The organism is Aliivibrio logei (assembly GCF_001691055.1).
Classification (GTDB): Bacteria; Pseudomonadota; Gammaproteobacteria; order Enterobacterales; family Vibrionaceae; genus Aliivibrio; species Aliivibrio salmonicida.
In genome coordinates this window covers 57672-226887 of sequence record NZ_MAJU01000013.1, presented here as the reverse complement: position 1 = coordinate 226887, position 169216 = coordinate 57672, and the positions used below count along the sequence as shown (strand labels likewise).

General features: G+C 39.8%; 158 protein-coding genes, 13 tRNA genes and 1 pseudogene (1 of these 172 running past the window's edge). 72 read left to right on the top strand and 100 right to left on the bottom strand.

Annotated elements, in window-relative coordinates; all coding sequences use genetic code 11:
• Positions 1-63: 63 nt before the first annotated feature.
• From A6E04_RS14190 to A6E04_RS14165, 6 genes are all read right to left on the bottom strand, one after another.
• Positions 64-156 (bottom strand) — tRNA-Ser (locus A6E04_RS14190).
• A 219-nt stretch (positions 157-375) separates the two neighbouring features.
• Complete coding sequence (csrA, locus tag A6E04_RS14185) at positions 376-576, bottom strand: carbon storage regulator CsrA (protein ID WP_012549444.1); 201 nt, start codon at positions 574-576, stop codon at positions 376-378.
• Between the two features lie 81 nt (positions 577-657).
• Positions 658-1827 carry an aspartate kinase gene (locus tag A6E04_RS14180; protein WP_012549443.1) on the bottom strand — a complete coding sequence of 390 codons (1170 nt, stop codon included), beginning with the start codon at positions 1825-1827 and terminating at the stop codon, positions 658-660.
• 9 nt (positions 1828-1836) lie between these two features.
• The gene (gene alaS, locus A6E04_RS14175; protein WP_065611657.1) at positions 1837-4419 is read right to left on the bottom strand and encodes an alanine--tRNA ligase; all 2583 of its coding nucleotides are present in this window, start codon (positions 4417-4419) and stop codon (positions 1837-1839) included.
• Between the two features lie 242 nt (positions 4420-4661).
• Entirely contained in the window at positions 4662-5705 is a 1044-nt protein-coding gene (recA, locus tag A6E04_RS14170) for a recombinase RecA (protein ID WP_017021090.1), read from the bottom strand.
• 140 nt (positions 5706-5845) lie between these two features.
• A complete protein-coding gene (locus tag A6E04_RS14165) occupies positions 5846-6343 on the bottom strand; it encodes a CinA family protein (protein WP_065611656.1) in 498 nt (165 codons plus the stop codon).
• A 114-nt stretch (positions 6344-6457) separates the two neighbouring features.
• On the opposite strand from A6E04_RS14165, the gene mutS reads away from it, so the two are divergent.
• The 5 genes from mutS (at position 6458) to A6E04_RS14140 (ending at position 14218) form a co-directional block, all read left to right on the top strand.
• A complete protein-coding gene (mutS, locus tag A6E04_RS14160) occupies positions 6458-9019 on the top strand; it encodes a DNA mismatch repair protein MutS (RefSeq protein WP_065611661.1) in 2562 nt (853 codons plus the stop codon).
• Positions 9020-9236: 217 nt separating this feature from the next.
• Positions 9237-10913: an AMP-binding protein gene (locus A6E04_RS14155; protein WP_065611655.1), complete on the top strand. Its 1677-nt coding sequence runs from the start codon at positions 9237-9239 to the stop codon at positions 10911-10913.
• A gap of 429 nt (positions 10914-11342) precedes the next feature.
• A complete protein-coding gene (gene codB, locus A6E04_RS14150; protein ID WP_017021086.1) occupies positions 11343-12584 on the top strand; it encodes a cytosine permease in 1242 nt (413 codons plus the stop codon).
• A gap of 10 nt (positions 12585-12594) precedes the next feature.
• A complete protein-coding gene (locus A6E04_RS14145) occupies positions 12595-13872 on the top strand; it encodes a cytosine deaminase (protein WP_012549436.1) in 1278 nt (425 codons plus the stop codon).
• A 112-nt stretch (positions 13873-13984) separates the two neighbouring features.
• Entirely contained in the window at positions 13985-14218 is a 234-nt protein-coding gene (locus A6E04_RS14140; RefSeq protein ID WP_012549435.1) for a VF530 family protein, read from the top strand.
• A 110-nt stretch (positions 14219-14328) separates the two neighbouring features.
• On the opposite strand, the gene fusA is transcribed toward A6E04_RS14140, so the two are convergent.
• Both fusA and radA read right to left on the bottom strand, forming a co-directional pair.
• The gene (fusA, locus tag A6E04_RS14135; protein WP_017021085.1) at positions 14329-16413 is read right to left on the bottom strand and encodes an elongation factor G; all 2085 of its coding nucleotides are present in this window, start codon (positions 16411-16413) and stop codon (positions 14329-14331) included.
• Positions 16414-16606: 193 nt separating this feature from the next.
• On the bottom strand, positions 16607-17986 hold the full coding sequence (gene radA, locus A6E04_RS14130; protein WP_012549433.1) for a DNA repair protein RadA: 1380 nt from the start codon (positions 17984-17986) through the stop codon (positions 16607-16609).
• 117 nt (positions 17987-18103) lie between these two features.
• Between radA and A6E04_RS14125 the strand changes: the two genes are divergently transcribed.
• The 3 genes from A6E04_RS14125 (at position 18104) to A6E04_RS14115 (ending at position 22592) form a co-directional block, all read left to right on the top strand.
• Positions 18104-20449, top strand: a complete 2346-nt coding sequence (locus A6E04_RS14125; protein ID WP_017021084.1) for a PilZ domain-containing protein — start codon at positions 18104-18106, stop codon at positions 20447-20449.
• Between the two features lie 115 nt (positions 20450-20564).
• Positions 20565-21245: a response regulator gene (locus tag A6E04_RS14120; protein WP_017021083.1), complete on the top strand. Its 681-nt coding sequence runs from the start codon at positions 20565-20567 to the stop codon at positions 21243-21245.
• A 3-nt stretch (positions 21246-21248) separates the two neighbouring features.
• Positions 21249-22592, top strand: coding sequence for an ATP-binding protein (locus A6E04_RS14115; protein WP_065611654.1), 1344 nt, complete (start codon positions 21249-21251; stop codon positions 22590-22592).
• Positions 22593-22756: 164 nt separating this feature from the next.
• Here the strand turns inward: A6E04_RS14115 and A6E04_RS14110 are convergent, their stop codons facing one another.
• From A6E04_RS14110 to serB, 15 genes are all read right to left on the bottom strand, one after another.
• The gene (locus A6E04_RS14110; protein ID WP_023604124.1) at positions 22757-23416 is read right to left on the bottom strand and encodes an OmpA family protein; all 660 of its coding nucleotides are present in this window, start codon (positions 23414-23416) and stop codon (positions 22757-22759) included.
• 15 nt (positions 23417-23431) lie between these two features.
• Complete coding sequence (locus A6E04_RS14105; RefSeq protein ID WP_065611653.1) at positions 23432-24820, bottom strand: TadE/TadG family type IV pilus assembly protein; 1389 nt, start codon at positions 24818-24820, stop codon at positions 23432-23434.
• Positions 24821-24822: 2 nt separating this feature from the next.
• The gene (tadF, locus tag A6E04_RS14100; protein WP_017021079.1) at positions 24823-25371 is read right to left on the bottom strand and encodes a tight adherence pilus pseudopilin TadF; all 549 of its coding nucleotides are present in this window, start codon (positions 25369-25371) and stop codon (positions 24823-24825) included.
• Entirely contained in the window at positions 25346-25831 is a 486-nt protein-coding gene (locus tag A6E04_RS14095; RefSeq protein ID WP_065611652.1) for a TadE/TadG family type IV pilus assembly protein, read from the bottom strand. Before A6E04_RS14095 ends, tadF begins: the two co-directional genes overlap by 26 nt.
• A 9-nt stretch (positions 25832-25840) precedes the next feature.
• Positions 25841-26584: a tetratricopeptide repeat protein gene (locus A6E04_RS14090; RefSeq protein WP_065611651.1), complete on the bottom strand. Its 744-nt coding sequence runs from the start codon at positions 26582-26584 to the stop codon at positions 25841-25843.
• The gene (locus A6E04_RS14085) at positions 26577-27449 is read right to left on the bottom strand and encodes a type II secretion system F family protein (RefSeq protein ID WP_065611650.1); all 873 of its coding nucleotides are present in this window, start codon (positions 27447-27449) and stop codon (positions 26577-26579) included. Before A6E04_RS14085 ends, A6E04_RS14090 begins: the two co-directional genes overlap by 8 nt.
• On the bottom strand, positions 27449-28366 hold the full coding sequence (locus tag A6E04_RS14080; RefSeq protein WP_017021075.1) for a type II secretion system F family protein: 918 nt from the start codon (positions 28364-28366) through the stop codon (positions 27449-27451). Before A6E04_RS14080 ends, A6E04_RS14085 begins: the two co-directional genes overlap by 1 nt.
• The gene (locus A6E04_RS14075) at positions 28366-29652 is read right to left on the bottom strand and encodes a TadA family conjugal transfer-associated ATPase (protein WP_017021074.1); all 1287 of its coding nucleotides are present in this window, start codon (positions 29650-29652) and stop codon (positions 28366-28368) included. The genes A6E04_RS14080 and A6E04_RS14075 overlap by 1 nt, the downstream gene beginning before the upstream one ends.
• A gap of 3 nt (positions 29653-29655) precedes the next feature.
• On the bottom strand, positions 29656-30897 hold the full coding sequence (locus tag A6E04_RS14070) for a CpaE/TadZ family protein (RefSeq protein ID WP_065611649.1): 1242 nt from the start codon (positions 30895-30897) through the stop codon (positions 29656-29658).
• A 34-nt stretch (positions 30898-30931) separates the two neighbouring features.
• Positions 30932-31402, bottom strand: coding sequence for a hypothetical protein (locus A6E04_RS14065; protein ID WP_065611648.1), 471 nt, complete (start codon positions 31400-31402; stop codon positions 30932-30934).
• The gene (locus tag A6E04_RS14060) at positions 31399-32709 is read right to left on the bottom strand and encodes a type II and III secretion system protein family protein (protein ID WP_017021071.1); all 1311 of its coding nucleotides are present in this window, start codon (positions 32707-32709) and stop codon (positions 31399-31401) included. Before A6E04_RS14060 ends, A6E04_RS14065 begins: the two co-directional genes overlap by 4 nt.
• A gap of 4 nt (positions 32710-32713) precedes the next feature.
• The gene (gene cpaB / locus A6E04_RS14055; protein ID WP_065611647.1) at positions 32714-33526 is read right to left on the bottom strand and encodes a Flp pilus assembly protein CpaB; all 813 of its coding nucleotides are present in this window, start codon (positions 33524-33526) and stop codon (positions 32714-32716) included.
• 7 nt (positions 33527-33533) lie between these two features.
• On the bottom strand, positions 33534-33974 hold the full coding sequence (locus A6E04_RS14050) for an A24 family peptidase (protein ID WP_083199022.1): 441 nt from the start codon (positions 33972-33974) through the stop codon (positions 33534-33536).
• 11 nt (positions 33975-33985) lie between these two features.
• Complete coding sequence (locus tag A6E04_RS14045; RefSeq protein ID WP_017021068.1) at positions 33986-34207, bottom strand: Flp family type IVb pilin; 222 nt, start codon at positions 34205-34207, stop codon at positions 33986-33988.
• A 269-nt stretch (positions 34208-34476) separates the two neighbouring features.
• Entirely contained in the window at positions 34477-35445 is a 969-nt protein-coding gene (serB, locus tag A6E04_RS14040) for a phosphoserine phosphatase (RefSeq protein ID WP_017021067.1), read from the bottom strand.
• 130 nt (positions 35446-35575) lie between these two features.
• Here serB and A6E04_RS14035 point away from each other — a divergent pair, with 130 nt between their 5' ends.
• Positions 35576-36175, top strand: coding sequence for a YtjB family periplasmic protein (locus A6E04_RS14035; RefSeq protein ID WP_012549430.1), 600 nt, complete (start codon positions 35576-35578; stop codon positions 36173-36175).
• 86 nt (positions 36176-36261) lie between these two features.
• On the opposite strand, the gene deoD is transcribed toward A6E04_RS14035, so the two are convergent.
• The 11 genes from deoD to A6E04_RS13985 form a co-directional block, all read right to left on the bottom strand.
• Positions 36262-36978: a purine-nucleoside phosphorylase gene (gene deoD / locus A6E04_RS14030; RefSeq protein ID WP_017021065.1), complete on the bottom strand. Its 717-nt coding sequence runs from the start codon at positions 36976-36978 to the stop codon at positions 36262-36264.
• Between the two features lie 70 nt (positions 36979-37048).
• Positions 37049-38269, bottom strand: a complete 1221-nt coding sequence (locus tag A6E04_RS14025) for a phosphopentomutase (RefSeq protein ID WP_012549429.1) — start codon at positions 38267-38269, stop codon at positions 37049-37051.
• A gap of 10 nt (positions 38270-38279) precedes the next feature.
• Positions 38280-39611 carry a thymidine phosphorylase gene (gene deoA, locus A6E04_RS14020; protein ID WP_065611646.1) on the bottom strand — a complete coding sequence of 444 codons (1332 nt, stop codon included), beginning with the start codon at positions 39609-39611 and terminating at the stop codon, positions 38280-38282.
• Positions 39612-39726: 115 nt separating this feature from the next.
• Positions 39727-40503: a deoxyribose-phosphate aldolase gene (gene deoC / locus A6E04_RS14015; protein ID WP_017021062.1), complete on the bottom strand. Its 777-nt coding sequence runs from the start codon at positions 40501-40503 to the stop codon at positions 39727-39729.
• A 284-nt stretch (positions 40504-40787) separates the two neighbouring features.
• On the bottom strand, positions 40788-40958 hold the full coding sequence (locus tag A6E04_RS14010) for a XapX domain-containing protein (protein ID WP_023604119.1): 171 nt from the start codon (positions 40956-40958) through the stop codon (positions 40788-40790).
• A 372-nt stretch (positions 40959-41330) separates the two neighbouring features.
• On the bottom strand, positions 41331-42614 hold the full coding sequence (locus A6E04_RS14005) for a NupC/NupG family nucleoside CNT transporter (protein ID WP_012549424.1): 1284 nt from the start codon (positions 42612-42614) through the stop codon (positions 41331-41333).
• A 199-nt stretch (positions 42615-42813) separates the two neighbouring features.
• Entirely contained in the window at positions 42814-43599 is a 786-nt protein-coding gene (locus tag A6E04_RS14000) for a TatD family hydrolase (RefSeq protein WP_017021060.1), read from the bottom strand.
• Entirely contained in the window at positions 43580-43717 is a 138-nt protein-coding gene (locus tag A6E04_RS21175; RefSeq protein ID WP_175286812.1) for a hypothetical protein, read from the bottom strand. Before A6E04_RS21175 ends, A6E04_RS14000 begins: the two co-directional genes overlap by 20 nt.
• A gap of 87 nt (positions 43718-43804) precedes the next feature.
• Positions 43805-45385, bottom strand: coding sequence for a peptide chain release factor 3 (gene prfC / locus A6E04_RS13995; protein WP_017021058.1), 1581 nt, complete (start codon positions 45383-45385; stop codon positions 43805-43807).
• A 117-nt stretch (positions 45386-45502) separates the two neighbouring features.
• Complete coding sequence (gene rimI / locus A6E04_RS13990) at positions 45503-45949, bottom strand: ribosomal protein S18-alanine N-acetyltransferase (RefSeq protein ID WP_017021057.1); 447 nt, start codon at positions 45947-45949, stop codon at positions 45503-45505.
• Positions 45939-46340: a DNA polymerase III subunit psi gene (locus tag A6E04_RS13985; protein ID WP_023604117.1), complete on the bottom strand. Its 402-nt coding sequence runs from the start codon at positions 46338-46340 to the stop codon at positions 45939-45941. Before A6E04_RS13985 ends, rimI begins: the two co-directional genes overlap by 11 nt.
• 168 nt (positions 46341-46508) lie before the next feature.
• Between A6E04_RS13985 and A6E04_RS13980 the strand changes: the two genes are divergently transcribed.
• Positions 46509-46715 (top strand): hypothetical protein, encoded by a 207-nt coding sequence (locus tag A6E04_RS13980; protein ID WP_044583184.1) that lies wholly within the window; start codon positions 46509-46511, stop codon positions 46713-46715.
• Positions 46716-47036: 321 nt separating this feature from the next.
• Here A6E04_RS13980 and A6E04_RS13975 read toward each other — a convergent pair whose 3' ends face one another.
• Together A6E04_RS13975 and ubiT are read right to left on the bottom strand one after the other, a co-directional pair.
• Positions 47037-47540, bottom strand: coding sequence for a GNAT family N-acetyltransferase (locus A6E04_RS13975; protein WP_017021055.1), 504 nt, complete (start codon positions 47538-47540; stop codon positions 47037-47039).
• On the bottom strand, positions 47530-48048 hold the full coding sequence (ubiT, locus tag A6E04_RS13970; protein WP_012549415.1) for a ubiquinone anaerobic biosynthesis accessory factor UbiT: 519 nt from the start codon (positions 48046-48048) through the stop codon (positions 47530-47532). Before ubiT ends, A6E04_RS13975 begins: the two co-directional genes overlap by 11 nt.
• A gap of 214 nt (positions 48049-48262) precedes the next feature.
• Between ubiT and A6E04_RS13965 the strand changes: the two genes are divergently transcribed.
• The 3 genes from A6E04_RS13965 to A6E04_RS13955 all read left to right on the top strand — a co-directional run bounded on the left by A6E04_RS13965 (position 48263) and on the right by A6E04_RS13955 (position 52395).
• On the top strand, positions 48263-50290 hold the full coding sequence (locus tag A6E04_RS13965) for a sensor domain-containing protein (protein ID WP_017021054.1): 2028 nt from the start codon (positions 48263-48265) through the stop codon (positions 50288-50290).
• A gap of 215 nt (positions 50291-50505) precedes the next feature.
• Positions 50506-51507 (top strand): ubiquinone anaerobic biosynthesis protein UbiU, encoded by a 1002-nt coding sequence (gene ubiU, locus A6E04_RS13960; protein ID WP_017021052.1) that lies wholly within the window; start codon positions 50506-50508, stop codon positions 51505-51507.
• Between the two features lie 9 nt (positions 51508-51516).
• Positions 51517-52395: a U32 family peptidase gene (locus A6E04_RS13955; RefSeq protein ID WP_017021051.1), complete on the top strand. Its 879-nt coding sequence runs from the start codon at positions 51517-51519 to the stop codon at positions 52393-52395.
• An 82-nt stretch (positions 52396-52477) separates the two neighbouring features.
• On the opposite strand, the gene nlpI is transcribed toward A6E04_RS13955, so the two are convergent.
• The 15 genes from nlpI to rlmE form a co-directional block, all read right to left on the bottom strand.
• Positions 52478-53461 carry a lipoprotein NlpI gene (gene nlpI / locus A6E04_RS13950; protein ID WP_017021050.1) on the bottom strand — a complete coding sequence of 328 codons (984 nt, stop codon included), beginning with the start codon at positions 53459-53461 and terminating at the stop codon, positions 52478-52480.
• A gap of 111 nt (positions 53462-53572) precedes the next feature.
• Positions 53573-55702, bottom strand: a complete 2130-nt coding sequence (gene pnp / locus A6E04_RS13945; protein WP_023604114.1) for a polyribonucleotide nucleotidyltransferase — start codon at positions 55700-55702, stop codon at positions 53573-53575.
• A 329-nt stretch (positions 55703-56031) separates the two neighbouring features.
• Positions 56032-56301: a 30S ribosomal protein S15 gene (rpsO, locus tag A6E04_RS13940; protein WP_012549409.1), complete on the bottom strand. Its 270-nt coding sequence runs from the start codon at positions 56299-56301 to the stop codon at positions 56032-56034.
• A 162-nt stretch (positions 56302-56463) separates the two neighbouring features.
• Complete coding sequence (gene truB / locus A6E04_RS13935) at positions 56464-57420, bottom strand: tRNA pseudouridine(55) synthase TruB (protein WP_065611645.1); 957 nt, start codon at positions 57418-57420, stop codon at positions 56464-56466.
• Positions 57420-57827 (bottom strand): 30S ribosome-binding factor RbfA, encoded by a 408-nt coding sequence (gene rbfA, locus A6E04_RS13930; protein ID WP_012549407.1) that lies wholly within the window; start codon positions 57825-57827, stop codon positions 57420-57422. Before rbfA ends, truB begins: the two co-directional genes overlap by 1 nt.
• A gap of 113 nt (positions 57828-57940) precedes the next feature.
• Positions 57941-60616 carry a translation initiation factor IF-2 gene (gene infB, locus A6E04_RS13925; RefSeq protein WP_017021048.1) on the bottom strand — a complete coding sequence of 892 codons (2676 nt, stop codon included), beginning with the start codon at positions 60614-60616 and terminating at the stop codon, positions 57941-57943.
• 23 nt (positions 60617-60639) lie between these two features.
• The gene (nusA, locus tag A6E04_RS13920; protein WP_012549405.1) at positions 60640-62127 is read right to left on the bottom strand and encodes a transcription termination factor NusA; all 1488 of its coding nucleotides are present in this window, start codon (positions 62125-62127) and stop codon (positions 60640-60642) included.
• Between the two features lie 16 nt (positions 62128-62143).
• Positions 62144-62599, bottom strand: coding sequence for a ribosome maturation factor RimP (rimP, locus tag A6E04_RS13915; RefSeq protein ID WP_012549404.1), 456 nt, complete (start codon positions 62597-62599; stop codon positions 62144-62146).
• Between the two features lie 167 nt (positions 62600-62766).
• Positions 62767-62843: transfer RNA gene (locus A6E04_RS13910), tRNA-Met, on the bottom strand.
• 70 nt (positions 62844-62913) lie between these two features.
• Positions 62914-62998: transfer RNA gene (locus A6E04_RS13905), tRNA-Leu, on the bottom strand.
• 9 nt (positions 62999-63007) lie between these two features.
• A complete protein-coding gene (secG, locus tag A6E04_RS13900; RefSeq protein WP_012549403.1) occupies positions 63008-63340 on the bottom strand; it encodes a preprotein translocase subunit SecG in 333 nt (110 codons plus the stop codon).
• 151 nt (positions 63341-63491) lie between these two features.
• On the bottom strand, positions 63492-64829 hold the full coding sequence (glmM, locus tag A6E04_RS13895) for a phosphoglucosamine mutase (protein WP_017020441.1): 1338 nt from the start codon (positions 64827-64829) through the stop codon (positions 63492-63494).
• A 56-nt stretch (positions 64830-64885) separates the two neighbouring features.
• Positions 64886-65719: a dihydropteroate synthase gene (gene folP, locus A6E04_RS13890; protein ID WP_065611644.1), complete on the bottom strand. Its 834-nt coding sequence runs from the start codon at positions 65717-65719 to the stop codon at positions 64886-64888.
• A 63-nt stretch (positions 65720-65782) separates the two neighbouring features.
• Entirely contained in the window at positions 65783-67765 is a 1983-nt protein-coding gene (ftsH, locus tag A6E04_RS13885) for an ATP-dependent zinc metalloprotease FtsH (protein WP_017020439.1), read from the bottom strand.
• 85 nt (positions 67766-67850) lie between these two features.
• A complete protein-coding gene (gene rlmE / locus A6E04_RS13880; protein WP_017020438.1) occupies positions 67851-68480 on the bottom strand; it encodes a 23S rRNA (uridine(2552)-2'-O)-methyltransferase RlmE in 630 nt (209 codons plus the stop codon).
• Between the two features lie 118 nt (positions 68481-68598).
• Between rlmE and yhbY the strand changes: the two genes are divergently transcribed.
• Positions 68599-68895 carry a ribosome assembly RNA-binding protein YhbY gene (gene yhbY, locus A6E04_RS13875; protein ID WP_012549398.1) on the top strand — a complete coding sequence of 99 codons (297 nt, stop codon included), beginning with the start codon at positions 68599-68601 and terminating at the stop codon, positions 68893-68895.
• A 94-nt stretch (positions 68896-68989) separates the two neighbouring features.
• Here the strand turns inward: yhbY and greA are convergent, their stop codons facing one another.
• A complete protein-coding gene (gene greA, locus A6E04_RS13870) occupies positions 68990-69463 on the bottom strand; it encodes a transcription elongation factor GreA (RefSeq protein ID WP_012549397.1) in 474 nt (157 codons plus the stop codon).
• Between the two features lie 582 nt (positions 69464-70045).
• Here greA and A6E04_RS13865 point away from each other — a divergent pair.
• Positions 70046-71026: a porin gene (locus tag A6E04_RS13865; RefSeq protein WP_017020437.1), complete on the top strand. Its 981-nt coding sequence runs from the start codon at positions 70046-70048 to the stop codon at positions 71024-71026.
• 143 nt (positions 71027-71169) lie between these two features.
• Positions 71170-72582 (top strand): serine-type D-Ala-D-Ala carboxypeptidase, encoded by a 1413-nt coding sequence (gene dacB / locus A6E04_RS13860; protein ID WP_065611643.1) that lies wholly within the window; start codon positions 71170-71172, stop codon positions 72580-72582.
• Positions 72583-72705: 123 nt separating this feature from the next.
• Here the strand turns inward: dacB and carB are convergent, their stop codons facing one another.
• The 9 genes from carB to murJ form a co-directional block, all read right to left on the bottom strand.
• The gene (gene carB, locus A6E04_RS13855) at positions 72706-75936 is read right to left on the bottom strand and encodes a carbamoyl-phosphate synthase large subunit (RefSeq protein WP_065611642.1); all 3231 of its coding nucleotides are present in this window, start codon (positions 75934-75936) and stop codon (positions 72706-72708) included.
• Between the two features lie 17 nt (positions 75937-75953).
• Positions 75954-77108: a glutamine-hydrolyzing carbamoyl-phosphate synthase small subunit gene (gene carA, locus A6E04_RS13850; RefSeq protein WP_065611659.1), complete on the bottom strand. Its 1155-nt coding sequence runs from the start codon at positions 77106-77108 to the stop codon at positions 75954-75956.
• 558 nt (positions 77109-77666) lie between these two features.
• Positions 77667-78476, bottom strand: coding sequence for a 4-hydroxy-tetrahydrodipicolinate reductase (gene dapB / locus A6E04_RS13845; RefSeq protein WP_065611641.1), 810 nt, complete (start codon positions 78474-78476; stop codon positions 77667-77669).
• A 69-nt stretch (positions 78477-78545) separates the two neighbouring features.
• Complete coding sequence (ispH, locus tag A6E04_RS13840; protein ID WP_017020429.1) at positions 78546-79490, bottom strand: 4-hydroxy-3-methylbut-2-enyl diphosphate reductase; 945 nt, start codon at positions 79488-79490, stop codon at positions 78546-78548.
• Positions 79491-79514: 24 nt separating this feature from the next.
• Positions 79515-79946 carry an FKBP-type peptidyl-prolyl cis-trans isomerase gene (gene fkpB / locus A6E04_RS13835; protein WP_017020428.1) on the bottom strand — a complete coding sequence of 144 codons (432 nt, stop codon included), beginning with the start codon at positions 79944-79946 and terminating at the stop codon, positions 79515-79517.
• Positions 79947-80040: 94 nt separating this feature from the next.
• The gene (gene lspA, locus A6E04_RS13830; RefSeq protein WP_017020427.1) at positions 80041-80556 is read right to left on the bottom strand and encodes a signal peptidase II; all 516 of its coding nucleotides are present in this window, start codon (positions 80554-80556) and stop codon (positions 80041-80043) included.
• The gene (gene ileS / locus A6E04_RS13825; RefSeq protein WP_065611640.1) at positions 80556-83414 is read right to left on the bottom strand and encodes an isoleucine--tRNA ligase; all 2859 of its coding nucleotides are present in this window, start codon (positions 83412-83414) and stop codon (positions 80556-80558) included. The genes lspA and ileS overlap by 1 nt, the downstream gene beginning before the upstream one ends.
• A 36-nt stretch (positions 83415-83450) precedes the next feature.
• Positions 83451-84383: a bifunctional riboflavin kinase/FAD synthetase gene (ribF, locus tag A6E04_RS13820; protein WP_065611639.1), complete on the bottom strand. Its 933-nt coding sequence runs from the start codon at positions 84381-84383 to the stop codon at positions 83451-83453.
• A gap of 90 nt (positions 84384-84473) precedes the next feature.
• Positions 84474-86033 (bottom strand): murein biosynthesis integral membrane protein MurJ, encoded by a 1560-nt coding sequence (gene murJ, locus A6E04_RS13815; RefSeq protein ID WP_065611638.1) that lies wholly within the window; start codon positions 86031-86033, stop codon positions 84474-84476.
• Between the two features lie 221 nt (positions 86034-86254).
• On the opposite strand from murJ, the gene rpsT reads away from it, so the two are divergent.
• Positions 86255-86515, top strand: coding sequence for a 30S ribosomal protein S20 (gene rpsT / locus A6E04_RS13810; RefSeq protein WP_012549385.1), 261 nt, complete (start codon positions 86255-86257; stop codon positions 86513-86515).
• Positions 86516-86636: 121 nt separating this feature from the next.
• Here rpsT and A6E04_RS13805 read toward each other — a convergent pair whose 3' ends face one another.
• Positions 86637-86933: an ArsR/SmtB family transcription factor gene (locus tag A6E04_RS13805; RefSeq protein WP_023604104.1), complete on the bottom strand. Its 297-nt coding sequence runs from the start codon at positions 86931-86933 to the stop codon at positions 86637-86639.
• A gap of 50 nt (positions 86934-86983) precedes the next feature.
• Positions 86984-87886, bottom strand: coding sequence for a transcriptional activator NhaR (gene nhaR, locus A6E04_RS13800; RefSeq protein ID WP_023604103.1), 903 nt, complete (start codon positions 87884-87886; stop codon positions 86984-86986).
• Between the two features lie 375 nt (positions 87887-88261).
• Between nhaR and A6E04_RS13795 the strand changes: the two genes are divergently transcribed.
• The gene (locus tag A6E04_RS13795) at positions 88262-89407 is read left to right on the top strand and encodes a Na/Pi symporter (RefSeq protein WP_017020423.1); all 1146 of its coding nucleotides are present in this window, start codon (positions 88262-88264) and stop codon (positions 89405-89407) included.
• 68 nt (positions 89408-89475) lie between these two features.
• On the opposite strand, the gene A6E04_RS13790 is transcribed toward A6E04_RS13795, so the two are convergent.
• The 5 genes from A6E04_RS13790 to rppH form a co-directional block, all read right to left on the bottom strand.
• The gene (locus tag A6E04_RS13790) at positions 89476-90327 is read right to left on the bottom strand and encodes a thymidylate synthase (protein ID WP_065611658.1); all 852 of its coding nucleotides are present in this window, start codon (positions 90325-90327) and stop codon (positions 89476-89478) included.
• A gap of 84 nt (positions 90328-90411) precedes the next feature.
• Positions 90412-91263, bottom strand: a complete 852-nt coding sequence (gene lgt / locus A6E04_RS13785; protein WP_012549380.1) for a prolipoprotein diacylglyceryl transferase — start codon at positions 91261-91263, stop codon at positions 90412-90414.
• 10 nt (positions 91264-91273) lie between these two features.
• Positions 91274-92077: a sulfite exporter TauE/SafE family protein gene (locus A6E04_RS13780; RefSeq protein ID WP_017020421.1), complete on the bottom strand. Its 804-nt coding sequence runs from the start codon at positions 92075-92077 to the stop codon at positions 91274-91276.
• Positions 92078-94339: a phosphoenolpyruvate--protein phosphotransferase gene (gene ptsP / locus A6E04_RS13775; protein ID WP_012549378.1), complete on the bottom strand. Its 2262-nt coding sequence runs from the start codon at positions 94337-94339 to the stop codon at positions 92078-92080. It lies immediately after the preceding gene.
• A 36-nt stretch (positions 94340-94375) separates the two neighbouring features.
• Positions 94376-94888, bottom strand: a complete 513-nt coding sequence (rppH, locus tag A6E04_RS13770) for an RNA pyrophosphohydrolase (RefSeq protein ID WP_012549377.1) — start codon at positions 94886-94888, stop codon at positions 94376-94378.
• A 593-nt stretch (positions 94889-95481) separates the two neighbouring features.
• Here rppH and mutH point away from each other — a divergent pair.
• A complete protein-coding gene (mutH, locus tag A6E04_RS13765) occupies positions 95482-96150 on the top strand; it encodes a DNA mismatch repair endonuclease MutH (RefSeq protein WP_065611637.1) in 669 nt (222 codons plus the stop codon).
• A gap of 66 nt (positions 96151-96216) precedes the next feature.
• Here mutH and A6E04_RS13760 read toward each other — a convergent pair whose 3' ends face one another.
• From A6E04_RS13760 to xerD, 6 genes are all read right to left on the bottom strand, one after another.
• A complete protein-coding gene (locus A6E04_RS13760) occupies positions 96217-97554 on the bottom strand; it encodes a sigma-54-dependent transcriptional regulator (protein ID WP_012549375.1) in 1338 nt (445 codons plus the stop codon).
• Positions 97555-97950: 396 nt separating this feature from the next.
• Positions 97951-99456 (bottom strand): lysine--tRNA ligase, encoded by a 1506-nt coding sequence (gene lysS / locus A6E04_RS13755; protein WP_012549374.1) that lies wholly within the window; start codon positions 99454-99456, stop codon positions 97951-97953.
• 13 nt (positions 99457-99469) lie between these two features.
• A protein-coding gene (prfB, locus tag A6E04_RS13750; RefSeq protein WP_096325320.1) for a peptide chain release factor 2 occupies positions 99470-100568 on the bottom strand; the annotation gives its coding sequence in 2 pieces (ribosomal slippage) (positions 99470-100492 and positions 100494-100568; 1098 coding nt in all).
• Between the two features lie 266 nt (positions 100569-100834).
• Complete coding sequence (gene recJ / locus A6E04_RS13745; protein WP_012549373.1) at positions 100835-102574, bottom strand: single-stranded-DNA-specific exonuclease RecJ; 1740 nt, start codon at positions 102572-102574, stop codon at positions 100835-100837.
• A 79-nt stretch (positions 102575-102653) separates the two neighbouring features.
• On the bottom strand, positions 102654-103430 hold the full coding sequence (gene dsbC / locus A6E04_RS13740; protein WP_023604099.1) for a bifunctional protein-disulfide isomerase/oxidoreductase DsbC: 777 nt from the start codon (positions 103428-103430) through the stop codon (positions 102654-102656).
• A gap of 79 nt (positions 103431-103509) precedes the next feature.
• Positions 103510-104406, bottom strand: a complete 897-nt coding sequence (gene xerD / locus A6E04_RS13735) for a site-specific tyrosine recombinase XerD (protein ID WP_023604098.1) — start codon at positions 104404-104406, stop codon at positions 103510-103512.
• Between the two features lie 142 nt (positions 104407-104548).
• Here xerD and fldB point away from each other — a divergent pair, with 142 nt between their 5' ends.
• Positions 104549-105067: a flavodoxin FldB gene (gene fldB, locus A6E04_RS13730; protein ID WP_012549370.1), complete on the top strand. Its 519-nt coding sequence runs from the start codon at positions 104549-104551 to the stop codon at positions 105065-105067.
• Between the two features lie 128 nt (positions 105068-105195).
• Here the strand turns inward: fldB and brnQ are convergent, their stop codons facing one another.
• Positions 105196-106509, bottom strand: a complete 1314-nt coding sequence (brnQ, locus tag A6E04_RS13725) for a branched-chain amino acid transport system II carrier protein (RefSeq protein ID WP_017020417.1) — start codon at positions 106507-106509, stop codon at positions 105196-105198.
• A 288-nt stretch (positions 106510-106797) separates the two neighbouring features.
• On the opposite strand from brnQ, the gene A6E04_RS13720 reads away from it, so the two are divergent.
• Positions 106798-107502: a tRNA1(Val) (adenine(37)-N6)-methyltransferase gene (locus A6E04_RS13720; RefSeq protein WP_065611636.1), complete on the top strand. Its 705-nt coding sequence runs from the start codon at positions 106798-106800 to the stop codon at positions 107500-107502.
• A gap of 88 nt (positions 107503-107590) precedes the next feature.
• Positions 107591-108841, top strand: a complete 1251-nt coding sequence (gene srmB, locus A6E04_RS13715) for an ATP-dependent RNA helicase SrmB (protein ID WP_012549367.1) — start codon at positions 107591-107593, stop codon at positions 108839-108841.
• 241 nt (positions 108842-109082) lie between these two features.
• On the opposite strand, the gene fbaA is transcribed toward srmB, so the two are convergent.
• The 4 genes from fbaA to tkt all read right to left on the bottom strand — a co-directional run bounded on the left by fbaA (position 109083) and on the right by tkt (position 114797).
• The gene (gene fbaA / locus A6E04_RS13710) at positions 109083-110159 is read right to left on the bottom strand and encodes a class II fructose-bisphosphate aldolase (protein ID WP_012549366.1); all 1077 of its coding nucleotides are present in this window, start codon (positions 110157-110159) and stop codon (positions 109083-109085) included.
• 154 nt (positions 110160-110313) lie between these two features.
• The gene (locus tag A6E04_RS13705) at positions 110314-111477 is read right to left on the bottom strand and encodes a phosphoglycerate kinase (RefSeq protein WP_017020416.1); all 1164 of its coding nucleotides are present in this window, start codon (positions 111475-111477) and stop codon (positions 110314-110316) included.
• 166 nt (positions 111478-111643) lie between these two features.
• Positions 111644-112663: an erythrose-4-phosphate dehydrogenase gene (gene epd / locus A6E04_RS13700; RefSeq protein ID WP_012549364.1), complete on the bottom strand. Its 1020-nt coding sequence runs from the start codon at positions 112661-112663 to the stop codon at positions 111644-111646.
• 139 nt (positions 112664-112802) lie between these two features.
• Entirely contained in the window at positions 112803-114797 is a 1995-nt protein-coding gene (gene tkt / locus A6E04_RS13695; RefSeq protein ID WP_065611635.1) for a transketolase, read from the bottom strand.
• 386 nt (positions 114798-115183) lie between these two features.
• Here tkt and metK point away from each other — a divergent pair, with 386 nt between their 5' ends.
• From metK to ruvX, 7 genes are all read left to right on the top strand, one after another.
• Positions 115184-116338 (top strand): methionine adenosyltransferase, encoded by a 1155-nt coding sequence (metK, locus tag A6E04_RS13690; protein WP_017022762.1) that lies wholly within the window; start codon positions 115184-115186, stop codon positions 116336-116338.
• A gap of 116 nt (positions 116339-116454) precedes the next feature.
• Positions 116455-116940 (top strand): SprT family zinc-dependent metalloprotease, encoded by a 486-nt coding sequence (locus tag A6E04_RS13685; protein ID WP_023604094.1) that lies wholly within the window; start codon positions 116455-116457, stop codon positions 116938-116940.
• A 99-nt stretch (positions 116941-117039) separates the two neighbouring features.
• Positions 117040-117744, top strand: a complete 705-nt coding sequence (locus A6E04_RS13680) for an endonuclease (RefSeq protein WP_023604093.1) — start codon at positions 117040-117042, stop codon at positions 117742-117744.
• A gap of 63 nt (positions 117745-117807) precedes the next feature.
• Positions 117808-118539: a 16S rRNA (uracil(1498)-N(3))-methyltransferase gene (gene rsmE, locus A6E04_RS13675; RefSeq protein ID WP_023604092.1), complete on the top strand. Its 732-nt coding sequence runs from the start codon at positions 117808-117810 to the stop codon at positions 118537-118539.
• 13 nt (positions 118540-118552) lie between these two features.
• A complete protein-coding gene (gshB, locus tag A6E04_RS13670) occupies positions 118553-119509 on the top strand; it encodes a glutathione synthase (RefSeq protein ID WP_023604091.1) in 957 nt (318 codons plus the stop codon).
• Positions 119510-119583: 74 nt separating this feature from the next.
• A complete protein-coding gene (locus tag A6E04_RS13665) occupies positions 119584-120147 on the top strand; it encodes a YqgE/AlgH family protein (protein WP_065611634.1) in 564 nt (187 codons plus the stop codon).
• Positions 120144-120569, top strand: coding sequence for a Holliday junction resolvase RuvX (gene ruvX, locus A6E04_RS13660; protein ID WP_012549355.1), 426 nt, complete (start codon positions 120144-120146; stop codon positions 120567-120569). Before A6E04_RS13665 ends, ruvX begins: the two co-directional genes overlap by 4 nt.
• A 102-nt stretch (positions 120570-120671) precedes the next feature.
• On the opposite strand, the gene A6E04_RS13655 is transcribed toward ruvX, so the two are convergent.
• Together A6E04_RS13655 and A6E04_RS13650 are read right to left on the bottom strand one after the other, a co-directional pair.
• Entirely contained in the window at positions 120672-121778 is a 1107-nt protein-coding gene (locus tag A6E04_RS13655; protein WP_065611633.1) for a PilT/PilU family type 4a pilus ATPase, read from the bottom strand.
• Positions 121779-121780: 2 nt separating this feature from the next.
• Positions 121781-122818, bottom strand: coding sequence for a type IV pilus twitching motility protein PilT (locus tag A6E04_RS13650; protein ID WP_065611632.1), 1038 nt, complete (start codon positions 122816-122818; stop codon positions 121781-121783).
• 23 nt (positions 122819-122841) lie between these two features.
• On the opposite strand from A6E04_RS13650, the gene A6E04_RS13645 reads away from it, so the two are divergent.
• The 7 genes from A6E04_RS13645 (at position 122842) to hemW (ending at position 127596) form a co-directional block, all read left to right on the top strand.
• Complete coding sequence (locus A6E04_RS13645; protein WP_065611631.1) at positions 122842-123546, top strand: YggS family pyridoxal phosphate-dependent enzyme; 705 nt, start codon at positions 122842-122844, stop codon at positions 123544-123546.
• 49 nt (positions 123547-123595) lie between these two features.
• Complete coding sequence (gene proC, locus A6E04_RS13640) at positions 123596-124414, top strand: pyrroline-5-carboxylate reductase (protein WP_017022755.1); 819 nt, start codon at positions 123596-123598, stop codon at positions 124412-124414.
• A 74-nt stretch (positions 124415-124488) separates the two neighbouring features.
• The gene (locus A6E04_RS13635; protein WP_012549350.1) at positions 124489-125043 is read left to right on the top strand and encodes a YggT family protein; all 555 of its coding nucleotides are present in this window, start codon (positions 124489-124491) and stop codon (positions 125041-125043) included.
• A 28-nt stretch (positions 125044-125071) separates the two neighbouring features.
• A complete protein-coding gene (yggU, locus tag A6E04_RS13630) occupies positions 125072-125365 on the top strand; it encodes a DUF167 family protein YggU (protein ID WP_026025546.1) in 294 nt (97 codons plus the stop codon).
• 28 nt (positions 125366-125393) lie between these two features.
• Entirely contained in the window at positions 125394-125825 is a 432-nt protein-coding gene (locus A6E04_RS13625; RefSeq protein ID WP_017022754.1) for a DUF4426 domain-containing protein, read from the top strand.
• Between the two features lie 10 nt (positions 125826-125835).
• Positions 125836-126432 (top strand): XTP/dITP diphosphatase, encoded by a 597-nt coding sequence (locus A6E04_RS13620; protein ID WP_017022753.1) that lies wholly within the window; start codon positions 125836-125838, stop codon positions 126430-126432.
• Positions 126433-126435: 3 nt separating this feature from the next.
• Positions 126436-127596 (top strand): radical SAM family heme chaperone HemW, encoded by a 1161-nt coding sequence (hemW, locus tag A6E04_RS13615; RefSeq protein ID WP_065611630.1) that lies wholly within the window; start codon positions 126436-126438, stop codon positions 127594-127596.
• A gap of 291 nt (positions 127597-127887) precedes the next feature.
• Here the strand turns inward: hemW and glsB are convergent, their stop codons facing one another.
• A complete protein-coding gene (glsB, locus tag A6E04_RS13610) occupies positions 127888-128808 on the bottom strand; it encodes a glutaminase B (RefSeq protein ID WP_017022751.1) in 921 nt (306 codons plus the stop codon).
• A gap of 106 nt (positions 128809-128914) precedes the next feature.
• Positions 128915-129631: a tRNA (guanosine(46)-N7)-methyltransferase TrmB gene (gene trmB, locus A6E04_RS13605; RefSeq protein WP_065611629.1), complete on the bottom strand. Its 717-nt coding sequence runs from the start codon at positions 129629-129631 to the stop codon at positions 128915-128917.
• 217 nt (positions 129632-129848) lie between these two features.
• On the opposite strand from trmB, the gene mutY reads away from it, so the two are divergent.
• The 14 genes from mutY to A6E04_RS13535 all read left to right on the top strand — a co-directional run bounded on the left by mutY (position 129849) and on the right by A6E04_RS13535 (position 134349).
• Positions 129849-130901 carry an A/G-specific adenine glycosylase gene (mutY, locus tag A6E04_RS13600; RefSeq protein WP_065611628.1) on the top strand — a complete coding sequence of 351 codons (1053 nt, stop codon included), beginning with the start codon at positions 129849-129851 and terminating at the stop codon, positions 130899-130901.
• Between the two features lie 2 nt (positions 130902-130903).
• A complete protein-coding gene (locus A6E04_RS13595) occupies positions 130904-131176 on the top strand; it encodes an oxidative damage protection protein (RefSeq protein ID WP_012549342.1) in 273 nt (90 codons plus the stop codon).
• 111 nt (positions 131177-131287) lie between these two features.
• On the top strand, positions 131288-132424 hold the full coding sequence (mltC, locus tag A6E04_RS13590; protein ID WP_012549341.1) for a membrane-bound lytic murein transglycosylase MltC: 1137 nt from the start codon (positions 131288-131290) through the stop codon (positions 132422-132424).
• A gap of 109 nt (positions 132425-132533) precedes the next feature.
• A tRNA-Phe gene (locus A6E04_RS13585) sits at positions 132534-132609 on the top strand.
• A 76-nt stretch (positions 132610-132685) separates the two neighbouring features.
• Positions 132686-132761 (top strand) — tRNA-Thr (locus A6E04_RS13580).
• A gap of 7 nt (positions 132762-132768) precedes the next feature.
• A tRNA-Phe gene (locus A6E04_RS13575) sits at positions 132769-132844 on the top strand.
• Positions 132845-132850: 6 nt separating this feature from the next.
• Positions 132851-132926 (top strand) — tRNA-Asn (locus A6E04_RS13570).
• 43 nt (positions 132927-132969) lie between these two features.
• A tRNA-Thr gene (locus tag A6E04_RS13565) sits at positions 132970-133045 on the top strand.
• A 33-nt stretch (positions 133046-133078) separates the two neighbouring features.
• Positions 133079-133154, top strand: a tRNA-Asn gene (locus tag A6E04_RS13560).
• A gap of 75 nt (positions 133155-133229) precedes the next feature.
• Positions 133230-133305, top strand: a tRNA-Thr gene (locus A6E04_RS13555).
• A 7-nt stretch (positions 133306-133312) separates the two neighbouring features.
• Positions 133313-133388: transfer RNA gene (locus A6E04_RS13550), tRNA-Phe, on the top strand.
• Between the two features lie 7 nt (positions 133389-133395).
• Positions 133396-133471, top strand: a tRNA-Asn gene (locus tag A6E04_RS13545).
• Between the two features lie 151 nt (positions 133472-133622).
• Positions 133623-134009 (top strand): diacylglycerol kinase, encoded by a 387-nt coding sequence (locus A6E04_RS13540; protein WP_017022401.1) that lies wholly within the window; start codon positions 133623-133625, stop codon positions 134007-134009.
• 82 nt (positions 134010-134091) lie between these two features.
• Positions 134092-134349, top strand: a complete 258-nt coding sequence (locus tag A6E04_RS13535; RefSeq protein ID WP_023604083.1) for a DUF2999 domain-containing protein — start codon at positions 134092-134094, stop codon at positions 134347-134349.
• A gap of 148 nt (positions 134350-134497) precedes the next feature.
• Here the strand turns inward: A6E04_RS13535 and A6E04_RS13530 are convergent.
• Positions 134498-134582, bottom strand: a tRNA-Leu gene (locus A6E04_RS13530).
• Between the two features lie 179 nt (positions 134583-134761).
• Between A6E04_RS13530 and A6E04_RS13525 the strand changes: the two genes are divergently transcribed.
• Complete coding sequence (locus tag A6E04_RS13525; RefSeq protein WP_026025514.1) at positions 134762-135226, top strand: RDD family protein; 465 nt, start codon at positions 134762-134764, stop codon at positions 135224-135226.
• Positions 135227-135302: 76 nt separating this feature from the next.
• Here A6E04_RS13525 and lptG read toward each other — a convergent pair whose 3' ends face one another.
• Positions 135303-136379 (bottom strand): LPS export ABC transporter permease LptG, encoded by a 1077-nt coding sequence (gene lptG, locus A6E04_RS13520; RefSeq protein WP_017022399.1) that lies wholly within the window; start codon positions 136377-136379, stop codon positions 135303-135305.
• Complete coding sequence (gene lptF / locus A6E04_RS13515; RefSeq protein WP_012549336.1) at positions 136372-137484, bottom strand: LPS export ABC transporter permease LptF; 1113 nt, start codon at positions 137482-137484, stop codon at positions 136372-136374. The genes lptG and lptF overlap by 8 nt, the downstream gene beginning before the upstream one ends.
• A gap of 189 nt (positions 137485-137673) precedes the next feature.
• Between lptF and pepA the strand changes: the two genes are divergently transcribed.
• The 3 genes from pepA (at position 137674) to A6E04_RS13500 (ending at position 142691) form a co-directional block, all read left to right on the top strand.
• Positions 137674-139182 (top strand): leucyl aminopeptidase, encoded by a 1509-nt coding sequence (gene pepA, locus A6E04_RS13510; RefSeq protein WP_012549335.1) that lies wholly within the window; start codon positions 137674-137676, stop codon positions 139180-139182.
• A 93-nt stretch (positions 139183-139275) separates the two neighbouring features.
• On the top strand, positions 139276-139719 hold the full coding sequence (locus A6E04_RS13505) for a DNA polymerase III subunit chi (protein ID WP_023604082.1): 444 nt from the start codon (positions 139276-139278) through the stop codon (positions 139717-139719).
• 110 nt (positions 139720-139829) lie between these two features.
• On the top strand, positions 139830-142691 hold the full coding sequence (locus A6E04_RS13500; protein WP_017022398.1) for a valine--tRNA ligase: 2862 nt from the start codon (positions 139830-139832) through the stop codon (positions 142689-142691).
• A gap of 155 nt (positions 142692-142846) precedes the next feature.
• Here A6E04_RS13500 and A6E04_RS13495 read toward each other — a convergent pair whose 3' ends face one another.
• Entirely contained in the window at positions 142847-143683 is an 837-nt protein-coding gene (locus A6E04_RS13495) for a glycosyl hydrolase 2 galactose-binding domain-containing protein (protein WP_017022397.1), read from the bottom strand.
• Positions 143684-143770: 87 nt separating this feature from the next.
• Entirely contained in the window at positions 143771-144187 is a 417-nt protein-coding gene (rraB, locus tag A6E04_RS13490) for a ribonuclease E inhibitor RraB (RefSeq protein WP_012549331.1), read from the bottom strand.
• 152 nt (positions 144188-144339) lie between these two features.
• Here rraB and arcA point away from each other — a divergent pair, with 152 nt between their 5' ends.
• The 5 genes from arcA to A6E04_RS13465 all read left to right on the top strand — a co-directional run bounded on the left by arcA (position 144340) and on the right by A6E04_RS13465 (position 148873).
• Complete coding sequence (arcA, locus tag A6E04_RS13485; protein ID WP_017022396.1) at positions 144340-145560, top strand: arginine deiminase; 1221 nt, start codon at positions 144340-144342, stop codon at positions 145558-145560.
• Between the two features lie 96 nt (positions 145561-145656).
• Complete coding sequence (argF, locus tag A6E04_RS13480) at positions 145657-146661, top strand: ornithine carbamoyltransferase (protein WP_065611627.1); 1005 nt, start codon at positions 145657-145659, stop codon at positions 146659-146661.
• Positions 146662-146936: 275 nt separating this feature from the next.
• Positions 146937-147866 (top strand): aspartate carbamoyltransferase, encoded by a 930-nt coding sequence (pyrB, locus tag A6E04_RS13475; RefSeq protein ID WP_023604078.1) that lies wholly within the window; start codon positions 146937-146939, stop codon positions 147864-147866.
• Between the two features lie 13 nt (positions 147867-147879).
• On the top strand, positions 147880-148344 hold the full coding sequence (gene pyrI / locus A6E04_RS13470; RefSeq protein WP_012549327.1) for an aspartate carbamoyltransferase regulatory subunit: 465 nt from the start codon (positions 147880-147882) through the stop codon (positions 148342-148344).
• Positions 148345-148483: 139 nt separating this feature from the next.
• Positions 148484-148873 (top strand): RidA family protein, encoded by a 390-nt coding sequence (locus tag A6E04_RS13465; protein WP_012549326.1) that lies wholly within the window; start codon positions 148484-148486, stop codon positions 148871-148873.
• Positions 148874-148929: 56 nt separating this feature from the next.
• Here A6E04_RS13465 and idi read toward each other — a convergent pair whose 3' ends face one another.
• The 9 genes and pseudogenes from idi to mlaF all read right to left on the bottom strand — a co-directional run bounded on the left by idi (position 148930) and on the right by mlaF (position 154992).
• Positions 148930-149472 carry an isopentenyl-diphosphate Delta-isomerase gene (gene idi, locus A6E04_RS13460; RefSeq protein ID WP_083199020.1) on the bottom strand — a complete coding sequence of 181 codons (543 nt, stop codon included), beginning with the start codon at positions 149470-149472 and terminating at the stop codon, positions 148930-148932.
• Positions 149473-149542: 70 nt separating this feature from the next.
• Positions 149543-150268, bottom strand: coding sequence for a 1-acylglycerol-3-phosphate O-acyltransferase (locus A6E04_RS13455; protein ID WP_017022392.1), 726 nt, complete (start codon positions 150266-150268; stop codon positions 149543-149545).
• Between the two features lie 134 nt (positions 150269-150402).
• The gene (murA, locus tag A6E04_RS13450) at positions 150403-151671 is read right to left on the bottom strand and encodes a UDP-N-acetylglucosamine 1-carboxyvinyltransferase (RefSeq protein WP_012549323.1); all 1269 of its coding nucleotides are present in this window, start codon (positions 151669-151671) and stop codon (positions 150403-150405) included.
• 12 nt (positions 151672-151683) lie between these two features.
• Positions 151684-151941 (bottom strand): BolA family iron metabolism protein IbaG, encoded by a 258-nt coding sequence (gene ibaG / locus A6E04_RS13445; protein ID WP_012549322.1) that lies wholly within the window; start codon positions 151939-151941, stop codon positions 151684-151686.
• Entirely contained in the window at positions 151941-152261 is a 321-nt protein-coding gene (locus tag A6E04_RS13440; protein ID WP_017022391.1) for an STAS domain-containing protein, read from the bottom strand. Before A6E04_RS13440 ends, ibaG begins: the two co-directional genes overlap by 1 nt.
• Positions 152261-152902, bottom strand: a pseudogene (gene mlaC, locus A6E04_RS13435) (phospholipid-binding protein MlaC). Before mlaC ends, A6E04_RS13440 begins: the two are co-directional and overlap by 1 nt.
• The gene (gene mlaD / locus A6E04_RS13430; RefSeq protein WP_012549319.1) at positions 152902-153396 is read right to left on the bottom strand and encodes an outer membrane lipid asymmetry maintenance protein MlaD; all 495 of its coding nucleotides are present in this window, start codon (positions 153394-153396) and stop codon (positions 152902-152904) included. Before mlaD ends, mlaC begins: the two are co-directional and overlap by 1 nt.
• Before the next feature lie 2 nt (positions 153397-153398).
• Positions 153399-154175, bottom strand: coding sequence for a lipid asymmetry maintenance ABC transporter permease subunit MlaE (gene mlaE, locus A6E04_RS13425; RefSeq protein ID WP_158007230.1), 777 nt, complete (start codon positions 154173-154175; stop codon positions 153399-153401).
• A gap of 10 nt (positions 154176-154185) precedes the next feature.
• Positions 154186-154992 (bottom strand): phospholipid ABC transporter ATP-binding protein MlaF, encoded by an 807-nt coding sequence (gene mlaF, locus A6E04_RS13420; RefSeq protein WP_017022389.1) that lies wholly within the window; start codon positions 154990-154992, stop codon positions 154186-154188.
• Positions 154993-155190: 198 nt separating this feature from the next.
• Between mlaF and A6E04_RS13415 the strand changes: the two genes are divergently transcribed.
• The 12 genes from A6E04_RS13415 to mgtE all read left to right on the top strand — a co-directional run bounded on the left by A6E04_RS13415 (position 155191) and on the right by mgtE (position 164740).
• Entirely contained in the window at positions 155191-156159 is a 969-nt protein-coding gene (locus A6E04_RS13415; RefSeq protein WP_012549316.1) for a calcium/sodium antiporter, read from the top strand.
• Between the two features lie 203 nt (positions 156160-156362).
• The gene (locus A6E04_RS13410) at positions 156363-157337 is read left to right on the top strand and encodes a KpsF/GutQ family sugar-phosphate isomerase (RefSeq protein ID WP_023604073.1); all 975 of its coding nucleotides are present in this window, start codon (positions 156363-156365) and stop codon (positions 157335-157337) included.
• Positions 157337-157894 (top strand): 3-deoxy-manno-octulosonate-8-phosphatase KdsC, encoded by a 558-nt coding sequence (gene kdsC / locus A6E04_RS13405; protein ID WP_023604072.1) that lies wholly within the window; start codon positions 157337-157339, stop codon positions 157892-157894. The genes A6E04_RS13410 and kdsC overlap by 1 nt, the downstream gene beginning before the upstream one ends.
• Positions 157891-158454, top strand: a complete 564-nt coding sequence (lptC, locus tag A6E04_RS13400; protein WP_023604071.1) for an LPS export ABC transporter periplasmic protein LptC — start codon at positions 157891-157893, stop codon at positions 158452-158454. Before kdsC ends, lptC begins: the two co-directional genes overlap by 4 nt.
• Positions 158435-158935, top strand: a complete 501-nt coding sequence (gene lptA, locus A6E04_RS13395; RefSeq protein WP_017022385.1) for a lipopolysaccharide transport periplasmic protein LptA — start codon at positions 158435-158437, stop codon at positions 158933-158935. Before lptC ends, lptA begins: the two co-directional genes overlap by 20 nt.
• 2 nt (positions 158936-158937) lie before the next feature.
• Positions 158938-159663, top strand: a complete 726-nt coding sequence (gene lptB / locus A6E04_RS13390) for an LPS export ABC transporter ATP-binding protein (protein ID WP_012549311.1) — start codon at positions 158938-158940, stop codon at positions 159661-159663.
• A gap of 26 nt (positions 159664-159689) precedes the next feature.
• Positions 159690-161159: an RNA polymerase factor sigma-54 gene (locus A6E04_RS13385; RefSeq protein ID WP_017022383.1), complete on the top strand. Its 1470-nt coding sequence runs from the start codon at positions 159690-159692 to the stop codon at positions 161157-161159.
• A 19-nt stretch (positions 161160-161178) separates the two neighbouring features.
• The gene (hpf, locus tag A6E04_RS13380) at positions 161179-161466 is read left to right on the top strand and encodes a ribosome hibernation promoting factor (RefSeq protein WP_012549309.1); all 288 of its coding nucleotides are present in this window, start codon (positions 161179-161181) and stop codon (positions 161464-161466) included.
• A gap of 1 nt (position 161467) precedes the next feature.
• Complete coding sequence (gene ptsN, locus A6E04_RS13375) at positions 161468-161914, top strand: PTS IIA-like nitrogen regulatory protein PtsN (protein WP_012549308.1); 447 nt, start codon at positions 161468-161470, stop codon at positions 161912-161914.
• A gap of 23 nt (positions 161915-161937) precedes the next feature.
• Positions 161938-162792, top strand: a complete 855-nt coding sequence (gene rapZ, locus A6E04_RS13370; RefSeq protein ID WP_012549307.1) for an RNase adapter RapZ — start codon at positions 161938-161940, stop codon at positions 162790-162792.
• A gap of 2 nt (positions 162793-162794) precedes the next feature.
• Positions 162795-163073, top strand: coding sequence for an HPr family phosphocarrier protein (locus A6E04_RS13365; protein WP_012549306.1), 279 nt, complete (start codon positions 162795-162797; stop codon positions 163071-163073).
• 311 nt (positions 163074-163384) lie between these two features.
• Positions 163385-164740, top strand: a complete 1356-nt coding sequence (gene mgtE / locus A6E04_RS13360; RefSeq protein ID WP_017022382.1) for a magnesium transporter — start codon at positions 163385-163387, stop codon at positions 164738-164740.
• Positions 164741-164824: 84 nt separating this feature from the next.
• Here the strand turns inward: mgtE and pmbA are convergent, their stop codons facing one another.
• Entirely contained in the window at positions 164825-166168 is a 1344-nt protein-coding gene (gene pmbA, locus A6E04_RS13355; protein WP_012549304.1) for a metalloprotease PmbA, read from the bottom strand.
• 118 nt (positions 166169-166286) lie between these two features.
• Between pmbA and yjgA the strand changes: the two genes are divergently transcribed.
• The gene (gene yjgA / locus A6E04_RS13350) at positions 166287-166817 is read left to right on the top strand and encodes a ribosome biogenesis factor YjgA (RefSeq protein WP_023604070.1); all 531 of its coding nucleotides are present in this window, start codon (positions 166287-166289) and stop codon (positions 166815-166817) included.
• A 97-nt stretch (positions 166818-166914) separates the two neighbouring features.
• Here yjgA and tldD read toward each other — a convergent pair whose 3' ends face one another.
• Together tldD and A6E04_RS13340 are read right to left on the bottom strand one after the other, a co-directional pair.
• On the bottom strand, positions 166915-168360 hold the full coding sequence (gene tldD / locus A6E04_RS13345) for a metalloprotease TldD (RefSeq protein ID WP_017022380.1): 1446 nt from the start codon (positions 168358-168360) through the stop codon (positions 166915-166917).
• Positions 168361-168471: 111 nt separating this feature from the next.
• Positions 168472-169216 carry the 3' portion of a carbon-nitrogen hydrolase family protein gene (locus A6E04_RS13340; protein WP_023604069.1) on the bottom strand. It continues 74 nt past the right edge of the window, so only the last 745 of its 819 coding nucleotides appear in the window; the start codon falls outside the window, past its right edge; the stop codon is at positions 168472-168474.

Genomic DNA, 169216 nt, shown 5'->3' with positions numbered 1-169216 from the left:
CTACTAGCGCACAATAATTCTTTTTTATTATGCTGATTATAAATAATCAACATAAATCAATGATGGCGGTGAAGGAGGGATTCGAACCCTCGATGCGGCTATAAACCGCATACTCCCTTAGCAGGGGAGCGCCTTCAGCCTCTCGGCCACCTCACCGTCTTGAGGAGGCACATATTACTTTTTACCAAAAATATGTCAATGACTTTCTTAGTAAAAAACAAGGTAATTCGTTCAACAGTCTATGAAATAACCAAAATGGATAAAAATAAACCGAGATACGAGTTTTGTGCCTCTCATTTTCTATTTATTCCAGTCAAATTAACAGCTGACTAAAAATAAATAAGGCCAACAATGTTAGCCTATTTTCATGCGATATTAAAAGTTACCTGGTGCAGCAGCAGGAGTAGTTCCCTTTTCTGCTTGAATACGCATGTAAATCTCTTCACGGTGTACAGATACTTCTTTAGGCGCGTTAACACCGATACGTACTTGGTTGCCTTTAACGCCAAGTACAGTAACTGTTACTTCGTCACCAATCATTAGCGTTTCACCTACACGGCGAGTCAAAATTAGCATTCGAATGCTCCTTGAGTTATCTCAGTATTATAATAAATGTATGTATTGTCCGTTATCGCTTATGTTCACAAACGTCTCTGCTCAAGAAACAGCGATCAGAACGTTATTATCTTGTGATTGCTCTGTAATAACAAACGTTTTATGTAAAATTTCGGCCGCTTGTTGTAAATCAGCTTGAATAACGATAACCGACACACTTTTTGGTTCTGTATAACATTGATAGATATCAACACTATTAACCATTAGTTGATTGCAAGCAGAGTCTGCCATCCCTTCAACATTATCTCCGACTAACGTCAGAATTGATAAGCTACTAATATTGCGTATTTTTGTATTAAATACCAGTTTCAATTGTAAAAAAGTTGCTTTTGGCACAACAATTTGAAAACAATCGTCAGTATTAGTTAACACTCGATACTCTTTAGCAAGAAGAATTCTATCCTCTTCATTTATGTCAGTGCATTCGGCAAGGTATAAGTCTTGCTTTAGTGCTAACCCAGTAACTGGAAAATAGTCATTAGGCTTCTCACAAATAAGCGTTCCTTCACCATTATCAAAAGAAGAAAGAACTCTTAATGATACTGAAGATCTCCATGCATGAGATACTGAATGTTCCTGTAATACTTTCGCACCAGACTTTGCTAATGCGTGCATATCACTAAAAGAAACTTCTTTTAATTTACGAGTATTCGATACATAACGGGGATCTGAAGAATACACACCGTCTACATCAGTAAAGATCTGACATTCATCCGCTTTCAATGCGGCAGCTAAAGCAACAGCCGTTGTATCAGATCCACCTCTTCCGAGTGTTGTAATATTTCCGACACTATCTCTACCTTGAAAGCCAGCAACAATGACAACATAACCCTTATCAAGCCATTCGGTCAGTTTACTGGTTTCAATATGTTCGATAGTTGCATCGTTAAATACATCATTGGTTTTAATTCCTGCTTGATCTGCAGTCAGAGAAATCGCTTTGATGCCTTTTTGATTCAAAGATATAGCTAAAAGAGCAATAGAAACTTGTTCACCTGCAGAAAGTAACATATCTAATTCACGAGGTTCTGGAACCTCATTGATTTGATGCGCTAAATTTAGCAAACGATTCGTTTCTCCTGCCATAGCAGAAACAGCAACAACCACTTGGTGTCCTTGCTGTTTCGTTAAAATTATACGGTCAGAAACAAGTTGGATCCGTTCAACGGACCCAACTGATGTTCCACCATACTTTTGTACGATTAATGCCACTGATACGCCCTATGAAAGACGCTCAGTTAACCAAGCTTCAACCGTCGCTAACGCTGCAGGTAATGCTTTTGCATCGGTACCGCCCGCTTGAGCCATATCAGGACGGCCGCCGCCTTTACCACCCACTTGCTGTGCAACCATATTCACTAACTCGCCCGCTTTAACTTGGCCAATAAGGTCTTTAGTCACACCCGCAATTAAACCCACTTTATCGTCACTGACATTACCAATCATGATAACACCACTGCCAATTTGGTTTTTAAGTTCATCAACCATACCACGAAGGGCTTTATTATCAGCACCATCCAATTGAGTGATCAACACTTTAACGCCTGATATGTCTTGTACTTGACTGATTAAGTCTGAACTTGCTTGAGAAGCCAATTTATCTTTCAGTTGTTGGATTTCTTTTTCAAGTAACTTCGTTTTTGAACTCGCATCATGAAGCTTTTTATCCGCTAGTTTCTGCTGAGATTCAATTGCATCTAATGCTGCTTCACCAGTTACTGCTTCAATACGACGAATACCTGCGGCGATGCCACCTTCAGACGTGATTTTAAACAGACCTATATCACCCGTACTTGATGCGTGAATACCACCACATAGCTCAGTTGAAAACTCACCCATTGACAGTACACGAACTTCATCATCATACTTCTCACCAAACAGAGCCATTGCGCCTTTTTCTTTCGCCGCATCAACGTCCATAAGGTCAGTTTCAATTGCATGATTTAAACGTACTTGTTGGTTAACAATACGCTCAACAAGTCGAAGTTCTTCCGGTTTAACCCCTTCAAGGTTAGAGAAGTCAAAACGTAAACTTTCGGCTTTAACTAATGACCCTTTTTGCGTTACATGCTCACCCAGTACTTGACGAAGTGCTGCATGTAATAAATGGGTTGCCGAGTGGTTTAAAGTAATCGCAGTACGACGCTCTTCATCCACTTGAGCCATTGCGCTATCAGCCGTAGATAATACACCTTCCACTAGTTTACCGTGGTGACCAATCGCATTACCTACTTTTTGAGTATCAGTAACAACAAATTTACCCGCTTCTACGGTAATAATACCCGCATCACCAGATTGACCACCGGATTCAGCATAGAACGGTGTTACATCTAAGATTAGAATCGCATCATCGCCAGCAGAAAGCATTTCAACCGCTTCGCCTTCACGGAAAATTTCTAATACGGTTGCTTTAGCTTCCGTAAAATCATAACCGTGGAATACCGTTTCAGATTCAACTTTGATAACCGCATTATAATCAGTACCAAATTGACCCGCTTCACGAGCACGTTGGCGTTGTTCGTTCATCGCTTTTTCAAAACCATCTTCATCGATAGTTAATTCACGCTCACGAGCAACATCGTTCGTTAAGTCAGCAGGGAAACCGTAAGTATCATAAAGTTTAAATACGGTTTCGCCGTCAAGAACGGTGCCTTCTAGATTATCTAGCGCTTCGTTTAAAATAACCATGCCACGCTCAAGCGTACGGCCGAAGTTCTCTTCTTCAATCTTAAGTACTTTTTCTACTAGTGCTTGTTGCTTCTTAAGCTCTTCACCAGCCGTACCCATGATTTCAGCTAATGGTCCAACTAACTTATAAAAGTAAGAACCTTTAGCACCTAACTTGTTACCGTGACGTACTGCACGACGAATAATACGACGTAATACATAGCCACGACCTTCGTTTGACGGCATAACACCATCAACGATTAAATAAGAACAAGAACGGATGTGGTCTGCAACTACACGTAAAGATTGGTTTGAAAGATCATCATAACCAACAACTTTTGCCGTTTCTTTAATTAGTGTTTGGAAGATATCAATTTCATAGTTTGAATGTACACCTTGCATAATTGCAGCGATACGCTCAATACCCATCCCTGTATCTACTGATGGTTTTGGAAGTGGTTCCATTGTGCCATCAGCTAGGCGATTGAATTGCATGAAAACGTTGTTCCAGATTTCAATGAAACGGTCGCCATCTTCTTCAGGTGTACCTGGACGGCCACCCCAAATATGTTCACCGTGATCGTAAAAAATCTCAGTACAAGGACCGCAAGGACCCGTATCACCCATTTGCCAGAAGTTATCTGATGCATAAGGTGCGCCTTTGTTATCACCAATACGAACGATACGATCAGCTGGAATACCCATTTCTTTATTCCAGATCTCAAACGCTTCATCATCAGTTTCGTAGATTGTCACTAACAGACGATCCGCAGGAAGCTCTAAACGCTCAGTTAGGAATTCCCATGCATACTTAATTGCATCTTGCTTAAAGTAATCACCAAAGCTGAAGTTACCAAGCATTTCAAAGAAAGTATGGTGGCGAGCAGTAAAACCAACATTTTCTAAATCGTTATGTTTACCACCGGCACGAACACAACGCTGAGCGGTAGTTGCACGAGTATAGCTTCGCTTTTCAGAACCAAGGAAACAATCCTTAAACTGGTTCATACCGGCATTCGTAAATAAAAGAGTTGGATCATTCGCTGGAACTAGAGAAGAACTCTCAACAATTTGGTGCCCTTTGCTTTCAAAAAAAGCAAGGAATGCACGGCGGACTTCGTCAGTGCTCATATACATGTGGATATTCCTGATTGAATCGTAGTTAACTCACTCTTGTACTCATTGAAGCCAAGCAGTGTTTTTAAGACAGAATTTCGGATATTGTATACGCAAATGAAAATGAAATACAGATAACGACAGCGAACAAATAAGGAAACAGAAATAATTCTATTTTTGAGTGAAGCCGTCTCTTTTCATAGACGTAAAAAAGCCAAACACAAAGGTTTGGCTTTCTTTCATTTCAACAAGAATCAGAAAAATTAAAACTCTTCGTTTTCTTCTTCTATTTTCTCAACAACTTCTGGTTTATCTTCGGCTGGAGTTAATAGCATTTCACGTAATTTCTTATCAAGCTCTGCGCCAATTTCTGGATTTTCGCGCATAAATTTAGATGCGTTTGCTTTACCTTGACCGATCTTATCGCCATTGTAGCTATACCAAGCGCCTGCTTTATCGACTAATTTATGTTTAACACCTAAATCAATCAGTTCGCCTTCACGGTTAAACCCTTTACCGTATAGAATTTGAGTTTCAGCTTGTTTAAATGGCGCTGCAATTTTATTCTTAACAACTTTAATGCGAGTCTCATTACCAACAACTTCATCGCCATCTTTTACTGCGCCAGTACGACGAATATCAAGACGAACAGAAGCATAGAACTTCAATGCATTACCACCCGTTGTTGTTTCTGGGTTACCAAACATTACTCCAATTTTCATACGAATTTGGTTAATGAAGATACACATACAGTTCGACTGTTTTAGATTACCCGTTAACTTACGCATTGCTTGCGATAGCATACGAGCTTGAAGACCCATGTGGCTATCGCCCATTTCGCCTTCAATTTCAGCTTTAGGTGTTAGAGCTGCCACAGAATCGACAACAATCACGTCAACAGCGCCAGAACGAGCTAGTGCATCAACAATTTCTAATGCTTGCTCACCAGTATCAGGTTGAGAACATAATAATTGGTCAATATCAACGCCAAGTTTTTGTGCGTAAATAGGGTCTAGTGCGTGCTCCGCATCGATGAATGCACAGGTTTTTCCTGCTTTTTGTGCTTGAGCAATTGCTTCTAAAGTTAGTGTTGTTTTACCTGATGATTCAGGGCCGTAAATTTCTACGATACGTCCCATTGGTAAACCGCCAGCACCTAGGGCAATATCAAGAGATAAAGAACCAGTAGACACAGTTTCAACATCCATTGTGCGGTTATCGCCCAACTTCATGATTGAACCTTTACCAAATTGTTTTTCAATTTGACCTAATGCTGCGGCCAGTGCTTTTTTCTTGTTATCGTCCATTTGATTCTCCAGAATTCTAGATCACTAAATCAGTTAATGACCAGTAGTATACTGTCTATTCATACAGTGTCTATAGCTTTGATTCATTTTTTATTTAATTTTGATAACGTGGCATCTAAAATTAATCCTAACCACTTGAATTAATTCGCTTCTAATAGCCTTTTCTTTAATGTGAGAAATGCATATTCAATCGCAGATTGTCTTACTTCTGTACGATCACCAGTAAAATAGACCGTTGTTTCTACATGCCACTTAGTGGTGTCAGCAAAGCCAAAACAAACCGTACCAGTCGGTTTCCCTTCTGTCGCTCCCCCTGGACCTGCAATGCCACTGATCGACACCGATATATCTGCTTCACTGTGTGCTAGTGTGCCAAAAGCCATTTCCTTTACGACTTCTTCACTCACTGCGCCAAAACGACCAATAGTCTCTAAGTTCACCCCAAGAGAATCTTGTTTTGCTTTATTACTGTACGTCACAAAACCTCGTTCAAACCATGCTGAACTGCCTGCATTTTCAGTAGCACAAAATGCAACACCTCCGCCAGTACAAGATTCTGAACACGCCATCATTTTTCCTTGTTGCATTAATAACTCTCCCACTTTTTGTGCGAGTTGCGCATTTTTTATCATATCCATTTAAATTCTTTCCATCTTGATTCGAATTTTATCTATTCTATCTTTGATTGCTGTCTTGATTCACGTATTCTAGCAGCAAATATTTATCTTCAATTATTAGGTCTCGTTGTGGCAATAAAATCAACTGAAAAACACACACCCATGATGCAACAGTACTTACGTTTAAAGTCTGAGAATCCTGACATTCTACTGTTCTATCGCATGGGAGATTTCTACGAGCTTTTCTATGATGATGCCAAACGAGCGTCTCAATTACTTGAGATATCTTTAACTAAACGTGGGTCTTCCGCAGGTGAACCAATCCCAATGGCAGGTCTTCCTTATCACGCGGTTGAAGGATACTTAGCTAAACTGGTTCAACAAGGTGAGTCAGTTGCGATTTGTGAACAAATAGGTGACCCCGCGACAAGTAAAGGCCCAGTAGAACGAAAAGTCGTGCGTATTGTGACCCCAGGAACAGTGACCGATGAGGCACTTCTTCCTGAGCGTTTTGATAACCTAATCGCAGCGATTTATCATCATAAAGGCCAATTTGGTTACGCAACATTAGACATCACCTCGGGTCGATTTAAAGTTTCTGAACCGTCAACCGAAGAATCAATGCTCGCTGAGCTACAACGAACTTCACCGACAGAATTGCTATTTAGTGAAGACTTTGAACCTGTTCATCTGCTTGAAAAACGTAATGGTAATCGCCGTCGTCCAGTATGGGAATTTGAATTAGACACCGCAAAGCAACAACTAAACCAACAATTTGGTACTCGTGATCTTGTTGGTTTTGGTGTTGAAAATGCAGAATTTGGTTTATGTGCCGCAGGTTGTTTAATTCAATACGTTAAAGATACCCAACGCACTACCTTGCCACATATTCGCTCTATCGTAATGGATCGCCAAGACGATTCGGTGATCTTAGATGCGGCAACTCGTCGTAACTTAGAAATAACGCAAAACTTAGCGGGTGGGTTCAACCACACGTTATCAGAAGTTCTTGATCATACTTCAACCGCAATGGGTAGTCGTTTATTAAAACGCTGGTTACATCAACCGATAAGAACCCATGATGTTCTCAATCAGCGTCTTGATGCGATCGGAGAGCTAAAAAGCAATGGGTTATATGCCGAACTCTCTCCTCAATTAAAGCAAATTGGCGATGTAGAACGCATTCTAGCGCGATTAGCCTTACGTTCGGCTCGTCCAAGAGATCTTGCTCGTTTACGCAATGCATTACAGCAATTACCTGAACTAGCACAAAGTACTCAGGCATTTGAACAAACGCATTTATTAGAACTTGCGTCTCTTGCCCAACCTATCGATTCTATTTGTGAATTATTGGAACGAGCAGTTAAAGAGAATCCACCCGTTGTTATTCGTGACGGTGGTGTATTGGCTGACGGTTATAATGAAGAATTAGATCAATGGCGAGATCTTGCTAATGGCGCCGCTCTATTCTTAAGTAAATTAGAGCAAGAAGAGCGTGAACGTCACGACATTGATACGTTGAAAGTTGGTTATAATAACGTTCATGGTTTTTATATTCAGATCAGTAAAGGGCAAAGCCATAAAGCCCCTGCACATTATGTTCGCCGTCAAACATTGAAAAATGCTGAGCGCTACATCATTCCAGAGCTTAAAGCCCATGAAGATAAAGTGCTAAGCTCAAAATCTAAAGCTTTAGCGATAGAGAAAAAATTATGGGAAGAATTGTTCGATCAACTTCTGCCTCATTTAGAACAACTCCAATTAATGGCTAACGCGATTTCTGAATTAGATGTACTCAGTAATCTTGCAGAACGTGCTGATACTCTTAACTACTGTCGTCCAACCTTATCATCAGACATTGGAATGAAGATTGAAGGCGGTCGCCATCCAGTAGTAGAACAAGTAATGAGTGACCCTTTCATTGCAAACCCTATAAACCTTAATAATGATCGTAAAATGTTAATCATTACAGGACCAAATATGGGTGGTAAATCCACCTACATGCGTCAAACGGCACTCATTGCGCTAATGGCTCATGTTGGGTGTTATGTGCCTGCCGATTCTGCACATATTGGTTTATTAGATCGAATATTTACTCGTATTGGTGCTTCTGATGATTTAGCGTCTGGTCGTTCTACTTTCATGGTCGAAATGACAGAAACCGCAAACATCTTACATAACGCGACACAACACAGTTTAGTGCTTATGGATGAAATTGGCCGTGGTACAAGCACCTACGATGGTTTATCCCTTGCATGGGCAAGTGCAGAATGGTTAGCAACAAAAATTAATGCAATGACATTATTTGCGACCCATTACTTCGAGTTAACTGAACTGCCAAATTTATTTAGTGGTTTAGCAAATGTACATTTAGATGCCGTTGAGCATGGTGATGAAATTGCCTTCATGCATGCTGTACAAGAAGGCGCCGCGAACAAATCATACGGTTTAGCTGTCGCATCGCTTGCTGGTGTACCAAAAGCCGTAATAAAAAAAGCGAAGCAAAAGCTTCAACAACTTGAAAATGGTCAACCAAAAAATCAATCGCTAACCAGCACCCAAATAAAACAAGAGCATCAGCTCTCTCTAATTCCAGAGCCTAGTGAAGTAGAAGAAGCATTAGCAAAAGTAAACCCTGATGACTTATCTCCTCGTCAGGCATTAGAAGCGCTTTATCGTTTAAAAGCACTCTTATAACCCCCTAAAAAATTAAAAGGCCGTAATTATTACATTGCGGCCTTTTTTCTCTGTTTTTTTGTCTTTCGTTTTCTCTTTTCCTATCTTAATTATTAGCATATTAAAAAATCACCTCTCATTATTTCAAACCAAATTTGACTATTTACTCGAAAGATCTTTTACTTAACATTAAATTAACAATAACGATAAATAACAACTCTTAATTTAGGATGTCGCTATGAGTCAGTCAGTATTCGATCACAAACAAAATCCATCGCTTCCACATGAAGCAATACTTCAATGGGCCGAAGAAAAACCAAATTCAATTTTCTTACGACAAGTCATAAATAGAGAATTTGTAGATTACACTTTTGCAGAAGTCGTCGATAAAGCGCTTCGCTTAGTCTCTGCATTACAAGATTTAGGGCTTAACCCTAAAGATCGTGTTGCGTTGATTTCGAAAAATTGTGCGGAATGGTTTATTACTGACCTTGCGTTAATGCTCGGGGATTTTGTCAGCGTTCCTATTTTTCCGACTGCAGGATTAGAGACAATTGAACACTGCTTAACACACAGTGACAGTAAAGTATTAATCGTAGGAAAACTTGATAATAGTGATGCGACTACACAGATAATTGAAAAATTAGATTATCTTTCAACGATCGCTTTTAATTATGATTCCGCATCGAAATGCCAACTTCAATTTGAAGATATTGTTCAACAACATCAACCTTCATCGTCTAGGCCAAGTCATCATGACAATACACTCATGTCGATTGTTTATACTTCGGGCACTTCCGGCCTGCCTAAAGGTGCAATGCTGACTTATGGTGGTTTTAGTACCTCAGCAAAACATCTCATTAACCATATAGGTATGAAACCCGATGATCGTCTTTTTTCATACCTTCCTCTCGCTCATATTACTGAGCGCGTTTATATCTTAGGATCAGCATTCTTTGGCGGAATACAGACCGCTTTCCCTGAATCTTTAGATACGTTTATCGACGACGTAAAAATGCATCGACCGACATTATTTATTTCAGTACCGAGATTATGGACTGTCTTTCAACAACGAATCCAAGATAAATTACCTCAGAAAAAACTCAATATTTTACTTAAAATTCCATTCATTAATGGCATCATAAAACGTAAATTAGCCGACGGATTAGGGTTAGATAAAGCCAGAGTGCTTGGTTGTGGTTCCGCTCCCGTCTCTGCCGGATTACTTAAATGGTATGAAAGTATTGGATTGAATATTACCGAAGCGTGGGGCATGACTGAAACCTTTGCCTACAGTACTCTTAATCACCCTTATCGCTCAGATAAAGTAGGTACCGTTGGAGCTGCTGGCCCTGGCGTCGAATTAAAAATAGCCCAAGACGAAGAAATACTGGTCAGAGGGGACGGAATGTTCGCCGGTTACTACAAAAATGATGGAGCGACTGCTGAAAGTTTTAATAAAGACGGCTGGTTGCATACTGGCGATATTGGTTCAATTGATTCAGAAGGTTTTCTTACTATTCAAGGTCGTAAAAAAGACACCTTTAAAACCGCAAAAGGGAAATTCGTTGCTCCTGTACCCATTGAAAAACGTATTTTTGATTTAAGTAATCTAGAAATGATGTGCCTAATTGGATCGGGATTAACTGGCCCTATTCTCTTAGCTATTCCTCATACCTATCCTAACTTTGATCAAAAGAGATATGAACGAACAGCCCTTAAAAACTTAGAAACAATTAATAGTGGCTTAGAGTCTCATGAAAAGCTCAAAGGTATACTAATGGTTAAAGAACCATGGACGATTGAAAATGGAATATTAACCCCGACATTGAAGATAAAACGCCATATTTTAGAAAAAAAATATCACGACTTTGCATCTCAATGGCCAAAAGACAAAAAAATCATCTGGGAATAACGTTAAAAACAGACAGTTAATTGATAAAAATAGCAACCTAACATCAAATCGGGCCTAAACGCTTTATAACAGAAAGTTTTAGGCCTTTTTATTGAAAAAATAACGTGATTCAATAAAAAACCATTACATAGTCGATACATTTTCGTCTGATTAATCCTAAAACCTACTCATTTATATAAAATCCATCCATTACCCTGTTTTTTATTAACCAACTTGTCATTTATACAACAAACTGCATTACGCAACCGTTTAGCTGTTAAAATAAATAATTACAAAACAACAGAAAAGTAATTTAAAATCAAATAGATAACAACATGTACATGTATTTATAAGCATTTACCTTATTGACATTACTATTATTTTCTTTAGACTCCCGTCCGTTTATCAAAATTACGATCAAAATTAACTTAACATCGACGAGGATCTAACATGTCGCATGACAATGATTTTAGCTTAGGACCAGTACCTAAGACGGCCAGAAAAGGCATAGTATCCCTAACCCTAGTAATGCTAGGCCTTACTTTTTTCTCGGCAAGCATGTGGACAGGTGGAGCCCTTGGTACTGGACTCTCTTTTAATGATTTTTTCCTCGCCGTTCTTATTGGTAATTTAATTCTCGGTATATACACTTCTTTTCTTGGTTACATTGGGGCTTCTACTGGCCTTTCTACTCATCTCCTCGCTCGATTCTCATTTGGTTCTAAAGGTTCTTGGCTCCCTTCTTTACTCCTTGGCGGTACCCAAGTCGGTTGGTTTGGCGTTGGTGTTGCCATGTTTGCCATCCCAGTACAAAAAGCCACAGGTATTGATACAAACACCCTGATTGTAATTTCAGGTCTATTAATGACAGTGACTGTCTATTTTGGTATTTCAGCTTTGATGATTCTTTCAATGATTGCTGTTCCTGCTATTTCAATACTTGGTGGTTACTCAGTGTTAACCGCTGTCGATAGCGTCGGTGGTATTAGCGAATTACAAAAAATTCAACCAACCGAACCGATGGACTTCTCTATCGCACTCGCCATGGTCGTCGGTTCTTTTATTAGTGCAGGCACATTAACTGCTGATTTTGTTCGATTTGGAAAAAAACCAATGGGGGCCGTTGCGATTACAATGATTGCTTTCTTTATTGGTAACTCCCTTATGTTTATCTTTGGTGCCGCAGGCGCATCCGTTACTGGCCAATCAGATATATCTGAAGTCATGATCGCACAAGGACTGTTGATCCCTGCCATCATTGTTTTAGGATTAAATATCTGGACGACAAACGATAACGCCCTTTACGCATCAGGCCTTGGTTTCTCAAATATCACCGGATTACCAAGTAAATATGTCTCAATGTTGAATGGTTTAATCGGTACCATTTGTGCCTTATGGTTATATAACAACTTTGTTGGATGGTTAACTTTCTTATCATTAGCCATTCCACCAATTGGTGGGGTAATTATTGCGGATTTCTTCCGTAACCGTAAACGCTACCATGATTTTAATAATGCTAAGTTTAAAACCATTAACTGGGCAGGTATCATAGCCGTCGTTATTGGTGTTGCAGCAGGTAAATTCCTACCTGGAATAGTTCCTTTGAACGCCGTATTAGGTGGCGCATTAGGTTACTTATTGCTGAACCCAATTTTAAATAAAGAACCAGCGTCTAAAACAGAAATAGCATAGAAGAATTATCATGACTGATTTATTAATTAAAAATATCGCACTACGAGATCAAGAAGGTTTATTCCAAATCTTGATTCAAGATGGTCAATTTACAGCCATTGCTAACAACCATGAAGAACTGTCTTTTTCAGGGGATATTTTAGATGCTGAAGGTGGATTAGCGAATGCCCCTTTCTGTGAGCCCCATGTTCATTTGGATACGACTCAAACCGCAGGCGAACCAAGTTGGAATATCTCGGGTACCCTTTTTGAAGGTATAGAACGTTGGTCTGAGCGCAAGAAACTTCTCACTGTTGACGATGTTAAAAGCCGTGCGAAACAGACATTAAAATGGCAAATAGCTAACGGTATTCAACATGTTCGTACGCATGTTGATGTATCTGACCCAACACTGATTGCACTAAAAGCAATGCTTGAAGTAAAAGAAGAGATGAAAGAATGGATTGATATCCAAATCGTCGCTTTTCCTCAAGAAGGCATTCTTTCTTACCCTAATGGGAAAGCGTTATTAGAAGAAGCGGTTCAACTGGGTGCCGACGTTATTGGTGCTATCCCTCACTTTGAATTTACTCGTGAGTATGGCGTTGAATCACTTCATTATGTTTTCGAATTAGCGCAAAAATACGATCGTCTGATTGATGTGCATTGCGATGAAATTGATGATGAACAATCTCGCTTTATCGAAACCCTAGCCGCATTAGCTCATAAATTTAATATGGGCGAAAAAGTAACGGCCAGCCATACTACAGCCATGCATTCTTATAATGGGGCTTATGCTTCGCGTTTATTCCGACTATTAAAAATGTCAGGCATCAACTTTGTTGCTAACCCATTAGTAAATATTCACTTACAAGGTCGATTTGATGATTACCCTAAACGCCGTGGCATCACACGCGTTAAAGAGATGCTTGCAAGCGATATTAACGTTTGTTTTGGTCATGATGATATCTTTGACCCTTGGTATCCATTAGGCACGGCTAACATGCTTCAAGTGCTGCACATGGGACTGCATGTATGCCAGATTATGGGCTATGAGCAAATCAATCAAGGCCTTGATCTTATTAGCTACAAATCGGCAAGAACACTAAATATTCAAGAAAATTATGGTATTGATGTAGGTAAGCCAGGTAATTTAATTATTCTTCCTGCTGAAAATGGTTTTGATGCACTTCGTCGTCAAGTTCCTGTTCGTTACTCTATCCGTCAAGGTAAGATTATTTCAGAAACTCAACCAGCAACGACTACAATTACTTTAGATAAAGCAGAGATAGTTTCATTTAAACGTTAATTCAATAAATCACATAATAAAAAGACAAGTGGGAGCCTAAGTGCTCCCATTTTTTATGACTACTCTAGCCAGAATGTTATACTTACATTAACTCAAGAAAAATGGCGATATTATGACACAGCAAAATAACCCGCTTCACGGTGTAACCCTGCAAGGGATCTTAACTGAATTAGTTGAGCACTATGGGTGGGAAGAATTAAGCTACATGATAAACATCAATTGTTTTAAATCAGATCCAACAATTAAATCCAGCTTAAAGTTTTTACGTAAAACAGAATGGGCACGAGTTCGTGTTGAAAATGTGTACTTAAAACTTCAACGCCATAAAGAAAGAGCATCAAAATAAATAGACGATAGAGAGTGTCTCTGTATCTACATTATTTAATCGCTTAAAAATAAAAAGCCCCGTAAGTTTTCACTTACGGGGCTTTTTTAATTAAAGAGCGTTAGCCAGAATTACTTCTTAGCGTTAGCTTCTTTAACTGCAACGATTACTTGCTCAGCAACGTTCATTGGACAAGGTGCGTAATGTGAGAACTCCATAGAGAACTGACCACGACCAGAAGTCATTGTACGTAGAGAACCGATGTAACCAAACATTTCTGAAAGAGGAATGTCAGCTTTAACACGAACACCAGTTACGCCAGCCATTTGGTCTTTGATCATGCCACGACGACGGTTAAGGTCACCGATTACATCACCAACGTGATCATCTGGAGTGAACACATCTACAGCCATGATTGGTTCTAGAAGTTGTGCACCAGCTTTAGGCATAGATTGACGGAATGCGCCTTTCGCTGCGATTTCAAATGCTACTGCAGATGAATCGACTGCGTGGAAGCCACCGTCAAGAAGTTCGATTTCAACATCAAGAACAGGGAAACCAGCAAGAACACCAGTATCCATCATGCCTTTGAAGCCTTTCTCGATTGCAGGCCAGAATTCTTTAGGAACGTTACCGCCCACTACAGAAGACTTGAATGAGAAGCCTGAACCAACTTCGCCTGGTTTCATGATGTAGTCGATCTTACCGAACTGACCAGAACCACCAGATTGTTTCTTATGCGTGTAGCTATCTTCAACAAGTTGAGTAATAGTTTCACGGTAAGCAACTTGAGGTTGACCAACAGAAAGGTCTACACCGTATGTACGACGAAGGATATCAACTTTAATGTCTAGGTGAAGTTCACCCATACCTTTAAGGATTGTTTCGCCAGTTTCTTCGTCAGTTTCAACTTGGAAAGATGGATCTTCTGCAACCATTTTACCGATAGCAATACCCATTTTCTCAGTACTGCCTTTATCTTTAGGCGTTACTGCGATTGAGATTACTGGTACAGGGAAAACCATTGGCTCAAGTGTTACTTCGTGCTTAGGATCACAAAGAGTGTGACCAGTTTGCACGTTTTTCATACCCACGATAGCGATGATGTCACCAGCTTGTGCGTAAGTTAATTCGTTACGATCATTCGCTTGCATCTCAACCATACGGCCAACACGCTCAGTTTTACCTGTAAATGAGTTAAGAATTGTGTCGCCTTTGTTCAATTTACCAGAGTAAATACGAACGAAAGTTAGGGCACCAAAACGGTCATCCATGATTTTGAATGCTAGCGCTTTGAATGTTTCATCAACAGAAACAATAGCGTGCTCGCCATTTTCTTCGCCGTTCTCATCCATTAGAGGTTGAGGATCAACTTCTGTTGGAGAAGGTAGGTAATCAACAACAGCATCAAGGATTAGTTGCATACCTTTGTTCTTAAACGCAGAACCACAGTAAGCTGGGAAGAAATCCATTGTGCGAGTACCCTTACGGATACACATTTTTAGTTGCTCAATAGTTGGCTCTTCGCCTTCCATGTAAGCTTCCATTAGGTCGTCGTCTTGCTCTACAGCAGTTTCAACTAGCATCTCACGGTATTCTTCTACTTGATCAACCATATCCGCTGGGATATCAGTGATTTCGTAGTTTTCAGGAAGACCAGTGTCATCCCAAACGAAAGCTTTGCGAGTTAGAAGGTCAACAACACCAACGAAATCATCTTCGATACCAATAGGTAGAACCATGATTAGTGGGTTAGCACCTAGTACTGTTTCTGTTTGCTTAATAACACGGAAGAAATCAGCACCCATACGGTCTAGTTTGTTAACGAAGATAATACGTGCAACTTCTGATTCGTTCGCGTAACGCCAGTTAGTTTCTGATTGAGGTTCAACACCACCAGAACCACAGAATACACCGATACCACCGTCAAGTACTTTTAGAGAACGGTAAACTTCAACTGTGAAGTCAACGTGTCCAGGAGTATCGATAACGTTAAAACGGTGATCTTTCCAGAAACAACTTACAGCTGCTGACTGGATAGTAATTCCGCGCTCAGCTTCCTGTTCCATGAAGTCAGTCGTAGATTCGCCATCATGTACTTCACCAGTTTTGTGGATCTGACCAGTAAGTTTTAGGATACGCTCAGTTGTGGTAGTTTTGCCCGCATCAACGTGCGCGAAAATACCAATGTTTCTGTATTTAGATAAATCAGTCATTGTTTTACTCTATTAATAGGATAGAAAATGCGCGCAGAGTATAACATAAACTGTCAATTGGTATATGCTTTGTTCTATTTTTGGATAGAATTTAGCCCCAATCGACACCGATTACTTTCTGCTTTAGCAAGTTATAGACGAATTTACACAATTTCAAATGCAAAGAATAGTGCAAATTCATAATAATTATTGATTATAGTTCATCAAAAGCATCAATTGCCTCTGATAATTTTTTCACACCATGAATTTGCATGCCTTCAATCCCCCCTTTCGGCATATTAGCGGCAGGAACAATCGCGCGTTTAAATCCATGTTTATACGCTTCCATAAGACGCTCTTGACCACTAGGAACTGGACGGATTTCACCGGCAAGCCCTACCTCACCAAAAACAACGACATCTTTTGGTAATGGACGATCTTTAAAGCTAGATAATAGCGCCATTATCAATGCTAAATCGGCACTGGTTTCTGCAACTTTTACGCCACCAACCACATTGACAAAGACATCCTGATCCGCCATTTGCAGACCTCCATGTTTATGAAGTACAGCAAGTAACATCGACAAACGGTTTTGATCTAGCCCAACAGAAACTCGACGTGGATTCGATAGTTGGGAGTAATCGACTAATGCTTGAATTTCAACCAACAACGGACGTGTCCCTTCCCAAACAACCATAACAGAGCTGCCTGACGTTTCCTCTTCGCCACGGGATAGAAAAATCGCAGACGGATTATTTACTTCTTTCAATCCTTGCCCCGTCATTGCAAATACGCCCAATTCATTTACGGCACCAAAACGGTTTTTATTACAACGCAATGTTCTAAATCGACTGTCTGCGCTTCCATCAAGCAATACAGAACAATCAATAATATGCTCCAGTACTTTTGGTCCTGCAAGCGAACCATCTTTAGTTACATGCCCCACAAGAAATATAGACACATTATTTTGTTTTGCATAACGAGTAAGTGTTGTTGCTGATTCTCTAACTTGAGCAACACTGCCTGGAGACGATTGAACATCATCGACATGCATCACTTGAATCGAGTCAATAACCATTATTTTAGGTTTTTCTTTGTCTGCGATCTGACAAATTTTATCAATGCTGGTTTCAGACAACATTTTCAAATTATCTTTTGGCAGCCCAAGACGAGATGCTCGCATGGCGACTTGTTGTAATGATTCTTCCCCCGTTACATACAACGTTGGCATTTCACTGGCTAAACGACACATGGTTTGCAACAGCAGTGTGGACTTACCAGCCCCCGGATTACCACCGATTAAGATAGCCGCACCAGGAACAATCCCACCACCAAGTACCCGATCAAACTCTTTAAAGCTGCTACTAAAACGAGGGACCTCTTGAAGATCAATACTTGATAGCGTTTGAACTTTAGAATCCGTAGCAGAACCTGAGTATCCGACCAATCGTTCGTTCCTAGCCACTTGAGGAGAAGCCGCTAATCGAACCTCTGTAATCGTGTTCCACGCCCCACAAGCACTACACTGTCCTTGCCAACGAGGGAAGTCTGCCCCACAATCGTTACAAACGTAGGCACGTTTTGCTTTTGCCATATATCACCGAATCACTGTATTTGAAGGTATGGGAAATGAATATTTAACGTATGCCATTAAATATTTTATCAATTGTGCCGATAAACCCATTAGATTCTTATTACTGTACCAGAAATCATGCATCAAGAAGAATATCAAAGCTACGTAGAACAACTCATTCCTGTCTTTGACGCACCAGATTTTGACTCCGTGTGTTCACAAGTCATGTCACATGAACACCCATCAATTCATTTAATCGTCAAAATTGAATTGAAGCGTATTATGACGCCTTGTAAAAAGAGCATCGATTTACGCGGGCGAGTCAAAGGGCAATGCCACCAATACAGCTTAGATGGCTACACACATTTTCTTGATGATGTTGCAATCAATACTTATCACAAAAGTATTGAGCGATACGGCAGCTACACGGAAGGCGTATGGGAAGCACTGACAAATACTCGCAATAACTTTCGCGTGCTCCATAAAAATAAAGACAGTAACCCCTCTTCTTTACAGCAAGAAAACAAAAATATTTTTGATGCTAAATTAATTCGATTTGGTCATTACTTAACACGCAGCGAAAACCGCTTACGCATGTCGACACAAGTCACCGTATTATTACCTAATGGCAATCACATTCATGGTACTAGCAGTGACTTATCCTCTTCTGGTGCCCGAATAAAAGTACCAACGGCTTTTGAATACGGCTTAGGCCAAATCATACAAGTCAGCTTTCCTAATCTAGCTAAAGACACTGGTATAAAAGAACTAAATGGCGATTTTCCTTATCGTATTTTAGGTATTCACGACAGCGAAGAAAATGACAGCTATCGTTGGTTACGCTTAAAAATGGAATCAAACCACGATGTAATTGCTCATGCTATTGACGTCAAATTAAATAAAAACAAACGACGAAATCAGCATGATCAAAGAGATCAGATAGTACGAGTAAGGACTCAAGGTTATGAACATTGCTTTTTAAAGCACACGACAAACATCCCTCTTTTCTTTGCCAAAGAGCAATTAAAATATGCCGTGATCACCGATCATAATGAAGGTTTGTGGAAACATTGGCATGATGAAAAAAATCAGCCAGTAATAAATCATTTGTTTAAACCTGAGCGCATGGAGTTTTTAACAAAACCAGGCTTAAAGGCCAGCAATACGCATTTTTACAGCTTTAAACATGATCATGAAGAAAGAGAACTCTTCTATTCCATGATGTCTTCAGAGGGAACTCAACAAGAAAGACAACTGTTTTGGCATATTGGTGCAAAGCGTAAAAGTTGGAAAGTTATCCGCCTTTCTCTATTTGAATTAGCAAAAGGGGACAAAGAGCGTCTGCTGTCTGTTGCTCCTGAGATGGAAGCCATTTTATCAAGCTTGACCCATATGGGTATTCTTACCGAGATCAGTCTCCCTGAAACTCAAAAAGATTATCTGTTAACGGACAAACCAACTTTAGAACCAAAGACACTAAACGCTTATCGTCATCCGATAGCCCCGATATGTCAGGCTCATGCGTTGTATTATGATTCAGCGCCTCGTCGTTCAGAACCTAGATTCAACTATGAAACGTTAATTACATTATCTCATCCAACACTTGGTGAATTATCTGGAAGAACACAGGATATATCGATAAAAGGGCTGTCTATCACATTAGATAAACCGGCACAATTGACGAAAAAATCCGATGTAAAAATAACGTTTAATGATTTACAAATGATGGACAGAAACACGCCATTAAGTCGTATCACCTATCATGTGTTAAAAGTAGCGTCGAACGGACAACATATCCAATTACAAATTGAAGACAGCTTACAGACTCAAAAAAGCAAACTGTTTTTAGGTCGTTTAATTCAACACAACATTGAACGATTACCAATGGATTATGAACAACTACCATCAATGGATATGTTGAAAATAATGCATCAATTGCTGCTAACTAAATTAACTACGGCTCCATTTTTCATAGAAAAAGACAATCATAGCGTTAAGCCTCGCTGTATGGGGGTTAACTTCCCATTGAACCGAATTAATAAAATTTGGCAACAACTGGGCTCAGAGAACAGCGTAAATTTAGAACCGATTTTCAAATCGCGAGTACAACGATTATTAGCAGAACCATTAAGAACTCCTGCAAATACACGATCACACCACCACGAAATTTATATTGCCGTGGTAATACGCGAAGGGAAAATAAAATCGGTATTTACTCGATTACTTCAAGAGTTTGAATCTTATAACGATCGCTTAACCTTTATCAAAAAGGCAAAAGAACACGGTGAGTTTTTAGCGATACGAGTAACAACAACAGCGGTTAAAAACCCATTATCAAGCACATCTGAAATTGAACTCAGTCAATTAGCACAATCTGCTATCCATTACGCAAGAGCGCTTGAAGATGAATTATCAAGTATTGTCGGCTGTGGTGAAATTACCGATATTACCGATGAAGTACTTATTCGATTAGAGTTAGGGTAAATAAACATTGCATTAAATTTAATAAAACCTATCAATTTATAGGTTTTATTATTTATAAACAAAGTGATAAGTGTTATTAATTAACATCAACACTCGGATAATAAGTCGGTATATTATGCAAATTGCACTTGTCGAAGACAATGAAATCCTAAACCATCATCTATCCACTTATTTGAAGGATCTTGGACACATTGTCTATTCCGATAAAACCGCCTCCTCCTTCTTGCAAACGGTTCAAAAGAAAGAACTCATTGATGTCATGATCATTGACTTAGGGTTACCCGACTTTGATGGAATGACACTCATAAAACAAATTCGTCGTAAAAAAATCCACACCCCAGTATTAATATTAACGGCGAGAGGAAATTGGCAAGATAAGGTGGAAGGATTGGAAGCCGGAGCAGATGACTATCTTGTAAAACCATTTCAATCAGAAGAATTAATAGCAAGACTTCACGCCCTAGTTAGACGCTCAGCAGGCTTTAGCCAATCAACGATTACTGCTGATAATATTTTACTCGATACAAAAGCTAAAACGATTCTTGTTGATAATACGCCAGTAGTATTAACCTCATTCGAATATGACATAGCCGAATATTTAATTAAAAACAGCATTAAAGTTATTTCCAAACAAGAGTTTGTCGATGCTCTCTATCAAGAAGGTGATCAAGCACAATTAAATAATATCGAAGTTATTATTTCACGCTTAAGGAAAAAATTTGCTCTCGTTGGCCACAAAGATCTTATTTCTACGGTTCGAGGTCAAGGTTATCAATTTCAAATAAAAGCGAAATAAAAAATGAAGCGTTTAGTACAAAATCAATTTAGACGACGAATTTTATTTAGCTTTTTAGCGGTGGTTATTGGTTTTCTAGCGCTAAACGGTTATTTAAGATACCAAACTGCGCGTTCAAGCTTAATTACAGAATATACACTTAACATAACAAACAACTTCCCCTCTATTTTTAATGAAATGGTGTCATCAGGCTATATCACCCCCTTAGAAGAAGGGAGAAAAAATAAATATTACAACTCAGACTCCGATGATATAACCATTGTTATTTGTGATATTAACGATAACTTACTTTGGGATAGTATGAAAAAAGGTCCGCCAAGTCATGTTGAAAATATTTGTACTGATTTACCTAAAGATGAAAACAAGCCAATTCTAGTTCAGAAGCAAAGTGGCGCAGCCTTCATTTCTCACTCTCTCACTATACATAATCTTGAAGGGTTACCAATACAGCGTGTCATTTTATTAAGCCGAATGGAAGATAAAATAGACAAGCTCTCTACTCTAAAACTTCAACTTGCTATTGCTTATTCAATTTTAATCCTTATTGCTATTTTTGGGGTCCTCTGGGGTTACAAGCGTTCATTTTATCCTTTAGATAAACTGCATAATGAACTCAAGGCAATAAAAAACAATAATCAAAACCAATTGCTTTATACTTACCCCGCAGAATTAGAGCCTATAGCAAAAACGATAAACAGGTTACTAGAACAACAACAACAACAATCAGATAAATACAAAAAAGCCATGGACGATTTAGCACATAGCCTCAAAACTCGAGTGGCGACTTGTGATGCTTTGTTGTATCAACAGAAACCACCAATTCACGAGATCATGGAACAACTCCATGATATGGATAATGTTATTCAGCACCAATTAAAAAGAGCATTAATGGGGTCGAGAGGTATTAGTAAACACAACACGCTATTAGCCCCGATCGCAGCAAAACTCACTAAAATGTTCAACAAAATACATAAAGATCGTAATATCGAATTTATTCATAACTACTCAGCAGAACAAACATTACCAATTAACTACAACGATTTAATGGAAATATTGGGAAACATTCTTGAAAACAGCTACCGATTTTCAAGCAACTACATTATTTTGTCCGTGGTTGAACGAGGGGAAGGCGTTAATGTTTATATCGAAAATGATGGTGCCACACTCCCTAAAGATAAAATCGAATCCGTATTCTTGCGAGGAGTCAGAGCCGACGAACTTCATCCTGGAACAGGGATAGGTCTTGCCGTTTGTGAAGAGATAATCAATAGCTATAATGGAGACATTTGGTTTATAGAGCAAGAACTTGGTTCTCGACTGGAAATATTTTTACCTCACCAAATATAAAAATGATAACTTATGAACGGAAAACAGATTTATTTCGGCACGACGTTAAAGTAAATAAGTTAAATTCAGGTACTCAATTGGCACTTGCTCTATGCGCCGACATAGAAAAATACTCTCAAGTTTACACAAATAGTGGCGATGATAGATATCATCGCCATATATACTTACTTGTCCATTTCTTTTTTCTCTAAATCCACTCGACGATTATGATATCGCCCTTCTGCATTGCCATTATCATCAACTGCATTCTTCTCACCAAAAGAGTAAGCTTCTACCGTTTCTTGAGATACTCCTTGCTCAATTAAAAAGGCTTTTACGCTTTCAGAACGAGCTAATCCTAAATCAATGTTGTAACTCTCTTTCCCTTTATTATCAGTATGACCATTTAATAAAATGACTTCATCTTGTATTTCTAATTGCTCGGAGACTTGATTTAATATGTATTGAGAGCGTGTGGTTAATGTATATTGGTCAAAATTAAATAATACTCTCGCCAATAATTTTTGATTGAGTTTGTCTTCTTTCATTTCAGCGTAAGTCAGTAAATATTCGCGACACTGAGGGGCTACATCTGTTTTCTTTAATTCATTATTAAATGTTCGTTTTAGCACCTCTGAATTCAAACTGGCAGTAACTTGCATAAATGGGCCTTGGTGAAATAGAATTTGCTTACCTTTTCCTACCATCACTTGCTCTTGAAATTCAATTTCACCGGTACCGCAATAGTAATTTAATGCTTGGTTAAATTCTTTACTACTAATGTTATTCTCTGTTGCAAAAGTATTGACTGAAAATAAAGCCAATAGCACACATAGTTTTTTCATAATTTACTCTCGATGTTATTGAGCTAAATGCCCGACTTCTTCTGAAACCAATGACATGATCAGATTTAATATTTCATCTTTGTTTTTGGCACTAAACGCATTTTCTTCACCAACACAATTCAACAACCCCGTATTATCATGAATATCGTACCCATCACCAAAGCCGATCATCGCAATTCTCACACTAGGATCTTCACCTGTATTTGTCGGTAAACCATGACTATTGCCTGCGGAGAATTCAATTTTATCTGCACTATTGTCATCAGCAGAAACAGGTCCACCCTCGATAGCATTCGTCAAATTTGTACACATCCCTTTGTTTACCAGTTTTTGCGCCTGTCCTAAATAATGACCAAAATCTTCACCATCAGACAAAATAATAACCAGTTGTTTAGGATTAGCCTCTTCACCATCTTTGGTTAAATGATAAGACATAATCTGACTTGCTCGTAAAATCCCTTGTAACGACGCCGTCCCGCCATAAGCTTCAAATGTTTTCACTTGATTATTAAACGCAACAAAATCACTGCTGTAGTTAATGTCATTAAACTCTGCAAGCTCATCCCCATTAGGAATTCGCCCCGCTTCACCTTTGGGTTTAAATTGCTGTTTTATTGTTTTAGTAAAATCGACCACATCATCTTTATCATATTCGCCTTTTTTCTTTATTATTCTTTGGTCCCGAACGATAAACTTCCCTGAGTTCGCTTTGTTTACGGTTCTACGGTTATATCCCGTCATTGCGACACGATGCTTAGGACCTGTCGTCGTGTTGTTATACGCTTGCAATTCATCAGTGACCATTTGCACTACCTCTTTTAAATCACTCAATCGTGAGGGAGGAGAAAAACGACCCGGAATGTTTGGAGACTCTTCAGGCATATCCGATGGGGCATGTCCTTTCCAGTCATAATTCATAGAACCCGAAAAATCGAGAATAAAGGTAATATCCATTGGCTGACTGCTTTGAAATTTACGAGCTTTTGATGATCCAGTGACATCAAAATGGTCACCAAAACCAACCGTTTTATCATTACCTGGGAACCATGATTCATGTTTTGTTCTACCAGAAACTCGATATTCTACAAACGGTCTATCATTATCGTCAGCGGTACATTCAGGTATTTCTGAACACTCTACTTTCTCAACCTTAATTTCAACGAGGCTTTCCATATCTGGCATATAATGGCGAACATAATCTTTTCCCGTTTGAATTGATACAGGATCTTCTTCACCATAGGCAGAAACAGCCAGCACTGCAGCTTCGGCAGCATCTTCTAATCTCGCTTTCGATTGAAGTGCTCTTGCTCCGTCTGATGCCAGAGTAAACACTCCAAACAAAATAGGAATACACATAACAAATAATATGGCGGCGTGACCCGATTGTTGCTTTTTAAGTTTCATAATTATCGACCAATAACAATAGAGTCAGACATCACCGTGGTGTAACTCTTTTCACCCAAGCGTCCAAACCAATTATCGGTTTCATAACAAAGGGCAACTCGATACAAAGGCATTATTCTCCCTCTCACACTCAACACCGTTAATTGCTTTAAATTAGCGATAGACTCTCCAACATGACACGTCTCTGCTCCTCTTTGTTCACTAACGATAGGATTGGGCACATCTATTTCTGAAAAACTAAGCTCCTCAACTAACATCCCATATCGATTAGCCTCAAATGCACCAAAGGTTCTCGACAGTGAGTTTTTAGCAATTGTATTTAAGCTATCCACTTCTTTTTTTGTTAGTTGGTAATCCATTCCATATAATTCAGTGCGCTCTTTTAAAACATTAACTAAAGAATAAGAAAGGCGATCTAACTTTCCTTTAACTGATAATTTAATAATGACATCGCCACTAAACACCAAAAGTAGGCTAAAAAAAACACCAACAATGGCAAATTCAATACTAAAGATACCGCGCTGTTTAGACTTCAAATTTCGAACGTTCATATTCTTGTACCACTATCATTTCACGACTTAAATTGGCTGAACGACTGAAAGCATAAGAAAATATAGGATGGAAATTATAATCAATCCTATAAATAGCTAATGCGTTGTTAACCTCTTCTCCACACTCTCTTATCCGTTTACCTTCAGGGATTTGGCATCCTTTTTTGACAGCTTCAAGCGCTTCAATAGAAGGAAGATAATGAATAGATATTTTAAAATTATCGGCAGAGACGGCTATATTCCAAATACTATTTTCACGATGTAAGACATCATCGACAATATTCAAATATTGACCATTACCTTTTTTAGCACTTCTTGAAATTTCAGAGATTGCAAGGTCATTAACTGCTGATATATAAGACATATAGCTCATTTCAACCCACGCCATACACATAAACCAAAACGCCATAAACCCGATAACAAACTCAATAGACGCCGAGCCCTTTTGTTTTATTCTCATGCTATTAGCCTATACACTTGTCTTGGGTTCACGAGTTAATGCATTAAAACTCTGTAAGGATTGATAAATGCGTTCAATCTCTTTTTTTGTATGTTTATCAGATAAAACGGCTTCGATAAATTCAATATTCTGTTCTTTTGCCATGCTTAATATTAAGTTAGCCATGACCTGTTTGTTTGCTTGGCCACTTCGATAAACGGGCAACAAACGTTGTGCCGCTTGCTTATAATTCCCCTCAGCAATATCTAATACGGCTAAATTATTCGCGATAGTATTACTGTCATAGAAGTGCAATTGGGCTTTTTCAAAATATCGACGAGATTTCCCATATTGATATTCATGTCCATATAAAATACCTAATAAGTTTTCAGCCTCTGCATTGTCTGGATTATCATCCAAAGACAACAACCCCGCACTTATCGCTTGAGGGTATTTACCTAAATCTCCCAGCGCTGAAGCTTGAAGAAAATAAGTTAGGTAACAGGCCCCACTCTCTATGTTAGGCGTTAAATAAAACAGAGCACTGCTTGGATCTTCTAATTTAATTAATACAGCAGCTAACGCTTCTCGAGTCTCTTCTGAATCGTCTTTTTTTAATTCCGCTTTATATAAATCTGAGAGAGCAACGTAATTATTCGTCTGCTCATAAATATCTATCTTCGATTTTGTCAGTGAACCTTCACTGTATTGGCGGGAACTGCACGCAGACAACAATAAAATAACCGCAGTCATTAGCATTATTTTTTTAAGCATTTAGCATCAACCTCATTACACCAGGTGCAGCAATTAAAATAACAATAGGGATCATGATAAACACGATCAATGGTACTGACATTTTTGCAGCCAACTTCCCTATTCGCTCTTCCAATCCCAGCATTTGTACCTCTCTAATATCAGAAGCCAATGTGGTTAATACACTATAAATCGATGAGCCATAATGCATGCTTTGCGTTAATGTCATCACAAAGCTACGCATTTCATTGGACGGTATTTCGATGTACATTTCATCAAGCGCTTTCTCTAAACCAACCATACGAGAGCGTTCATTCATTTTGGTTAATACTTGAGTTAAATCCTTATCAAAGCCGCTCATTTCTTTTGCTAAATAGCTTAATGACGCCTCAATCGTCATCCCTGTCTGTACGCATACCGCCATTAAATCCAACAGATAAGGCATTTGGGTTGAGATTCGATGCACTCGAGCTTTAATCTTTGATTGCAAGTACATATCAGGAACAATAATGACCAACATCCCCCATACTGCCGCACCAACAATCCAAGTTGTACCTGACAATAATGAAGTGTAATAGGCGATACTTAATATCAACTCACCCGAAGCTAATACACTGTATTTAATTGGCATAATAAGATGAACATAATCGGTATTTGAAAAACCGGCTTGGCGTAATTTTCGTCTAATTTCTTCTTGGTTAGGGTTCAACTCTGACGCTTTGTTTCTAAGCCAGTAACTAAAGTCATTTTTATCCGTTTTTTCATTACGGTTAATTAAGATCTCTAGTTGCTTTGTTCGCAATATTTTTATAATTACCAAATAAAAAATAAGCATGAAACCAAATGACACTAGCGTAATGAATAAAAAACGATTCAATTCAGTCATTATTTTGTTCCTTTAAGTAAGGCCCAAATAATGAGCATGCCTATCGATTCACTAATGATCACGTAATATAGAATCGGCTTTCCTTCCGCATGAAACATGACAAACTCATAATTTTCAGGGCTTAGATACTGAAGAATAAACAAAAAGAAAAAAGGCGTAGCACATACGATCTTTGCTGAGATCCGAGCTTCAGAAGTCAGCGCGTATTTTTTTCTTTCAACTGAACGAGCATCAAACATCAACCTATTTAATCGTGAGACTACGTCTTTTAACTGCCCACCACGATTCATGTTTGCTCGTAATGTAATAACAAAAAATTGAAACGCTGGATAAGGAAAGCGAATGCAAGATTTTCGAAACACATCATCAGGTGTTTCTCCTAACTGTAAACGCTCACCCATTACTTTAAATTCATTTCCCACTTCACCTTCTAGCGTTTTTCCCACAAAAGCGATGGAGTGAGTAATACTTTCTCCCGCAGATACGGCACTTGCTAACATGTTCAATGCGTCAGGAAAGCTCTCATTAAACTGTTTTTTCTCTCGCTCTTGAAGCCAAAAATACCCCCAAATCAACCCTACTAGAATAGAAATAAAAACAACCGTAACCGCCGAGGAATGTAACATTGACCGATTAATCAGATAGCCACTTATCGCAAAAACACCAATAAAAAAACTTAACTTAAGCCGAGCGCCTTGGCCTAGTTGACGAGCGATATTACGCCATACTTGTTCTATTTTTTGTTGGGTAGTACGCTCAGTCAATGAAGCAAGGTTAATTGCTTGATCTGTGCTATTTAAATTATCAACAAATTGGGTCGTATTCAGTTTTTCTAAGTACTGGCTTTTTTTTACAGGCTTATCACTCAAAGCAAACATCAACAAAATTAAACCTATGCCAATGACTATCCAAGACATCACTCTACCTCTGAATAAGGAGTTCTAAATGCTGACTGTATTTTGTCTTCCATCCCAAAAAACCGCGCCTTTTCCATTAGCACTGAGCGTTGCATTAACCCCGAGGTAAAAAAATTACCTTTCACTTTTCCATCTTCGCTTTGTGTTCGATTTGGTTTAAACGCAAAAATCTCTTCAAGAACAACGTTATTTCCCTCTAAACCCACAACTTCAGAAATACTCATAACTTTACGAGTCCCATCATGTAAACGACTAATTTGCACAACTAAATCCACTGCACTAACAATCGTTCGTCTGACTGCTTCTAAAGGTAAATTATTGGTTGCCATCATAACCATAGCTTCAACTCGAGCTAACGCATCTCTTGGAGAGTTAGCATGTAATGTGGACATTGAACCATCATGTCCAGTATTCATGGCTTGAAGCATCTCAAAGGCTTCTCCACCGCGACACTCACCAACAATAATTCGATCTGGACGCATACGTAACGAATTAATCACAAGATCACGCTGCGAAACCATGCCAGTCCCTTCAATGCCTGATGTTCTCGTCTCTAATCGAACCACGTGGGGCTTTTGTAATCTTAACTCTGCCGCATCTTCAATAGTGACAATGCGTTCTCCATCTGAAATAAACTGAGAGAGCGCATTTAACATAGTCGTTTTACCAGAACCCGTCCCACCAGAGATCAATATATTTAAACGACAGCGAGAAGCGACCATCAACAATTGAGCCATTTCTTTACTCATTGCGCCAAATTCAACTAAGTCAGAAAAAACAATACTCTGCTTCTTGAACTTACGAATTGAAATCGTGGTGCCATCAATTGCTATTGGCGGAATAACAATATTAACTCGACTTCCATCCGCTAAACGAGCATCACAGGTTGGTGTCGATTCATCAACTCTACGCCCAACACGACTTGCAATTCGTTTTGCTATATCAATAAGTTGTTGTTCATTAATAAAATTAACTTTTACTTTTTCCACTAATCCATCACGTTCAATAAACACATTTTCATGCCCATTAATCATGATGTCGGTAATGCTTTCATCATCCATTAAATTCTGTAATGGGCCTAAACCAACCAGTTCATTTACCAAGCTTTCAACAAATTCATTTTTCATGATAAGAGAGACAGGCAATTGCTCTCTATCTATCAATAATTCAACGGCATTAAGCAGTTGTTGTGTTAATTCTTGCTTAGTTAATTTATTGAGTGCTTCCGGTTCTAATGCATTAAATATTTGTGTTCTTAGCTGGATATATAACGTTTTATTATTCATTCGTTATTCCCTTTTAACCTTAAAGAACCGGAAGATAGACCGTTTCTGTTGTTTCTGCTCTTCCCCTAGGATTAAAGAAACAAGATTCATTAGAGGTAACCCCATTGGAGACTTAGTTTTTATAATTTGTCCGCCTTCAAGAATGTGCTGTGGTGCTTTATCATCGTAAGGAATGATTATCGTTGGTCTTTGTCCACTGTATTTTTCTATTTCATCCAGAGATACAGAACCACTATTAACAGGTCTTGACGCATTTAAAACAGAAATGACACGGGTTTCATTATCTAGATTATTCTTTTTAACTAATTGATTGAAACGGTTGTAATCACGCAACGCCGAAACTGTGGCATCAAAAACAAAAACCAGAACATCAACTCGCTGTAATAATCGATCAATGTCATCTTTATTACGAATAAGCTGAGCATGATCTTCAATCATCACACTTGAGTTATTCAATACTTGATCTTGTACCGCTAAGGTATATTCTTTTAATTCTTGAGCATTTAATTCTTCAGAATCAATCGCTAACATAGAGAGCATTGGCGTAATTTTTCGAATAAGACCAAGAGCGTAAGTACCATCAATATTGGTTAATAACGTGCCTTTCTGTACGATTCTTTTTTGGTATTGTTTCAACCCCATAAAAATATCAAGATTTCCACCATGATAATGGTGATCGACAAGTAAGGTTGAAACTCCTTTATCAAAAGATAATGAACGAGATATTTCACTGCAAATAAGGGAAGTACCAACGCCACCTTTTACGCCTAATATTGCAACACGCTTTGCTTTTCTATTCGCCATTAACCCTTTATTTTGGTCATGGTTATCAAACACATTTAGCATAAAATCACAGCATTCTTGTTTGCTTACCGGCCAGAAAAGGTAATAGAACCCCATGTCTTTTAATAAACGAATGGTTGAAATTGCATCTTCAGAACCTATCACGACAACAGACACATGACTCGGTAATAAATGCACAATACGCTGCGCATCTTGAACAACATCTTTACTTGCATTTAATTCAATGAACACCACATCTGGTGAATTTAACAAATCAATTTGACGTAATTCTTCATCTCGATTTTTTACGCTTTTAGGCTCATCTCTGCCATCAAATCGAAACGATTCATTGATCAATGAACGACACTCTTCAGTTTGATAAAACAATATCGTTTCAAGCTTGTTACTTAGCTTATGTTCATTATTTTTATTTGTACTTAACCGTTCTACTAAATCAAACATAACCGCTCCAATAAATTTAACTTACGCTATTTCTTTACATTGCATTTTCAGGATTAACCATCGAATGCCAGCGGTTATTTTCTGTATAGCAACCAATCTTAGTTGAACCGTAATAGTCTATTTGCTCATAATCACAAATTTCATACTCAATACGTTGGGTAGCAAATGCGATCGTCACAGAAAAATGAGATTCTCCCTTTCTCTCTACGGTTTTGATTTGATTCAAGGTATAACCGAATTTATTTAAAAACTGCTGATATTTACCTTCTTGAATTGGTATCTCATTGGATGCTATCAATAATTCCCAATGACCATTTTTATTTTTAATGTCATATTTTTGAATGAAAACGCTTATTTGTTCTTTAATAATGTCGTTATCACTGCTGTTAATTGAAAGCGAATAGACCACAGGGATGACATTAATACGAGTCCCTTGTTTTTCATTAATATGATCAGCACACCCTGATAAAAAAAGAAGGACTGCAATTACGTATAATCTGCTCATTTTCTAAACCCGCCTGCATTGAGTACTTCACTTGCCCATTTATCTTCCGCTCTTTTATAATCACTTCCCATCCCTAGAAAACGTCGTAAAGTACTGGTTTTTTGCATTGTCGGTAATTGGATTTGATTTGCTTTAACTGGTTGAACAAGATTTACAGTTGCAACAATAATAAGCTCTGTTCTATTGCGTTCGGTGCCCGTGTGACGAAATAAAGCCCCTAGAATAGGAATGTCGCCAATAAATGGAATACGTGTAAGCGATTCTTTTTCTTCACTGTTTAGCAACCCACCTAAAACAAAACTTTGTCCATCCCCTAACTCGACGGTCGTTCTTGCACTTCGGGTTTTAAGTGATGGTAAATTGTAAGTATCGTTTGCATATTGAGTATCAAGAGAACTCACACTTGGTGCTAAAGCCAATTTGATTTTGTCATCACGCTCAACTTTCGCGGTCAAATCCAGCTTTACACCAAACTCTTTATATTGAACGTTCGTCGCCCCATCAATGACGGTAACGACTGGTAATTCACCACCGACAAGAAAGCTGGCATCTTCACCTGAAATCACTGATAGATTAGGTTCCGCCAGAATTTGTCCTACAGAATCGGTTCCTACTGCCGTAATAACAGAAACGATGTCACTCGCGCTAAAGTGAACTAATTGATCAACAAAGATCCCTGCTTGCCCATTACTGCCGACTTTAATCCCAAAATCTTGCATAAAAGAATGCGAAACTTCAGCGATGGTTAATTTTACGTTTACTTGCTTCGTTCTAGCGACTTCAATTTGATTAACTACACCTTCAAAATTGAGTTTATCCATGTAGGTTAAGTCTGTTCTATCATCTTGAGCATTACTCTCTGAATTATCTTCAAACAGTAATGTTCCAACCATTTCATAAATTTGATCTCGGTCTTCTTCATTCAAAACCACACCACTAACAACCGCATTAGTACCAATAGCATAAATATCAACATCAGAAGTGGGAAATCTCAATTTAACTTGCTGCTCAATACCTGAATAATTACGACTGACTATGATTTTTTTATTTACTAATTCACGACCTTGAACATCGAAAGCAATAAATACGGTATCCCCGACGTCTCTACCAAATAAAACCACTTTATATTTATCTATAATTTTATAATCGGCGATTTTAGGATCAGAAATAAATACCGATGTAATTTCGGTCATGGTCGTAATACTTTTAGCGTCACCTACCGATAGGTTTTCAGTGTCTTTTGCGAATAAAGAGGTAGATAACGTTCCAAATAGGAACATTAATAAAATAAGAATTCGACGTTGCATGTTATTAACCTCTAAACTCTTGAATGGAATTGTTTGGTTTTATTTTTTTAGATTCAGGCATATTAATAACATCGCTAGAATCTGCATGAAGCTCATGAGCAAACTCTGCACCAATCGATTTGTGAACTTCTAATTCAGCGATGCGTTGTGCTATTACTAATTTAGCCAATTCACGGTTGGTCACTTCCAGCACTAACATCGTTACTATTTTCGTTGACTTACTGTTTAATCTAATCGACTTTTCTTTTTGAATAATATCAAGAACCATTATTTGAGTTAATAATGGTGCCATTTTTAAATTCTTCACATTTGAAATGGTGTCATTATTTGAAAGGTTTTGTTCTGATGATGATATTGAGGCAATATCAACGACATCTCCTATTGATATTGCACCACCAAGAATCGAATCATTATCAACACTTAAATTAAAAGGAACCTTACCATCGCGGATAACTAGGTTTAAATACCCTTCTTGCCCCGGAGTCAGCACCATATCCTCGGTAACAATATCGCCCTGTACGATATCTTGTTTAATGACTAATTTCTTATTAAAATTAAATTTAGTATCACGGATAATGCCAAAGCGATCTGCTTGAGTTTGGCTTATTCTCTGAATTTTAATATCGACTCTTTTTAATTGTGACCCAAAATTAATGTCTTTCTTTGCTACCCAGACGACAATTGTTGTCTCGGGAAGTGCGTCTAATTCGGTAATCACTTCAGGTGTAGAAAGAGCTACGTCTGATGTCTGTGACATACCATATAACCCAATCGATATAGCAACAACTGCTAAAACCAATATTATTTTTGATTTCATTTTTCACCTACATTGACGCAAGAATACCGAATAGACTACCTATAGAGATAGCAACACCATAAGGAATACCTCTATCTATCCAATTTTTATTATTAGTTAACTTATACATACTATATTGGCAATAAGCTTGCAGCCCACCAATACATAAAATAATACAAGTTACTAATAATAAATATTTTTGATCTATCATTAATGAGGTGGCAGTAAATAATTTAATATCCCCACCCGCTATAATATTAAATCGAAATAAAATAAAACCAATTGATAGAATAATTAAAGGTGAGATCAAATAACTAATATCACCTTTAATATAAATAGAAAATAAACCAACTATAGTAATAGAGATAATTATATTGTTAGATATTTCTCGATTCTTAATGTCATGAAAAATAATATAAAAATTAGTCATTAACATTAAACCAACCATTAATAACTTAATATTAATCATGATTAATATAATTACCCTTGAGGAGGCGTTGCAGTTCCTGCTGATGTAATATTATCAGAAATAGTTTCCATCGCACCAAATAGGGCATCAGATAACGTTCCGTTAAATACCGCTAATACGATTGCTGACATGCAAACACCAATGATTGCATATTCAATTGCAGTAACGCCACGTTCATCATTTTTAAAAGATTGAAGAGCTAGTTGAGTTTTTACAAATAAGTTAGTTAACATAATAAGCCTTTAGTTGATTAATATCTGTTCACTGCGAACAAGGTGTATACTATTCACTCAACCAATAAGCGTCAATTTAATGACTATTGCTATGACATTCCTCTGACACAAATGTAAGTTTCATTCAGGCTCCATTCAGAAAGTGACAGTGATCACTATTTTAAATGCTAATCGGTGTATAAATCGATAAATACACACCTATCAATTAGAGCGAATACAAAAAATGGACTCAAATCGGAGTCCATTTTTATTATTCCACTATATTAAACTTACCAACTCAGCTTATTATTCATTAGTAGCGAAGCTGAAAGGATACAAGCAACGCCACCTAAATCTGCGTATCGAACCGCTGCCTGTGCTTGCTCTTGTACTTTAGGTTTTGCATGATAAGCAATGCCCAGACCTGCTGCTGACATCATGACTAAGTCATTAGCTCCATCACCAACCGCAACAGTATTACTCATTTCAATGTCGTACTTATCTGCCAGTTCAATAAGAATATCGGCTTTGGTTTCTGCGCTAACAATATCACCTAAAACCTTACCCGTTAATTTACCGTCAATGATTTCTAACTGGTTTGATTGAGCGTGAACTAAATTCAACTCTTCTTTAAGGTAATCTGAAAAGTAAGTAAATCCACCAGATGCTATAGCGACTTTCCAACCATAGTTCTGCATTGTCATTACCAATTCTCTCATCTCAGGCATAAAAGGAAGGGTTTCTTTGACTTGAGCCAGAATCGATTCACTTGCTCCTTCAAGAGTACTCACTCGTTGAATTAAGCTTTCTTTAAAATCAAGTTCACCTAGCATCGCTCGCTCTGTCACTTCAGATACTTGCTCACCAACCCCTGCCAATTTCGCTATTTCATCAATGCATTCAATTTCAATGGCTGTTGAATCCATATCAAAAAGGATAATTCCCGGGTTAGATAAATCTGGGATGTCTTTTATTTCAGCGTAATCTAAACCAAGTTCATCAACGATGATTTTGTGTTCTGGTGTCATTTCACCAGCGATAGCAGCGACTTCATAGTCACCCACTTTCCATGTTCGAATGACCTTTGTTGTCATTCCAACAAAAAAATCGATGTCTTTAGTGTGAAGGGGAGAAAGGTGTGAACCGTAAATGATCCAGCCCACTGACTTAACCTCTAATTGAGAGGCCGTTACCGAGGTTGAAAAACGGTTTACCAGTGTTGTGTGTTTCTTTATTGCAAATGGGGTTATCGCGTCCATGATTTGTATCCTTACTAATCCTCTATCAAAAATACCGATTGAAATTAGATAGAGCAAGTCTGAAGCGACATAAACTGCTATTTTTGTATAAATTGCGTATAATTCTCGACTATTATTTTATTTGGTGCGGATGATGCTTTCTCAAAATCTCATAATTAAAAGCCTGATGCTGCTCTCTCTGATCGCATTCAGTTACTTTATTTTAATTAATAGTACGGTGATCAGTGATAATAATCAGATCATTCAAAATAAGCAGTTACAAGATCTTAGTCGAACCATGACAAGACAAGCAGCATTGTTTGCTGTCGATAGCATCAAAAAAGACGATCACGAAGCCTTGCTGCAACTAACGAATAATCTGGCAAAAGAAAACCTTGTGTTTGATGCTACGATTTACGACGCGGAAGGTGGTGTACTAAGTAAAAGCAGCAATGCGTTAACCGCATCACAAATTACGGGCATTAATACACCATTATCGATTGATGGCATCGGTCGACAACAATTAATCGAACCAATAGTAAAAGACGATCGGGTATTGGGTTTTTTACGTATAACCTTTGAAAAGTCAACGTTGACTGGTTTTGCGAACCACCACTACCGTAAAAGTGACCGATTGATGTTTGGTATGCTTATTATAAGTCTTGTTTCAGGTATGTTTATTATGGCAATACTTAAAAAACGTGAAGATTCTAGCAAGCCTGTTACTACACTTTTTGGCGGTAAGTCTTAATACGTTCTGTTTATTTCACAGATAAATAATAAAAAGGCGATGTTAATAAATAACACCGCCTTTTTTTCACTACAAATAATGTGACATTATTTGTCGCCAAGCAATACTGAATCTAACGCAATCAGCATCATTTCATCAAATGTTGTCGCTCGTTCATCAGATGTCGTTTGCTCACCGGTTTTGATGTGATCAGACACAGTACAGATAGCTAATGCTTTTGCACCGTATTCTGCAGCAACACCGTACATACCAGCCGCTTCCATCTCTACGCCTACGATGCCGTATTTATCCATTAGGTCAAACATGCTTGGATCTGGCGTATAGAATAGCTCAGCAGAGAAAAGATTGCCGACTTTGACCTTAATACCACGTGCCTGTGCTGCAAGCTCAGCATTACGTACCATTTCGTAATCAGCAATTGCTGCAAAGTCGTGATCTTTAAAACGAATACGGTTCACTTTAGAATCCGTACATGCGCCCATACCAATTACAACATCACGAACTTTAATGTCTTCGTTTACTGCACCACAACTGCCTACACGAATCACTTTTTTAACGCCAAAATCTTTAACAAGCTCAGTCATATAAATTGAACATGATGGGATCCCCATGCCATGCCCCATCACTGAGATTTTACGACCTTTATAGGTTCCAGTGTAGCCAAACATATTTCGAACATCGCACACTTGAACAACATCGTCTAAGAATGTTTCTGCAATGTATTTTGCTCGGATTGGGTCTCCAGGCATTAAAACAACGTCTGCAAAGTCACCCATTTCAGCATTAATATGTGGAGTTGCCATAATTTTCACCCTTTCTTTTTAAACTTAAACTAGAAAAAAGCAGTAGAGAGGGCTCTACTGCTTATTATTTTTATAGGAATGATTTTCCATATTCCATATCAGAGATTTCAAAATACTCTGCTAAGGTCTGCCCTATATCGGCAAAGGTATCACGAAGCCCCAATGAACCCGCAGGTACTTTGTGTCCATAAACAAGAACGGGAATATGTTCACGAGTATGATCGGTACCAGGCCATGTAGGATCACAACCATGATCAGCCGTTAGGATTAGAATATCGTCTTCTTGTAGCATTTCCATGATCTCTGGAAGTCTTCCATCAAAATACTCTAGTGCCGCCGCATAACCTGCAACGTCACGACGGTGACCATACGCTGAATCAAAATCCACAAAGTTAGTAAATACGATGGTGTTATCACTCGCCGCCGTAATTGCCTCTTTGGTTGCATCAAACAATGCTGGAATGCCTGTTGCTTTGGTTTTTTGTGTAATACCACAACCAGCATAAATATCAGAGATTTTACCAATAGAATGTACGTGACCGTTTTTCTCTTCTACCAGTTTTTGTAATACGGTAATTGCTGGCGGTTCCAGAGAAAGATCGCGGCGGTTACCCGTACGTTCAAATTGACCTTTACCTGCACCAATAAATGGACGTGCTATCACTCGGCCAATATTATAATCTTCAAGTTCTTCACGTGCGATTTGGCAAAGTGTTAATAAATTATCTAAGCCAAACGTTTCTTCATGACACGCAATTTGGAATACCGAATCAGCAGAGGTGTAGAAGATCGGCATGCCTGTCTTCATGTGTTCTTCACCTAAATCATCTAGTACTTGTGTGCCTGATGCATGGCAATTACCTAGGTAACCAGAAAGGTTGGCACGAGCAAGAATTCGGTCGGTTAGCTCTTTAGGGAAACTATTTTCTTTATCGCTAAAGTAACCCCAATCAAATAAGACAGGTACGCCTGCAATTTCCCAGTGACCAGAAGGTGTATCTTTACCTGAAGACAATTCAGCGGCATGACCATAGGCACCAATAATCTCAGCATCAGCGTCTAAACCTGCGGCTAATTTGCCCGTAGACTCTTTACCTGCCATTGCTAAACCCAGCTTTGATAGATTTGGAAGCGTTAATGGCCCTTTACGGTTTCCATTATCGGCAAGTCCTTTGTCACACTGTTCTGCAATGTGACCCATTGTATCTGAACCCACATCACCAAATTTTTCAGCATCACCTGCTGCACCAATACCAAATGAATCAAGAACTAAAATAATTGCACGTTTCATGGTTTCTTCCTTACACATCTTGTGAGCGAACTTTACGATAAACTTCCGGTGTCGCTTCTGGTTGTTCTTCGCTGATCACGATAGCGGCTTTAACTGCATCTGCAGCCTGCTGCCATTGATCTTCATTACGAGCATGGATCATCGCTAATGGTTGATTGCTATCAACGGTTTGACCTAAACGAATCATATCACTTAACCCGACCGCATAATCAATAGTATCGCTAGCAACACGACGACCGCCCCCCATACCCACGACTGCCATGCCTAAATCACGTGTATCCATCGTATTAACAAAGCCGGATTTGTCTGCAAATACAGGTTTAATGATTTGCGCGGTTTCTAAATGGTTATCGTAATTTTCGATAATGTCATTTGGTCCACCAAGACCAAACACCATTTTACCAAAACATTCTGCGGCTTTGCCGTTGTCTAACACTGCTTGCAATTTAATACGTGCTTCTTGTTCGTCTTTTGCTAAGTTCGCAATCACAAGCATTTCAGCACATAGCGCCATCGTAACTTCATATAAACGAGGATTACGGTATTCGCCAGTTAGGAAACGAATAGCTTCACGAACTTCTAATGCATTACCTGCAGTAGAGGCTAATACTTGATTCATGTCCGTCAGTAATGCGGTCGTCTTCGTGCCCGCGCCATTAGCAACAGCTACGATAGATTTAGCCAGCTCTTCTGATGCCTCATAAGTCGGCATAAATGCACCTGAACCGGCTTTTACATCCATCACTAATGAATCTAAACCTGCGGCTAATTTCTTAGAAAGAATAGATGCCGTAATCAATGAAATATTATCAACGGTTGCCGTTACATCACGAGTGGCATAAACACGCTTATCTGCCGGTGCTAAATCACCCGTTTGACCAATGATAGCTACGCCAGCTTCTTTGGTTACTTTTCCAAAAAGATCATTGTTTGGCATAATATTGTAGCCAGCAATGGATTCCAATTTATCTAACGTGCCGCCAGTATGACCTAAACCACGACCAGAGATCATAGGAACATAACCACCACATGCCGCCACCATAGGACCAAGCATTAATGAGGTTACATCACCAACACCACCGGTTGAATGTTTATCAACAATTGGGCCATCGAAGTTCATGTGGCTCCAATCAATTACCATTCCTGAATCACGCATTGCACACGTTAATGCGATACGTTCAGGCATCGTCATTTCATTAAAATAGACCGCCATTGCAAATGCTGCAATTTGACCTTCAGACACGGTATTTTTTGCAACACCTTGAATAAAAAAGTTAATTTCTTCTGTTGTTAGTACTTTATTGTCGCGTTTTCTACGAATAATCTCTTGTGGTAGATACATTAGTGCCTCCCCAATCTTGGTTGGGTAAATTAATATAGGTAGGGTTGAGGTAGGTGAAGCGGTAATGCCTCACCTAAGTCGATTTATTTATCGATATAAATCGAGTAACAGGAAACTAGTATGCAGATGGGTCTGCTGTTTCTGCTGTCACTTCTAATGTATTTAAAAGATTAGTCAGTAGGCTTGACGCACCAAAACGGTAGTGCATGTTATCAGCCCAATCGCCACCTAGAATATCATCAGCCATTGCTAGGTATGCTTGTGCATCTTCAGCAGTACGAACGCCGCCAGCAGGTTTGAAACCCACGGTTTTTGCTACGCCCATATCACGAATAACTTCTAACATCATGCGTGCATATTCTGGTGTTGCGTTCACTGGCACTTTACCAGTAGAGGTTTTAATGAAGTTAGCACCTGCTTCAATACAAATTTGAGACGCTTTCTTAATAAGTGCTTCTTCTTTTAGCTCGCCAGTTTCAATGATCACTTTAAGCAGAATATCGCCACACGCTTCTTTACATTGCTTAACCAGTTCAAAACCAACAGTTTCATTACCAGCAATCAATGCACGGTATGGGAAGACAACATCGACTTCGTCTGCGCCATAAGCAACCGCAGCTTTCGTTTCAGCCACCGCAATAGCAATATCATCATTACCGTGAGGGAAGTTAGTTACCGTTGCAATGCGAACATCAGGAGTCCCCTGTTCACGTAGCGTTTTTTTAGCAATAGGTACAAAACGAGGATAGATACAGACTGCTGCTGTATTGCCTACGGCTGTCTTCGCATTTTTACACAACGCAATAACGGCTTCATCTGTGTCGTTATCGTTTAGTGTGGTTAAATCCATCAACTTTAATGCACGTAGTGCAGCTGCTTTTAAATCGCTCATTGTTATCTCCGATAGAATAATATTCTTTGATAGTGCTGTTATATGCCTAAGCATAATACTGTATTGCTGTCTGAACTTTCGTTCTACATAAACAGCGTATGAGCGGACTTGATTCCTTGAAGAATTGAGCTGTAAAACGACGCCCAATCAATATCCTTTTTGCCGCCAGTACTTGGTACTGAAATAGCACCTCTTCATGAGGTACCGTTGAAATACTTGCTTATAGTATCAACACTTTATTGTGCCAACTAGTGAAAGCGTGTCTCCCTGTGAAAACACAGCGATTATGAAAAGAAACGCTCGATAATCCATTGATACCCGACAGCACCAAGGTAAACCCCAACAATTCCCATGACTCCGGAGAGGACGGGTGGTGCTGGAATAGGTAATTTAATGGCTGAAAATACAACGCCAACAATTAAACCGGCAAAAACCGACAGTAATACTTCATTCAACATAGTGAGCTCCCATGTTTTATTGTGTTTTTTAATCATAGCTCATTTAAATATGAATCTTTATTATGAGCAGTATTATAACAAGCTAATGAATGATGACTGGCGATGATAGGCAACGCAATCGGTTTGCATCTCACTCTTTTTACTTTAAATATTATGCCAATACAATTAATTAGATGTTCTCTTTATTACACAGGGAAATCATTTAGGAGTAAGACAAAAACACGGATAAGTAGTTACTCTATAATCCTCATTTTTACGAAGTTTGATCAATAATAATAAGCCCATGATCATTGATATTAAAAATAGACAGGCATAAAAAAACCCGCAACACGTTGCGGGTTTTTATCAGTCGTTTCTGTCTCTATAATATTAGATAGATAAGAATAGACCTGCAATTGTTGCTGACATTAAGTTAGATAATGTACCAGCAGCAACGGCTTTCATGCCCATCTTAGCGATGTCATGACGACGTTCAGGAGCAAGGCTACCTAAACCACCAAGTAGGATTGCTACAGAAGAAAGGTTAGCAAAACCACATAGTGCGAATGAAATGATTGCTTTCGTTTTCTCAGACATTTCAACGCCAGTTTGAGCAACTAACATGCCGCCATCAGCAACGTCTTTTAGGTAAGGTGCAAAGTTTAAGTAAGCAACGAATTCGTTAACTACTAATTTTTGACCTAAGAACGAACCTGCAACTGTCGCTTCTTCCCACGGCACACCGATTAGGAAAGCAACTGGAGCAAATACGTAACCAAGAATAAGTTCTAGCGTAATTTCTGGCATACCGAACCAACCACCAACACCACCTAGGATACCGTTGATTAGAGCGATTAGACCGATGAATGCAAGAAGCATTGCACCTACGTTTAACGCAAGTTGCATACCTGTTGCAGCGCCTGCTGCTGCTGCATCGATTACGTTAGCTGGTTTGTCATCGCCTTTGTTATCAAGTGCATCAAATTGATCAACCGGTGTTTCTGTTTCTGGTTTAAGAATTTTAGCAAATAGAAGACCACCAGGAGCTGCCATGAATGACGCCGCGATTAGGTACTCTAGAGGCACGCCCATAGACGCATAACCAGCAAGAACACCACCAGCAACAGAAGCTAGACCACCACACATTACTGCAAACAATTCTGATTGAGTCATTTTTGGAATGAATGGACGAACAACTAGAGGCGCTTCTGTTTGACCAACGAAAATATTCGCTGTAGCAGAAAGAGATTCCGCACGAGAAGTACCCAGTGCTTTTTGAAGAGCACCACCTAAGAAGTTAATCACAACTTGCATGATACCAAGGTAATAAAGTACCGCAGTCAATGATGCAAAGAACACGATTACAGGAAGTACACGCAGTGCGAATACGAAACCGCCGCCACCAAATACTTCAAACATTTTATTCGATACTAAGCCACCGAATAAGAATTCGATACCCGTGTTACCGTAGTTGATTACATTCGCAACCGCTTCAGATGCACCTAACAGTACATCACGACCCACAGGTACGTATAGTATGAATGCACCTAGAATAAATTGAATGGCAAAAGCGCCACCGACAGTACGTAGATTGATTGCTTTACGGTTATCAGATATTAGTACTGCAAATGCAAGCAGCGCTACTATCCCAACCAAGCTCATTAACAGGCTCATAGTTAAAAGTTTCCCTAAAATTGATTGTTGGCGTGTTTCAAATTAGCGGGGGCGATTATACTCATTGAACCACCAAGAAAGTAATGCCGCTGTCACATATTCTGCTAACGTACATCGTACATTCATTCATTAGTGTGATCTTTATCACTAACGAATATCTAAAGATTCATCAATTACATCTAAAGCAATGACTAATAACTCAAATCCCAAACAAATGATTGGCATTTCTGTAAACAGCATTCGCAATCGTTTCCCTCGGTTCTTTTCGTATCAAAATTAAACATTCTAGGATATTAGAGACTTTATCTGGGCTATTAGGCGTCCCTTGAAATCCAGATAATGGCATATCTGGCGCGTCAGTTTCTAACATCAACCACTCTAAAGGAAGCTCAGAAATTGTTCTTTTTGTTTTCATCGAACGCTCATAACTAATCACTCCCCCTACACCGATGAAAAAACCGAGTTTAATAAATGCTTCAGCTTGTTGCGTACTACCACTAAAACCGTGGATCACCCCACCTTTCAATGGTTTTATCTCTCGTAATATCTTCAATACCACATCATGACTTTTACGGCTGTGGATAATCAAAGGTAATTCGTACTTTACAGCTAACTTACATTGCATTTTAAATACGTTCATTTGATGCTTTTTATCGTACTCTTGATTCCAAAAATCCAATCCACACTCACCAATAGCGACGCATTTATTCGCCTTATTCGCCTTATTCGCCAATAATACCTCTAACTTTTTCACATCATCTTCATCGTTCTCAGTTAAAAATTGAGGGTGAATACCTAATGCATAATAAAGTTCGGGATATTGATGAGAGAGTCGTTCTACCGTCTCCCAATTGCTTGAATTAACACTAGGAATGATCAGCTTTTTCACACCAACAGAGCGTGCCTTTTCTAAATAAAAAAGTTCATTGTCTTTAAAAGGCGGAAAATCAAAATGACAGTGCGAATCAATCAGTTTTGTTGTCATTGCTTATCTCTTCTTTTTTATAAGGCACACAACTGCGTTTATTTTCTGGTGTTAACCCTAATGAGAGGCACCAAGCGTCATATTTTTCAACCCACTGCTTTATTGTCTTCCAAATCATAATCACCATCTCCCTTTAAACACCAATACTATAGATACAAAAACGGAGCCTACATAGGCTCCGTTTAATTATATTCACTTTAATAAATTAGTGTTCACGCGTTGCTCTAAATTGAACATCAGGAAAGCGTTCTATCGCTAAATTCAAATTAACCATCGTTGGGGCGATATACGTTAAGTTATTGCCACCATCTAATGCTAGGTTAGTTTGATTCTTACGCTGGAATTCATCTAGCATTTTGCCATCAGAACATTCAACCCAACGAGCGGTTGCAACACTGATGCCTTCATAAATAGCTTCTACGTTATATTCAGATTTCAAACGAGAAACAACCACATCAAACTGAAGAACACCAACCGCACCAACGATCAGATCATTGTTTTGTAATGGACGGAAAACCTGTACAGCACCTTCTTCAGATAATTGCACAAGTCCTTTCAGCAATTGTTTTTGCTTTAGTGGATCACGAAGACGAATACGACGGAACAGTTCAGGGGCAAAGTTAGGGATCCCTGAGAATTTCAAATTTTCACCTTGAGTAAAGGTATCACCAATTTGAATCGTACCGTGGTTATGCAAGCCAATAATATCACCCGCATAGGCCACTTCAGCACGAGCACGGTCACCTGCCATAAAGGTTACCGCATCAGAAATACTGATGTTTTTACCTGTACGAACGTGGTTCATTTTCATGCCTTGAGTATAAGTACCTGACACGATTCGCATAAAGGCAATACGGTCACGGTGTTTAGGATCCATGTTTGCTTGGATTTTAAACACAAAGCCAGAGAATTTTTCTTCTGTCGCTTCAACTGGACGCTCTGTCGCTTCACGGGTTTGTGGCGCAGGAGCCCATTCCGTCAAGCCTTCAAGCATATGATCAACACCGAAGTTACCTAGTGCCGTACCAAAGTAGACTGGCGTTAGCTCTCCTTTAAGGAAAAGCTCTAAATCAAATTCATGAGCAGCACCAATAACCAGCTCTAACTCTTCTCGAACACTGAGCGCAAGTTCATTACCAATTGCAACATCAAGCTCTGGGTTATCAAGGCCTTTGATCGTACGCACTTCTTGGATCTCATGGCCATGGCCAGATTGATACAAGATCGTTTCATCACGGTGAATGTGATAAACACCTTTAAATTCTTTACCACAACCAATCGGCCATGAAATAGGAGCACAAGCCATACCTAGCTCACTTTCTACTTCATCAAGCACTTCCATTGGGTCTCGTACTTCACGGTCCATTTTGTTCATGAACGTTACGATTGGTGTATCACGTAAACGCGTTACTTCCATCAATTTACGAGTACGATCTTCGACACCTTTCGCGGCATCGATAACCATTAGACATGAATCAACCGCCGTTAATGTACGGTAGGTATCTTCAGAGAAGTCTTCGTGCCCAGGAGTATCAAGAAGGTTAACAAGGCAACCGTTAAATGGAAATTGCATTACTGACGTAGTAACAGAAATACCACGTTCTTTTTCCATTTCCATCCAGTCTGATTTTGCGTGCTGGTTTGAACCACGACCTTTTACCGTTCCCGCTTTTTGAATCGCGTTTCCGAATAATAATACTTTTTCAGTAATGGTTGTTTTACCCGCATCCGGGTGAGAAATGATGGCAAACGTTCTACGTTTACCCACTTCTTGTAAAAAAGACATAAGCGTTGATAATCCTGTAAGATTTCAGAAAGGATGTAATTAATCGAGATTATACTCAAAGACGTTCATTATCTAAAGCATCGAATTAAAATAACCTTCGCGATTAGATAATAGGCATTAAAAGAATATGTAACTCATGATAATCGCGTCTTCTTTACCATTCGATGTTGGGTAATAATCATGACGACGCGTTACTTCATTAAAGCCTTCAGATTCATACAATGAAATGGCTTTTGCATTACTTTCACGTACTTCTAGCCATGCAGACTCTGCTTTTTGTTCCATGCACATATCAATAAAAAATTCAGTTAATTTACGACCAAACCCTTTCCCTTGATACGCAGGATCAACAGCAACATTAAGTAATGTAACTTCTCCAACGACATTCTGAGCATAAAAATACCCGACGACCTTTCCCTCGACCAACATCACTCGGTGTTGAGCACAGCGACTTTCTAGATCGCGGATCATAGATTCAGCCCAAGAGTGTGAATGAGCGGTTTGCTCAATACGCCAAATATCATCTAAATGGGATTCGGTTATCAATTGAATATTAATTGTCATAAGAACAAATTTGTCGCCATAGGTCGCGTCGTAATTGAGTATTTGTATGCATTTCAGATAAAAGAGGAGAATTCAGTATCTGAACCCCTTCCAATTCAGTAACAGGCACACCAGAGAACCAACACCAATTTAAATGGTGTTCCGCCACATACTCTAACGACTCGGAAGAAAGAAATAACGCCTGTTCAGGTTTCAGCTTCATACTCGCAAGTACTTTGCCAAATAAATAAGCATCACGCTCTGTAGGAATTGATTCAGCAATAAAAAGTAACTGACACGTTTCAGGTAATGAAATAGTGCTTGTTTCTAATGTAGGAAAATATTCAACGTGGCGGATCTGCCAAACAGAAATATCCATCTCATTCAAAAACTGTAACGCTTGTTTTGGCATGTCAATTTACCCTTAGCTTTGAGGCAAAGAATTTTAACAACATTCTAGAGCTGATGCCACTTGAAGCGTCTTAAAAAGTAAACACCTCATCATTTTTACCTTTACCTGACTTTCAATAAACTACAATTGGATAATGTGCCGCTCTATTTTTATACAAGGTCTATCATTATGAAGAAACAATTGCTGACGACCGCAGGGATTTGCTCGGCAATAGCCATCGTTATATTTGTCATTTTACTTAATACCATAGCGGTAAACACAGCATATGCAAAAGGTAACGATGAATGGATTCTAATTGGTGAAAACGTAATTAATTTAAAAACTGAAACAGATAAAATAAAACCTATCGCATTAATCAAAAAAGACCACAATTAATTGTTTTAAGCTAAGAAAATTTAACTGGCGTAGTATAAGAAAGGAAAATGTAGCTCTGTGGGAACGTAAATAATGATACCAAACATGACGTTAATCACTTTTAAAACTTTCACGCCTTGAATATTCACGAAACTGATAATACCATTAGTATTCACAATAGAAATACAAGAGGTTAACATATGAATATGAAGAAACAGCTTATTTTAAGCTCTGGCTTATTCTCTTTATTATCAGTACTCACCCTAGGTTTCTTAGTTAGTATTTCATAAACCATGAATGCTCTCTATGTTATTTTTAACATAAATAGAGAGCATCTACTTTCTACAAATCGTTAAATTCAGGGCAATATTCAATTAAGCCTGAACGACCTGTTAAAAACTCAGCATCACACGCTTTTACCATAAAGGCACCTTCTGGCACTTCCCATTGGCATGACATGTTATATTTTTCAGCCGCTTCAAAACCAAAACGCTGGTAATAAGCCGGATCGCCTAAAACGACACACACCGGATAACCAAGTTCTGTTAGTGTTTCAAACGCTTCTTTCATCATTGCCGTCGCAACACCTTGCTTTTGATATTCTTTTTTAACACACAGTGGCGCTAATCCTTGCCAAGCGATGTCTTCCCCATTAATCGTCACAGGGCTAAATAAACAGTGACCAATCAACTCTCCATCATCATTACAAGCAACCAATGATAAGGTTAAGTGACTGTTTTCACGTAAAGACATCACAAGTTTAGCTTCAGCAGTAGTATCAAAAACTGATTTTACTAATAGATCAATAGTAAGAATATCAGCGGGTGCTTCAGTTCTAATAAGCATTAAGGCTCTCTTTTACTTCAATCTTTTGCAAACCTTGTTGTACAAAATTTGCCAAAGTCATTAATGCTTGGTTTAAAGGTTTAGGCAGTGAATCAAGATCAACACTGTCCATTAAGTTTTTCACTTCAAGACCAAGCTCTGTATCACCTTCAATTTTTAGGCGACGTTGAAAAAATAGAGTATCTGGATCTTCTTTACGGCCAGCAATTAAAATAAGATCATTTAATTCACCGCTAAAGCTCACATCATCAACTTCTATTTTGTCCGAGACTATCAGTTTTTCATCTTGATAACTGATAAACCACTGCAATTCGAGATCAAGAATCGAAACTTTCAACCATTTATCTTCAAGAAACTCAAAATCACCGTCTTCAAGCGCTTCATGAAAGACTTGTTTCAAACCTTCGAGTAAGATCTTCTTCTGCACCGATACTGGTACAACCTTCGCCGGTACTTTTAAGACAGAGGCCGCATTTTCTACTAACGTTGAACGAATTTTATTAAACACTCTCAATTTCCATCACATTTGGTCGATAACTGTAGGTCAGTATAAATTGATTGATTGAGTTCTAACCTGTTTCGCATCAAAAAAACCACTTATTGCGAATAGAGGTGGATAATAGGGTTTCATTCAATGTATATTTTATCGTCCAAATTATTAATAGCTAAAATACCAATGAATCTGGTCGTAATTTGTCTTATTTACTAAAGCGGTAACCACTATGTCTCTTGCTCAAATACAACATTGGCTTCCTTTACTAACAGACAATAGCCCCTTCTTGTTTGCCATTCTGGATTCAGACCATAAATACGTTACGGTGAATAACCGATATAGTGAGATAAGTGGATTAAATCGAGAATCACTCTGTGGTCGAACTGATCCTGAAATTTTGGGTGAGCATTTCTATTCTTCATTAAAATCCTACTATGACCGAGCATTCAATGGCGAAAAAATAGAAGCTGAAATCACCTTAAATGATCATCGCTTTGAAACCAGTCTTCATTTTAGTTTATTTCCAATAGAGCAAGACGGTAATACTTATATTGTATTCCATGCCGTCGATACATCAGAACGACAACTCTTACTTAATTCGTTAGAAGAGAGTGAGTCAAAATATCGTAAGTTAACCGAGCTTCTCACTGATGCGGTTTTCTTATTAGAAGGCGACATCATCGTTTCTGCCAATACCGCATCAGCCACAATATTAGGGTTTAATAAACCATCAGAGTTTATTGGTGAAAGCATTGAACAATTATTCAGTTCACCGTCAAAAACGAAATCGTTATCTGAATTAATTACTGCTCTTCCTTCTGAGCAACAACTCGTTGTTCGAAGCTCTGCTAACTGTGCAACTCGTGCTGAATTAAGTTTAAGTGTAGAAAAGACGCATGTTCTGGGTAGTACCGCTCATCTGGTTATCCTTAAAAATAAAAAACCAACAGAAAAAAATGTAGCCATTTGCTCACCTCAAGTTGATCTTTTAACTGGGATTTATAACCGCCACGGTTTTACTCATGTTATTGAGAAAATGATCAAAGAAGACATTCCATTTTTCATGCTCTATCTTGATATTGATAATTTTAAAAACATTAATGACTCTTTAGGCCACCACATTGGTGATCGAGTACTAAAAGAGATATCGACTCGCTTACAAAAACTGCTACCAAAACACGCCGTAGTTGGGCATTTAGGCGGCGATGAATTTGGCATTATCTTTCCGAAACCAGAACATAATCAAATCCTTGACCAACTTGCTGAAAAAATCATTAACTTAATAAACCAACCTTTTGATTTAGTACACTTTTCAAAACGATTAGCTTGCTCTATTGGCAGTGTTCAATACCCTGTAGATGGAACAGATGCACGTAGTTTGTTACAAAATGCAGATACTGCGATGTACGAAGCAAAAGATCGTGGTCGCAATCGTTTGATCAAATTCCATGATCAAATGAATAAAGAAGCAAGAATGCGTTTATGGTTAGAAATCGAATTACAAAAAGCACTGCAAAATAATGGACTCGAAGTCTGGTACCAACCCAAAGTCAGTGCCCGTGATTTCAGAATTAATGGCGCAGAAGCCCTCGTTCGTTGGAAACATCCGGTTGAAGGTTACATTAGCCCCGCTCGATTTATTCCTGTCGCAGAACGCTCAGGTTTAATAGAAACTCTCGGCAAAGTGGTTATGCGTGAGGTTTTCCAAACGGTAAAAGAATGGGGTAACCAAGGTATTTTACCCGGTCGTATTGCTATCAATTTATCTCCAGCACAATTTGGTAATCCACAACTCATTGAGTATATGGAAAGATTACTAAAAACGACCCAAGTCGACCCTAATTGCATTACCTTGGAATTAACCGAAAGTGCCGTAATGAGTGATGGTGAACATGCGATTCAGATGCTCGATGCCATTAAAAAACTGGGATTTACATTGTCGATAGATGATTTTGGAACGGGCTATTCTTCCCTTGCTTATTTAGCAAGATTCCCTGTCGATGAATTAAAAATCGACCGTGGTTTCATTAGTGAAATTGATACACTACCAAAACAAATTACTATTATTGAAAACGTGATTAATCTCGGAAAAAACTTAAATATGGACATTGTTGCTGAGGGAGTAGAAACAAGACAACAAGCAATGCTACTGTCCAGTTTAAATTGTGATTCGATACAAGGCTTCCATTTCTATAAGCCTCAGCCAAAACAAGAGATTGAAGCGCTATTAGTACAGAACAAACGCGCATCATCCTAGCAAATATCTCAACTTGATACCTAGAGAGAAACCACCACTTTCTAGGTATTACTGCCCCCGACTTCCAAGTTAAACAACAAATTACGACACTTAGTCCATTCCATCACCAAGTCTTTATTTTAAGGACAAAACAACAAAAAACCTGCCTTACATCAAGTTCCTTATTTTTCTTATCTCTATCATAGAGCATCAGATTTTTGTAACTAGGTATTCTCATGGAACTCCTCTGCCCAGCTGGTAATTTACCTGCATTAAAAACCGCCATTGATTGTGGCGCTGATGCTGTTTATATCGGCTTTAAAGACGATACAAACGCACGCCATTTTGCTGGTTTAAATTTCACAGGTAAAAAGCTTGAGAAAGCAGTGCAATATGTTCACGATAATAATAAGCATATTCATGTCGCGCTAAATACTTTTGCGCACCCAGACGGCTTCAATCGCTGGACAAAAGCGGTAGATAATGCAGCCGCAATGGGCATTGATGCACTTATCATTTCAGACATTGGTGTTTTAGAATATGCAGCTAATACTTACCCAGAATTAGAGCTGCATTTATCTGTTCAAGCCTCTGCAACAAACGTTGCTGCCATCGATTTCTATAAAAAGAATTTCAATATTAAACGCGTTGTCTTACCCCGCGTATTATCGATTCATCAAGTGAAGCAATTATCACGTAACTTAACCTCAGACGTAGATCTTGAAGTTTTTGCTTTTGGTAGTTTATGCATAATGTCTGAAGGGCGTTGTTATCTCTCTTCTTATATGACCGGTGAATCACCAAATACCGTGGGTGCTTGCTCCCCTGCAAAATACGTTCGCTGGCAAGAAACAGAAAACGGATTAGAATCACGATTGAATAATATTCTGATCGATCGTTATGGTGAGGGTGAAAACGCTGGCTATCCTACGTTGTGTAAAGGCCGCTTTGATGTCCAAGGAAAAACATTTCACGCATTAGAGGAGCCAACCAGTTTAAATACCCTATCTTTGGTTCCTGAGTTATTTGCAGCCAACGTCGCGTCAGTAAAAATTGAAGGTCGCCAACGCAGCCCTGCTTATGTGGAACAAGTAACTCGTACATGGCGTGCAGCGATTGATCGCTATAAAGCAAATCCTGAAGGTTATTCTGTTGAACCTCAATGGGATGCAACATTAGCGAATGTATCAGAAGGCACACAAACTACCCTTGGTGCTTACCATAAGAAATGGCAGTAGGAGAAAATAATGAAATATGCACTTGGTCCACTGCTGTATTTTTGGTCTAAAGATAATGTAGAACAATTTTATCAACAGGCTTCAAATAGCCAAGCTGATATTATCTATTTAGGTGAAAGTGTTTGCTCTAAACGAAGAGAAATAAAACCTAAAGACTGGTTTTCAATAGCCAAGGATCTATCAAGTTCAGGAAAACAAGTTGTGCTGTCAACGATGGCTCTTTTAGAAGCGCCAAGCGAAGTCAATGCGATGAAAAAGTACATTGATAATGGCGATTTTATTATTGAAGCTAATGATGTATCAGCAATTCAACTTGCCTCAGAAAGTAAGGTTCCATTTGTTGTTGGCCCTGCGGTTAACTGCTATAACGCCCAAACATTGAACTTATTCTTAAAGCAAGGTATGACTCGTTGGTGTATGCCTGTAGAGCTTTCACGTGAATGGCTCAACAATGTGCTAATACAATGTGATGAGTTAGGTATTAAAGGAAAGTTTGAAACCGAAGTGTTCAGTTATGGTTATCTTCCTTTGGCCTATTCTGCTCGATGCTTCACCGCAAGAGCCGAGAACAAACCAAAAGATGAATGTGAAACCTGTTGTATCAAATACCCAAACGGTATCACTGTAAATAGTCAAGAAGGTCAAGAAGTCTTCACTCTTAATGGCATCCAAACTCAATCAGGTTATTGCTATAACTTAATTAATGATCTACCAAGCATGATTGATCTCGTTGATGTCGTCAGATTGAGTCCATTGAGCGTAGATACGTTCGATGAAATAAATAAATTCAAACTCAACGAAAAAGGAATTGAAAAGTATCAACTAAACGATTCCCGTCATTGCAATGGTTATTGGCATAATATTGCTGGGCTTGCTGTTCAAATGTAGCAGTGAGTTTTCGCTATAAATAAAAAGCCCTTATCTTTTAAAATAAGGGCCTTTTATATTATGAACCACTAAATAATCTATATTATTTAGTGGTCGCTTCTTTCTTTAATTCTTCTTTTTCTACACTGTCTTGCTCTGGGCTATTCTGCTTTTCTTTCACTTCTAACGCTTGCTGTTCTTTCTGTTTTTGTTCTTGTAATTCACGCAGCGTTTTAAAGATATTACCCAGTTCAATGAAAGAGTAACGATGTTCTACAAATTCATACACATTATTTGACATCGCTAACTTGTATAATGCTATCGCATTAGGGTAGTCCCCTTCATACTGATAACGCTTACCAAGGTAAAAATACCCTTCTGTTAGTTTCTGAGCAAGTGCGGTATTATTTCGAGTCGTCGTTAAGATTTTTTGAAAGAAAGCATCATCCGATGTTTCTTTTAAAATAACACCCGCTAAATCCCAACCAAAATCTTCATCTGTTCTTTCTTGGTACTGTATTTTAAATGCTTCTGTTGCGGCTGTCGCATCCACATTTAAACCAATCCAATATAACCAAATAGCACGGTACGGATCACTTGGTGCATCATTATAGTGTTTCTTTGCTATCTCATAAGCTTGGTCATAACGCTCACCATAATAAAGGGCAATCGCTAAATTTCGTTCTGCAAATTGATTCGATGGATCTAATTCTAAGGCAGAATCGAAGGCTTCATAAGCACCATCAAAATCGGTATTTTGCGTGTAGTAAACACCCAAAATATTAAATACATCACTTTGATCTGGTTTTAAATTTAAAGACTGAGTAAAGTCCACTCGCGCTAAATCACGTAGCCCTAAACTGTCATTTATTAACCCACGATCATAAAACATTTTTGCACGAGTTACGTCGTCAATATCAGTGCGTAATAATAATTGATTAAGTCGAGAAAGTTGAATCTCCTGCTGAATACTCGGTTGTAAAGGCACTGCCATTGGCGGGTACATCCAACTTGAAGAATCCTTTGTTGATGCACATCCTGATAATATTAAGACGGCACTGACTAGCGTAATTCGAATCCAATTCACTCATTATCTCCTATAATAAATCTATTTTTACTCGCCCTAATGCAAAAAAAAAGGGAGCATCTCTGCTCCCTTTATAACACGCTTTACATCAAAAGACTGTAATCAATCAGATTATTCTGCGTCTTTTGCTTCAGTTGCAGCAACAGGGTTTAGCTCTGCAGTTGCTTCTTTAATACTTAGACGAATACGGCCTTGACGGTCTATTTCTAGTACTTTAGTTTGAACTTCTTGACCAACTTGTAGATGGTCAGCAACTTTCTCAATACGCTCTTCAGCGATTTGAGAAATATGAACTAAACCTTCTTTAGGACCAAGAACCGTAACGAACGCACCGAAATCTACGATACGCATTACTTTACCTGGGTAGATTTTACCCACTTCAACTTCAGCAGTAATCTCTTCGATACGACGGATAGCTTCTTGTGCAGCAGCACCTTCAGTCGCAGCGATTTTGATAGTACCATCGTCTTCGATTTCGATAGTTGTACCAGTCTCTTCAGTTAGAGCACGGATAACAGCGCCACCTTTACCGATAACATCTTTGATCTTATCTGAGCTGATTTTCATTGTATGGATACGAGGTGCAAATTGTGAGATATCTTCACGAGCGCCTGAGATTGCTTCATCCATAACAGAAAGGATGTGCTTACGCGCACCTTGTGCTTGGTTTAGAGCGATCTGCATGATCTCTTTAGTGATACCTTCAATTTTAATGTCCATTTGAAGTGCAGTAATACCAGCATTAGTACCCGCAACTTTAAAGTCCATGTCACCTAGGTGATCTTCGTCGCCAAGGATGTCAGAAAGAACAACGAAATCATCGCCTTCTTTAACAAGACCCATTGCGATACCAGCAACAGATGCTTTAATTGGAACACCAGCATCCATAAGCGCTAGAGATGTACCACATACAGAAGCCATTGAAGATGAACCGTTAGATTCAGTGATTTCCGATACTACACGTACTGTGTATGGGAATTCTTCAACAGAAGGCATAACCGCTTGGATACCACGTTTAGCCAGTTTACCGTGGCCGATTTCGCGACGCTTAGGTGAACCAACAAAACCAGTTTCACCAACACAGTATGGAGGGAAGTTATAGTGTAGAAGGAAGTGATCTTTCTTCTCACCCATTAAGCTATCGATAATTTGAGCATCACGTTGTGTACCAAGCGTTGCAGTAACAAGTGCTTGAGTTTCACCACGAGTGAATAGAGCTGAACCGTGAGTACGAGGAAGAACACCAGTACGTACATCTAGCGCACGAACCATGTCTTTTTCACGGCCATCGATACGTGGGTGACCAGCAATAATGCGGCTACGTACTACGTTTTTCTCTAGAGCACCAAGCATACCGCGGATTTCACGTTCGTCTAGTGCTTCATTTTGAGCTAGAAGTGCTGCAACAGCTTCGCTTTTGATTGCGCCAACTTGCTCGTAACGCGCCATTTTTTCAGTAATTTGGTACGCTTCAGAAAGACGAGTTTCTGCAAGTTCTGCAACTTGTGCTTTAAGCTCAGCGTTTACTACAGGTGCTTCCCAGTTCCAAGACGGAGTTGCAACTTCAGCAGCAAATTCGTTGATTGCTTTGATTACTACTTGTTGTTGGTCATGACCAAATACAACAGCAGAAAGCATTTCTTCTTCAGATAGGTTATCTGCTTCAGATTCAACCATTAATACAGCAGCTTCTGTACCAGACACTACTAGGTCTAGTTTAGAGTTTGCAAGCTCAGTGTTTGATGGGTTAAGAACAAGCTCACCGTTGATATGACCAACACGTGCAGCACCGATAGGACCATTAAATGGAACACCCGCAATAGAAAGTGCCGCAGACGTTGCGATCATAGTGATCATGTCTGGGTTTACGTCAGGGTTGATAGAAACAACCGTAGCGATAACTTGAACTTCGTTTTTAAACGCACTTGGGAAAAGTGGACGAATTGGACGGTCAATTAGACGAGCCGTTAATGTTTCTCCTTCAGAAGGACGACCTTCACGCTTAAAGAAACCACCAGGGATTTTACCAGCAGCGTAAGTACGCTCTTGGTAGTTAACTGTTAGTGGGAAGAAATCTTGACCCGCTACTGCTTCTTTCTTAGCAACAACAGAAACGAATACTGATGTATCGTCCATGCTTGCCATTACTGCTGCAGTTGCTTGACGTGCCATTACGCCCGTCTCTAGTGTTACGGTGTGGTTACCGTACTGGAATGATTTTACGACTGGTTTCTCGAACATTTTTTTTCCTTTGGTCTTAATACACATATATTTCTATCTGCAACTAAAACACTTTACGTAGATGGTTCAACATATTACCAGTCGCGACTAGTACAAATTTACTTAATAAAAGATAACTTGTAATAGTCGCGACCTAGTGGCCGACTTCGGTGACTGTAATACGATGAATAAGATTATATTGTCAAAACGCACACTGCGATTTCAACGGCCACAGTATACCCCAATTAGGGCAATATGCGAGTTTCAGAATTGAAAAATGGGAATTGCAGGCATAAAAAAAGGAGCGATAAACGCTCCTTTTTTCAAACTGTCTTTACAGACATCGCAAATTAGCGACGTAGGCCTAGACGTTTGATTAGATCTTGGTAACGAGTACTGTTTTTACCTTTAAGGTAATCAAGAAGCTTACGACGGCTTGAAACCATACGTAATAGACCACGACGGCTGTGGTGATCGTGCTTGTGATTAGCAAAGTGACCTTGAAGGTGGTTGATAGAAGCAGTAAGTAGTGCAACTTGTACTTCTGGTGAACCTGTATCGTTTTCACATTGTGCGTATTCTGCAACGATTGCTGCTTTAGTTTCTGCATTCAGAGACATAAATCTCTCCTGAGTAAGAGTGTTTAATATTTGCAGCAGCCAATCTCTGATTCAGCCACTACGCGAAGAGCGAATTATACGGATGAACAATAATAAAGCAATAAAAAAGAGTAAAAACACCAAGGCCTTTACTCTTTCTTAATTATATTGCTTCAATGCGACTTATTTGTCTTCTTCGATTTCACCTCTAAATACAACTAAACGCTTTGGTGCAACTCGACCATCATCATCAATATGACCAATACCAATAAATAAACGTTCTTCACCAGATGTCATGCGAACAATGCCATCTTGTGGAGCGCCAAATACTTGAACAGGCTGACCATGTAAAACATGATCGGCTAATTCTGTGATCATATTTACTTCAGGTAAATCTTGTACTGCAGAATCCATAGGCATTAATAGAGGATCAAGTAATTCACGAGGTGAAATCTCTTCACGATGTGCTTTCTCTAATAATGCTTCAAGATGTTCAATCGTCACCATATTTTCATATGGGTAATTTGACACCCCAGTGCGGCGTAAATACGTTACGTGAGCACCACAACCCAACATTTCGCCAAGATCATCCGTTATTGTTCGAATGTAAGTGCCCTTTGAACAATGCACTTCCATTTCAACTTCATGACCTTCAAAACGGATTAATTCAATAGAATAAACCGTAATTTTACGAGACTTACGAGGAACTTCAATGCCTTCACGTGCGTATTCATACAAAGGGCGACCTTCATGCTTTAACGCAGAAAACATTGATGGAATTTGATCTGTCGTGCCACGAAACTTAGCAATGCAACGCTCAAGCTGACCACGGTCAACTTTTACTTCACGAGTTTCAACCACTTCACCATCAGAGTCAGATGTATTTGTGCGTTCACCTAATTTAGCAACCACACGATAACGCTTGTCTGAATCTAGTAAGAATTGAGAAAACTTCGTCGCTTCACCAAAACAAAGAGGCAGCATACCTGTAGCAAGAGGATCAAGCGCACCAGTATGGCCCGCTTTCTCTGCAAAGTAGATGCGTTTTACTTTTTGCAATGTATCGTTCGACGTAATTCCTGCCGGTTTATCAATTAAGATAACACCATCAATAGGACGACCCTTACGACGACGAGCCATTACTCTTCCCCTTCGTCAGATTCAGTACGACCTGATTCTGCCATTTTACGCTTATCAGTATTCACAACATCTGATACTAGGTTAGACATGCGCATACCTTCGACTAAAGTGTTGTCGTAAGTAAAACGTACTTCAGGCGTTAAACGGTGACGAATACGTTTACCAAGCATCATTCGAACAGGTACTTCGTGTTCTTTCAATGCCGCTAGACATGTTTCAGGTGTTTGCTCACCAACACAGAAAAAAGTAACGAATACTTTTGCGTAAGCAAGATCACGAGATACTTCAACATCTGAAATAGTCACCATACCAATACGTGAATCACGAACTTCACGTTGTAGAATTACGGCTAATTCTTTTTGTAGCTGTTGCGACACACGTTGTGCGCGGCTAAATTCTTTTGACATATCATTTCTCACTTAGAAAGATGGGGGGCGTGGTAATTACCAGCCCCCCATGGTGTATTTAACAACCGATTACCCTATTATTTTTATTTAATAATAGGTGTAATTATAGTCAATTAATCAAGAGTACGTTGAATCTCAACAATTTCGAATACTTCGATTTGGTCACCAACGCGAACATCATTGTAGTTCTTAACGCCGATACCACATTCGTAGCCATTCTTAACTTCTGGCATGTCATCTTTAAAGCGACGTAGTGATTCTAGTTCACCTTCGTAAATTACGATATTGTCACGTAATACACGGATTGGGTTATTACGCTTAATCGTACCTTCAGTAACCATACAACCAGCAACAGCACCAATCTTAGGAGATTTGAATACTTCACGTACTTGTGCAAGACCAATGATTTCTTGACGGAATTCAGGAGCAAGCATACCGCCCATCGCTTGTTTAACTTCGTCAATCAATTGGTAAATGATTGAGTAGTAACGAAGATCTAGGTTTTCATTTTCGATTGTACGACGTGCACTTGTATCAGCACGTACGTTGAAGCCTAAAAGAATCGCATTTGAAGCCGCAGCAAGAGTTGCATCAGTTTCAGTAATACCACCAACACCAGAACCTACGATGTTAACTTTAACTTCGTCAGTTGATAGTTTACGTAGTGAATCAGCAATCGCTTCAACAGAACCTTGAACGTCCGCTTTAAGTACAACGTTACATTCAGCAACTTCACCAGCTTCCATGTTTGCAAACATGTTTTCTAGTTTCGCTTTTTGTTGACGAGCAAGTTTCACATCACGGAATTTACCTTGACGGTAGTTCGCAACTTCACGAGCTTTACGCTCATCACGAACAACAGTCGCTTCATCACCTGATGCAGGAACGCCTGAAAGACCAAGGATCTCAACAGGAATTGATGGGCCAGCACTGTCAATGTCTTTACCGTTTTCATCGCGCATAGCACGAACACGGCCATACTCTTGACCACAAAGAACGATGTCGCCCTTGTGTAAAGTACCTGATTGAACAAGAACAGTAGCAACTGGACCACGACCTTTATCAAGACGAGATTCAACAACAACACCTGATGCCATACCTTCTTTAACCGCAGTTAATTCAAGTACTTCAGATTGAAGAAGGATAGCTTCTAGAAGACCTTCAATGTTAGTGCCTTGCTTAGCAGAGATGTGAACAAACATGTTCTCACCGCCCCACTCCTCAGGAATAATGTCATATTGAGCAAGCTCATTTTTAACATTATCTGGGTTAGCGCCTTCTTTATCGATTTTGTTTACAGCAACAATCAGAGGTACACCAGCCGCTTTTGCGTGTTGGATAGCTTCGATTGTTTGTGGCATAACACCATCATCTGCAGCAACAACAAGAACAACGATATCCGTCGCTTGAGCACCACGAGCACGCATTGCAGTAAAGGCTGCGTGTCCAGGAGTATCAAGGAAAGTGATCATACCGTTGTCAGTTTCAACGTGGTATGCACCGATGTGTTGTGTGATACCACCAGCTTCAGCGTCAGCAACGTGTGCGCGACGAATGTAATCCAGTGTAGATGTTTTACCGTGGTCTACGTGACCCATGATAGTAACAACTGGTGCACGGCCTTCAACCGTTGCGCTGTTATCACGATCAGACAGTACCGCTTCTTCTAATTCGTTTTCTTTACGAAGAACCACTTTATGACCCATTTCTTCAGCAACTAATGCTGCAGTTTCTTGGTCAATAACTTGGTTGATAGTCGCCATAGCGCCCATCTTCATCATAACTTTAATTACTTCAGTTGCTTTAACTGACATTTTGTTTGCAAGTTCAGAAACAACAATTGTTTCACCAATCGCAACATCTTGCTTAGCAACAGTCGCTGACTTATCAAAGCCATGTTGCATAGAGGTTGGTTTGTTAACTTGAGGTTTTCTGTTACGTCCGCCACGTTGGTTGCGACCACCGCGTTCTACTGGTGCCGCTTTCGCTTTTTTCTTACGACGACGTGGCTGTTGCTCATCTTTACGGTCAGCTGCATCTTCAGCTTCACGAGCGTGAGTTGACGTTGTTACATGATAATCAGCCGTTTTTTCAGCAGCTGTTTTCTTTTGTTCTTCTTCTTTCCAACGGCCTTCGTTTTCTTCAGCCAGTTTACGTGCATCTTCAACTAGTTTTGCAGCTTCTGCTTCTGCTTTACGAGTCGCTTCTGTTTCCTGACGAAGTTTCAATTCATCAGCTTCTGTTTTTGCTTGATCATTTTTAGTAGTCATTTCTTTTTTAGCCTTTTCAGTCTTAGTGCGTTTCGCTGTTTGTTCTGCGTCACGCTTTACTTTGACTTCTGCTTCTGCTTCACGTTTAGCTTTTTCTTCCGCTTCACGTTTAGCCTTTTGTTCAAGTTCGCGAACGGCAGCTTCCTCTGCGTCACGTTTGGCCTTGTCTTCAGCCTCTACTTTCATTTGCTCAGTTTTTTTCTCTTCTTCAAGCGTGCTCGCTTTTACATAAGTACGTTTTTTACGCACTTCTACTTGCACATCTTTACTTTTACCGCCAGAACCAGCAACACTTAACGTGCTACGAGTTTTGCGTTGAAGAGTGAGACGGGTTGGTGAAGCACTTTCATCAGCGCTACCATGCTCTTTTTTTAGATGAATAAGCAATGATTGCTTTTCACCTTCAGAAACAGAGTCTCCATCTTTTTTATTAATACCAGCATCTGAAAATTGCTGAAGTAAGCGGTCAACTGGAGTTCCAATGTCTTCACTAAGTGCTTTTACCGTAAGCTTTGTCATACCGCTTCTCCTTGCTGAAATAATTATGCTTCGTCGCTAAACCAACAAATATTACGTGCAGCCATGATTAACTCACCAGCACGTTCTTCTGTTAAGTCTTCAATATCAGACAACTCATCAACACCTTGGTCTGCAAGATCTTCAAGTGTAATTACACCTTTAGCTGCAAATTTAAATGCCAATTCACGCTCTAGACCTTCAAGAGCAAGTAAGTCTTCTGCTGGTTCAATACCATCAAGAGACTCTTCTTGTGCTAGTGCAAGAGTTGTTAATGCTTCTTTAGCGCGAGTACGAAGAAGATCCACTGTTTCTTCGTCTAAAGCTTCCACTTCTAATAGTTCGTTTACTGGTACGTAAGCGATCTCTTCAAGCGTAGTGAAACCTTCTTCAACTAATAGTTGAGCAAAATCTGCATCAATGTCTAAATGCTTAACAAATGCATCAATAGAACCTTGAGCTTCTTCTTGGTGCTTCTTATTAAGGTCAGCAACCGTCATTACGTTAAGTTCCCAACCAGTTAGTTGAGACGCTAGACGTACATTTTGACCACTACGGCCAATTGCCTGTGCTAGATTATCAGCTTCAACAGCAATATCCATCGTATTGTTGTCTTCATCTACAATAATAGAAGCCACTTCTGCTGGAGCCATAGAATTGATAACAAACTGTGCAGGATTATCATCCCAAAGCACGATATCAATACGTTCACCACCAAGATCATTTGATACAGCTTGAACACGAGCGCCACGCATACCAACACACGCACCAACAGGATCAATTCGTTTATCGTTTGTTTTCACAGCGATTTTAGCACGAGAACCTGGATCACGAGCAGCGGCTTTAATTTCAATCAGTTCTTCACCGATTTCAGGCACTTCAACGCGGAACAATTCAGTTAACATTACACCTTTTGAGCGAGTCATGAATAACTGGAAACCGCGAGCTTCTGGTTTAACTGCATATAGCAGACCACGAACACGGTCACCTGGACGGAAATTTTCACGTGGAAGTTGATCTTCACGTAAAATAACCGCTTCAGCGTTGCTACCTAGATCAACGATAATTGCATCGCGGTTTACTTTTTTAACGATACCAGTGATTAACTCACCTTCGTTATCAATAAACTGCTCAACGATCATTGCACGCTCAGCTTCACGTACTTTTTGTACGATAACTTGCTTCGCTGTTTGTGTCGTAATACGGTCAAACGTTACTGATTCGATATCATCTTCAATAAAACCACCGATTTCGATTGTTTCATCTTCAAATTGTGCCGCTTCAATAGAAATTTCTAATGTAGGGTGCTCAACTTGAGCAACCGCAACCCAACGACGGAAAGTTTCAACTGCACCTGTTTTGCGATCAATCGCTACACGTACTTCAATTTCCAGCGCAGATTTTTTCTTTGTTGCTGTTGCTAATGCGATTTCTAATGCTTCAAAAATTCGTTCACGAGGAACAGCTTTTTCATTTGATACTGCTTCTACAACAGCTAAGATTTCTTTGTTCATTTTAGCCTCTTCAGCCTTAAAATTTAGGAACTAAGTTCGCCTTTGAAATGTTGCTTAACGCAAATTCTTCATTGTTACCATCAACTGTAACCGTAACAATTTCACCGTTAATGTCCAGAATGTCTCCTTTCCATTTACGACGGTTATTCATCGGCATCTTTAATACAAGGCTGACCTCGTGACCAACAAATTGTTGATAATGTGCTGCTTTAAACAGTGGACGTTCAAGACCTGGAGACGAAACCTCTAGGTTATATGCTACTGTGATTGGATCTTCTACATCCATTACAGCACTGATTTGACGACTAGCTTCCGCACAGTCTTCTACAAATATGCCATTTTCATGATCGATAAAAACACGTAACGTTGAATGTTCACCCGCACGAATAAATTCTAAACCGACCAATTCATAACCTAAAGCACCAACAGGAGCCTCAAGCATTTCTGTTAGTTGTCTTTCTAATCCTGTCATTGATATCCCCTGAAAACAAAAAAAGGGCACTAAAAGGCCCAATTTTTTAAAAAACAGTCTGTTTCAGATAGCAAAAAACCCCGATAATTGCGGGGTTTAATACTGCTGGACCCTGAATGCCACTTGCGTGACTTATCTAATAATAGCAATTACTCTTACTAGATAATTGGTTGCGGGAGCCGGATTTGAACCGACGACCTTCGGGTTATGAGCCCGACGAGCTACCAAACTGCTCCATCCCGCGTCCGAAAAGAACAAAGAAAGTATAGTTTCTTTATCCTTTTATTACAAGAATCAGATTCTTGTCTGAAATATGGTGCCGAGAGAGGGACTTGAACCCTCATACCCTAAGGCACTAGCACCTCATGCTAGCGTGTCTACCAATTTCACCATCTCGGCTAAATTCGTTTAAAGAGGAACGTCGCTGTTTTCAGTAGCAGGAACGTCACTCACATTATCAGTTACTTGCTCTGTTGCTTGTTGATCTAATTTAAGATCAAAGCCTTCAGATTTGTGCGTAGACATATTGCCTAATGCTAAACTGATAATAAAAAATACTGTTGCACAAATTGCAGTCATTCGAGTTAAAAAGTTTCCAGAGCCACCAGAGCCAAATACTGTATTTGATGCTCCAGCCCCAAATGAGGCTCCCATATCTGCGCCTTTACCGTGTTGTACCAATACTAGGCCAATTACACCGACTGCGGCAATCAGATAAATCACAAGTAGAATCGTATGCATTCCGTCACCTATGTATCTAATTAATGTACCGGTAGCCCATTGGCAACACCAGCGCGCTCTCAATTAAGAGGCCGGAGGATATTAACCAAACTAGGCTACTATGACAAGCTAAAATTAACAAAAAACGTTCAATTTCATTTAATTGCTTAAATTAACAGCTTTCTTTCACTGCATCTACAATTTGAAGAGCATATTGCTGCACAAGCTCAGCATTTTCACCTTCAACCATAACGCGAATTAATGGTTCAGTTCCTGATTTTCGTAATAAAACTCGACCATTATCACCAAGTTTAGTTTCTACATCAGCCTGAGCTGCTTTAACTAACTCGGTATCTAATGGATTATTATCACCAACAAAACGGATATTTTCCAAAACTTGCGGGAATAACGTCATGCCATTACAAAGTTCTTTCAATGACATTTTACTGCCAACAATTGATGCTATAACTTGCAGAGCCGCTACAATTGCATCCCCCGTCGTTACTTTGTCTAATAAAATAACATGACCTGAATTTTCAGCGCCAATTTTCCAATTATTTTCCAATAATTTTTCCATGACGTAACGGTCACCAACGTTAGAGCGAACAAAAGGTATACCTAAATTACGCAAAGCTACTTCCATGCCCATATTGGTCATTAGAGTACCTACAACACCACCCTTTAACTCACCACGACGTAATGCATCACGGGCAATAATATAGGCAATTTGGTCACCATCGACTTTATTACCAAGATCATCAACCATAATGATGCGGTCACCATCACCATCAAAAGCGACACCAAAGTCGGCTTTTTCTTCAAGTACTTTTGCTTGTAAGGCGCGAACATCCGTTGCCCCTACTTCATGATTGATGTTCGTACCATTAGGCTCACAACCAATCGTAATAATCTCTGCACCAAGCTCTTTAAAAACATTAGGGGCAATATGGTATGTCGCCCCATGAGCACAATCGACAACCATTTTAACGCCAGCTAAGCTAAGTTCTTTTGGAAATGTACTTTTACAAAACTCGATATAACGACCAGCCGCATCATTTAAACGTGACGCTTTACCTAATAATGCCGATTCAACACACGTCATTGGTTTATCAAGTTCAGCTTCAATCGCCATTTCGATATCATCCGGTAATTTCGTACCTTCAGATGAGAAAAATTTAATGCCATTATCGTAATACGGATTATGAGAAGCCGAAATAACGATACCGGCTTCGGCACGAAAAGTTTGCGTTAAATACGCAACTGCTGGGGTTGGCATTGGGCCAGTGAACTTCGCTTTAAGGCCTGCGGCAGCTAAACCCGCTTCTAATGCAGATTCCAACATGTAGCCTGAAATACGCGTGTCTTTACCGATAATAACTTTCTTTGTACCTTGTTTAGCCAATACTTTTCCGGCAGCCCAACCAAGTTTCATAACAAAATCAGGAGTAATCGGCGCTTGCCCCACTAATCCACGAACTCCATCTGTTCCAAAATATTTACGCTCAGCCATGTTGTACTCCATGTTTTAATTTTAATAATTTATTCTTTAAATGAGCATGCTTCTCACTAAGAAGCTTGCTCCAATGTTGCTTGGCAAATTTTCACAATATCCATTGTTTGTTCAAAATCATGAACTCGGATAATTTGTGCGCCTTTCATTGCTGCAATGGTCGCGCACGCCAAGCTTCCAGAAATAGACTCTTGGGGCTCAATATCCAGCAATTTAAAAATCATTGATTTACGAGACATTCCCGCCAATATAGGAAGCCCAAATTGATGGAAACGTTCTAATTCAGTAAGTAATTGGTAATTATGCGCCAAGCTTTTCCCAAATCCAAACCCAGGATCGAGAATTAATTTATCTTTTGTGATACCAATCGATTGGCAAGCCGCTATTCTTTCTTCTAAAAAAAGAGAAACATCTGAAAATACGTTTTCATAAGTAGGGTTTGATTGCATCGTTCTTGGTTGACCTTGCATATGCATCAAGCAAATTGGTACATTCGCTTTTGCCGCAACCTCTAGCGCATTAGGCTCTTGTAATGCCCGCACATCATTAATTAAATCTGCACCAAACTTTACAGCTTCATCCATTACGACCGCTTTACTGGTATCAATTGATATCCATGTATCAAATCGCTGATGAATAGCTTCAATGATCGGAATAACCCGATCCAATTCTTGCTGAATTCCAACCTCAGGTGCCCCTGGTCTGGTTGACTCACCACCAATATCAATAAAACTAACACCAGCATTTACCATTTTTTCAGCTTGTCTTAAAGCCGCCTCTAAATCAGTAAATTTACCACCATCAGAAAAAGAATCAGGCGTTACATTAAGGATCCCCATTACATGAGAGCGATCTAATATTAACGTCTTCTCTTTGCTTATCAATTTCATGATCAGTCCTTTTAAATACAAAAACCCCGAGCAGAACTCGGGGTTTATTTTTATTAACTCATCTTATTTTTCTGATGAATCGGAATCTTTTTTCGTTTCTTCAGTGACTTGAGGCTTTTCTTCCTCTGTACTTTCTTCTACTTTAGATTCTTCAGTTTTAGTCTCAACGTCTGCTTCAGCTGGTTTTTCGCTTTTCTCTTCAGGTTTGGTTTGATTATCATCTCCCCACCCTTGAGGCTCACGAATTTCAGTTTTACGCTCCATCAAGTCATCAATTTGACCCGCATCAATGGTTTCAAATGTCATCAATGCATCTTTCATTGAATGCAGCACATCCATATTATCTTCAAGGATCTGTCTAGCACGAGCATAGTTACGATCAATGATAGTACGAATTTCTGCATCAATAAGTTTCAATGTTTCAGGAGAAACATGCTTTGATTGATGAGAACCACCGTGGCCAGAGAAAGGGTCACCTTGATCTTCTGCGTATAACAATGGACCTAGTGCTTCTGAAAAGCCCCATTGAGTTACCATTTTACGCGCAATATCAGTGGCTCTTTCGATGTCATTTGAAGCACCAGTAGATACTTTATCAACGCCGTAAATTAGCTCTTCAGCCAATCGACCACCATACAAACTTGAAATCATAGACTCTAAGTGCTGGCGATTCATGCTTACGCGATCTTGTTCAGGTAAATACATTGTTACACCTAGCGCACGGCCACGTGGAATAATCGATACTTTATAAACAGGATCATGTTCAGGCACTAAACGACCAACAATAGCATGACCAGCTTCATGGTAAGCCGTTGAGGTTTTAGTCTCTTCCGTCATTACCATTGATTTGCGCTCTGCGCCCATCATTATTTTGTCTTTAGCAAGTTCAAACTCAACCATTGACACAACACGTTTATTGGTTCGAGCTGCAAATAATGCGGCTTCATTAACTAAATTAGCTAAGTCAGCACCAGAGAAACCTGGTGTACCACGTGCGATTAGCGATGGTTCAACACCACTGCCTAATGGTACTTTACGCATGTGTACTTGAAGAATTTGCTCACGGCCACGTATGTCAGGTAAACCAACAACAACTTGGCGGTCAAAACGACCCGGACGTAATAGTGCAGCATCAAGTACATCAGGACGGTTAGTCGCAGCAACAACGATGACACCCTCGTTACCTTCAAAACCATCCATTTCAACCAGCATTTGGTTCAATGTTTGCTCACGCTCATCATTACCACCACCAACACCGGCGCCACGCTGACGGCCTACGGCATCTATTTCATCGATAAAGATGATACAAGGCGATGATTTTTTCGCTTGTTCAAACATGTCACGCACACGAGATGCACCAACACCAACAAACATTTCAACGAAATCAGAACCTGAAATTGAGAAGAACGGTACTTTCGCTTCACCTGCAATTGCTTTTGCAATTAGCGTTTTACCAGTACCAGGAGGACCAACCAATAAAACACCTGTTGGGATTTTACCACCTAGTTTCTGGAATCGGCTTGGTTCACGTAAATAATCAACTAATTCTTTAACGTCTTCTTTTGCTTCATCACAACCAGCAACATCATCAAAGGTTGTGTTGATCTGTTCTTCCGTCATCATCTTAGCTTTGCTTTTGCCAAAGGACATTGCCCCTTTGCCACCGCCGCCTTGCATTTGACGCATAAAGAAGATCCAAACACCAATAAGAAGAATCATTGGGAACCACGAAATAAAGATAGACTCAAGTAAGCTCTGCTCTTCAGGTGGTGTGCCTTTAACGATTACATTTTGATTAATCAGGTCATCAAGCAATTTAGGGTCTTGGTATACCGGCATGTATGTCACATAGCGAGTACCATCACTCTTTGTTACTTTAATTTCACGATTATTAAAGGTTGCTTCTTGAACTTGACTATTACCAACTTCTTTAACAAAAGTGGTGTAATCAACTGAACGACCAGAGCTGTCGCTCGGTCCAAAGCTTTGGAATACCGACATTAAAACAACCGCGATAACCAGCCATAATATTAGATTTTTTGCCATGTCACTCAAGGTGTTAACCCCGCGTTAACTAAATAGATGAATGAAAGAGTACTACAGTTTATATCCTGTAGCTACTACGTAAGAATTATCCTTTGTAACCAGTGGCTACAATATACACTTCACGAGAGCGAGCTCGTGATGAATCAGGTTTTCTAATCTTAACGACTTTGAATACCTTACGTACTTCTTGTAAGTATGCATCAAAGCTTTCACCTTGGAATACTTTGACCGTGAAACTGCCATTAGGAGCCAATACTTGGCGGCACATATCCAACGCTAACTCAACAAGATACATTGATCTTGGTTGATCCACCGCAGGGTTACCACTCATATTTGGTGCCATATCCGACATTACTACATCTACCATATCTGGTTGTATGCGTTCAAGCAATGCGTCTAGTACCGCTTCTTCTCTAAAATCCCCTTGTAAAAAGCTCACACCCGCAATTGAGTCCATAGCTAAAATATCACAAGCGATTACTTGACCAGAATCACCGACTTGCTCAACCGCATATTGTGACCACCCACCTGGAGCAGCACCAAGGTCAACCACCGTCATTCCTGGCTTTAATAGCTTGTCTTTATTTTGAATTTCTTCAAGTTTAAAAATAGCACGAGAGCGATAGCCTCTTTTTTGCGCTTCAAGAACGTATTTATCATCAAAATGTTCTTTTAACCAGCGGCCAGAGCTTGCTGAAAGTTTATTCTTACTCATGCATTACCTAAAAATACTTAATTTAAATTAGAAGACTGAAACAAAAAATAGTCTTCAGGGATAGATGGCGTTAGAATAGGCTGTTTTCAACCCTTAATATAGAAAAAATCGGGTATATATGAACCTAAGCACAAAACAAAAGCAACACCTTAAAGGCCTTGCTCACTATTTAAAACCCGTTGTAATGATGGGTTCAAATGGTCTAACTGAAGCAGTTGTAGCTGAAATTGAGATTGCACTTAATCATCACGAATTAATTAAAGTTAAAATCGCATCTGAAGATCGTGATACTAAGCAATTGATTGTTGATGCAATCATTCGTGAAACAGAAGCAGAAAAAGTTCAAGTTATTGGTAAAACACTTGTGTTATACCGCGCTAGCGAAGCTCGTAAAATTGAGATCCCTAGAAAATAATAACTTAGCATAAACAGTATATGCAAAGAAATTAAAAAGGCCGTCAATAGCTCATAGCTAGGCGGCCTTTTATTTTATACTAATATAAGCGCGATTAAATATATTCTACCGCGTCAATTTCAAACTCTTTCGTTCCACCAGGGGTTCGGATACTAACTTCATCCTCAACCAGTTTACCAATCAAACCACGAGCAATAGGGGAATTAACCGAAATTCGTCCCTCTTTTATGTTTGCTTCATCATCTGCAACAATTTGGTATTTCACTTTATCTTCAGTATCAACGTCGAGTAAAGTCACTGTCGCACCAAAAATAACCTTTCCTGTATTAGTCATCTTTGTTACATCAATAACCTGAGCAACTGATAGCTTATATTCAATATCACGAATTTGAGCTTCACAAATACCTTGGTCTTCACGGGCGGCATGATACTCGGCATTTTCTTTTAAATCACCAAGTTCACGAGCTTCACCAATGGCTTTTGAAATCACAGGGCGACGCTTTAATAGTACTTCTAATTCATCACGCAGTAGTTTCTCACCACGTATTGTCATTGGTACCTTGTCCATATTTCCTACCTCTAAAGCTGAAACCAAAATTCAGCAAATAAAAATCCCACTCAAGGTATCCCCTTTTCATTAAGGAAGGGACCTAAGTGTGTTTTCTGTTTATGTTCGATGCTCTTAGTGTAAACAAAGAAATAAATTTTATCACCTATCTATTTACACTAAAACGCACAAGTTTTAATTAAATGAGTTTCATATAATTAAGAACTCAGTCTCAAAAAAGAAAACAGCTCAATTAATAAATAGGTAAATTCATACATTTTGAGATAGACGTCACACTAACTTTAGAACTAAAAGAAAAAAAAACATAAAAACCACCAAAAAACAAAAATGAGTAAAACTTTATTAAAAAAACGTAACCAACTGAAAAATAACGACACATCTCACACTATGACCATTAAAAACAGTGTTCAATTGGAGTTTTTAGATTGTTTTACTAACCTTTCTATTGGTTTAACCCTGAAAATATAGGTATTGAAACAACGGTATCTATTGATAACTCTTTTTTAAACGTAATAAGTTATCAACAAACGATACGAATTATACTAAACTTATTTCTCCTCCACCCTTATAGGAAATTACATAATGAACAAGAACGTATTGGCTCTTGCAGTAGCCGCTATTATGTCAACTGGTGCAGTTAACGCAGCAGAGATCTACAAAGGCGCAGACCAAACTCTAGAAATGGGCGGTCGTGCTGAAGCGCGTCTATTCGCTCAAGATGGTGACGTTTCAGATAACTCTCGTATCCGTTTAAACTTTAAAGGTACTACTCAAATTTCTGACGGTCTATACGGTGTTGGTTTCTGGGAAGGCGAATTCACAACTAATGACGATGGTCTTGTAACTGATTCAGGTACAGATGGCCTTGAAAACCGTTATGCATATGCTGGAATCGGCGGTAACTTCGGTGAAGTATCTTACGGTAAAAACGATGGTGCTCTAGGCGTTATCACTGACTTTACCGATATCATGGCTTACCACGGTAACTCTGCTGCAACTAAAATCTCTGTAGCTGACCGTACAAATAACAACCTTGGCTACAAAGGCACATTTGGTGACTTCTCAGCTAAAGTGAACTACCGTTTTGATGACGCTGCTGCAAATACTGAATCTAACGACGGTTACGCACTGTCAGGTATCTATGCATTTGGTGATTCAGGCTTTAAACTAGGTGGCGGTTACGCAGACCAAGCTGACAGCAACGAAGCAATGCTTGCTGGTTCTATGGCTATGGGCGACCTTTACTTCGCAGGTACTTTCACAACAGGTGAAGTGTCTAACGAAGACTACACTGGTTACGAAGTTGCAGCTGCATACACTATGGGTAAAACTGTATTTACGTCAACGTACAACAACGCTGACCACGATGGTTCTATCGCTACTCGTGGTAACAACAACCTAAGCGCGGATAACCTAGCATTTGATGCAACTTACTACTTCAATGCTAACTTCCGTACTTACGCATCATACAACTTCAATTTACTTGATACTGATGCTAAGAAAGGTATTGATAAAGCAATGACTGAAGATTCTGTTGCTCTAGGTATGCGTTACGACTTCTAATAAAGTCTTAATAAATACTTAAATAAAACGCTCACTTCGGTGGGCGTTTTTTATTACTATCCCCCCTTATTTTTATTCACTTTCCGCATACAAACCGACTCAAACCTGTAAAATGTCCTTATTATTTTCAGCACGAGTTGACCATGCCTTTATCTCGATTATTTATCTTATCTCTCTCGCTTTATTCTTTTTCAACCTTTGCCAGCAGCATTCCATCAAGCATTCAACTCCTTCCTAGTGGGAGCCGTGCTGCTATTGTGGTTGAATCTCTACACGATCAGAGTATTGAGTTTCAGCAAAAAGAAAATGAGCTTCTCCCCCCAGCCAGTACATTAAAAGTAGCGACAGCACTTGCTTCTCGTTTAGCTCTTGGGGAAAACTTTCAATTTAAAACGACTTTGCATAAAACAAAACACAATAGTGTTCAATTAACCTTTTCTGGAGATCCTTCACTAACAAGAGATAACCTTTCATCCCTATTTAAAAATAGCGGATTAAAAAACATTAAAGGAGATCTATGGGTTGATGATTCGATTTTCACTGGTTATGAGCGTGCTGTCGGCTGGCCATGGGATATTCTCGGCGTGTGTTACAGCGCACCATCAAGCGCATTAAGCATTGATGAAAACTGTGTGCAAGCATCAATATCAACAAATGAGAACGGGACTACCCGTGTCTTCGTGCCAATACACCAACCAATTTCATTCACGACAACTGCACGGACTGTCAGTGCCAAAGAGCAAAAAAATTCGTTTTGTGATTTAGAACTAACAACTCAAGGCAATAACTACCACCTATCAGGCTGCTTAGTCGCAAGAAGCAAACCATTACCATTAAAGTTTGCAGTGCAAAATACAACAGAATTCACCGAACAAACGCTATTACGCATCCTTAATGAACAAAATATTAATTTATCTGGAAAAATAATATTCGGTAATTCGACCGGAAAAATACAGAAAACAGTGCTGCTTGCCTCTCACCAATCAGAACCGCTAATGGTATTACTTAATCACATGTTGAAAAAATCAGATAACCACTACGCTGATAATTTAGTGAAAACGTTAGGCCATTATCATTACCAACAACCGGGAAGCTTTAGTAATGGCACCGCAGCGGTTAAAGACATCTTATTAAAACAAGCTAATGTGGATTTAACCAACGCAGTTATTGTAGATGGCTCTGGTTTATCCCGAAATAATAGAATGACGGCGAATCAGATGAAAAGTCTTCTTCAGTTTGTCTATCGATACGATAAAGAGTTAGGGTTAATCGCCTTACTACCGACTTCTGGTATCGATGGCACATTGATATACCGCAATAGTATGAGAAAAGAGCCAATTAAAGGCAGCATAAAATCGAAAAGTGGCTCATTGTTTGGCAGCTATAACATGGCAGGATTTGTAGGTTTAGAAGGAAATAATCCACAGCTCTTTGTTCAGTTTGTTGCAGATTATCACCCAATAGCAGCAAAAGAAGGTGCTTTACCAGTAGAGCGACCAATTGATAGCTTTGAGAAAGCGTTCTATCAGGCGTTAATTAAGTTATCAAACGATTGATTATTTAAGGAACACCGACATTAGCAGCAACAAAAAGCCCGAAGAATTCACATTCTTCGGGCTTTTATCATTTATCATTTATCATTTATCATTTATCACTTAAAGTATTAGTACTCGTTGTGACTAAGCGTATTTAGCCGCTACTCTTGCGTGCAGTTCTTGCAGGGAGTTAATCGTATTACGATCATCCGCTTCATGAGCTAGACAACTTGCAAATGCTGCATTTAATGTTGTTGTGTAGTTCACTTTACCCGCGAGAGCGCCACGACGAAGAAGTTTAGAGTCTTCAATCGCTTGACGACCAGATGCCGTGTTTACAATGTAGGTGTATTCGCCATTCTTAATACGGTCAAGAATGTGAGGACGACCTTCATGAACCTTGTTGACTAAACGAGGATTAATACCCGCTTCACCAAGAATCACAGCAGTACCGTGCGTTGCGTCTAATTGATAACCAATTTTAACAAGGTGTTTTGCTAAATCGACAACACGCTTCTTATCACCATCACGAACAGAAAGTAATGCTCGACCGCCTTCTGGGTACTCTTTACTGCACCCTAATTCAGCTTTAGCAAAGGCTTCTGCAAACGTGTTACCAACACCCATCACTTCACCCGTTGAGCGCATTTCTGGGCCTAACAGTGGATCAACTCCTGGGAATTTGTTAAACGGCAATACCACTTCTTTTACTGAGAAATAAGGTGGGATAATCTCTTTAGTAAAGCCTTGAGACTCTAGAGATTGCCCCGCCATTACACGCGCTGCAATCTTAGCGATTGGTGCACCAGTTGCTTTAGATACGAATGGGATCGTACGTGCGGCACGTGGGTTCACTTCAATTAGATAAACTTTGTTATCTTTAACAGCAAATTGTGTGTTCATTAAGCCACGCACACCTAGCTCAAATGCTAGCTTACGTACTTGATCACGCATTACGTTTTGGATTTCTTCACTTAATGTATAAGCAGGAAGAGAACATGCTGAGTCACCAGAGTGAACACCTGCTTGTTCGATGTGCTCCATAATACCAGCGATAACCACTTGCTCACCGTCGCAGATAGCATCTACATCGACTTCGATGGCATCATCTAGGAAGCTATCAAGTAGAACTGGTGATTCATTTGAAACGCTTACTGCTTCGTTAAAGTAGCGACGTAAGTCTTGCTCGTCATATACGATTTCCATCGCACGACCACCAAGAACATAAGAAGGACGAACAACTAATGGGAAACCTATTTCTCTTGATTTCTCAATCGCTTGTTCCATTGCCGTTACGGTTGCATTTTCTGGCTGTAGAAGGCCTAGACGGTCTACTGCAACTTGGAAGCGCTCACGGTCTTCTGCACGGTCGATAGCATCAGGGCTTGTACCTATAATAGGAACTCCGGCAGCTTCAAGAGCACGAGCCAGTTTAAGTGGTGTTTGACCACCGTACTGAACGATAACGCCTTTTGGTTTTTCAATACGAACGATGGCTAATACATCTTCCAGTGTTACTGGTTCAAAGTACAAGCGGTCAGACGTATCGTAATCAGTAGAAACAGTCTCAGGGTTACAGTTAACCATGATAGTTTCGTAGCCATCTTCACGAAGTGCTAATGATGCGTGTACACAACAATAATCAAATTCAATACCTTGGCCGATACGGTTTGGACCGCCACCTAAGATCATGATCTTATCATTGTCGGTTGGATTCGATTCACATTCTTCATCATACGTTGAATACATGTAAGCAGTATCCGAAGAAAATTCAGCAGCACACGTATCTACACGCTTGTAGACAGGATGAATATCATGCTGGTCACGAAGACGACGGATTTCACTTTCAGCAACACCTAATAACTTAGATAGACGAGCATCAGCAAAGCCTTTACGTTTTAATTGACGAAGGCTATCCGCAGTTAAGCTAGCGAAACCGCCCGCTTTAACTTCTGCTTCCATCTTAACTAAATCTTCGATTTGTACCAAGAACCAACGGTCAACATTCGTTAGGTTAAACACACCATCAATAGACATACCAGCACGGAATGCGTCCGCAATGTACCAAATACGCTCAGCACCTGCGTCTTTTAATTCGTGACGAATCTTAGTTAATGCATCGGGTGCATCAAGATCAACCATTTCATCAAAACCATCCGCGCCAACTTCTAAGCCACGAAGTGCTTTTTGCAGTGATTCTTGTTGGTTACGGCCAATAGCCATTACTTCACCAACCGATTTCATCTGCGTGGTTAGACGATCGTTAGCACCTGCAAATTTTTCGAAGTTAAAACGAGGGATCTTAGTAACAACATAATCGATTGTTGGTTCAAATGATGCTGGAGTTGCACCACCAGTGATGTCATTCATTAACTCATCAAGCGTATAGCCAATCGCTAATTTAGCTGCGATTTTTGCAATAGGGAAACCAGTTGCTTTAGACGCTAGAGCTGATGAACGCGATACACGTGGGTTCATTTCGATAACAACCATGCGGCCATCTTTCGGGTTGATACCAAACTGTACGTTTGAACCGCCCGTTTCAACACCAATCTCACGCAATACTGCTAGAGAAGCGTTACGCATTAGTTGGTATTCTTTATCTGTTAGCGTTTGAGCTGGAGCCACAGTGATGGAATCACCAGTGTGAATGCCCATTGCATCAAAGTTTTCAATCGTACATACGATGATGCAGTTGTCATTTTTATCACGAACCACTTCCATCTCGTACTCTTTCCAACCGATCAATGATTCATCGATTAGAAGCTCGTTGGTTGGAGAAAGATCCAAACCACCGCGACAAATTTCTTCAAATTCTTCTTTGTTATACGCGATACCACCACCAGTACCACCCATCGTAAATGATGGACGAATGATACAAGGGAAACCTACCATGTCTAAAACTTTGTAAGCTTCTTCCATTGTTTTTGCGGTATCAGCGTTTGGACATTCAAGGCCAATTGACTTCATTGCTTTATCAAAACGTGAACGGTCTTCTGCTTTATCAATCGCATCCGCCGTTGCACCAATCATCTCAACACCGAACTCAGCAAGAACACCGTGTCTCTCTAAATCAAGCGCACAGTTCAATGCCGTTTGACCACCCATCGTAGGCAGTACTGCATCAGGACGTTCTTTTTCGATGATGTTACGAACCACTTCCCAATGGATAGGTTCAATGTACGTTGCATCAGCCATGTCTGGGTCAGTCATGATGGTTGCAGGGTTAGAGTTCACAAGGATAACGCGGTAGCCTTCTTCACGAAGTGCTTTACACGCTTGTGCACCAGAGTAGTCAAATTCACACGCTTGGCCGATAACAATTGGGCCTGCACCTAGAATTAGAACGCTTTTAATATCAGTACGTTTTGGCATCTTATTACTACTCCGAATTAAGCTTTATGCTGCTGAATCAATTCAATGAAATGGTCAAATAATGGCGCTGCATCATGTGGGCCAGGGCTTGCTTCAGGGTGACCTTGGAAGCTAAATGCAGGCTTATCTGTACGATGAATGCCTTGCAGAGTGCCATCAAACAATGATTTGTGTGTTGCACGTAAATTTTCTGGAAGTGTTTCTTCATCTGCCGCAAAACCGTGGTTCTGTGCAGTGATCATAACTACATCACGATCCAAATCTTTAACAGGGTGGTTTGCACCGTGGTGACCAAACTTCATCTTTACTGTTTGAGCGCCTGATGCTAGAGCAAGAATTTGGTGACCAAGACAGATACCAAAGATTGGTAACCCTTTTTCTAAGAACACTTTCGTTGCTTCAATAGCGTAAGTACATGGCGCCGGATCACCAGGACCATTTGATAAGAACACGCCATCTGGGTTCATCGCTAATACTTCTTCTGCTGAAGTTTGTGCCGGAACGACCGTTAGACGACAACCGCGGTCAACCAACATACGTAAGATATTACGTTTAGCACCAAAATCATAAGCAACAACATGGAACGGTAGTTCGTTATCTGCTTTTTCTTCTGGCAAACCGCCAGTAAGAGTCCAAGAACCTTGTTTCCACTGGTAAGCTTCTGACGTGGTAACTTCCTTCGCTAAATCCATTCCTTTAAGACCTGGGAATGCTTTTGCTTGAGCAAGAGCAAATGCTTCATCTAAATTGCTTTCTTTCTTAGAAGAGCAAGCAATGATACAACCGTTTTGAGCACCCTTCTCACGTAAAATACGAGTCAGCTTACGCGTATCGATATCAGCAATGCCGACAATATTTTGAGATTTAAGGTATTCAGAAAGAGTTTGTTCACTGCGGAAGTTTGAAGCGAGGAGAGGAAGATCGCGAATCACAAGGCCTTGAGCGTGGATAGAAGAAGATTCTTCATCTTCGGAATTGATTCCGGTGTTGCCAATGTGAGGATAAGTAAGAGTAACGATTTGTTGAGAATAGGAAGGATCAGTGAGAATTTCTTGGTACCCCGTCATCGAGGTATTAAAAACGACTTCACCAACGGCCGAGCCATCTGCTCCAATCGATTGACCGCGGAACACTGTCCCATCTTCTAGGACTAATAGCGCTGATTTACTCAAGACAACCTCCAAACATAATAAACATTCAGCATGCATACATAACGATGCAAAACTTCTTTTTTTAAACCCGAAAACCGAAATTAAATCTCGATTTTTGACAAATTGGCGAAATTCTAGAGATCTATAGGGTAAGTGTCAACAAAAACTGTATTATAAAACAGGTTTTTTAACCGACTCATCAAGAAAACGTTCATTTCAAGCCAAAAACTTCATTTATCCTTACTCAATTCTGGTCAAACCTGTAAAAAACTGGATTTATGCATAACTTTACTTATTTCACATCTATAAATTACTCATAGAAATAAAGCAATCGTTAATATGAACATGAAACATATAAAAACAAGTAACTAAACCAATAAACACGCTACAACCAAATAAAAAACAACTTATCTAATCGGTAATATACCCTTCAATAATAATGGCCATAAGCTAATAAAGAATATAAAACGACAAAAACCATTGATACAGAGCAGCGTTCGTGCATAAACTATGATTATAGAGTTTGAGATCACTAAGATAAAAAAAAGCCCAAATCAATAAATGATTTGGGCTTAATAATTAAATCTGATCCAAGTCTAAAACATCATGCATGGTATAAAAACCTGGCGACTTTTGATGCAACCAATGGGAGGCTCTCACCGCTCCATTTGCAAACGTCATTCTATCGGTGGCTTTATGTGTTATTTCAACACGCTCACCAATATCAGCAAACATGGCGGTATGTTCACCGACAATGTCACCCGCTCGAATCGTAGCAAAACCAATTTCATTCTTAGTGCGCTCACCGGTAATACCTTCTCGAGTATAAACAGCGACATCATCAAGCTTATTGCCCATGGCTCCCGCTATTGCTTCTCCCATGCCAATAGCAGTACCTGACGGTGCGTCAACTTTATAACGGTGATGCGCTTCTATAATTTCAATATCACAGTAGTCACCCATTACTTTTGCGGCTTTTTCTAGTAACTTAAAAACGAGGTTAACACCAACACTGTAATTTGGCGCCATGACGATCGGGATCTGTTTAGCCGCTAGATCAATCAACTCTTTGCCCGGCTCACTAAAACCAGTCGTACCAATAACAATCGCTTTTTTATGCTCTTGGCATAGTTCGATGTTTTTTAATGTTGAAATCGGTAACGTAAAATCAATAATGACATCGAAGTCATCCACGGCTTTCGCAAGATCATCAACAATAATAATGCCTGATTTACCTAACCCTGCCATTTCACCAACATCAACACCAATCAAACTTGACTCAGGATGCTCACTCGCTGCTGCAAGAACCGCATATTGAGAACCATTAACAGCTTTAATTAAATTACGGCCCATTCTTCCTGCTGCACCAGCAATTGCGACTCTTACCATTCTCGTGTACTCCTTTAAATTTGTATCTTTCACTCTATCTCAAATTATTATGAATCGCTATGCGAACTTTTAAGACACAGTTTTAATTTGTAATTCTTTTGGTACTTCAAAAAACATGTTTTCTTCACGCCCTTTCAACTCATCCACAGTCGTACCACCAAAGGCTTTTACTTGTTCAATGATTTGATTAACTAATTCTTCAGGTGCTGATGCGCCGGCGGTAACACCAACTTTCGCTTGGTTTGTTAACCATTCTTCTTTCAGCTCTTCAGGGCAATCAATCAGATAACTCGTAGTGCCTAATTTTTCAGACAGTTCACGCAATCGATTTGAATTAGATGAATTTTTAGAGCCAACAACTATCATCACATCAACTTGGCTTGCCATATCTCGCACTGCATCTTGACGGTTTTGTGTGGCATAACAGATATCATCTTTACGCGGGCCTTGGATCTTTGGAAATACACGGCGTAATTCATCAATAACATCTGCGGTTTCATCAACTGATAAAGTCGTTTGGCTAACATAATGAAGATTATTTGGATCTTGAACAATCAGCTTCTCAACATCCTCAGGTGTCTCGACTAAATACATTCCACCGGTTTCACTCGCATATTGTCCCATGGTCCCTTCAACTTCAGGGTGACCAGCGTGGCCAATTAAAACAACTTCAATGCTCTTTTTACTTGCACGAGCAACTTCCATATGAACTTTTGTTACTAATGGGCAAGTGGCATCAAATACGGTTAATGCTCGCTCTTTTGCTTCAGTACGCACTGCTTGAGATACCCCGTGAGCTGAAAAGATCACGATATTATCATCAGGAACTTCACTTAACTCTTCAACAAAAATAGCACCGCGTTGCTTTAATCCTTCGACGACAAAACGGTTATGAACCACTTCATGACGTACATAAATAGGGGCTTTATATAATTCAAGCGCTCGTTCAACAATACTAATGGCACGGTCAACACCGGCACAAAATCCACGAGGGTTCGCTAATACTATTTTCATCTTTTATCTCTACTTTTTGTTGGGTTATCCAACCGCTACGATTTCTACGTCAAAGATAACATCTTGACCAGATAATGGGTGATTAAAATCGACAGTAACGGAATCTCCGGCAATATCAGTAATGATCCCCGGAATATCAACACCATCAGGTCCGGTGAATGCCATAATAGTACCAACTTCAGCTGCTGCATCACCTACAAATCGATTACGATCCATATGATGAATATTATCAGGATTAGGTAAACCAAATGCATCAACTGCATTTAATTCAATGCTCTTAGACTGATTCGCTTCTAAACCTAATAAACACTGTTCAAAATTCTCACTTAAACTGCCATCACCCATTGTAAACTTAGCGGCTTTTCCTGATGTCTGGGTACTATCTGCGATCGAGCCATCTTTTAATTTTATAGTGAAGTGTAAGGTTACTTCACTGTTACTTTCAATTTTTGACATTGTCTTTCCTTAGATAACACCAATAATATTGGTATAACACTTAAAAAAAACGCCACCTCGAATTCACGGGCAGCGCTTATGTTTTTACTTTATCTTATTGTTCTTTTTTATTAGAACGAAACCCATCTAAGATGATCAATCCCGCACCAATACAAATCGCAGCATCCGCTAAGTTGAACGTTGGCCAATGGTAGCTACCCCAATAGAAATCAAGATAATCCACTACAAAACCATGAACTAAGCGATCAAACACATTACCAATCGCACCACCAATGATCAGTGCATACGCGATGTTATTTAACTTGTCCGTTTGTGGTGCTTTGCGCATCCAATAGGCAAGTAAACCACATACAGCGATAGCAATACCGGTAAAAAACCAGCGTTGCCAACCGGCTTGATCACTTAAAAAGCTAAATGCAGCACCATAGTTATGAGCGTAAAGAAAATTAAAGAAAGGCAAAACTTCAATTCGGTTCGCCCAACCATAAGTCATCTCTTTCATCACAAATAACTTAATGCTGATGTCTGCCATAAAAACCAACCCCGCTAGCCATAGCCAGCGAAGTCCAGATTCTTTAAGCAGCGGTAATGTCTTATTATCGCTAGTCATTATGCAAATTTACGCTCTTCGCCTTCGCCTTCAACGTTAGATACACAACGACCACACACTTCTTCGTGCCCTTCGATAGTACCTACATCAGCAACATGGTGCCAACAACGCTCACACTTCGCCGCTTCAGAAGCCGCAACATCAACAAACAGACCAGCAAGTTCTGTTGCTTTTGCTGACTCTGATTTTTCGCTTAGTGGTTTCACTGTTGCGCTTGATGTTAGAAGAACAAAACGTAATTCATTATCAAGCTTATTAATTTTTGCAGCGAGCGCATCATCTGCATATAGCGTGATTTCAGCTTGAAGTGAACCACCAATAACTTTCTCACCACGAGCCGCTTCAAGAAGTTTATTAACTGATGCACGAACCGCTTGGATTTCACTCCAAAATTCGTTATTTAGATCTTCACCTTCAGCAAGATCAAACAGACCTTCATACCATTCGCCAGTAAAGACAAACTTATCACGCTTACCTGGCATTTCATTCCAGATTTCATCAGCCGTGAATGACATGATTGGTGCCATCCAACGAACTAATGCTTCTACAATGTAGTAAAGCGCCGTTTGACAGCTGCGTTGAGCATGACCGCTTTTCTTCGCTGTGTATTGGCGATCTTTAATCACATCTAAGTAGAAAGAACCCATTTCAATTGAACAGAAGTGCATTAAACGTTGAGTCACTTCATGTAGGTTATATTCATCGTAAGACTTGATGATTTCTTCTTGTGCAGCAAATGCACGACCAACAGCCCAGCGATCCAGTGCAACCATTTCTTCAGCAGGAACGATATCTGTTTCTGGGTTAAAGCCATTTAAGTTAGCTAAGAAGAAACGTGCTGTGTTACGAATACGACGATATGCGTCAGCTGAACGTTTTAGAATTTCATCAGAAACCGCAACTTCGTTAGTGTAATCCGTTGAAGCTACCCATAGGCGAAGAATATCTGCACCCAGTTTGTTAGTTACGTCTTTTGGTGCAACTACATTGCCGACAGATTTAGACATCTTACGACCATTACCATCTACCACGAAACCGTGAGTTAGTACTTGTCGGTAAGGTGCTTTACCTTTCATTGCAACAGATGAAATCAACGATGATTGGAACCAACCACGGTGTTGATCTGAACCTTCTAAATAAAGGTCAGCACTGTGTGTTCTCTCTTCTTGAGGGAAGTTATATTCTTCACGAGAATCAACAACAGAGAAGTGAGTAACACCTGAGTCGAACCATACATCTAATGTATCTAATACTTTTTCGTATTTCGTTGCGTCGCCTTCACCCATTAGCTCGGCGATATCAAGATCCCACCATGCTTGAATGCCCTTCTCTTCAACTAGTTTTGCTACTTTTTCAATTAGCTCTAGTGAATCAGGGTGCAGTTCAGACGTTTCTTTGTGAACGAATAGAGCGATTGGCACACCCCAAGTGCGTTGACGAGAGATGCACCATTCTGGGCGACCTTCAATCATACCTTCAATGCGGCTTTGACCCCATTCAGGCATCCATTCAACACTCTTCACTTCTTCTAATGCTTTTGCACGAAGACCCGCTTGATCCATTGAGATGAACCATTGTGGTGTTGCACGGAAGATGATTGGTGTTTTGTGTCTCCAGCAATGTGGGTAGCTGTGTTCAATCGCGTGATGGTGCAGTAATGCGCCTTTCTCTTTTAATACATCAATAACTGAGTCGTTCGCTTTAAATACGTGTTGACCAGCAAACAATTCAGTATCAGGAAGGTATACACCGTTTGATCCTACTGGGTTTGCGATTTCTAAATCGTATTTTTTACCAACAACGAAATCTTCTTGACCGTGACCAGGTGCCGTATGCACGATACCTGTACCTGAGTCTACCGTTACATGTTCACCTAAAATAGCTGGAACCGTAAAACCATAGAATGGGTGGTTAAATTGAAGAAGCTCTAGATCAGACCCTTTTGCAAAACCTAAGTTATGGAAATGCTCGATACCCGCACGATCCATCACAGATTTTGCTAGCTCAGATGAAAGAATTAAACGTTCTGCTTTTTGTTCGCCGTGTGCTTCTACTTGAACTAATACGTATTCAAGATCAGCATGTAGTGCTACTGCACGGTTTGCAGGTAATGTCCAAGGTGTTGTAGTCCAAATAACAACCGATAATTCACCTTCACCTTGATGACCTTCAGGCGTACTGAATTTAGCTAATGTTGCCGCTTCATCTGCAGCAACAAAACGCACATCAATAGATGGGGAGAATTTATCTTGGTATTCAACTTCCGCTTCAGCCAATGCTGAACCACAATCGGTACACCAGTGAACAGGTTTAAATCCTTTAAGTAAGTGGCCTTGGTCTGCAATTTTACCTAATGAACGAATGATGTTTGCTTCAGTACCGAAATCCATAGTGCGGTATGGTTTGTCCCACTCACCCATGATACCTAAACGCTTAAAGCTTTCTTTTTGGCCTTCAACTTGAACTGCCGCGTATTTACGACATTCTTCACGGAACTCAGCCGCAGAGATTTTTTGACCCGGCTTGCCTTTTTTCTTCTCTACCATCAATTCAATTGGTAGACCATGACAATCCCAACCAGGAATGTATGGTGCATCAAAGCCAGAAAGCGTTTTTGACTTAATAATAATGTCTTTAAGAATCTTATTCAGTGCATGACCAATATGGATGTCACCATTTGCATACGGAGGGCCGTCATGCAATATAAACGATTTTTTACCTTTTTTCGCTTTACGGATCTCGCCGTAAAGATCTTCATCATACCAATGCTTAAGCATTACTGGCTCACGATTAGCCAAGTTACCACGCATTGGGAATCCTGTTTCAGGCAGGTTCAAGGTTTCTTTATAGTCACTCATCGATTCTTAATTCCGTTACTTGGGCGAAATGAAATGTTATTTGTTTTCAGACAGCCACACCCGCGCTGCCTGAGAATCTAATTCTATTTGTTGTTTTAGAGCGTCAAATGACTCAAATTTATGCTCATCACGCAACTTACAAAGTAGCTCCACATCCAATTGTTGACCGTATAAATTGCCTTTATAGTCAAAGAAGTGAACTTCAAGTTGTTGACGAACGCCATCTACCGTTGGGCGATGACCAATATTGGCCACACCACCTAATTGCTTACCACTGCTGTCTTTGGCTTGAACAACATAAACGCCAGACACAGGAGAAACACAACGCTTCAATGGAATATTTGCTGTAGGAAAACCAATCGTTCTCCCCAACTTTCGACCATGGGATACACGGCCGGTAATACTGTAATCTCGCCCTAACATCACGGCGACATCTTTTAATCTGTTTTCAGCAAGCGCATTACGAATTGCAGTACTGCTGACTCTCTGTTTCTCAATACAAAAACTTTTTGTATTCACTACTTCAAAGCCGTATTCTTCACCCGCTTTTTGTAGCATATCGAAATTGCCTAAGCGATGTTTTCCAAAACAAAAATCATCACCAATAACCAGAAACTTAACACCCAATAGCTTAACCAACAAGTGTTCAACAAATTCATCTGCCGTTTGCTGTGCAAATTTATGATTAAAATTAATACAAAGCAGGCGATCTATATCCAACTTATTAAGCTGAACAAATTTATCTCGTAAACGAGTTAGTCGAGCTGGCGCTTTTTCTTTAGCAAAAAATTCCATTGGCTGAGGATCAAATGTCATGACAACAGAAGGCAAACCTAATTGCTTAGCTTTGGCCTTAACTTGTTGTAATACTTGTTGATGTCCTAAGTGAACGCCATCAAAATTACCAATAGTCATTACGCAACCTTGATGGTTTGGCGTAATATTATGAATGCCTCGGATTAATTCCATTATCTCAATATCAATTTATTTGCTCAAAAAAACTGACGAATTATATACTAATCTTACTAGCCAAACCACTCAACTCAGTGAATAACAAGATTATGCATTAACTCGTAATTGACGTGGGCGCAAACCCAATATCACAGCAGGAATTAAATAACTTACCGCACCAAGAGCAATAAAGCTTAATAACATGGCCATTCTTTTTGCTAGATCCCACTCAAGCCATACGTTCATTGCTGGTATAAACCACAATAAAACGCCAACCATAATGGCACCAGATAAAACCAATTTCACAATAAATATCATGGTTTCTTTTGATAATTTATAAACATTCGCTAAATGTAATCCGCGATATAATAATCCCATATTCACAAATGCAGACAATGCTGTTGCCATTGCTAGGCCAACATAGCCATAGAAAGACGCAAAAATAGCATTAAAAACCATATTCGTAACCATCGCAATGATGCCGTAACGAACCGGAGTTTTGGTATCTTGCCTTGCATAATAACCAGGCGCTAATATCTTGATTAACATAAAGTTTAATAAGCCTGACCCATAGGCGATCAAAGACAGCGAGGCGTTATGTACATCATTTGGTGAAAATTCACCACGCATGAACAATACCATTAGCATGGGTTTTGCTAATACCATTAAACCTAACATTGCAGGGATCCCAAGTAAAATAACCATTCTGACTCCCCAATCCATCGTATTAGAGAACCCCGCCCCTTTTGCATCAACATGCTGACGAGAGAGTGCAGGTAGGATCACAGTGGCAATAGCAATCCCAAATAACCCTAATGGGAACTCTAATAAACGATCCGAATAGTAAAGCCAACTGATAGAACCCGTCGCTAAGAAACTCGCGATAAAAGTATCAAACAATAAGTTAATTTGACTTACCGATACCCCAAATAATGCAGGGATCATTAAGGTTCTAATTTTTACAACACCAGGATCATTCCAACCCCATTGCGGACGAACCAACATTTTGGCTTTATAAAGAAATGGGATCTGGAATAAGAATTGAATTAAACCGCCAAGAAAAACACCAATCGCTAACCCAATTTCAGGTTGCTCTAAGTTTGGTGAAATAAAATAGGCACAAGCAATAATGGCTACATTTAAAAAAACAGGAGTAAAAGAAGAAACGGCAAATTTACCTAACGTATTTAAAATCGCACCGGATAAAGCAACAAAGGTAATAAACCAGAGATAAGGAAAGGTTATTTTTAATAAGAAGCTAGCAAGCTCAAATTTAGGCGCATTAGGCCCATCATTCAACCAATCCATAAACCAACCAGCCCCAAATAATGCCGTTACGACACCAGAGCCTAAAATACCGAAAAAAGTAACAATGGTGACAAGCACACCAAGAGTTCCCGACGCTTTCGCAATTAATTCTCGCGTTTTATTATCATCACCACTGGCGTGATATTCGGTTAATACAGGGACAAAGGCTTGTGAAAAAGCCCCCTCAGCAAATAAGCGGCGTAAGAAGTTAGGTATCTTATTCGCAAAGAAGAAAACATCTGCAGATGCCCCTGCGCCCATTAAATTTGCCACTACTACATCACGGACTAAACCGAGTACTCGAGACACTAAAGTCATGATACTGACGATTAAGCCAGAACGTAAAAGTCGTTTACTCACAAAAAAACCTCACAAAGATGGTGATGATGACCATAAAGAGCTTACTAACTGTAAAAAATGCTGTTAGAATGCACGCCATCTTAACCGTGTTTTGCCATTCTCATCAAACTTTTGTTTGAGACAGCTTGGTTTTTACACAAATCATTTGACATTTAGGTTCAATGGGTGCATATTTCCCGACCTTAAATTGTCACCGAACTACGTTTTTGGGAGTTAAACCCTTGGCAAATAGTAAATCTGCTAAGAAGCGCGCAACTCAAGCTGAAAGACGTCGCCAGCACAACGCTAGCCGTCGTTCAATGATGCGCACTTACATGAAAAAAACTATCGCAGCTATTGAAGCTGGTGATAAAGAAGCTGCAACTGCTGCACTAGCTATTGCAACTCCACTTCTAGACCGCATGGCGACTAAAGGCCTTATTCATAAGAATAAAGCTGCACGTCATAAAGCGCGTTTCACTGCAGCAATCAAAGCTCTTTAATAGAAATTTGATTCTCAGTTAGAAATAAGAAAAAACCGACCTAGGTCGGTTTTTTTATGTCTGTTATTTAGAAAACAAAGAGTGCCACCTCTTCATCTTCCTTATCTACGTTAATTTTGTTTTATTTTGAACAATATAAATTATGTAATAATTGGATTACTGATTTAACTTCATGACTGCTTAATGAATAAAACACGGTTTGAGACTCTTTTCTTGTCGAAACCAACGCATCTTTACGCAACCAACCAAGATGTTGAGACAATGCAGATTGACTTAATGACAACTGTTCTGCTATTTGACCCACTGAAAGTTCACCTTCCAGCAATAAACAAAGAATAAATAATCGACGTTCATTAGCCATTGCTTTTAGTAGTGTGACTGCTTGCGGAGCGTTTTTCTCCATTTGTTGTAAATCCATAAATATACCTGCCATCTAATTTAGTTTCTGCTAATTTAGCTTAAAGCATTCTATTTTTGCAAATTAAAATCAAATAACTGTGAAAAATCAGCTTCACAAATACTTTTTACTGCCGGATGCTGAATCATTCGTTCTGCAAAAATAACGTAATATTCTTCTTTTAAATCTTTTACATCAGCGATTCGGTGCAAAGAAAGATCAGAATCGGCCTCATTCATATAAACAGTGGGGGCTAAAAATACAGAGTCATTCTCACGGGCAAAGGCCTTCATTAGAGCAACGTCATCAAATTCCCCTAGAATATTAGGCGTAATACCTTGCTGATCACACCACTGAACCACCTTTCTTCCCATTGATGTTCGACTGCCAGGGATCAGTACCTTTTTTTTCTCTAATACTTCCGGGAATTGAATATCCGTCATTTCTTTAGAGCAGAAAAAACTCATTCCACATTCACCCAATTTTTTGCTGAAAAGTCCAGAATTCTGACTTGAGTCAACAGGGCAATCCGATAAGATCATATCTAATTTATGTTGAGATAATTGTTCAAGTAGCAATTCATGGGTCGATTCAAAGCAGCGAAGATGTATTGATGCATCTTCAGGAATAGTGGTTGAAAGTACTTTACTCACTAATCGTTTAGAAAGAGCATCAGCAACGCCAACATCAAATAGCACATTTGATTGTTGACTATAATTAACGATATCTAACATCTCATAACTAAGGCCAAACATACGATCGGCGTATTTATAAATTAATTGCCCTAATTCTGTTGGCTCAATGTTGCGTCCATTACGTTTCGTTAATTTACCATCAACGCGTTCTTCCAATGCCTTGATTTGCCCAGTCACCGTTTGCGGCGTTAAAAATAATGCTTCAGCAGCTTTAGTTACCGATCCTTGTTTACACACCATCCAAAAATAATAAAGATGGTTATAGTTTAAATGTGACATAACGGTTCCTACATTGATCTTTTCCAAAAGATACGTCATTTATGACAGCGAATACATTCATTTCGTAAAAAGCATAAAAAAACACCAAAAACATCGGATATTCCGTATTCAAATTATTATAAACGTCATCTTTACGCAATATAGAACAAAATAGTTTCAAAAAATAATTTATATTACCTTTTGTCATAAAGAATAAAATATGTTAAATATCAATAAATTAAAATGAAATACAAACATAATAAATCCCATTCCACATTGTGTGACGGATTTATTACCGTTTTATCCACCACTGTAATATTTCTGAAATATTCATTATCTACTATCGCTTCAGATTAAATAAACCGACAACCTATTATTTCGGTACGGAGCTTTACTATGAATACCCAATCAATTCCTGCAGCAACAATGAGCAATACCTCACGCATGCTGCGTTGGGCAAACTTAGCATTTATGCTTTACCTTCTTTTATTAGCTGTTGCAATGGTCGGAACAGGATTTAAATGGTCTGTTGGTGAACAAGCTAAAGTACTATTTGAATTTGCTTCTCACCCAATAGCAGGTCTAATGATCGGCTTAGTGGCAACGGCATTAATTCAATCATCTTCTACAGTAACCTCAATTATTGTTGGATTAGTCGCCGGTGGTTTACCAGTAGAAACAGCCATCCCTATGGTGATGGGTGCAAACATTGGAACAACAGTCACCAATACTCTGGTCAGCCTTGGTCACGCTCGTTGTAAAGTTGAATTTAGACGTGCTTTTGCGTGTGCTACCGTGCATGACTTCTTTAATCTACTTGCTGTTGCTATCTTCTTACCACTAGAGATGATGTTTGGTATTTTCCAAAAATTATCTGCATGGTTGGTATCTCCACTGCTAAACGCAGGCGACATGAGTATTAAAGGATTTGATTTCATTAAACCAATTACAAAACCAGTAATTAGCGCAATCAAAGAACCATTGTCTAGCTTTGGAAGCATGACGGGAGGTTTAGTTATGATTGGTCTTGGTATTGCTATTCTTATCATCGCGATTACCTTAATGGGTAAATTGATGAAGAGCTTAATGGTTGGCCGTGCTAAAGACATTCTAAAGAGCGCAATTGGCCGTGGTCCTATGCATGGTATTGCTTCTGGTACTGTTGTGACGGTATTAGTTCAATCTTCATCGACAACAACAAGCCTAATGGTTCCTTTAGTTGGAACTGGTGTACTTAAAGTTCGTGATGTATACCCATTTACTCTTGGAGCAAACATTGGAACGTGTGTTACCGCGTTATTAGCAGCGACTGCAGTCTCTGGTGAGTACGCAGTATTTGCTCTGCAAATTGCACTGGTTCACTTATGCTTTAATGTTATTGCTACCTTAGTTATTTATGGCACTCCTTTCCTACGTGAATTGCCACTGAAAGGCGCAGAATGGATTGCTGAAATGGCAAACCGCAACAAAGGTGTTGTGGCTGGATATTTAAGCTTTGTATTTATTATCCTTCCTGGCAGTGTTTTAGCGTTAACTGTGTAAACTGATCAGATAAATAAAAAAGCCCCTGAGTGGTAATCACTCTGGGGCTTTTTATTTTTCAGTACATATTATACAGAAAAAGGATACTTAATCGCTTCATGGCTTTCATAGCCAATCACTTCAAAATCATCCATTGTGACCCAGGTTTCTAAATCTTCTAAAGAAGTAATCTTAGGGTTAATCTTAAAGACCGGCGCTTTCAACGGTTCACGCTTCAACTGGACGTCTTTCATCAATTCAAGCTGATCTTCGTAAATGTGACCGTTCACAATTTTATGGTACGCTTTACCTGCTTTATGTCCTGTAATTTGAGCAACGATAGCCAGTAGAAAATACACCTGAACCATATTGAAATTTAAGCCTAGAGGGACATCACAAGAGCGTTGAGTACTATTTAAGTATAATGTATCACCTAATAGCGAAAAGTGGTGTGAGTACATGCACGGACGCAAACACCCCATATCAAACTCGCCTGGATTATAGAAATTTAAAATTTCCCCACGGTCATCAATACCTTGGCTTAAATCATCAATGATCTTTTTTAGTTGATCAATAAACTCACCGTTAGGTTTTGCCCATGAACGACCTTGAACGCCATACACACGTCCCATGTCATCTTCACCTTTACGGTGAGGGTTATTTAACCAAGCATTATTTAAGTTCGCATTGGCATCCCATGTTTTAGTACCAATCTGACGAAAATCTTCGGCATTATCATAACCACGAATATAACCAATCATTTCGGCAACCGCAGATTTCCAGAAACTCTTGCGAGTTGTCACCAAAGGAAATTCACCATTGGCAACATCGTAAGTTAAATCGGCATTAATTACCGTCAAACAACGCTTTCCGGTGCGCTCGTTCTCAATCCAAGTTCCTTCACTAACGATACGTTGGCATAAGTCTAAATACTGCTTCACGGTCATGCTCTCTAAAATTGGCTTAAAAAAATGGCCTCTAACGAAGAGGCCATTACTAAAAATCGTTATTATCGCTATTCTAGCTTATTTTGCTTTTTGTTTTGAGCTATTTTGCTTATCGCCACTGTTCTTCAAATCAGTCGCATAAAGATTACGCTTAAATGCCCAAACCATCATCAATAAACCACCTATCACCATTGGTAATGATAGAATTTGTCCCATTGAGATCCAATCGCCAAACAACCCTAATTGTGCATCAGGTTCACGAACATATTCAACCAAGAAACGGAATGTGCCGTACCCAAATAAGAATAAACCAGAAACCGCTCCTAATGGACGAGGTTTACGAATAAACCAGTTCAAAATTAAGAAGAGTACAATTCCCTCTAATGCAAATTCATACAATTGCGATGGGTGACGCGGAAATGGACCACCACTAGGGAATACCATCGCCCAAGGCACATCAGTGACTCTTCCCCACAGTTCACCATTCATGAAATTACCTAAACGACCAGCGCCTAAGCCAAACGGAACCAAGGGTGCAACAAAATCGGCAATGGTAAAAAAGCTACGGTTGTTTTTATAGCCATACCAAAGCATCGCACTAATAACACCTAATAACCCACCATGGAAAGACATTCCCCCGGTCCATACTTCAAATAAATACAACGGATTATCTAGGAAATATCCAAAATTATAAAACAGGACGTAACCAATTCGACCACCAATAACGACACCAAGAAAGCCGGCAAAAAGAAGATCACTGACTTGATCTTTCGTCCAACCGCTGTTTGGTTTATCTGCACGTTTATTTGCTAGCCATAAAGCAAACATAAAACCAAATAAATACATTAAGCCATACCAACGTATCGCCAATGGTCCAATTTGAAATAATATTGGATCGATATGTGGGAAGTTTAGATACCCCTGACTCATGATTACTCTCTTATCCTAAGAACATTTTAGTGCCGATAAATACTAGAAATACGGCAAAGATTTTTTTTAATGTTGGTGTAGGTAAATACGATGTTAACTTTGCACCAATACGGGTTGTAAAAATGGAGGTAAGTCCAACCCCGCATAATGCAGGTAAATAAACATAGCCTAAACTCATTGGTGGTAAATCAGAGACTTGTGCACCATGAATAATAAAGCCAATCATACCTGCCATTGCGATAAGCATTCCACATAATGAAGAACTCCCAATGGCTTTTCGCATTTCTACACCATGAAAATTTAAATAAGGTACGGTAAGTGAACCACCACCGATCCCAGCAAGGCTTGATATCACACCTATGAACCCACCACTAATACCCACTTTTAATGGCGATGGTAACGGTCTTGTCGCTGTAAATTTTAACGCTAATAACATTTGTAAAGCTAATAGTAAGACAATCACACCAAATACTTTAGGTAAATATTGACTAGGAATTAATTCAGCCGCATAACTCCCTAGAAAACCACCAACAATAACGCCTGGTGCTAACCCTTTAATGAGTTTGAATTCGACATTACCTAACCGTAAATGGTTCAATGCAGATGACGCGGATGTCAAAATAATCGTCGCCAGAGAAGTTCCTAAAGCCATTTGCATCACAATATCAGAGGAAATCCCAGCTTGGGGCAGTAACCAAAGTAATGCAGGCACAACTAATAAGCCCCCGCCAATCCCTAATAACCCTGCCATAACACCAACAATACTGCCTAAGGCAAGATAGAGAGCAAATAGCTCCCATACACTAATGACCATTTATTTTCCTGCTCTGATGAACCCTGAAAGATCATGCTTTTCAAAAAAGACCATCATATCAGCCAAAATACTCTCTGCATCATCATGGTGTAAAAGTTTTTCAACAATCTCTTTTACTTCTTCTAATGTAACTTTACGAATTATGTATTTTACTTTGGCCACGTTAGAGGTATTCATGCTGAGATGTTCGTAACCTAATCCCATCAACAATAAACAGCCAATAGGATCGCCAGCCAACTCACCACACACACTCACCGGTAAATTATATTGCTGAGCCGTATCGATAATCTGCTTTAAAGCCAATAGCACCGCAGGATGATATGACTCATACACATGAGAAACTCTTGAATTATTACGATCAACCGCGAGTAAATATTGTGTTAAATCATTTGTCCCGACAGAAATAAAATCCACCAACTCCGTAATTCTTGGGAGTAAATACAACATAGACGGCACTTCGATCATCATACCAATCCGAGGTAGAACAAAAGAAACACCCGATTCATTCAATACTTCTTCATAAGCTTGATTGATCAACTTTCTTGATTGTTTTAGCTCTGGAATACCAGAAATCATCGGTAACATGATAGAAAGATTATTATTACCGATATTCGCTCTTACCATTGCTTTTAACTGTAATAAGAAAATATCAGGATGATCCAGAGTAAAACGGATCCCGCGCCAACCTAAAAATGGGTTGTCTTCTTCTATTGGTAAATAAGGTAATGGTTTATCCCCGCCAATATCTAATGTTCTCATTATGACGGGTTTATCAATATAGGTTTCTAAAATCGATTTATATTGAAGATATTGCTCTTCTTCAGAAGGAAAGCGCTGCTGTAAAAGAAACGGGATTTCCGTTCGATAAAGACCAACACCATCAACACCTTGGTTTACAGCAATCGTGGTGTCGGCGCTGAGACCTGCATTCAAATGTATTCTCATTTGATGGGCATCACGAGTAAAGGTGGGCTTATCTAAATCCAGAGTAATAAGCTGAGATAAGGCTAATTCTTCATTTTGCAGTTCAATATATTCTTGAACTAAAGCCTCTGTCGGCTTTATGTATAGCATGCCACTATAGCCATCAACGATGGCAAGCTTTTGATGATAATGCGCAGGATTAAACTCAACCCCCATGATCGCAGGAATACCAAGCGCTCTTGATAGAATTGCCGCGTGAGAGTTCGCCGCGCCTTCTAATGAGATAACCGCCTTTAATTTTTCTCTAGGAATACTGGCAAGCATCGACGCTGTTAGCTGGGTAGTTACTAAGATGACCGGTTCCGAGAGTTCGAGATCAAATTTATTCTCATAATTTAAGAAATAAAGTAAACGCTGCCCTAATTCTCGAACATCATTCGCTCTTTCACTTAAATAAGAGTCGCTCATGCGTCCAAAACGCGCGGCATAAGACTCGATAACCTGACGTAATGCCCACTCAGCAGAATCTCCTTGGTTGATCTGTTTTTTAAGATCCCCCTTCAACATCGGATCATTCAATAAGTGGGTAAACAGATCAAAAATAGCTAAGGTTTCTGTATTTAACTCTTGTTCAAATCTCTTTTTTGCTCGACGAAAATCTTTTAATGCAAACTCAATAGCACTACCAAGTCGATCTTGTTCTTTTTCTATATCAATACAAGAACTCGGTAAAACTGCTTCAACGTTAGGTTGAGCATCATCAAACCACAAAGGGGCGATAGCCACTCCAGTCGATGCTGACAATCCTTTAAATTGCTTTTGATTAACAGACGTTAGTTGAAGTTGGCTTGACCAGCTCTCTTGTGCTTTAGCGTGAGCAAGAACCACAGCCAATTGTGCCGACAGAGTCACAATAAATGATTCTTCTACTTCGGTGAATTGACGTTTTTCTTTTTGCTGAACAACCAGAACTCCAAGATTTTGACGTCGATAAATAATCGGTGTCGCCAAAAAAGAATTAAATTTATATTCAGCAATACTAGGTATGTATTTGTATGAGGGGTGAACAGAGGCATTTGCTAAGTTAAGAGGCTCACAGCTGCGCGCAACTAAACCCACAAGGCCTTCATCAATACTTAAGGAAACCGTGTTAGGTTTGGCCTTCAGGCCTTCTGTTGCCATTAATTCTAAGCGCAGGCTGTCATTACTCATAAGATAAACTGAGCAACATTCAGTGCGCATTGAATGGCGCGTACTTTTAACCAATAACGCTAAAGCATCATCCAGTGATTCCGCTTTAGCGACTTGGTCAACAATATCCCTGAGTTGAGTAAGCATACTGACCAATCCTTAAGGCTATAAGGTATAGACAGCTTACCCTTTTTTACCTTTCCTTTTAAATTTTCGTTCTTTAAACGGCATTGCAATTGCCGCAAACTCTTTAAGAGCTCGACGATAAACATCTCGCTTAAATGATACAACTTGTCTTACTGGGTACCAATAACTTACCCATCGCCAACCATCAAACTCAGGTGAGCGATCTCTTTGCATATTCACCTTAGATTCATCACATTCTAAGCGTAACAAAAACCATTTCTGTTTCTGTCCAATACAAACAGGCTTTGAATCCCATCGAACTAAACGTTTTGGCAGTTTATAGCGTAGCCAATGACGGCTACTTGCTAAAATACGTACATCATTCTTAGTTAGACCGACTTCTTCATACAATTCACGATACATGGCTTGCTCTGGAGTTTCACCGTCATCAATACCACCTTGCGGAAACTGCCATGAATGCTGTCCATATCGCTTCGCCCAGAATACTTGACCATGGCTATTGCATATCACTATCCCGACATTCGGGCGGAAACCATCGCCATCTATCACAGGATGACCTCATCATAAACTTATATTCCCTTGATTTTTTCACAGATCGTCTCTTTGAGCAAACAGGATCACGCTTTCTTGTCACGTTTTACTAAAATAACCGTTAATTCTGAATAACTTTTAATCATCGAGTAACTTATCAACATAACAATGAGAGCTACTCCACATTTATTCACCTTTTCTGTGCATAACTTTGTGTAGAAACCTAAAAGAGCGAATAAATAGAGAAAGCAGTGAATCCTTAGCCTTCAATATGAGCGGCATTCAAAAACAATAAATCAGATAATAAACATAAGGTTAACGAGAGGATCTTTTAAAGGATCGTTTATCAAAAAAAGCCATTGAATAATATAAACACAGATCGGTTAAAGATCGAACAATGGGCCAACTATCCACAACTAAGTCGTAATTAATGACTAGACCATTGAAAAGTCAATAAGTTATTCATAAATAAAGCACTGTATATAGATCCAGAAAAATAGCTAAGGAAGAAAAATATAGCATAATGTGGATAACTTTATTCGATCCAGACAAACTCAATAAAAAATGAAGAATATGGTAATCTTATCTTTTATCTAATCAATTTAAGGCCTATGACTCCCTTACCACCTAAAACAATTGATGAACTGTTATCTAGAGCAGAAAGCATTGCTGGTTATACCTTGGCAGAACTTGCGCTGCAAGCTGGAATACCCATACCTGAAAATCTAAAGCGCGATAAAGGCTGGGTAGGTCAATTACTCGAATGGCATCTTGGTGCGTCAGCAGGCAGTAAACCTGTACCTGATTTCATTGATCTTGATATTGAATTAAAAACAATTCCAATCAGTCATTCTGGTAAACCATTAGAGACCACCTTTGTGTGTGTCGCCCCCTTAACTGGCGTACATAGCCTACAATGGAAAGAATCACACGTTAGACACAAGCTCTCTCATGTATTGTGGATCCCCGTGGAAGGAGAAAGAGAAATTCCGGTCGGTGATCGTCATGTCGGTTACCCAGTACTTTGGAAACCATCAATCAAAGAAGAACAACAATTACAACAAGATTGGGAGGAGTTAATGGATCTCATCGTGTTAGGAAAAGTAGAATCAATTACGGCAAGGCATGGGGAAGTATTACAACTAAGACCAAAAGCAGCAAACAGTAGAGCATTAACAGAAGCCTATGGTGATAATGGTCAGCCAATAAAAACCTTACCTAGAGGGTTTTACTTAAAAACGCACTTTACCCACTCTATATTAACATCCTTTTTTAACTAAAAAAGCCACTGTATTTATAAATACAATGGCTTTAAACATGAGTGAGTTACTCGCTTACTGTACGAATTAACTGTATGTTCTTGGCTCAGAAATAAGGTTATGTTTATTCAATAAACGATACATCGTAGCACGGGATACCCCTAACTCTTTCGCTGCTGATGATACTTGACCATCATGTGATTCCAGAACCAATAGTAAAGCATCACGTTCTGAATTTTCACGGATTGTGCGTAAACTGCGTTTTGTATCATTACGCTGAGGAAGATCCAAATGCTCAAGATCAATCGTCATACTATCAGCAAGTAATACCGCTCGTTTCACTTGATTAACCAGCTCTCTCACATTACCAGGCCATGGGTAATGAATCATCGTTTGTAGTGCTTCTTCTGAGAAAGTACGTGCCTGAGTATTATATTCTTTCGCATATCGCTGTAAAAAATGCTCAGCTAGAATCGAAATGTCTGAACTGCGTTCTTTTAATGCAGGTACATGAATACGCAATACATTTAAGCGATAATAAAGCTCTTCCTTGAAGTCCCCTTCTTCGATCGCTTTTTCAAGATCAATATGACTTGCAACAATAACTCGAACATCAAGATCAACAAGTCCTTGAGGCGTTTCCATATTGCTTTCTTGTAGAAAACGTAATAAAAGTTGTTGTTGGCTGACTGGTAAATCATTAATGTCATTTAAAAATAATGTACCACCATTGGCTTGTAATAATTTTGATGTTTCTGGGAATTCAGAATTCAAACCAAATAATTCTTGTTCAATTTTCACTTCAGACAATGAACCACAGTTCAGCGATACAAAGGGACCTTTATTACGACCTGAAGAATCATGCACCGCTTTAGCAACGACATCTTTACCTACACCACTCTCACCTGAAATTAAAATAGAGACATCGGTAGGGGCAACTCTTCGGATCTGATCTCTTAGGCGTTTCACTGCTGGTGCTTCACCTAAAATACCTAAATCTGATTTATTTCCCAAATTTGGCCATACTTTACGCTCAAGCTTTAGCATTCCCAGTTGATGGCCGATAGTACTCAATAGCTGCGCATCAGGGATTGGAGCGGTAAAAAAGTCGATACAAAAATTCACAATAAATTGGCAAATCGTATCAGAACCCAGTTGAGATTCACGAATAAACGCGATCCAACGAACTTGTTTATTATTATTAACTAGCGTGGCAATTCCATTTAAACTGAAATCATCTTGGCTTAAATCAACAATCCCAATACATGGTCCAATTTCGTCAAATAATGTTTGTGCTGCACGTAAGTCGTAACAACGGTGACAACGCCAACCTACTTGTTCTAAGACCGCTAACCAAGGTTCGTAGCTACCACCAACGACAACTAATGAACCAGGAACCGAATCCATACGAAACTGAGTACCCATAAAACTACCTCTAAATTCTTTATATAAACCAACTAAAATATCTCTTAAGAACGACTATACAGGTTTTAAGACGAACACGAGTCTCACAAACGAGATGGCCGTCATTGTTTTAACAAAAAAAACATGAAATCACACCAAATAATAGCTGATAATTAACATAACAGCCTCATGGTAGACTCATTAATGAGAATTAATCAAAAAAAAGCCATAAGGAATCATGTTTTAATTACTTTTTAGAGGTATTAGTGAGTAAGAAGAGAATTGTAAAAATTAAGTCAATTGAATCATAACTGCTATTTATTTTAAATTTATCACTTTATATCGTCATAATTCAGATAAAAAAAGAGCGACTAAAAAGCCGCTCTTTCAATTTGTTATCTATTTTTTTTATTCAACTTATGCTTGTGGACGCATAGAAGGAAATAAAATCACGTCACGAATAGTGTGAGTGTTAGTGAATAACATTACTAGACGGTCAATACCGATACCTTGACCTGCTGTTGGTGGTAAGCCGTGCTCAAGTGCAGTGATGTAATCTGCATCGTAGAACATTGCTTCATCATCACCAGATTCTTTCGCGCTTACTTGTGCTTTAAAGCGTTCATCTTGATCTTGTGCATCATTCAGCTCAGAGAAGCCATTTGCAACTTCACGACCACCAATGAAGAATTCAAAACGGTCAGTAATGAAAGCATTATTATCATTACGACGAGCCAGTGGTGAAATATCCGCTGGGTATTCAGTAATGAACGTTGGTTGCATTAGCTTAGGTTCCGCTGTTTCACCAAAGATTTCTTCAAGAAGTTGACCACATGTCCAGAAGCTTTCTACTTCTACATGAACTGATTTCGCGATAGAAACCATAAGATCACGATCTTGAACGCCATCATACGTTAGCGCTTGAATTTCAGCGTGCTCAGGGTTGTACATTTTGATTGCGTCTAACATGCTCAAACGTGCATATTTACCGCCAAAATCTACTGTGTATTCGCCGTAAGGCATTTTATCGCTGCCTAAAACAGAAATAGCTACTTGAGATAGCATTGCTTCTGTTAAATCCATAAGATCGTTGTAATCTGCATACGCCATGTAGAATTCCATCATTGTGAATTCTGGATTATGACGAGGAGAAAGACCTTCATTACGGAAGTTACGGTTGATTTCGAATACACGCTCAAAACCACCAACAACTAGACGTTTAAGATAAAGCTCAGGTGCAACACGTAAGTACATGTCAACATCAAGTGCATTATGGTGAGTAACGAATGGACGAGCCGATGCACCACCAGGGATAACGTGCATCATTGGCGTTTCAACTTCCATGAAGCCTTTATCAACCATGAAGTTACGAATTGCAGAAACCACTTTAGAGCGGATAATAAATGCAGTACGAGAATCTTCATTTACGATAAGGTCAACATAACGTTGACGGTAACGCATTTCTTGGTCAGTTAAACCGTGGAATTTTTCAGGCAATGGACGTAGTGCTTTAGTTAGCAGTACGAACTCTTCCATATTCACGTAAAGATCGCCTTTACCTGATTTATGTAGAGCACCTTTAACACCGATGATGTCACCGATATCTAGGCCTTGGTATTTTTCTTTAAGCTCTTTTTGCACATCTTTTGATGCGTAAGCTTGGATCTTGCCAGACACTTCTTGGATCAATAAGAAAGGACCGCGCTTCGCCATTACACGGCCAGCAATTGCTACAATGTGGTTTAATTCTTCTAGCTCTTCTTTGGTCTTTTCACCAAATTCCGATTGAAGATCCGCAGCAAGACTGTCACGACGGAAGTCATTCGGGTGGCCATTAGCCTTACATGCTTGACGGATATGGTCTAATTTACCACGGCGTTCTGCAATCAGTTTGTTTTCATCTAGTTGTACTTGGTCAGTCATAATGAACCCTTTCTTATAATCCAGATTTTAAGCTGGCTTCGATAAATTTATCTAAATCGCCGTCTAAAACGGCTTGCGTATTACGATTTTCAATGCCGGTACGCAAATCTTTAATGCGCGAATCATCCAATACGTATGAGCGAATCTGACTGCCCCACCCAATATCGGATTTGGAATCTTCGTTTACTTGTTTCTCTGCGTTTTGTTTCTGAAGCTCAAGTTCAAACAGTTTCGCTTTCAACTGCTTCATCGCTTGTGCTTTGTTTTTATGCTGAGAACGATCATTTTGACATTGCACTACTGTATTTGTCGGAACGTGAGTAATACGAACCGCAGATTCAGTGGTGTTTACGTGCTGACCACCCGCGCCAGAAGCTCGGTATACATCAATACGTAAATCAGCAGGATTGATATCCACTTCAATGTTATCGTCAATTTCAGGATAGATAAACGCTGAAGCAAATGAGGTATGTCGGCGACCACTTGAGTCAAAAGGTGATTTACGAACTAGACGGTGTACACCCGTTTCGGTACGTAACCAACCATAAGCATATTCACCAGAGATTCGAACTGTTGCGCCTTTAAGACCAGCAACATCACCATCAGAAATTTCGATAACTTCGGTTTTAAATCCTTTCGCTTCCGCCCAACGCAAATACATACGCAACATCATGGATGTCCAATCTTGCGCTTCTGTACCGCCAGAACCCGATTGTAAATCAATATAACAATCTGATGAATCATGCGCGCCTGAGAACATACGACGGAATTCTAGTGTCGCCAGTTTTGCTTCTAATTCAGCAAGTTCAGGTTCAATTTCATCAAGTGTTTCTTGATCTTGTTCTTCCACTGCTAACTCAAGTAAACCTTCAACGTCTTCACCGCCTTGATCTAATTGGTCAATTGTTTCAACAATCGCTTCTAATGAGGCACGTTCTTTACCTAGCGCTTGAGCGCGCTCTGGTTCATTCCATACTTCTGGTTGTTCTAGCTCTGCATTGACTTCTTCTAGACGCTCTTTTCTCGCATCGTAGTCAAAGGTACCCCCTCAGGATATTTGTGCGTTCAGACACATCCTGGAGGCGGTTTTTTATAGGATTAATTTCGAACATGGTGTTTTATCATCGCCGAATAAAAAATAACCTAACGATTTTAACCAAAAGTGTGATAGAAATCGAGGTATTTCAACCTCTAAAAGCAAGAACAATACACTTTTAGAAAATGGTGTAAATTTCATCACACCAAATCCCTTTTTATTTAACTTCAGCTTGGAATACGAGCCTTTCCATTTTCATACAGGCTATAAATGCAACAAGTCATTAAGTATTTATTAACGCAAGGTTTAGTTAAAATTAACTTTAGTCCCTAAATCAAGACTCTATATCGGTTCTATATAGTCAACCATTAACTGTAATGTCTGATTGCCTCTGAATTCATTAATGTCTAAACGGTAAGCTAACTTCACTTTTTGTACTGAAGCATCTGGCCAACGACGTACGTCAATATTAAAGGCAATGGCATCGATCATTTTGTTGGTTGGAAAATCTTTATGTATTGGTTCTAGCATTAACTTAAGGTGTTTTTCACCAACCAAACGTTGATTCAATACTTTAAACTCACCATCAAAAATAGGTTCAGGGAAGGCTTGTCCCCAAGGACCACCAGCACGAAGGATCTCAGCCGTTCCTAAGGTAAATTCTTCGGGCATTAATTCGCCATCAGATAATACCACCCCAGTTAACGCTTCTTCTTCTACTGATTCACGGACCACGTCATCAAACGCTTGGGAGAAACGTTTGTAATCGACTTCTTTAATACTTAATCCCGCAGCCATCGCATGACCACCAAATTTTAATATTAAACCGGGGTTTCGGGTATCAATTAAATCCAACGCATCACGCATATGAAAACCCGAGATTGAACGGCATGATCCTTTAATTAACCCATCACCACCATCAGCAAAAGCAATCACTGGACGATGGTATTTCTCTTTGAGACGAGACGCTAAAATACCAATCACACCTTGGTGCCAATCTCGTTGAAATAAAACTAAACCAAATGGCAATTCACTTTGTGCACCAAACTCTAAGCGCTCACAGATTGCCATCGCTTCTTCTTTCATGCCTTGTTCTATTTCTTTACGAGTTTGATTTAAAGCATCTAATTCTGACGCCATACGACGAGCAGCATGAATATTGTTGGACATCAAAAGTTCTACGCCAAATGACATATCATCCAAACGCCCTGCCGCATTAATTCTAGGGCCTAACGCAAAACCAAAGTCTGAAGCATTGATCCTAGATGGCACTTTATTGGCAACTTCGATCAACGCTTGAATTCCTGGACGGCATTTCCCAGCTCGAATACGTTGAATACCTTGATGCACTAAAATACGGTTATTTTCATCCAAAGCCACTAAATCAGCAACAGTACCTAAAGCGACTAAATCCAATAAGTCAGCAAGGTTAGGGATAGGAATATTTTGCGTTTCAAACCAGTTGTTTTCACGTAAACGCGCACGGATAGCCAACATCAAATAAAAAGCAACCCCTACGCCAGCTAACGATTTAGAAGGAAAGGCACACTCTTCAAGGTTTGGATTCACAATCGAATCTGCAATTGGTAATGATGACCCCGGTAAATGGTGATCCGTCACCACCACTTGCATACCATAAGCTTTAGCAGCAGCGACACCATCAATAGACGATACGCCATTATCAACGGTCATAATGATCTCAGCCCCCATTGCTTTGGCTTGATCAACCACATCAGGACTTAATCCGTACCCATCTTCGAAACGATTAGGGACTAAGTAATCCACATTATTGCTGCCCATCATTCGAAATGCCATGACTGACAGTGCAGAGCTCGTCGCTCCATCAACATCAAAGTCACCCACAACAATAATTCGTGTTTGTTTTGCTATCGCTTCAACTAAAATATCAACCGCTTTTTCAATACCATGCATTGATTGAAATGACAGTAAATGCTTAGCACCGCGTTCTAACTGATTATTGGATGTGATCCCACGAGTCGCATAAATCCGTTGTAAGATTGAAGGAATTGAACTCGGAAAGTTTGGAATAACAGGAATAATACGACGTTTCACTTCAATCATGATATTGGCCTAACATTACGTTTATTAAATACAAAAAATCCCCGTAACAAGACGGGGATTTCGATTAAAGAAAGAGAAATTATTTTTCTAAATCGGCAAGCAATTCTTTCGCAGGTTTGTAACCAGGAACTAAATCGCCATTAGGTAAAACAATAGCTGGCGTGCCATTTACACCCATTTTACGACCTAAAAGATATTGCTCTTTAATGATATTTTTACACTGAGCAGTCGCGGGTTTTGAACCATTTATTGGGCGATTAGATTTCGCATCTTCCATCGCTTGCTGTTTATCATCAGCACACCAAATTTGCGCCATTTTATCGGCAACTGAGCCTTGGTAGCCCTGACGAGGATACGCTAAATAACGAACCGTAATTCCTGCATCATTATACTCTTTCATCTCTTTATGCAGTTTTGTACAGTAACCACAGGTGATGTCGGTAAAGACGGTAATCACATACTTTTCGTTTTTTGCAGGAAACACGATCATGTTCTCACTTTGGCTATCGACTAGCTTAGCAAAACGAGCCGCTAACAAATCTTTCATATTGCCATTTTCATCAAACTCAAAAATTCGACCTTGAATAAAGTGCTTACCATCATCAGAGACGTAAAAAATACCAAATGGGGTTTCAACTTGTTTAAAACCATCAATATCAGAATCATGAATGGCTTCAACGGGTAAACCTAATGTCGTTAATCGTTGAGTAATCGCAGTTGTTGAATCACTATTAGATGCCACTACAGGAGAAGCCGGTGTTGCAGTTTCTTTTACTTGCTCATCAGAACAAGCAGTAAAAGAAGCGACGCTCAATAGAGCAATAATCATTGCGCTAGTACGGCGAATAAAAGACATAAAAGGTTACCTATAAAAAAGTGTGATGTAAGAACGTTTAAATCATTAGAGTTTAGAAAAACCAAGAAGTTCCCATTCATTAAGAACGAGGGTGATGCTCTTGATGTATCTGTTTCAAACGCTCTGTTGCTACATGAGTATATATTTGTGTGGTAGAAAGATCACTATGTCCCAACAACATTTGTACGACTCTAAGATCTGCCCCATAGTTTAGCAAATGTGTCGCAAAAGCATGGCGTAAAACGTGAGGCGATAATTTGTCCGTATCAATCCCTGCAATTACGGCATAATGCTTTATGCGATGCCAGAATGTCTGTCTTGTCATTTGTCTTGCACGTCGACTAGGAAAAACCACATCTGAGCTTTTTTCGCCCAATAGAGTTGATCGACCTTGATCTAAAAATGTTTGAATCCAATAAACCGCGTTCTCTCCCATTGGAACCAAACGCTCTTTATCTCCCTTACCAGTAACTCGTACGACACCTTGACGTAAACTCAAATTTTCCATCGTTAAACTCACTAATTCCGTCACACGCAAACCTGTCGCGTAAAGCAGTTCTAACATAGCGCGATCACGGAGTTCTAATGGATCATCTACATTAGGTGCTTCCAGTAAGTCATTTACTTGTTCTTCACTTAGATCTTTCGGTAATCGTTGCGGTAACTTGGGACTCATTAGTAACGCGGTAGGATCATCACCTCTAATTTTTTCACGATGTAAATACTGGAAAAATCGACGCAAAGCAGAAAGCATACGAGCTCGAGATGTTTGCTTATATTGTTTATCAACTAAATAAGCTTGGTATTCATTTAATCCCATTGCAGAGATAGAAGCACACTTATAGTGATTCTCATCTAACCAATTCAATAATTTCATTAAATCGTTTCGATAAGAAGACAACGTATTTTCAGATAATCCACGTTCCATCCACATGGTATCTAAAAAACGCTCGATCAACGCCATATCATTATTCATTACCATCACCACAAAGACTGCATACCAGAAATACTGGTTAGAATTACAGTATTAAACAATTTAACTGACTTTCAATGCAAGTTTAATTTTAAGAATCATTTGCGGTACACTACAACTAATCCTCATTGTTATGGAATATAGAATGAAAATCGGCCTATTTTATGGTTCTTCTACCTGCTATACCGAAATGGCATCAGAGAAAATACGCTCAACCATTGGTGAAGATATCGTTGATATTTTCAATATTAAAGACACGTCAGCGTCAGCAATGAATGACTACGATCTGCTCATTCTCGGGATTTCGACGTGGGATTTTGGTGAAATCCAAGAAGATTGGTTGGCGGTATGGGAAGAATTAGACGGACTGTCCTTAAAAGGGAAAACCATTGCTTTATTTGGTCTTGGCGATCAAGGAGGTTATGGCGAGTGGTTCTTAGATGCAATGGGGTTATTACACGATGAATTAAAAGCGACTGATGCAACTTTCATTGGTTATTGGAAAAATGAAGGTTATGTATTTGATGCCTCAAAAGCATTAACAGAAGACGAATCTCACTTTGTTGGTTTGGCATTAGATGAAGACAGCCAATACGATAAAAGTGACGAGCGTATTGAGCAATGGTGTGAACAAATCCTAGTGGAATACCACGACTCTCTTTAAATTCAAATCACTTTACTAACAAAAACGAATAAGAGCTAATGTGACCCAGTTAGAACATTAAATATCTAACAAGTTCAGCATTAGCTCTTAATAGAAGAAAAGCAAGAAACTCTATTATCTAGAGATAATTACACCTCTTTAGTCACTAACTCGTCTTCTTTCTTACCAATAAAACGAACAATGATAATTGACGCAAACGTAGGGATAACCCAAGCCATACCGCGATCAAACATTGGTAGCATCGAGAATGCCGACATATCTGCACCCGCTACTTTCGCCGCATCTAATACAGCAAAGCAAGTTGCAACAGTAACAACGACACGGTATGCCAGACGAGGATTCGGCATCATATGACGCAAAAATGCTAAAACAATCAGAGCCATCGCAATAGGGTAAAGTAGGAATAATACTGGTACCGATAGTGCAATAAGCTGAGTGAGACCAACATTAGCCACAATAGCGCAAGCCACACCAACAACAATAACCCATGTTTTATAAGTCACCTTACAAATTGAACTAAAGTAATCAGCACAAGCGGAAATAAGACCGATAGCCGTCGTTAAACAAGCAATCATGACTATAATAGACAATACGATTTGGCCAGAAGAACCAAATAGCGCATGAGTATATGCAGTTAAAATCTCACCGCCATTTGTTGCACCAGGAGCAACAGAGCTAGACGTCGCACCAAGGTAGAATAAAGAGACATAAACAAATGCTAGGCCTAATGCCGCAATACAACCTGCAGCAGTTAAATATTTAGTGGTCGCTTTATGATCTGTAATGCCTTTCTTTTTTAATGCATCAATCATTAAAATACCAAACATTAACGCACCAAACGTATCCATGGTGTTATAACCTTCAAAGAAACCAGTCGTTAATGGTTGATTGATATAGTTACCTGTTGCTGCAACAATCTCACCTTGTGGATTAACAAATACCGCAATCGCTAAAATGATTAAACCAATGAATAATGCTGGCGTTAAAAACTTACCAATCGTATCGATAAGCTTACCTTGCGACCAGGCAAAAAACATTGCGATTGAGAAGAATGCGATTGAGAATAGTGTTAATGATATTTGTCCGGCATCAGCAGACATAAATGGTTTTGCAGCCATTTCATAAGCAACTAAACCTGTACGAGGGGCAGCAAATGCAGGCCCAATGATAACAAACATCAAAATAGCCATAATAATCGCTACTTTTGGTGGTAAATCACGAGTAAGTTGCTGCCAAGATCCACCAGCTACACCAATAGCAATAATGGTCATAAGAGGTAAACCTACCGCAGTAATAAGGAACCCTCCCATTGCACTGTAAACATGTTCACCGGCCATCTGACCTGCAATTGGTGGAAATATAATATTGCCTGCACCTAAAAAGAAGGCAAAAAGCATAAAGCCAACGGCTATGATATCGGTTAGTTTTAGTGATTGTTTCACAGAAAACCCTTCTTATAATGTTGTGTGTTTGATTTCGTATTTTTATATCTTTTTTGATATTTATTTAAGAATAATGACCAATTAATCATTAAATCGCAATAGTGTAGATAAAAACACCATAATATATACAAACACAACCTACCAAGCAGTTTAATACCCTGTTTTATAGGCAAAAATAAGAACCATAATTCAATACTTAAGCATTTAACAATAGATCTAAAATAGAACAATAAACCACTTAACATAAGAAACACAAAATTAACAACTATAACTATAAATGAGCATCTAATGAATAAAGGCTTCACTTTCAAACAGTTCCATATCAATATTGGTCTATGCGGAATGCCAGTAAGCACCGATGGCGTGCTTCTTGGTGCTTGGGCTAATATTGAACAAAGCAAAAATATTTTAGATATTGGCTGCGGAACGGGGTTATTAAGCCTTATGAGTGCTCAGAGAAATGAAAATAGTCATGTTGATGCGGTAGAGTTAATGCCTCTTGCTGCTGAAGTTGCTTTACAAAACTTTGTTCAAAGCCCTTGGAAAAGCCGTTTACACTTAATTCATCAAGATATTCTTCATTATCACCCAGCTCATTTATATGACGCTATTATTTGCAATCCACCTTATTTCAATAATGGTGAGCAATCACAGAAAGGCGAACGCTCAATTGCCCGCCATACTGATAGCCTACCTTTTGATAAATTATTAAAATGCTGTAAGGCATTAATGTCCTCTAAAGGGCGTGCAAGTTTCATTCTTCCATTCATTGAAGGTAATCAATTCATTGAAATTGCTAAAAAACACAGTTTTCACCTTACAAAACTAACAAAAATACAAACCACAGAAAAAAAAGATGTTTCTAGATTATTGATTGAGCTATCAATTTTTCCTTATATTTATCAAGAGACTACATTAATAATCCACAGTAAAGATGGTTATAGTAATGACTTTATTCAGCTCACTAGACACTTTTATCTCAATATGGCTTAAAAGATCGGTGATCCGTCTCTAATAAATCACTATAATGTCTGGCTAATATCATATTTATACTCTTTAGACCTGAACGGAGAATCTAACAGTGATCAAAACGTTTGCTGATCTCGATCTATCCCCTAACCTACTGCGCGCTCTTGAGGAGATTGGTTATCAACGTCCAACTCAAGTTCAGGCTATGGCGATCCCTGAAGCATTAGAAGGTAAAGACATCCTTGCTTCTGCTCCAACTGGAACTGGTAAATCTGCGGCTTTTTTACTGCCCGCTTTACAGCATCTTGACGATTTTCCTCGTCGTGATCCAGGTCCTGCGCGTGTATTAATCCTAACGCCAACTCGTGAACTTGCTATCCAAGTTGCGGATGAAGCTCGTGAATTAGCTAAATACACTCACCATAAAGTATTTACTATCACTGGTGGTATCAGCTACCAAGAGCACGCTGACATTTTGGCAAGAACTCAAGATATTGTGGTAGCAACGCCAGGTCGTTTAATGGAGTACATCGAAGCTGAACGTTTTGATTGTCGTGCCATTGAAACCCTGATCCTTGATGAAGCCGACCGTATGTTAGACATGGGTTTTGGTCCTGTTGTTGATCGTCTTTCAAAAGAGTGTCGCTGGCGTAAACAAACCTTCTTGTTCTCTGCAACATTAGAAGGTCGTGGTGTTGATGGTTTTACCGCTGATCTATTAAACGAACCAGCAAAAATTGTCGCAGAACCATCGCGCCGTGAACGTAAGAAAATCACTCAGTGGTATCACCGTGCCGATAGCTTGCCACATAAAATAGAATTACTGAAAAGCATTCTAACGAACCAAACTGAGCGCGCGATTGTATTTGTAAAAACTCGTGAGCGTCTTGCTGAACTTCGTGGTCACTTAGAAACAGCTAAGATTTCATGTGCTTGGTTACAAGGTGAAATGCCTCAAGAAAGCCGTAACAATGCAATTTCTCGTTTCCGTGATGGTAAAGTTAACGTATTGATTGCTACAGATGTTGCTGCTCGTGGCATCGATTTACCCGATGTTAGTCATGTGATTAACTTTGATATGCCTCGTACAGCAGATGTATATTTACACCGTATCGGTCGTACTGCTCGTGCAGGTAAAAAAGGCAATGCTGTTTCTTTGATTGAAGCACATGATCAAAAAATGATGGAACGCGTTGGCCGTTACGTTAAAGAAGAAGATGAAATTATTAAAGAACGCTTTGTTGAAGGGTTAAAACCAACACATAAAAAAGCGGTATTTAAGAACAAACAAAAGAAAAATGCGAAGAAAAAAGCGGTGTTAGCAAAGAAAAATGCACCAAAGAAAAAGAAGAAGAAAAAGTAATTACATAAACCCCGTTAACTAAAGCATTACGCTCTAGATACAATAAAAGCAGCCTGTATTTTTACAGGCTGCTTTTTTATTGGAAGTCACTTAGGTACTAAGAACAAGAACGCTTCGGGTAAAAGTCAGAGCTAAAGACTTGTTCCTAAATCCTCGCCTCTAGTCCCTTTTTTACAAACATAAAAAAACCCGCTAATCAGCGGGTTTTTATTAACTCAATTCGAGCGGTCTATAATAAAAATTATAGTACGTCGATTGCGTTAAGGTCAGCAAATGCTTTTTCAAGACGCGTAACCATAGAAGCTTGACCTGCACGTAACCAAACGCGTGGATCGTAGTACTTCTTGTTAGGCGCAGATTCGCCAGTTGGGTTACCGATTTGACCTTGTAGGAAATCACGGTTTTCAGCTTCGTATGCACGAACGCCATCCCATGAAGCCCACTGAGTATCAGTATCGATGTTCATTTTGATAACGCCGTAACCGATAGATTCTTGGATTTCTGCTTCAGAAGAACCAGAACCACCGTGGAATACGAAGTTAAGTGCATCAGATGCGATACCGAATTTCTCAGCACAGTAAGCTTGAGAATCACGTAGGATAGTTGGAGTAAGAACAACATTACCTGCTTGGTAAACACCGTGTACGTTACCGAAAGATGCAGCGATAGTGAAACGTGGGCTGATAGCCGTTAGTTTCTCGTATGCGTATGCAACATCTTCAGGAGAAGTGTAAAGCTCAGATGCGTCCATATCAGAGTTATCAACGCCGTCTTCTTCACCACCAGTACAACCAAGTTCAATCTCGATTGTCATGTTCATTTTAGCCATGCGCTCTAGGTACTTAGCACAAGTTTCGATGTTCTCTTCTAGAGACTCTTCAGAAAGGTCTAGCATGTGTGAAGAGAATAAAGGCTTACCAGTTTCAGCGAAGAATACTTCACCAGCGTCTAGTAGTCCGTCGATCCATGGAAGAAGTTTCTTAGCAGCATGGTCAGTATGAAGAATAACTGGAACACCGTAAGATTCAGCAACTGCGTGAACGTATTTTGCACCCGCTACAGCACCAAGGATTTGTGCACCTTGGCCTTCAAGTTTAACGCCTTTACCAGCGAAGAAACCAGCACCGCCATTAGAGAACTGAACAACAACTGGTGCTTTAGCTTTAGAAGCAGCTTCAAGAACAGCATTGATAGTATCAGTATTCACTACGTTTACCGCAGGAAGAGCAAATTTGTTTTCTTTTGCTACTGCAAATACTTTCTGTACGTCGTCGCCAGAAATAACACCAGGTTTTACAAAATCGAAGATCTTAGACATGGAAGTAGTCCTATTTATTCTATCGTTTTAAAATTAAAAAACTTACGTTCAAATTTTTGCAAACGTTTGCTCACAACTTTTTCTATTGTATCAATAAACATTAGTGGCAACAAACGTAAAAAGCGGGAATGTTCAATTCCCGCCCTTTAAATAATTACGCTTTAGCACGCTCTTCAAGCATTGCTACTGCAGGAAGTACTTTACCTTCAACGAACTCAAGGAATGCACCGCCACCTGTAGAAATGTAAGAAACGTCAGCTTTGATTCCGAACTTATCGATAGCCGCTAGCGTATCACCGCCACCCGCAACAGAGAAACCTTCAGAATCAGCGATTGCTTTAGAAATACCAGCAGTACCTGCTTCAAAGTTTTTGAATTCAAATACGCCAACTGGGCCATTCCAAAGAATTGTTTTTGCATTCTTAATGATGTCAGCTAGAACCGCTGTTGAATCAGGACCAAGGTCGAAGATCATGTCGTCGTCTTGAACGTCTGCAACGTTTTTGATTTCAGCTTCAGCGTTTTCATCAAATGCTTTTGCACACGCAACATCAGTAGCAACAGGGATTGCACACTCTACCATCAGTTTTTTAGCCGTTTCAACTAGGTCAGCTTCGTATAAAGACTTACCTACGTTGTGACCTTGAGCTGCGATGAATGTGTTCGCGATACCACCACCAACAACAAGTTGGTCAGCAATTTTAGATAAAGACTCAAGAACCGTTAGCTTAGTTGATACTTTAGAACCACCAACGATTGCAACAAGTGGACGAGCAGGATTGTCCATTGCTTTGCCTAGTGCTTCAAGTTCAGCAGCTAGAAGAGGACCAGCACACGCTACAGGAGCGTTCATGCCAACACCGTGAGTTGACGCTTGAGCACGGTGAGCGGTACCAAATGCATCCATTACGAAGATGTCACATAGTGCTGCGTATTTCTTAGAAAGCGCTTCTTCGTTCTTCTTCTCGCCTTTGTTAAAGCGAACGTTTTCAAGAACAACTAGCTCACCAGCATTTAATTCAAGACCATCTAGGTAATCTTTAGCTAGTTTAACGTCACAATCTAGTGCGTCATTTAAGTAGTTAACGACAGGAGCTAGAGAGAACTCTTCGTTGTATTCGCCTTCCGTTGGACGACCAAGGTGAGAAGTAACCATTACTTTTGCGCCAGCTTCTAAGCAAAGCTTAATCGTTGGTAGAGATGCAAGAATACGTGCATCAGAAGTTACTTTGCCATCTTTTACTGGTACGTTTAGGTCAGCACGGATAAATACGCGTTTACCTGCAAGTTCCAGGTCAGTCATCTTGATTACAGACATGTTGTGTCCTCTCAATTAAATAATAAAAAGCTTTCAAGCTCGGCATCATTGCCAAACCGATTAAATTCTTACTGCATTATTCAATAAATAGGGATGGAGTTCACTTTTTTCAAGGTGAAAATTAATCTTTTTTCTCTTTCCATCACAAATTATTTGATTGATGCTTTTATTTTTTCATTACTAATGCGGTATCTAGCATCCGATTAGCGAAGCCCCATTCGTTATCACACCAAACCAGCATTTTAACTAAATGCCCGTTACTCACTCTTGTTTGTGAACCATCGACAATCGCGCTATGGGGATCATGATTAAAGTCGATAGAAACAAGTGGCGCTTCAGTATAATCAACAATGTTATGTAATGTACACTGAGATGCATTAACAATGGTTTGATTTATGTCATTAACTTTCACATTTGTATTAATTGTTACACTTAAATCCATCGCAGTGACGTTTACCGTCGGTACTCGCACAGAAATAGCCTCAAATTTGTTGGAAAATTTCGGAAAAATTCGTTCAATACCTTTATGCAGTTTTGTATCTACTGGAATTATAGACTGGCTTGCTGCTCGAGTTCGACGTAAATCAGTATGATACGCATCAATCACGGGTTGATCATTCATCGCAGAGTGAATCGTCGTAATCGTGCCAGACTCAATACCAAAAGCATCATCAATCGCCTTAATCACTGGGATAATACAGTTAGTAGTACAAGACCCATTAGAGACAACTCTATGCTCAGGAAGCAATGTGTCATGATTAACACCGTAAATGATAGTGTTATCTAAATCTGCGCTTCCTGGGTGTGAAAATAAAACCTTTTTAGCACCCGCATCAATGTGCCTCTCGCCATCCGCTTTAGATCCATAAACACCAGTACAATCCAGCACTAAATCTACTTGCAATGATTGCCATGGCAAAAGAGAAATATCGGCTTGATGCACAATACGAATTCGATCTTGAGAGCCATTAGGTAAATCAATATAAAGATATTCTTGATCATGGGTGACTTTATGCAGAAAACGTCCATGAGTTGAATCGTATTGAAGAAGGTGCGCCATTCCTTCTGGTTGTGATAATTCATTCACAGCCACGATTTCAATTTGATCACGCTTACCACTTTCATACAAAGCACGTAATACACTACGACCAATTCGACCAAATCCATTTATCGCCACTCTTAACATAATTCCATTCACTCAGATTTATTTGTCCTCTATTGTACTCTTTTCACTTTTTTCTTAAAGGATCAAAAAAGCGAAGCCACCTTTCGATAACTTCGCTTTTTATTCAATCACTCGCTTTTATTAAGCGAATAACTCTTGATTAAGCTAAAAGCTCTTTTGCTGTTTTCACTGCATTTTCAGTAGTGAAACCAAACATTTTGAATAGCTCATCAGCAGGTGCTGATTCACCAAACGTTGTCATACCGATGATCTTGCCACCGAAACCAACATACTTATACCAGAAGTCAGCAATACCCGCTTCAATAGCAACACGTTTTGTTACTGCTGATGGAAGTACTGATTCACGGTAGGCTTCATCTTGCTTATCAAATGCATCTGTTGCTGGCATTGATACAACACGTACCGCTTTCCCTTCCGCTGTAAGTTGAGCCGCAGCTTCAACTGCAAGTTCAACTTCTGAACCAGTAGCGATAAAGATAAGCTCAGGTTGACCTTCACAATCCTTCAGGATGTAACCACCCTTTGCGATATTAGCGACTTGCTCTGCATCACGATCTTGTTGTGCAAGGTTTTGACGAGAGAAGATCAGAGCCGTAGGACCATCACGACGTTCAATCGCTAGTTTCCAAGCAACTGCAGATTCAACTTGGTCACATGGACGCCATGTGCTCATGTTCGGAGTTAAACGCAGTGAAGCGATTTGCTCAACCGGTTGGTGAGTTGGACCATCTTCACCTAGACCGATTGAATCGTGTGTGTACACTTGGATGTTCTGAATTTTCATCAGTGCAGCCATACGCATTGCGTTACGCGCGTATTCCATGAACATTAGGAACGTTGCGCCATAGGGTACGAAACCACCGTGCAGAGCGATACCGTTCATGATTGCTGTCATCGCAAATTCACGTACACCGTAGTGAATGTAGTTACCAGAGAAATCATCAGCGGTTAATGATTTAGAGCCAGACCACATCGTCAAGTTAGACGGTGCAAGGTCAGCAGAGCCGCCCATGAATTCAGGTAACATTGCACCAAACGCTTCTAGTGCATTTTGCGATGCTTTACGTGATGCGATGTTTGCAGGATTAGCTTGAAGATCAGCAATGATTGCCGATGTTTTTTCTTCCCACTCAGCAGGTAAACCACCGTTGATACGACGCTTATATTCAGCAGCGAGTTCAGGGTGTGCAGCAGCGTAGGCATCAAATTTAGCATCCCAAGACGCTTCTTTTGCTGCACCAGCTTCTTTTGCATCCCACTCAGCAGCGACGTCTGTTGGAATTTCAAATGCGCCGAACTCCCAACCTAATGCTTTCTTAGTTGCTGCAATTTCATCAGCACCTAGTGGAGCACCATGACAGTCGTGTGTGCCTTGCTTGTTTGGAGAACCGAAGCCAATCACTGTTTTAGTACAGATCAACGTAGGACGAGGATCCGCTTTTGCTGCAATGATTGCTGCATTGATTGCGTCAGCATCGTGACCATCAACCGCAGGAATTACATGCCAACCGTACGCTTCAAAACGCTTAGGAGTATCGTCAGAGAACCAACCTTCAACTTCACCATCGATAGAGATACCGTTGTCATCCCAGAAAGCAACAAGCTTACCAAGACCTAATGTACCCGCTAAAGAACATGCTTCGTGAGAGATACCTTCCATTAGACAGCCATCGCCCATGAATACGTATGTATTGTGGTCAACGATGTCGTGGCCTTCACGGTTAAACTGTGCAGCTAATGCTTTTTCAGCCATTGCCATACCAACGCCATTAGTGATGCCTTGGCCTAATGGACCCGTTGTTGTTTCAATACCTGGTGCATAGCCGTACTCAGGGTGACCTGGAGTTTTAGAATGCAATTGACGGAAGTTCTTTAAGTCTTCGATAGACAGGTTATAACCTGAAAGATGAAGCAGAGAATAAATCAGCATAGAGCCGTGGCCGTTAGAAAGAATGAAACGGTCGCGATCAGCCCACTCTGGATTCTGTGGGTTGTGATTTAGGTGACTACGCCATAATACTTCAGCGATGTCTGCCATGCCCATTGGTGCACCTGGGTGACCAGAATTTGCTTGTTGTACACCGTCCATGCTTAAAGCGCGGATTGCATTTGCTAAATGTTTACGTGAAGACATGCCTGCTCCTGAGAATTCGAAGGACTATATATTTATTGAGCTAGTTAACTCTTGATTAGTTACCCATATTTATGGATTAACTTAAATTTGCAGCGCCGTATTGTCGCAAAGCCTAATAGTGACTGCAAACGTTTACTTAGCAAATAAAGCGCTTTTTTTCACGATTTTGACAGAAAACCTTGTTTCTGTAGATAAATCCAATTGCAGAACGCAAACGATTGGTTATGTCTTATATTTATTTTCTTACCCCAAATGAGTTGTAATTAATCAAATTTTCTCTATTATGGCCGTCTAGATGGAAGAACACCTACACTGTTAAACGTATAGACTTATATATACTGTGGGTATTTTCTAAAAATTTATTACCTATAGAAGTGGAGCTCATCATGGCTAAACACCTATTTACCTCTGAATCAGTATCAGAAGGTCATCCAGATAAAATTGCCGATCAAATTTCAGATGCCGTACTTGATGCGATCTTAGAACAAGATCCCAAAGCACGTGTTGCTTGTGAAACGTACGTAAAAACTGGCATGGTTATGGTCGGTGGTGAAGTAACAACTTCTGCATGGGTTGATATCGAAGAAATCACTCGTGAAACCGTTCGTGAAATTGGCTATGTTCATTCTGACATGGGCTTTGATGCTAACTCTTGTGCTGTATTAAACACAATTGGTAAGCAATCTCCTGATATCAACCAAGGTGTTGATAAAGAAGATCCAAAAGAACAAGGCGCTGGCGACCAAGGCATCATGTTTGGTTACGCAACGAACGAAACACCAATTTTAATGCCTGCACCGATTACTTACGCACACCTTCTTGTTAAACAACAAGCAGAAGTACGTAAAAGCGGAAAATTGGATTTCCTACGCCCAGATGCAAAATCTCAAGTTACTTTTCAATACGACCAAGGAAAAATTGTTGGTATTGATGCTGTTGTACTTTCAACTCAACACAGTGATTCAGTAACGACTGCGGATCTTCGTGAAGCAGTAATGGAAGAAATCATCAAGCCAGTACTTCCTCAAGAATGGTTAAATAAAGAAACAAAATTCTTTATTAACCCAACAGGTCGTTTTGTTATCGGTGGCCCAATGGGTGACTGTGGTCTTACTGGTCGTAAAATCATCGTAGATACTTACGGCGGCGCAGCTCGTCATGGTGGCGGTGCATTCTCTGGTAAAGATCCATCAAAAGTTGACCGTTCAGCAGCATACGCAGCACGTTATGTAGCGAAAAACATCGTTGCAGCTGGCATGGCTGACCGTTGTGAAATCCAACTTTCATACGCTATCGGTGTAGCTGATCCAACATCTATCATGATTGAAACATTTGGTACTGAAAAAGTATCTCACGACATCATCATTGAATCGGTTCGTCAGCACTTTGACTTACGTCCATATGGCCTACAAGAAATGCTTAACCTTCTTCAACCAATCTACAAGAAGACGGCAGCATACGGTCACTTCGGTCGTGAAGAATTCCCTTGGGAAGCGACTGATAAAGCAGACATCCTTCGTGATTTCGCTGGTATTAAGTAATTCAAGACTTAAAAACTCTTTAAAAAAGGAAGCTTCGGCTTCCTTTTTTGTTTTCTAGCCCCATATACTCTTTATAGTTAAAAGCGTTAATGTGATATTCAAGATAAAGAGATTCAATGACCCCACTTCAACAAGCATCCGTAGCCAAAGCGCAACAGTGCATTCAACAGGCATCCACTTTTTTTAATCGCCCTTTTTCCTTACCCGCGATTAATTTTATTCAACGTGGAAAAATAGCAGGTACAGCACGACTTCAAGGTTGGGAAATTCGTATTAACCCTATTCTCTTAGAAGAAAATCAGCACACCTTTGTGAATGAAGTGATCCCTCATGAAATTGCCCATTTAATTACGTTTAAACTGTATGGTCGAGTAAAACCACATGGTAAAGAGTGGCAAGGTATAATGAATCAAGTCTTCAATTTACCAGCCCGAACTACGCACAGTTTTAGCGTTGAATCAGTAAAAGGAAAAACCTTCCCGTATCGCTGTAAATGCACAACACATGAATTAACGGTCCGTCGCCACAACCGAGTCCAACGAAAAGAAACTCAATACCTTTGTCGACAATGCCAGTCACCATTAAAGATGGTCAAAAAATAGCCTTTACTATCATTAACTTCTATTACTCAATTTATCTATAAAGAGCTTTAACAATAAGCTACTCTTACTGCATTAATACAATAATCAGTAGTGTACTTTATGAAATTAATTCGCTTAGTTATCAGTCTTATTGCTATCAGTTTCACTGTTAATGTAATGGCAGCACCTCCTTCTTCTTTCTCAAAAGCAAAAAAAGAAGCCGTCAAAATCTATCTTGATTACCCAACCTCCTTTTATTGTGGCTGTGACATTACGTGGAAAAATAAAAAGAAAGGGATCCCTGAATTAGAAAGCTGCGGATACCAAGTCCGTAAACAAGAAAAACGAGCCAGTCGTATTGAGTGGGAGCACGTTGTTCCAGCATGGCAATTTGGTCATCAACGTCAATGTTGGCAAAAGGGTGGTCGTAAAAATTGCACTAGAAACGACAAGCAATTCAAATCAATGGAAGCCGACTTACATAATCTAGTGCCTGCGATTGGTGAAGTAAACGGGGACCGATCCAATTTCCGATTCTCACAATGGAATGGAAGCAAAGGCGCTTTCTATGGCCAATGTGCTTTTAAAGTCGACTTCAAAGGCCGTGTTGCCGAGCCACCAGCACAATCTCGTGGTGCCATTGCCCGAACGTATCTTTATATGAATAACGAATATAAATTTAACTTATCAAAAGCACAGCGACAACTTATGGAAGCATGGAACAAACAGTATCCAGTATCAACTTGGGAATGTACTCGTGATGAGCGTATAGCAAAAATCCAAGGCAATCATAATCAATTTGTTTATAAAGCATGCCGTAAATAGAGGTTGAAAAAGCACGTATTACCCCCCATCCTTAACCATAAGATAGATAAAGAAAAGTAGACCATGAGAATACCTAGAATCCACCATCCTGAAACCCTTCCATCACAAGGGAAAGTAAATTTAAGTGATGATGCAGCCAACCACGTTGGACGCGTTATGCGAATGAAAGAAGGTGAAGCTGTATTATTATTTGATGGCAGCGGCGCTGAATTCCCTGCAACCATTACCTCTGCATCAAAGAAAAGTGTTGAAGTGGAGATCAATGAACGCATAGAGCGTAGTATTGAATCACCATTGAATTTACATTTAGGGCAAGTTGTTTCTCGTGGTGATAAAATGGAATTCACCATTCAAAAATCGGTAGAACTCGGTGTTAATGTCATTACTCCTCTGATTTCAGATCGTTGTGGCGTAAAACTCAATAAAGAACGATTTGAGAAGAAACTCGAACAATGGCAAAAAATTGCAATCGCCGCTTGTGAACAATGTGGACGTAATACTATTCCTGAAATTCGTCCAATTATGTCATTAGAAGAATGGTGTGCTGAAGAATATGAAGGACTCAAATTAAACCTTCATCCAAGAGCCAAATATTCGATTAACACCCTACCAGAACCTGTTACTAATGTTCGTTTGTTGATTGGTCCAGAAGGCGGTTTGTCGTCTGAAGAAATTACCATGACAGAACAATATCAATTTGAAGAAACGTTGCTTGGTCCTCGGGTTTTAAGAACCGAAACCGCAGCACTTACTGCAATTACAGCCTTACAAGTTCGTTTTGGCGATCTTGGCTAACTGGAGAAACACAATGATCAAACTCGGTATCGTAATGGATCCTATTTCATCCATTAACATTAAAAAAGACTCTAGCTTTGCCATGATGCTTGAAGCTCAAAAACGCGGCTGGGAAATCCATTACATGGAAATGGCCGATCTTCACCTAGACCAAGGTAAAGCGGTTGCCGATACTAAAGTTGTTGAACTAAAAGAAGATCCTACTGGTTGGTACGAATTCAAATCAGAGCAGACGATTGATCTTGCTGAACTTGATGCAGTCTTAATGCGTAAAGATCCTCCGTTTGATACAGAATACATTTACGCGACCTACATTTTAGAGCGTGCTGAAATTCAAGGTGCTCTGATTGTAAACAAACCACAAAGCTTACGTGATTGTAATGAAAAACTGTTTACCGCTTGGTTCCCAGAACTGACACCAACAACGCTAGTTACTCGTAAATCAGACAAAATTAAAGCGTTCCGCGAAAAACACGGCGACATTATTCTTAAGCCGCTTGATGGTATGGGTGGTGCATCAATTTTCCGTGTGAAAGCAGGCGATCCAAACGTGTCGGTTATCATCGAAACACTCACTAACCACGAACAAAACTATTGCATGGCACAGACGTTTGTTCCTGATATTAGTAATGGTGATAAACGTATTCTAGTAGTTGATGGTGAACCAATGCCTTATTGCTTGGCACGTATCCCTGCAAAAGGCGAAACTCGTGGTAATTTAGCCGCTGGTGGTACCGGTGAAGCTAGACCACTCAGTGAAACCGATTGGGCCATTGCAAATGCGGTTGCTCCGACCCTAAAAGAAAAAGGACTTATTTTTGTTGGCCTTGATGTTATAGGCGACAAATTAACCGAAATTAACGTTACCAGTCCTACGTGTATTAAAGAGATCGAAGCCGCTTTTGATATCTCAATTACAGGAAAATTAATGGATGCAATAGAGCGTCGCATTAATGAGAAGTCAGCTTAAGTAAAATCACCTAAGCTAAAGATAAGCAGTGGGAAATCCCCCACTGTTTTTATCATACGATTTTAGGAGGCATTATGGATTTAAAAAACCATTTTCTGGTTGCTATGCCAAGTATGAATGATCCCGTTTTTACACGGAGTGTGATCTATATTTGTGAGCACGATTCCGATGGTACAATGGGGTTACGCATAAACCAACCAGTGCAAATTTCACTGAAAGGCATGCTTGACCAAATCAAACTGGATAATCCTTCCCCTATTATCTTCCCTCAAACGCTATCTCAACCGGTACTAAATGGCGGTCCAGTATCTGATGATCGTGGATTTGTTCTTCATTATCCAAAAGACAATTACAGTTCTAGTATTGAAGTCACCGAAGAACTTTCTGTTACGACGTCTAAAGATATTTTGGCAACCTTAGGTACCGAAGATCAACCTTATAAATATTTAGTCGCTCTTGGCTATTCTGGCTGGGATGCAGGGCAACTAGAGCAAGAATTATCTGAAAACACATGGCTAATCTTAGAAGCAGATTCTTCTGTTATTTTTGATACTCCTATTCCTGATCGTTGGCGCAGAGCTATCGAAATGCTAGGCATTAGTCCAGTAAATATATCCAGCGAGGTTGGACACGCATGAGTTCACGCACCATCATGGCATTTGATTTTGGCACAAAAAGCATTGGCTCTGCCATTGGGCAAGAAATCACAGGCACCGCAAGTCCATTAAAAGCGTTTAAAGCTCAAGATGGCACCCCTAATTGGGATGATATTGAAAAGCAAATTAAAGAGTGGCAACCTGATTTGATCGTTGTTGGTCTACCAACCGATCTTCATGGTAAAGAATTAGACGTTATCACACCAAAAGCAAAGAAATTTGCTAACCGTCTGCACGGTCGTTTTGGTAATCAAGTTGAACTGCACGATGAACGCTTATCAACCGTAGAAGCTCGCGCTGATTTATTTGAATTCGGTGGCTATAAAGCATTATCAAAAGGCAATGTCGATTGCCAATCTGCCGTTGTTATTTTAGAAAGTTGGTTTGAAAGTCAATGGGGCTAAGGTCCAAAAACATAAAGCAGGGTTCAGAGGTACTCGTTGTGAGCGTAACACTCACCGCACACACCTCTGAATTCTAAACACAAAGCGTCCTGAATCCTGCTTTTAATCTAACGATATCGACACATTATCAAATTTTGATGTGGTAAATGAATCACCACGCTTAGTCTTCAGCATCAGCCTTAAGTCATTTGCAGAATCCGCACTGTGCAGAGCTTCTGTTTCTGTAATCTTGCCATCAATCACTAAATCAAATAAGCATTGATCAAACGTCTGCATTCCTGATTCACGAGAGCGTGTCATTGTCCCTTTTAATTCATGCAGATCACCTCTACGAATTAAATCGGCGATTCGAGGAGTATTGAGTAATACTTCAAACACACCGTGACGCCCATTTCCCTGAGCATCAGGAACCAATTGTTGAGCAATCACACCTTTTAAATTCATTGAGAGATCAAATAAAAATTGCTCTTTATTCTCTTTTGGAACCAAATGTAAAATACGCTCTAATGCTTGATTTGCATTGTTTGCGTGTAACGTTGCCATACACAAATGCCCAGTCTCAGCAAACATCATCGCGTACTTCATCGTTTCTCTGGTTCGAATTTCACCAATCAAAATCATATCGGGCGCTTGGCGTAATGAATTTTTTAAAGCAACTTCATAACTGTCTGTATCTAGCCCAACTTCACGTTGAGTCACGATGCATTTATTATGTGGATGAACAAATTCAATCGGATCTTCCACCGTCAAAATATGACCCGATTTATGATCATTCCGGTACCCAGTCATCGCAGCCATTGTTGTCGATTTTCCAGATCCCGTCGCTCCCACAACTAGAACCAATCCTCGTTTAGCTACCGCCAAGTCTTTCATGATACTCGGTAAATACAGTGAATCCATGGATGGGATTTTAGTTTCAATTCTACGGATCACGGCCCCCGGTTGTTCACGCTGCCAAAATGCACTCACACGAAAACGACCACTCTCTTTTACAATGGCAAAATTGGCTTCTAATGTTTGAGTAAATTCTTTTTCTCGATCATCGTTCATCATCTCAGCCAACAGGGCAGTTACAGACTCTACCGTTTGCTTTGCCCCTGTCGCTTGTAAAACGCCATCAACACGTAATAAACACGGTGTATCCACCGTAATATAAATATCAGAGGCTTTCTGCTTCACCATCTGATTCAATAAATCATCCAAATTCATGATTAAAAACCCATACTGGTTATTTCAACTTTCTTTACAACTTCATCAGGGTCAACTAACCCTTGAGCAATAATTTTCTTTGCATTTTGCTCCATGGTTTGCATTCCAAAAGCGGAACCAGTCTGAATGATTGAATACATCTGAGCGACTTTATCTTCTCGGATTAAGTTACGTATTGCAGGGGTTGCTATCATTATCTCATGACAAGCAATTCGTCCACCACCAATTCGTTTTAATAACGTTTGAGCCACCACGGCTCTTAATGATTCCGACAACATTGAACGCACCATTGATTTATCACTGCCAGGAAATACATCAATAATACGGTCAATGGTTTTTGCCGCAGAACTGGTGTGTAACGTAGCAAACACGAGGTGTCCGGTTTCCGCTGCTGTTAATGCAAGACTGATTGTTTCTTGATCTCGCAATTCCCCCACAAGAATAACATCAGGATCCTCACGCAACGCCGATCGTAATGCCGCTTTAAAGCTGTGAGTATCACGATGAACTTCACGTTGGTTAATCAAACATTTTTTATTTTTATGAACAAACTCAATCGGATCTTCGATCGTGAGAATGTGCTTATTATGATGTTCATTAACGTAATCAACCATCGCCGCTAATGTTGTTGATTTACCCGATCCCGTCGGCCCTGTAATTAATACCAACCCTTTTTGATATTTTGCGATATCAAGAAAAATATCAGGGGCATCTAATTGCTCAAGAGAAGGAACCTCAACAGGGATCGTTCTAAAGACAGCGGCACAACCTCGTGATTGATTAAATGCATTCACACGAAAACGCCCCACACTCGGAAGCTCAAAAGAAAAATCAACTTCTAACTTTTCTTCAAACTCACTTCGTTGAGCATCATTCATGATATCAGTCACTAAGCGATGAACATCAGCGTGTGTAAAATCAGGTAATGTGAGTTTACGAACCTCACCATCAACACGTACCATAGGAGGAACTCCTGCAGATAGGTGTAGATCTGATGCGTTTTGTTTTACACTAAAGTCCAGTAGTTCTGTGATATCCATAATTTTCCTCGGTAATCGTTTCTATGACTAGTATTAAGCAAAATATCCACCAAATCACTCTTCAGATAGAGAATAGCATTCAAAAATGTGGTCGATCCCCCGATTCAGTGCAACTACTGGCGGTAAGTAAAACCAAACCTATCGAGTTACTCGAACAAGCAATCGAATCGGGTCAACACTCTTTTGGTGAAAACTACGTTCAAGAAGGTGTTGATAAAGTCGACTACTTTCAAAAAAATCATTCGAATATCGAATTAGAATGGCATTTTATCGGACCAATTCAATCGAATAAGACTCGTCCAATTGCCGAACATTTTGATTGGGTGCATTCTATTGATCGTCTTAAGATAGCTCAACGTTTAAATGAACAACGTCCCTCTGATTTAGGTGAACTAAACGTATTAATTCAGGTCAATATTAGCTCAGAAGACAGTAAGTCAGGCACCACAGTTAATGAGGTAATGGCACTGGCCGCGGCTATTCAGGCAATGCCAAACCTAACACTTCGAGGATTAATGTCTATCCCGGCAAATGTCTCTAATTACGAAGAGCAATTAGCCGCATTCAAACAACTTGCTTCCATTCAAAACCAATTAGAAGCACAATATCCACAGGTTGATACCTTATCGATGGGCATGAGCGGTGATATGGATGCCGCAATTGAAGCAGGCTCTACGATGGTACGTATTGGTACTGCTATTTTTGGTGCAAGAAACTATACCAATTAAGTAATAATACACAGTAAGCGACTCTTAAAAATAAAAAATAGGAATACGAATGGAACATCGTAACATTGCTTTTATTGGTGCGGGAAACATGACTCGTTCAATCATTGCTGGCTTAATTAGCAGTGGTTATCCAAAAAAAAATATCACTGCAACAAACCCAAGCACTGACAAACTAAACAATTTAGAGCAATGCTATGGTATTAACATCAGTACCGATAACCTTGCCGCAGCTCAACAGGCTGACGTTATTGTTCTTGCTGTAAAACCACAAATGATGGAGACCGCAGCAAAGCCACTCCAATCCGTGGATTACTCTGATAAACTGGTTATTTCGATTGCTGCTGGTATTTCAGCTAAACGCTTAAATGAAATGTTCGCTGCCGAATTAAATTTGGTTCGAGTCATGCCGAATACGCCAGCATTAGTCGGTAAAGGCATGAGTGGCCTATTTGCCGTTGAGCATATTTCCGAACAAGACAAACATTTTGCAAGTGATTTACTTTCAGCCGTGGGGGAAGTCTGCTGGGTTGAAAAAGAATCTGGTATTAATTCTGTCATTGCAGCAGCAGGAAGCGCACCTGCGTATTTCTTCTTATTTATGGAAGCAATGCAAGCCGAAGCCATTAAACAGGGCTTTAGTGAGGATACCGCTCGTCTGTTAGTGCAACAATCCGCACTCGGTGCCGCCGAAATGGTCGTAGCAAATCCTGAAACACCATTATCAACACTGCGTGAACAAGTGACCTCAAAAGGTGGGACCACTGCTGAAGCACTTCGCACGTTTAATGAACATCATCTGCAAGAGATCGTCGCTAAAGCAATGCAAGCGGCCGTAGCTCGTGCAGAAGAAATGGAAACGTTGTTTTAAAAACTGCTTTGCTTGAAGCAACTCTGTTTAAAAAACGCTATAAAAAAACCAATGATTTTTAAGGTTAACTAACTATGAATGCAATGAGCTTTTTAATCTCTACCGTTTTTGATTTATACATAATGGTTGTGATTCTACGAATTTGGTTACAAGTGGCACGTGCCGATTTCTATAACCCATTTTCACAATTTATCATCAAGGCTACGCAACCCGTTGTTTCGCCTTTACGTCGTATTATTCCATCAATAGGAAGCTTAGATTTAGCCACCGTTCTGTTTGCTTATGTTCTGTGTGTTGTTAAATTTGTTGCTCTGCAAGTTGTCGTTTCAGGCGGAATTACTTTTGGACCTGAGTTTTTAATCATTGGTCTTATTGCTCTTGCAAAAGCCGCTGGTGGTTTACTGTTCTGGATTTTATTAGTTCGAGCCATCCTTAGTTGGGTTAGCCAAGGCCGTAGCCCAATTGAATATGTAATGAACCAATTGACGGAACCAATGCTTGCTCCTATTCGTAAGATCCTTCCTCAAATGGGCGGGTTAGATTTAAGCGTATTAGTGCTGTTCATTGTGCTTCAATTTGCTAACTTCTTAATGGGTGATTTACTTGGCCCGATTTGGTATAGCTTGTAATCTGATCGATATTGGAATCTAAGCAATAATGCCAATTAAATACGATAACGATGATTTGGTCTTAAGACTTTACCTTCAACCGAAGGCCAGTCGAGACCAAATCGTTGGTATACATGGAGAGGAACTCAAAGTAGCGATTACCGCTCCTCCCGTTGATGGGAAAGCTAACGCACATTTGATTAAGTACTTCTCGAAATTATTTAAGGTTGCTAAAGGTAAAATCACAGTAGAAAAAGGAGAGCTTAATCGTCACAAACAAGTTCGAATTCACTCTCCTGAAATTATTCCTGATGCCATTCAAATACTGCTAGAGCCGAGTTAATTCTCGGCTTTTCTTTATGGAGATTAACATGAAAAAAACGCTGTTACTTTTATCCCTCTTTCTTTTTAGTTTACCCAGTTTTGCAGGGCAATTTGTACAGATAAAAAATATTGAAGTGCATTATTCCGCTTTTAATTCCACGTTTTTAACGCCTAAGGTGGCTCGCGCTTATCAATTAAAACGCTCTGGCTACACGGCATTAATAAACATCAGTGTTTTAGATATTTCACAAGCCGGAAAACCGGCGATATCAGCTCAAGTATCTGGCACTGCTAAAAATTTATTAGGCCAAACTAAGACTCTGACTTTCCGTGAAATAAAAGAGCAAAATGCCATTTATTATATTGCTGAGTTACCAATAACAAACGAAGAAACCTTTCGCTTTGATATTGATGTATCTTCAGGAAAGAAAGGCGCTGGCAAATTAAAATTCAATCAAAAGTTCTACGTAGAAGAGTAAGAGAATCATTATGAGCAAAATCGTATTAGCAACAGGCAATCAAGGTAAAGTTCGTGAAATGGCAGATGTTTTGTCTGACTTTGGATTTGATGTTGTGGCACAAAGTGAATTTAATGTGTCTGACGTAGCTGAAACAGGCACTACTTTTATTGAAAATGCCATCATCAAAGCGCGTCATGCGGCTAAAGAAACCGGATTACCTGCAATTGCTGATGATTCCGGTTTAGAAGTCGACGCATTACATGGCGCACCAGGCGTTTACTCTGCACGCTACTCTGGTGAAGGCGCAACTGATCAGAAGAACATCGATAAAATGCTAGCGGCAATGGACGGTATTCCTACAGAAAAACGTACCGCCCGTTTCCATTGTGTCTTAGTCTTAATGAAGCATGAGAACGATCCTACGCCATTGATTTGTCACGGTTCATGGGAAGGCCACATTACCACGGAGCAACAAGGTGAAAATGGCTTTGGCTACGATCCTATTTTTTGGGTAAGTGAAGACAATTGCTCTTCTGCAGAACTTGAACCAGCACGTAAAAAGCAACTGTCTCATCGTGGTCAAGCACTGAAAAAACTGTTCGCTGCATTAAAAGAAGGTCAATAATTGATGCTAGTCCCACCACCACTCAGTTTATACATTCATATTCCTTGGTGTATTCAAAAGTGCCCATATTGTGATTTCAACTCTCACGCGTTAAAAACAACAATTCCTGAAGCACAGTACATTTCAGCGTTAATTGACGATCTTGATACCGATCTTGCTCGTTATAATATGCAAAATGAACCGCGTAAACTGCATTCTATTTTTATTGGTGGTGGTACCCCGAGTTTAATTACCGCTCCAGAAATTAAGCGTTTACTGATCGAAGTTGAAAAACGCCTACCGTTTGCTGATGACATTGAAATCACCATGGAAGCGAACCCAGGAACGGTAGAAGCCGGACGATTCATCGAGTACCGCGAAGCCGGCGTTAATCGTATTTCTATTGGTGTGCAAAGCTTTCAACAAGAGAAGTTAGAAAAACTCGGACGAATTCACGGTAAGGATGAAGCCCTTCGCGCCGCTCGTCTTGCCCATGAAGCAGGGTTAAACAGTTTCAATCTCGACCTAATGCACGGTTTACCAAACCAAAGTATTGATGATGCTTTGTCTGATTTAAAACAGGCCATTGAACTTAATCCGCCGCATTTATCTTGGTATCAACTCACTATCGAACCAAATACGGTGTTTTACTACAAGCCCCCTACTCTGCCTGATGATGATGACCTATGGGATATTTTTGAACAAGGTCATCAAATCCTTGCCGATGCAGGTTACGTTCAATATGAAATTTCAGGCTACAGTAAAGTCGGTTATCAATGTCGTCATAATCTAAACTATTGGCGCTTTGGTGATTACTTAGGGATTGGCTGTGGTGCTCATGGCAAGCTTAGTTTTGCTGATGGCCGTATTATTCGAACCACAAAGATCAAACACCCTAGAGGCTTCTTAGACTTAATGAAACCTTACTTGATTGATGAACAAAAGGTTGCGGATCATGACAGACCTTTTGAATTCTTTATGAACCGTTTCCGTTTACTGGAAGCTTGTCCTAAACAAGATTTCATTGATAAAACCGGGTTAGGTTTAGAGTCTATTCAAGAAATAATGGATTGGGCGAAAGAGAAGAAGTATTTAGAAGAAACAGAAACGCATTGGCAGATCACAGAGCATGGAAAATTGTTCTTGAATGATTTGTTGGAAGCGTTTGTGAGTGATGAGGACTAAGATCAGGGGTCAGTTCGCTTCGCTTAAAGGATTCAGGAGAGCAAAGAATCGAAACTCTAAACTAAACAACTAGCAACCCCTCCTAGCCTCCCCTTATATCAATACTGACTACCAAGTAACATCGGTGAACAAGGGGAGGAACGGTATTGTGATCGTTTATATACCAGTATCAAAGAAGATTCTCCCCCTTTATCGACCAACCATTGAGATCGATAATGTTAATAGAAAGGGAGTTAAAGGGGGTTCTAAGATGCAGTGACACCTTTTATCCTGAATCCTACTCTTCCGGCTTTAAAATATCGAACGTCCAATACGCTCTGAAAGCAACTCTAACGCTTGGGTTCCTGCTAGCGAGTTGCCTGATGGGTCCAACTCTGGTGACCATACTGCAATCGTCATTTCACCCGGAACAATCGCGATAATTCCGCCACCGACACCGGATTTCCCTGGCATACCAACACGATAAGCAAATTCCCCAGCACCATCATATAAACCACACGTCGCCATCAGTGCATTAATTTGTTTACTTTGCATAGGTGTAATAATGAATTCATTTGTCTCTGGTTGAATGCCTTTATTCGCTAAATAACCAAACGTTCTCGCTAAATCAACACAGCTCATATTCAAGGCACAGGCATGAAAATAGTTCTTTAATACGGGCATAACTTCATTCTCAAAGTTACCAAATGATCGCATTAAATAAGCAATTGATGCATTTCGATCACTATGATCCATCTCCGAATTAGCGACGACACGATCATAAATAATATGTTCATTGCCAGAGAGCTTACGTACAAATTCTAATAAGCGATGTTTCGGAGCAGAAAAGCGACTAAACAGCATATCTGCCACAACAATCGCCCCCGCATTGATGAACGGATTACGAGGAACCCCTTGTTCCATTTCCAACTGGATCAATGAGTTAAACGCTTGTCCAGAAGGTTCTTTTCCAACTCTATGCCAAAGTTCTTCGGGCTGATACAGCTCCATAGCAAGCGTTAAACTCAGTGCCTTAGAGATTGACTGAATCGAAAATCGTTCGTTTGCATCGCCTGCTGTGATCATTTCACCATCATTAGTATAGACAGCAATACCCAGTTTATTACTCGGTACACAAGCAAGTGCTGGAATGTAATCGGCAACCTCTCCTTGTCCAATAAGAGGACGCACTTCATTCAAAATATCTTCTAATATTTGTTTTGTTGGCTTCATTATTTTTACTTCCTTTCACAGCAAGGACAAAAAAGCCAACACAGAGGTTGGCTTTAAATTTATAAGCAATGCATTAGACACTGCATCAGTTTACTACTGATTATAATTATGCGTTACGACGGAATTTAATATCCCATACGCCATGGCCTAAACGGTGACCACGAGCTTCAAATTTTGTTAATGGACGCTCATCTGGACGAGGAATGTAATCGCCATCAGTTGCTATATTTTCGTAGCCTGGGGCCGAGTTCATTACTTCGATCATATGTTCTGCGTAGTTTTCCCAATCAGTTGCCATGTGGAAAACACCTTCAGTATTGAGCTTAGGACGGATCATCTCAGCAAATTCAGCTTTAACGATGCGGCGCTTATGATGACGCGCTTTATGCCATGGGTCAGGGAAGAATAATTGCAGAGTCGTCACTGATGAATCAGGGATCATCGATTCAAACACTTCAACCGCATCGTGACACATCACGCGTAGGTTAGTTACGCCCGCTTCTTTTGCAGCTGCAAGACATGCACCAACACCAGGGCGGTGAACTTCAATACCAAGGAAATTAACGTCTGGTGCTTTTTGCGCCATCTCAACCAAAGATGCACCCATACCAAAACCGATTTCTAAAACGACAGGGTTGTTGTTACCAAACACCTCGTTCCAATCAAGCATCTGCTCAACAAAATCGATGCCCATGGTAGACCAGCACTCAGTAATGGCGCCTTCTTGGCCTTTCGTTAAACGTCCTTCGCGGCGTACAAAGCTGCGAATTTTACGAACAATTTTACCTTCTTCGGTAAAGTCGTTTTTAGTCACTTCAGTCATGATTGGATAACCTGGTTATTCTCTGAACAAGGATTGTGGATCCGGCATTATCCAAAGTTTAGCCCAGTGTTCAAGCATTATCTTTCGTTTTCCGTATAAACACGGTAAATACTTTACTTTGAATACTTGTATGAATACCCCTATTTTCTATCGGGTGTACAAATTCATCACAGTATGATGCAATCCCCACCATTATAAAAAAGCAATCGAGCATGTCATGACTTCTTTTTCTCACGCCATCTTAGAATGGTACGATAATTACGGCCGTAAGACGTTGCCTTGGCAATTAGAAAAAACACCTTATAAAGTATGGTTATCCGAAATCATGCTGCAACAAACTCAAGTCACTACCGTTATTCCTTATTTTGAACGCTTCATGACTCGCTTTCCTACGGTAATTGACCTAGCGAACGCCGATCAAGATGAAGTTCTTCATTTGTGGACTGGTCTTGGTTATTACGCCCGTGCTCGAAACTTACATAAAACCGCACAAATTATCGCAGAGCAATATAATGGCCGATTTCCTGAAACCATTGATGAAGTGATCGCCTTACCCGGTATTGGACGCTCTACCGCTGGTGCCGTACTTTCCTTGTCGCTTAAACAACGTCATCCCATTTTAGATGGTAATGTAAAGCGAACCTTATCTCGCTGCTTTGCTATTGAAGGATGGTCAGGGAAGAAATCTGTCGAAAATGTCATGTGGGAAATAGCAGAAGAACATACACCAGAGTTAGGAGTCGAACGCTACAATCAAGCCATGATGGATATGGGGGCGATTGTTTGTACTCGTTCTAAGCCTAAGTGTGAGATTTGCCCAGTGAATGATCTTTGCCAAGCAAAAGCACAAGATCGCCAATTGGATTTCCCGACCAAAAAACCGAAGAAAGAAAAACCAATGAAAGAAGCTTGGTTTGCCATTTATTATCACGATGGTGAAGTTTGGTTAGAGCAAAGACCTCAGACTGGAATTTGGGGCGGGCTTTTTTGCTTTCCTGAACAACCAGAGAATACCTTAACTGATTTATCTGATCGCTATGGTGTCGAAATAAAATCCACTCAACAATTAATTGCTTTTCGTCATACCTTTAGCCATTACCACTTAGATATCACCCCTGTGCTTATCACTCTGGTGAAGAAACCGAACATGGTGATGGAAGGAACACGCGGAGTTTGGTATAACTTATCTCAACCAATGACGGTAGGATTAGCAGCACCAGTACAAAAACTATTGGATGCCCTTCCGTACGAAATTTCTAATGGAGAATAACCATGAGTCGCACTGTATTTTGCGTTCTTTTAAATAAAGAAGCCGATGGCCTAGATTTTCAACTTTACCCAGGCGAACTAGGTAAACGTATTTTTGATAACATCTCCAAAGAAGCGTGGGGCCAATGGCAACATAAGCAAACCATGCTAATTAATGAAAAGAAACTAAACATGATGGATCCTGAGCACCGTAAGATGCTAGAAACAGAAATGGAAGGGTTCCTATTTGACGGTAAAGATGTTGTTATTGATGGCTACACCCCACCAAGCAAGTAATCGTTTTTTCTTAAATAAAGCAGCCTAGTCGCTGCTTTATTTTTATTCTTTTTTAGTTCGAGGCCATTCTGCCGTTAACCTTATTATCGAGTTCTTATCTATATAGCCTTTATGAAAAAAATTATCTTAATTGTCTCTACATGTCTTTTTCTCACCAGCTGTAGCCGAGAATCCATAGAATCGACCTTTGGTATTAATTACGACACCACCAACCGCTTTGCTAAAAATTTAGCCCCTCTTCCTGGGCAATTTACCAAAGATCTAAAAGCTCTCGACTCTTTAATAAGCAGTTTTAATGGCAACATTGAGAAGCGCTGGGGGAAAAAAAACCTCATCACCGCAGGTAAACGTTCTTACGTAAAATACACGGATGGGTATCTGAGTCGCTCTCAAGTCGATTTCACGTCAGGACGAGTCACCGTCGAAACCGTAGCAGGAACCGAGCCTAAAGCGCATTTGCGTCAAGCTATTATCACCACCCTACTCACACCAGATGACCCTGCTGGTGTTGATTTGTATTCAGACGCTGATGTCACCTTAGGTGGAAAACCATTTCTTTATCAACAAGTTCTCGATCAAGATAAAAAACCGATTGAATGGTCATGGCGCGCAAGCCGTTACGCTGATTACCTCATTGCACATCATTTAAAACAAAAAAACATCGACTATAAAAAAGCATATTACGTTGATATTCCTATGGTTAAGAACCACGAACAACTGCGTGAATACCAATATGCCGATATTGTTCGTAAAGCATCTCAACGTTACGACATTCCTGAAGATTTGATTTACTCCATCATCAGAACAGAAAGTAGTTTTAATCCTTATGCCGTAAGTTGGGCCAATGCGTATGGATTAATGCAAGTGGTACCTAAAACCGCTGGACGTGATGTTTTTAAATTGGTGAAGAAAAAATCCGGAGATCCTACACCCGAGTATTTATTTAACCCACATAACAACATTGATACCGGCGCCGCTTACTTTCATATATTGAAAACACGTTACTTAAAAGACATTAGAAATCCGATTTCAAAACAATACAGCATGATTTCAGCTTATAACGGTGGTGCTGGTGGTGTATTTACTACCTTTAGCAGTAGCAGAAGTCGTGCAATTAACGACATTAATAGTTTAAATCCGAACCAAGTCTATTGGGCGTTGACTAAAAAGCATAAGAATGCGGAAGCAAGACGTTACCTAGAAAAAGTAACCGCCTATAAAAAAGAGTTCAATTCAGGGAAGATTTAGCGATAAAACAGCCTATTCGATGGATAATCAATCAAACGATCAAAAAAACGGACTATTTTGAAAAAAAAAGTTGACGGTGAGGGCAAAAATCCGTTTAATAGCGCTCGTTGCCCGGATAGCTCAGTCGGTAGAGCAGAGGATTGAAAATCCTCGTGTCGGTGGTTCGATTCCGCCTCCGGGCACCATACAATAAGATTGTTGGTGTAGTTCTAGATTTATTTATTAAATGCTAGATCACGAATAGTCAAAAGAATTTAGTGTGCCGACTTAGCTCAGTAGGTAGAGCAACTGACTTGTAATCAGTAGGTCACCAGTTCGACTCCGGTAGTCGGCACCATTCTTTTGCCTCGATAGCTCAGTCGGTAGAGCAGAGGATTGAAAATCCTCGTGTCGGTGGTTCGATTCCGCCTCGAGGCACCATACAATTCCCTTTTAGTTCAGTTGGTAGAACGCCGGACTGTTAATCCGTATGTCGCTGGTTCAAGTCCAGCAAAGGGAGCCATACAATTTAGTCTTTATATTTTAAAGATTAATAAAAAATTAGTGCCGACTTAGCTCAGTAGGTAGAGCAACTGACTTGTAATCAGTAGGTCACCAGTTCGACTCCGGTAGTCGGCACCATTTCTTCCTTGTAAGAAGAAACACAATACCTGTTCCCTTTTAGTTCAGTTGGTAGAACGCCGGACTGTTAATCCGTATGTCGCTGGTTCAAGTCCAGCAAAGGGAGCCACATTCAAAAGCCTTGTCATAGGACGAGGTTTTTTTATTGCTGATTTAATTCAGTAATTGCAAAAAAATATAGTGTGCCGACTTAGCTCAGTAGGTAGAGCAACTGACTTGTAATCAGTAGGTCACCAGTTCGACTCCGGTAGTCGGCACCATTTTTTTGCCTCGATAGCTCAGTCGGTAGAGCAGAGGATTGAAAATCCTCGTGTCGGTGGTTCGATTCCGCCTCGAGGCACCATTATAATTCCCTTTTAGTTCAGTTGGTAGAACGCCGGACTGTTAATCCGTATGTCGCTGGTTCAAGTCCAGCAAAGGGAGCCATTTAAAAAGCCTCGTCATTTGACGAGGCTTTTTTTATGCTTGTTATTTAATAAACTCGACACTACCATAATACCCATTCTTACCAATCCCAATTTCACGTATCATTTGATGTTATTGGACATTAATATTACTTCTCCATTAAGGCTACACCATGACAGATACTCCATCAGGGAAACCTGCAAACACCGGGATAAAACGAGTAATTAAAGCAACACAATTTTCTATGCAAGGACTGAAAGCTGCATTTAAGCATGAAGCCGCTGTTCGTCAAGAATTTGCAATGCTTGTCATTGCGGCGCCTATCGCTCTATTGCTTGATGTCACCATTGTAGAAAAGATCTTGTTGATTGGTGTCTTTGTCTTAATATTTATCGTTGAACTGCTTAATTCAGCCATAGAAGCCGTTGTAGACCGTATTGGACCTGAACATCATGAGTTAAGTGGTAGAGCAAAAGACATTGGCTCTTCGGCTGTCTTCGTCGCTCTATGCCTTGCCGGTTTTACTTGGTTGATGATTCTAGGCAGCCATTATTTATAGTAAATAGTTTTATGACTTTATGTTTGAGCCAGTAAACTCAAACATAAAACATAAAACATCCATTTAAATGAGGATCGTTCTAATGAACCCAATTATCCAAACACTAAAAGAACACAATGTTAGCGATGAGAAAATCACAGAAGTATTTCAAGCGCTAACACAAAATCCATTAGCGGCAATGGCAACCATTCAAAGCTTAGGTATTCCACAAGAAAAACTACAACCATTAATGATGATGGTAATGACAAACCCTAGCTTAATTAAAGAAGCGGTTGAAGAATTAGGTTTGGATTTTTCAAAAGTAGAAGAAGCAAAAGCAAAGCTTGAAGAGAATCAATAATCGTTTTCTACAAACATTAAAGCCCTGACTTCGGTCGGGGCTTTTTTATATCTACAGAACTATTGAGTATTTTTCTATATCGCAGGTAATTTCTATATTCTAGATACAACAAAGCCCCGATTTTCATCGAGGCTTTATCATTTAAATGTGGTACCGGTAGGCGGACTTGAACCGCCACTCCTTTCGGAAAGGGATTTTGAATCCCTCGTGTATACCAATTTCACCATACCGGCTTTATCAGCATTGCTGCTTGATGTGGTTGATTATACTCAGAGATCATAGTCACGCAAGCTCTTTATTACTCTACCGTATTGTTTGCTGAAATATTCAACAGTTATTTACAATCAACTTTTCATTTTTAACTCTTCTGTCGTTATACTGCTGCTAGTTTTTTAAATTTATGGAAGAAAAAATGAAGACACAAAAACAAGCAGGCTTTATGCGTCGTATGGGAGCTTGGTTTTACGACACGCTCATTATCAGCGCTATTATGATGCTTACTGGTGGGATAATTGTAGCAACCCTTGAGATGCTCTATGGTATGGGATTAATTAGCTATGGTAGCTACCCTGATGTTAGCTCTTATCTAAATAACGACCCAATGTGGAGTAATTTATACCCAATCACTCTGATCTCTGTTTTTGTTGGATTTTTTGCCTATTTCTGGTGTAAAGGACAAACACTTGGTATGCGTGCATGGAAACTTCAAGTACAACAGTTTGATGGTTCACCAATTACCTTAACTCAAGCCATTATCCGTATGTCGACCTCAGCTTTTGGATTAGGTAACTTCCTTGTTTTTATCTCTCAAGATAACTCAGCATTTCAAGATACATGGGCTAAGACACAAGTCATCGTATTAGACAAAGCGGTTTAGCTTATCTCTATTTTTTACGTATAAAAAAAGGAGATACTTAGTCGTATCTCCTTTTTTATAATCAATACTATTTATACTAGAGCTTTCTATTTAATAACCCTAAGGTAATCAAAAGAAAGACAAAACTGGGCCCCAAAGCGCCAAAAATAGGATGTATGTTATACACCAAGGTCATTGGGCCAAACACTTCATTGGAAATATAAAAACTAAACCCGGCAATCACACCAGAAAGTATTCTCGCTCCCATCGTTACACTACGTAATGGTCCAAAAACAAAAGACAGTGCTAAGAGCATCATTACCGCAACAGAGATTGGTTGTAACGCCTTACGCCAAAATGCCAATTCATAGCGGGAAGCATCTAATTCTGAATCTTTTAAATAGTTAACATAATCATACAGCCCCGTTAAAGATTGTTCTTCAGGCTTCACACTAACAACGGCTAATTTATCAGGCGTTAATGTCGTCGACCAACTTAAGGAATCGAGTTTTTTCTCTGTAATTATATTCTCATCTTTCATATCAGTGATGGAAACATCAATCAGTTTCCATCCTTCTTCTTTAGATTCATATTCTGCTTTTTTAGCAAAAATAATGTCATCCAACTTTCTCTCTTTATCAAACTGCCATAGCGTAACGCCATACAGCTTAGCTTGGTCATCAACGCGAGATAGATAGATGAAATCATTCCCATCTTTAGCCCACACACCAGTTCTCATTGAAGCAATATTGCCTCCTGAGATAGAGAATGCACGTAAATCACGAGCCATCTTCTGAGCTTGAGGCGCGCCCCATTGCCCTAGTGCCATTACCATCAGCATTAATGGAATGGCCGTTTTTAATACAGAGATACCAATATCTAACTTAGAATAGCCAGCCGCTTGCATTACAACTAACTCAGAGCTTGCCGCTAGCATGCCTAGGCCAATCAAAGCACCGAGTAAAGCAGCCATAGGGAAGAACATCTCAATATCACGTGGCATACTTAATATGACGAAATACAACGCATCAAGAAGATCGTATGTCCCTTTACCAACCTTACGTAATTGTTCAACGTACTTAATGATTGATGACAAACCGACTAACGTCACTAAACACAGTGATGATGTCGCGATAATAGTACGGCCTATATACCAATCTAAAATCTTAAACATGTTTTGGTTTTCTCCGCATCTTATCTTTCAGCTTTCTCACAAAAACACTGTCCATTGAGTTCAATATTATACCAATAATCAGTAGCACGGCATTAATAGCCCACAATCCAACGGATGGATGTAAACTTCCCTCTTCTATCGCTGATTTACCCGCACTTAATGATAAGAAATAAGCCAGATACAATAAAATCGCAGGAGCAAGTTTAGCAAACCGCCCTTGTCGAGGGTTAACCGCCGATAACGGTACCACCACCATCGTCAATAATGGGATACACAAAATTAAAGAAATACGCCATTGCAATTCAGCTTTGGCTTCTAATTCTGTGCGTTTAATTAGATCTAACGTTGGAAGTGCATCCCAATCCCGACGTTTTTCTTTCACTTCTTTTTGACCAATAAGAACTTCGTAAGATTCAAAATTACTTTCAAGGTAATCAAGACGAGTCGGTATTCCTTCATAACGAGTGCCGTTATCAAGCACCAACACTTGGCGACCATCGTCTAATTGCTTAACCGTTCCTTTTTCAGAAATCAGGACACTTGGTCTCAATGAATCATTAGGTACTGGCTGTGCTAAAAATATATTAACTAAATGCTTTCCGCCTTTGTCGCTAATATCATCTATAAAAACAACGGCTTTACCATCCGGAGACGGCTTAAACTGCCCTTTCTGTAAGAGTTCAATACCGGCATCTGATTCTACATTTTCCATCAACTTGGTACTTTGCTCTTGGCTCCAAGGCGATAACCAAAGTGAGTTCACTGCCGCAATACTGCCTGTAATTAATGCAAGATAAAGCGCAGCTCGAATAAGGATTGAATTCCCCATCCCTGTCGCATTCATTACCGTAATTTCACTTTCTGCATATAGGCGACCGAAGGTCAACAAGATACCAATAAAAATACTCAGAGGCAGCATCAATAGCCCCATTGCAGGCATGTTATAGCCAACTAATGATAGAATTAATCCCCCGGGAATATCTCCATCCGATGCATCGGCTAAAATCTGTATAAATTTTTGGCTCATAAAGATCAAAAACAGCACAAAAAAGATCGCTAATTGGCTCTTTAATGTTTCCTTGATCAAATATCTAATAATAATCACGTCGAATCTACCTATAGAAAACTTGTATTTTTGCCAGAATCACTATAATTTCCGTGTAAACCATTTATTTTTTAATCTTTGGCTAAATGTTAGCCTGCGAAATCGGTACACTAATATTATAGTATCTAACTAGATTTTGCTCATTATCTAACATTTAGTTCTATTTGTCTTTAGGATGTAGGAGTACGCATGGAGTTCAGTGTAAAAAGTGGCAGTCCAGAGAAGCAACGCAGCGCATGTATCGTTGTCGGTGTTTTTGAACCACGTCGTTTGTCTCCAATAGCAGAACAGCTTGATAAAATCAGTGACGGTTACATTAGTTCATTACTTCGCCGTGGTGATCTAGAAGGTAAACCGGGTCAAATGCTGTTATTACATCAAGTACCAAATATTCTTTCTGAGCGTGTTTTATTAGTCGGTTGTGGTAAAGAGCGTGAACTTGGTGAGCGCCAGTATAAAGATATCATCAAAAAAACCATCAGCACACTAAATGAAACGGGCTCTATGGAAGCAGTATGTTTCCTTACAGAACTACACGTTAAAGGCCGTGATACGTATTGGAAAGTACGTCAAGCGGTTGAATCAACCAAAGACAGTTTATACACATTCAATCAATTCAAGAGTAATAAACCTGAGACTCGTCGCCCACTCCGTAAGTTAGTATTTAATGTACCAACTCGTAGAGAGCTTAGCTTAGGTGAGAAAGCCATCAATCACGGTCTTTCTATCTCTTCTGGCGTTAAAGCATCAAAAGATTTAGGCAACATGCCACCAAACGTTGCAAACCCTGCTTATCTTGCCTCTCAAGCACGCCGCCTTGCTGACGACTTTGAAACCGTAACGACAAAAGTTATTGGCGAAGAAGAAATGAAGAAATTGGGAATGACGTCTTACCTAGCAGTAGGCCAAGGCTCTCACAATGAATCAATGATGTCGGTAATGGAATACAAAGGCCACCCGAATCCTGATGCAAAACCAATTGTCCTTATCGGCAAAGGTCTAACATTTGATTCCGGCGGTATCTCTTTGAAACCTAGCGATAGCATGGATGAAATGAAATACGACATGTGTGGCGCCGCTTCAGTCTTTGGCGCAATGAAAGCACTTGCGAAGCTAAACCTTCCATTAAATGTTGTTGGTATACTTGCTGGTTGTGAAAACATGCCAAGCAGTAACTCTTACCGCCCCGGTGATATTTTAACAACCATGTCAGGCCAAACCGTTGAAGTATTAAATACCGATGCAGAAGGTCGCTTAGTTCTTTGTGACGCATTAACGTATGTTGAGCGCTACGAACCAGATTGTGTGGTTGATGTCGCGACGTTAACCGGTGCATGTGTTGTTGCTTTAGGCCACCACATCAACGGTCTGCTTTCTAACCATAATCCATTAGCACATGAACTGATTAATGCGTCAGAGCAATCAGGTGATCGTGCATGGCGTTTACCAATGTCCGAAGAATACAACGAACAGTTAAATAGCCCGTTCGCTGACATGGCAAATATTGGTGGTAAAGCAGGTGGTACTATTACCGCTGGTTGTTTCCTTGCTCGTTTTGCTAAGAAATACAACTGGGCTCACATTGATAGTGCTGGTACCGCTTGGGTTTCAGGTGCAAACAAAGGCTCTACCGGCCGACCAGTCTCATTGCTTGTCCAATTCTTACTGAATCGTTCAGGTCCAGAAAGCGTAGAGTAACCCTCCTCACTTTCATGATATTAAGGGCCGATATTAAGGCCCTTTTTTAATGACTTTATTTCCGTCATTATGTTGTAAAATATAAGAGATACTATGAGCCAAGCTTTATTCTATGTACTTGAATCGACCTCACCTGCTGCAACCCAACCTGGGTTGTTAAAGTTTGTGTGTCAGCTCGCTCATTACTATTACTCTCAAAATGCCCGTGTTTATATTTTAAGTGACGATAAAGAACAGGCGTTATTGATTGATGAATTGCTTTGGCAAAGTGATGTTTCTGAATTTATTCCTCATAATCTTATCGGCGAAGGACCAAAATCAGGGTCACCGATAGAAATAGGCTGGGGAACATTACGTCCATCAGGGCGACGTCATGTACTAATAAACTTAGCTCAAGAAGTCGCAACTTTTGCGGTTTCCTTTGCTCAAGTGGTAGACTTCGTACCCTGTGAAGAAAAAGTCAAACAACACGCTCGAGAAAGGTATAAAATATACCGAAATGCAGGCCGCGCCATGCAAACCGAGACATTGAAATAATGCCAATCATCATAGCTAACTGACTCAACTGATTACCATTTTTCAGATAGAGCCATTAACTATGATATTTGGCATTCCACTTTTTAATAGAGATATTCGTGACGAACACTATGGAAAAGACATATAACCCGCAATCGATAGAACAAGCTCTGTACCAGACTTGGGAAGAAAAAGGCTACTTTAAGCCTCATGGCGACACATCAAAAGAAGCTTACAGCATCATGATCCCGCCACCAAACGTCACGGGTAGCCTGCACATGGGCCACGCTTTCCAAGATACGATCATGGATACACTGATCCGTGCTGAACGTATGAAAGGAAAAAATACCCTTTGGCAAGTAGGTACTGACCACGCAGGTATCGCGACCCAAATGGTTGTTGAGCGTAAAATTGCGGCTGAAGAAGGCAAAACAAAACACGATTACGGTCGTGAGGCTTTCATCGATAAAATTTGGGAATGGAAAGCAGAATCTGGCGGCACAATTACAAAGCAACTTCGTCGTCTTGGTGCCTCTGTTGATTGGGATCGTGAACGATTCACAATGGATGACGGTCTATCTGCTGCGACTCAAGAAGTGTTTGTTCGTCTATTCGAAGAAGACCTTATCTACCGTGGTAAACGTCTAGTAAACTGGGATCCTAAATTGCACACCGCAATTTCTGATCTTGAAGTTGAAAGCAAAGACAAAAAAGGCTTCATGTGGCATTTCCGCTACCCACTAGCAAACGGTGTTAAAACGGCTGATGGTAAAGACTACATCGTAGTTGCAACCACTCGTCCAGAAACTATGCTTGGTGATACTGGCGTTGCAGTTAACCCTGAAGATCCTCGTTACAAAGATCTGATCGGTCAACACATTGAACTGCCTATTGTTGGTCGTTTAATTCCTATCGTAGGCGATGAGCATGCGGACATGGATAAAGGCACGGGTTGTGTGAAAATCACTCCAGCTCATGACTTTAACGATTACGAAGTAGGTAAACGTCATAGCCTGCCAATGATCAACATCCTTACTTTTAACGCTGATATTCGTGAAACCGCTGAAGTATTCACAACGAACGGTGAAGAAAGTGATGTTTACAGCGCTGAGCTTCCTGCTAAATATCACGGCATGGAGCGTTTTGCTGCTCGTAAAGCTATCGTTGCTGAGTTTGATGAACTGGGTCTTCTTGAAGAGATCAAAGATCACGATTTAACCGTTCCTTACGGTGACCGTGGTGGTGTTGTTATCGAACCAATGCTGACTGACCAATGGTACGTACGTACTGCTCCTCTTGCTGCGCCTGCAGTTAAAGCGGTTGAAGATGGTCAAATCAAGTTTGTCCCTAAACAATATGAAAACATGTACTTCTCTTGGATGCGTGACGTTCAAGATTGGTGTATTTCTCGTCAACTTTGGTGGGGCCACAGAATCCCGGCTTGGTATGACAACAGCGGTAAAGTTTACGTTGGTCGTTCTGAAGAAGAAGTTCGTGAGAAAAACAACCTTGCACCTGTTGTTGTACTTCGCCAAGACGACGATGTACTTGATACGTGGTTCTCGTCTGCGCTTTGGACGTTTGGCACACAAGGCTGGCCTGAAAACACAGACGCACTTAAAACATTCCACCCATCAGAAGTTCTAGTATCAGGCTTTGATATTATCTTCTTCTGGGTTGCTCGTATGATCATGATGACCATGCACTTCGTGAAAGACGAAGAAGGCAATGCACAAGTACCATTTAAAACCGTTTACATGACAGGTCTTATCCGCGATGAAAACGGCGATAAGATGTCTAAATCGAAAGGTAATGTACTTGATCCTATCGATATGATCGATGGTATCGGCCTTGAAGAATTAGTTGAAAAACGTTGTGGCAACATGATGCAACCTCAACTGGCTAAGAAGATCGAAAAAGCAACGCGTAAAACGTTTGAAGGTGGTATCGAACCCTACGGTACTGATGCCCTACGCTTCACTCTTGCAGCAATGGCATCGACAGGTCGTGATATCAACTGGGATATGAAACGTCTTGAAGGTTACCGTAACTTCTGTAACAAACTATGGAACGCAAGTCGTTACGTATTGATGAACACAGAAGAGCACGATTGTGGCATGGCTGAAGGTGCAGAGCTTGAGTTCTCACTAGCTGACCAATGGATCACTTCTCAGTTTGAAGTTGCAGCGAAAGAGTTTAATGCTCACCTAGACAACTACCGTCTAGATATGGCAGCGAACACTCTGTATGAATTCATCTGGAACCAATTCTGTGACTGGTATTTAGAACTAACTAAACCGGTTCTTTGGAAAGGTACTGAAGCACAACAACGTGCAACTCGTTATACATTGATCACGGTTCTTGAAAAGACATTACGTCTTGCTCACCCTATTCTTCCTTACATCACTGAATCAATCTGGCAGAGCGTTAAGCCATTAGTTGATGGTGTGGAAGGCGAAACCATCATGACTCAAGCATTACCTCAGTTTAATGAAGAAAACTTCAATGCTGATGTTGTTGCTGATCTTGAGTGGGTTAAAGCATTCATTACAAGCATCCGTAATTTACGTGCAGAATACGACATAGCGCCAAGCAAAGGCTTAGACGTAATGATTAAAGTGGCTGATGAGAAAGACGCAGCGCGTATTAAGGCAAATGAGATTGTACTAACGTCTCTAGCAAAACTAGACAGTATTAAGGTTCTTTCTGACAATGAAGAGACGCCTGCATGTGCGACTTCTCTTGTTGGTAAATCTGAATTGATGATCCCAATGGCGGGTCTTATTGACAAAGATGCAGAACTTGCTCGTTTAGATAAAGAAGTAGCGAAAATCCAAGGCGAGATTAAACGTATCGAAGGTAAATTAGGTAACGAAGGTTTCGTTGCTAAAGCCCCTGAAGTTGTTATCGCTAAAGAACGCGAAAAGCTAGATGGTTATAACGAAACTCTTGTTAAGCTAGAAGCACAAAAAGAAACGATTGCGGCACTATAAGTAAGCCTTTTATCTTTATTAGGTTGATATTATCGTAATGCATAAAAAAGGCCGATGTTATGCATCGGCCTTTTTATTATCTGTTCTTTTTCGCAATCAAAAGATAATACCAATACAGATGATTACGAGCATTACTATAAATTCACTAAAATGACTTACAAAGGAAAGTGAATCACATTTTCTGTTCGACATAAGCCAATTTCAAGCTCATGGTGCTGACCATCGAGTATAACGTCGATTACATAGAGATCATCTGAGTTTTGCATTTGATCATCCCAATATTTTGGCGCTTCTACTTGGAATAACGCCGACACATGATCACTTCTTACATCCACAGGAAGCGTCAATGTCATGCCATCAAACTTAATACTGGCAGAAATAAGATTGGGTTTATACGTATGGAAACGCACGTCTACTTTTAACTCACAACCATGGTGCCAAATTTGTTCGATACTAATATGATTTAAAGAAAGGTGTGGGATAGGCTGAAAAAAACAAACACCAAAAACTCCAATATCATCTTTTATATCAATACTTTGCACTGCACCAAAACGGCGATAATACGCTTGATTTATTTCGCAAACACCGCTGACTTCATTATCATCTAACAACCAGTCTTCATCGTCTTCTTCTAGAAAAAGAATTTCAAAACGATTGCCTCCTAACTGTAAGTATTCTTTGATGTCCTTACGATAACGCGTCATCAATTCATTACAATCAAATACCGCTACACCGTTAATTCTGACTTCAGCATAACGAGAAACACCACTCATCACTAACTCTATCGCAGGGTAGCTCAGTAAGGTTTCATCCACATCAAAAAAACGCATCAAGTGCCACTCTTGATGATTTGCATCTTCGACAGAAAGCACATCATAAGCGGATGCTACACCTTGTTGGATCGGAATATCTTTAATCGGTAGGCTTGTATCTGTTAATGGTGATAGCTGCCATAAGGCCTTTTCCCCATTAAGTAGAATTCTTGAGTTCATTGCTATATTCATCCCTAAAAAAATGCCCCAGTATCTGTTTATCAACAGGCCTAGGGCATTATCTTTTATTACCGTACTACGGTAATGTTATTCGTCGTCACCATCTTCAATAACGTCATACTCAGCGTCTTCGCCTTCGTAGTATGTACCCCAACCATCATAGATAATGTCGAATTTCTCAGCGATCAGAACTAATTTCTCTACTTGAGAGTCAATCACGTCAGCATCTAATGCACAATCCATCACTGCATCACAGCAAAGAATTTTAGCACCGTTTTCATCTTCAAGTTCTTCTGCTTCTAATACTTCAAAACCCATTTTAAATGCTTCAACAACGGCATTTTCAAGCGCTTTAAAGTCTTCAGCCATCAAGTGGTGCTCGATAGCATACAGTGCTTCAGGCTCACTTCCGTCAGCTTTTAGCGACTCAATAATTTCACGCGTTTCTATTTTTTGAAATTCAAGAAATTGTTCAACTGATAGATATTCGTCTTCTTGAGACATAGTAAGGCTCCACACTGTATAAAATAATAAAAATTAACTTAAGCATTATAGCCTGCCCAATCCAAATTCCCTAGCACTTCAATAATTAAAGAAATAATACTTTCTATACGGTATTATTTCTCTTATAGCAGTAAATATTAGAAAGGAATCTTATGAGTAAGCTATTTGTTGGCTCCGAAATTGGCCAACTTCGTCGTGTCATTCTCCATCGTCCAGAGCGAGCATTAAGCCATTTAACGCCAACCAACTGCCACAACCTTCTTTTTGATGATGTCCTCTCCGTTGAAAAAGCGCTTCATGAACACGATCAATTTGTTGCCACACTTAGACAGCAAGATGTTGAAGTCTTATTACTTCAAGATTTACTCGAAGAGACGCTCGCTCATCCAGAAGCGAAACAATGGTTATTAAGGCATCAAATTTCTCATTATCGTTTTGGTCCAACCTTTGCTAATCAAATTAGGGTTTTTCTACTCGAAAAAAACAACAAAGAGCTCGCCTCAATTTTATTGGGAGGATTAGCATTTATTGAATTACCATTCAAAGCGCCTTCAATGCTTCAACAATTGAGTGACCCGTTTGATTTTGTTATCGACCCGCTTCCTAATCATTTATTTACTCGTGATACTTCATGTTGGATTTATGGTGGCGTTTCAATCAATCCCATGGCAAAAGCCGCTCGTAAAAGAGAATCCAACCATTTACGAGCCATTTATAAATGGCATCCTTTGTTTTCAAATCAATCCTTCCCTCGTTATTTTGGGGATGAAAATCGCCACTACGATAACGCGACGATAGAAGGTGGGGATGTATTGATCATAGGCAAAGGAAATGTACTTGTTGGGATCTCAGAGCGAACAACCCCACAAGGTATTGAAAACCTAGCAAAACAGCTTTTCAGAACAGAACAAGCCAAACAAGTTATCGCGATTAAACTGCCTGAAAACCGATCTTGTATGCATTTAGATACGGTAATGACACACATGGACCATAATGTATTTTCAGTATATCCACGAGTTATCGATAAAAAGATGCCTTGCTGGTCAATCACTCCCTGTGGAGAGCAACAATTAGCCATTCAAGAAAGGCCTAATTTTGAACGCTCACTAATGCAGGCATTAGAACTCGACTCTCTTAATATTATTACCACCGGTGGGGATAGTTACGAAGCGGAACGAGAGCAATGGCATGATGCCAATAATGTGCTCACAATTAAACCAGGCGTTGTCGTCGCGTATGAACGTAATGTCTACACCAATGAAAAATACGATAAAGCGGGTATTACTGTTCTACCAATAATGGGGGATGAATTAGGTCGAGGTAGAGGAGGTGCTCGCTGCATGAGCTGCCCAATAGAAAGAGATGGTATTTAATAAAACCCACAAAACAATAAAAATATATATTCACATTTAATGCATTTATATGTTTAAATGGATTTTCAGATTTGGCACAACACCAAGGAGCATGGTATGGCTTTTAATTTACGTAATAGAAACTTTCTTAAACTGTTGGATTTCACACCTAAAGAAATTCAGCATTTACTCGATTTATCTGCTGATTTAAAAAAAGCAAAATACGCAGGTTATGAACAACCGCGTTTATCGGGTAAAAATATTGCGCTTATTTTTGAAAAGTCATCCACTCGAACTCGATGCGCTTTTGAAGTCGCTGCCTTTGATCAAGGAGCTAACGTCACTTATCTTGGGCCTTCTGGATCTCAAATTGGTCATAAAGAATCAATGAAAGATACAGCTCGTGTATTAGGCCGTATGTATGATGGCATTGAATATCGTGGCTTTGGGCAATCGATTGTTGAAGAGCTTGGTAAATACGCAGGGGTTCCAGTATGGAATGGGCTCACTGATGAATTTCATCCAACTCAAATTCTCGCTGATTTCCTTACTATGCAAGAATACGCAGAAGGTAAGCAATTAAATCAAATCAAATTTGCCTACCTTGGGGATGCCCGCAATAACATGGGTAACTCACTAATGGTAGGGGCAGCGAAAATGGGCATGGAGATCCGTCTCGTTGCACCAAAACAATTTTGGCCAGAAGATACGCTAGTAACACAATGCCAAGAAATTGCGAGTCAAACAGGCGCTAAAATCATTCTAACCGAAGACGTAACAACGGGTGTTGAAGGGTGTGATTTTTTATATACCGATGTTTGGGTTTCTATGGGCGAAGCCCCTGAAGCTTGGGATGAACGTGTCGCTCTGATGACGCCATATCAAATCAATATGAACGTAATAAAAGCCACTAATAACCCCAATGTTAAATTCATGCATTGTTTACCTGCCTTCCATAATGATGAAACAGCTCTAGGTAAAGAGATAGCAGAAAAATACGGGATGAATGGGTTAGAAGTGACCGATGAAGTTTTTGAATCGGATTACTCCATTGTATTTGATGAAGCCGAAAATCGCATGCACACAATAAAAGCTATAATGGTCGCAACTCTAGGCCAGTAAATCTAAGATACCGAATAAGAACAAGAATAATCAAAAGAAGTTTGATGCAAACGCTTGCTTAGGATTTTGATACGAGTATAATTTCGCGCAATTTACTAGGAAATTATGATGTTATTAACTTATCTTCATACAGCGGTCGACCGAGTATCTGCACTCCCTACGTGCGGTGGTCCCCTATTTTTTGAGTTTCCTAATTACCGATATTTTTAAAGCCTCCTATTTTATAGGGGGCTTTTTTTTGATTTCAATATGATAAATAAAAGGGAAGAGAGACTATGGCTAACTCGCTATATCAAAAACATATCATTTCTATTCCAGAGCTATCTCGCGAAGAGTTAGAGCTGATTGTGGAAACGGCAGGTAATATAAAAAAAGAACCTCAACCTGATTTGTTAAAAAACAAAGTGATTGCGAGCTGCTTTTTTGAAGCATCCACGCGAACGCGTCTTTCTTTCGAAACAGCCATTCAACGCTTAGGTGGATCTGTCATTGGTTTTGATAGTGCAGGAAATACTTCCCTTGCTCAAAAAGGTGAGACGCTAGCCGATTCAGTTCAAATCATTGCATCTTATGCTGATGCTTATGTTATGCGTCACCCTAGAGAAGGTGCAGCACGTCTTGCTTCTGAGTTTTCAAACGGCACCCCGGTAATTAATGCAGGAGATGGTGCAAACCAACACCCAACTCAGACCCTCTTGGATCTTTATACTATCTACGAAACTCAAGGACGCTTAGATAATCTAAATATCGCTTTTGTTGGTGATTTAAAATATGGCCGAACGGTTCACTCTTTAACTCAAGCATTAGCCAAGTTTAATGGCGTTAAATTCTTTTTTATCGCTCCAGAAGTATTAGCGATGCCTGATTACATTTGTGAAGAGTTAGATGAACTTGGTATTGAATACCAACTGCTAAATAGCATGGAAGAAGCCATTCCTGAACTCGATATTCTGTACATGACTCGAGTTCAAAAAGAGCGCTTTGATGAATCAGAATACGCACACATTAAGTCTGCATACATCTTATCTGCCTCGGATCTAAAACCTGCACGTGAAAACCTAAAAGTGCTTCACCCTCTTCCTCGTATTGATGAAATTAATATCGACGTCGATAAAACACCACACGCGTATTATTTCCAACAAGCTGAAAATGGGGTTTATGCTCGCCAAGCATTACTTGCTCTTGTTTTGAATGAATCACTATAAGGAAGAAAATCAAATGTCGAATAAAACTGAATTACGTGTTGAAGCAATCAAAAACGGCACCGTTATCGATCACATTCCTGCAAATATTGGTGTGAAAGTTCTTAAATTGTTCCAAATGGACAAAACAGCAGAGCGTGTGACCATTGGCTTAAACTTACCGTCTTCAGCGCTTGGCTCAAAAGATTTACTGAAAATAGAAAATACATTTGTCACACCAGAACAAGCGAGTAAATTGGCGTTGTATGCACCACACGCAACCGTTAATCAAATTGAGAACTATGAAGTCGTTAAAAAGATACCGCTAATTCTTCCTAAGCAAATCACAGGGGTATTTGAGTGTCCGAACAGCAATTGCATTACTCATGGTGAGCCAGTAGATAGCAGCTTTAAAGTGATTGCTAAAAAAGGAAACATCCATCTGAAGTGCAAATATTGTGAAAAAGTATACTCTCAAGAAGTCGTGACCGATTTACATTAAGTAGACGACAACGAAAGTGAATTAAATTGCCTTCATCTTCTCTGCCTCGATATTCTCGGGGCTGTTTTCTTATCCGCATTTGTTTTATATTGAGTTTATCGGTGAGCTTAAGTTCACTTCATTCAAAAAGGAATAGATCATGACTAAAGTACTTCATACAGATAACGCTCCAGCGGCAATTGGTCCATACATTCAAGGTGTTGATCTTGGTAGTATGGTACTGACTTCTGGCCAAATCCCTGTTAATCCTGCAACAGGTGAAGTATCTGATGATATCGCAGAGCAAGCACGCCAATCTCTTGAGAATGTGAAAGCCGTTATTGAATCTTCAGGCCTAACGGTTTCTGATATCGTGAAAATGACGGTATTTGTGAAAGACTTAAATGACTTTGGTACAGTAAACGAAGTGTACGGCAACTTTTTTGATGAACATAACGTAGCAAATTACCCTGCTCGTTCTTGCGTTGAAGTTGCGCGTCTTCCAAAAGATGTTGGTATCGAAATTGAAGCTATTGCTGTTCGTAAATAACATTAACAAGCAATAAATGAAATCAGATAAGGCAGACTTAATGAAAAGTACCTGCCTTATTTTTTATCCAAAAATTGGATTACTTTCGAATACACCGTTTCAAACCAAACAGAAAATACAGTAGGGCTTACTGCTAACGTCTGCTTAATTTTAGTTTCACTCCACCACTGAATGTCACTGACTTCTTCCGGGTTAAGTTCAAACCTAACATCAGGCGTATTCGCTAATAAGATATAATCTTGTTCATGCTCACTCAATCCATTTTCTAATTCGGCTTGATAGATAAACCAACCCAAATTATCAAATTGTTCGGCCTGAATTCCAGTAATACCAATCTCTTCAGCCAAACGACGAACACCTGCAGAGTCAATAGCTTCATTCACTCGGGGGTGAGAGCAGCACGTATTACTCCATTTCCCTTTGCTGTGATATTTACATTCAGCTCGTTTCTGCAAAAGAAACTCTCTGCCCTCTTTTGTTTCACGGTAAAGCAAAACCGAAAATGCTAAATGCAGTAATCCTTTTTTATGTGCTTCTAATTTTTCCATGGTGCCAATGGCATCACCTTGCTCATTAACAAGGACAACTTCTTCTTTCATTATTTCTTCTACACATCAAAATAAAAAGGGTACACGGAGATCCGTATACCCTTAAAAATAATTATAAAATTTAAGCTTGGTTGCGTTCTGCAACTTCTTTGTTTAATTCTTCTAGCTTAACTTTCATTTGTTCACGACATTCATTCGCTAATTCACGAACGTTCGCTTTCGTGTAACCATCAAGGCTTACTGGCGGTAAAATTTCGACAATAACCACACCGTTATCCCAACGATTTAGTTTTACGCCTTCCGTATTACTACACACAATCGGAGTCACTGGAACATCAGCAGCGATAGCCGCATGAAATGCACCCGTTTTAAATGGCAATAAACCACGACCACGAGAACGCGTTCCTTCTGGGAACATCCATACAGAGACATTACGTTTCTTAATATTGTCCGCAACTTGTGAAATCGTACCTACCGCTTTACTGCGATTATTACGGTCAATAAGAATATTACCGGTGATCCAATACAGTTGACCAAACAACGGCATCCACGCGATGCTTTTTTTACCTACCGTCACTGTTCTTGGTTGAATTGCCCCAGAGACAGTAAACAAATCCCAGCTATTTTGATGGTTTGCGATGTATAAACTTGGTCCTGAATTTTTAACACTTTCAGGAACTCGCACTTCAAGTTTAATACCAAATACTCGCGACATACGAGCAAACCAAAGACCAAAAGTATAAACGTGTTTTGGGTTACGTGGGCTTAATAAACAATAACCACAGCCAAATACAAACGTAAAGACAGCAAAGATAGCCAAAGCAATCAGGCGTAACAATGCAATCATAAGTGTTTCTCCTAAAATATATACATTCCACTCAATATCTAATTCAGTGTACTTATATTACAAACAATAAAAAACCGGGTCATATATACCCGGTTTCCACTTTAGTACTGATGTAGCCGAAATAATCGTGAAGATTATAATTCGCTACTGCGAACTCTTTCGATATTCGCGCCTAATGCGGTTAACTTGTCTTCGATCTTATCATAACCACGGTCGATATGATAAATACGATCAACAATTGTTTCACCTTTTGCTATACAACCTGCGATAACAAGGCTTGCAGAGGCTCTTAAATCTGTGGCCATTACTTGAGCGCCACTTAAACCATCAGTATCACCACAAATAGCAGTATTACCTTCAATCTCAGCGTGAGCACCCATGCGTTGTAATTCAGGAATGTGCATGAAACGGTTTTCAAAAATCGTTTCAGTAATAATACCTGGACCTTTCGCCATCATATTTAACAATGTGAATTGCGCTTGCATGTCTGTTGGAAATGCAGGATGTGGAGCCGTACGGATATTTACCGCTTTTAGCTCTCGGCCTGTCATGTCTAAACTGATCCAGTCTTCACCAGATTCAACTTTAGCGCCCGCTTCTTCAAGCTTAGCCAAAACAGATTCAAGTAGGCTCGCTTTCGTATTTTTACATACGACTTTACCGCCAGAGACAGCTGCAGCAACAAGGAACGTCCCCGTTTCTATACGATCGGCAACCACTTCATGATAGCCACCACCAAGACGTTCAACGCCTTCAATAGTAATCGTATCGGTTCCCATCCCTGATACTTTTGCACCAATAGCATTAAGGAAATGAGCCGTATCTACAATCTCAGGTTCACGCGCTGCGTTTTCTAAAATAGTAGTGCCTTCAGCCAAAGTCGCGGCACACATAACTGTAATGGTTGCGCCAACACTGACTTTATCCATAACGATGTGCGCGCCTTTTAAGCGGCCATCAACTTCAGCTTTAACGTAACCGTCTTCAAGCTTAATAGTTGCACCCAGTTGCTCAAGACCGTGAATATGCAGATCAACAGGACGAGCCCCAATAGCACAACCACCAGGTAAAGATACTTGGCCTTTACCAAAGCGAGCAACCAATGGACCGAGAGCCCAAATTGATGCACGCATCGTTTTAACTAAATCATACGGTGCACAAAAGTTATTAACTTCGCTTGCATCAATATGAACTGAACCATTACGAGAAACCTTAGCGCCTAAGCGTTGCAGTAACTCTATCGTTGTATCAACATCACGAAGTTTAGGAACATTGGCAACTTCTACTGGCTCTTCAGCAAGTAATGCAGCGAATAAAATTGGTAGTGCAGCATTTTTTGCACCAGAAATCGTAACCTCTCCTGAAAGTGGTTTATCGCTTCCTTGAATTCGGAACTTATACATTCAAAAGGCCTCTTAGAATAAGCTATTTAATTTTTTATCACGTGCCCACTCTTCCGGAGTAAACGCTTTGATTGATAGAGCGTGAATAGTATTTGTTGAGATGTGTTCCATCAAAGGTCCATAGATGGTTTGTTGCTTTTTAACTCTGTTCATTCCATTGAACGATTCATCCACAGCAATAACTTCAAAATGGCTTCCTTCACCTTTAACGTGAATCTCTTGAAGTTGAAGTGCTGCGTCTAATAATTCTTTAATCTCGGCGCTATCCATTACTCTACCTTTTGCGTTATTAAGTGATCAGCAAACAATGATTCCACATTACTTAATTGAATTAAAGTAATGAGCTGATCAGGGACGAAAGCAAGCATTATATGACAGTTTTGTTTTTTTGCATGCTCTATTAGGTGTAAAAGTAACACAACACCTGCTGAGTCAATACGATTAACGTGAGTTAAGTCTACCTTTACTTGCTCAAGTTTAGGTTTCCATTCTGTCAATTTATTCCAAAGATTAGGCACAGTCTCACGATCAAGCGCCCCTTTGAAGCTAATTTCATCAGATTTTGCCTCACATAAATCCATTTCGCTCATTACTTACTTCCTTCTAAGCGAATAGGTTGAGCGGCTAATGAGGTTAATTCTTTACTGACTGACTCAATGCCTTCTTTACGAATCTTAGCACTCCATTCAGATTGCTTTGTCGATAATAAGCTCACGCCTTCCGCTACCATATCAAATGCTTGCCATTCTGATGTTTTCTTATTCTTACGTAATTTAAAATCTACTTTTACCGTTGGACGAGCTGAATCAAGAATATCAACACGAACACTAATGATAGATTTTTTTTCTGAAATCGCTTTTGGCTTCTCTAATACGATTTTTTGATCAGTATATAACGTTCATACTTGTGCGTATGACGACACGAGGTAACCACGAAAAGCCGTTACAAATTGTTCTCTTTCTTCTGCCGTGGTTTTCTTTAGATGAGGCCCAAGTAATTTATACGCGGCATATTTTACATTAACGTACGGCATCAATTCTTCTTCAACGACCGTTTTTAATATATTGGGGTCTTTTTGAATAGCGACTTGCTCTGCTTTTAATCGAGCAAAAGTATCTTCAGAGACTTTTGTCATCATTTCATAAGGTTTAGTTTTATCAATCGGTTCAGCTTGAGCGACACCAATAAAAAGGGAAAGTATGATCCCTACGATTTTCATCCCTAACTTCATTACTTATCCTCACTTTTCTCTGATGAATCACCACCAATGCTATACAGCACTTGCCCTATCATATCTTCTAATACTAATGCTGATTTGGTGTCTTCAATGTAGTCACCCTCACCAAGCATATCAATGTCTTCATCAATAAAACCAGGAACGATACCTACATATTGTTCACCAATTAATCCTGCTGTTAAAATTTGTGCCGCAGAAGTTTCAGGAAATTGGCCAAATTGCTTATCAATTTGCATACTGACAACCGGTAAGTAGCTTTCGATATCTAATGTAATACCGGAAACGCGGCCGACAACAACGCCCCCGATTTTAACCGGTGAGCGAGACTTTAAGCTGCCAATATTATCGAACTGTGCATTAATAGTGTAGTACTCACCACTGCCACCACTACGAACATCGGCCACTTTTAGTAGCAACATTAATAACGCTGCCGCGCCAGCCAAAACAAAAAATCCAACTAATAATTCTATTTTACGTGTTTGCTGCATGATTAATTCCCAAACATCAGTGCTGTAAGCACAAAATCAATACCTAATACCGCCAGTGACGAATGCACTACCGTTCGTGTTGTTGCTAATGAGATCCCTTCTGACGTTGGGGTCGCATCATAGCCATTAAATAAAGCAATCCATGTCACGACAAACGCAAACACAACACACTTAATTAAACTGTTAACAATGTCGTGGCGTACATCGACCGATGCTTGCATTACTGACCAAAAGCTTCCGTGATCAATACCTTTCCATTCAACACCAACAATTTGCCCACCCCATATACCTACAGCCATAAAAATCATCGCCAGTAATGGCATTGAAATAACACCCGCCCATAAGCGTGGGGCAATAATACGACGCAAAGGATCTATCGCCATCATTTCCATACTAGACAACTGCTCAGTCGTTTTCATTAACCCTATTTCTGCCGTTAATGCGGAGCCGGCACGCCCAGCAAATAAGAGTGCGGTAACCACAGGGCCTAATTCACGTAATAACGAAAGTGACACCAATTGGCCGAGACTGGTTTCTGCACCGTAATCGACTAAAATCACATAACCTTGAAGGCTTATCACCATGCCGATAAACAGCCCAGAGACCACGATAATAACAAGCGATAACACACCGACTGAATACAGCTGTTGCAATAATAATGGAAACATTCTTACGGGTTGAGGCTTTGCAATGATCGCTCCAAAAAGCATAAAAGTCGCTCGACCAATAGCTTCACACGTTGAAAGCGCTCGCTTACCAATATTTTCAACAAATAAGATTAAAGAGAAATTACTCACCAGAAAATAACTCCTCAGCTAATGGTTTCGACGGAAAGCGAAAAGGAACGGGTCCGTCAGAGCGGCCATCTAAAAATTGTCGTACTTGAGGGTCTGGATTATTTTCTAGCTCGAAAGGAGAACCTTGAGCAATAATTTTACCGTTAGCCAATAAATAGACATGATCAGCAATACTCATGACTTCAGGAACATCATGAGAAACAACAACCGAAGTTAACCCTAATGCGTCATTCAAATTACGAATTAGCTCAACCAAAACACCCATAGTGATGGGATCTTGCCCAACAAAGGGTTCATCGTACATGATCAAATCAGGATCTAACGCGATGGCTCGCGCCAATGCAGCACGACGCGCCATACCACCAGACAATTCGCTTGGCATTAATTCTGAAGCCCCACGTAAACCCACCGCTTCTAACTTCAATAACACCAATGTTCGAATAAATTCTTCTGATAATTGAGTATGCTCACGCAATGGAAAAGCCACATTATCAAACACATTCATGTCGGTAAATAGAGCCCCAGATTGAAACAGCATCCCCATTTTTTTTCGGGCTAAATACAGGGCTTTTCGTCCCAATTTAGGAATATTCCACCCTTCAAAATGTATATCGCCTGATTCGGGTAAAATCTGTCCGCCAATCAAGCGCAACAACGTTGTTTTACCTATCCCAGAAGGCCCCATAATTGCGGTTATTTTGCCTTTTGGAACAAACAAACTAATATCATCAAAAATAACTCGATTTCCTCGTCTAAAGGTTAAGTTATCTACTTTTACTAAAATGGGCTGTGTATCCATATCACCACTTATTCATTTAAAACCATTCACCCTACGTATTAATGAAGTATACGTGAACTGGTTATAGTCTCTATGATTTTTTCCTTTAACTTAGAAACCACCATTTAAAGACAACCTTTTTCCTTTCTTTTTTGTCATATAAACGTCAAAATTAGGGGTTAACTATAATAATCATCATTACAAAAGGAAATTAATACAATGACAGAGCTGCTTATGCCATCTCTACTTCTTGTCGTAGGACTCTCTTTACTTGTTTGGGGCGCCGATAAATTGGTATTTGGTTCTGCCGCATTAGCGAAGAACTATGGTATCTCTCCCCTTGTCATTGGTATGACTATATTAGCGATGGGTTCATCTGCCCCAGAAATGATGGTTTCTGCTGCTGCCGCCCTAGATGGAAAAACAGACACCGCTGTTGGTAATGTCATTGGCTCTAACATCGCTAACATTGCATTAATTTTAGGTATTACTGCCTTAATTAAACCATTAGCCATTAGCTCTGGCATCATTCGCCGTGAATTACCTCTGATGTTGATCGTAACATTATTGGCTGGTGGCATCATGTATGATAATTACCTAGGATTTAATGAAGGTATTTTACTTGTTGCTCTTTTCATCGCTTTTATTCTTGCGATGTTATATATCAGCCGTAAAGAACAACCCAATGGTGACACACTACTTAATGAGCAAGAATCAGAGATCCCTGATGGTGTTCCTAACGGAAAAGCGATTTTCTGGGTCGTTGTTGGCCTTGCACTGTTACCATTAGGCGCAAATATGCTGATTGATAACGCGGTTATTATTGCAAAACATTTTGGTATGAGTGATTTAGTTATTGGTTTAACAATTATTGCTATCGGAACAAGTCTTCCTGAACTTGCCGCATCTGTTGCGGGTGTATTGAAAGGCGAAGATGACATGGCTGTTGGTAACATTATTGGTTCTAACGTATTCAATATTCTTGCCGTTATGGGGATCCCTGCACTTCTACACCCATCAAGTATCAGTGAATATATTATGAGCCGTGACTTCTACGTAATGTTAGGCGTTTCTGTTTTACTTCTTATTATGGCGTTGGGTAAAAGTCGCAGTATTAACCGTATTGAAGGTGGTATTTTAGTGACGTGTTTCCTTATATATCAAGGATTCCTTTTCTACACGATGTAATCATCTACCCCGTTTAATAGAAAAATAGGTAGGTTAGTTAATAAAAAACACTTTATTAATTAGCTACCTATCTATTTTTTACCTCCCCCTCCTTATAACTACCTCCGCAGCCTTGAACTACCTCTGGTATATGGCATAATAATTGTATACGCTATTCATCTAAACCATACATCTGCTATAACCAAAATAAAGGTGGTAACCCGATGGCAACTCAGTTTGATTTCTGCAAAGCAGGAAAGAATGTTCTTCAAATTGAAATTGATGCACTTACCCAACTGAACAATTACATCAATGATGATTTTACTAAAGCATGTCAATTAATGCTGGAATGCAAACGTAAAGTCGTTGTAATGGGAATGGGGAAATCGGGACACATAGGCAAAAAGATAGCAGCGACATTGGCAAGTACAGGTACTCCCTCTTTCTTTGTGCATCCAGGCGAAGCAAGTCATGGCGATTTAGGCATGATAGAAAAAGGGGATGTCATTTTGGCTATATCAAACTCAGGAGAAGCGGCCGAAATATTAGCGCTTCTGCCTGTCATTAAACGCCAAGGTATTACGTTAATCACCATGACAAGCAAATCAAGCTCAAGCATGGCAAACGTGGCAGATGTAAATCTACTCATCACCGTTCCACAAGAAGCATGCCCGCTTGCTTTGGCTCCAACATCTAGCACAACAGCAACGCTAGTCATGGGGGATGCATTAGCAATGGCTCTTTTAGAAGCTCGTGGATTCACCTCTGATGACTTTGCACTATCTCACCCGGGTGGTGCTCTTGGTCGTAAGTTATTACTTCATCTTGCAGATATCATGCACACAGACGATGAATTACCAATGGTAACGTCAGACGCATTAATTAAAACGGCCTTATTAGAAGTCTCAGAAAAAGGCCTCGGTATGACCGCTATCGTTGATGAAAACCAAAAAGTGATTGGCATCTTTACCGATGGTGATTTACGTCGCCTTCTGGATAATCGCATTGACATTCACACACAAACCATTGGTGAAGTTATGGCTCATACTCCTTCAGTTGCAAGCCCTAATTTATTGGCTGTTGAAGGGCTAAACCTAATGCAAGATAAAAAAATTAATGGCTTATTGCTATGCGATGAAAACAATCGCTTAGTCGGCGCATTGAATATGCATGACCTTCTAAAAGCAGGAGTAATGTAATGCCAACCATGATCGAAACCCTTTATGGTGAAGTTGAAGAATCAATCTTCTCTATCGCTAAAACAATAAAACTGCTCATTTGTGATGTTGATGGTGTCTTTTCTGACGGCCTTGTTTATATGGGCAATGACGGTGAAGAATTAAAAACCTTTCATACTCGCGATGGATATGGTGTTAAATCATTAATGTCCGCGGGTGTTGAAGTTGCAATTATTACAGGACGCAACTCTCAAATTGTAGAAAATAGAATGAGAGCACTTGGTATTTCACTTATCTACCAAGGCCAAGACAATAAATTACAAGCATATGAAGATATTTTAACTAAACTCAACATAGCACCTGAACATACGGGTTACATCGGTGATGATCTGATCGATTGGCCCGTAATGGAAAAGGTGGCACTTAAAGTCTCCGTTGCCGATGGTCATCCCCTACTGGTTAAACGTGCAAACTATGTGACAACAATTAAAGGCGGTCACGGTGCGGTTCGTGAAGTAAGCGACCTTATCTTGGAAGCAAAAGGGGAATTAGAGCAACATAAAGGCTTAAGTATATGACCCTAAGACACCTTTTTATGACCTTATTGTTATTGATCGCAAGTTGGTCAGGCTATTACTTGTATTATGAATACGCAAAAAGCGAACAACAAGTAATTCCTGACCTACAAACGCCTGTTTTTACAGGTAAAAATGTCAGTAATAATAACTATGATGAAAATGGCGTTCGCAATTACCAAATAAATGCAAAAGCACTTGCTCGCTTTGCTCAAACAGGTAACACCGATTTTACCGTACCTCATTTGTTCGTATTTAAAGAAGGCAAAGTAAAAGAATGGGAAATAATTTCAGATGTTGGTGTCCTAAATGAAGATCATACCCTCTATTTAACAGGAAACGTCATTATCAAAAACCTGTTACCTGAAGCTGCCTTTGACACCATGACAACTGACAGCATGACGATCGAACTTACCACAAAAGATTTTATGACAGATGATGTCGTCAATCTGGTTGGCCCAACTTTCGAAACTACTGGTGTAGGAATGAAAGGTAATTTCACTAGCCAACAAACGACCCTATTAGAGAATGTACAAGGTATCTATGAAGCTTTCACACGTTAGTCTACTTGCCGGTTTATTATTCAGTTCTTCAAGTTGGGCATTGAGCACCGATACAGAACAACCGATCCATATTAATTCAGACACTCAAAACTTTGATATGCAAAGTAACAGAGTGACCTTCAACGGTGATGTTACTTTAAAGCAAGGCAGCATTAAGATATTTGCAGATAAACTCATTGTTATACGTCCTCAAGGCCAAGAAGGCAGAGAAATTCTTGAAGCGTATGGAAAACCCGCTCGTTTTAGTCAATTAACCGATGACGGTAAAACACTGAAAGGGAAAGCAAATAAATTACGTTATGAGTTAGAAAATGAATTTCTAACAATGACGGATAATGCAGAACTAACCCAAGACGACAGTGTTATTCAGGGTAAAGTGATTACCTATAATATGAAGACACAAAAGTTAATTGCGGATGGTGGTAAAGACGAACGAGTCACTACTATTCTCCAACCTAGTCAATTAAATAAAAAACAATAATTATGGCCATATTAGAAGCAAAAAACCTCGCAAAAACATACGGCAGCCGTAAAGTCGTTTCTGATGTAAGCCTAACGGTTGAATCAGGGAAAATTGTTGGCCTTCTTGGCCCTAACGGCGCGGGTAAAACAACGTCTTTCTATATGATTGTTGGTCTAGTGTCTCGCGATGAAGGCTCTATCACTATTGATGGTGTCGATATTTCACTTCAACCGATGCATAACCGTTCAAAAATGGGCATTGGCTATTTACCTCAAGAAGCGTCTATTTTTAGAAAACTGTCCGTATTCGATAACATCATGGCAGTGCTTCAAACTCGCAAGGATTTATCTAAAGCAGAACGCTTGGATAAACTTGAGGAGTTATTGGATGAATTTAATATTCAGCACATTCGCAACAGCAACGGTATGGCTCTTTCTGGTGGCGAACGTCGTCGAGTTGAAATCGCTCGTGCATTAGCAGCAAATCCAAAGTTCATTTTACTTGATGAACCTTTTGCCGGTGTTGATCCTATTTCTGTAATCGACATCAAAAAAATCATTCAACATTTAAGAGATCGAGGGTTAGGTGTGTTAATTACAGACCACAACGTTCGTGAAACTCTCGATGTGTGTGAACACGCTTATATCGTAAGCCAAGGTCATATGATTGCAAACGGTACCCCCGAACACGTATTAAATGATGAACATGTAAAACGCGTTTATCTTGGTGATCAATTTAAGTTGTAATGGATTAATAAAGGTATCGCTAAATAATGAAAGCATCTCTTCAGCTAAAAATGGGCCAACAGCTTGCAATGACTCCTCAGTTGCAGCAAGCCATTCGATTATTGCAATTATCGACACTTGACCTGCAGCAAGAGATTCAAGAAGCTCTCGACTCTAACCCTCTTCTTGATGTCGAAGAAGAGCAATTAAGCACGCCTGAAAGTTTACTGTCTCCTGAACCAACACCAGAAAAAGAAACCGCCACAGCAGAACAAGAACCTTCTGTCACTGACAGCAGTGATGTCATTGATAGCAATAATATTTCTGAAGAATTAGAGATGGATGCTAGTTGGGATGATGTTTACAGTGCAAACAGCGGCAGTACTGGATTAGCGATTGATGATGACACCCCATTATACCAAGGTGAAACCACCGAAAGTTTGCAAGATTATTTAATGTGGCAAGCAGAACTAACTCCATTTACGGAAGTCGATCGCGCTATCGCAACCACCATTATTGAGTCATTAGATGAATATGGTTATCTAACCATTAGTTTAGATGACGTACTCGAAAGCATTGGAAATGAAGAAGTCGAGCTCGATGAAGTTGAAGCCGTTCTCAAACGCATTCAACATTTTGACCCTCTCGGCGTCGCTTCTCGAGATCTCGCTGAATGTTTAATGATCCAATTAGCGACCTATCCAGTAGATACTCCTTGGCTACCAGAAACTCAATTAATCTTAACAAAGCATATTAATTTATTAGGTAATCGTGACTACCGACAGTTAGCAAAAGAGACTAAGCTAAAAGAGTGCGATTTAAAACAAGTGATGATGCTTATCCATCAATTGGACCCTCGCCCAGGCAACCGAGTCATCGACACTGATACTGAGTATGTTATTCCTGATGTTTCTGTCTTTAAGCATAATGGAAAATGGGTCGTCACTATAAATCCAGACAGTGTCCCTCGCTTAAAAGTAAATGCTGAATATGCGGCATTAGGAAAAGGCTTAGGCAACAGTCCTGATGGACAATTTATTCGTACGAATTTACAAGAAGCAAAATGGTTAATTAAAAGCTTAGAGAGCAGAAACGAGACTCTGCTCAAAGTTGCACGCTGTATAGTTGAACATCAACAAGATTTCTTCGAGTATGGTGAAGAAGCGATGAAACCAATGGTATTGAATGACATCGCTTTAGACGTTGAAATGCACGAATCCACCATATCGCGCGTAACAACACAAAAATTCATGCATACCCCTCGTGGTATTTTTGAATTGAAATATTTCTTCTCTAGTCATGTTAGTACGGACAGCGGCGGTGAATGCTCATCCACGGCAATCCGGGCACTAGTGAAAAAATTAGTGGCAGCAGAGAATCAAGCCAAGCCACTAAGTGACAGTAAAATTGCGACCTTACTGGCTGAACAAGGCATACAAGTGGCACGACGAACCATTGCTAAATATCGTGAATCACTGGGTATTGCCCCATCAAATCAGCGTAAGCGTTTACTTTAATTAACAGAAAGGAAGTGTTATGCAAATAAACATCACAGGTCAAAACGTCGAACTAACCGATAGCCTTCGTGAGTACGTAGATACTAAATTCCAAAAATTAGAACGTTTTTTTGAACATATTCATAATGTACACGTTGTATTAAAGCTAGAAAAAGTTCACCATGTCGCTGAAGCAACACTTCATGTAAACCAAGGGGACATACACGCTCATTCTGATTCAGAAGATATGTATGCCGCGATTGATGGCTTGGTGGATAAACTTATTCGCCAACTCAATAAACATAAAGAAAAATTAAGTAGTCATTAACATGCAGCTAAGCACCATTCTTTCATTGGATTGTACCAAAAGTGCAGTCCAGTGTACTAGCAAGAAACGCGCACTAGAATTGATCAGTGAAATTGCAGCACCTCAACTGGGTCAAAATCCACAAGCGCTTTTTGAAAGCTTATTAAATCGTGAAAAAATGGGAAGTACAGGCATCGGCAATGGCATTGCTATCCCCCACGGTCGACTTCATAATTGTGATACTGCGGTAGCGGTATTAATCCAATGCCAAGAACCTATAGAGTTCGATTCTATTGATAATCGCCCTGTTGATGTTCTTTTTGCTTTACTTGTTCCTGATGAGCAATGCAAATTACACCTCAAAACACTGTCTAGTGTGGCTGAAAAACTCAATGACAAACAGATCTTACGTCAGCTTCGTCATGCTGAAAGCGATCAAGAGTTGTATCAAATTTTCACATCTGAATAGATTAAAAAGTTAAGGTTATAAACATGAAGCTAATGGTCGTTAGTGGTAATTCAGGCGCCGGTAAATCGGTTGCCCTGCGAGTGTTAGAAGATTTAGGTTATTATTGCGTTGATAATCTACCCGTTGATCTTCTTGCTCAATTTGTTGAATCTATCCAGCACAGTAGTCAGAATGTTGCAGTAAGTGTGGATATCAGAAACTTACCTAAAGACCCTTCATTATTAAAAAACACCTTAACTGAACTCAAAAAATCCCATGATGTCACCGTTATTTTCTTAGATGCTGAAGATAAAGAGCTAATTAAACGTTACAGTGAAACTCGCCGTTTGCACCCCCTCTCTCTCATTGGTGAGCAATGTTCATTAGAACAAGCGGTTGAACTAGAAAAGAGTATTCTTTGCCATTTTAAAGAAGACGCTGATCTCGTATTAGATACGACAAGTAAATCCATTCATGATTTAAGTGAAACACTCCGTTCTCGTATTCTTGGTCGAGAATCAAAAGAATTGGTGATGGTCTTTGAATCATTTGGTTTTAAACACGGCTTACCTACCGATGCAGACTATGTATTTGACGTCCGCTTCTTACCGAACCCACATTGGGAACCGACGTTACGACCAATGACAGGGTTAGATAAGCCCGTTGCAGATTACTTAGAAAAGCACGCTGAAGTCATTCAATTAAAAGAGCAAATACAGCACTTTTTAATGACTTGGTTACCCGCTTTGGAAAAGAATAATCGCAGCTATTTAACCGTCGCAATTGGTTGTACTGGTGGACAACATCGCTCCGTTTACATTACTCAACAACTTGGTGAGTATTTCAAACAGCAAGGCCAGCAAGTTCAAATACGACATAAAACCTTAGAGAGACATTAAGCATGCCTATCTCATCACGTCACCTCCTCATTAAAAACCGCCTCGGATTGCATGCGCGTGCAGCCATTAAATTAGTGGAAATGGCACAAAGTTTTAAGGCAACCATTACGATCACAAATGATGAGAATTTACAGGCAACAGCAGATGGCGTAATGGGACTTCTAATGCTAGATTCAGCTCAAGGTCAATATGTTGATGTCTCAGCGGATGGACCCGATGCAGTACAAGCGCTTAACGCTATTTGCGAACTAATTGAAGCCGGCTTTGATGAAGATGAGTAGATAATACCAATACCATCAACAGTTTGACCTAATCCTCACATAATTCACTTATCGTCCCCTCTAAATTGCGTTACTATTCAGCCCATTATCTAATCTAGATTGTCTATACTCATAATTCGAGTTAACAATCGGTCTTATCCAATAGCCTTAATTCAATGATCTATTTATTACGCAGGGAAACCACCTAAAAGCAAGACAGTGTTGTTTGGTAACTATTTATCCTAGTTACACTATGTCTACGTTGTTATTACGTGATTTAACCAGCAAGAATGTGCAAGTAATTAATATTATTGGAATCCATGGGGGAGAGTATGCAAGAGCTACAAGATTTCGATCAAACCCATCAAACTCTTCAAGAAGTATCTAATGCACTTGATAGTGGGATGTTTGTCCATGTTCGTCGTTTATTACAAGACATGGAACCCGAGGATATTGCCCATTTATTAGAAGCTTCACCGAGGAAGAGCCGTAACGTATTATGGCAACTGACCGATCCTGAAGATTATGGCGAGATCCTCGATGAGCTGTCTGAAGATGTAAAAGACGGCATCGTCTCTAGAATGAATCCTGAGAGCATTGCAGAAGCAACCGAAGGCATGGAGACAGATGATGTCGCTTATGTCCTTCGTAGCTTACCCAACGACCTCTCACGAGAAATATTAAGCCAAATGGACACGGTAGATCGCTTCCGTGTTGAAACTGCCCTATCTTATCCAGAAGATACCGCTGGCGGTATGATGAACACCGATTTCATCACCATTAGAGCGGATGTAGAGATCGACGTAGTTTTACGTTATCTGCGCATGAAAGGCGACCTTCCTGAATCAACCGATGCTTTGTATGTACTTGACGAAGAAAGCCGATTAATTGGCCACCTTTCGTTGACGACATTATTAACCACTCAACAAGACACTTTAGTTAGTGATGTCATGAGTGATGCTGATGAAGCCATTCCTGTAAATACGGATGACGGTGAGGTAGCAAATCTCTTTGAACGTCGTAACTGGGTTTCTGCTCCTGTCGTGGATGAAAATCACTTACTTCTTGGTCGAATCACCATTGATGATGTGGTTGATGTTATTCGTGAAGATGCTGAACACTCAATGATGAGTATGGCGGGTATGGATGATGAAGAAGATACCTTTGCACCCGTTGTAAAATCGGCCCGCCGTCGTAGTGTTTGGTTAGGCATGAACGTACTCGCCGCTTTAGCCGCCGCGTCAGTGTCTAATATGTTTGAAGCCACATTAGCGCAAATGGCCTCCATTGCGGTGTTAATGACCATCGTTCCTTCAATGGGGGGAGTTGCAGGAAATCAAACCGTTGCATTGGTGATCCGTGGTTTAGCCGTTGGTCATATCGGTGACAGTAACCAGAAAGAACTATTAATGAAAGAAGCAGGGATTGGTCTTCTTAATGGTATTTTATGGGCCTCTATCATTGGCGGTATCGTCATGGTTTGGAAAGGTGACATGATGCTTGGCGCGATTATCTCTGCTGCAATGCTCGTTAACCTAACTGTTGCCGGAATTGCAGGCGTAAGTATTCCATTGATCCTAAAGAAAATGAATATCGACCCGGCATTGGCAGGAGGAATGGCACTAACAACCATCACCGATATTATCGGCCTATTTGCTTTTTTAGGCCTCGCCACTATTTTGATGTAATACATAAAAATAACGTATTAAAAAGCGCGCTCTCATAATATGACAGCGCGCTTTTTTTATTCTTTTTATAAAACGATTAAAGTATTACTGACCGGCTATTTTCATCGATTCAATTAGGATTGAACCCGTTTGAATTTGTGAACGTGTTTCTACATCACTACCGACTGCAATAATGTTTTGGTACATTTCTGCTAAGTTGCCCGCAATGGTAATCTCTGACACAGGATATTGGATCTCACCATTCTCAACCCAAAAACCAGCGGCACCACGAGAGTAATCCCCCGTCACCGTATTTACGCCTTGGCCCATAAGCTCAGTAACAAGAAGACCCGTTCCCATTGTTTTGAGCATTTGATCAAAACTTTGGCCTGTTGATTTAACAAACCAGTTATGAATACCACCAGCGTGACCCGTTGGTGTCATATTCAATTTTCGTGCAGCGTAGCTCGTTAGTAAATACGTCGCTAATACGCCATCAGTGATTATTTCACGATCTTGTGTATACAGCCCTTCGCTATCAAATGGACTGCTTGCTAGACCTTTCAATATATGTGGGCGTTCACTCACGTTAAACCAATCTGGTAAGATTTTTTCATTTAACTTATCAAGCATAAACGTTGATTTACGATAAAGGTTTGCTCCGCTAATCGCCATCACAAGATGCCCAATTAAGCCTGTTGCAACATCAGCCGAAAACATGACCGGTACTTTCATCGTATTCAATTTTTGAGCATCTAAACGGCTGACAGTTCGTTCAGCAGCGTCTAAGCCTACTTTTTTCGCATCCCATAAATCATCACGATGACGAGCAACGGTGTAGCTGTAATCTCGCTCCATGTTGCCATTTTTATCAACACCAATGACACTGCAGCTAATACTGTGGCGACTTGATGGATAGCTCGCTAACATGCCATGACTATTACCATAAACCTTAATACCATAATGGCTATCGTAGCTCGCTCCATCACTTTGCTTAATGGATGAATGATAAGCTAAAGCGGCTTCTTCAGCTTCAATTGCCTTTTGTGCGGCATAGTCTGGCTCTGGATCATCAGGATGAAACAAATCTAAATCAGGAATATTTTGCGCCATTAATTCTTTTGGTGCCGGACCTGAAAATGGGTCTTCTGACGTATAATTTGCGATATCAAGCGCAGCTGCTACCGTCTCTTGAATGGCTTTGTCACTTAAATCAGATGTCGATGCGCTGCCTTTTCTATGGCCACGGTAAACCGTAATACCTAATGCGCCATCACGATTAAACTCAACGTTTTCAACCTCTCCCATCAAAGTTGACACACTGATTCCTGTCGTTTTTGTAATCGCAACTTCTGCAGCACTTGCATGCTTAGTTGCCATTTCTAAAGCCTTCGCTACTGCTGCTTCAAGTTCTATTTTTTGATTCATCATTTGGGCTTTTGCATCCATAACATCTGACTGAACATATACATTTTTACTAGAATAACACTCTATGTGATAAATTTGCGCCCAATTATCTATTTATCTTGCTAAAATAGAGAGAATCACCCATTAAAGAATGAAGATCATGGCACGTAAAAATCAAAAAGCTCCTTGGGAAGAAGAAGAAGAGATCATCTGGGTAAGTAGAACCGAGATGAAAAATGACATGGAAGCCATACAAAAATTAGGCGAAGAGCTTGTTGGTTTAAAACCTGCGGTTCTTGCTAAATTTCCATTATCAGAGCTCCTACAAATAGCGATCTTTGATGCACAACGTTTTAGAAACGAAGCAAAACGTCGCCAATTACAATACATTGGCAAACTAATGCGATTAGAAGATCCTGAAGCAATTCAAGCGGCTTTAGATAAAGTGCGTAACAAGCACTCGCAAACAACTATCGCTCTTCAGAAGTTAGAAATCCTACGTGATCGTATGATTGAAACGCCTGATGCAGTGATTGAAGATCTCATGGTGAAATACCCAGAAGCTGATCGCCAACGCTTCCGTCAACTTGCTCGCCAAGCAAAAAAAGAAAAAGAATCGAATAAGCCACCAAAAGCATACCGTGAAATTTTCCAAGTATTAAAAGATTTATATTTAGCAAAAGATCTATAATTCTTCTGATATAAAGAGACAAATAAAAAAGAGCCAAGCATTATTAATGCTTGGCTCTTTTTATATATTTGGATAAACGTAAATTAGCGCACAGAGATTACTCTGTACCACCTACCGTTAATGCATCTAATTTTAGGGTTGGCTGACCAACACCAACGGGAACACTTTGCCCTGCTTTACCACAAACACCAACACCACGATCTAATGATAAATCATTACCGACCATTGATATTTGTTGCATTGCTTCAATACCAGAACCGATTAAAGTTGCCCCTTTCACTGGACGTGTAATCTTACCATCTTCAATTAAGTATGCCTCTGATGCTGAGAATACAAACTTACCAGAGGTAATATCAACCTGACCACCACCGAAATTTGGTGCATAAATGCCTTTTTTAACCGTAGAGATGATCTCTTCTGGTGTATGTTCACCTGGCAGCATATACGTGTTTGTCATACGTGGCATCGGCAGATGAGCATATGACTCACGACGGCCATTCCCTGTAGGTGCTACGCCCATTAAACGAGCATTTAACTTATCTTGCATGTAGCCTTTCAATACGCCATTTTCAATCAATGTATTATATTGACCTGGAACCCCTTCATCATCGACATTCAATGAACCTCGGCGATCAAGCATTGTGCCATCATCAACAATCGTACATACCGAAGACGTCACTTTATCACCCAACTTACCAGAAAAGACAGATGAGCCTTTACGGTTAAAATCACCTTCTAAGCCATGGCCAACCGCTTCATGCAATAAAACACCAGGCCAACCTGAACCTAAAACGACAGGCATCATACCAGCAGGAGCCGCTTCTGCATCAAGATTAACAAGTGCTTGACGAATTGCTTCATCTGCAAATTCAAGAGCGATAGATTTACCATCGACTTCAGTAAGGAAATAATCATAGCCATAACGACCACCACCACCAGCACTACCACGTTCACGCTTATCACCACGTTGAACAAGCACACTGATTGATAGGCGAACAAGAGGGCGGATATCAGCCGCGTAAGTACCATCAAGTGCAGCGACAAGCATTTGCTCATATACACCACTAATACTTACAGAGACTTCTTGAATCAACGGTTCTTTTGCTCGGATATAAACATCCACTTCTTGAAGCAATGCGATTTTCTGTTGCTTATCAAGACTATTAAGAGGATTCATTGGAGCATAAAACTGAGGTATAGATTGAGCCGTAAAGGCATTAACTTTACCGCTGCCACCTTGTTGCACAATGCCACGAGCGGCTTTTGCACTTTGTTTCAAGGCGTCTAAATTAATTTGGTCTGAGTACGCAAACCCTGTTTTCTCGCCTGCAACCGCACGAATACCGACACCACGGTCAATATTAAACGAACCATCTTTAATGATACTGTCTTCAAGAACTAAAGATTCATGCCAACATGACTGAAAATAAATATCAGCGTAATCAACATCTCTTTTAGCAATGCTACTTAACGTTTGAGACAGTTCTTGTTGACCGATCCCAGCTTGATTCAATAAAGATTGTTCTACTTCTTGCAAACTCATTCGGTGTACTCTTTTTTAGAATTTATCATCTAAAAGTAATTATGAATAAAAAAGAGCGTGTTTTATAGTTAAACCGCTCTTTTACTCAATAAAACTCTTAATCAATTAGCTTCATTGAATGTTACAAGCTAATCTTGCGTGTTGTGCTACTGGCATTTTTTTTCGTATTGCAGTCGTTTGATTTTTATCTATTTCAGCAGCAATAACTCCCGTCCCCTCTCGTTGAGTGACGACTTTATTGCCCCATGGATCAACTACCATAGAGTGCCCCCAAGTCTCTCGACCTGAACCATGACTTCCCCACTGTCCAGCGGCCAATAACCAACATTGGTTCTCAATGGCTCGCGAACGTAGCAGTATATCCCAATGCGCATAGCCTGTAACTTTTGTGAAAGCCGCAGGAACAATCAGTATTTCCGCACCTTGTTGACGTAATTCACTGTAAAGTTGTGGAAACCTTACGTCATAGCAAATAGACAAACCAATCTTTCCAATGGGCGTATCAACCACTTTAATCTCACTGCCCGCGGTAAAAGTATCGGATTCTCTGTAACTTTGATGCCCATCTTCTACATCGACATCAAACATATGCAATTTATGGTAATGCTCAACAAGATCCCCATCATGATTAAAAACAAGGCAAGTGCTTGATAACGATCCATCAGCATTTCGAATAGGAAATGATCCGATAATCAACCATAAGTGATAATGCTTTGCTAATTTGGCCAACTTCTCTTGCAGAGGTCCCTTCCCTAGCGGCTCTGCGTGCTTTTCATAATCTTCTTTTTGACCAAAGACAAGGGTATTTTCAGGCGTTAGCGCAAGCTTAGCCCCTTGTTGATGTAACCCTTTTAGA

What these genes read in the sequence shown, in the direction of transcription:
- A6E04_RS13635 (WP_012549350.1), top strand. Translation starts at nt 124,489, where the DNA reads ATGAATGCAATGAGCTTTTTAATCTCTACCGTTTTTGATTTATACATA.
- argF (WP_065611627.1), top strand. Translation starts at nt 145,657, where the DNA reads ATGGCTTTTAATTTACGTAATAGAAACTTTCTTAAACTGTTGGATTTC.
- A6E04_RS13975 (WP_017021055.1), bottom strand. Translation starts at nt 47,540, where the DNA reads ATGCTTATTAGAACTGAAGCACCCGCTGATATTCTTACTATTGATCTA.
- A6E04_RS13415 (WP_012549316.1), top strand. Translation starts at nt 155,191, where the DNA reads ATGACAGAGCTGCTTATGCCATCTCTACTTCTTGTCGTAGGACTCTCT.
- fusA (WP_017021085.1), bottom strand. Translation starts at nt 16,413, where the DNA reads ATGACTGATTTATCTAAATACAGAAACATTGGTATTTTCGCGCACGTT.
- A6E04_RS13620 (WP_017022753.1), top strand. Translation starts at nt 125,836, where the DNA reads ATGAGCAAAATCGTATTAGCAACAGGCAATCAAGGTAAAGTTCGTGAA.
- A6E04_RS14035 (WP_012549430.1), top strand. Translation starts at nt 35,576, where the DNA reads ATGATGCTTTCTCAAAATCTCATAATTAAAAGCCTGATGCTGCTCTCT.
- infB (WP_017021048.1), bottom strand. Translation starts at nt 60,616, where the DNA reads ATGACAAAGCTTACGGTAAAAGCACTTAGTGAAGACATTGGAACTCCA.
- A6E04_RS13625 (WP_017022754.1), top strand. Translation starts at nt 125,394, where the DNA reads ATGAAAAAAACGCTGTTACTTTTATCCCTCTTTCTTTTTAGTTTACCC.
- truB (WP_065611645.1), bottom strand. Translation starts at nt 57,420, where the DNA reads ATGGCTCGTCGTCGTAAGGGTCGTCCTATTGATGGTGTTATCTTAATT.
- A6E04_RS14085 (WP_065611650.1), bottom strand. Translation starts at nt 27,449, where the DNA reads ATGACTGAATTGAATCGTTTTTTATTCATTACGCTAGTGTCATTTGGT.
- A6E04_RS14075 (WP_017021074.1), bottom strand. Translation starts at nt 29,652, where the DNA reads ATGAATAATAAAACGTTATATATCCAGCTAAGAACACAAATATTTAAT.
- A6E04_RS13650 (WP_065611632.1), bottom strand. Translation starts at nt 122,818, where the DNA reads ATGGATATCACAGAACTACTGGACTTTAGTGTAAAACAAAACGCATCA.
- mltC (WP_012549341.1), top strand. Translation starts at nt 131,288, where the DNA reads ATGAAAAAAATTATCTTAATTGTCTCTACATGTCTTTTTCTCACCAGC.
- radA (WP_012549433.1), bottom strand. Translation starts at nt 17,986, where the DNA reads ATGGCAAAAGCAAAACGTGCCTACGTTTGTAACGATTGTGGGGCAGAC.
- rapZ (WP_012549307.1), top strand. Translation starts at nt 161,938, where the DNA reads ATGAAGCTAATGGTCGTTAGTGGTAATTCAGGCGCCGGTAAATCGGTT.
- A6E04_RS13455 (WP_017022392.1), bottom strand. Translation starts at nt 150,268, where the DNA reads ATGATTGCATTGTTACGCCTGATTGCTTTGGCTATCTTTGCTGTCTTT.
- A6E04_RS14105 (WP_065611653.1), bottom strand. Translation starts at nt 24,820, where the DNA reads ATGAAACTTAAAAAGCAACAATCGGGTCACGCCGCCATATTATTTGTT.
- lysS (WP_012549374.1), bottom strand. Translation starts at nt 99,456, where the DNA reads ATGACTGACCAAGTACAACTAGATGAAAACAAACTGATTGCAGAACGC.
- idi (WP_083199020.1), bottom strand. Translation starts at nt 149,472, where the DNA reads ATGAAAGAAGAAGTTGTCCTTGTTAATGAGCAAGGTGATGCCATTGGC.
- pmbA (WP_012549304.1), bottom strand. Translation starts at nt 166,168, where the DNA reads ATGGATGCAAAAGCCCAAATGATGAATCAAAAAATAGAACTTGAAGCA.
- A6E04_RS14000 (WP_017021060.1), bottom strand. Translation starts at nt 43,599, where the DNA reads ATGACAACAAAACTGATTGATTCGCACTGTCATTTTGATTTTCCGCCT.
- A6E04_RS13465 (WP_012549326.1), top strand. Translation starts at nt 148,484, where the DNA reads ATGACTAAAGTACTTCATACAGATAACGCTCCAGCGGCAATTGGTCCA.
- A6E04_RS13965 (WP_017021054.1), top strand. Translation starts at nt 48,263, where the DNA reads ATGTCTCTTGCTCAAATACAACATTGGCTTCCTTTACTAACAGACAAT.
- A6E04_RS14165 (WP_065611656.1), bottom strand. Translation starts at nt 6,343, where the DNA reads ATGGATATGATAAAAAATGCGCAACTCGCACAAAAAGTGGGAGAGTTA.
- xerD (WP_023604098.1), bottom strand. Translation starts at nt 104,406, where the DNA reads ATGAATAATGATATGGCGTTGATCGAGCGTTTTTTAGATACCATGTGG.
- fbaA (WP_012549366.1), bottom strand. Translation starts at nt 110,159, where the DNA reads ATGTCTAAGATCTTCGATTTTGTAAAACCTGGTGTTATTTCTGGCGAC.
- A6E04_RS13645 (WP_065611631.1), top strand. Translation starts at nt 122,842, where the DNA reads ATGACTAGTATTAAGCAAAATATCCACCAAATCACTCTTCAGATAGAG.
- A6E04_RS13500 (WP_017022398.1), top strand. Translation starts at nt 139,830, where the DNA reads ATGGAAAAGACATATAACCCGCAATCGATAGAACAAGCTCTGTACCAG.
- rimI (WP_017021057.1), bottom strand. Translation starts at nt 45,949, where the DNA reads ATGACAATTAATATTCAATTGATAACCGAATCCCATTTAGATGATATT.
- A6E04_RS13665 (WP_065611634.1), top strand. Translation starts at nt 119,584, where the DNA reads ATGGATTTAAAAAACCATTTTCTGGTTGCTATGCCAAGTATGAATGAT.
- A6E04_RS14060 (WP_017021071.1), bottom strand. Translation starts at nt 32,709, where the DNA reads ATGCAACGTCGAATTCTTATTTTATTAATGTTCCTATTTGGAACGTTA.
- glmM (WP_017020441.1), bottom strand. Translation starts at nt 64,829, where the DNA reads ATGGCTGAGCGTAAATATTTTGGAACAGATGGAGTTCGTGGATTAGTG.
- A6E04_RS13440 (WP_017022391.1), bottom strand. Translation starts at nt 152,261, where the DNA reads ATGAGCGAAATGGATTTATGTGAGGCAAAATCTGATGAAATTAGCTTC.
- A6E04_RS14050 (WP_083199022.1), bottom strand. Translation starts at nt 33,974, where the DNA reads ATGATTAATATTAAGTTATTAATGGTTGGTTTAATGTTAATGACTAAT.
- greA (WP_012549397.1), bottom strand. Translation starts at nt 69,463, where the DNA reads ATGGACAAGGTACCAATGACAATACGTGGTGAGAAACTACTGCGTGAT.
- A6E04_RS13655 (WP_065611633.1), bottom strand. Translation starts at nt 121,778, where the DNA reads ATGAATTTGGATGATTTATTGAATCAGATGGTGAAGCAGAAAGCCTCT.
- yjgA (WP_023604070.1), top strand. Translation starts at nt 166,287, where the DNA reads ATGGCACGTAAAAATCAAAAAGCTCCTTGGGAAGAAGAAGAAGAGATC.
- A6E04_RS13865 (WP_017020437.1), top strand. Translation starts at nt 70,046, where the DNA reads ATGAACAAGAACGTATTGGCTCTTGCAGTAGCCGCTATTATGTCAACT.
- A6E04_RS14045 (WP_017021068.1), bottom strand. Translation starts at nt 34,207, where the DNA reads ATGTTAACTAACTTATTTGTAAAAACTCAACTAGCTCTTCAATCTTTT.
- arcA (WP_017022396.1), top strand. Translation starts at nt 144,340, where the DNA reads ATGAGTAAGCTATTTGTTGGCTCCGAAATTGGCCAACTTCGTCGTGTC.
- tkt (WP_065611635.1), bottom strand. Translation starts at nt 114,797, where the DNA reads ATGTCTTCACGTAAACATTTAGCAAATGCAATCCGCGCTTTAAGCATG.
- A6E04_RS13985 (WP_023604117.1), bottom strand. Translation starts at nt 46,340, where the DNA reads ATGCCAAAACAAGCGTTACAGTTTTTGAATGAGATGGATATTTCTGTT.
- serB (WP_017021067.1), bottom strand. Translation starts at nt 35,445, where the DNA reads ATGGACGCGATAACCCCATTTGCAATAAAGAAACACACAACACTGGTA.
- deoA (WP_065611646.1), bottom strand. Translation starts at nt 39,611, where the DNA reads ATGTATCTACCACAAGAGATTATTCGTAGAAAACGCGACAATAAAGTA.
- dacB (WP_065611643.1), top strand. Translation starts at nt 71,170, where the DNA reads ATGCCTTTATCTCGATTATTTATCTTATCTCTCTCGCTTTATTCTTTT.
- ptsP (WP_012549378.1), bottom strand. Translation starts at nt 94,339, where the DNA reads ATGCTTACTCAACTCAGGGATATTGTTGACCAAGTCGCTAAAGCGGAA.
- csrA (WP_012549444.1), bottom strand. Translation starts at nt 576, where the DNA reads ATGCTAATTTTGACTCGCCGTGTAGGTGAAACGCTAATGATTGGTGAC.
- rimP (WP_012549404.1), bottom strand. Translation starts at nt 62,599, where the DNA reads ATGACAGGATTAGAAAGACAACTAACAGAAATGCTTGAGGCTCCTGTT.
- carB (WP_065611642.1), bottom strand. Translation starts at nt 75,936, where the DNA reads ATGCCAAAACGTACTGATATTAAAAGCGTTCTAATTCTAGGTGCAGGC.
- nusA (WP_012549405.1), bottom strand. Translation starts at nt 62,127, where the DNA reads ATGAACAAAGAAATCTTAGCTGTTGTAGAAGCAGTATCAAATGAAAAA.
- fkpB (WP_017020428.1), bottom strand. Translation starts at nt 79,946, where the DNA reads ATGTCAAAAATTGAAAGTAACAGTGAAGTAACCTTACACTTCACTATA.
- prfC (WP_017021058.1), bottom strand. Translation starts at nt 45,385, where the DNA reads ATGTCTTTTTTACAAGAAGTGGGTAAACGTAGAACGTTTGCCATCATT.
- tldD (WP_017022380.1), bottom strand. Translation starts at nt 168,360, where the DNA reads ATGAGTTTGCAAGAAGTAGAACAATCTTTATTGAATCAAGCTGGGATC.
- A6E04_RS14120 (WP_017021083.1), top strand. Translation starts at nt 20,565, where the DNA reads ATGCAAATTGCACTTGTCGAAGACAATGAAATCCTAAACCATCATCTA.
- tadF (WP_017021079.1), bottom strand. Translation starts at nt 25,371, where the DNA reads ATGAACGTTCGAAATTTGAAGTCTAAACAGCGCGGTATCTTTAGTATT.
- A6E04_RS14095 (WP_065611652.1), bottom strand. Translation starts at nt 25,831, where the DNA reads ATGAGAATAAAACAAAAGGGCTCGGCGTCTATTGAGTTTGTTATCGGG.
- A6E04_RS14025 (WP_012549429.1), bottom strand. Translation starts at nt 38,269, where the DNA reads ATGAAACGTGCAATTATTTTAGTTCTTGATTCATTTGGTATTGGTGCA.
- secG (WP_012549403.1), bottom strand. Translation starts at nt 63,340, where the DNA reads ATGCATACGATTCTACTTGTGATTTATCTGATTGCCGCAGTCGGTGTA.
- A6E04_RS14110 (WP_023604124.1), bottom strand. Translation starts at nt 23,416, where the DNA reads ATGAAAAAACTATGTGTGCTATTGGCTTTATTTTCAGTCAATACTTTT.
- ileS (WP_065611640.1), bottom strand. Translation starts at nt 83,414, where the DNA reads ATGAGTGACTATAAAGAAACCTTGAACCTGCCTGAAACAGGATTCCCA.
- A6E04_RS14080 (WP_017021075.1), bottom strand. Translation starts at nt 28,366, where the DNA reads ATGTCTTGGATAGTCATTGGCATAGGTTTAATTTTGTTGATGTTTGCT.
- lspA (WP_017020427.1), bottom strand. Translation starts at nt 80,556, where the DNA reads ATGACTAGCGATAATAAGACATTACCGCTGCTTAAAGAATCTGGACTT.
- deoC (WP_017021062.1), bottom strand. Translation starts at nt 40,503, where the DNA reads ATGAGCGATTTAAAAGCAGCTGCACTACGTGCATTAAAGTTGATGGAT.
- A6E04_RS21175 (WP_175286812.1), bottom strand. Translation starts at nt 43,717, where the DNA reads ATGATTTGGAAGACAATAAAGCAGTGGGTTGAAAAATATGACGCTTGG.
- deoD (WP_017021065.1), bottom strand. Translation starts at nt 36,978, where the DNA reads ATGGCAACTCCACATATTAATGCTGAAATGGGTGACTTTGCAGACGTT.
- hemW (WP_065611630.1), top strand. Translation starts at nt 126,436, where the DNA reads ATGCTAGTCCCACCACCACTCAGTTTATACATTCATATTCCTTGGTGT.
- A6E04_RS13805 (WP_023604104.1), bottom strand. Translation starts at nt 86,933, where the DNA reads ATGGATTTACAACAAATGGAGAAAAACGCTCCGCAAGCAGTCACACTA.
- glsB (WP_017022751.1), bottom strand. Translation starts at nt 128,808, where the DNA reads ATGAAGCCAACAAAACAAATATTAGAAGATATTTTGAATGAAGTGCGT.
- murA (WP_012549323.1), bottom strand. Translation starts at nt 151,671, where the DNA reads ATGTATAAGTTCCGAATTCAAGGAAGCGATAAACCACTTTCAGGAGAG.
- A6E04_RS13760 (WP_012549375.1), bottom strand. Translation starts at nt 97,554, where the DNA reads ATGGGTACTCAGTTTCGTATGGATTCGGTTCCTGGTTCATTAGTTGTC.
- A6E04_RS14115 (WP_065611654.1), top strand. Translation starts at nt 21,249, where the DNA reads ATGAAGCGTTTAGTACAAAATCAATTTAGACGACGAATTTTATTTAGC.
- mutH (WP_065611637.1), top strand. Translation starts at nt 95,482, where the DNA reads ATGACTCCCTTACCACCTAAAACAATTGATGAACTGTTATCTAGAGCA.
- A6E04_RS13385 (WP_017022383.1), top strand. Translation starts at nt 159,690, where the DNA reads ATGAAAGCATCTCTTCAGCTAAAAATGGGCCAACAGCTTGCAATGACT.
- lptB (WP_012549311.1), top strand. Translation starts at nt 158,938, where the DNA reads ATGGCCATATTAGAAGCAAAAAACCTCGCAAAAACATACGGCAGCCGT.
- pyrB (WP_023604078.1), top strand. Translation starts at nt 146,937, where the DNA reads ATGGCTAACTCGCTATATCAAAAACATATCATTTCTATTCCAGAGCTA.
- rpsO (WP_012549409.1), bottom strand. Translation starts at nt 56,301, where the DNA reads ATGTCTCTGAATGCAGAAACTAAAGCAGCAATCGTTGCAGAATACGCA.
- mutY (WP_065611628.1), top strand. Translation starts at nt 129,849, where the DNA reads ATGACTTCTTTTTCTCACGCCATCTTAGAATGGTACGATAATTACGGC.
- rbfA (WP_012549407.1), bottom strand. Translation starts at nt 57,827, where the DNA reads ATGTCAAAAGAATTTAGCCGCGCACAACGTGTGTCGCAACAGCTACAA.
- A6E04_RS14070 (WP_065611649.1), bottom strand. Translation starts at nt 30,897, where the DNA reads ATGTTTGATTTAGTAGAACGGTTAAGTACAAATAAAAATAATGAACAT.
- A6E04_RS13525 (WP_026025514.1), top strand. Translation starts at nt 134,762, where the DNA reads ATGAAGACACAAAAACAAGCAGGCTTTATGCGTCGTATGGGAGCTTGG.
- A6E04_RS13410 (WP_023604073.1), top strand. Translation starts at nt 156,363, where the DNA reads ATGGCAACTCAGTTTGATTTCTGCAAAGCAGGAAAGAATGTTCTTCAA.
- rsmE (WP_023604092.1), top strand. Translation starts at nt 117,808, where the DNA reads ATGAGAATACCTAGAATCCACCATCCTGAAACCCTTCCATCACAAGGG.
- ptsN (WP_012549308.1), top strand. Translation starts at nt 161,468, where the DNA reads ATGCAGCTAAGCACCATTCTTTCATTGGATTGTACCAAAAGTGCAGTC.
- rlmE (WP_017020438.1), bottom strand. Translation starts at nt 68,480, where the DNA reads ATGAGTAAGAATAAACTTTCAGCAAGCTCTGGCCGCTGGTTAAAAGAA.
- kdsC (WP_023604072.1), top strand. Translation starts at nt 157,337, where the DNA reads ATGCCAACCATGATCGAAACCCTTTATGGTGAAGTTGAAGAATCAATC.
- recA (WP_017021090.1), bottom strand. Translation starts at nt 5,705, where the DNA reads ATGGACGATAACAAGAAAAAAGCACTGGCCGCAGCATTAGGTCAAATT.
- nhaR (WP_023604103.1), bottom strand. Translation starts at nt 87,886, where the DNA reads ATGTCACATTTAAACTATAACCATCTTTATTATTTTTGGATGGTGTGT.
- ubiU (WP_017021052.1), top strand. Translation starts at nt 50,506, where the DNA reads ATGGAACTCCTCTGCCCAGCTGGTAATTTACCTGCATTAAAAACCGCC.
- A6E04_RS13955 (WP_017021051.1), top strand. Translation starts at nt 51,517, where the DNA reads ATGAAATATGCACTTGGTCCACTGCTGTATTTTTGGTCTAAAGATAAT.
- ftsH (WP_017020439.1), bottom strand. Translation starts at nt 67,765, where the DNA reads ATGGCAAAAAATCTAATATTATGGCTGGTTATCGCGGTTGTTTTAATG.
- A6E04_RS13980 (WP_044583184.1), top strand. Translation starts at nt 46,509, where the DNA reads ATGAAGAAACAATTGCTGACGACCGCAGGGATTTGCTCGGCAATAGCC.
- ibaG (WP_012549322.1), bottom strand. Translation starts at nt 151,941, where the DNA reads ATGGATAGCGCCGAGATTAAAGAATTATTAGACGCAGCACTTCAACTT.
- alaS (WP_065611657.1), bottom strand. Translation starts at nt 4,419, where the DNA reads ATGTATATGAGCACTGACGAAGTCCGCCGTGCATTCCTTGCTTTTTTT.
- lptC (WP_023604071.1), top strand. Translation starts at nt 157,891, where the DNA reads ATGACCCTAAGACACCTTTTTATGACCTTATTGTTATTGATCGCAAGT.
- A6E04_RS14090 (WP_065611651.1), bottom strand. Translation starts at nt 26,584, where the DNA reads ATGCTTAAAAAAATAATGCTAATGACTGCGGTTATTTTATTGTTGTCT.
- yggU (WP_026025546.1), top strand. Translation starts at nt 125,072, where the DNA reads ATGCCAATTAAATACGATAACGATGATTTGGTCTTAAGACTTTACCTT.
- folP (WP_065611644.1), bottom strand. Translation starts at nt 65,719, where the DNA reads ATGAAATTGATAAGCAAAGAGAAGACGTTAATATTAGATCGCTCTCAT.
- codB (WP_017021086.1), top strand. Translation starts at nt 11,343, where the DNA reads ATGTCGCATGACAATGATTTTAGCTTAGGACCAGTACCTAAGACGGCC.
- A6E04_RS13595 (WP_012549342.1), top strand. Translation starts at nt 130,904, where the DNA reads ATGAGTCGCACTGTATTTTGCGTTCTTTTAAATAAAGAAGCCGATGGC.
- A6E04_RS13505 (WP_023604082.1), top strand. Translation starts at nt 139,276, where the DNA reads ATGAGCCAAGCTTTATTCTATGTACTTGAATCGACCTCACCTGCTGCA.
- lptG (WP_017022399.1), bottom strand. Translation starts at nt 136,379, where the DNA reads ATGTTTAAGATTTTAGATTGGTATATAGGCCGTACTATTATCGCGACA.
- trmB (WP_065611629.1), bottom strand. Translation starts at nt 129,631, where the DNA reads ATGACTGAAGTGACTAAAAACGACTTTACCGAAGAAGGTAAAATTGTT.
- A6E04_RS13780 (WP_017020421.1), bottom strand. Translation starts at nt 92,077, where the DNA reads ATGGTCATTAGTGTATGGGAGCTATTTGCTCTCTATCTTGCCTTAGGC.
- ispH (WP_017020429.1), bottom strand. Translation starts at nt 79,490, where the DNA reads ATGAAAATAGTATTAGCGAACCCTCGTGGATTTTGTGCCGGTGTTGAC.
- gshB (WP_023604091.1), top strand. Translation starts at nt 118,553, where the DNA reads ATGATCAAACTCGGTATCGTAATGGATCCTATTTCATCCATTAACATT.
- pyrI (WP_012549327.1), top strand. Translation starts at nt 147,880, where the DNA reads ATGTCGAATAAAACTGAATTACGTGTTGAAGCAATCAAAAACGGCACC.
- A6E04_RS13680 (WP_023604093.1), top strand. Translation starts at nt 117,040, where the DNA reads ATGAAATTAATTCGCTTAGTTATCAGTCTTATTGCTATCAGTTTCACT.
- pepA (WP_012549335.1), top strand. Translation starts at nt 137,674, where the DNA reads ATGGAGTTCAGTGTAAAAAGTGGCAGTCCAGAGAAGCAACGCAGCGCA.
- lgt (WP_012549380.1), bottom strand. Translation starts at nt 91,263, where the DNA reads ATGAGTCAGGGGTATCTAAACTTCCCACATATCGATCCAATATTATTT.
- A6E04_RS13365 (WP_012549306.1), top strand. Translation starts at nt 162,795, where the DNA reads ATGCCTATCTCATCACGTCACCTCCTCATTAAAAACCGCCTCGGATTG.
- metK (WP_017022762.1), top strand. Translation starts at nt 115,184, where the DNA reads ATGGCTAAACACCTATTTACCTCTGAATCAGTATCAGAAGGTCATCCA.
- dapB (WP_065611641.1), bottom strand. Translation starts at nt 78,476, where the DNA reads ATGGTAAGAGTCGCAATTGCTGGTGCAGCAGGAAGAATGGGCCGTAAT.
- A6E04_RS13720 (WP_065611636.1), top strand. Translation starts at nt 106,798, where the DNA reads ATGAATAAAGGCTTCACTTTCAAACAGTTCCATATCAATATTGGTCTA.
- rraB (WP_012549331.1), bottom strand. Translation starts at nt 144,187, where the DNA reads ATGTCTCAAGAAGACGAATATCTATCAGTTGAACAATTTCTTGAATTT.
- A6E04_RS14140 (WP_012549435.1), top strand. Translation starts at nt 13,985, where the DNA reads ATGACACAGCAAAATAACCCGCTTCACGGTGTAACCCTGCAAGGGATC.
- A6E04_RS13795 (WP_017020423.1), top strand. Translation starts at nt 88,262, where the DNA reads ATGAATACCCAATCAATTCCTGCAGCAACAATGAGCAATACCTCACGC.
- dsbC (WP_023604099.1), bottom strand. Translation starts at nt 103,430, where the DNA reads ATGTCTTTTATTCGCCGTACTAGCGCAATGATTATTGCTCTATTGAGC.
- A6E04_RS14065 (WP_065611648.1), bottom strand. Translation starts at nt 31,402, where the DNA reads ATGAGCAGATTATACGTAATTGCAGTCCTTCTTTTTTTATCAGGGTGT.
- yhbY (WP_012549398.1), top strand. Translation starts at nt 68,599, where the DNA reads ATGAACCTAAGCACAAAACAAAAGCAACACCTTAAAGGCCTTGCTCAC.
- A6E04_RS13495 (WP_017022397.1), bottom strand. Translation starts at nt 143,683, where the DNA reads ATGAACTCAAGAATTCTACTTAATGGGGAAAAGGCCTTATGGCAGCTA.
- A6E04_RS14145 (WP_012549436.1), top strand. Translation starts at nt 12,595, where the DNA reads ATGACTGATTTATTAATTAAAAATATCGCACTACGAGATCAAGAAGGT.
- A6E04_RS13685 (WP_023604094.1), top strand. Translation starts at nt 116,455, where the DNA reads ATGACCCCACTTCAACAAGCATCCGTAGCCAAAGCGCAACAGTGCATT.
- mgtE (WP_017022382.1), top strand. Translation starts at nt 163,385, where the DNA reads ATGCAAGAGCTACAAGATTTCGATCAAACCCATCAAACTCTTCAAGAA.
- epd (WP_012549364.1), bottom strand. Translation starts at nt 112,663, where the DNA reads ATGTTAAGAGTGGCGATAAATGGATTTGGTCGAATTGGTCGTAGTGTA.
- A6E04_RS14155 (WP_065611655.1), top strand. Translation starts at nt 9,237, where the DNA reads ATGAGTCAGTCAGTATTCGATCACAAACAAAATCCATCGCTTCCACAT.
- proC (WP_017022755.1), top strand. Translation starts at nt 123,596, where the DNA reads ATGGAACATCGTAACATTGCTTTTATTGGTGCGGGAAACATGACTCGT.
- A6E04_RS14005 (WP_012549424.1), bottom strand. Translation starts at nt 42,614, where the DNA reads ATGAGCCTGTTAATGAGCTTGGTTGGGATAGTAGCGCTGCTTGCATTT.
- A6E04_RS13535 (WP_023604083.1), top strand. Translation starts at nt 134,092, where the DNA reads ATGAACCCAATTATCCAAACACTAAAAGAACACAATGTTAGCGATGAG.
- pnp (WP_023604114.1), bottom strand. Translation starts at nt 55,702, where the DNA reads ATGTTCGAGAAACCAGTCGTAAAATCATTCCAGTACGGTAACCACACC.
- cpaB (WP_065611647.1), bottom strand. Translation starts at nt 33,526, where the DNA reads ATGAAATCAAAAATAATATTGGTTTTAGCAGTTGTTGCTATATCGATT.
- hpf (WP_012549309.1), top strand. Translation starts at nt 161,179, where the DNA reads ATGCAAATAAACATCACAGGTCAAAACGTCGAACTAACCGATAGCCTT.
- ribF (WP_065611639.1), bottom strand. Translation starts at nt 84,383, where the DNA reads ATGGAATTAATCCGAGGCATTCATAATATTACGCCAAACCATCAAGGT.
- A6E04_RS14125 (WP_017021084.1), top strand. Translation starts at nt 18,104, where the DNA reads ATGCATCAAGAAGAATATCAAAGCTACGTAGAACAACTCATTCCTGTC.
- fldB (WP_012549370.1), top strand. Translation starts at nt 104,549, where the DNA reads ATGAAAATCGGCCTATTTTATGGTTCTTCTACCTGCTATACCGAAATG.
- mlaD (WP_012549319.1), bottom strand. Translation starts at nt 153,396, where the DNA reads ATGCAGCAAACACGTAAAATAGAATTATTAGTTGGATTTTTTGTTTTG.
- lptA (WP_017022385.1), top strand. Translation starts at nt 158,435, where the DNA reads ATGAAGCTTTCACACGTTAGTCTACTTGCCGGTTTATTATTCAGTTCT.
- A6E04_RS13540 (WP_017022401.1), top strand. Translation starts at nt 133,623, where the DNA reads ATGACAGATACTCCATCAGGGAAACCTGCAAACACCGGGATAAAACGA.
- ruvX (WP_012549355.1), top strand. Translation starts at nt 120,144, where the DNA reads ATGAGTTCACGCACCATCATGGCATTTGATTTTGGCACAAAAAGCATT.
- A6E04_RS13705 (WP_017020416.1), bottom strand. Translation starts at nt 111,477, where the DNA reads ATGTCTGTAATCAAGATGACTGACCTGGAACTTGCAGGTAAACGCGTA.
- mlaF (WP_017022389.1), bottom strand. Translation starts at nt 154,992, where the DNA reads ATGGATACACAGCCCATTTTAGTAAAAGTAGATAACTTAACCTTTAGA.
- recJ (WP_012549373.1), bottom strand. Translation starts at nt 102,574, where the DNA reads ATGATTGAAGTGAAACGTCGTATTATTCCTGTTATTCCAAACTTTCCG.